Consider the following 222,667-nt stretch of genomic DNA (forward strand, 5'->3'; position numbering starts at 1 on the left):
ATTCTGCGACCGCACCGGAAGGCCGTGTCCGGGTCAATGACATCATGAGCGTGCGGGAAACCGCGGGGCACCTGATCGACGGACTGAAGGATCGGGCCCGGGCCTATGTGGAAGTCCAGAACGGCTGTGACCACAGATGCACCTTCTGCATCATCCCCTTTGGCCGGGGCAATTCCCGGTCGGCTCCAGCTGGCGAAGTGGTGGACCAGATCCGCCGCCTGACCGCCCAGGGCTATCAGGAGGTCGTGCTCACAGGGGTGGATGTCACCAGCTGGGGCGCCGACCTGCCGGGCCAGCCCACCCTGGGTCAACTGGTCGCCCGCATATTGAAGCTTGTCCCCGACCTGCCGCGGCTGCGTCTTTCTTCCATAGATGCGGCCGAGATCGATCCGGACCTGATGGCCTGTCTGGCTGGCGAGCCGAGGCTCATGCCCTATCTTCACCTGTCCCTGCAGGCCGGGGATGACATGATCCTCAAGCGGATGAAGCGCCGCCACAGCCGGAGCGACGCCCTGAAGCTGATTTCGGATGTTCGTTCGGTTCGCCCCGATGTCGCCTTCGGCGCCGACTTCATCGCGGGTTTTCCCACCGAAACCGAGGAGATGTTCCAGAACACCATGTCCCTGGTAGAGGAAGCCGGCCTCGCATTCCTTCACGTCTTTCCCTACAGCCCCCGCCCCGGAACCCCGGCGGCCAGGATGCCACCTGTCGCCCGAGCCGAGGTCAAGGATCGGGCCGCCAGGCTGCGGGCTGCAGGCGACGCCGCCCTGAGGCGACACCTTCAGGACATGGAGGGGCGCACGGTCACCGGGCTGGTGGAACGGGTCGGGATCGCCCGGGGCGAGGACTTTACCGAGATCGCCTTTGAGGGGCCGGGCGAAATCGGCGCCATCATCAATCTGAAGATCACCGGCTATTCCGGATCCCGGGCCCTGGCCGCTTCGATCTGATCTTCCCGGGCCTCGCCCCGCCCGGGATAGCCCGGCAGGGACCAGTCCCAGGCCAGCCCCCCGGCCCGCATGCCAAAGCCCACCAGGAACCCCGCCGCCCCTGCGGCCCAGCCGGGAAATCCGGCCCATTGCAGGCCGACAAAGGTGGTCGCCCCGAGACCGGCGCAGGTCACATAGATTTCCCGGCGCAGCAGGACCGAGGGCTCGTGGGCCAGGACGTCGCGGATCACCCCGCCAAAGCAGGCTGTCAGGACCCCCATGACCATGGCCGAAACCGGGGGCGCCCCCAGGGCGCCGGCCTTGGCTGCCCCGATCACCGCATAGGCGCCGAGGCCAAGGGCGTCGAGCCAGAGCAGGACCCGCAGCCGACCCTGTCCCGGACCGACAATCCACACCACCACTGCAGCCAGACCGCAGGCCACCAGATAGGTCGGCCTCTGCACCCAGAAGACCGGCGCCCCCAGCAGCAGGTCCCGCAGGGTTCCGCCGCCGACTCCGGTGACCGCAGAGAAGAAGGCGAAGGTGACGATGTCGTGCTTGCGCCGGGCGGCGGCCAGGGCGCCGGTGGCGCCGAAGACGGCGACAGCGGCATAGTCCAGGGCGATCACGGTGGAGGCGATGGAAACCATGCCCATCCCCTAACGCGGAAGCCCGTGAGCCGCCAGTATGCCAGAAGGCTCCCAGAGGCTGGTCTGCCCCTTCCGTATACTCTAGAAGCGGCGCCATGACTGAACCCAAGACCGGATGGCTGCAACGACTGGCAGGCGGGCTTTCGCGCTCGTCAAAGGCCCTGACTGAACAGGTCGCCGCCACCTTCACCAAACAGCCCCTGGATCAGGCCAAGCTCGACGAGCTTGAGGAAATGCTGATCGAGGCCGACCTGGGTCCCTATTCCGCAGCCCGCATCACCAAGGCCTTCTCCGACGCCAAGTTCGGCAAGTCGGTGGACGAGCAGGAAATCAAGGAAGCCCTGGCCGAGGCCATTGGCGAAGAACTCAGCTCCCGTCAGGGCCATTTCGATCCCCTTTCCGGCCCCCGGCCTTATGTGGTCCTGTTCATCGGGGTCAATGGCTCTGGCAAGACCACGACCCTGGGCAAGATCGCCGCCGACCTGACCGCCAAGGGCGCCAAGGTGCTGGTGGTGGCCGGCGACACCTTCCGGGCCGCCGCTGTGGAGCAGCTCAAGGTCTGGGCTGAACGGTCCGGCGCGGCTTTCATCAGCCGCCCGCCCAATTCCGACGCCGCAGGTCTGGCCTTTGACGCCATCGAAAAGGCGAAGGCCGAGGGCTTTGATGTGGTCCTGATCGACACCGCAGGCCGCCTGCAGAACAAGCAGGGCCTGATGGATGAACTGCTCAAGGTCATCCGGGTGATCAAGAAGGTCGATCCTGAAGCCCCGCACGAAACCCTGTTGGTCCTGGACGCCACAGTGGGACGCAACGCCCTGGCCCAGGAAAACATCTTCGGCAATCAGATCGGCGTCACAGGCATTGTCATGACCAAGCTGGACGGCACCGCCCGGGGCGGGGTGCTTGTGCCAGTGGCCCAGGCCTCTGACAGCCCCATCATGCTGATCGGGGTTGGCGAGGGCATTGAGGACCTCCAGCCCTTCGACGCCCGCGCCTTTTCCCGCTCCCTTGTCGGCCTGGAGGCCAAATGACCCTGTCTCCCCAAGCCCGCAAATGGATCCGGGCCGTCGTCGATTATGGCGGTCTCGTAGCCTTTTTCGCCGCCTATTTTCTCGGCGGCCGCAATCTTGTGAACGCCACATGGGGTCTGGTTGCAGGCTCGATTCTGGGCCTTGTCTTCGGACTGGTCTTCGAGCGCCGCATAGCGCCCATTCCCCTGATCGCCACCATTACCGGCCTGCTCTTCGGCGGGCTGACCCTCTACTTCCATGACTCGCGCTTCCTCAAGATCAAACCGACCATCATGAACCTGGTCTATGGCGTCCTCATGCTGGGGGGCCTTGTGATGAAAAAGACCCCGCTCAAGATGCTGCTGGGCGAGGCCTTTCCCATGACCGACGCGGGATGGCGCACCCTCACCCTTCGCTATGGTGTGTTCTTCCTGGCCATGGCCGCCCTCAATGAGTTTGTCTGGCGCACCCAGCCCGACGCCACCTGGGTGATTTTCAGGTTCCCTGGACTGATGATCCTGACGGTCATCTTCTCCATGACCCAGGCGCCCATGATGATGAAACATGCCCACCAGGACCGCCCCGACGCCTGAGGGCCTCGACTGTCTTCAAACTGACGTTTTCCGCAGCTAGGGTTTTCCCTGTCCAGACGGGGGATCATCATGGCCAAGGGCAAGGGAAAAACGGCGGGACCACTGGATCGGTCGCCGAGCCATCTGCTGCACAGGACCCTTCAGGTCGCCCTCGACCTCTATGCCGCCGAGTTCGGTGCGGCAGGCGTCACCCAGCGGCAGTTTGCGGTGCTGGCGGCGGTCGCCAGCCGTGAGGGTCTGACCCAGACCGACCTGGTCTCGCTGACCGGCATTGACCGCTCGACCCTGGCTGACATGGCCGCGAGGATGATTGCGAAGGGACTTCTGGAACGCCAGAAGTCGGAAACTGACGCCCGCGCCAACAGTGTCCGGCTGACGGACGAAGGTCGGGCGGTCCTGCTTGACGCACAGCCGAGGATGGCGGCGGTGGACGCGCGTCTGCTGAAGCTTCTGTCCGGCGGCAAGCGGGAGGTCTTCACCGACCTGCTCCGGGATCTTGTCGCCGCCGGCGATCCCGAGGTCGCCCCCAAGCCCAAGAAGACCAAGGCCGAGAAAGCCGCCAAGGCTGAAAAGAAGAAGCTGAAAAAGGCCGCCCTGGCCGACGCCTAGACGCGGATGTCCAGGATTGAGCCTGGCCGCAGGATCCGGGTTGGCGCCTCGGTGGGGGCTTCTGTCATCACCCTCTGAACAGGGGCGGCCCTCGGGGCCGGAGCAGGTTCGGCTGCGGCTCTGGCTGGAGCTGTTCCACCAAGGGCTGCCTGGAAAAAGGCCCTCTGGGCGGCGTTCCGCGGAGAGTCGGCCCGCGGCGAGGGAATCTGGTTCTGGAATCCGGGCTGGATCGGCGCGGCCATGACGCCCTCAAACGTGGTTAATCAAACATGACCTTGGCCGCAGGCGGCTCAATAAAGGGTTAACGGGCCAGCCTGGACATGAGGTCTCGGGCATCCATTGGCGAAAGGGGCGCCGCATACTTGGCCAGTATGACCCCCTTGCCATCCACCAGATAGGTTTCAGGCACCCCGGTAACGCCCAGCTCGATGCCGGCCCGACCATCGCGGTCCACCAGCCTGTGTGCATACGGGTCGCCCAGTCGGGCCAGAAAGGCCTGGGTATTGGCCGGTGCGTCCTTGTAGGCGATGCCGATCAGCACGGCGCCCTTGCGCTTCATCTCCATCAGGACCGGCGCCTCGAGTTCGCAGGGCGCGCACCAGGAGGCGTAGACATTGACCAGCACCGGGCTTCCGCCCGTCGCGAGGCTGCGCAGGGCGATCGGCCGACCATCGTCAAGGCTGGGCAGGGTCACATCTGGCAGGGGTTTACCCACAAGGGCCTGGGGCTGGACCCTGGGATCATGCTTCAGGGCGTAGAAGCTGAACAGCAGGGCCAGGGCCCCCAGGACCGCCAGCGGAACAAAGGCCAGCCAACGGTTCACGGACGGGCGTCCTCCCGGGCCTTCAACTCTTCAGCCCGACGCCGCCAATGGGCCGAATGGCGCAGGCTGGACAGGATCATGAGGACGAAGACGAGACCGGTGATCCCGTAGGCGCCCCAGATGAAGGGCCCATACTTGCCGAAGTCGAGGTCGAGCATGGGTCAGCTCCTCGCCAGGCGGGACAGGGCGGCGTCAGCGCGGCGCCGCCAGACCTCCCCACGGATTCGGACAAGCCAGAGGGAGCCAAAGGCCGCCATATAGGCCAGCACCATGAGCAGCAGGGGCGCCAGGAAGACCGGCGCCATCTTGGGGCCGCCCTCGGCGAAAACAGTCACGCCCTGATGCAGGCTGTTCCACCAGTTCACCGACCAGTGCACCACCGGCAGGTTGACCAGACCCACCAGAGCCAGGATGGCGCAGGCCCGCGCCGCCTTGGTCTCGTCGTCGAGGGCGCTGCGCAGGGCCATATAGGCCAGATAAAACAGGAAGAGGACCAGGACGCTGGTCAGCCTGGCGTCCCATACCCACCAGGTCCCCCACATGGGCCGGCCCCAAAGCGAGCCTGTGACCAGGGCCAGGGCGGTGAAGGCGGCGCCCAGGGGCGCAGCCGACCTGGCCGCGGCGTCCGCGAGGGCATGACGGAAAACCAGGGACAGGAAGCTCGCAACACCAAGACAGGCATAGGCGAACATGCTGAGCCAGGCCGCCGGCACATGGATGAACATGACCCGGACGGTATCGCCCTGCTGGTAGTCTTCCGGCGCCGTAAAGCCCAGCCAGAGGCCGGCTGCGCCCAGACCCAGGGCAAGGACGCCAAACATCGGCGCCGCCCACCTGGAAAAGGCCATGAACCGCTCAGGATTGGACAGGAAGGCCGGCGCCGGGATCATGTGTGCCGATTAGACCCCGACGCGCCCAGGGGCAATGGGATTTCCTTTTTGCCGGCGCTCAGGACAGCGCGTTGCGGCACGCTGCCGCCATGGCTATGGGGCCAAGGGCGATGGCGGCTGCGGCATAGGCGCCCAGAAGGATGAATCCCGCATGCCAAGGCAGGCCGGCGGCGAAGGCGTCCAGGGCCCCGCCGCCAAAGATCACGGGCGGCGTGAACAGGGGCAGGACGATCACGGCGGTCAGCAGGCCGCCCCTGCGTGCGCCCAGACTGAGGGCTGCGCCAATACCTCCGGCGAAGGCGAAGGCCAGGCCGCCAATCAGGGCGCTGACCAGGACCAGGGGCGCCAGGGCCGGACTGCCGCCCAGGGCGACGGCGGTCACCGGCGCTGCCAGGGCCAGGGGCAGGCCAGTCGCCAGCCACTGGCCGAAACACTTGATCGCACAGACAAATTCCAGGGGCAGAGGCGACAGTGTCAGGAGATCCAGGGCGCCGTCCTCATAGTCGCGCTCGAAGAGGCGATCCAGGCCCAGCAGTGTGGCCAGGGCCAGGGTGACCCAGGCCACGCCGGGCGCCACAGCGGCGAGCCGGGCAGGCTCAGGCCCGGAGGCGAGGGGCAGCAGGGTCGCTACGCCCAGATAGAAGCCTGCTGACACCAGGGGGCCGCCGCCACGTCCCCAGGCCAGGGCCGTCTCCCGCTTCAGCAGGTTCCAGGCCCGGCTCATGGGGTGATCTCCAGGGCGAGGGCCGGCACGGGGAGGGGATCATGGATGGCGGCGACAATCATGCCGCCGTCTTTCAGATGTTCGGCCATCATCTCGCCAAACCGGGTTCGCCAGACCGCGTCGAGGGGGCTCAGGGGCTCGTCCAGCAGCCACAGGCGTCTCGGCGCAGCCAGAAGGCGGGCCAGCGCGATGCGGCGTTTCTGGCCTGCTGACAGCCTCCGGACTTCCAGATCCAGCAGGGGCGCCAGTTCCAGTCTCTGCACGGCCATGGCCATGGCTTCCGCGGTTCCGCCTGTCCAGCAGATCCAGAAGGTCAGCTCATCCCGAGCCGTCTGCCCGGTTTTCAGCCCGTCGGCATGACCGACCAGATGGATGGCCGTTCGTCTGGCCTGATCCGAATCAAGGCCGCCGAAAGTGATTTCGCCCTGATCGGGTTCCAGCAGGCCCGAAATTGCCCGCAGCAGACTGGTCTTTCCCGAACCGTTCCGCCCGGTCAGGGCGCAGGCCTGACCCGCTGCAAGGTCAAGGTTCAGGCCCCGGAACAGGCTTCTGCCGCCCCGGCTGACGGCAAGTTCCTTGATTTGAAGACCAGAGATCATGTCAGAAGGGTCCGGCTCGAATAGACGCGCCCCGCGTGAAGGGGTATGACGCCCCCGGCCGGCGTCCCTTCGGGGGGTGTTCGCGGCGCGGGGGCGAACGCTGTGTGTCCGCCTCGTATAGCGCGCGATCTCCGAGGTAGGCGTTCTGCGGCCGTAAACAGAGGAAGGATTCCTAACAATGGCTTCAATCGACAGCCTCAAAACCCGCCGCGAACTCAAGGTGGGTTCCAAGACCTACATCTATTACAGCCTTCCCGCCGCGGAAGAAGCCGGTCTGGCCGGTGTTTCTCGTCTTCCGGCCTCGATGAAGGTGCTTCTCGAGAACCTGCTGCGCAACGAAGACAACGAAACCGTCGGCGGCGATGACCTGAAGGCCCTGGCCGCCTGGACAGAGAACAAGGGTTCGGTCGAGCACGAAATCAGCTTCCGCCCGGCCCGGGTCCTGATGCAGGATTTCACCGGTGTTCCCGCCGTCGTCGACCTGGCCGCCATGCGCGACGCCATGACGCACCTTGGCGCCAACCCGGAAAAGATCAATCCGCTCAGCCCCGTCGACCTGGTGATCGACCACTCGGTCATGGTGGATTTCTTCGGCACGGCCAAGGCCTTCGGCGAAAACGTCGACCGCGAATATGAGCGCAATATCGAGCGTTACCGCTTCCTGCGCTGGGGCTCCTCAGCCTTCAATAATTTCCGCGTCGTCCCCCCCGGCACCGGCATCTGCCACCAGGTGAACCTGGAATACCTGGCCCAGACCGTCTGGACCAATGACGATGAAGGCCCGACCGTCGCCTATCCCGACACCGTGGTCGGCACGGACAGCCACACCACCATGATCAACGGCCTGTCGGTCCTGGGCTGGGGCGTGGGCGGCATCGAGGCTGAGGCCGCCATGCTGGGCCAGCCCATTCCCATGCTGATCCCCGAGGTCATCGGCTTCAAGCTGTTCGGCGCCATGCCGGAAGGCGCCACCGCCACCGACCTGGTCCTGACCGTCACCCAGATGCTGCGCAAGAAGGGCGTGGTCGGCAAGTTCGTGGAATTCTACGGTGAAGGCCTCGCCGGTCTGACCCTGGAAGATCAGGCCACCATCGCCAACATGGCGCCGGAATATGGCGCCACCTGCGGCTTCTTCCCGGTGACCACCGCCACCATCGACTATCTGCGCGCCACCGGCCGTGAAAAGGCCCGCGCTGATCTGGTGGAAGCCTACGCCAAGGCCCAGGGCCTGTGGTTCGAGCCGGGCGATCCCGATCCGATCTTCACCGACACCCTGGAACTGGACCTCGGTTCGGTCCTGCCGTCCCTTGCCGGCCCCAAGCGTCCCCAGGACCGGGTCCTGCTGTCCGACGCCGCCTCTGAATTCAACCTCGCCCTGGGCAAGGAATTCGGCAAGGACGGCGTGGGCGAGCGCGTCGCCGTCGCCGGCGAGAAGTTCGATGTCGGCAATGGCGACGTTGTGATCGCCGCCATCACCTCCTGCACCAACACCTCCAACCCCTCGGTCCTGATCGCCGCCGGTCTGGTGGCCAAGAAGGCCGTGGAAAAGGGTCTGAAGGTCAAGCCGTGGGTCAAGACCTCCCTCGCCCCCGGCAGCCAGGTGGTCACCGACTATCTGAAGGCCGCCGGTCTGACCAAGAGCCTCGACGCCCTGGGCTTCAACCTGGTCGGCTATGGCTGCACCACCTGCATCGGCAATTCCGGCCCCCTGCCGGAAGCCATTTCGGAAGCCGTCAATGGCGGCGACCTGGTGGCCTGCTCGGTCCTGTCGGGCAACCGCAACTTCGAAGGCCGGGTCAATCCGGACGTGCGGGCCAACTATCTGGCCTCGCCGCCCCTGGTGGTGGCCTACGCCCTGGCCGGCTCCTTGCTGATCGACCTGTCCAAGGAACCCATCGGCACAGGCAAGGACGGCAAGCCGGTCTATCTCAAGGACATCTGGCCGACCTCGGAAGAAGTCGCGACCCTGCAGCGTAAGCACGTCACCCAGAAGATGTTCGCCACCCGCTATTCCGACGTCTTCAAGGGCGACAAGAACTGGCAGGGCATCAAGGTCGCCGGCGGCCAGACCTACGCCTGGGACATGGGTTCCACCTATGTCCAGAACCCGCCCTACTTCCGCGACATGAAGATGGAGCCGGACGCCGTTACCGACATCATCGAGGCCCGCGTGCTCTCGGTGTTTGGCGACTCGATCACCACCGACCACATCAGCCCGGCCGGTTCGATCAAGGCTTCGGGACCTGCGGGCGAATACCTGCGGGACCGTCAGGTGCCGACCTCGGAGTTCAACTCCTACGGCGCCCGTCGCGGCAACCACGAAGTGATGATGCGCGGCACCTTCGCCAACATCCGCATCCGCAACAAGATCACCCCGGAGATCGAAGGCGGCGTCACCAAGCACTTCCCGTCGCGCGATGTCATGTCGATCTATGACGCCGCCATGCGCTACCAGAACGAGGGTCGCCCCCTCGTGGTCTTCGCCGGCAAGGAATACGGCACGGGCTCATCCCGTGACTGGGCGGCCAAGGGCACCAAGCTCCTGGGCGTCCGGGCGGTCATCGCCGAGAGCTTCGAGCGTATCCACCGGTCCAACCTGGTCGGCATGGGTGTCCTGCCCCTGCAGTTCCTCCAGGACGGCTGGCAGAAGCTGAACCTGACCGGCGAGGAAATCGTCTCGATCCGCGGCCTCACCGAACTGTCGCCCCGGCGTCAGCTGACGGTGGAAATGTACCGTCCGTCGGACGGTCGCATCGCCCGCTTCCCGGTCCGCTGCCGGATCGATACGCCCACCGAGCTTGAATACTTCAAGAACGGCGGCGTGCTGAACTACGTCCTGCGCAATCTGGCCCGCACCGAAGGCTAGGACGACATGATCGTGCTCCCTGCACCGGTCTGGTGCGGGGAGCTCAATCAATTTTTCTGCTCACGGCTTATTGAACCCCATCGTCCCGTAACTCCGGCAAAGTCTGCCTCATGCGCGCCGCCCTCGTCGCAAGTCTGCTTCTGGTTTTTGCGCCGGGCCTGGCCGTGGCAAAGTCCCCTGTGCTTGTAGAGCTCTACACAGCCCAGGGCTGCGCCTCCTGCGTGGGCGCCAATGCAGTCCTGGAAAAGACCGTCGAGCGTCCTGACGTTCTGGCCCTGACCTTTTCCGTCGACTACTGGGACTATCTCGGCTGGTCGGACACCTTCGCCCAGCCTGAATTCACCGCCCGCCAGAAAGCCTATGTGACCCGCTTCGCCCTGCGGGAGCCCTATACCCCCCAGGTGGTCATTGACGGGCGCTACCAGACCGGCGGCAAGCAGACCGAAAAGATTGACCTGCTGATCGCCAGGGCCGCCCTGGCGCCTCACGGCGCGCCGGATACCGCCTTCATCGGCGCCCGAAGGGTGGATGTCGGACAGGGCCTTGCCCCCAAGGGCGGAGCCGATGTCTGGCTGGCGGCCTATGACCCCAAGCCGCAGGATGTGGTCGTGAAGAAGGGCGATAACCGCGGCGAGACCGTCACCCATGTGAATGTGGTGCGAAGCCTGACCCGCCTTGGCGCCTGGCGTGGTCGTCCCACCGCCTATCGCCTGCCTGAAACCGAAGCCGGGCTGTCCCTTGCGGTGATCGTACAGTCTCCCAGGGGCGGTCGAATCCTGGCCGTTGGCCGCAAGGTCACCGTTCCAAGGACGGCGCCCGCCGCCAGCCAGTGACCTGAAACGACAACGCCCGCGCAACGGGGGGAGTTGCGCGGGCGCGATCGCTGGGATCTCTATCGGTTGACCGGCCCGCAATCCAGGTGGGGCTGGGGGGGCTGTTCAGGGTCCGGGACCAACGGGGCTCCGATCAACCGACACTACCTATATGGTGGCCAGATCAGGCGGCGACAGGTCCGAATTAAGGTCATTTCAGGGCGGATTTATCCTGGGGCGCGCAATTGTCGCCGCAGCGATTCTCGGTCTAACCTGGCGCCAATGGCACTTGATCCCCCGTCGCTCGCCGCAAAGGGCGCGTCCGTCTTTTTTGAGCGGCGGGAGTTGAACCGCATTCTGCTCCTGTATGGCCGCATGGTCGCGGCTGGCGAATGGCGGGACTACGCCATAGACGCCCTGACCGACGCCTGCATCTTCTCGGTCTTTCGCAGGGCCGCCGAGGCGCCTGCCTACAGGATTGAAAAGCGGCCCGCCCTTGCGAAGCGCCAAGGCGCCTGGGCGGTGATCGGCGAGGGCGGCATGGTCCTGAAGCGCGCCCAGGAGCTGGAGCAGGTCCTGACCGTCTTTGACAGCCGCAAGTTCCGGGTCGTCGACTAGCCCCCAAAGAAAAAGCCCCGGCGGTCGCCCGCCAGGGCCTGATCTCAGCTGCGATAGAGCGCCTAGCGGCGATTGCCCAGGAAGCTCAGCAGGAACTGGAACAGGTTGATGAAGTCCAGATAGAGGCTCAGGGCGCCGTAATTGGTGGCCACGCCCATGGCCGCTTCGTTTCCGCCCAGCTGGTAGTAGGTCATCTTCAGCTTCTGGGTGTCGTAGGCGATCAGTCCCGAGAAGATCAGGACGCCGACCACGTTGATGATCAGGGCCATGGGGCCGCTGTTCATGAACATGTTGATCAGGCTGGCGCCGAGCAGGCCCCACATGCCCATGATCAGGAAGCTGCCGAAACCGGTCAGGTCCTTCTTGGTGGTGTAACCCACCAGAGACAGGGCGCCGAAGGCGGTGGCGGTCAGCAGGAAGGTGGTGCCGATCGATTCGCCCGTATAGCGGATGGTCACAATGCCCAGGGAGGCGCCGATCAGGCTGACTACCGTCCAGTAGACAATGCCCGAAGTCCGGGGCGTCGTGTTCTGGATGCCGAAGCCGGCGAACAGGATGACCGCCAGGGGCGCGAAGGCGATGATCATGCCGAGCAGGCTGTAGCCGACGCGGTTGTTCGCCACTGTGAACATCAGATCGCGGACTGGCGGATAGGCGCCTGTCAGATAGGCCAGGGCGGCGGAGAGCATCAGGCCCAAAGCCACCTTGTTGTAAACTCCGAGCATGAAACTGCGCAGACCGATGTCCATCGACATGTCGGCGCTGCCCGAAACCTCGGTGCGCGCAAAGCCGTGGTTGAAGTCGCTCATGTGAGCCTTGCCCTTTTCAAAACGCCCCGATTGGGCGCAGCCCTCAATATCGGCGTGCACTTCTGCTTTCGCAAGGACTCTGCAGTCCTGTGGATATCAAGTTTTTTGCGAACCCGTCCGGCCTGACCTAGTCTGCTCCCATGATCCGCCTTTTCGCCGCCCTGTCCATTCCCCCAGACATTGCTGAAGGCCTTGTTCGGCGTCAGACCGGCCTTGCGGACGCACGCTGGCGACCGCCGGAGGCCTTCCACATCACCCTGCGCTTTTTCGGCGACATGCCAGAGACCGCAGCGGCGGATCTGGACGTGGAACTGGCCAAGGTCGCCGTTCATCCTCTCGATCTGGCGCTTGCAGGGGTCGGGGCTTTTGGCGAGGGCCGCGACATCCACGCCGTCTGGGCCGGTGTTGACGAAAATCGCGAGCTGACCACCCTGCACAAGGCCTGTGAGGCGGCGGGACGGAGGGCCGGGCTTACCCCGGACGCCCGCAGGTACCGACCCCATGTAACCCTGGCCTATCTGCGCCGTCCCGATCCCCGCCATGTGGCAGACTGGATCGCGGCCAACAACCTGCTGCGCTCCCCCTCCTTCGCCCTGACTGCATTTGGCCTCTATTCCTCCTGGCAGACCCAGGAGGGATCGCGCTATCGCCTCGAGCGGTCCTATCCTTTCTAGGTCATTTACCTCACCTTTACCGGCGGGCCCGACTGAGGCCTGATCCTTTGGAGGCCAACGCCATGTCGGACTGGATCAGTGCAATCATTCTCGGCGTCGTCGAGGGACTGACCGAATTCATCCCGGTTTCGTCGACAGGACATCTCCTGCTGACCAAGATGCTGCTGGGCCTGCCCAACGGCTTCTGGGACACTTTCTCGGTCCTGATCCAGCTGGGCGCCATACTGGCCATGGTCGCCCTCTATTTCAGCCGGCTCTGGGCGATGGTGCTTGGATTGCCCACTCAACCACAGGCCCGCCGGTTTGCAGCCTCTGTCCTGATCGCCTTCCTTCCGGGCGCCGTGGCCGGAATGGTCCTGCATGACCTGATCAAGGACGTCCTCTTCGAGAGCCCCCGGCTCATCTGCTGGTCACTGCTGATCGGCGGCTTTGTCCTGCTGGCCGTTGACCGCTGGGCGCCGCCGGCCCGGGAGACCGACGCCATGGCCCTGCCCTGGATGACGGCCTTCCTGGTGGGCGCGGCCCAGACCCTGGCCCTGATCCCGGGCGTTTCGCGATCCGGAGGCACCATTGTCGCCTCCATGCTTCTGCGGGTGGAAAAGCGGGCTGCGGCCGAATTCTCATTCTTCCTGGCCATTCCGACCATGGCGGGCGCCTTCGCCCTGGATCTCTGGAAGAACCGGCACGCCCTGAACACTGATCAGGCCGGCCTGATCGCCATCGGCTTCGCCGTGAGCTTTGTGGTGGGCTATGTGGTCGTCAAGAAGACCCTGGACTTCGTCTCAGCCCGGGGGTTCGCTCCGTTTGCCTGGTGGCGGATCCTGGTGGGGGCCGGCGGCCTGGTCTGGCTGACAACCCACACCTAGAAGGCCAGGTCAGGCCCCCTTGGCGGCCAGGCGTTCCGTCTCATCGGCGTACTGACCGCCCTTGCGGAATCGGTAGAGATAGGTGGGCAGGATGGCTTCAACCGGAGTCGGCGTGAGGCCCAGGTCCGAAAGCCCCGGATAGGCCCCGCTGGCCACATTGTCTGTCTTGAGCAGTTCCACCTGGTCGCTGGTAAGCGGCGGGGTCAGGGCGACCAGGCTGGCCAGTTGTCCGACCTTGCCGATCAGATCGGCGATGGGGAAGGGCAGGGGCACCAGAAACCGGTTGCGCTCGGTCTGGGCGTTGATGAGTTCCAGGATCTCCCTGAAGCTGAACACCCCGGGACCGCCCAGTTCAAAAGTCTTGCCGGCAGCCTCCGGGTCATTGATGACCCGGGCTATGGCCTTGGCCACATCGCCGACAAACACCGGCTGGAACTTGGTATGCCCGCCACCGATCAGGGGCAGGACCGGGCTGAACACAGCCATCTGGGCGAACAGGTTGAAGAAGCCGTCCCCCTGACCAAAAATGATCGACGGCCGGATGATGATGGCGTCCGGAAACCCCTCGCGCACAGCGGCCTCGCCCATGGCCTTGGTCCGGGCATACTTTGCTTCCGAGGCTTCGTCTGCGCCAATGGCCGACATCTGCACAAGGGTTGGGACGCCCATTTCCCGGGCGGCCTTGGCGACATTGCGCGAGCCCATGGCATGGATGCTCTGGAACTTCTGGCGGCCGCTTTCATAGAGCAGGCCCACCAGGTTTACGGCGGCGCTCGCCCCTTCAAGGGCGCGCTGCACAGAGGCCGGATTGCGGATATTGGCCTGGACCACCTCGATCTGGCCGACATCGCCCAGCAGTCGCATGGTGTGGGCCAGATGCGGCTGGCGGACGGCGACCCTCACGCGGGCCCCCTGGCTGGCGAGGGCGCGCACCACCTGGCTGCCGACAAACCCCGAACCGCCAAAGACGGTGACCAGATTCTGCATGGGTGTGATCCGAAAGGAGCGAAGACTGGCCCTGCGATAGACGATGCCGCCGTGCGCCGCAATCAGAGCGATGTGCGATACCGGTGATTGAGGCGTTGACCCGGGCAAGTGGGCGCCCTATGAACCGCCCCTCGCGCGATCCGGCGGATCGGGCCCAGGTGGCGGAATTGGTAGACGCGCTGGCTTCAGGTGCCAGTGGCTTAACGGCCGTGAAGGTTCGAGTCCTTTCCTGGGCACCATCCCTCTCTATAATGGAGGGGCGACTAACAGCGCCGGAGCGCAGCGAACCTTGCCGACCTACCAACATGAAGGCGATCTTCCCGCCGGCGTCTTCGCCGGGGTGACTTCTGTCGCCATTGATTCCGAGACCATGGGCCTCCGTCTTGGACGGGATCCCCTGTGTGTGGTTCAGCTTTCGGCGGGGGACGGAAACGCCCACGTGGTCCGGCTGAATCGGCCTGGCTATGATGCGCCCAATCTCAAGGCCCTGCTGACCGACCCGACGGTGACGAAGATCTTCCACTTCGGGCGGTTCGACATCGCCATGTTCCACCTCCATCTCGGCGTGGTGACGGCTCCGGTCTACTGCACCAAGATCGCCTCCAAGCTGGCCCGCACCTATACCGACCGGCACGGCCTGAAGGACGTTTCAAGGGAACTGCTGGGGGTCGACATGTCCAAGGCCCAGCAGAGCTCGGACTGGGGCGCCGCCGTCCTCAGCCCCGACCAGGTGGCCTATGCTGCCTCGGATGTCCTTCACCTGCACGCCCTGCGCACGCGCCTGGACGCCATGCTTGAGCGGGAAGGCCGGGACGGACTGGCCCGGGCCTGTTTCGAATTCCTGCCCCACCGCGCCCTGCTGGACGTGGCGGGCTGGGAAGACGTCGACATTTTTGCTCACGCCTAGGCCGTCGTGAGCCATACGGCCACACGCCCGGGGATTGAACCTCGCCACGACGTCTTTGAACGGTGGCGGCGGAGGTCACGACTGATTCGGCGGCTTCGGGTTCTGCTGCCCGCCGCCATCGGCCTGATCCTGATCGCCATGGCCGGGTTTGTGGTCCGCACGTCAATGCTGGGCGAGAAGGCCAAGCCTGTGGACACCCAGGCGCCGATCCAGCTGGTGAATCCCAGATTTGTCGGCCGCGACAACAAGGGCCGGGCCTTCGTCCTGACCGCCAGGACCGCAACCCGGGACCCGCAGGATTATCAAAGGGTCATCCTCAACACCCCTGCCCTGGTGCTCGACGAGGAAGGCGAAAATCCCATGCGGATTTCGTCAATGTCGGGCGTCTATCGCGAGGATGCGCGCATGCTCAGCCTTGAGGGCGACGTCAAACTCAATGGCGCTGATCTGAATTTCACCACGGCCAGCTCGATCTTCAATACGGCGACCGGAGAACTTGAGGGCGCCGGAGAGATTCAGGGCGTTGGACCGCTTGGAGAAATCATCGCAAAGTCCTATGGCGTGTACGACAAGGGTGATCGTCTGGTCTTCAAGGGCGGCGTTCATACCCGCGTTGATTCCAGGTAGGCGGGCGAGACGGACAGACAATGCAGATGAACAAGATCTCCCGATCGACCCTGCTGGCCGGGCTGGCCATGACCCTGGTTGCGGCAGGCCCCGCCAGCGCCCAGCTCGCCCAGAATTCCGATGCGCCCGTGGATATCTCGGCTGACCAGCTCGAAGTGGTGAACACCCAGTGCCTTGCGACCTATCGCGGCGCGGCTGAGGCCATGCAGGATACGGCGCGTCTGCGGGCCGAAGTCCTGAAAATCTTTTACAAGACCCGCCAGAAGCCGACCGGCCCCCAGACGTCAGCGGCCCAGGCGGCTGGCGCGACCGGGGCCATGGGGGGCAAGTGCGACAGCCAGCTGGATCGCATGGAAGCCATCGGCTCGGTCTATTATGTCACACCCCAACAGAGGGTCCGGGGGGACTCTGCGGTCTATGAGGCGGGCTCGGACACCCTTACCCTCACGGGCGACGTGATCGCGATTCAGGGCCAGAATGTCCTGCGCGGTTCGAAACTGGTGATCAGGATTTCCACCGGCGATGCGCAGATGCAGAGCGGCGGCAAGGGCAAGGGCGGGCGTGTGAGGACTGTGATCTATCCGAACCAGCAGCCGGCCGGCGCGGCCGCAGCCCCGCGCTGAGGAGCCGCCTTGCAACAAGATCGCTTTGAACCCCTCCCGGCCCTGGCCGGACAAGGGCTGGTGGTCGACAATATCGGCAAGGCCTTCCGTGGCCGGACCGTGGTCAAGGGTGTGACCCTGTCCCTCGGTCGGGGCGAGGTGCTGGGCCTGCTGGGTCCCAACGGCGCCGGCAAGACCACCTGCTTCTACATGATCACCGGCCTGATCCCCGCCGACTATGGCGCCATCTATCTGGACGGCGAGAACATCACCGCCCAGCCCATGTATCAGCGGGCCCGGATGGGCGTCGGCTATCTGCCGCAGGAGACCTCGATCTTCCGCGGCATGACGGTCGAGGAAAACATCATGGCTGTGGTCGAGTTGCGGGATTCCAGCCGGTCCTCCTCGCGGGCCACGGTCACCGGCCTGCTGGAAGAACTGCGGATCGACCACCTGCGCAAGTCGCCGGCGGTCTCCCTGTCAGGGGGTGAGCGTCGCCGGGTGGAAATCGCCAGGGCCCTGGCCAGCGAACCCTCCTTCATGCTGCTGGACGAGCCCTTCGCCGGCATCGACCCCCTGGCCATCGCCGACATCCGCGAGGTCATCGGCTATCTGAAGGCCCGGGGCATCGGCATTCTGATCACCGACCACAATGTCCGCGAGACCCTGGACATCATAGACCGCGCCGCCATCATCCATGCGGGCGAGGTCCTGTTCGAAGGCACTCCGTCCCAGATCGTCGATGATCCCGAAGTGCGCCGTGTCTATCTGGGCGAGCATTTCGGCTAGGGCCGCACTTGCGGCGTCGTCGCACTTGCCTTCCTATCCCACCCGAACGCCAGACCAGAGCGGGGGGACATGACCACAACACCCAAGAACGCCATCGTCATCCTGCTGGACAGCCTCAACCGGCACATGCTGGGCGCCTATGGCGGGACCGAGTTCGAAACCCCCAATCTCGACGCCCTTGCAAGGACCGCCACCCGGTTCGACAACCACCACACGGGCTCCCTGCCCTGCATGCCCGCCCGGCATGACATCCTGTGCGGCGCCCTGGATTTCCTGTGGCGGCCCTGGGGGTCGGTGGAGATCTGGGAAGACGCCATCACCTATGAACTGCGCAAGGTGGGGGTGGTCAGCCAGCTGATCAGCGACCATCCCCACCTCTTCGAGACCGGCGGCGAGAACTATCACTGCGACTTCTATGCCTGGGACTATCTCCGGGGCCATGAAGGCGACGCCTGGAAGACCCGGCCCGATCCCAGCTGGGCCGGCGCCCCGGGTTTTGGCCGCGGCCACATGCCCTATGATGACAGCCGCGGCTGGTTCACCGGCGAGGCCGACTTCCCCGGTCCCCGCACCATGTCGGCGGCGGCGAAGTGGATCGAGGACAATGCCGGTCACCACGAGCGGTTCTTCCTCTTCGTCGACGAATTCGATCCCCACGAGCCCTTCGACACCCCCGAGCCCTGGGCTTCGAAATACGACGCCGAATGGGAAGGACCCCACCTGATCTGGCCGCCCTACATGCAGGGCGCCATCGAGAAGGGGATTCTCACCGAACGCCAGGCCCGCCAGCTTCGCGCGTCATACGGCGGCAAGCTGTCCATGATCGATCACTGGCTGGGCAAGGTGCTCAAGGCCGTCGACGACAAGGGCCTGACCGACGACACCCTCGTGGTGATCTGCACTGACCACGGCCACTATCTCGGCGAGAAGGATATCTGGGGCAAACCCGGCGTGCCCATCTACAACACCCTGGGCCATGTTCCCCTGTTGATCCGGCATCCGGGGATTGCGCCGGGATCCTGCAACGCCCTGACCACCAGCGTCGACATCTACGCCACCCTGGCGGACATGTTCGGGGTCGGCGCCCGCCAGCGGACCCATGGCCGGTCCCTCCTGCCCCTGCTGCGGGGCGAGGCGACGTCGATCCGCGATCACCTGCTGACCGGGGTCTGGGGACGGGAAGTCCATCTGGTGACCTCGAACCACAAATACGCCCGGGGTCCCGTCGGCGCCAACGAGCCCCTGTCCATGATGTCCAACCGCTGGTCGACCATGCCGACCCACGTGGTGGACAAGCACATCGCCCTGCCCCTGCCCGACGACCGGGCCTTCCTGGACCGCATGCCGGGGTCCACGGTTCCCGTCATCCACCAGACCTTCGCCGCCGGCGATCCCATTCCCTTCTGGGCGCGGACCAAGCCGTCTGGCCACCACCTGTTTGACCGGCATGAGGATCCTGACGAAGACAGGAACCTGGCCGGAACCCCGATCGAAGCCGATCTGGCCGATCAGCTTCGCGCCGCCCTCATCGAGATCGAAGCGCCGAAGTCGCAACTTCAGCGCCTTGGCCTGCAATAAGTCCGGAGACATCAGTTCATGCGTAGGCTTGTCATCGCCATCACCGCCGCCCTAGCCCTGGGCGGCTGCGCCAAGGACCTGCCCTATGCAGATCTCAAGGCCAAATACGCCACTCCCGCTTCGCGGTTCATGGCCCTGCAGGACGGCGTGGGCGTCCACTATCGAGACCAGGGCAAGGCCGATGGCCAGCCCATTGTCATGGTCCACGGCTTCTCGGCCAATCTGGACGCCTGGGAGCCCTGGGTCGGCCAGCTGGGCTCTGACTACCGGATCATCACCCTGGACCTGGCGGCCCATGGCCTGACTACGGTTCCCGAGGGCTATCAGGTCTCCACCGAAGGCCAGGTGGCCATCGTCGATCAACTGACCCGGGCGCTGAAGGTGGATCACTTCGTCCTGGCCGGAAATTCCATGGGCGGCGGGGTTTCGTGGAACTACGCCCTGGCCCATCCGGAGCGGGTGAGGGCCCTGGTCCTGGTGGACTCCGTCGGTCTGCCGCCGCCCCCCAAGGCGGGTGAAAAGCCCAAGGGCGATGGTCCGCCCCTGGTTTTCATGATCATGCGCAGCTCCATGGGTCGCGCCATCCTCAAACAGATCAATCCCCGTCCCCTGGCGGAGAAGGGCCTCAAGCAGGCCTATGTGGATGCCTCCCTGGTCACGCCTGCCCTGGTGGACCGTTATGCCGACCTGGCCCTGGCGCCGGGACACCGGGAGCTTCTGATGTCCGGCAGGCCGGCGCCGAGGACGCCGGTGACCCTGGCGACCTTCCAGGCCATCAAGGCGCCGACCCTGGTCCTGCACGGCGAGGTGGACACGGTCATTTCGGCGGATGCCGGCAAGGCCCTGGCCGCCGCCATTCCGGGCGCCAAGCTGATCCTCTATCCCGGGGTTGGCCACGTTCCCATGGAGCAGATCCCGGAAAAATCCGCCGCTGATGTCCGCGCCTTCCTGTCAGGTCTTCCGCCGACGGCCAAACCCTAGCCGTTCCGACACCCGGCCGTCCGTGCATCATGGACGGCAAACCACACAGCGTTCCGAGAGAGATCCCATGCGCGCACTACTTCTGGCCTCCGTCGCCTGCTGCCTTCTGACCCTGCCCGCTGCTGCAGCGCCGGCCGAGGCGCGGGATCCGAACTTCACCGGGCGCGACCTGTTTGGCCTGCAGTCGGCCACCGATCCCCAGTTCCGCCCGGATGGCGGACAGATCGCCTATGTGCGGATCAGCAATGACATCATGACCGACAAGGCCCGCCGGACCATATGGCTGGCCGACCCGAAGACCGGCGCCCAGACGCCGCTGGCGACCGAAGACGGGGGCGCTGTCTCGCCCCGGTGGTCCCCCGACGGCCAGAAGCTGGCCTATCTGGCCCTGACCCCCAAGGGCGCCCAGCTGACCGTCCGCTGGATGGCCAGCGGCCGTTCCGCCCGGGTGGCCAGCCTGGACCAGGCCCCGGGCGCCATTACCTGGTCGCCGGACGGCAAGACCCTGGCCTTCACCCTGCTCACCCCTGATGCCGCCGCCACCCTGGGCGCCGCCCCGGCGAAGCCCGAAGGCGCGGAGTGGGCGGCCCCGCTGAAGGTCGAGACCCGGGTCACCTTCCGGGCCGATGGGGAAGGGGTCCTCACCCCCGGCTATGCCCACATATTCACGGTCTCCGCCGACGGCGGCGCCCCCCGCCAGCGGACCTTCGGCAAGTTCGACGATTTCGGACCCCTGAGCTTCTCGCCGGATGGCAGGTCCCTCTATTTCGCGGCCAACCGGCAGCCGGGCTGGGAGCGGGACCCCAATGAGTCGGAAGTCTTCCGCCTTGATCTCTCCGACGATTCCATCACCCCCCTGACTAAACGGGTCGGTCCCGACCAGTCGCCCCAGGTCTCCCCCGACGGCAGGCAGGTGGCCTATGTGGGCTATGACGACGCCCGGAAGCGCGGTTATGAGAACCAGCGCCTCTATGTGATGGACGCCGATGGACTCAACAGCCGGGTCCTGACCGGCGACTTCGACCGATCGGTCGCTTCGCCCAGCTGGAGCGCCGATGGGCGCAGCATCCATGTGATCTTCGATGACCACGGGACCAACAAGGTCGCCAGGGTTGGCCTGGACGGCAAGCGGACCGTGGTGGCCCAGGGCCTGATGGGGTCAGACTTTGACCGGCCCTACAGCGGCGGCGACTACAGCCTGGCCCGCAATGGCGCCCTTGCGATCACCATGGGCGACTCCACCCGCCCGGCGGATCTCGGCGTTGTTCAGGCCGGCGCCACGCGGCGGTTGACCGACCTCAATGGCGACCTGCTGTCGGGCAAGACCCTGGCCAGGGCCCAGCCCATGGTCGTCCCCTCATCCTTTGACCAGAAGCCCATCGAAGCCTGGCTGCTGACCCCGCCGAAGTTTGATCCGGCGAAGAAATACCCCCTGGTTCTCGAGATCCACGGCGGACCCTTCTCGGCCTATGGCCCCAACTTCTCGGCGGTGGACCAGCTCTACGCCGCCGCGGGCTATCTGGTGGTCTATTCGAACCCCCGGGGGTCCACCTCATACGGCGAGGTTTTCGCCAACGAGATCGACCGCAACTATCCCAGCCATGACTATGACGACCTGATGAGCGTGGTCGACGCGGTGATCGCGAAAGGATCCGTCGACACCAACCGCCTCTATGTCACGGGCGGGTCCGGCGGGGGCGCGCTCACGGCCTGGATTGTCGGCAAGACCAACCGCTTCGCCGCCGCCGCCACCCAGAAGCCGGTGATCAACTGGGCCAGCCAGGTCCTGACCACCGACGGCTATGCCTTCATGGGACCCTACTGGTTCGGCAAGGCGCCCTGGGAGGACCCCCAGGGCTACTGGGCCCGTTCCCCCCTGTCCCTGGTGGGCAATGTGAAGACGCCAACCATGGTGGTTGTGGGCGAAAATGACCTGCGAACGCCAGACAGCGAGGCCGAGCAATACTATGCGGCCCTGCAGCTGAGAGAGGTGCCCACCGCCCTGGTGAAGCTGCCCGGCGCCAGCCATGGGGGCTATGCTTCGCGGCCTTCCCAGTCGGCCGCCACGACGGCGGCCATCATCGCCTGGTTCGAAAGGTACAAGACGCCCCCCAAATAAATGGGCGGTATTCCGCGCTTTCTCAGAAACCGCGCCGGTCATTAACCAACTGGTGGGGTTCGGCCTCTAGCTTGATACGCAAGAAACAGGCCAGGAGGGCGTTTTGGCGCTCGGTGCGCGATTAGAGCTACGTCAAGGGCAGGGGTTGGTCATAACCCCCCAACTGCAACAGGCCATCAAGCTGTTGCAGCTCTCCAACATGGAGCTTGAGGCCTTCGTCGAGGGCGAGCTCGAACGCAATCCCCTGCTCCAGAGGGACGAGCGCGAATCAGAGGGCGACCGCGAGGCCGTCGCCGAGACGCCAGCCTCGGACGGCGAAACCTACGCCCTGGACGAGGTGCCGGTCGGCGGCGCCGAAGGCGCCATGGACGTCACCTATGAGTCCGAGGGCTCCCGCGGCGAGCACGCCACGGGCGATGCGTCTGAAGCCATGCACGCCGGCGGCGCCATTGACTGGTCCAAGGCCGGCTCTGGCGGCAGCTTCGAAGACACTGACGATTTCGAGCAGAGGCTCTCACACGACAAGACCCTGGCTGAACACCTGCAGGACCAGTTGCTGGTCGCAGGCTTTGGCGGGGTTGAACTGGCCGCCGCCACGGTCCTGACCGACAGCGTCGACGAGGGCGGCTATCTGCGCTGCGATCTGGCCGAGACCGCCGAGCGCCTGGGCTGCGACCTCACCTTCCTCGAAGACATTCTGCGCATGCTCCAGCGCTTCGAGCCGGTGGGCGTCTATGCCCGCGACGTGCGCGAATGCCTGATGCTGCAGTTGCAGGACCGCAATCGCTGCGACCCGGCCATGGTGGCCCTCCTGGACAATCTGGAACTGGTAGCCCGCCGTGACATGGCCGGCCTGCGCAAGGCCTGCGGCGTCGACGACGAAGACCTGCGCGAGATGATCGCCGAGCTGAAGGCCCTGACGCCGCGCCCTGGCGCAGCCTTCGGCGGCGAGCCCAGCCAGCCTGTGGCGCCCGACGTCTTCGTCCGCGAGGGCCTGGGCGGCATGTGGCATGTGGAGCTGAACTCCGACACCCTGCCGCGCCTGCTCATCGACCAGCGCTATCACGCCCGGGTCAGCACCGGCGCAAGGACCGAGCAGGAAAAGGTCTTCGTGGCCGACTGCATGGCCAGCGCCAACTGGCTGGTGAAGAGCCTGGACCAGAGGGCCAAGACCATCCTCAAGGTCGCCTCGGAAATCGTCCGCCAGCAGGACGGCTTCCTGGCCTATGGGGTCGAACACCTGCGTCCCCTGAACCTCAAGACCGTGGCCGACGCCATCGGCATGCACGAATCCACGGTCAGCCGGGTGACCTCGAACAAGTACCTGGCCACGCCCAGGGGCATGTTCGAGCTGAAATTCTTCTTCACCTCGGCCATCCAGTCGTCCGAAGGCGGCGAGGCTCATTCCGCCGAAGCCGTCCGTCACCGGATCCGTCAACTTATCGAGAGCGAGAAGATCGCCGCCGACGTCCATTCCGACGACGCCCTGGTGGATATCCTCAAGGATACCGGGGTCGATATCGCCCGGCGCACCGTGGCCAAGTACCGCGAGGCCATGCGGATTCCCTCGTCCGTGGACCGCCGCCGCCTGCTCAAACAAGCCTGAGTTACCGCCTCTACAAGTCCTTGACAGGGCCTGCGGATAGGCGCGCACTCCCCCCATGCAAGTACAAGTCTCCGGCAAGCATGTCGCCGTCGGGGAGGCCCTGCGTGAGCGGGTCACCGACGAAATTTCGAGTTCGATCGCCAAGTATTTCGAGCGTGGCGGTTTCGCAGATGTGGTGGTCAGCAAGGAGGGACACTCCTTCCGCGTGGACTGCTCCGTTCATCTGGATTCAGGGCAACACCTGGAAAGTCATGGCCTGGGCCCGGACGCCCATGGCGCCTTCGACGTGGCCCTGGGCAAGATCGAGACCCGGGTCCGCCGCTACAAGCGACGCCTGAAGAGCCATTCGGTGGCCGCCAGCGCCAAGGCGGCCGAAACCGCCGCCTATTTCGTCATCCGCGCCCCCGAAGATGAGGACGACGATATCTGGGATGAACCCGACGCCCTGCCGGTCGGCCCGGCCGTGCCCAGCGGTCTGATCATCGCCGAGACCGAGCGGGAAATCCGCACCATGACTGTTTCTCAGGCGGTGCTGGACCTGGACCTGACTGAATCTCAAACAATCGTGTTCAGGAACGCCGCGCACGGCGGATTGTCTGTGGTATATCGCCGCCCCGACGGGAACATCGGCTGGATCGACCCCGAGCGCACCAAGCCGTCAAGCGGTAAGGGAGCCTAGGTCACAGGCGGAATTCCGCCTGTCATCAAGGTGTCTCCGACGGTCGCTAACTGGGCCCGGCCGTTTGCGTAAGGCGTAACGAGTTAAGATGATTTTTTCGGAAGTACTGGATCTGGCCGCCATAGCGCCCCGCGCGACGGCGACCGACAAGCGTCAGGTCCTGGCCCTGATCTCAGACATCGCCGCCCGCAATTTCGGCCTCGACGCCGGCATGATTCTCGACGCCCTGGCGGAACGGGAACAGGCGGGATCGACAGGGCTTGGTCGGGGCGTTGCTGTGCCTCACGCCCGTCTGGAGGGCCTTTCCCGCATGCGGGCGGTCTTCCTGCGCCTGGAGCATCCGGTGGACTTTGCGTCCGTGGACGATCAGCCGGTGGACCTGGTCTTCGCCCTGTTTTCGCCGGAAGGTCAGGCCGGTTCGGTCCACCTGCAGGGCCTGGCCCGGATTTCCCGCCTCATGCGTCAGAAGGATCTGCGCGAACAGCTGCGCCAGTCCCGGGCCGCCGAGGCCATCCGCGCCCTTCTGGTCCAGGACCAGCGCCAGACGGCGGCCTGAGACCTTTCGGCCCAGACCGCCGACTTCAGGCTATTTGCGGGGGGGCGGGGTAACGATCACCGTCGTGTCGCCCGCAGCGCCGGTCTTTCCCGTATCGCCGGTTGCGCCGGTATCGCCCATGGCGCCGGTCTGGCCAGTCGCGCCGGCATAGCCGGTGGCGCCAGAATCTCCCGTTGCGCCCGTTGCGCCTTCAACGCCGGTCGCACCTGTGGCGCCAGCCGGGCCGGGAGGCCCGACCACAACAACCGCCGGGGCGGGTTCTGCGGCAGGCGCGGCCACCGGGGCAGGGTTGTTGCAGGCCGTCAGGGCCAAGGCAGCGGCCGCGAGGGCCGCCGAAGCAAGATATTTCATGGTCGCGTTTCCTGTGTCCGCCGCCCGGATGCGGGCGAGCTGATCCAATGTTGGGTCGCCCCCCGGCGGTATGGCCGGAGGAAGATAACGGCCAGGGGCTGACCGCCATCATCTGATCACAACAGGTGGCGCGGGTTTGGGTTCCGCTCCGGAGCCCTAGTGGACTGAAACCGGCGCCAGTTCGTGGGCCAGGGCCGCGGCGACCGCCGCGTCCCGGTCTTCCAGCACGGCCAGCCGCTCGCCATCGGCCCGGTGGACCGCATAGAGGATCTGGTCAGGGCGCAGGTCATAACCCTCGACACGTCCGGTCGGGGTCGAGGCCAGGATTTCGGCGCCCATCACCGGGCGCACATAGACCAGGTTAGGACCGCCAAGGGCGGCCAGATCCTGGGGGGAAAGGGTAATCTGGGTCATCTTGGGCGTCACAGGACCACCTCCAAAAATCTCGAAATCAGGCCGGATCAGCCGGCCGTCTGAATGGGTATCTGCCGCACCAGCCGGGCGGGCTCGGGCCGGATCAGGTCGATGTGCAGCAGGCCGTGCTCCAGCAGGGCGGCCGAAACCTCCATGCCGTCGGCCAGGACAAAGGCGCGGACAAAACCGCGGGCGGCGATTCCACGGTGCAGGTAGGCGTCTTCGGTCTTGCCCCCGTCATCCCGGCGACCGGCTATGGTCAGCTGACGGTCCTCCAGGGTCACCTGCAGGGTCTGGGGGGTGAAGCCCGCCACAGCCAAAGTGATCCGCAGGGCGCCTTCGCCCCGGTCTTCCACATTATAGGGGGGATAACTTTCCGCCGCCGCCTTGGCGGCCCGTTCGGCCAGCAGCCTTGTATGCTCGAAACCGAGCAGGAAGGGGCTGTCGAACACCATGGTCCTGTTCATTGCAAAGAGTCCTCGCACCTCAAGCGACTCGCCGGACCCCCGCCCGAAACCGGCGCGGCGACACGACAGACCCTAGGTGGGGTGCGAGGGGAGGGGATTCAAGCGGGGGGCTTTTTCGCCTCAGCCGGCTGATCAAAGAAAGCCTGCCGCCTTCGACTTTTCAGCTTGGCCTGACGGCGAGACAGCCGATCCAATCCTCGGGCCGCCGCCCCTGCGGCAAGAAAAACGAGCGCAAGAGCCCCAAAGGCAAGAGCTCTCCTGACAGTGATCTGCCCGGTCGCGAGACCGCCGATCGCCGCATAGGCGCAAACACCCGCGCCAAAGGTCGACCAGATCGTCATCAACAAAGCCGCTCCGGGATACATGCCCCAGTACCCTAGGTTTTCGACGGTCTCGTCATCGAGCTTCATTTGAGCCTCATCTTCGAAGCGGGCGATCTAGGGGGCTACGCTGTAGGTGACTATGATTTGGGCAGAAGTCAGGACGGGCTCAGGGTTCATAACTACGGGGACAGGTGGCGGCATAATTGCCATAGCGACCGGAGAGTCCATTAGTGGTGCGGTCACGTTATCGCTGAAGCCGTAGTCTTCGGTTGCTCGGTCCCTCACGTTCAGCAATGGACCAAGGTGCATCCCCGCGCCCTCAGCAATTGCGAGCGCCTTGCTGCGCGCGTTTGAAAGGGCATTTGTGAGCGCCTGCCTTTGTGCATCCGTCGGGTCGCGAAGGCTGAAACGATACAGGTTGGCATTTTCACCCCCGAGACGGACGGCTAGACCAAGTACGGTTCCAGCTTCGGTGGGTGGCGAAATCTCAGCCGTCATCTCCATGGTAGCCAAGTAGCCGCTCACCGCACAGGCCCCGGCGGAAAGACGCGATCGTCCGTCGCCTTCAGGGTCACAATTCGCCGCTCTCACTGCTGTGACGTTCAGCTTGCTGGTCGCTATCGTCAGTTTTGCTTTGGTAATGGCCGAAATGCCACGGATCACAGCGTCAGACTTTTTCACGAGATTTGTCGTCGCGATATCTGGGCTAGCCCCTTCGCCTCGAAGGTCAAAGGTCGCCGTCGCTATATCTGGAGGAGTTCGGACCTCGCCGTAGCCCGTCACGACAATACTCCCTGGGTCGGCGAAGGCTTTCGAAAAGCAAGAGAGTGCCGCCAACATTGTTAGCGAAATGATTGCCCCTTGCCTCATCACAGTCTCCCTCAAGCGCCCCGTATAATTCCCGGGAGGCTAGGCCTATCTTGTTGGCATAGCTAGCTATCGATGCGGACCACAAGCTGAGTTATATCTCGCCTACAACTTGGATTGCCGTTCCGCTAAGTTCAGCTTTTCCGTCGCTGTTTTGGAAGGCGATTACAGTTCGCTACCTATTCGGAGAGCGTCGGAAATCCTGGAGTGCGCGCGTCATTTTGGAGGAGGTATGCAGTCGTTACTTCGGTTTCTTATCGCGGCCTGCCTGTTGATGTCTGCCGCCTCTCATACTGATGCGGCTACGCCTGCAGCGATGGTGGAGTCAGTCACCTTCCAGACCGAACCGCCACCGTTTTGCGGTAGGTGCGATACGATCAAATTCGTCGCCTCACCGGACGGTCGCGTCCAAATTGAGCGGGGCCATTAGGGGGGCAGCTATCAGGATTGGCGGATCAAAAGGCAAACCCTGCAAGTGACCCCAGAGCAATTTACTCGATTTCGGGAAGTCTTGGCGCCCTTTAGGCCCGAGCGCGAGCTCCTGTTGAATGATCGACCGCCATGTACGACGTTTGACCCTGATCAGGGTGGGGTCAGCGTACTCTGGCATGGTGCTGGAGGTGACGCTCGACTGACATTCAATCGAGGTTGCGAATGGGGAGCTAGGACCGCATTGGTCCGGGCGCTTGAAGCTGCCCCTTCTATTCTGGGGTTGGAAACACCGGACTGGTGATTGTCGCTCGTCGGACCGGTCCAACGGTCCCATTCCCTCGGTCGGGCGCAGACTGAGCGGCAGGATCGCCTCAGACTATCAACACCCCAAATGGAAACGGCCGCTTCCTCGTCGGAAGCGGCCGTTATGGTGGAGCTAAGCGGAGTCGAACCGCTGACCTCTTGAATGCCATTCAAGCGCTCTACCAGCTGAGCTATAGCCCCGAAAATTCGGGTTCCTGGCCTTGGAGGGTTTGGCCTCCGCCGCGAAGAGCGCGGAACCTAGTCTGACAGTTGTCCGGGATCAAGCCCGCCGTCACTGAAAAATCACACAGGGACGGCGGGGTTGATTCTGACGTCTATCGGTCTTCTTCGCCCTCGCCGGGCAGGCCGTCGATTTCGGTGTCGACAAAGTCGTCCTCATCGTCGTCTTCCAGGAAGGGCACGTCGGAGTCTTCGTCGTCGTCCAGGTCGTCGTCTTCCTGGAAACCGGCCAGTTCGTCTTCCGGCGCGGCGACGGGCTCGCCATCCTCATCGTCGTCGTCCACGGCCAGGATCGGCTCGTCAATGACGGCGTCCAGTTCCGGAGTGACGACCTCTTCTTCTTCCTCATCCTCCGCGTCGGGATTCTTGCCGCGGACCTGGGCTTCCTGATCGTCATCAAGATCGTGGTCGACGGGGGTGGCGCGGGCGCGGACACGGCGGCTGCGGACGGCTTCGTCCGGGTCAAACTCGTGGGCGCATTTCGGGCAGTGGGCCGGGCGTTTGGTCAGGTCGTAGAACTTAGCCTGGCAGTTGGGGCAAATTTGCTTTGCGCCCAGTTCGGGAATAGCCAAGGAGCGGGCCTCTGAGGCGGGTGTGAATTGGAGCCGGCTCACTTGCCACGGGCAGGCGCCGCTGTCAAAACCCAATCCCTTTTCCAAGCCCTTACGCCCTCAAAAGGAGCCGCCATGACCTCGCCCGGACTGACCGCACGCCGCGGCGGGCCTCTGACGGGTCGGGTCCGCGCCCCCGGCGACAAGTCGGTTTCCCACCGCGCCCTGATCTTCGGCGCCCTGGCGCAGGGCCTGACCGAGATCGAGGGCCTGCTGGAGGGCGAGGATGTCCTGCGCTCGGCCGCCGCCATGCGGGCCTTCGGGGCCGAGGTCGAGCACCTGGGCGTCGGCCGCTGGCGGGTGGTGGGCAAGGGCGGCTTTTCCGAGCCTGCCGACATCATAGACTGTGGAAACGCCGGCACCGGGGTGCGGCTGATCATGGGGGCTGCGGCGGGCTTTGACCTGGCGGTCAGCTTCACCGGTGACGCCTCCCTGCGCGGCCGCCCCATGAACCGGGTGATGAAGCCGCTCTCTGAGATGGGCGCGAAGTTCCTGGGCCGGTCCGGCGGGCGCCTGCCCCTGACGCTGAAAGGCGGCGATCTGCGGCGCATCGAATACCGCCTGCCAGAGCCCTCGGCCCAGGTGAAGTCGGCGGTCCTGCTGGCCGGCCTGCACGCAGCGGGCGGGGCGGCGGTGCTGGAGCCCGAGCCCACCCGCGACCATACCGAGCGCATGCTGCGCGGCTTCGGCGCCCGGGTGGATGTGGTCGACCGCGACGGTGTCCGGCATATCGATCTGGCCGGCGGTCAGAAGCTGACGGGAACGAAGATCCTGGTCCCCGGCGATCCCTCCTCGGCGGCCTTCCCCATTGTGGCGGCCCTGATCACCCCGGGTTCCGAGGTGACGGTGGAAGGGGTCATGCTCAACCCCCTGCGCACCGGCCTCTTTACGACGCTGAAGGAAATGGGCGCCGACCTGACCATAGAGAACATCCGCGATGAGAGCGGCGAGCCGGTGGGCGATATCACCGCCCGGTATTCGGCCCTGGCAGGCGTGGACGTGCCCCCCGAGCGGGCGCCGTCTATGATTGACGAGTATCCGATCCTGGCCGTGGCCGCGGCCTTTGCAACAGGCGTAACCCGCATGACCGGCATTGGCGAAATGCGGGTCAAGGAGAGCGACCGGATCGCCCTGATGGCGGCGGGGCTGAGCGCCTGCGGCCTCGGCGTCGAGGAAGAACCCGAGGGCCTGACCGTCGTCGGCTCCGGCGGCGGCAATCATCCTGCGGCCGGCGGGGCCCAGGTGGTCACCAGGGGCGATCACCGCATCGCCATGTCCCATCTGGTCATGGGTCTGGCGGCTGATGGGCCGATCACTGTGGATGAGCCCGGCATGATCGCCACCAGCTTCCCCGGTTTTGTCGAAATGATGCGCGGCCTGGGCGGAGAACTGGCCGGAGAGCAGGGTTGAGGCCGCCCTTCGTCATCGCCGTCGACGGGCCCGCCGCCTCGGGCAAGGGGACGATCTCCAGCGATCTCAGCCTGCACTATGACCTGCCCATGCTGGACACCGGCCTGCTCTACAGGGCGGTGGGGGTGATCCTGAAGCGCCAGGGCGGTGATCTGGATGATGCGGCGGCGGCGGCCCGGGTCGCCCGGGACCTGCAGGCCGGCGATCTGGACGATGATGACTTCCGCACCCGGGAAGCCGGAGAGTGCGCCAGCCGGGTGGCTGTGCATCCCGCCGTCCGCGCCGCCCTTCTGGACCTGCAGCAGGTCTTCGCCCGGCGAACGGAGGGATCGGTGATTGACGGCCGGGATATCGGTACGGTGATCGCCCCGGAAGCGCCGGCCAAACTCTATGTGACCGCAGATCCCGAAGTCCGCGCCGAGCGCCGTTTCAAACAGCTGAAAGGTCGTGGCGAGGACGTCACCTTCCGCGAAATCCTCGAGGATATCCGCCGCCGGGATGCGCGCGACGGCGGCCGCAGCGACGCCCCGATGATCCAGGCGCCCGACGCGGTCTTGCTCGATACGTCGCAAATGACTATAGAGCGCGCCACCGATGCGGCCCGCCGCATTGTCGAGGCGGCGCGCGCGCGCTGGGAAATTTCCCGGTAAGCAAATCCAACCGCGCCTTTCCCTCGGTCGCCGCGGGCAAATTCAAACCGCGCAGGTCCGCCTGCGCCTTCGGTTGCAACCCTTAACCCGACGCCGGGATTCCGTTCGACCGCCATGTGCGGCTCGGATCCTTTCCCTTTTTCCTGAAGGGGCGTCACAGAAGATGAAAGACCCAAATGGCTGACGATATGAGCCTCAGTCCCTCCCGGGACGATTTCGCCTCCCTCCTCGACGAGTCCATGGGCGGCCGTGACTTCATGGAAGGTCAGGTTGTCAAAGGCATCGTGGTCGGAATCGAAAAAGATTTCGCCATCATCGATGTCGGGCTGAAGACCGAAGGCCGGATCTCCGTGAAGGAATTCGGCGTTGATGAGTCCGGTGAAAGCCCGATCAAGATCGGCGCCACTGTCGAAGTCTTCCTCGAGCGCGTTGAAAACGCCATGGGCGAAGCCGTCATCAGCCGCGACAAGGCCCGCCGCGAAGAGGCCTGGACCCGTCTGGAAGTCGTGCACGAGCGCAACGAGCCGGTTATGGGCACCATTGTTGGCCGCGTGAAGGGCGGCTTCACCGTCGACCTCGGCGGCGCCTCGGCCTTCCTGCCGGGCAGCCAGGTGGACATTCGTCCGGTCCGCGACGTCGGCCCGCTCATGGGCAAGGAACAGCCCTTCGCCATCCTCAAGATGGACCGTCCCCGCGGCAATATCGTCGTGTCCCGCCGCGCCATCCTGGAAGAAGCCCGCGCCGAGCAGCGCACCGAACTTGTCGGCCAGCTGGTCGAGGGTGAAGTCCGTGACGGCGTCGTCAAGAACATCACCGATTACGGCGCATTCGTTGACCTGGGCGGCATTGACGGCCTCCTGCACGTCACCGACATGAGCTGGAAGCGCGTCAATCACCCCAGCCAGGTCCTGGCCGTGGGCGACACCGTCAAGGTCCAGGTCGTCAAGATCAACCCCGACACCCAGCGCATCTCGCTCGGCATGAAGCAACTGCAGTCCGACCCCTGGGACGGCGTGGAAGCCAAGTACCCAGTCGGCGCCAAGTTCACGGGCCGCATCACCAACATCACCGACTACGGCGCATTTGTTGAGCTGGAAGCCGGCGTTGAAGGCCTGGTCCACGTGTCCGAAATGTCCTGGACCAAGAAGAACGTCCACCCCGGCAAGATCGTCTCGACCTCCCAGGAAGTCGACGTGGTCGTGCTGGACGTCGATCCGTCCAAGCGTCGCGTCTCCCTGGGCCTCAAGCAGGCCATGGACAATCCCTGGGATGCCTTCATCGCGGCCAACCCGGTGGGTTCGACCGTCGAAGGCGAAGTCAAGAACGCCACGGAATTCGGCCTGTTCATCGGTCTGGAAAACGACATCGACGGCATGGTCCACCTGTCCGACCTGGACTGGAACGTTCCTGGCGAAGAAGCCATCGCCAAGTATCACAAGGGCGAAATGGTCAAGGCCCGGGTGCTGGACGTCGACGTCGAGAAGGAGCGTATCTCCCTCGGCATCAAGCAACTGGCCGGCGATCCGATGGCTGGCGAGGCCTTCCGCAAGGGCCAGACCGTCACCGTCACTGTCACCGAGATCACCTCGGGCGGCATTGAAGTGAAGTTCGGCGATGACGAAGCCCCGATGACGGCCTTCGTCCGCAAGTCCGACCTGTCCCGCGACCGTGCGGACCAGCGTCCGGAACGCTTCGCCGTGGGTGACCGCGTCGACGCCCAGGTGACCACGGTCGACAAGGCCGCCCGCAAGGTGTCGGTCTCGATCAAGGCCCTGGAAATGATCGAAGAGAAGGAAGCCATCGAGAAGTTCGGGTCCTCGGACTCCGGCGCTTCCCTGGGCGACATTCTTGGCGCCGCCCTGCGCGAAAAGGCGCAGAAGGACTAGGCCTCAGCTGCGTCGCCCCGGCGGCGCATCCGAAGCACGAAATACCGCAGCGGGTCCGGAGACGGGCCCGCTGCTTTCGTTTCAGGGGCGCCCAAACGGCCAGCTGACACCACGAAAATTCGCAAGTGTCGCAAGACATGAGGTTTTTCGGGTTGATCATCAATCAGGACTCGACCATGTTCCGCCAACCCCGCAACCGGATTCTGGCATGATCAAATCGGAACTCATCGCTCAGCTCGCGCAGGAAAATCCGCATCTGACCCAGCGTGATATCGAGCGGGTGGTGGGGGTAATCCTTGAGCGGATGATCAAGGCCCTCGAAGATGGCGGCCGCGTAGAGCTCCGGGGCTTTGGCGCCCTCTCCATCCGGTCCAGGGATGCCCGGTCGGGCCGCAACCCGCGCACGGGCGAGTCCGTTGATGTCCGCGCCAAGCATGTGCCCTTCTTCAAGAGCGGCAAGGAACTGCGCGAGCGGCTCAACGCCGACGAATAGATCTGACCCTCAAATCAGGCCTTCAGCCCCGGGCTTGACCCGACCTCAGGTATCATAGGACATAGCGCCCAGTTTTCTGGGGAGAGAGTGCTATGGGTATCGCAAGTGAATTCAAGGAATTCATCGCCAAGGGCAATGTGATCGATCTGGCCGTCGGCGTGGTCATCGGTGCGGCCTTCGGTGACATCACCAAGAGCCTGGTGGACAAGGTTGTCATGCCGCCCATCGGCCTGCTGCTGAGCGGCGTCGATTTCTCGGAACTGAAGATCGTCCTCAAGGAGGCGGATCCGGTGACCAAGGCCGCAGAAGTGGCCATCCAGTACGGCGCCTTCATCAATACGGTGATCCAGTTCGTGATCATCGCCTTCGTTGTCTTCATGCTGGTCAAGGTTGCGAACACCATTCGCCGCAAGGAAGCCGAGGCCCCCGCCGCGCCAGCGGCCCCGACGGCCGATCAGGTCCTGCTGAGTGAAATCCGCGACCTTCTGAAGAAGGGCTAGGCCTGTACCGCCGTCTGGCCCTTGCGGTCAGACGGCGCAGTCCCCTAATGGCGGCCATGACTGCGACCGCGAAGATCTGTGGGATTTCCACGCCCGAGACCGTGCAGGCCGTCCTGGTGGGGGGCGCCAGCCATATCGGCTTCAACTTCTTCGAAAAAAGCCCCCGCTTCGTTTCGCCGGAACTGGCGGCCCGCCTGGCCCAGCCCCTCCGCCAGACCAATGTGAAGGTCTGCGCCATCACGGTCGATCCGGATGACGCCCTGGTCGACCAGTTGGCGACCATACTGAGACCGGATTTCATCCAGCTGCACGGCAAGGAATCCCCGGCCCGTGTCCGGGAGATCGGCCAGCGCTCAGGCCTGGGCGTCATCAAGGTCATACCGGTCACGGAAGCCCGTGATGTCGACCTGGCCGGCGACTATGAGAGCCTGGTCGACCATCTGATGTTCGAGGGCAAACCGCCCAGGGACGCCACCATGCCTGGGGGTGTCGGCGCCCGGTTTGACTGGACCCTGATGGCCGGACGTCGCTTTGCGCGCCCCTGGTTCCTGGCCGGTGGCCTCGACCCCTGGAATGTGGCCGAGGCGATCTCCCGGTCCCAGGCGCCAATTGTCGATGTTTCTTCTGGCGTGGAGCGCGGACCCGGACTAAAGGACGCCTCCTTGATCACGGCGTTTATTGAGGCCGTGCGCCGCGCCTAGGTGCTGTTCCAGTGACTCTCCCCGTCCCGCCTAACGACTATGCCGCCTATCCTGATGCTTCCGGTCGCTTCGGCGATTATGGCGGGCGTTACGTGCCCGAAACCCTCATGCCCCTGGTGCATGAACTGGACGCCGCCTATCGCGCCGCCAAGGCCGATCCGGCCTTCCAGGCCGAGCTGTCCGGCTTCCTGAAGCACTATGTGGGCCGGCCCTCGCCCCTCTATTACGCCGAGCGCCTAACCGAGCATTTCGGCGGCGCTAAGATCTATCTCAAGCGCGAAGAGCTGAACCACACCGGCTCGCACAAGATCAACAACTGCATGGGCCAGATCCTTCTGGCCCGGCGCATGGGCAAGACCCGGATCATCGCCGAGACCGGCGCCGGTCAGCACGGGGTCGCCAGCGCCACGGTCTGCGCCCGGTTCGGCCTGCCCTGCATCGTCTATATGGGCGCGGTGGACGTTGAGCGTCAGAAGCCCAATGTGTTCCGGATGAACCTGCTGGGCGCCCAGGTCGAGGCTGTGACCTCTGGCTCGGCCACCCTGAAGGACGCCATGAACGAGGCCCTTCGCGACTGGGTCACCAATGTCCACGATACCTATTACATGATCGGCACGGCGGCCGGCATGCACCCCTATCCGGAAATGGTCCGGGACTTCCAGTCGGTGATCGGCAAGGAAACCCGTGAGCAAGTCCTGGAAGTCGAAGGCCGTCTCCCCGACGCGGTGGTCGCCTGCGTCGGCGGCGGGTCCAACGCCATCGGCATCTTCCATCCCTTCCTGAATGACGAGACTGTCAGGCTCTACGGGGTCGAGGCCGCCGGCGAGGGCATGGACACCGATCGTCATGCTGCAGCCATCAATGGCGGCCAGCCCGGCGTCCTCCATGGCAACATGACCTATCTGCTGCAGGACCGCGAAGGCCAGATCACCGAGGCCCACTCCATCTCGGCCGGCCTCGACTATCCCGGCATCGGGCCCGAGCACTCCTGGCTGCACGATGTGGGCCGCGCCAGATACCTGACCGCGACCGACCAGGAGTCCTTGGACGCCTTCAAGCTCTGCGCTGAACTGGAGGGTATTCTGCCCGCCATCGAATCCGCCCACGCCCTGGCGCGACTGCCCGATGTGGCCAAGGAGGTCGGCAAGGGCGGGATTGTCGTGCTCAACCTGTCCGGCCGCGGGGACAAGGACGTCGCCACCGTCGCCGCCCATCTGGGACGCAGCATTTGACCAAGGCCCGTATCGAAGCCCGCTTCGCCGACCTGAAGGCTGCGAACCGCGCCGCCTTCGTCACCTATGTCATGGCCGGCGATCCGGACTATGCGACCTCGCTGCAGATCGTGAAGGGCCTGCCGGGCGCAGGCGCTGACCTCATCGAGATCGGCTTTCCCTTCTCCGATCCCATGGCTGAGGGCCCGCCCATCCAGCGGGCCGCCCTGCGCGCCCTGGACAAGGGCATGACCCTGGCCCGGACCCTCGAACTGGTGGCCGAATTCCGCAAGGGCGACCAGACCACCCCGATCATCATGATGGGCTATGCCAATCCCCTGGTGCGCTGGGGCTTCGCCGCCTTTGCCCGGGACGCCGCAGCGGCCGGGGTTGATGGCCTGATCGCCGTGGACATTCCGCCGGAGGAAGCCGAGCCCCTGGCCGACGCCCTCGACGCCGCCGACTTGTCCCTGATCCGGCTGGCCACGCCGACTTCGGACGATGAGCGGCTCAAGATCGTGATCCGGCGCACATCAGGCTTTGTCTATTATGTCTCCGTCGCCGGTGTGACCGGGGTCAAGGAAGCCGAAGCAGACGTCGTCGCGCCCCATGTCGCCCGGGTCCGCGCCGCCTCCGGTTTGCCTGTTTCCGTGGGCTTTGGCATCAAGACGCCCGAGCGCGCCGCCGCCATTGCGCGGGTGGCCGATGGGGTCGTGGTGGGCTCGGCCCTGGTCGATGAGGTCGCCGCCGCCCTGGCGGTCAACGAAAGCGTGACCGCCCGGGTCCTTTCCAAAGTCGAATCCTTGGCTAAGGCTATATCTTCCGCGCGCGGCAACTAGCACGGTGCAACCACCCTATGGCGATGGCTGAACAGCGAAACGACAAACCCTCAAAGCCGACCTCCGCCCGCGAACGCGGCGGCTGGCTGGCCAAGATCGCCCCTGGCGTCCGCAATCTCGTGGCCAAGCGGGAAGCGCCGGAGAATCTCTGGGTGAAATGCCCTGACACCGGGGAGATGCTCTATCGCCCGGATCTGGAAGCCGCCCTGTGGGTGACGCCGTCGGGCAGCCATATGCGGATCGGCGCGGGCATGCGCCTGCGCTTCACCTTTGACGACGGCAAGTACGAGAAGATCTCCTCGCCGGTGGTGGTGGAAGACCCCCTCAAGTTTCCCGACGACAAGCCCTACCCCGAGCGCCTGAAGGCGGCCCGCAAGGCCACCGGCGAGCAGGACTCCATGGCCATCGGCTTTGGCAAGATCCGGGGCCAGGACGCTGTGGTCGTGGTCCAGGACTTCGCCTTCATGGGCGGTTCCCTGGGCATGGGCGCCGGCGAGACCTTTGTGAAGGCCGCCCAGGAGGCGGTGAAGCGCAAGGTTCCCTTCGTGATCTTCTCGGCCTCCGGCGGCGCCCGCATGCAGGAGGGCACCCTGGCCCTCATGCAGATGGCCCGCACCACCCTGGCCCTGAACGAAGTCAAGAGCGCGGGCCTGCCCTATGTGGTGGTGCTCACCGACCCCACCGCCGGCGGCGTCACCGCCTCCTACGCCATGCTGGGGGATGTGCATCTGGCCGAGCCCAACGCCCTGGTGGCGTTCTCGGGGCGCCGGGTCATCGAGCAGACCATCCGTGAAGTCCTGCCCACCGGCTTCCAGCGGGCGGAATTCCTGCTGGAGCGGGGCATGATAGACAAGGTGGTGACCCGGGCCGACATGCCCGATGTCCTGGCTTCGATCCTCAAGACCCTGATGATGGGACGCTCGCGTTCAAGAGCCGCCTGACTTTCAACGGATTTCCAGATGTATGACCCCATCCGCGCGTCGGACGCGGTCATTGCGCGCCTGCGGGCCCATCACCCGACCCTGATCGACCTGACCACGGGCCGGGTGGAACGCCTGCTGGCGGCCCTTGGTCACCCCGAAAGCCGCCTGCCGCCGGTCATCCATGTGGCGGGGACCAATGGCAAGGGCTCCACCGTGGCCTTCATGCGCGCCATTGCCGAAGCGGCGGGTCTGCGGGTCCATGTGATCACCTCGCCCCACCTGGTGCGGTTCGCCGAGCGGATCCGGCTGGCGGGCAAGCTGATCACGGACGACCAGATTTCCGATCTCATCACCCGGATCGAGGCGGCCAATGAGGGCCAGCCCATCAGCTTCTTCGAGTTCACCACGGTCCTGGCCTTCCAGGCCTTCGCCGAGACTCCCGCCGATCTATGCCTGGTTGAGGTCGGTCTGGGCGGCCGGTTCGACGCCACCAACATCTTCGACGCCCCGGCGGTCAGCGTCATCACCCCGGTGGACTATGATCATCTGGAAATGCTGGGTCCCGAGCTTTCAAAGATCGCCTGGGAAAAGGCCGGAATCATCAAGGCCGGTCGGCCGGTGGTGGTCGCCCGCCAGATGGAAGAGGGCGAAGCCGTCATCCTGGCTGAGGCGGAGTCCCTGAATGCGCCCCTCAGCCTCATGGGCCGGGACTTCGACGCCTGGGAGGCCAATGGCCGCCTTCTGGTCCAACTGGAGGACCGCCTCCTGGACCTGCCCAGGCCCAGCCTGGCCGGCGCGCATCAATTCGCCAATGCCGGTCTGGCCGTCGCGGCGATCGCCGCCCTCAATGATCCTCGGATCGACGATGACGCCTTTGCCACGGGGGTAGCTTCCGCCGTCTGGCCAGCCAGGTTCCAGAGGTTGACGGCAGGGCCCCTGGCGGACATGGCCAGGGCGCGGGGCGCAGATGTCTGGCTGGATGGCGGTCACAATCCCCATGCCGGTGTGGCTTTGGCCGAAGCGGCCGGCCGGCTGGTGGCGCGGGACCCGAGGCCCCTGGTGCTGATCAGCGCCATGTTCGCTCGCAAGGACGCCCGCGGCTTCTTCGCGCCCTTTGCGCCCCTTGGGCCCAGGGTGATCTCGACCACCTTCGACTCAGAGACCGCGGCGAGCGCCGCTGAGATTGACGAGGCGGCGCGGGCGGCTGGACTTCAGTCCGAGGCAGCGCCCAATGTGACTGAGGCGCTGGAGCGCGCCCTTTCGGTCGACGGTCCAGCGCCCCATGTCCTGATTTGCGGCGGGCTGCATTTCGCCGGCGAGGTCCTCGCCATGAGCGAGGAGACCTGGCCCGCCTGATCTGAAAGGTCAGATCAGATTCCGGCTTCGTTCAGCCACTCGACGATCTTCTGCTTGGGCATGGCGCCCACCTTCATGGAGGCCATCTGGCCGTCCTTGAACAGCATCATGGTCGGAATGCCGCGCACGCCATAGCGGGAGGGTGTGGAAGGGCTGTCTTCGATGTTGAGCTTGACCACAGTCACCTGTTCGCCAAGTTCCTCGGAGATCTGCTCCAGGGCCGGGGCGATCTGCTTGCAGGGGCCGCACCATTCGGCCCAGAAGTCGACCAGAACTGGCTTGCTGGATTGAAGGACGTCCTTTTCGAAGGATTCGTCGGTGGTCGCGACCGTGCTCATGAAGCGCTCCTTGTGACGCCGACTCGCATCATGCGGCGGCGATGGCTTAACCTGCATATGGGCGACTTAACGGTCGGTATCAACCTTCAGCCCCCAGCCGGGCCAGGGTCTGAGCGATCAGATTTTCTGGAATGGGCATGAGTTTGGGACCGTCCGTCCAGACCAGGGCGGCCTCCACCCTGTGATCGGGGAAGATTTCCGACAATACCCCGACATAAAGGGCCATCTGCCGGAGATAGGCGGGATCGGCGTCCTCGATGATGTCCGGAGATGGGCGGTTGGTCTTGAAATCCACCACCAGCACCCGATCAGGCAGGACCACCAGCCGGTCCAGGCGTCCGGAAATGTTCAGGCCTTCCGGCAAGCGTGCGCCAGACCCTGCCAGGGTGACTTCCGGCCGGCTGCCCGGACCAAAGACGTCAGTAAAGCGGTCGTCGTTGAGCACGCCCAGGGCTGCGCCGATCATTTCAGCCTTCTGGGCGTCAGTCAGGTCGGGCTCCCGGTCCAGCAGCCTCCCGGCCGCCGCCGCGCGGGACTCCGGTGGCAGATCCGGCAGGACCTGAAGCAGCTTGTGGATCAGGTCGCCCCGGCGGAACCGGCCCAGCCCCGCCATTCCTGAAAGGGGAGAGGCGGCGGGCCTGATCGTCCCGTCACCCAGATCCGAGGGCGAGGCGTAGCGGGCGAAGGCCTCCTGCGCCGGGGCCGTTGACGCCCAGTCCGGCTGGCTGCCCAACGAAGCCTCCACTAAGACGCCCGACGCGCCCTGGAGGGGATCAGGTCCAAACCGGCTGTAGCCGAAGGTCTCGCCCTCGATCCGCCGCACATGGGGCGCGACCTCGGAATGGGCGAAGCCCTCCCGCAGGGCGCCCCACCAGCCCTTGATATTCTCTTTCTTCCCTGTGGCGCCTATGCGGCCACACAGGACGAGCCGGTCCCGGGCGCGGGTCAGGCCCACATAGAGCAGGCGATAGATTTCTTCGGCTTCCTTCCGCTCACGCCGCTCATGGGCGGCGCGGGAGGCCTCGCAGCCCTGCTTCTTCGATCTGGACCACAGGAAGCCGCCATCTTCGGTCTGCAGCAGGGGCGAGCCCTTGCCGGTGGCGCCCAGGGTGGTTTCGGGCAGGAAGACGATGGGCGCCTCAAGGCCCTTGGCGCCATGGGCGGTCATGACCCGCACCTCCTGGCGCTGGTCCTCCATCTCACGCTTGACCGTGATGTCCAGGCTGACCAGGGCGGCGGCGAGGCTCTCCAGGTCGAGCAGGCCGCGACCCTCGGCGGCCAGGACCTGGGCGAGGAACTCCTCTAGGGCGTCTTCGGCTTCCGAACCCAGGCGGCGGACCAGCCTTGCCCTCTGGGTGCGCCCGGTGGCGTCGCGCAGGGACAGGCACCGGGCGAAGAATTCAAAGGGCCGCTGGCTGGCGGCCTGTTGGGCGGCCTGGAGGAAGTCCACCGCTGAACGCCAGTCAGGCGCCTCATCAGCCCGTTGAACCAGCCGGTCCCAGAGGTTCTGCGTCTCTGTCCTGGTGCTGCGACCGTGGGCCAGGTTGAAAAGGCTCTGATCACTGACATCGCAGAACGGGCTGCGCAGAAGGGCGGCCAGGGTCAGCTCATCCCGCGGGAAGAGGACAAACCGCGCCAGGGCCAGAAGGTCATCAAACAGTATGTGTTCCGACAGGGCCAGGCGATCGGCGCCCGCCACCGGCGCCTTCCGGTGCTTCAGGGCCCGCAGTATGTCCTCGAACAGGGCCTTGCGCCGCCGGACCAGGATCAGGACGTCGCCAAAATGGGCCGGACGCATCTTGCCGGACTTCTTGTCGAGGACCTGATCGCCCCGTTTCACCAGATCGACGATCTCGTCTGCTATGCGCTCGGCCAGCCGGCGGTTGGCGGATTGCTCGGACTCCAGGTCGAGGGGCGCCGTCCAGGCCTCCCGCTCTTCACTGGGGGCCTCCTCCACGAGATCCCACAGGTCGACGCAACCTTCGTCGGTCCGCACAGCCTCATGCCGGATGGGCTCGAGGACACCCTGCTCATCCCGGCGGGGCAGGATGGCGGCGGCCAGATCCTCTGCGGCGAAGGCGGCGTCCACAAAGTTCAGGATCCTTGTGGCCGATCGCCAGGAGGCCAGCAGGTCGACCCTTTCGAAGGCCTGACCGGCGCCGGTCGCCCGCTTCCTGTGGTGGTCGAATTCCTGGACCAGGATTTCCGGCGCGGCGCCCTGGAAGGAATAGATGGACTGCTTCTCATCGCCCACCACGAACATGTTGCGGGCCAGGTCATTGGACCGCTCGCGGCCTTCGCCGGAGAAAAACTCCTCGGTCAGGGCGCGGATGATCCTCCACTGGTCGGGCGCCGTGTCCTGGGCCTCGTCCACCAGTATGTGATTGATCCCGCCGTCCAGCTTGAACAGCACCCAGGCGGCCTGCGGGGCGTTGGCGGTGAGCTCGACGGCCTTTTCGATGAGGTCGGCGAAGTCCAGCCGGCCAGCCAGCTCCTTCTCGACCCTGTAGGCCTCAAGATAAGCCCTGGCGAGGGCGAGGGCGTAGAGCGTATCGGTCGCCACTTCGATGGCGCGCACCTGTTCGCGGAGCGCTTCCAGCTGATCCTGTTCGTGCATCAGGGCCATATGAACCGGCGGCGAGGCCTTGAGGGCCTTGACGTCCGCAACCCATTTGACCGGCGTACCCTCGCCCTTTTCGGTGAAGAACAGGGCTTTCAGGTCGTCATAGGACAGGTCCGGCGCCGCAAGTATCGCCCTCAGGGCCTTGGACCTGCCGATATCAGTCGGTGTTCCCACGGCAAGGCAGTCGGCGGCGTCGCTCAGCGTCCTGCGGTTGACCCGCCCCATGGCCGCGCTGATGGTCTCGTCCAAATCCGCACCGCTGTCAGGAAGGTCGCATGTGGCCCAGACATGGGTCTCGACGGCGCCCCAGTCCCCTGTGGTTTCGAAGTATCGCCTGAGGCCGCCCCTCTGGGCTTCAAAGGCCTTGAACATGTCCTCGAAGGCCTGGAAGTCCAGGGCGACGGAGAACCGGGCATAGGCCTCGGCCAGGACGCCTTCGCCCTTCATGGCGTGGCTGGCGACAGCCCGTCTGGCGGCGGCCGCGACCGCCGCGGCGGCGCTGTCGTCCAGGACCTGGAAGCTGGGTGATACACCCGCCTCCAGCGGAAACCGCCGCAGCAGCTTTTCGCAGAAGGCGTGGATGGTCTGGATCTTGAGACCGCCCGGGGTCTCAAGGGCACGGGCGAACAGGGCGCGGGCCTTGGACAGGCGCCCGTCGTCATAGGCGGCCTCGTCGCGCCCCTCCAGGTTTCCCAGGGCCTTGGCGAGGGCCTTGCCTTCCAGCACTGACCATCCGCCCAGCAGGTCGTAGAGCCGCCCCTGCATTTCCGCGGCTGCGGCCTTGGTATAGGTGACGCAGAGAATGGTCTCGGGCTCTGCCCCGGCCAGCAGAAGGCGGGCCACCCGGTCGATCAGGGTCTTGGTCTTGCCAGACCCGGCATTGGCCGTGACGAAGGCCGAAATATTGGGGTCCGCTGCGCGGCTCTGTGCATCAGGCGCCCGGATCATTCCTCGGACTCCTCGCCGCTGGTGGACCATTCGAACACCCGGGCCAGGTGGTCATAGTCTCCGGGATAGCCCTTGGCGAATTGCGGCGCGGTCTTGGACGGATAGCCGCGCAGGGGGTCGTCATACTGGGCGATCAGATCCGCCAGGCCTGCCAGAGCCTTGTCAGCCGCGGCTTCGGGACCTTCCTTCTCGCAGCGGGCATCTTCGACTCCGGCTGGCTTGCGCCCGGTGACCTTCACGTAGAGCAGTTCGCCGGGACGGGGTCGGCCAAGATCCTTGAACCCGCCCCGGGCCAGTATGGCGGCGGTGAGGGTCAGCTGGGGCGAGAAGCCGGTCCTGACCTGCTTTTCGCTGGGGGGTGCGCCAGTCTTGTAGTCCAGTATGTGGCTCAGACCCTCAGGGTCGATCTCGATCCGGTCGGATTTGGCCGTCAGGACGAAGTCGCCCCCGGGCCAGGGCATGGACAGTTCGCCATAGAGCTCCACATGAATGGCGCGGCCATCAGCCCGGCGGCGACGCTCGAAGTCTTCCACCCACCTGGCCATTTCCTGCGCCAGGGCATGTTCGCGCACCATGGCGTCCGGGGGCATGCCCTGATCCACCAGGGCCTGGATGTAGAAGTCCTCGAACCGGGCTGCGGCGTCGACTGGCAGGTCAGAGGGATATTTCCTGACAAAGTCCTCGAAGGCCTTGTGAATGGCTGTCCCCCGGGCCCGGACATCCACGGCCTCATCTGGTCGTTCCAGCGGATAAAGCCGCAGAATGTCCCGGGCCCAGACGGAATAGGGATCCCTGGTGAGGGCCTCGACCCGGGTCACCGCCATACGCCGGGGGCGCGCCTCTACCGGCGGAATGGGGGCGGGGCGGGAAGCCGGTTCATACTTGCCGGGGTCGTCGAGGCCCCTCGCCCAGTCCAGTACATCGGGGCGGCCCGCTATTGTCAGGCCTGCGCCCCTGGCCAGGGTTTCCAGACGCCAGAGCCAGCGCGACTTGATGGAGGGTGAGCCCTCCCGGCGTTCGGTGTGCAGCAGGACCACATCGGGGGCGCAGGCGGCCTGGGCGAAGTCGTGGGCGGCAAGGCCGATCCGCCGCTCGGGCGGCGGCAGGCCCAGGGTCTTGCGCATGGGCCGCGACAGGAAGGGATCCACGGGCGCGCCCTGCGGCCAGACGCCTTCCTCGAGACCGGCGACGATCAGACGATCCGCCCGGATCAGCCGGGCCTCGATGGCGCCCAGTATGCGCAGGCGGGGATGGCTGGCGCCGCCGGCCCGCACAGTCTCGCCGGCCACAAGCTTGCGGAAGAGTTCATTGAAGCTGCGGGGGGTGACGGCGGGAAGGGCGGCGGACTCTTCCATCAGGCCAGCCAGGAGGCGCGACAGGGCCTCGCCGCCAAGGCCGGACCAGAGATGATCCGAGGACCCATCCGGACCTCTGGCAAGGGCCTCAAGGGCTTCAGCGGTGATACGGGCCAGGGCGGCGGCCGTCTGGTCCCCGTCTCCCGCCCGGGGCAGGACGGCGCAGAGGCGGTTCAGAAGATTGGTGGGCGCGGCAGGATCCAGCCTGTCCTTGGCCATGTTCGTCTTCAGTCGGGCGGTCAGCTGATCCCAGCCCGCGGACCGGGCGCCGCGCAGGCCATGGCGTTCCGCCTGCTCCCTCGCTGACTCCAGGGCCTCGGCGTCAAGGCCCAGGCGGACCAGGGGGTGCTTGAGTATGGCCAGCAGGCGCACGGGGTCGAGGGGATCAATCAGGGTCTGGACCACCAGATCGGCCAGGACACCCACCGGGCAGCCCGCAAGGCTGAGGCCGGCCGAGGAGTCCGCCGATACGCCCCAGCGGGCCAGCTTGGCGCTGACCCGGCGGGCCAGGGCCTGGTCGGGTGAAACCAGGGCGGCGGTCTGTCCCGGGACTTCAAGGGCCTCCCGCAACAGGAGTGCCGCCACGGTGGCCGCTTCATCCTCGGTCCGGGCGCAGACCAGTGAAAGGCCGGCAAGGCCCTTTGCGATCGGATCAATGCCCGCGGCCTCCTTCTGATCGCGAATATCGCCAATGGCCTTGAGCCAGTCGGCCGTATCCTCGGCCGGTCGCAGGGCCTCATTGATGACCCGTCGCCGCCAGTGACCCAGGCCAAGTTCGGCTGACGATCCATGCCAGTTGAGGACATCCATCCGGGTAAGGCCGGCATCGGTGAGCAGGCGTTTCATGGCCCCTTGGGGATGCTGCTCCCCAACCCCGGTCCACGCCTTTTCCGACAGATTGTGATCAAGACCCGGCAGGACCACGGCGCCCTGCGGCGCCCGGGCGATGACCCTCAGCAGGGCGGCGGTCGCCTTGGCGGTTCCCGTGGATCCAGCTGCAACAAGCACGCCCTGGGGCGGTTCGCGATCCCACTTTTCGGCCAGGGCGTGGAGCAGGGCGACGCGGCGGGCGCTGATGTCCATGAGGCCCAGCTCGGCCAGCCGCCTCGGCCAGGACTCCAGGGCCATTTCCAGGAATTCCCGGGAGATCCGCCAGTGTTCGGCCATGTCGGCGGTGACCAGGTCGGCCAGACCCGCCGTGGCCGAAGCCTCCTCGATCTGCAGACTGTCCAGGAAGCCGCCCAGGGCGTCAGCGAATTCCAGGGCGGTCGGGGCGTCGAGTTTGCGGCCAAGGGCGCCTTCATGACGCTTCACCAGGCCCACCAGCTCGAACCTGCGTCGCAGGCCGCCAATGGAGGCCGGAAGGTCGACCGCCAGATCCCCAGGCTCGAAGGGCGCCTCGCCTTCGTCCAGGTCGCCCAAGGGCCGGATCTGCGGAGGCAGTATGGCCCGTCCGCCTGAAACGGTGACAAAGGCGTCGGCAAGGGCTCGCGCGCCGCGGCGGGTCGGCGTCAGGACAATGGCCTGGGACAGGGCCTCGGGCCCCTGATGGGCCAGGGCGTCATGAAGTCCCTGGGCCAGGTCCAGGACGAAGGGGCGGTGGGACGGAATGGAATACCAACCGGAGCCGGTGAAGGGACTGCTCACACGAGTCTGGCTTCCGCCGCCTCCCTGGCCTGTGGATCGCCAACATGCATCCAGAATGCGTCCATGGCGACGCCGAATATCCGACCCTCATCCTGAAGCCGCCACCAGACGGGCAGGATGGAAAAGGCGCCGTCTGGCGACCCGTCGAGGATCTGCGGCTTCATGATCTGGAAGCCGACATTGGCGAAGGGCGCCGGGCGGGCCTCGTCGGCGGAGTGGCGGATGCGGCCGTCGGCCTCCAGGAAGAAACCCCGGGGCCCCTCAAAGCCTATGCCCCGGCCCTTTGCCACCAGCAGGACCAGCAGATCCATCTTCGCAGGATCCCAGGCCGCCTTCATGGCCTCCAGGGGTGGGACCCCCTCGTCGATCCACAGGGAGTCGATATTGGCCACGAAGAAGGGCTCGTTCCCCAACAGGGGCAGGGCGTTCCTGATGCCGCCGCCGGAGTCCAGCAAGCCGGCCCGCTCATCGACGATCCGGATTTCCGGATGGGTCCGCTTGCCCAGGTGCTCGGTCATCTGGTCGGCGAAATGATGGATATTGACCACCGCGGTCTCGACGGCAGCTTCGGCCAGTCTGTCCAGCACGTGGTCGATCAGGGCCTTGCCGCCTACGGTCACCAGGGCTTTGGGACGGTCATCCGTCAGGGGCCGCATGCGCGAGCCTATGCCGGCCGCCAGGACCATGGCGGTCTTGATGGCGGTCATTGGCGGGCGTCTTGCGGGATATGGCGGTCGAACCAGGCCTTCAGGGCGGCAAGGTCCGGGTCAGCCAGGCAGCGGTCCAGATAGCCCCAGAGCCTGGGCATGAACTGGGCGTATCGGGGTTTGCCGTCCCGGGACACCAGTCGGGCGAAGATGCCGAGGATGCGGCTAATGTTGAGGGCGCCCAGGGCGTGGAAGTCGGCCAGATAGGCCTCGCGGTCGACCCTCGGGCGCAGCTGGAAATAGCGCTCCAGCACCCAGGTTTCCAGGTCGGGCGAAATATCCCGCCGCGCATCGTGCAGCAGCATGGACATGTCCCAGGCCGGGTGGGCGCGGACGGCGTCCTGGAAATCGATCAGACCCGCCCGGGAGGCGCCCCGCCGGTCCGGCAGCCAGATCAGATTTTCGGCGTGATAATCCCGATGGCAGAAGACGCTGGCCCCGGCGGCCGCCCTGGCGCGGATCGGGGTCCAGATCTCCTCCCAGGCCATGACGGCTTCGAGGCCGAGGCGGATCTGCGGGCGGAGCTTCGGCAGCCATTCCGGCAGGAGGTCGCCGGCGGTTTTCAGGGCCACCTCGTCATAGTCCAGCAGGGGCCAGGCTATGTCGCCGGCCGCCGTCAGCAACCGAGGAGCCGTGGCGTCATGCATCCGGGCCAGGGCGCTGACGGCCGACTCATAGAGCGGGGTTTCGACCTGCCCCCTGGCGATCATGGTGGCGAAGAGGTCGTCCCCCAGGTCTTCCAGAACGGCAAGGCCCGCCGGGGCGTCGTGGGCGATGATGTCAGGCGCCGACAGACCCTGGCTCCGCAGCCAGGCCGCCACGGCGATGAAGGCGTCGACCCGCCCGGCCGCCAGCCGCGCCATGGCGTTGTAGCCCAGGGCCTCACGCTGTTTGGGGTTGGCGTCCGGAGGACAGGGGGCGGTTTCAGCCGAGGGCGGCTGGTCCATGAAGATCAGGCTGGCGCCGCTCTCCAGGTGCAGGCGTTCATAGCGGCGGGTTGAGGCGTCGCCGCTGAGGACTTCCCGGCGCGCCTGATCAAGCCCGCTGGCGGTCAGGAATTGCGCCTTCTGCGTCTCACGATCCAAGGCCGCGTTCCTTCCAGCTTCCACAGGGGGTCAATCGCGCCCTTCGCGCATCGCCTTCCAGGGTGATGTCTATATCGAGTCGGTCGGCGGGGAGGCGACCCTCCAGGCGTTCCGGCCATTCTATGATCGCCACCCCGTCCTCAAGGGCCTCATCCAGGCCGATTTCATAGGCCTCATCGGGATCGGACAACCGGTAGAGGTCGAAGTGGGCGATAGGGAAATCCGGGCCGTCATAGGTCTGGATCAGGGTGAAGGTCGGACTGGGCACTTCCTCATCGGGCCGGGTCAGGGCGCGAACCAGGGCCCGGGCCAGGGTGGACTTCCCCGCACCCAGGGGGCCGTTCAGGCAGATGGCCTCACCGGCCCGGATCTCTGCGGCCAGGGCTGCGCCGAGGGCTGTGGTCGCGACCTCGTTGGCCAGGAAAATGTCCGCCGCCAGCTTCACGGGAAAGCCCGGTCCGGGTCCTGGGCGAGGGTCACGGCCACATGGGTCTTGAGCGCTTCGGTGGCGCTGGCCGCGTCCGGATCCAGGTCCCGCCAGTCGATCACCGGGCCCACATCGATGGAGAAGGCCCCGCCCCGTTTGTTCAGCAGCTCGTGGAACAGGGTGATGTCCCGCAGCTCGCCGGAGAAATGGTGGAAGAAGTGGAAGAGGGTCGACCAGGGTCCGCGCACATGCAGCGGCAGTATGGGCGCCTCAAACTTTCGGGCCAGGGAGGCCGCCGTGGTCATCCAGGGCGATTCGGCCAGCCGTCCATCCTTGCCCTGACGGGCCAGCTTCCCCGCCGGAAAGATCATCAGGGGCCGTTCTGCCTCCATGGCCTCCCGGGTCATGGTGAGGGTCAGGCGGGTGCGATCCCGGGTGCGCTTCTCCGCCACCCATTCCACGGGAATGAGGATATCGCTCAGACCGGGGCAGACCCGATGGGCGTCGGCGTTTGCGTAGAGACAGAGGTCGGGCCTGGGGCCCTTGAGGGCGTCATAGACGGCTATGCCATCGGCGATCCCTGTGGGGTGATTGGCGATGACGATCAGCCGGCCAGAGGCGGGAATCCGGTCGGGGCGTCGCACGGTCAGCCGGATGTCCAGCAGGCTGGAGACGGCTTCGACCGCCTCCCGGCCGGGCATGGGGCCTATGGCGTCGGCCATGGCCCTGGCCTTGCGATAATCTAGCAGGCTGTAGAGCAGGGGCCGGGCCAGGGGCCAGACGACGCTGCCCGCAAGTCTGGGCGCCCGCTCGACAATCAGTCGGTCGATGATGTGATCGTGATAGCCCCTGGCCTGCGCCAGGGTCGCTGTCTGTGCGACCGTCATGGGGCGGAGAATGCCCTCGCCCGCCCTGCAGGTCTAGGCACGGCGGGATGCAGCCCCTAGAAGATTTGTCATGCGCAACATCACTCATTTCATCGACGGTTCCTCCCTTGCAGGAACCTCCGGCCGGACCGGCGACGTCTTCAATCCCAATACCGGCGAGGTCCAGGCCCAGGTGGCCCTGGCGTCGGTCTCCGAGGTCGATCTGGCAGTTCAGGCCGCCCTGCGGGCCCAGCCGAACTGGGCCGCCACCAATCCCCAGCGCCGGGCTCGGGTGATGTTCGAGTTCAAGCGGCTGGTGGAAGCCAACATGCAGTCCCTGGCCGAGCTGTTGTCCAGTGAGCACGGCAAGGTCATCGCCGACTCCAAGGGCGACATCCAGCGGGGGCTTGAGGTCATCGAATTCGCCTGCGGCATCCCCCATGTGCTGAAGGGCGAATACACCGAAGGCGCCGGACCCGGCATTGATGTCTATTCCATGCGTCAGCCCCTGGGCGTTGCTGCGGGCATCACCCCGTTCAACTTCCCGGCCATGATCCCCATGTGGATGTTCGGGGTAGCGATTGCGGTGGGCAATACCTTTGTGCTCAAGCCGTCGGAGAAGGATTCCTCGGTTCCGGTCCGTCTGGCCGAACTGTTCATGGAGGCCGGCGCCGCCGTCGGTCAGGACGTGAAGGGCGTGCTCAACGTCATCCACGGGGACAAGGTCAGCGTCGACGCCATACTCGACCACCCGGCCATAGCCGCCGTCAGCTTTGTCGGCAGCTCGGACATAGCCCACTATGTCTATTCAAGGGGTACGGCCAACGGCAAGCGCGTCCAGGCCATGGGCGGCGCCAAGAACCACGGGATTGTCATGCCCGATGCGGACCTGGACCAGGTGGTCAAGGACCTGTCCGGCGCCGCCTTCGGGTCGGCCGGCGAGCGCTGTATGGCCCTGCCGGTGGTTGTGCCGGTCGGCGCGCGGACGGCGGGCGAGCTTCGCGAACGTCTGATCGCCGAGATCGAAACCCTGAAAGTCGGGGTCTCCAACGACCCGGCCGCCCAGTACGGACCGGTGGTCAGCGCCGCCCACCGCCAGAAGATCGCCGACTACATCCAGATCGGCGTCGATGAAGGCGCAGAACTGGTGGTCGATGGCCGGGGCTTCCAGCTCCAGGGCTATGAAAAGGGCTTCTTTATCGGCCCCAGCCTGTTTGATCAGGTGAAGCCCGGCATGAAGACCTATCAGGAGGAAATCTTCGGGCCGGTCCTCCAGATGGTCCGGGCCGAGACCTTCGAAGAGGCACTGGCCTTGCCCTCGGCCCACCAGTACGGCAATGGCGTCGCCATCTTCACCCGCAGCGGCAAGGTCGCCCGGGAATTTGCCGCCCGGGTCAATGTGGGCATGGTCGGGATCAATGTGCCCATCCCCGTGCCGGTGGCCTATCACTCCTTCGGCGGGTGGAAGCGCTCGGCCTTCGGCGACACCAACCAGCACGGCATGGAGGGGGTGAAGTTCTACACCAAGGTCAAGACCGTCACCGCCCGCTGGCCGGACGGCGATGTAGCCGACTCGGCCTTCGTCATTCCGACGATGAAGTAGCGGGCCGACCACGAAATGCCGGGTCTTGACGGACCCAGGGTCAGGGCCGCCATTCCGGCTGCAACGAGACAAACATCGGGAGAGAAACAACCATGGCCTACAAGCCTTTTGATCTGACGGGAAAAGTCGCACTGGTGACCGGCGGCAATGGCGGCATCGGTTTCGGCATGGCCGAAGCCATGGCCCAGGCCGGCGCCGATGTGGTGATCTGGGGGTCCAACCCGACCAAGAACGCCGACGCTGAGGAAAAGCTCAAGGCGACCGGCGTCCGGGTCCTGACCCAGGTGGTCAATGTGGCCGACGAAGAGGCGGTCCGCGCCGGCATGGTCGAGGCTGTCAACAAGATGGGCCGGGTCGATACGGTCATAGCCAATGCCGGCATTGGCGGCGGCGCGCCCTCCTTCTCCGAGTTTTCCACCGAGCAGTACCGCAGGGTGATGTCCGTCAATCTGGATGGCGTCTTCTTCACCTTCCGGGAGGCCTGCAAGCACATGGTCGCCCGGGCCGGCGAAGGGGATCGGGCCGGGGGCTCCCTGGTGGTGATCTCGTCCCTGTCAGCCCTGGACGGCGCCCCGCGCAATGAGGCCTACGCCGCCACCAAGGGCGCGGTGATCTCCATGATCCGCGCCATTGCCGTGGAGCACGCCCGTTACGGCGTCCGCGCCAACGCCATCCTGCCCGGCTGGATCGCCACCGACATGACCGCCGGCGCCCAGGGCAATGACAAGTTCAACGACAATGTCATCAAGCGCGTCCCCGTTCGCCGCTGGGGCCAACCGGCCGACTTCGGCGGCATGGCCGTCTATCTGGCTTCGGACGCCTCGAGCTTCCACACCGGCGACAGCTTCCTGATCGACGGCGGCTACGGCATCTTCTAGGGGTTGCACCGACCCTCCCCCTCAAGGGGAGGGAGAGCTCTTCTAGCCGACCTTGAACACGCAGAGCTTGTTGCCGTCCAAATCGCGGAAATAGGCGCCGTAGAAAGGGCCGTTTCGATATCCAGGCGCGCCTTCATCGGCCCCGCCGTCGGCTAGGGCTCTAGCGTGAACTTCGTTGACCACCTCGTGTGATGCGGCGGGCAAGGCGATCATTGTGCCGTTGCCAGCGGTCGCTGGCTTGTTGTCATGTGGGACCGTGATTACCAGCATAGGACCGCGCCCACCGACGGAGTACCAGGTGCCAAAATCGCTGGAGTAATCAGTGTTCACGCTGGCCCCCAGCAAAGCCATGATTGGGTCATAGAAGGCCTTGGCTCGTGCATGGTTAGTTGCGCCAAGCATGGTGTACCCGATCATCGTAACTCTCCTGTTTGAGGCCTAAGCCGCGTCCAGGGCCCGGCTGACATCCCGCACCAGATCCCCGGCGCCTTCAAGGCCGACGCTCATCCGGACCCAGCCCTCGGTCAGGCCGATCTCCAGGCGCTCGGCCTCGGGCATGGACCTGTGGGTGGTGGTGCAGGGATGGGTCGCCATGGACTTGGCGTCGCCGAGATTGTTGGAAATATCGACAATGGCCAGGGCGTTCAGGAAGCGCCAGGCGGCGGCGCGATCGCCAAGGTCGAAGGCCACCACATTGCCGGGGCCGCTCATCTGGTTGGCGATCAGGGCGGCCTGGGGGTGGTCAGGGCGGCCCGGGAAGAGCACGCGCTTGACCTTCGAGTGGGCGCCAATGGCGTCGCTGACCTTGGTGGCGTTCTCCGCCTGACGGGTGACCCGCAATTCCAGGGTTTCGAGCCCCTTCAGCAGGACCCAGGAATTGAAGGGCGACAGGGCGGGTCCCGTATGGCGCAGGATATCCTTGTAGGATTCGCTCATCAGGGGCTCATTGCCGAGAATGGCGCCGCCAAGAACGCGACCCTGACCGTCAATATGCTTGGTGGCGGAATAGACGACCACATCAGCGCCCAGGGCCAGGGGCTTCTGGAAGATGGGTGTGGCGAAGACATTGTCCACCACCAGCTTGGCGCCGGCCGCATGGGCGATCTCGGCCACGGCCCCGATGGCGGTGACTTCCAGCAGGGGATTGGCCGGGCTTTCCACCAGGAAGGCCTTGGTGTTGGGCCGCACGGCGTTTTTCCAGGCGTTCAGGTCGGTGGCGTCCACATAGGTCACCTCGACGCCGAAACGGGGCATCCACTCCGACAGGATCCAGCGGCAGGAGCCGAACAGGGCGCGGCCGGCGACAATGTGATCGCCAGCGCGGACCAGACCCTGCAGGGCCACATGGACCGCTGCCATGCCCGAGGCCGTGGCGCGGCAGACTTCTGCGCCCTCCAGCAGGGCCAGGCGGTCCTCGAACATCTGGGTCGTGGGATTGCCGAACCGCTGATAGATGAAGCCCGCATCTTCCCCGGAAAACCTGCGGTCTGCGGCCTCAGCGCTGTCATAGGCGAAGCTCTGGGTGAGATAGAGGGCCTCGGAAATCTCGCCATAGGGTGAGCGGGCCATACCGCCGCGCACCAGACGGGTTTCCAGTTGCCAATCCTGCGGGTTCTCGGCCATGGGGCGCTCCTGTGCTTGCGGTCTCGCTCTTGACCTTACCCACTGGTCACGGTCAAGGGCGCGTAAGGCAAGACAGGTTTTCTGGTGCGGCCTGCAGGTGACGCCGATCTTGCCAAGCGCCTCCCGGGGGGCGACTAAGGGGGCGATGACAAACGACGCCCCCGCCGGGATCCTTCCCTGCCAGTCCATTGACGAGTTGATCGCCCAGGGGGCCATCACCTCGCAGAGCCCCTTCGATGGCAATCAGGTACAGCCGGCCAGTCTGGACCTGCGGCTGGGCGTGCGTTGCTGGCGGGTCCGCGCCTCCTTCCTGCCGAGGCTTGGCCGCACGGTGGCCAGCCGGATCGCCGACGTGGCCATGCATGAGCTGGACCTTTCAAAGGGCGCCGTGCTCGAGCGGGGCTGTGTCTATATCGCCGAGATCCAGGAGAGGCTCAGCCTGCCCGCCGGGATTTCCGCCCGGGCCAATCCCAAGAGCTCTACCGGCCGGGTCGATGTCTTTGTCCGCCTGCTCAGCGACCGCCAGCCTGCCTTTGACGATGTGGCCGCCGGCTATGACGGCCCGATCTATATCGAGATCGCTCCCCAGACCTTTTCCATACTGGTCCGCACCGGCACCCGGCTGAACCAGCTGCGTCTCAAGCGGGGATCCCCGGCCCACCTGGGCACCCGCAGCGTCGGCGTCGACCTCAGCGATGGCGTGGCCGGTTTCCGCGCCCGCCGTCATTCCGGCGTGGTGGACATGGACCGGGTGGACGGCCACGACCCCCGGGACTTCTGGGAGCCTCTGCATCCGGTTCGCGGCGAACTCCTGCTGGACCCGGGCGAGTTCTACATCCTGGCCTCCAAGGAGGCGATCGAGATCCCGGTTCTGGAAGCGGCCGAAATGACCCCTATCGACCCGTCGGTGGGCGAGTTCCGGGTGCACTATGCCGGCTTCTTCGATCCCGGCTTTGGCACGGCCGAGGCGGGCGCCGTCGGCTCACGCGGCGTGCTGGAGGTGCGCAGCCACGAGACCCCCTTCCTGCTGGAGGACGGCCAGACCGTGGCCCGCCTGGTCTATGAACCCCTGATCAGCCGGCCCGAGCATCTCTATGGCGAAGGCGGCAGCCACTATCAGCGCCAGGGCCTGAAGCTGTCGAAACACTTCCGTCCCTGGGAATAGACACGCCCGCCCCCTTGGCCGGTGGCCCCGGTCCGGCTATAGGTCGCCCACCGGCCCGTCAGGGCTCCGGCGCGCGGGCGTAGCTCAGGGGTAGAGCGTCAGCTTCCCAAGCTGAATGTCGTGGGTTCGAATCCCATCGCCCGCTCCAATGATTTCAGAGACTCAATCCGCTGGCGCCAGGTGTCCCGCCTGGTCGCGCAGGCCGTTCAGGTCCAGGATCTTCACCTTGCTGCGCCCGACCCGCTTCAGCAGGTCGGCGGCTTCGAGGTCCCGGAAGGCCCGGGACAGGACCGTGTTGGCCGTGCAGAGATAGGCGGCCAGCTCCATCTTGTCGCAGGGGATGACGACCGTGTCCGCAGCCAGTCGCGGCAGGACCGGGTTCTGCAGGAGTTCCAGCAGGAAGGCGCAGAGACGTCCGCGGACGCTGAGGTCCAGCTGGCTGACCAGACGCAGGCGGGACCGCTCGATCTCGGCATAGAGGTTGAGGGTGAACTTCTCCCTCAGGCTGGAGGCCTCGCGGACGGCCCTGCCCATGGCATTGTTGGTGATGACGTAGCTCGATGTATCCTTGGCGATGGCTACGGCGGCCACATAGCGGTCGCCAGCAGCGCCGTCGAAAATGAACTCGCCGGGATAGTAGAAGTCGATGGTGGCGCCCGAGAAGAAGGCCGGGCGCTTGTCTGAGACCAGCTTGGCCAGGCCTGATCGCACCAGATGGGTGACCCCGCCATCCCGGGAAGTGAAGATGGTCTCGCCCGGCTGAAAGGTCCTGACTTCCGCCCCTTCAAGGACGAGTCGACGCTCTTCGGCGCTGAAATAGGTCGATTGCGGCAGGGAACTGAGCGCTTCGTCGTCATCAAGGCAGAGAATACGGCGCCGCAACTCGCGCTCCAGTCGTGATTAAAAAATAATCAAATGCTCTAAAAACAGTCAAATATCGCATCCATTTGGGGCGGTCCAGCCCCAAAAGCCATGCGGTGGAATGTCGCGGACACCGCCTGCAGGGCCCGCGAATATCGGTCGTCTGGGATGTATTGTCGCACTTGTCATTTATGAATCATCAACCATAGAGCGCATTACCGTATATTCTCATATTGGGGATTTGTCGATGCTTCGGCGTCGGACGGGAGCGATCAGATGAAGATTCTGCAGGCGCTGAACAGCCGGATGTCGATTTCAGCCCGGCTGAATCTTGTCACCGTCATCCTGTCGGTCTGTGGCGTCCTCTTTGCGACCCTTCTGACCATCCAGCAGTACAAGGTGGTCCGGGCGACCGAGAAGGAGCAGGCAGGTCTGGCCTTCATCAAGGACGTATGGATTTCGCTGGCTGATCCAAAGGCGCCCACCCTCCCGAACGGGAAACTGGCGGATCGGCAGTTTGGCACTTTCCGGGAACGGGAGGCCTATGAAGCTACGGCCCTGGGACAGTCCCGGCTGGATCGTGGCCTGCAGCTGATGTCGCGGGTCGCGGATTCGTCGGGTCTGGCGCTCGATCCCGAGCAGGCCAGCTACTATCTGCAGGACGCGCTCTCGGTCTGGATTCCCTATGCCTACCGAAGTGAGAGCGACCTCGACAAGGCGATCAGCAGCGAGGGTGATGACCTGACGCGCGCCATCGCCGTTTCTGACGGCCTGGGGCGTCTGGGTTTCGCCTCCGACCGTGTCAGGTCTGACCTGCGCAAGGCGGCCGACGGCGTATCCACACCTGCCGCCCGGGCCGCCCTGATCGAAGTTTCAGCCCGATTTGACCGCTCGGTCCGCAATATGATCGATGAGGAGAAGGGCGGCCTCAGTGGCGCCCGGGCATCCACAGGGGCTGCGACAGAGGCTGAATTCGAGAAGGCCGTAAATGAGCTGTGGGGCGCGTCGGCCAGGATCCTGGAGCGTGAACTCCAAAGCCGGAAGGGCAAGCTCCAGGCGGCCATGGCCTTCACCGCTGTCTTCGGCGGCGGCATGCTTTCCCTGGCGATTGCCCTTTGCATCCTGATCGGTCGGGGTCTCGTGGCGCGCATCTCCCGGCTGGTGGAGGTCATGTCGCAGGTCAAGGATGGCGATACGGACATCAAGGTCCCTTTCCTGGAGGACACCAACGAAACCGGGGAAATCGCGGCGACCGTCGAGTTGTTCCGCCTGAGCCTGCAACAGCGTTCGGGAGAGGAGGCCAGGCGCACCCGTGACCAGGAGGCCGCGCACAAGGCTCAGACTGAAGCCGAGCAGGCGGCGACGCATGCGGGCCAGGTGGTGGTCCTGGGCTCCTTCGGTGAGGCCCTCCACGAGCTTGCCGCCCGAAACCTGCTCTACCGGATGAACCACGCCGTCCCGGAGGTCTATGCGCCTCTGCTGGAGAACTTCAACTCGGCGGTCGCCGAGCTGGAGGCTGCAGTGGTCGCCATTGCCGGGAACTGCCACGGAATTCACGCCAGCGTCCGCGAACTGACCCTGGCCGCAGACGACCTCGCCACCCGGACTGAACGGCAATCGGCCGGCCTTGAGCAGACCTCGGCTGCCATGGAGCAGGTTTCCGCAAGCTCGACAAACACCGCCAGACGGTCTGCTGACGCCAACCAGGAAGTGGAGGAGGCGCGGATCGCCGCCGCACGGGGGGGCGAGATCGTGCAGGAAGCCGTCGACGCCATGGCCCGCATTGAATCGTCCTCCGAACAGATCGGCAGGATCGTCACGGTCATTGATGAGATCGCCTTCCAGACAAACCTCCTGGCGCTCAATGCCGGCGTCGAGGCGGCCCGGGCAGGAGAAGCCGGTCGGGGCTTCGCCGTGGTGGCGTCAGAGGTCCGGGCGCTGGCGCAGAGGTCCGCAGACTCCGCCAAGGACATCAAGTCCCTGATCAGCGAGAGCTCGGACCATGTGGGCGTCGGGGTCGCCCGGGTTGGCGCCGCCGGGGACGCCCTGGTGGACATCCAGACCCGGGTGGCGCGGGTGACGGCCCTGGTTTCGGAAATCAATGGATCGGCCAAGGACCAGTCCACCGCCCTGCAGGAGGTCAATGCCGCTGTCGCCGAAATGGACCAGATGACCCAGAAGAACGCCGCCATGGTCGAGGAAAGCAACGCCGCCTGTCACAGTCTGTCCAATGAGGCCAATCAGCTGATGCACCTCATAGCCAGGTTCAGGGTTGGCGACCTCGGGTCAGTCGATGGCGCGAAGAAGCCTGAAAAGCAGGTTGCATAGCGGGCGGGTTTCAGGCTCCCCATGGGGCCATGCCTCGTATCGCCCTGACCGCCCTTGTGGTGAAAGACTATGACCCGGCCATCGACTTCTATGTGAAGCGGCTTGGCTTCGATCTGGTGGAAGACACCGACCTTGGCGCGGGCAAGCGATGGGTGGTTGTGCGCCCGCCCGGGGCTGTTGAATCCGGCCTGCTCCTGGCCCGGGCCGACGGCGGGGATCAGGCCGCACGGATCGGCGACCAGACAGGCGGCCGGGTCTTCCTCTTCCTGCACACTGATGACTTCCAGAGGGATTTCGACGCCATGACCCGCGCCGGTGTCCGCTTCCTGGAGGCGCCCAGGCGCGAGGCCTATGGAACCGTCGCCGTCTTCGAGGATCTCTACGGCAATCGCTGGGACCTGATCGAGCCGCGGGGCTAGGCCCGCACCGCCTCTTCCGGGGTCATTCTGCCGCGTTTGGCCATGTGGGCGTAGAGCCTTGATACGCACTGGCTCCCGGTCTTTTCGAACAGGAAGGGCAGGACGGCGTGGACCAGGCAGGCGAGGCCGGCGCCGATCAGCACAAGGCCATAGCGACCGGCGTGGACGAAATGCTCGTCATAGCTTTCGCCGACATCCTGCAGGTGCTTTCCCATTTGCGCCGCCATCTGGTTCCCCTGTGCTGTGCCTGTACATAGTCCCAGAAGCAGGGAGAAAATCTGTGTCTGATCTTGCCGAAATCAGGCATAACATAGAATGACATTCTCCATTATGGATCCAATGCAGCATGGATGTTCTTGATCCGGTCGATCGGCGAATTCTGCGGGAATTGCAGGTCGACGCCACCCTGGCCATCAGCGACCTGGCGGAACGGGTGGGTCTTTCCCAGACGCCCTGCTGGAAACGGGTCAAGCGGCTGGAGGCGCAGGGGATCATCGAGCGGCGGGTAGCCCTGCTGGATCGCGAGCAACTGGATCTGGGGCTGGTGGTGTTTGTGGCGGTCCGGGCGGCGCGCCATGACGAGGCCTGGCTCAATCAGTTCGCCAAGGGCGCCTCCGCCCTGCCTGAAGTGGTCGAGTTCTACCGGATGAGCGGCGAGACCGACTATCTGCTCAAGGTGGTGGTTCGGGACATCGCCGCCTATGACCGGTTCTACAAGCGGCTCATCGCCGCTGCGCCCCTGGGAGATGTCAGTTCGTCCTTCGCCATGGAACAAATCAAGTTTACGACGGCTCTACCCCTGTGAGCCTGGATTAGGAACATGACTTGACGATCCCCCTTGAGTCCTATGGCTGGACGCCCGAACGACAGGCGGATTTTGCGCCCTTCGCCGAACGGGGCCTGCTGCCGGGCCGGATCGTCGTCCAGCAACGCAGTCACGCGAGGGTCATGACCGGAGACGGCGAGGTCGCCGCCAGCCTGGCCGGCAAGCTGACCCACGAGGCCGGAGAGCTCGATTTTCCGGTCACCGGCGACTGGGTCGCCTGTTCCCGGCGTCCGGGGGAAGGTGCGGCCATACAGGCTGTCCTGCCCAGAGCCAGCCTTTTTGTCCGCCGGGCGGCAGGGCAGGCCCAGACAGTGCAGGCCGTCGCCGCCAATGTGGACCTGGCCCTGCTGGTGTCGTCCCTCAATGCCGATCTCAATCCGCGGCGACTTGAGCGCTATCTGGCCATGGCCCTGGAAAGCGGCGTCCGTCCGGTGGTGGTGCTGACCAAGGCCGATGTGGCGCAGGATGCCGCAGGGGCCTCGGCCGAGATCTCCGCCGCCCTCGGCGGGGTCGAGGTCATGGTGATTTCCGCCCGGAGCGGCCTTGGCATGGAGGCCCTTGCCGACCTTCTGGCGCCCGGTCTTACGGCGGTCCTGCTGGGCAGTTCAGGGGCAGGCAAGTCGACCATCGTCAACGCCCTGGCTGGCGAGCAGAAAATGGCCACGGCGGCGATCCGCGAGTCTGACGCCCACGGCCGACACACCACCACCCACCGTGAACTGGTCCTCCTGCCCTCCGGCGCCCTGCTGCTGGACACGCCCGGCATGCGTGAGCTGGGACTCTGGGATGCCCAGGCTGGGCTTGCCGCCACCTTTGCCGACCTAGAGGCGGAGATCGAGACCCTGGCGGCTGATTGCAGGTTCCGCGATTGCCGGCACGACGCCGAGCCAGGCTGCGCCGTACGCTTGGCCCTGGAAGATGGTCGACTGGATCGGGAGCGGTGGGAGAGCCTTGCCAAGCTCAGGGAAGAGCTGGCCCAGGCCGGCAGTCGACAACGCAGGCCCTCGCCGGGTAAGTCGAGGCGCAGCGGGACGCAGCGGCCTGGCCCCGCATCAAGGGGATGAACAGCCCGGTCCGCCGCAGACGCGAATCGAACGGAAAGGTCTGAGCCATGTCAGACGGAGCAGGCGCCCCCGACCAGGAGTCCCAGGCCAGGATCCGGCACCGGGTCGCCAACACCTTTCATTTCCTCGCCGCCCTGGCTCGCATGCGGGCCCAGAGGGCCGGTGATCCGAGCCCGGGCCACGCCTTGAGCTGGATGGCGGACACGATCGTAGACCTCGGGACCCTCGAGCGGTTCTTTCGGGACGACCAGGCCGACATCAGCGCCTACCTGACCAGCATGGGGCAGGTCTGGCGGGACAGGTACCGCCGCCGTAACCTGGAGGTCGTACTGGATCTCTGCCCGCTCACGCTCTCCGAAACGGCTGCGCAGACCGTAGTGCTCTGCGCCCTCGAACTGGTGGCCAATGCCGCAAGCCACACCTTTGTCGGGGACGTCCAGCCTGAAGTCCGCCTTGTCCTGCAGCCATCCGCCGACGGCTATGATCTGTCGGTTTCCGACACGGGGTTCGGGATGGCGTCCCAGACAGATTCATTCGGGCTCTGGCTGGTCAGAAGGCTGGCCCAGCAGATCAAGGGCGAACTGAGCCTGACACCCGATGGCGGCGCCAGTCTGGCTTTCCGCCCCTAGGCCCCTGACGGGTGGAGCCTATTCAACGGCCCGGCGGGCGCTGGCTTCGACCTGGGCGCGGGGAATCAGGCGGATGGTCGAGGTGCCCTTGGCCAGGACATCCCCGGCGGCGTTAAGCAGCCGGCCTTCGGCAAAGCAGGTGGACTTGCCCCGCCGCTCGATCCAGCCTTCAGCGATCACCAGACCCGGACGGGCCGGAGCGAAGAAGCTGACTTTCAGCTCAAGGGACATGGGCGTCATTTCCCCATCGCCCGCCATGGCGGCGTGAGCCATGGCCGCATCGATCCAGCCGCAGATGAAGCCACCCTGCACGACCCCGCCGGAATGACACATGTGCATGCCCGCCAGATACTCAATCACGGCGCGCCCCGGTTCGTGGGTGACCACGCGCTGTTGTCCAAGCGAGACCTGAAGGTCCTGGATGGCAGGGGGTTCGGGGCTCATGGGCAGTCTCCGGTTGGGGCCTGTTCAATGCCATTGACCCAGATGTCACTCAAGGGGCCGACACTGGTTTGGAAATGGCAATATCTGTGTGACAAACTGACTTGAAGTGATTGGCGGCCACCGCCCCAACTTGGGTAGACAAGGCTTGAGGCGTCTCATCCGGGACGGCGGCAGGTCAGGATCGTAAGGAGCCAAAGTCCTCCGGGCGACGCATGAAGTACCTACCCGACATTCGCTCCATGATGGGCGTCGCTGCGGATAGCCAGGGGATGGCCCAATCCACCCATGCCGCCTCCAGTGCGCCTCTGCACACCCTGATCACCCTGATCATCTTTGTCGCTTCCACGCCGGTCTTTGGTCTGGCGCTTCCAGGCGGCTGGTTCGTGGTCATGGCTTGTCTGCTTGGGACAGAGGTGGCGGCCGCGCGTCGGGGCGCCGTTCGTCTCGAGGCGGCGGCCCAGTGGTTGACGACAGCTGGATATGGCGCGGCCGCGTTCGCGCTCTATGGACACGGAGGGCCGGCGCAAACCCTCGCGGTCGTCGCCTGTGGATTGGTGATCTTTCAGACCGTGGTGGTCAGTTTCGACAATCCGGCAAGGCTCTGGTTCCGGATTTCGCCCCTTATCCTTGCCCTTTGCGCAACCCTGGGGGTTGAATCGACCCGTCTGTTGGCCACAGGGGCGAGCCTTGGCATTGTCACCCTCCTGGCCAGCCCCCTCCTGGTCTATCTTGTTTTCCGGACCGTCCAGATCACCCTGGCCATGAGTCAGAAGCGTGAAGCCATGGCGTTGGCCGCAGCCCGTCAGAGTGCTGAGGCCAATGCAGAGGCCCACCAATTGGCCCTGATGGCTGAAGAGGTCTCTGGCATGGGGCACTGGCGACTCGACGGCGCCACCTATGAATTCACCATGTCCGAAGGCGGGTATCGCATCCATGGCCTTGAGCGGAGGGATCCGCCCATAGCATTGGCTGATATCATGGCCCTGTGTGATCAGGCCGATCAGCAGCGGGTCTGGAATACGGTCGGCAATGCGATCATGAGTGGTCAGGGGGCCGGCTTCGAGACCCGGATCCGCCGCCCCGATGGCGTATATCGGCGGGTCTCAGTGAGGTTCATCGCCGAGCGTCCCGCAGGGAGCGACACCGTGACCCTGCTGGGGACAGTGGTCGACGTGACTGAAGCGCACGACCGGCAGGCCGCCCTTCTGGAAAGCGAAGCCCGCTTCAGGATGCTTGCCGACCACACCACGGATATTGTGGTCTGGACGGCGCCCAACGCCAATATTCTCTATGCCTCGCCTTCCGTCAGGCGGCTCGGCTATTCCCCAGATGACCTTATTGGTCATCCCTCCCTCGATTTTGTTCATCCGGATGATCAGGCGGGGACGATTGAGCTTTTGCGCAATGTCTTCGCCGACGCCCAGTCTGACGGCGCCCTGCGCGGCGAATTCAGGTTCCGGACCAAGGATGGCTCATGGGTCTGGCTTGAGGGTTATCCGACGGCGATCCGGAATGATGTGGGTCGGCCGACATCAGCGGTCACCAATTTCCGGGATGTGACCCTGCGTCGGCGGCTCGAGGAAGACCTGCTGCAGGCCAAGCAAAGGGCCGAGGCCGCTGCTGAGGCCAAGAGCGAGTTCCTGGCCAATATGAGCCATGAAATCCGGACCCCGCTGACAGGGATCATCGGCTTTTCCAACCTGCTTATCGGATTGCCTGACCTGTCGGCCACCGCCGCATCCTATGCCCGACGTGTGGCCACAAGCAGTCGGGCCCTGCTCGAGGTGGTCAATGACATTCTCGACTTTTCCAAGCTGGAGGTTGGGCAGATCGAGGCTGATCCCCAGGACATCCAGATCCGCCTTCTTCTCGACGACGCCATCGGCAATTTCACGAGCCAGGCTTCCGAGAAGGGTCTGTCACTGAGCCTGTCGATAGACGATGCCTGTCCGCCCTACCTCTATCTGGATGGCGGTAGACTGAGGCAGATCCTCAGCAACCTGGTGAGCAACGCCCTCAAATTCACCGAGTCAGGATCGGTCTCGGTTCACAGCGCCTATGACCCGGTCGGCTCGCGTCTTTCCCTGTCGGTGACTGACACCGGGGTCGGCGTCCCCGAGGACAAGATCGGCCGCCTCTTCCAGCGCTTCTCCCAGGTCGATGGCTCCATCACGCGGCGCTATGGCGGCACTGGCCTTGGCCTGTCGATCTGCCGCCAGCTGACCACCCTGCTTGGTGGCGAGATATCAGTGACCTCTGAAGTTGGCAGGGGGTCGACTTTTGAATTCTGGATTCCTACCCCTGAGAGCCTGGCGGCGGGGCAAGGCGCCCCTGCGGATAATTCCGATGAGATCGACTCCGGGACGGGCGCCGAGCCCCTGCGGATCCTTGTGGTTGACGATCTCAACACCAACCGTGAGCTGGTGCGCGCCCTGCTGGAGGCCATCGGTCAGGAAGTTGAGGAGGCTGACAGCGGCGCCGCGGCTGTATCTGCGGCCATGAGGAGGCCTTACGATCTGATCCTCATGGATCTTCAGATGCCGGGCATGGATGGCTTTGCCGCCGCCAGGGCCATTCGCGCCCTTGAGTCCGAGAACAGTCTGACGCCGATCGTCGCCCTCAGCGCCAATGTCCTGCCCGAGCATCTCAAGGCCAGTTCAGAGGCCGGCATGAATGACCATATCGGCAAGCCCATATCGCCCGCCATGCTGATCGGCGCCTTGCAGAGGTGGGGCGGCGTCCGCGTCGCTGAGCAGACGCCGGCCCGATAGGTCGTTGGCGGTTCGAGAAGGCGCCGCAGACTGCATGACCCTGCAGCGCCCCTGACGGTTACTTGCAGGCGGTCTTGTTCAGGTTGCCTGCCTTGGAGCAGTCATAGTGGACGACCTTGCCGGTTTTTGTGGTCCACTCAACCACCCGGGTATTCCCGTTGGTTGGGCGGGCGGCGGCCATGGGCGCAGGCTTTGCAGCGGGCTTTGCGGCCGGCTTGGCGGCGACCATCGGGGTCGGCTTTGCGGCGACCTGGGCAGCAGCAACACCCTTGCAGGCGGCCTTGTTGGCGTTACCCGCCTTGGAGCAGTCATAGTTGCGCGCCGCAGGGGCGGCGGCGGGCTTTGCAGCTGGCTTTGCAGCTGGCTTTGCAGCGGGCTTGGCCGCCGGCTTGGCCGCGACAGGTGCGGGCGTCACGCCCTTGCAGGCCGCCTTGTTGGCGTTGCCGGCCTTGGAGCAATCATAGTTCCGCGTGGCGGGGGTGTCGGCCGCGCTTGCGCCGGTGGCCGCAAGGAAGAGGGGCGCGCAGAGCGCAATGGCCGCAAGGCCGATCATGGGTCGCATGGGAAAGCTCCTGAATGGGCGGTGGTTAATCAATGTCCCTGCGGCAATTGACCATTTTCCGCCCACCTGTCCAGCCACCCCAGGGTGTGACCGTACTATCTTCCCTTGAACACCGGCTTGCGCTTCTCAAAGAAGGCCTTGCGGGCTTCCTGCGCATCTTCACTGGCGAAGGCCATCCGGATGTTCGAAACCTCATAGCGCAACTGTGTTTCCAGGTCCGTCGTCTCGTAGGACTTCACCATGCCCCGCTTGAGCAGCCTCAGCGTGATGGGCGACCATTCGCAGAGGCTCTGGCAGTATTCCTGCAGTCGGTCGGCGAATTTGTCGTCATCCACAGCCTCTCCTGCCAGGCCCCAGGCGACGGCGTCATCACCCGTTACGGTGCGGTTCTCCATCATGAAGCGCATGGCCTTTTCATAGCCCATGGCCTGGGGAAGCGTGATGGTCAGGCCGGCGTCGGGTGACCCGCCAATACGCGTATACCCTGCCATAAGACGGGCGCTTCGGGCCACCAGCCTCACGTCAGTCGACATGGCCAGGCCGAGACCGGCGCCCACGGCCACGCCGTTGATCCCGCCCACCACAGGCTTGTCGCATCGCTTGCGGATGGCGAGCAGGAAGTTACCGACCCAGGACACGTCATCCAGCTGGGTGGTCTGCCTGGAGTGTGGTGAGTATGGCTCGCTGCCAGACAGATCCAGGCCGGCGCAGAAGGCGTCTCCGCTGCCGGTGATGGCGACGACCCAGACATTGTCGTCCTTGGCTGCGGCGTCAACGGCCTCGATGACGCCCCAGGCCAGTTCCGTGCTCAGCGCGTTCTTCTTTTCCGCGCGATTCAGAATGATTGTCCGGACGTGTCCCGAATCCGTCGTCTTGACCAGTTGGCTCACGGCGCTTTTCCCCACCCAGGTGTTTCTTGGGTCAACCCTATCAGGCCACCGCGATGAGCCAAGTGTCCCTTAGGAGAAAACAACACCTAGTCCTGGACTGACCGTGCAGCAGCCTTGACGGCCGACTGGCACTCCGCGGTCGCCTTGTCGAGGTTCTTGATCAGGCAGGCGCGGACCGAAGAGCGGTCGCCGGATATGGCCTCAGCGGAACACAGGCTCCTGATGGACGACATGCAGGCTGCGCGCACCGAGGCCTGGGCGGCCGAAGTCGGCGTCTGTGCGGCAGCCTGGCCTGGCGTTCCTGACAGTCCGAAGACTGCAACTGCGACAAGTACTGGGCGGATCATGAATCACCTGACTGGGGAAAGTGGCATGGAGCGTGCCACTTAAAACGTCCGATCCGGGCAAATGCAAGGCGATCGTGTGAGTCGCTGAAAGGTTGTGTAGAGGCGGCACCCAGGAAGCCTTCTCCGGGCGCAGAAACGGCCGTTTTCCGTTAACAGTTCGGCGATTTCAGCGTTAATGAATATTAACGCATGAAATTAAATACTGAAGAACAGGCAGCATGAATTCTGATTGAATGGTGTCACTGAATTGTGCGTCAGGCCGAACAATCATCACGCTGCAAAGTTCGCCAGTTCCGCTGCGGCCCGGGAAATCAACACGTTATATAGTTAACAAGGGTCCGTGGCGCCTCAAAAGGCGGAAAACTTCTGTACATGTCTGCTCATTAACTAGCGTGGTTAACTGAAAAGGTTACCCGAGATAGTTTCCATAGGTTGAAAAAACACGGTTACCAAGAATTGACTCTATGGTGTCGCCACAACTAGGATCATGAATGGAACTCGCCCCCCGAGCGAAATCGGTTGTTTTGGGGCGGCGGCTTTCAGGGAGCATGAGTATGGGCAAGTCGACTATGAAGACGATCGCCGCATGCGCCGCTTTTGCAGCCGTCACCGCCCTGGCGGGCGCTGCAACCGCGGGTCAAGCGTCGACGAACTGGGGCAGCGTTTCTCCGCTGGCCACCAACTGGGGCAATGTGTCTCCGCTGGCCACCAACTGGGGCAATGTGTCTCCGCTGGCCACCAACTGGGGCAATGTGTCTCCGCTGGCGACCAACTGGGGCAATGTGTCTCCGCTGGCCACCAACTAAGCATTACGCTTCGTCTGAGCCTCCGGCGTGCCGGACTCGGGTTTGAAGTTGATGATTTAGCAATGCAGAGGGCAGGAACCATGGTTCCTGCCCTTCTTTTTGTTCTGGATCCGAGCGGTCGCGTTCCTGGCGCAGTCCTCCTAGAAGGTCTTGCGGATACCAAGACTTACAAGTTGTCCAAGGCTCTCCTGCCTCGTGTCGCGAAATGCAAGAGCGGATGTTGAGCGGGCCCCTCGGTAGACATCGTGGGCGTACAGAACCGACTGGCTGGTAATGTTCTGAACCTCAATCCGCACCACTGTCCTTGGGTCCGGCGTCCAGACAGCTGCAAGCTTTACGAACGGACTGACTTTCAGCAGTTCGACCTGATCAAAACGATAGTTTGACGATTTCATTTCCTCCGCGACTGAAAGCGTCAGGTTCAGTTTCCGGTCTGGCAAATCCCAGGTGAGGAGTACATCCCAGCTCTTGTCCGGAAGGTTTGAAATACTTCGCTTCAGATGCGTGGTGGGATCGGTGACACGCGAACGTCGCCAGGTCGCATTTGTTTGCAACTGCACACCCTTGGCGCCAAACCCGTCCAATGGAAGGGTTGCCTTGACCGACAACTCATCCTTGGTCCCGGACCCGATGTTTGCCGGTGAATCTATGACCCCTGTCTTCGCAAAAATCGGCGCGCGATCAATAACGTCGGAGAGACTGATGTGCCTGCCTGTAACGACAATGGCGCCGCGCCCCAGAACCTGATGCTCGGAGGCTAACTCAGTCACCCAGCCCTGCTCAGGCGCCAGGTCAGGGTTTCCCGCAGTAATGACACCGTTCTTGAGGGCGGAGGTGGCCGTGAAGTCCGCAAACTTGAGCTGTCCCACTTCGCGTTCGAGCCTGAAGCGGATCTGATCGCCGCTGCCATAGCTCCACTTCACCGCAAGCCGCGGCTTTGTGTAGGAGAGGGACTTGGACAGCACCGTGTCGCCTTTGGATGCGATCTCCGAATGCTCCTGCCTGAGATCGGCTTCCACCGACCAGGCGCTGTCGGGCGACCAAACAGCCTTGGCGATAGCCTCATAGCGGTTTTCCGTCACGGTGACGTTTGCGCTGGGCAATGAGATCTTCTGGCCATTCGCCACATAGGCGATACGGTTGTGCAGTGTGTTGAACGCAGCCTCAGCGCCCAATTCCCAGGAAACCGAAGGGCTCACCTTCTGCTTCCAGATTCCTCTGAGGATTTTCTCCTCCGTTTTGGAGTCCTGTGAAAAATCAACGATATCGGAAGGGCTCCGAACCGCGTCGGCAAACCTTATTTCCTTCGCTTGCCGCAATGCGACAAGTTCAAGCTGGGACCGAGTGGTCAGGGTGCGACTGTAGCGCAGGCCAACCTCGGAGCTGTCGGTGTCATTGCTGACATGTTCCCGTTCAAGGATCGATACGGGAGACACTATCCGGTTGGAGATGTCGTCATCATAAGGCGCTTTGACAATCAGGCCGTTCAGTCGCAACCGCCCTTGCGCTACCGGAAGTTCGTAGGCGCCTGTGACCTGATAGCTCTGTCCACCTGCGTGGGATTGTGAGCGCCCTGTCTGGATGGTTGCGCCCTGACCATTGGTCCTCAGGGTCGGTCCATCACCATAGGACCCGTCGACATAACTGCCGCCAAACAGACTGAATTCCCATTTGCGATCGTCGCCGCCTCCGGAACCGACAATCCTCATCTGAGGCGTGATACGCCCCTTTGCCGGCTGATAGGTCGCAACCGTGCTGACCTGGAACTTGCTGATGCTTTCCTTCTTCAGCACCACATTGGCCAGGACGCTACGGCCCTGCATGTCCACGCCCGTCGCGCCGCCGCGGATGATTTCGATGTGGGAGACGCTGGAGGTCGGAATGCGTCTCAGTATGGCGTCAAGGGTATCCGTCTTTGCAGCCGGCCTCTGACCATCGACGAGGACATTGCCGGCGGCGCCCTCATAGCCACGGACGCTCTCGCCACCTTCGAAGGTAAAGCCTGGAATCCGGTCCAGCATATCCCGGGCTGTGGTCGGATGGGCCGCCTCGAAGAATGCGGGCGGATAGTCCACTACACCTGTCGCCGCCGGAGCGGGGCTGGCGGCGAGGACCGCTTGAGCGACAGCGAAGAGAAGACTCATGGAAACCCATCAATTGCAGACAGGTTGGAGCCTGTCAGAAGGTGGGTTCTAGCATGCCAAGGATAACGCTCCCCGAACATACACGTATCAGGCGAGAAAAATTTGTGGATGGCCTGGGGATCAATTGGTCAAAGAAAAGCCCCGCAACCGTAGGGTTGCGGGGCTGATCATCTACGCCGGCGCGGGGGGCTTGCCCCCGGCGCCTTGTGGCTTAGTAGCCCTGGATGCGCGCGTAGCGATCCCGGTGATAGCTCTGGCTGCCATAGGCGGCCTCGCAAGCCCGGGCGCGCTTCAGATAGAAGCCTGCATCATGGGCGTCGGTCATGCCGATGCCGCCGTGCATCTGGACCATTTCGTTGGACACGACGTGGAAGACGTCGCCCATCTTGGCCTTGGCAAGGCTGACCAGTTCCGGAACGTCGGGGCTGTCATTGTCGATAGCGGCAAGGGCCGCCTCGACGGCGCTGCGGGCAAGTTCCAGATCCGTGAACATCTTGGCCGCGCGGTGCTGCAGGGCCTGGAAGGAGCCGATGACCTGGCCGAACTGAACGCGGACCTTGAGGTAGTCCAGGGTGGTCTCGAAGGCCTGGACGGCGGCGCCCAGCATTTCAGCGCTGATGCCGGCCCGGGCGCGGTCGAGGACCTTTTCCAGGACCGGATAGCCCTTGTCGACTTCACCCAGGACCGCGTCAGCGCCCACTTCCACCTTGTCGAAGGTAATGTTGGCGGCGCCACGGTTGTCGGCCAGGGCCAGACGCTTGCGGCTGATCCCCTTGGCGTCCGCGGGGACCACGAACAGGGTGATGCCGTCCTTGTCGCCCGGCTTGCCCGAGGTGCGGGCCGAGACGATCAGGACATTGGCGGCCAGGCCTTCGAGCACGAAGCTCTTGGCGCCAGAGAGGCTGTAGCCAGCGCCCGACTTGGTTGCCGCCAGGGCGACCTTTTCCGGGGCGTGGTGGGCGCCTTCATCGACGGCGAGGGCGCCAATGGCGGCGCCTTCGGCGATCTTCGGCAGCCATTCGGACTTCTGGGCGGCGGAGCCACCGAGAACCAGGGCGCTGGCGGCGCCGAGGCCGGAGGCCAGCAGGGGGGAAGCCGTCAGGGTCCGGCCCAGTTCTTCCAGGATCAGGCCCATGGACAGATAGCCGAAATCGGATCCGCCGAACTCTTCGGGGATGATGACCCCGGCCCAGCCCATCTCGGCCATTTCGTTCCAGGCGGCGGCGTCGAAGCCGACTTCCACGCCGCTGTCGCGCATCTTGCGGAACGCCGTCACCGGGCTCTTTTCCTGAGTCCAGCTCTTGGCGGCGTCGCGGAGCATGCTCTGTTCTTCGTTCAGAACGGCCATTTGAATGTTTCCTCTAGTCAGTTCGTTTGTTGGTCTGGAACCGCCTCTGGCGATCCCTGAATGTGAAGTCTGGTGTGGATCAGGTGTGTTGGGTCAGGTCCGGCAGACCCAGGATCCGCTTGGAAATGATGTTCGACTGAACTTCCTGCGAGCCGCCATAGATGGTGAAGGCCTTGCCGCCAAGCCAGCCGCGGACGGCGCCGAGCTCCTCTGCGGTAAAGTCGTCACCTTCCCAGCCCAGACCCTGATGCCCCATGATTTCCAGGGTCATTTCATGTCGGGCCTGCATCCACTGGGTGCCGGCGTTCTTCATGATCGAGGTCGCTGCGCTGGGGGCTGAATTGCCCTTGCTTTCCATCATAGCGCGGGCTGCGGTCTGCTGGAAGGAACGGCCCTCGATCTCCAGGGCGATGATCCGCGTCCGAAGGTCAGGGTCTGCAATGCGACCGTGTTCGTCCACGCCCACATATTGCTTGGCCATGTCGATCAGGCTGCGACCGCCAAATCCGCCGCCGCCGCCGCTGAGGCCGCCACGCTCATGCTGAAGCAGGCGCTTGGCGATGGTCCAACCACCGTTCAGCGGTCCGACCAGATTGTGCTTCTCAGCACGGGCGTCGGTGAAGAAGGTCTCGCAGAACGGTGAATTGCCGGCGATCAAGGGGATCGGCCGAACTTCCACGCCTGGCTGGTGCATGGTGAAGAGGACGAAGGAAATGCCTTCATGCTTCTTGCTGGTGTCCGTCCGGACCAGGCAGAAGCACCAGTCAGCGAACTGGGCGCCGCTGGTCCAGATCTTCTGACCATTGATCAGGAAGTGATCGCCCTTGTCCTCGCACTTGGTGGACAGGGCCGCCAGGTCGGAACCTGCGCCAGGCTCGGAGAAGCCCTGGCACCACTGGACTTCACCCTTGACGATCTTCGGGATGTGCTCCTGCTTCTGGGCTTCCGTGCCGTATTCCAGGAGGGTGGGGCCGAACATCATGACGCCCATGCCGCCGATCGGATTGTAGGCGCCTGCACGTCCCAACTCCTGCTGGATGACCCGGCCTTCAGCAGCCGAAAGGCCACCGCCGCCATACTGGGCCGGCCAGGTGGGAACACCCCAACCCTTTTCGCCCATGGCCTTGCGCCAGGCTTCCTGGGCAGGGCTCGGGGTCGAGCGCTCTTCGCGCATCATCGGGTTCGGGCGGCCCTTGAGTTCCGCCGGGAAGTTCGCCTCGATCCAAGCTCGCGCTTCGGACCGCAGGGTCTCCAGATCACTGCCGCCAAAGTCGGCCATAATAAACTCCTTCAAAAATGTCAGTCGGGATAATGGGAACGCCCTTAGCCCATTTAGTGGCTCTGCGTCAGGTCCGGGAGGCCCAGAATCCGCTTCGAGATGATGTTGGACTGAACTTCGTTGGATCCGCCGTAGATGGACCCGGCCTTTCCGCCCAGCCAGCCGCGCACTGCCGCCAGTTCCTCTGCCGTGAAGTCATCGCCTTCCCAGCCCAGACCCTGATGCCCCATGAATTCCAGGGTCAGTTCAGCGCGGTCCTGCATAGTCTTCATATTGGCGTTCTTCAGGATCGAGGTTGCTGCGCTGGGGCCGGAATTGCCCTTGGCCTCGAGTGCAGCACGGCGGACAGTCTGGGCCAGGGCCCGCTTGTCCATTTCGTTCATGATGATCCGGGTGCGCAGGTCAGTGTCAGCCAGGCGGCCGCTGGCGTCCTCGCCCATATACTTCTTCGCCACCACGCCCAGCGCCGGTTCAGCAACCGGGGCGCCGCGGGCGCCATTCATGCCCGACCGTTCGTGCTGCAGCAGGCGCTTGGCCACGCTCCAGCCGCCGTTCAGCGGGCCGATCAGGTTTTCCTTGGGCACCTTCACGTCGGTGATGAAGGTTTCGCAGAAGGGCGAATTGCCGGCGATCAGCTTGATCGGACGGATTTCGACGCCCGGATCGCGCATGGAGAAGACCACGAAGGAAATGCCCTCGTGCTTCTTGGTGTTGTCGGTCCGGACCAGGCAGAAGATCATGTCGGCATACTGGGCGCCTGAGGTCCAGATCTTCGAGCCGTTCACCAGGAAATGGTCGCCCTTGTCTTCCGCCCGGGTCTGCAGCGAGGCCAGGTCGGATCCCGCGCCAGGCTCGGAGAAGCCCTGACACCAGCGCACCTTGGCGGTGACGATGTCGGGGATATAGCGCATCTTCTGCTCTTCGGTGCCGTACTCCAGCAGAGTCGGGCCGAACATGCCGACACCCATGCCGCCGATCGGATTGACCGCGCCGACCCGGGCCATTTCCTGCTGCAGGACCCGCGCCTCGGCAGGAGACAGGCCGCCGCCGCCATATTGAGCAGGCCAGGTGGGAACACCCCAGCCCTTGGCGCCCATACGTTCCTTCCAGAGCTTGTAGTCGCCGGTCGCTTCAGCCGGGGACATCACCAGGGCGAGCAGGGCCTCCGGGTCCTTGCCCAGGGCCTTGGGGAAGTTCTCGTCAAGCCACTGGGCCGCTTCCGCACGGAAGGCTTCCAGTTCACCGCCACCAAAATCCGCCATCTAAATTCTCCCTATAATTCAATATTTTAATAGAGACCCTAGCACAAAATGGCGCCAGGGTGGAGTCGCCTATTTCGGGTCCGGAAGGGCCAGAACCCGCTTGGACACAACATTCAGATTGATCTCGGACGTCCCGCCTTCGATCGAGTTGCCCTTTGACCGCAGCCATGTCCTTACGGCTGCGAGCTCGGGGCCTGCAAAGCCGTCGCCTTCCCAGCCAAGACCGTTCTGGCCGAGAGCCTCGACAATGAGCTCATTGCGATCCTGGGCAATCTTGGCCCCGGCATACTTCATGATCGAGGTGGCTGCTGACGGGCCATTGCCGGCGCGGGCTTCATCCGCGGCCCGCCGAACGGTCATCTGGAAGGCGTGAACCTCCATCTGGTGCTCGGTGATCCGGCGGCGCAGGTCAGCGTCTGAAAGGCGTCCGGTTTCGTCAACGCCTACATAGTCCACGGCCGCCTGTTTGACGGTGAGGGCTGCAATGGGCGCTCCGATCGAGCCGCCGCCCAGTCCTGCCGAGATATTGTCGCGCTCGAACTGCAGGAGGCGCTTGGCGACCGTCCAGCCGCCGTTGAGCGGGCCGAAGAGCTGGTCCTTGGGCACCTTCACGTCGGTGAAGAAGGTCTCGCAGAAGGGCGAGGTGCCATTGATCAGCAGGATGGGGCGAACCTCAACTCCCGGCGAAGTCATGTCTATCAGCAGGAAGCTGATGCCTTCGTGCTTCTTGGTGGAGTCGGTCCGGACCAGGCAGAAACACCGGTCCGCCAGGTTTGCGCCGCTGGTCCAGATCTTGGAGCCATTGACCAGCCAGTGGTCACCCTTGTCCTCGGCGCGGGTCTGAAGGGAGGCCAGATCGGATCCCGATCCCGGCTCGGAATAGCCCTGACACCAGCGGACCGAGCCGGTGACGATGCCCGGCATGTGCTGCCGCTTCAGCTCTTCGGTTCCGTATTCGATCAGGGTCGGGCCGAACATCATGACGCCCATGCCGCCGATCGGGTTGCGTGCGCCGATCTTCGCCATTTCCTCGGCCAGCACCCGGGCCTGATTGCGGTTCAGGCCGCCGCCGCCATACTGGGCCGGCCAGGTGGGAACGCCCCAGCCCTTGGCTCCCATGGCCTCGCGCCAGGCCCGGGCGTCGGGGCTTTCCTTGCCCCCGCCCATGGCGGCGAGCTGTGCCGCCGGATCCGACTTCAGGCTCTCCGGAAAGTTCGCCTCGAGCCAGGCCTTTGCTTCAGCCCGGAAGGTTTCCGTCTCGACTTCGCCGCTGTCCGCCATCTGTTCTGGTCCTACTTGGGATCGGGCAGGCCAAGCACGCGCTTGGCCACCACGTTTACATTCACTTCCGAAGTTCCGCCTTCGATCGAATTGCCCTTGGATCTAAGCCAGCCGTGGGTTGCTGCAAGCTCCTGGGCGGAAAAATCATCGCCGTCCCAGCCAAGGCCCTGAGCACCCATGGACTCGATCATCAGCTCCGAGCGTTCCTGGGCGAAGGTCGCTGCTGCATACTTGATGATGGAGGTGGCCGCCGAAGGCCCGTTCGAGGCTTTTGACTCTGCAGCCACCCGGGAGATGGTCCTGTAGAAGCAGTCGAAGTCCATCTTGTTCTTCGTAATCCTGGTGCGCAGGTCGCGGTCGGCCAGGGCGCCGGTTTCATCGCAACCCAGATAGGATTTTGCGATCTGGCCCAGATCGCCGGCCGTGCCGCCGGCGCTGCCGCCGCCGCCGAAGCCGCCCGAAATGTTCTGGCGCTCATACTGCAGCAGGCGCTTGGCGATTTCCCACCCGCCATTGACCTTGCCGATCAGGTTTTCCTTGGGAAGCTTCACGTCGGTGAAGAAGGTTTCGCAGAACGGACTTTCGCCGGAAATCAGCTGGATCGGCCGGGTCTCGACCCCGGGGGTCGTCATGTCGATCAGGACGAAGGAAATGCCCTCATGCTTCTTCGAGGTGTCCGTGCGCACCAGGCAGAAGCACCAGTCAGCCTTGTTGGCGTAGGAGGTCCAGATCTTCTGGCCATTGATCAGCCAGTGATCGCCCTTGTCCTCGCATTTCGTCTGCAGTGAAGCCAGGTCCGAGCCGGCGCCGGGCTCGGAATAGCCCTGACACCAGCGGTACTTGCCCTGGATGATGCCCGGCAGGTGCTCGGCCTTCTGCTGCTCGTTGGCGTATTCCAGCAGGACCGGGCCCAGCATCCAGACGCCGAAGGACGCCAGGGGGTCGCGATACCGACCGGCTGAGAGCTCCTGGGCCAGGGCGCGGGCTTCATCAGGAGACAGGCCGCCGCCGCCATAGGCCTTGGGCCATTGCGGCGCCGTCCACCCCCGGGACGCCATGGCGTTCATCCACTTGATCTGCGGATCGCTTGAGCCGGCGAATGCGCGGCCGCCCCAGATGGCTTCCGGATCCGTCGCAACGCCCGGTGCGCGCAAGTCCTCGGGATAGTTGGCCTTCAGCCACCCGCGGACATCTGCACGGAACGCATCCAGATCGCCAGCGCCGAAATCGGCCATAAAATCCTCCGCAACCCTTGTTGGTTCCGGCGCCACCTTAGCGTCCGCCATGGCCGGAGCAAGAGATACGAACGCTTGTTTGAAGGATAGTGGGGCCCATGACGCATCGTAATGTGGCCTCAAATCGGTTATCCGATGGTCTCGGTGAAACGGCCCCGGGGTTCGGCATGCGATTTTGGCGTGAGATGCGTCCGGCCCTGTTTGCCGCGGCACCGGTTCTGGCCGCTCTTCTGAGCCTCTCCGCCGGGGTCATGCTCCTGGCGTCAGGGGCGACGCCATCGGTGCCAGAGCGCTTCATCGCCCTCTATGAAGTCACGCCGGCGGCGCTGATCGAAGTCAGCCACTTCATTTCCAGTATCCTCGGCATGGTGCTGGTCATGCTGGCCTTTGGTCTGCGGGCCCGGCTGGACGGAGCCTGGGCGGCGACCATCGCCACAGTGCTCATTGCTGCGCCCCTGGCTCTGCTGAAAGGGTTCGTCTGGGAGGAAACCGCCGCCCTGATTGGCATAGCTGGCGCGCTTCTGCCTTTCCGCGCCGCCTTTCCCAGAAAGGCGCAGCTGACACGAATGGAGGTGACACCGGGGTGGCTGCTGTCTGCAGCGGCGCTGGTTGTCGGAGCGGGCCTGCTTGGCCTCTGGTCATTCCAGCATGTGGACTATGCGGGACAGCCGTTCTGGAAGGCGATGATCGACAGCGACGTGGCCCGGTCGATCCGGGCCTGGGCCGGCGCCGCGATCGCCTTGCTGGCCTATGGGGTCTGGCGGCTGACCGCCACAGCGGCGACCCCAAGGGTGATCGGCGAAACCGATCCTGATTTCCAACGGGTCCGCAGCATTCTTTCCACTGCCGAAGACGCCGAGCCCAGCTCGAACCTCGCCCTGCTGGGGGACAAGCGTTTTCTCTTTTCGGCGTCCGGCGAGAGTTTCCTCATGTTTGGCGTGCGTGGGCGGTCCTGGGTCGCCCTCGGCGGGCCGGTCGGGCGACGGGACGAGCGTCTGGAACTGCTCTGGCGGTTCCGCGAACTTGCCGACGCTCACGCCGTGCGGCCAGGTGTCTACGCCATCGGCGCCGACAACCTTCCGGATGTGGTGGAGTTGGGATTTTCCATTCAGAAGGTCGGGGAGGCCGCCGCCGTCCCCCTTGAAAGCTTCAGGATGGAGGGGCGGCGCCGGGGCAATCTCCGACGCGCCTGGCGCAAGGCCGGTGAGGACGGCGCCAGCTTCCAGATCCTGGAGCCGAAGCAGGTCTCCGACCACCTTGCGGAACTGGCCGCGATTTCCGAGTCCTGGCTCGCCACCCATGCCGGCGGTGAAAAGGGCTTCACCATGGGGGGGTTCAATCCGGGATATCTCTGTGAATTCCCCGTCGCCATCGTCCGGTTCGAGGGGCGGATCGTCGCCTTCGCCAATCTCTGGATCACGGCGGCGAAGACTTCATATTCCATGGACCTGATGCGCTATGCCGAAGATGGCCCGAAGAACATCATGGACTATCTGTTTGTTGAGTTGATCGAGTGGGGGCGTGAGCAGGGCTATCAGGCCTTCGAATTCGGCATGGCTCCCCTGGCGGGCCTGGAAGACAGGCCTTTGGCGCCCATGATGTCCCGGGTCGGCAGGCTGTTCTTTGATCGGGGCGAAGACATCTACAACTTCCAGGGCGTGCGGAAGTACAAGGACAAGTACGACCCCCTTTGGCAGCCGCGTTATATAGCCGCCCCGCACAAGTGGACCATTCCACTCCTGCTGGCGGATATCGGATTGATGTCCTCCGGCGGAGTCGTCGGATTGGCCAAACGGCCGCGGCGCGTCAGCGAAGGCTAGCGGCCTGTGGTTACTCCCATCAGGTTCACCAGATGTACGATCAGAATGATCGCCCCAGTGGCTGAAGCGGCCATCATCGGGCGCCAGGGGATCAACCGGGGTCCCTTCTGAATATTCAGGGGTTGAGCGCCGCGCCAACCGAAAAGGGCGGCGGCGAGGATGCAGACCACCGCCAGAACCAGTGTCGTTTTCGTGTCCATCTTGCTCGACTAGCCTACCGGTCTCCGGAGGGAAAGTTGGTGTTCGTCCACAGAAGATCAACCCCGCCCCCTATATCTTGCGTTAGGACTTCGTTTACACCCCAAGCATCGGTGGTTAGCTTGCCCCGAGAGTGCCGGGAGAGCGATTCGGATGACGTCGGGCGCGCCTTGGAGCGTGAAGGGGATTGATCCCAAAGCCCGGGAGGTCGCAAAGGACCTTGCCCGGCGCTCGGGCATGACCCTAGGCGAGTGGCTGAATCAGATGATCTTCGAGGAAGATGGTCCTGAGGACATTTCTTCCGAGGCTTTTTTCACCCCTTCCGAGACAGGCCTCAGGGGTCCCGTCCGCACCTATTACGAGTCTGCCCGCCAGGAACCGCCAGCGCGGTCCGGGCCTTCGGATGCGTCGCCATCCCGCTTCGAGGCGCCAGAGCATCCTGCAGATGAAATCAGCCGCGTCACCCACGCCCTTGATCGCCTGGTTGACCGGATCGAGAGTTCGGAGGGTCGGACCGGACTGGCCATTTCCGGTGTCGAGCATTCCGTCCGCGAGGCTGCGGCCAGGATTGAATCGGCCGAACGCGAGCAGGTGGCCATCGCCGCCCGGTTCGAGAGCGCCGTCAACGAAACCCGCGAAGTCCAGGAACAGATCGCCAATCGCCTGAAGCGGGTGGAGGCGGAGGCTGCCGGGCCCAAGTCGGCCGAAGCGCTCCGCGCCCTGGAGACCGCCCTCGGCAAGGTCGCAAATCATCTCTACGAAGGCGAGGCGCGGACCCGCCGGACCATAGACAGCCTGCGCGATCGGCTGGATCAGGTTGAGGCGGGTGAAGGCGCCGCCGGAGCCGAGGCCATCGAGCAGGTGGTTTCCAAGATCGGAGAGCGTCTGGTCGAGGCCGAAGCCAGAACGACAACTGCCCTTGAGGGTCTGAAGTCGTCCTTCTCGGGGCTGGACGACCGTCTTGGCTCCATCGAGGGCGGCGCGTCTCCGGCGATTGACCAGAGGCTCGAGCGCCTGGCGGCCAGCCTGACCGAGCGCGTCGAGGCGGTTCGTAACGAGCTGGCCCGCAATCTTCAGGCGTCCACTGAGGGTCGGTTTGACCGGATGGAGCGCAAGCTCTCCGAGATGACCGACCAGGTTCGGACGGCGGAGCACAAGTCCGCCCAGGCCATCGAGCGCCTGGGCCGTGAAGTCACAAGCGTCGCCGACACCCTCAGCCGTCGGGTGATCGCCGCCGAGCAGAAGAGCGCAGACACCCTGGGGCAGGTGACCACAGAGGTCGGCCGCATCACCCAGGCCATGGAAAGCCGGTTCTCGCGCAACGACACCGTCCAGGCTGACGCCATGGAAAAGCTGGGCGCAGAGATCAACCGCATCAGCGAACGTCTGGCCGAGCGCATTGGCTCAGCCGAGCGTCGATCCGCCCAGGCGATTGATGAAGTCAGTGGCCAGCTCTCGCGTGTCACCGAAAAAATCGGTCATCGGGCAGTCGGCGATGACATCGCCGAAACCCTCCGGCACACCGAAGACCGGACTGCGCGCCTCCTGGCCGAGACCAAGGAGAAGATCGATCAGAGCCTGGCCGAAAGCCAGCGCCAGATCGCCGAAACCCTGGCCGGTCCGAACAGCGGCGCCTTTGACGACCGAGGTGACCCCTTCGGCGATCCGGAACCCTTCCCGACATTGACGCCCCAGGCCGGTGCGCCAAAGCCGGCCAATTATTCCACCAAGTCCGGCTTCGCAACGCCCTCGCCCCTGGCCCGTTCACCCAAGGCGCCTACCCTTCAGGCCCCTGAGGCGGTCGAACCGGCTCTTCCCGTGGGTGGTCAAGGCGATCATTTCGATCCCGCCGACTTCGAGGCCATCGACGCCTTCACGCCTTCCTCTGGTGCGCGGTTCCCCGGAGATGTGGCCGGCCTTCCCGACTTTGCATCTGAGACGCAGGGCGAGCCCGAAGCAGCTGCATCCCGGTTCGAATCCGTGGCTTTCCACGATCCGGAAGGCGCCCTGCCGCCGCCGGTCATGCCCGACCTCACCCGCGTGGCGGAAAGAAAGCAGGCGCTCGCCACAGAGGCTCCGGTCGAGGCGGGTCGCCCCCTGACCACCCGGGAAGTCATTGAGCAGGCCCGCGCGGCGGCCCGTGCTGCTGGCGAGGCCGAGGCCCAGGCCAAGGCCAAGAAGGGCGCCCGGGGCGCCTCCATCCTTTCGAGGCTCAGCCGCCCGAAGCGTCAGGCCGGATCCTCGCTGCAGACAGCTCTGGTGATTGCCGGCGCCAGCGCGGCCCTGGCGCTCAGCGCTGCAGGATTCATGTTGATGGAAGGGCGGCCCGGAGGCGGGACGCCCGACCGGGTGGCCCGCGCCATCGCCGCCCTGAAGTCTGACCCGGCTACGGAAATCGCCGGCTCCGAGGTTGACACTGCGCCCATCCCCAAGGACCCCCGGGTGGCGATCGCCCTGACCTCGCCCGAACTCGGCGCGACAGCGACTCCCGGCCTTGATACAGCCGACCTGGCGGACCGCTTCTCCAAGGCGGCCGATGCCGTTGACGCCAAAAAGCCTGGCGCCATTGACGACCTCAAGACCCTGGCGACCCAGGGCTATGGTCCGGCCCAGTTCTATCTCGCCAAGATGTACGAGACCGGCGGCGGCGGCCTGAAAAAGGACCTTGCCTCGGCGCGCCAATGGACAAGCCGCGCTGCTGAAAGCGGCGACCGGCGCGCCATGCACAATCTGGGCATCGCCTTCATCGAAGGCGTGGGCGGTCCCAAGAACGCCGTGACCGCCGCCCAGTGGTTCCGCCGCGCCGCAGAACTCGGCCTTGTGGACAGCCAGTACAATCTGGCCGCCCTCTATGAGCGGGGCCTTGGGGTCAGCCAGAATGCGGCGGAGGCCTATCGCTGGTACCTCATCGCCGCCAAGACCGGCGATGAAGCGGCCCACAAGCGGGCCGAACAGATCCGCAGCCAGCTCAATCCCGACGCCCGGATTGTTGCAGAGCGCGCCGCCACCGCCTTCCGGCCGTCTACCCCCAGCCCGACCGCCGCTGTCGCAACGGCGACAGCCGGACTTGGCACGGACGCCGCCGGCGCGGCGACGGTCCAGAAGGCCCTCTCACGACTGGGCTATTATCAAGGACCCACGGACGGCAGCGCCTCACCGGCCCTGAACCTGGCCCTTGCCGCCTACCAGCGGGATCAGAACCTGACTCCGACAGGCGTGCTGGATCAGGCGACCGTGGCCCGGCTTTCGGTCTTCACCCACTGAGGGGCCGGAACTCCGCCAGATAGGAGCCTTCATTGGCCCTGGATATCTACCTTCCCATAGCAGAGGTCTCGGTCAACGTTCCCCTCCTGGTGGCGCTGGGGGCCGGTGTTGGCTTCATCTCGGGGCTGTTCGGGATCGGCGGTGGATTCCTGATGACGCCCATCCTTGTCTTTCTGGGCATTCCCCCCGCGGTGGCCGTGGCCAGTCTCGCCAGCCATGTGGCGGCGTCATCGACCTCCAGCGTGATTTCCTACACCCGCGCCCGGGCCGTGGATTTCCGTATGGGCGGAGTCCTGGCTTCTGGCGGGGTGGTGGGCTCGATCATCGGCGTCGAAGTCTTTCGATGGATCAGACTGATCGGCCAGGCCGACCTCGTCGTCTCACTGTCCTATCTGATCTTCCTCGGGGTGATCGGTGGTCTCATGTTGTCGGAATCGCTTGCGACCATCATCCGCACGCGCAGGGGCGAGGCGCCCCCCCAGATCCGCGACCGTCGCCCGACCCTGCTCTATGGACTGCCCTTCAAGGTCAAGTTTCCCAAGTCGCGGATGTATATTAGCGTCATTCCGCCCGTCGCCCTGGGGATTTTTGTCGGCATGCTGTCGGCCATCATGGGTGTCGGCGGCGGATTCATCCTTGTTCCGGCCATGGTCTATCTCCTGCGCATGCCTGCAGGTGTGGTGGTGGGCACGAGCCTCTTCCAGATCATCATCACCACGACCCTCACCAGTGTGCTCCAGGCCGGACGCAACCAGACCGTCGATATCGTGCTGGCGACCCTTCTGCTGGTCGGGGGCGTCATTGGCGCACAACTGGGCGCCAAGGCTTCGTCCCGCTTCCGGGCCGAGGAACTCCGCGCCCTCCTGGCCCTGATTGTTCTGGCCGTCGGCCTGCGCATGGGGCTGGGTCTGTTCCTGACCCCCGAAGAGCCCTTTGTCCTGATGACCGGGGTCGGCGGATGATCGAGTCAGCGCCTCCGCCTGCTGTATCCGCCGCCCTGACCACCACCGAGGTGCGGGTGACCTCCGGATTCCAGGGCGCCAGAATTGTCCTCTACGGGACCGTCCTCGATCCCGGCCATGTGCCCAGCGATGTCGTGGTGCTGGTGCGCGGCCCGGAGCAGGCTGTGCGGATTGCCCGTAAGACCCGCATTGCCGGCCTCTGGATCAATTCCCGGCCTGTTGTCTTCCGGGGCGCGCCCGGTTTCTACAAGGCGGCCTCCACGCGCCCCCTGGATCAGATCGCCGATTTCGGGGTCCTGCGACGTCTCGGCGCCGGCATTGATCACCTGGCGATCAATGCTCCGGAGGAGCAAAGTCTTGAGACCCGCTATGGCGTCAAGGACGTGGTGGTGAACCGCCTGGGGGCCGACTATCTGGACTGGCGTCAGGCGGTGGTGCGCCTGAAGGCCCGGATGAGCCTCTATGAGGAAGACGAGCATGGGGTCGTCTTCGTGGACAAGAACCTCTTCAAGGCCGAGATCAACCTGCCTACCGACGCCCCCATAGGTCGCTACAAGGCGCAGATCCTGCTATTCCAGAATGGTCAGCCGGTGTCTGAGCGGGTCCGCGAACTTGACGTAAGGAAGGTGGGACTGGAGCGAACCCTCTATCTGTTCGCCCATCTACACCCCTGGACCTACGGACTGGTCTCGGTCAGCATCGCCCTGGCAGCAGGCTGGGCCGCGTCAGCGGCCTTTAGGAGGTCATAGGTGACACATCCGGCTCCCAAGGGACTCTGGGCCATGGCCCTGCTTGGTCTCGCGCCCTTTCCGCTTTCGGCGATCATCTATGCCTATGGTCCCAGCGGTATGGCCATCCATGGCCTGAATGTCCTGCTCACCTGGTCAGCGGTGACCATGGGCTTTGTGGGCGGCGTGCGGTGGGGGGTGGAATCCTCCCGCCTCCACCCGGAGGCCATCAGGCTGGTGGGCTCGACCATTTCGCCCTTCATCGGTTGGGGACTTCTGGCGCTGCGGCGCTATGTGGAGGTGGACTGGATTGTCGGCGGCTTTCTGGCGGCCTTCATCGTCCAGTGGATGTTCGACCAGGCCGCCCCGGGCGTTCCCAACAAGTATCCGCGTATGGTCACATTCCTGACCCTTGGGGCCGGGGTGTCCCTGGCCATGGCCCTCGAAAAATCCATGCGGATGTAGGTCAGTCGGGCCGCATTGACCTGCGGCCGACAGCGTGGACCCGATCAGACCCCAGGGCCCCGGCGATGACCGGTCCGCTGAACAGGCCTCCGAAGGCCGGATCCAGAATGTTGAGCCCGCCGGCATAGGCGCCGAAGGCCGGCACGATCATGCGGCCGCCATCGGTGACAAAGCACCGCCGCCGTACCGACCCCCGAAGGGACGCGACCCGGGCGCAGGGGTGCAGGTGACCCGAGATTTCTCCAGCCTGTTCGCCCGGCAGGGGCTCGTGGCGCAGGATGAGGCTTCCCAGGATCAGATCATCGACCACATCCCCCGGCAGCAGGGCTGGCCCCTCATAGTCGTGATTGCCCAGCACCCAGACCAGGGATCGGCCCCGGCCCAGTGATGCAAGCGCCTCTGTGTCGACTGCCCCCAATCGGAACTCGCCCGCACCGTCATGAAAGGTGTCGCCCAGGAGGACCAGGGTCTCTGGATTCAGCGCCCCTGTCTCTCCCGCCAGGCGCCTGAGGGTTTCCCGGGAATCGTAGGGCGGGAGGAGTTGTCCTTTCGAGGCATAGGACGATCCCTTTTCGAGGTGCAGGTCCGCAACAATCAGGGTGCGCGACGCCTCCAGCCAGAGGGCGCCTGACGGGCGCATGACGGCGTCCTCGCCATTGAGGCAAAGCCTCAGCCCGCCCATGGCTGCCGGCCCCAGGGCTAGGCCCTGACTGTCGATGGCCTGGTTCAAGACATGGCCTCGGCGATCAGGTCGGCCTCGGCTTCAGCCAGGATCATGTCCCCTGCCTGACCCGGGGTCCGCTCCTTGCCGAGCTCCAGAAGAATCGGCACGGAAAACGGGGAGAGATGTTCAAGATCGGCGTGGCGGATATGGCCCTTGATCCGCGCCAGCATCTGCCCCAGCCGGGCTACGTCGATCAGGCCGGTCGCCGCATCGGACCTGGCGCAGGCCAGCAGCAGGTGGTCAGGCTGATGGCGGCGCAGGACGTCGTAGATCAGGTCTGTGGAAAAGGTCACCTGCCGCCCGGACTTCTGGTGCTCACCGGGAAAACGCCGCTCGATCAGTCCGCTGATCGCGGCGCACCCCTTGAAAGCCCGCTTCATCATGAAGCTTTCAGCCAGCCATGATTCCAGATCATCCCCCAGCATGTCCTGGTCAAACAGGTCGCCGAAATCGAGATTGCTCATCGGATCGAGCGACCAGATCGCCACCGCATAGTCATTGCAGACAAAGCCCAGGGGACCGACCCCCAACCGCTCCAGCCGCCGGGTCAGCAGCATGGCCAGGGTGGTGTGGGCCAGGCGTCCCTCGAAGGGATAGCAGACCAGGAAGTTCCGCCGCCCCCGCGGAAATGTTTCCAGCAGTAGCTCGCCTTCGCCAACGATCAGCGATCGATCCCTCTGGGCTTCCAGCCATTCGCGGACATCGGCGGGCAGGACCTGCCAGTGGTCCTGGTCGAACATAAGTTCCCGAACCCGCTTGGCCAGGAAGGTGGAGAGGGCGAATTTCGAGCCCCCCCAAGAGGGCATTTTCGGGTCCTTGTCCGTCGCCGCCTTCACGAAGACGTCCAGGCCCGTCACGGCCACCAGGCTCCAGACCTGACCGGCGAAGACAAAGGTGTCGCCGGGGTCGAGCATTTCCAGATAGCCCTCTTCGATCTCGCCGATCTTGCGGCCGCCGACCAGGCGCTTGCCCATGGCCACCCGCACCGACAGGACGGCTGGGGACAGGATGGCGCCGACATTCAGTCTGTGCCTCTGGGCCGTGGCGGCGTCACGTACCCGCCAGAGACCGTCCTGGCCCTTCACGATCCGCCGGAAGCGGTCATAGACCTTCAGCGCATATCCACCGGTGGAGACGAAATCGACCACCTGCTCGAAGTCCTCCCAGGTCAGGTCGCGATAGGGACCGCAGGCGACCAGCTCGTCATACAGTTTCAGCAGGTCGAAGGGCTCGGAGCAGGCCAGGCCCATGACGTGCTGGGCCAGGACATCCAGGGCGCCGGTCCGGGCCGGCTCGCCGTCGAACCGGTTCTCGGCAATGGCCTCGCGGGCCGCCTGACACTCCAGCATTTCAAACCGGTTGGCCGGGACGAAGAGGGCCTTCGAGGGCTCGTCCAGCCGGTGATTGGCCCGGCCGATCCGCTGGACCATGCGGCTGGCGCCCTTGGGCGAAGCCAGCTGGATGACCAGGTCCACATCTCCCCAGTCAATGCCGAGGTCCAGAGTTGAGGTGCAGACCACAGCCCGCAGTTCCCCCCGGGCCATGGCCGCCTCGACCTTGCGTCTTTGTTCGGCTGACAGGGATCCATGGTGCAGGGCGATAGGCAGGTCATCATCATTGATCTTCCAGAGTTCCTGGAAGGCGAACTCGGCCTGGAAGCGGGTGTTGACGAAGACCAGAGCCGTCCGGGCGCCCTTGATGGCCTGGTAGACCTCCGCCATGGCGTGCTTGGCGGTGTGCCCGGCCCATGGCACCCGACCTTCGGACAGCAGCATGTCCACCACCGGCTGGGCGCCCGGCGGGCCAAACACCAGATCGACCGTGTCTTCCGGTCGAGGGGTTTCGGGGGTGGTCCTTCCGCCCCAGGCCATCCACCGGCGGATGACATCCGGATCATCCACCGTGGCGGACAGTCCGACCCGGCGCATGTTCGGGGCGAAGACCTGTAGCCGCGCCAGGGCAAGCGCCAGCAGGTCGCCCCGCTTGGAGGCGTGGATGGCGTGGATCTCGTCGATGATCACGCAGGACAGGTTCTCGAAATAGAGCCGGGCGCCCTCCCAGGCGCAGAACAGGGCCAGCTGTTCCGGCGTGGTCAGCAGAATGTCCGGGGGCTTGACCCTCTGCCTCTGCTTGCGGGAGACCCCGGTGTCGCCCGTCCGGCTTTCGGCCACGATGGGCAGGCCCATCTGCAGAATGGGCGCCATGAGATTGCGCTCCACATCCACAGCCAGGGCCTTCAGGGGTGAGATATAGAGGGTGTGGATGCCCTGAGGCGTGTTGGCCGGAGGCCGCTCAGCCAGTTCGATCAGGCTGGGCAGGAAGCCCGCTAGGGTCTTGCCGCCGCCGGTGGGGGCGATCAGCAGGGCGTCCCGGCCAGCCCTCGCCCGCGCCACCATCTCAAGCTGATGGGACCTGGCCTCCCAGCCGCGGCCGGCGAACCAGTTCGTAAATCTGTCGGGCAGGAGGGGCGGGGCGGCGGCCATGACCTGCCTATAGCATGTTCTCTTTTCGTTTCACCCTCAGGCTTGGGCCCGGACCCGCAGAACGGCGTCGCGGATCAGGGGAAGGCGGTCATTGCCGAAATACATGTCGTTCCCGCCGACAAAGATGGTGGGCGAGCCGAAGCCGCCCCGGGCTATGACTTCCTCGGTATTGAGCCTCAGCTGGTCCTTGACCTGCGCCTGCGCGATTCCCTCGAAGAAGGCGTCCGGGTCGATCCCGCTCTTTTCGCAGACGGTCTTCAGGACCTCGTCCTTTGAAATGTCCTGGTCATGGCTCCAATAGGCTTCAAAGACGGCGGTGGCGAAGTCCAGCATCCGGCCCTGGGGCTCCAGCCAGATGCAGCCGCGCATGGCCTTGACGCTGTTCACCGGAAAGACGCTGGGCGGAAACTTGATGGTCAGGCCCGTGAACCGGGCCCAGTCCCGCAGGTCCTTGCCCATATAGCGCGCCTTGGCCGGGACCGGGGTCTCCCTCTGGGCGTAGACGCTGGGATTAACCGTGTTGAATATGCCCCCGACCAGAATGGGCTTCCAGGCAGTCTCGACCTGCAATTCCTTCTGCAGGGCCTTGAGGTTTTCAAAGGCCAGATAGGTCCAGGGACTGGAACAGTCAAAAAACACTTCAAGCATTCTGGAGCTCCTCGCTCAGGCCAGGGCCGGGCTGTTTTCCAGCCGGGTCAGCCAGTAGTCGGCGTCATAGGTCGGGTCGCCGGTCAGATACCGCCACAGCTTGATCCGGTTGACGAATTCCAGCCGGCCCGTGTCCTGCTCGAACCAGGGCTCGGGGGTCATCAGGATCTGCTCGACACTGGGGGGCTGAGGTCCCTTGAGGTAGAAGATCGGCCTCTGCTGGACCTGGGGTTTGAGGGTTTCCAGATCAAACTGCCGAACCTGTGTCTTCGTGGGATTGATCCTGATCTTGAACATGGTCCGGGTATCGTCCGACAGGTTGACCCCGCCCCCGTGCCATATGCCCGAATGCAGGAAGAGCAGGGTTCCGGCCTCGCAGACCATATGCTGCTGGCCGCGTATGTTCTGATAGCGGCCCAGCGCCACCTCGCTCACCCTGCGGAGGTGGGTGCCGGGCACGAACCGGGTGCCGCCCATGGGTCGGGTGACCCGGTGCGGATAGTACATGATCTGCAGGTCGAAGGCCTGGCGGGGATCGATGGTCGAGTCCTGGTGGGTGTGCTGGCTGACGCTTTCGCCGCCCTCATGATAGGCGGGCGGAAAGGTGACATGCAGGAAGTGGTGGTCAAAGATCGGCGCCTCACCCACCAGGCTGCGGACAGCGCCGGCCACAAGGGGCAGGCCCAGCAGGCGCTCCATGGCCGAACCCTGGGGATAGGCGCTGGCCAGGGGCGTCCCGGCGGCGACCTGCGGTATGTCCGCCCGGGCCAGGATCTCGCCATAGGTCCGCCGCAGCTTCTGTCCGGGGACGGCCGGGGCAATCTCGCCGACAGAGTCCATGAACTGGCGGTTGATCTCGTCCGGCACAACGCCGTCGAACCGCAGGAAGCCCCGGGCGACAAAGCTCGCCATCTGTTCAGCGGTGAGAAGCGGCAGGCTGCTCATGCGTCCATCTCCACCAGTTGCTCGAAGAAGAACTCGTATTTCAGATAGCTGAGGTCGAACTCCTCCCCCCGGTTATGGGGCAGGATCTGGGCGGCCTGGATCAGGCGCCAGCCGGCCTTCAGGGCGTCCAGCCCCGTGGCGAAGGGCGGTTCGTCATTGTCGCCGGCCATGGTGCGGGACTGACCGGTTCCGTCATAGACCGCCCAGGCGACCACGGGGGAATCCAGGGCCGAGTTGGCGAGGTACAGGACCAGGACCTTTTGTCTTTGCATGGGCTCCCCAGACATTTTCCGCGATCATGGCCCACAGCGCGGCCTGAGGGAACAGGGTTCGGTGGCGAAGCCTGGCGACTCCGGATATGGAACGGAGCATGAACCTTGATCCTGTCCTTCTCCTTGCTGTCCTGTTCTTCGCCGCCGCTGTGGTCGCCATCTTCTGGGCCCTGATGGAACGGAGCCGCGCCGACAAGGCCGAGGCCCGGGTCTATGGCCTTCAGGACGCCGCCGCCCGGGTAAAGGTGCTCGAGGAAATGGGCGCCAAGACCGCCGCCCTGCTGCAGGGCGAGGCGGTGACCGCCATCGCCGAGCAGGTGCTCAAGCGGGCCGACGAGACCCTCCACAATCGCGAACAGCTGGCCCAGGCCCGGCTGGAGGCCCAGCTCAAGCCGGTGGCCGAGACCCTGGCCAGGTTCCAGGAACAGGTGACGGCTGTGGAGAAGGTCCGGGCCGAGGAGTCCGGCGGCCTGAAACAGCAGATCGCCGACCTGATGCAGGCCTCAGCCGCCACCCAGGCCGAGACCCGCAAGCTGTCCTCCGCCCTGCGCCGGGGCGCCGGGGTCCAGGGCCGCTGGGGGGAGCAGACCCTGCGCAATGTCCTGGAGGCCGCCGGCCTGACCAAGCACTATGACTTCACTGAACAGACCTCGACCGACACCGATGAGGGCCGCCGCCGTCCCGACGTGACCGTCCGCCTGCCGGGCGGGGCGGTCTTTGTCATCGACGCCAAGTGTTCGATCAACGCCTTCCTCGACGCCCAGGACGCCGGGGACGAGGCCCTGCAGGAGGCGGCCTATGTCCGCCATACCCAGAGCGTCCGCGCCCACTTCCTGGGCCTGTCGGCCAAGGCCTACTGGGACCAGTTCGACGCCTCGCCCGACTTCGTGGCCATGTTCATTCCCGGCGACAGCTTCCTGGCCGCGGCCGTCGAGCGGGCGCCGGACCTGATGACCGAGGCCATGGACAAGCGGGTGCTGATCGTCACCCCCACCACCCTTTTCGCCCTCTGCAAGGCCGTGGCCTATGGCTGGCGGGTGGAGGAGCAGGCGGCCAACGCCCAGGAGATCTCGAAGCTCGGCCGCGAGCTCTACAAGCGCCTCTCCGTCATGGGCGGCCATGCTGCGGCGGTGGGCAAGGCCCTCGACCAGGCCGTCGGGCGATATAACCAGTTCGTCGGGTCCCTCGAGACCCAGGTCATGACCCAGGCCAAGCGGTTCGAGGATCTCAAGGTGGACCATGAGGGCCGGGAACTGCCGGACCTGAGCCCCGTTGAAACCGCCGTGCGGCCCTTCTCCAAGCTCTCGACGGTCGGGAATGATGATGAAACAGGCGCCGTCCCCGCCTTGACGCTCAAGGGTCGCTCACCTACCTCCTGACCATCATGGCTATTCGCGAAATCCTGGTCGTCCCAGATCCCGTCCTCAAGCAGGTCTCCACCCCGGTCGAGGTGGTCGACGACGCCCTGCGCGCCCTCATGGATGACATGCTCGAGACCATGTATGACGCGCCGGGCATTGGCCTCGCCGCCATCCAGATCGGCGTGCCTAAACAGGTCATCGTCATGGACCTGGCCGGCAAGGACGAGCCCCCCCAGCCCCGCTATTTCGTCAATCCGAAGATCATTTGGGCCTCGGAAGAAACCGCCCCCTATGAAGAGGGCTGCCTCTCGGTCCCCGAAATCTTCGACGAGGTCGAGCGCGCCGCCCAGGTGAAGATCCAGTACCTGGACTATCACGGCAAGGAAGTGACCGAACTGGCCGATGGCCTGTTTTCCGTCTGCATCCAGCACGAGATGGACCACCTCAAGGGCGTGCTGTTCATCGACTACCTCTCGCGCCTGAAGCGCGAACGGGCGGTGTCCAAGGTCAAGAAGCTGGTACGCGCCGCCTAAAGCTTCGTTTCGCGAGGCGCTGTTTCGGGCTAAAGCCCGGCAATGCGCATAGCCTTTCTCGGAACCCCTGACATCGCCGCCGCCTGCCTTGCGGCCCTGGCGCAGGCCGGGCACGAGGTCGCCATGGTCTATTCCCAACCCCCGGCGCCTCGGGGTCGGGGCCATGACCTCAAGCCCTCCGCCACTCACGCCATGGCCCTGTCCCTGGGTCTTGAGGTCCGCACGCCGACCTCAATGCGCGATCCCGACGTCATTGCAGCCTTCCAGGCCCTGAAGCTAGACGCCGCTGTGGTGGTGGCGTTCGGCCAGATACTTCCCGCCGCTGTGCTCGACGCACCCCGGTTGGGATCCTTCAACCTTCACGCCTCCCTCCTGCCTCGGTGGCGTGGCGCCGCGCCGATCCAGCGGGCCATCATGGCCGGAGACGCGCAGTCTGGAGTCCAGGTCATGCGCATGACCGAGGGCCTGGATGAAGGCCCGGTCCTGGCCGGCGCGGTTCTCGACATCAGCCCCCTGGAAACCGCCGGAACCCTGCATGACCGGATGATGGCGGCGGGCGCAGATCTGCTGGTCAGGACCCTGGCCGACATCGCCGCAGGCCGCGCCGTTGAAACGCCCCAGTCCGAAGAAGGCGCCACCTACGCTAAGAAGATCCGGACGAAGGAAGCCCGCCTGGACTGGACCAGGCCCGCTGTCGACCTGGATCGCAAGATCCGCGGTCTCTCGCCCTTTCCGGGGGCCTGGTTCGACCTGCCGAGCGACAAGGGCCCGGTCAGGGTCAAGGCCCTGCTGTCCCGGGCCGAAGACGGTGCAGGCGAGCCCGGCGAAGTGCTGGATGAGGCCCTGCTGGTGGCGACTGGCGCCGGCGCCGTTCGGCTTCTCAGGGTCCAGCGGGAAGGCAAGGGCGCCCAGGATGCCGAGGTCTTCCTGCGGGGAACGCCTGTGCTGCCGGGAACCCGGTTTCCCTGATGCCCCGCTACCGGCTGACCATTGAATATGACGGCGGCCCCTATTGCGGCTTCCAGGCCCAGCCGGACCTGCCCTCGGTCCAGGGCGCTCTCGAAGCGGCGGTGAAGGCCTTCTGTGGCCAGACCCTGCGAGTGGCGGCTGCGGGCCGGACGGACACCGGCGTCCACGCCACCGGCCAGGTGGTCCATATCGATCTCGAAAAGCCCTGGCCGGCTGAAACCGTCCGCAATGCCCTCAACGCCCACTTGGCAAAGGAGTCAGTGGTGGTGCTGGATGCGGAGGTGACGCAAGGGGACTGGCACGCCCGGTTCTCAGCGACCGAGCGCCGCTATCTCTACCGCATCCTCAACAGGGCGGCGCCCGCGGCCCTGGAGCGAGGCAAGGTCTGGCGCCTGAAGGGTGAGCTGGACGCCGAGGCAATGCACCACGCCGCCCAGACGCTGGTTGGGCATCATGACTTCACCACTTTCCGGGACCTGAAGTGTCAGGCCAAGTCGCCCCTCAAGACCCTGGATGTGGCTCGGGTCAGCCGCATTGGCGATGAGGTGCATCTGGTCTTCGAAGCGAGGTCCTTCCTGCACCGGCAGGTCCGGTCCATGACCGGCACCCTGGCCCAGGTTGGTCTGGGACGCTGGACGATGGCGGATGTCGAGGCCGCGCTCGAAGCGAAGGACCGACAGGCCTGCGGCCCGGTTGCGCCCGCCGACGGCCTCTACCTGACAGGGGTCGGTTATCCGGCTGTGGAAAACGTCGCGAAATAGCGGCGGATGATCTCGCGATAGACCGCCTGCAATTGCAGGATTTCCGACACCGGCGCCCGTTCATCCACCGAATGCATGGTCTTGCCCACCAGACCCACCTCAACCACCGGGCAGAGGGCGCGGATGAACCGCGCGTCCGAGGTGCCGCCGGTGGTCGAAAGGTCCGGCGGTGAGCCCGCCACATCCGTCACAGCCGAGCTGATCAGCTGGGTGAAGGCGCCGGGCTCGGTCAGGAAGGCTTCGCCGCTGATGGTCGGCTTGACGATGACATTTCCCTGGAAGCCTTCCTGGGCCGCAAGGGCTTCCCCGGCGATCCAGTCGGCCAGGCTCTGGCCGGTATGGTTGGGATTGAAGCGGATATTCAGCCGGGCCCGGGCTTCGGCGGGGATCAGATTGGTGGTGGGATTGCCCACATCAAAATTGGTGAGCTCGAGATTCGAAGGCTGGAACCCCAGATAGCCCTGATCCAGTTCGGTCTCCTGCAGGCGGGCCAGCAGGGCGACCAGGACCGGGATCGGATTGGCCGCCCGGTGGGGATAGGCCACGTGGCCCTGAATGCCCTCGACGGTGATGTTCACATTGATCGAGCCCCGGCGGCCGATCTTGACCATGTCGCCGAACCGCTCGGAGCTGGTGGGCTCGCCGACAATGCAGTGATCGATGACTTCGCCTTCGGCCTGCAGGGCCTGGACAACCTTGACCGTCCCGTCCGTGGCGACGCCTTCTTCATCCCCGGTGATGAGGAAGGAGATCGAGCCCTTCACCTCGCCCGCCTCGATGGCGTCGGCGCAGGCGGCGGCAAAGGCGGCGATGGCGCTCTTCATGTCCACGGCGCCCCGCCCGATCAGCACGTCATCCACGATATCGGCGGCGAAGGCCTCGCGGCTCCAGGCCGCGGCATCGCCCACCGGCACCACGTCGGTGTGGCCGGCAAAGCAGAGGTTGGGGCGCTCCGAGCCGTAACGGGCGTAGAGGTTTTCGATCTGACCAAAGGTCATCCGGCGACAGGCGAAGCCCAGACCGCTGAGGGTCTGCTCGACAATATCCATGGCGCCCGCGTCCGCAGGGGTGACCGAGGGGCGGCGGATGAGGGCCTGTGTCAGGCTGACCGGATCAATCACTCTCGTACTCGCACGCTGATGTTCAAATTCAGGGGAGTCATAGACCGGAACCCCAACATGCCCAAGGTCGACAAGCGGTGGCGGAAAGGCCAGGCCTAGGAGTAGGACTCGCCGACCATCTCTTCGCTTTTGGTCCAGAGCGCCCTGGCGCTTTCAGGATCAAGGGCATAGGAGCGGACTCCGCCACGGACGCCCTCAATGTCCTTGATCTCCGCGACGTGGCAGTCCTCGCAATACTTCCCGCCGACTTCATCCGCATCCGCGACGAAACCGCTCCAGACAGTGGTCGCTGCGCCTTGGGGGATGGTCTTCCAGACAAAGGGTTCCGCGCCTGCCGCCTGATTGCTGGCATTGATGCTGGCAATCATGGCCTGGGTGGCCTGCGGCGTCACATGACGGCCAAGCTCGGTCTGGATTCCGCCCGGATGCACGGCGGCAGCGCGGACGCCCCTCGCCCTGTGGCGGCGGTCGAACTCCACGGCGAACAGGACATTGGCCGTCTTTGACCGGCCATAAGCCCCGAACTCGGAATAGGGCGTGTGGTCGAAGTTGGGATCTTCCAGGTCGACGTCGGAGAACCTGTGTCCGGCGGACGCCAGATTCACCAGCCTTCCGTCCTCTTTCAGGAGTCTGGCGATCCGGTTGACCAGGACGAAGTGGCCCAGGTGATTGGTTCCGAACTGGGTCTCAAAGCCGTCGACGGTCTTTCCCATAGGGGTCGCCATGACTCCGGCATTGCAGATTATGACGTCGAATGGACGTCCATCCGCCAGCAGGGCGTCGGCGCAGGCGCGAACGCTGGCCAGTGATGCAAGGTCCAGCTCCACCAGTTCCAGGCCGCCGCCCTGAGCAGCCTGTTCACGGACCGGGACGGTTGCTGTTTCAGCCTTCGCCAGGTTCCGGGCGGCGCCGACCACCGTGGCTCCATGAGCCGCCAGGGTACGGGCTGTCTCGACGCCAAGGCCTGCCGAGACACCGGTCACAAGGACTCGCCGGCCTGACAGGTCAACGCCCTGAAGGACATCGTCAGTAGTTGAGGTCGCGCCAAAAGATTGAGCCATGAGGTCTCCGGACTGTTTGGTTCCCGGGAATTCTATTCCCGCAGCAGCTCGTTGATCGAGGTCTTGGACCGGGTGCGGGCGTCGACGGTCTTCATGATCACCGCGCAATAGGTCGAAGGCATGCCTTCGTGCGGGCTCGGCCGGCTGCCGGACATGATCACCGAATAGGGCGGCACTTCGCCGGTGATCACTTCGCCAGTCCTGCGGTCGACGATCGGTGTGGTGGAGGTCAGATAGACCCCCATGGACAGGACGCTGCCCTCGCGGACGATGACGCCCTCGGCCACTTCCGACCGGGCGCCGATGAAGCAGTTGTCCTCGATGATGGTGGGATTGGCCTGCAGGGGCTCCAGCACCCCGCCAATGCCGGCGCCGCCGGACAGGTGCACGTTCTTGCCGATCTGGGCGCAGGAGCCGACCGTGGCCCAGCCATCGACCATGGTGCCCTCATCCACATAGGCGCCGATGTTCACGAAGGAGGGCATCAGCACCACATTGCGGGCGATGAAGCTGCCCCGGCGGGCGACGCAGCCGGGCACGGCGCGAAGGCCCGCGGCCTCGAAGCGGGCGGCGTCCCAACCGGTGAACTTGGAAGGCACCTTGTCCCAGTAGGGACCTGGCGCATCCGCCTCGATCAGGCTGTTGGCGGTCAGGCGGAAGGACAACAGGATGGCCTGCTTGGCCCACTGATGTGTGGTCCAGACGCCATCATCGCCCCGGCTGGCGACCCGCAGGGTTCCAGCGTCCAGCTGGTTGATGGTTTCCTCGACTGCCTCGCGGACCTCGCCCCTGGTGGCGGTGGTCAGGGTGTCGCGGACCTCCCAGGCGGCTTCGATGACGGACTTCAGATCACTGGACATGTTCAGGCTTCTCTCAGGCGGGCGCTCTTCAGGAAGGGCGCGAGTTTGGCGGTCTTGTAGTCGATAAAGGACGCTGTGGTCTCTGCGGCGCGGGGTCCGACCATGACCGTGGTCATGCCCAGATCCTTGGCGGGTTTGAGATTACGTTCGCTGTCTTCAAAGAACGCCGTCGCCGCCGGATCAAGCCCGTGGGCGGCGATCATCCGCTCAAAACCCAGGGGATCGGGCTTTGGTGCAAAGCCGAAGGAATGGATGTGGAAGACCTCGTCGAACAGGTCGGTCAGGCCCAGATGTTCCAGCACCCGCTCTGCATGGCGGTCGTCGGCATTGGTGAAGACGAAACGACGGCCGGGCAGGACCTGAAGGATGTCCAGCAGGTCATGGTCCCTCGCCAGAACGTCCAGGGACAGGTCATGGAACAGGGCGTGGAAGTCTGCCGGATCCGTGCCGTGGTTCAGCATTAGGCCCTTCAGGGTCAGGCCATGCTCGGCGAAATACTTCTTCTGGAGGACATAGGCCTGGTCATGGGGCAGACCCACGGCCTGGGCGACGAAGTCGGTCATCGCGCCCTCGACCTGCTTCATGAACCCGGATTCCTCTGGGTAGAGGGTGTTGTCCAGGTCGAAGAGCCAGGTGTCTATGTGGGCGAGATCCGGGCTCATGCGGTGATGAGCGTGCCCGACCCGTGTTCGGTGAACAGCTCGACCAGCATGGCGTGGGCCCGGCGGCCGTCCAGAATGACCACGGCCTCGACCCCGGCCTCGACGGCCGCAATGGCGGTCTCAAGCTTGGGAATCATGCCGCCGGAAGCCACACCCGAGGCGATGGCTTCCCGGGCTTCGGCCACGGTGAGCTGGCGGATCAGTTCGCCGTCAGCGCCCAGCACGCCGGCCACATCGGTCAGCAGCAGCATGCGCTTGGCGTTCAGGGCGCCGGCCAGGGCGCCCGCCACGGTGTCGGCATTGATGTTGTAGGTCTCGCCGGTGCTGGAAACGCCGATCGGCGCAATCACCGGGATATAGTCGTGATCCGCCGAGATCAGGCCCTCGATCAGCTGGGGATCAATCCGGGTGGGCTCGCCCACAAAGCCCAGGTCCACAACCTGTTCGATCAGGCTGTCAGGGTCCTTCTTGGTGCGGGTGACCTTTTCCACGGTGATGAGCCGGGCGTCCTTGCCCGACAGGCCCACCCCGCGCACATCGGCCTCGGCGCCGGCCAGGGTGATCCAGTTGGCGATTTCCTTGTTGATGGCGCCCGAAAGGACCATTTCGGCCACTTCCATGGTGGCTTCATCGGTGACGCGCAGGCCGTCGACGAAGGTCGACTTCACCCCGGCCTTGTCCAGCATGCGTGAAATCTGCGGGCCGCCGCCATGGACGACCACGGGATGCAGGCCGAGCAGCTTGAGCAGGACGGCGTCAGCGGCGAAGAGCTTGGCGGTCTCTTCCTGGCCCATGGCGTGACCGCCATATTTGATGACCACGGTTTCGCGGTCGTACTGCTGGATGAAGGGCAGGGCCTCGGCCAGGGTTTTGGCGGTGGCCCAGCCTTGCTCTTCGGAGCGGGACTCCCGGTCTGACGTCTGGCTCAACTTTTGGCCCCTCCCACCTGTCGGAGCGCTCCGATAGCGGACATGGGCGGGTCTGTCACGCAGCAGGCGCAGTCATTGCCCTCTCGACGCAAGGCCAGACCGTGCTAGCAAGTCGCAAACCCAATTCTGACTGTGAGTTCCCATGCGTCTGCTCGCCCTTCTGGCCACCACTTCCCTCCTGGTTCTTGGCGCAGGCCAGAGCCAGGCCCGCACCGTCGCCGTTACGGCCGACAAGCTGCTGGACGTCGCCACCGGCAAGGAGACTGACAGGCCCCAGGTGATCGTGGTCGATGGCCGCATCACCTCGGTCGGCCGCCAGGGCGATGCGGTTCCGGCCGGCGCCGAGAAGGTCGATCTGCCCGGCGTCACCCTGCTGCCGGGGCTGATCGACATGCATACCCACATCACCTCCTCGCCGCTCTACAGCGGCTATAACGCACTGCTGTTCACCGACAGCTTCTGGGCGGTGATATCGACGGCCCACGCCAAGGCCACCCTCGACGCCGGCTTCACCACCATCCGCAATGTGGGCGCCAGCGAATTCGCCGATGTGGGTCTGCGTCAGGCCATCGAAGCCGGCTTCGTGGTCGGGCCCCGGATCGTCACGGCTACGGACGCCATCGGCGCCACCGGCGGCCACTGTGACTCGACCTTCTTCCCGCCGTCCATGAACCAGAAGGGCTATGCGGTCATCGATAGCCCTGACCAGGGCCGCCAGATGGTCCGCCAGCTGCGCAAGTACGGCGCCCAGGTCATCAAGATCTGCGCCACGGGCGGGGTCTTCTCCCGGGGCGACGCCCCCGGCGCCCAGCAGCTGACCTTCGAAGAGATCAAGGCCATTGTCGATGAGGCCCATGCCGCCGACATGAAGGTCGCCGCCCACGCCCATGGCGCGTCGGGCATCCGGGCCTCCATCCTGGCCGGGGTCGACACCATCGAGCATGTCAGCCTGGTGGACGACGAAGGCATCAAGCTGGCCCTGCAGAAGGGCGCCTATTTCGGCATGGACATCTACAACACTGACTACACCCAGGCCGAGGGCAAGAAGAACGGGGTGCTGGAAGAGAACCTGCAGAAGGACCGGGATATCGGCCTGATCCAGCGCCAGAACTATCAGAAGGCCCTCAAGGCCGGCGTGAAGATGATCTACGCTACGGATGCCGGGGTCTATCCCCACGGCGACAACGCCCGGCAGTTCGCCACCATGGTCCAGTGGGGCGCCAGCCCCCTGCAGGCCATCCAGTCAGCCACCATCACGGCCGCCGAGGCCCTTGGTCAGGCCAGGGATGTGGGTCAGATCAAGGTCGGCGCCTTTGGCGACATGGTGGGCGTGGCGGGCGATCCCCTGAAGGACGTCACCCTGCTGCAGCATCCGGTCTTTGTGATGAAGGGCGGCGATACGGTCCGCCGCCCCTGATCTGGGTCCCGGATCAGATGGTCCGGGCCACCACTTCCTTCATGATCTCGGACGTGCCGCCATAGATCCGCTGGACCCGGGCGTCACGCCAGAGACGGGCTATGGGATACTCGTTCATGTATCCGGCGCCGCCGTGCAGCTGCAGGGCGGCGTCGCAGACCTCCCATTGCAGTTCTGTGTGGAACAGCTTGGCGGCTGAAGCCTCGGCCGCGGTCAGCTCACCCTTCAGGTGTTTGGCCATGCACCAGTCCAGGTGGGCCCAGCCGGCCTGGAGCTTGGCCTTCAGGCCCGCCAGGGTGAAGCGCGTGTTCTGGAAGTCGAACACGGTCTGGCGGAAGGCCTTCCGCTCCTTGGTGAACTTGACGGCCTCGTCAAAGGCCCTCTGGGCGCCAGCCTGACCGGCGATGGCGATCTGCAGGCGCTCCTGGGGCAGCTGGGTCATCAGATAGACGAAGCCCTTGTTCTCCTCGCCCAGGCAGTTGGTCATGGGCACCCGCACATCCTCGAAGAACAGTTCCGAGGTGTCGGCGGAGTTCTGGCCGATCTTGTCGAGGTTACGACCGCGCTTGAAGCCGCTGCGGTCAGACTCCACCAGGATCAGTGAGGTGCCCTTCGAGCCCTTGTCGGGGTCGGTCTTGGCCACCAGGACGATCAGGTCGGCGCTCTGGCCATTGGTGATGTAGGTCTTCGAGCCGTTGATCACATAATGATTGCCGTCCCTGACGGCTGTGGTCCGGACGCCCTGCAGGTCGGACCCGGCGCCTGGCTCGGTCATGGCGATGGCGGTGACCACCTCGCCAGAAACCATGCCCGGCAGCCAGCGCTGCTTCTGCTCTTCCGAGCCGTAATTGATGATGTAGTCGACGACGATGTCCGACTGCAGGGTGATGCCGGCGCTGGATCCGGCATAGGACAGCTCTTCGCCGATCACGGCGTTGTAGCGATAATCCAGGCCAAGGCCGCCGTATTCCGTTGGGACCTGGGGACAGAGAATGCCCGCCTCGCCGCAGGCCAGCCAGAAGGACCGGTCCACGACGCCCTGTTCTTCCCATTTGTCGAGGTGGGGGATCAGGTGCTGGGCGAAGAACTTGCGGACCTGGTCGCGGAACATGTCCAGGTCGGCGTCGTAGCAGGCGCGGTGCGGGGTCTCGAGCATGGTTTGGGGCCTCGGCGGGATGATGTTGATCCCGATTAAACCCCCTCACCCAGGGTCACGCCAGAGGGTGAAATCGATCTAGGCCGTCACGCCGCAGGCCGCAGCGACCTCGGCGCGGAGCTCGGGCAGGCCGGTTCCCTTTTCCGAAGAGGTCGCCAGCACCTTGGGAAAGGCGGCCGGGCGTTTGGCTATGGCCGCCTGGGTTTTCGCGATCACGGCCTCGACTTCCGCAGGCTTGATCTTGTCAGCCTTGGTCAGGATGATCTGATAGGAAACAGCGGCGCGGTCGAAGGCGTCCATGGGCTCGATATCGACCTCTTTCAGGCCGTGGCGTGCATCGATCAGCAGATAGGCCCGCTTGAGGTTCGGTCTGCCCCGCAGATAGTCGCGGCCAAGGTTCTGGAACTGTTTGACCGTCCCCTTGGAAGCCTTGGCCCAGCCATAGCCGGGCAGGTCCACCAGGCGCAGTTTCTCATCCAGGACGAAGAAGTTCACTTCCCGCGTACGGCCCGGCTCATTGGAGGCCCGGGCCAGGTGCTTCATACCCACCAGGGCGTTGATCAGCGAGGACTTGCCCACATTGGACCGGCCGGCGAAGGCCACTTCCGGAAGGTCGGCGGGGGGCAGGCCGTCCATGGCGACGGCGCCCATCATGAACTCGGCCTGGCGCGCAAACAGGATGCGCGCGTCCTCCAGCTGGTCCTCGGTGAAGTCGGACGTCACGCCTTTGCGCCAGGGGATTTCCCGGTCAAACGACCCAGAATGTCGTCCACGGGATTATCGACCTTGAACCGCCGCATGATCACATACTGCTGCAGGATCGTCAGCACGTTGGACCATGTGTAGTAGATCAGCAGGCCCACAGCCAACTGGCTCAGCACGAAGGTGAAGATCACCGGCATGAACTGCATGATGCGCTGCTGCACCGGGTCAGGCGCCGGCGGGCTCATCTGCATGGAGAGCCACTGGGTGAATCCGTACAGCAGTGGCCAGACGCCAATGTGCAGGCTTCCGGCCAGAATGGCGCCGATCAGGGGCGCTGTGGACGGATCCCAGGGGATCAGCCCGAACAGGTTGAAGATGGTCGAAGGATCGCGGGCCGACAGGTCCTGGATCCAGCCATAGAAGGGCGCGTGGCGCATTTCGATCGAGACCGACAGCACCTTGAACAGGGCCAGGAAGACCGGAATGGTGGCCAGCATGGGCAGACAGCCCATGAGCGGATTGATCTTCTCCTTCTGATAGAGAAGCATCAGTTCCTGCTGCTGCTTGGCGGGATCGTCCTTGAATTTCCCGCGCAGGGCTTCGACCTCTGGCTGGATCTTCTTCATCTTGGTCATGGATTCGTAGCTGAGATTGGCCGGATAGAAGAAGGCCAGACGAACCAGGACGGTGAGGGCGAGGATGGCCAGGCCGAAGTTTCCGACCAGGTTGTAGAACTGCTCGAGGATCCAGAAGATCGGCTTGGTGAAGAAGTAGAGCTTGCCCCAGTCCACGGCGTCCACAAAACGCGGAATGCCGAGGGAGGCTTCATAACCCTTGAGGACAGGAACCGTCTTCGCGCCGGCGAAGAAGTGGCTGACATGGGTGATCTGGCCGCCGGCTGCGACAGCGCGGGGCTGGCCCAGGAAATTGGTCTCATAGATATCGACCGACGGGGTCGGGGTCACCCGGAAGGCAGCGTGGATCTGTTCCTTCTGATCCGGGATCAGGGCCGCCAGCCAGTACTTGTCCGTAATGCCCAGCCAGCCGCCCTTGGCGGTGAAGTCCTTCTCGCCGTTCTTCTTGAGGTCCTTGTACTTCACCAGCTGCAGGACCTTGTCCATCACCCCGACAGCGCCTTCATGGGCGCCTGACGCATCCTGGGGCGGGGCGCCCTGGCGCTGGATGGAGGCGTAGGGCGCTACAGTGATCGAGGCGGCGGTGGTGTTGGCCAGGGTGTCGCTGACCGTGAACATGAACTTGTCGTCGACTTCGATCCTGCGGGTGAAGTTCAGGCCCTGACCGTTGTTATAGGACAGGACAAGAGGATGCCCGGGCGCAAGGGTGTCGCCCTGGACCAGGGCCCACTGGGTCGAGCTGTTCGGCAGACCAGGCAGGTTCGCGCCGGCCCAACCGAATTCGGCGAACCAGGCGCGCTGGGCGCCTTCGGGACGCAGGAGTTCCACGGCGGCGGACTTGCGGTCCACCGTGGCGCGATAGCCCGTCATGAACAGGTCATCGATCCGGGCGCCCTTGAGCGCAATGGAGCCGGTGAGGGCGGGGGTCTCGATCCGGGCCCGCGGGCTGGCCGACAGGGCGGTGGCGCGGGATACATAGGTCGGCTTCGCGACGACGCCGGGAACGCCCACGCCCTTGGCGTTGGGCTGAGCCGTTGCGGCGGCGGTTTCGCGCGCCTTCATCTCGGCCTGCATCCGCTTGGTCTGCGGACCCATGACCAGCACCTGATAGGCGAGCAGCAGGGCGATCGCGCAGATGGCGAAGATGAATGTATTGCGATTGGAATTGTCGTCGGGCATTCGCGGCGCACTCAAATCGGAGGGGGAGGTGCGCGACGGAACGCGCCTTCGGGGCTTTCGCTTTCGGCGCGCAGGCTTAACAGCGCGCTTTTCACATCGTCAAGCAACCGGCCCCAGGGGCGGGTCGGCGCGCCGTTGCGCGCGATCAGTACATAGTCGTGACCGGGGCGGCCGAAAAGGGGGACCATTTGCCGGGCGGCGGCCCGCATGCGCCGCTTGGCGCGGTTGCGGACAACGGCGCCGCCAACCTTCTTTGTGGCGGTGAAGCCGACGCGCACGGCTTCGGCGTCGTCACGACGGGCGCGGGCCTGAAGGACCACAGCGCCCTTCGCACAGGACTTCGCCTTGGCGGCCGCGAGAAAGTCGGGGCGCACCTTGAGCCGGGTAATGGGAAAATCGGGCTCCGACATCCGGACGCCCCAGGATTCCGAAGATTAAGCGGTGAGCCGCTTGCGGCCCTTGGCGCGCCGACGGGCGATCACCTTCTGGCCATTCTTGGTGGCCATACGAGCGCGCCAGCCGTGACGGCGCGCGCGCACGAGACGGGAGGGTTGAAATGTGCGCTTCACGGGAATGGCTCCGGGTCGAAATCGAGCGGCGGGGAATAGGGGATGGGCAGGGGTATGTCAACCGACTCTGCAAACTAGGCCAAGGTTAGTATCACCGGGCCCTGGGCTGTGGCGACCAGGGTGTGCTCATACTGAACCGTGGCCTGGCCCTTTGGCGGCCTGAGAGTCCAGCCGTCCTCATCCTCTTCCACCCAGTCCGCCCCGAGGGACAGGAAGGGTTCAATGGTGAAAACCAGGCCTTCGGGAATCCGCCTCTGATCCCGGGGTTCATACCAGGTGGGTATCTCACCCGGGTCATCGTGCAGGGACCGGCCCACTCCGTGGCTGGCGAGGTTCCTGATCAGGCTGTAGCCGTTCTTGTCGGCAAAGCCCTCAATGGCGTGGCCGATGGCGTTGAGCCGACCACCAGCCTGGACAGCCCGGATCCCTGACCACATGGCGCGGCGGCCATCGCGGCAGAGACGCTCAATGCGTCGCGAGACCGGCGGCACGGCGAAGCTTGCGCCCGTATCCCCGAAAAAGCCGTCCAGCTCGGCCGAGACGTCGATATTGACCAGGTCCCCGGCCTTGATCCTGCGATCGCCCGGAATGCCGTGTGCGCAGTCGGGTCCGATGGAAATGCAGGTGGCGCCGGGAAAGTTGTAGGTCAGCTCCGGCGCAGACCGGGCGCCTTCCCGCTCGAGCAGGTCCCGGCCGATATCGTCGAGTTCCCGGGTGGTCATGCCAGGCTCGAGGGCCTGGCCCATGGCTGTCAGGGTCCGTGCGACCAGGGCGCCGATCACCTTCAGCTTCTCGAGTTCGTCGGCGTTGGTGATGGTCATGGTCAGAGATCGGGCCGGACAATGGTCTTTCCCACCACCTTGCGGTCGGCGAGGGTGTCGAAGGCGGCGCGCCAGCCGTCGAGGCCGTATTCCTCGTGGACCCGGGGATTGACCTTGCCTTCAGCGGCCAGGTCCCAGATCGCCTTGTTGTTGGCCCGGCCCTTTTCCGGGAACTGCCGGCCATACTCCCCGGCCCGCACGCCCATGACCGAGAAACCCTTGATCAGGGCATAGTTGACCGGCAGGACTGGCAGGCGGCCCGAGGTGAAGCCTATGGACAGGATTGCGCCGTCAAAGGCGATGCAGCGGACGCTCTCATCAAAGATGTCGCCCCCTACCGGGTCATAGATGACATCGGCCCCACGGCCGCCGGTGATCTCCTTGACCCTGTCCTTGAAGCCGCCCGAAACGTTCACGATGGCGTCGGGCTGATATTCCCTCTCAACGATCGCCAGCTTTTCGTCAGACGCCGAGGCTGCAATCACCCTGCATCCCAGTACTTTCGCGAGGTCGACGCAGGCCAGGCCAACCCCGCCGGCGGCGCCATGCACCAGGACCCAGGCCCCGGGCTCGACCCTGGCGCGGCTGACCAGGGCGACCCAGGCGGTCAGATAGGCCACCTGATAGCCGGCCGCCTGGCCAAAGCTGAGGAAGTCGGGCTTGCGGTGCAGGGCCGCCGCCGGGCTGCAGGCGAATTCGGCAAAGCCCCCGGTCCGCGAACCGCCGGCCACCAGGTCGCCCACCTTCCACTGGGTGACGCCTTCGCCCAGGGCGACGACCTCCCCGGCCAGTTCCATGCCCGGGGTAAATGGCACCTGGGGCTTGTGCTGGTGCTCGCCGCGGGTCTGCATCAGGTCCGGGAAGTTCACGGCCGAAGCCTTGACCTGGATCAGGACCTCGCCGGGCCGGGGGTCGGGGGTGGGTATGTCCCTGACGATGCAGCCAGCGTATTCGGCGGCCAGTTCCTCGACGACCAGGGCGCGCATCAGGTTTGCTTTCCTTGCAGGACGTCCCGGGCCAGGGCGGCGATTTCCCGGCACGCCTCGGCGGCGGGGGGCACGGCGCCGGTGAAGGCGGTGAATCCATGACACAGGCTGTCATAGGCCCGGTACTCGACGTGGCCCCCAGCGGCCTTGAGTTGCCGGGCATAGGCTTCGCCCTGGTCGATCAGGGGGTCGAACCCCGCCGTGGCGATGACGGCGGGCGCCAGACCCGTCAGGTCGGTCTCGCGTCCAGGCGACAGGCGCAGCTGGGCCGGATCATCGGTGGGGTTCAGATAATGGCCCATGAACCACTCCATGGTCGCCCGCCCCAGGGGGAAGGCGTCGGCATAGGTGGTCATGGACGGGGTTTCACTGGCCACGTCGACGCAGGGATAGATCAGCAATTGCAGGTCCGGCTGGGCCTCGCCCGCCCGCCGCAGGTCCTGACAGACAATGGAGGCGAAATGTCCCCCCATGGAGTCTCCGCCGATGGCGGCCCTGCCCGTCGGCGCGCCGAAACGCTCTGCATGGTCCCGGCACCAACGATAGGCGGCCAGGACGTCATCCAGTCCGGCAGGGAAACGGTGTTCCGGCGCCAGGCGATAGTCGATGGAAATAACCGGCGCCTGGATCGCCCTGGCCAGGATTCCGCAGAAGGATTCACAGGTGTCCAGATCACCGATCACGCCTCCGCCCATGTGGGCGAAGACCAGAAGGGCGTTTTGGGGGTCCTGGTTGTCCGGCCGGTAGACCCGGGCGGGCCTCTCACCCTCGGCGCCCGGGATCATCTCGGGGCCGACCCGGACGCCGGGTTCCAGGGGCGCGCTGAGGGCGGCGAAACCTGCGGCGCTTGAGGCGCGGGCCTCGACGGGCTGGAGGCTTTCCATGGCCGGGCCTTTTTTCGCGCCGGCCGCCAGGAACTGCAGGCGGGGATCCAGGGTGCGACCGCCCTTATAGACCGCGCCGCCGCCCGACATCATGCGCAGGACAGGTCCTGGAAGGGACAGGAGGGTGCGAACCACGGCGCGCTGAAGTCCCAGATTGGCCATGGCTAGCGGTCCTTCAGGCCATTGACCCCGCTCAGGATCATGGTGACGGCGAAATCAGTTGCGGCCTTGGTGTCGAACGGCCGCCGCATGAGCATGCGGTCAGCGACTTCGCGCGCAATGCCGATACAGGCTGCCGCCAGATAGTCCGGATCAGCGCCCCGGGCGCCGCCCCGGGCGATCTCATCGACAATGCATTCCCTGACTTCGGCAAACACCGCCTGCATTTCCGGCGTCTCGCCCTGAATATGCAGGTGCGGCTCATCAGGAGGTCGCCTTGCGAGCCAGGACTGATGTTCGACGGCGACAAAGTCGAGATAGGCTGCGATCGCCGCCCGGACAAAACTCTCCCAGTCGGTCGCCTGTGCTCTCTGCGCTTTCAGGATGGGGGCGAACCGCCGGGCGCCGTCCGCCGACAGGGCGGCGGCGACCTCCTCCTTGGAATGGTAGTAATTATAGAAGGTGCCAGCGGCCAGACCGGTGCGCCGGACAATGTCCCTGACGGTGACATTGTCATAGCCCATCTCGCCAAACACCTCCCGGGCCGCGTTCAGGATGGCCTGGCGGTTCTGCACCTTGGTCTGCTCGCGCTTGCCAAGAGGGAGATAGGCGACTTGGGGCATAGGAACTCAAACTCGAAAATGACGGGCGTCAATATAGAGCCCGGTGGATGATTGGAAACCCAATTTGCCTGCTGACTAATAGGAGGACGGCAGGGGATCGGAATTGCAGCCTGCGCGGCACTGGCTCCAGCTTGTGGGGCAGTCGTCGGCCTGTGCCCCCGACAGACAGATGTAATAGGTCTGGGCGCAGGCCAGTCGGCATTGCTGGGCGACACCGCCGGCTCCGGGCGCCGCGACGGTCAGGGGCGGGATGGCGCCCTGGGCGCCATAGGCTACGGGCTCCCGCGCCTGTGTCCTTTGTCCGGGGGTGGCGGGCCTCTCGCCGGGGTTTTCCTGCGCCACTGCGCCCCTCAATCCCAAGGTGGCGGCGGCGCTGGCGGGCGGGCGGTTCGTCTGCTGGGCCTCTGCCACGCCGGCAATGGCCAACAGGACGATGATGAGACGAAGCGAACGGGTCATGCCTGCAGTTTCCTCCGGGCCTGTTAACGGCCGGTTAACCATGATTTCCACCGATTGACTGTCAATTCCGGGTATTTCGTGAAAAACGGGGCGCATATCGGTGAAATTCCGTAAGCTGCCTCCGCCGTGCGGCGCGCCGGTCAGTCATTGAATGGGGATTGTTGCTTGGCCGCTTCCGCGGGACCTGAAATCGAGCGGCTGATCGCGCTTCTGTCCAAATTGCCCGGACTGGGGCCAAGATCCGCCCGCCGTGCAGCCCTGGCCTTGCTGAAGCGCCGTGACCAATTGCTCCTGCCGCTTTCCGACGCCCTCTCCCAGGCGGCCGCAAAAGTCCGGACCTGCCAGATCTGCGGCGCCCTGGACACCCAGGATCCCTGCGCCATCTGCACCGATCCTGGCCGCGATCCGGCCCTGATCTGTGTGGTGGAGGAAGTCGGCGGCCTGTGGGCCATGGAGCGGGCCAGCGCCTTTCGCGGTCGCTATCATGTCCTGGGGGGACTGCTCTCAGCCCTGGACGGGGTCGGCCCCGACGCCCTGCGGGTGGGGCCTCTGGTGGCGCGGGCGGGAGCTGGCGAGATCCGTGAGGTGGTCCTGGCCCTGCCGGCCACGGTGGATGGCCAGACCACGGCGCACTATCTGGCCGAGAATCTGGCCCGGGCTGACGTCGCCGTCACCATGCTGGCCCGTGGCGTGCCGGTGGGCGGCGAGCTGGACTGGCTGGACGATGGCACCATCGCCCAGGCCATGCGGGCGCGTCGACCGGCATGAGCGAGGCGGTTGCAGGCCTGAACGCCGCCATAGCCCATGGTGTACGCATGCTGGGCGCCCGACCGGACCTTGCTGAACAGCAGGCCCGGGAAATCCTGCAGGCGGCGCCCGGACATCCGGCGGCCCTCCTGCTCTTGGCGCAGGCCTGCAGGCTGCAGGGGGCGGCAGGAGCAGCCCTTGAAGTCCTTGAACCTCTAGCCGCGTCGCAGCCCAAATGGGCCCCCGCGCATCTGGAACTGGGCCTCGCCAGGGCAGACCTTGGCGACAGCCCCGGCGCCTTGAAGGCCCTGGATCAAACCGTGTCCCTCAAGCCCGACCTGCCAGAGGCCTGGAGCGCCATCTCCCAGCTCCGCAGGATGCTGGGGGACAGCCGCGGCGCAGACCAGGCCCAGGCCCGCTATCTGGGCGTCGCCATCCAGGATCCTGTCCTGCTCGAAGCTGGCGCAGCCCTGGCTGAGGGCAAGCTGGCGGTCGCCGAGCACGGCCTGCGCGATCTCCTTCGGGTCCGGCCCGACGAGACCGCCGCCCTGCGCATGCTGGCCGAAATCGCCACCCGGCTGGGAAGATATGAAGACGCCGAAGCCCTGTTGGTCCGCTGCCTGGACCTGGCCCCCAGATTCACGGCCGCCCGGCACAATCTGGCTGTCGCCCTGTACCGGCAGACCAGGGCGTCCGAAGCCCTGACGGAGGTCGAGACCCTGCTGAAGGACGACCCGAAGAATCCGGGCTACCGAAATCTGCAGGCCGCCGCCCTGGGTCAGATGGGCGAGTATGAAAAGACCATCAGCGTCTATGAGACCCTGCTGCGGGAGTATCCGGCCCAGCCCAAGGGCTGGATGAGCTATGGCCACGCCCTGAAGACGGTCGGACGTCAGGCTGACGCCATCCTGGCCTATCGCAAGGCGCTGGAGCTCCTGCCCAGCCTGGGCGAGGCCTGGTGGAGCCTGGCCAATCTGAAGACCGTGAAGTTCTCGGACGACGATCGCGGCGCCATGCAGGTCCAGCTGGCCCGGACAGACATTTCCGAGGAGGACCGCTTCCATCTGGACTTCGCCCTGGGCAAGGCCTTTGAGGACATGGAGTCCTATGCGGAGTCCTTCGCCCACTACGACGCCGGCAACAGCCTGCGGAGAAAGGGCATGGGATATGACGCCGAAGAAACCAACAGCCATCTCCAGAGATCCCGAGCCCTCTTCACGCCTGCCTTTTTCGAAGCCCGCGGGGATTTCGGAACCTCAGACCCTGACCCCATCTTCATTCTTGGCCTGCCCAGATCCGGGTCGACCCTGATCGAGCAGATCCTGGCCAGCCATTCGGCCATTGAAGGCACCATGGAGCTGCCGGACATTCCGGCCATCGCCAAGCGACTGGGCGCACGCCGGCGCAGTGACGAAGATTCCGCCTATCCCGAGGTTCTCGCTGACCTGTCCGCCGAAGAGTGCAGGGCCATGGGCGAAGACTATCTGGCCCGCACCCGGCATCAGAGAAAGCTGGGTCGCCCGTTCTTCATCGACAAGATGCCGAACAATTTCGCCCATGTGGGGCTGATCCATCTGATCCTGCCTGGGGCGAAGATCATCGACGCCCGCCGCCATCCCCTGGGATGCTGCTTTTCAGGCTTCAAGCAGCACTTCGCCCGGGGGCAGGGCTTTACCTATGACCTGGTCGATCTGGGCCGGTACTACAGCGACTATGTCGCCCTGATCGCCCACTTCGACACCGTACTGCCAGGCCGGGTCCACCGGGTGATCTATGAGCGAATGGTCGCTGACCCGGAAGCCGAAGTCCGCGCACTGCTCGACTATTGCGGCCTGCCCTTCGAGGCCGCCTGTCTGAAATTCCATGAGAATGAGCGGGCTGTGCGGACAGCGAGCTCTGAACAGGTCCGCCGCCCGATCAATACCGATGGCCTGGATCAATGGCGGAATTTCGAACCCTGGCTTGGCCCGCTGAAGGCCGCCCTCGGGCCTGTGCTCGACGCCTATCCCGATCCTCCGGTCCCTGCCTGAAAGGCTGGCGCCCAAGCCACAGTTTGCGACAGATGTGTGTCGCAACCTTGACAGGGCTGGGCTCGCGGTTTGCTAGTACCCTCAAACGGGAGTCCGCCGCCTTGTGGGCCGTCTCTCGCGCAGCTCAATCAGGGATCAAAGAATGATGCGCGCAGTCAAGGGTCGCATGACCTTCGGAGCCAGCCTCCTCGCAACCTCCATGCTGGCGGGGATTCCCGCCGCCTATGCCGCCGAAACATCGGCCCCCGCCACCGTCGAGGAGCTGGTGGTGACCGCTTCCAAGCGGGAAGAGAACATCCAGGATGTGCCGGCGGCCGTGACCGCCATCTCGACCAAGAAGCTTGAAGACCTGCAGATCGACAACTTCGACGCCTATGTGAAGTACCTGCCCAGCGTCGCCGTGCAGAGCTCGGCCCCGGGCTTCTCCAATGTCTACATGCGCGGCGTGGCCTCTGGCGGCGACGGCAATCACTCCGGGTCCCTGCCCAGCGTCGGCACCTATCTGGACGAAGCGCCGATCACCACCATTGGCGGCGCCCTCGACCTCCATATCTATGACATCTCCCGGGTCGAGGCCCTGGCGGGTCCCCAGGGCACGCTCTATGGCGCCAGCTCCCAGGCCGGCACCCTGAAGATCATCACCAATTCTCCGGAACTGGGCGTGTTCAAGGCCCGCTACGACCTGAGCGTCAATTCGGTGAACCACGGCGATACCGGTTACTCCGCCGAAGGCATGGTCAATATTCCGGTGAACGACAAGGTCGCGGTGCGCCTGGTCGCCTGGGACCAGCATGACGCCGGCTATATCGACAACATCAAGGGCACGCGGACCTATCCGTCCTCCGGCGTAACCATCAACAACAACGCCTACGCCAAGAACAACTACAATGAGGTCGACACGGTGGGCGGCCGCGCTGCTGTCCTGTTCGACGTCAACGAAAACTGGACGGTCCGGCCCACCATCATGGCCCAGGAGACCAAGTCCGGCGGGATCTTCGGGTACGACAACTCGCTCAAGCACTATCAGGTGAAGCACTTCCTGCCGGAAGGCGCCAAGGACAAGTGGTACCAGGCCGCCCTAACCGTCCAGGGCAAGATCAGTGATTTCGATCTGGTTTATTCCGGCTCCTACATGGACCGGAAGATCAACTCCCAGTCGGACTACACCGACTATTCCTATTTCTACGACACCCTGTTCGGCTCGGGCGCCTACATCACCGACGCCTCGGGCAAGGTGATCGACCCGACCCAGCGGATTACCGGCAATGACCACTTCACCCGCCAGTCCCACGAAATCCGCCTGAGCTCGCCTCAGGAATGGCGTGTCCGTTTCCTGGTCGGCGCCTTCCAGCAGCGTCAGACCCACCTGATCGAGCAGAACTACCAGATCACCGGCATTGATCCGGCGATCTCGGTCACCGGTCGCAAGGACACCCTGTGGCTGACGGACCAGTTCCGGGTTGACCGCGATGAGGCTGTGTTCGGCGAGCTCTATGCTGATCTCACCAAGACCCTCACCCTGACCCTGGGCGCCCGCGCCTTCCAGGCCGACAATTCCCTCTACGGCTTCTTCGGCTTTGGCAGCGGCTACAGCTCCCGGACCGGCGAGGCCGCCTGCTTCGCCAAGTCCTCGGTGGCCGGCAGCCCCTGCACCAACCTGAACAAGCGGGCCAAGGAAACCGGGACCATCTACAAGGCCAACCTCAACTGGCAGGTGGCTGACGGCAAGTTGCTCTATGCGACCTATTCGCAGGGCTTCCGCCCGGGCGGCATCAACCGTCGTTCAACCCTGGCGCCCTATGTGGCCGACTATCTCTACAATTACGAAATTGGCTGGAAGACCGAGTCGGCCGACCGGACCATCCGGTTCAACGGCGCGGCCTATTACGAAGACTGGACGGATTTCCAGTTCTCCTTCCTGGGCCCGAACTCCTTCACGGAAATCCGCAATGCCGGCCAGGCCCGGATCAAGGGCATCGAAACCGAACTTTCCTGGGCTACCCCCATCGACGGCCTGAGGCTCTCGGGCGGCGCCACCATTACCGACGCCAAGCTGGCCTCGGACTATTGCGGCACCGTCGACGCCAAGGGCGTGCCCGTGAAGGTCTGCGGCAAGCCCCAGGCGCCATCCGGCACCGCCCTGCCGGTGACCCCCAAGTTCAAGGGCAATGCGATCGCCCGTTATGAATTCCCCTGGGGCGACATGAACGCCCACCTCCAGGGCGCGGTGGTGTTCCAGACCTCCAGCTGGGCGGACCTGCGCCTGACCGAGCGGAGCCTGCTGGGTCGCCTGCACGGCTATCAGGCCATCGACCTGTCGGCCGGGATTGAACGCAACAACTGGAACCTCGAACTGGCCATGACCAATGCCGGGGGCATTATCGGCGACACCTATCGTTCGTCACAGTGCACCCCCACCGTCTGCGGTCAGACCTATATCCGGCCACTGCGTCCCCGGACCTTCTCGATCAAGTTCGGTCAGAAGTTCTAGGATTCGCATCCCGGCGACGGGAATGTCTTGAGTTTGAAGTCTGGCGCCGCTCTTCTGATGGAGGGCGGCGCCATTCTTTTGGGGGGCTGCCCAGACAGGACGCCCTCTGCATGCTGCGACCCGCCCTTCTGGCCCTTTGCCTTGGCCTTTGTCTGGCCACAGCAAGCCAGGCCAATCCGGTCAGCAATGACCCCTCGGCGGCGCCCAGGGGCGACTATGTGCTGGACAAGCGCCACGCCAGCCTGCTGGTCCGCATCGCCCATCTTGGCGGGTTCTCCAGGTTCACCATGCGGTTTGACCGGATGGACGGCGCCTTTGCCTTTGATCCCGCCACCTGGCCGGCCACCCTTGCAACTATCAGGGTGGATCCGACCTCCATCAATACCGGCCTGCCGGACTTCGACAGGACCATTGCCGGACCGGCCTATTTCGATGCGGCCAGGTATCCTGAGATCCTGTTTGTGGCGAACCGCGTGGACGCACAGGACGGCAGGGGAACCATATCCGGCGACCTCACCTTTCATGGAGTCACCCGGCCGGTGCGCCTGGACGCAACATTCAATGGCTTTGGCCCCGGCATGCTGGGAATTGGAACCCGCATGGGGTTTTCCGGAACCGGTCGCATCAAGCGGTCCGACTATGGCGTCAAAACCATGCTGCCCTTTGCCGGTGATGACCTTGAACTGGTGTTCGAGGTCGAGTTCGTGAAGAAATAGGTCATGTCAGAAACGCCTTCGCCCGTTCCCCAGCCCCGCACCCGGTATGCAGCCATCGCCATCGCCCTTCACTGGGTGATCGCCGCCGGGATCATTTTCCAGATCCTGCTGGGATGGCGCATGGAGGATCTGAAGACCCCCCTCGGCTTCGCCCTTGTCCAGCTGCACAAGTCGGTGGGGATCACCATCCTCCTGCTCAGCCTGGTCCGCCTGGGCTGGCGTCTGGCAAATCCGCCGCCGCCGGAACCCGAAGGTCTGAAAACCTGGGAAGTCAGGCTCTCCAAGGCCGTCCACCTTGGCTTCTATGTCATCATGATCGGCATGCCCCTGACCGGCTGGCTTCTGGTTTCCGCCAGTCGGATCGAGATCCCCACCCTGCTGTTCGGCGTCGTCCCCTGGCCCCATGTGCCGGGGATCGCAGACCTTGCCGAGCCCGCTAAGGGCGTGTGGCGGATGATCGGCGGTCGGGGACATGGCCTGCTGGCCTTCACCTCATACCTGCTGGTCGCCCTGCATGTGGCCGGCGCCCTCAAGCACCAGCTGTTTGACCGGGAGACCCCCATCCTCGACCGCATGGCCCCCGGCGCCCGTGCGGGAAACTGGTTCGACCTGCGGCTGATCCTGATCGCCCTGGGCGGCCTGGGTGTGATCGCCGCCGCCGGACTGGTTCAGCCCAGGCTGCCCGCCAGCGCACCCCTGCCGCCCGCCGTTGAGGACGACGCCGTCGAGCCGCCGGCTTCACCCGTCGCAGCCCCTGCTCCGGAATCCGCGGCGGTGGCGCCCACAGTGGTCGAGGCCCCGCCGGCGATTGCCCGGACCTGGGTCGTCGGCAAGGGCTCAAGCCTTGGCTTCACCACCAGCTGGGGCGGCGAGGCCATAGCCGGCCGATTTGAAAAATTCGATGCAGACATCGTCTTTGGCCCTGACGCCCTGAAGGATTCAAAGGTCAAGGTCGCCATCGATTTGTCGTCCGCCGTCACGGGCGACGCCCAGCGCGATCAATCCCTGCCTGCCGCCGACTGGTTCGATGCGGCGACCCATCCCACCGCAATCTTCACCGCATCGCGGTTCGAGAAGACCGGCGAGGGCCGCTTCATCGCCCATGGCAAGCTCAGCCTGCGTGGCGTGACCCAACCCCTCGACCTGCCCTTCCGCTTGAGGATCGAAGGCGACAGGGCCCATATGAGCGGTGTAACCACAATCGACCGGACCGTGTTCGGGGTGGGGCAGGGCGAGTGGAAAGCGACCGATCAGATACCGGCCAGGGTGAAGGTCTCGGTCCAGTTGACCGCGACCGCGAAATAGCCGCCGCCGCCGAGGCTCTTCGGGCCGGCCAACTGGTCCTCATGCCCACGGAAACGGTCTATGGGCTTGCCGGATCGGCCGGCGACCCCATGGCGGTCGCCGCAATCTTCGGCGCCAAGGGCCGTCCGCGGTTCAATCCCCTGATCAGCCATGTGGCCGACCTGGCGGCAGCCGGAAAGATCGCTGTCTTTTCCGAGGCGGCCCGGCGCCTGGCTACAGCTTTCTGGCCTGGCCCCCTGACCCTGGTCCTGCCCTCGGCGCCGGGATCAGTGGTCTGCGACCTCGCCCGGGCGGGTCTCGACACCGTCGCCGTGCGGGTCCCTGAACATCCGGTCGCCCTGGCCTTGATTCAGGCCTTTGGCGGCCCTGTCGTCGCCCCCTCGGCCAACCGGTCAGGCCGCCCCAGTCCGACAAGCCTGGGTCACGCCGTAGAGGAAACCGGAGACAAGGTCGCCATGGCCCTGGACGGCGGGCCCTGCCGCATCGGCCTGGAATCCACGGTGGTCAGTCTGCTGGACCAGCCGCGTCTCCTGCGCCCCGGCGCGATCACCCGGCAACAGATCGAAGCCGTGATCGGGCCCCTGGCGGAGGCCGAGGCAGATGCGAAACGGTCCCCCGGCAGGATGGCGCGGCACTATGCGCCGAACGCGCCGGTCCGCCTGGAGGCTGACGCGCCACGACTCGGCGAGGCCTATCTGGCCTTTGGCCCACACCCGGCCGGCCCTGCCGTCTGGAATCTCAGCCCGACGGGGGATCTGGCCGAGGCCGCCGCAAACCTGTTCGGCTTCCTTCGGGCCGCAGATCAGTCCGCCCCGACCGCCATAGCCGTGGCGCCCATTCCCGGGGAGGGCCTTGGCGAAGCCATTGCTGACCGCCTCAAGCGATCAGCGGGCTATGTCGGATGACGCATTGGCGCTAAATTGATCCCATGACTGTTCCCGTCCCGTCTGACGTCATCTCGCGCCTCAAGGCCGTCCTCGGCGAGGGCGGCTGGAGCACCGATCCCGCCCGCCTCGCCCCCAAGCTGCTGGAATGGCGGGATCGATGGACGGGGACCACGCCCCTGCTGGTCCTGCCCAGGACCACGGCCGAGGTGTCGGCGGTGGTGGGCATCTGCGCGGAGTCGGGGGTGGCTATCACGCCTCAGGGCGGAAATACCGGCCTGGTGGGCGGACAGATACCCCAGGGCGAAATCCTGCTTTCCACAGAGCGCATGCGGGCCGTCCGGGATCTGGATGCGTTTGATGACGTCATCGTCGCCGAAGCCGGGCTTCCCCTGGCTGCCGTGCATGAAGCCGCCCTCGCCGTGGGCAGACGATTCCCCCTGGGTCTGGCGTCGGAAGGATCAGCGACTGTCGGGGGCGTCGTCTCGACGAACGCCGGCGGCACCGCTGTCCTGCGTTATGGCCCGACACGCGATCTGGTGCTCGGGCTGGAAGCCGTCCTGCCCAATGGTGAGATCTGGAACGGCCTGAAGCGCCTGCGCAAGGACAATACCGGCTATGACCTCAAGCAGCTGCTGATCGGGGCGGAGGGCACGCTCGGCGTCGTCACGGCGGCGTCCCTGAAACTCTTTCCCCTGCCGGCCAGCAAGGCGACCGCCATGGTTGGCCTCGCTGATCCGCAGGCTGCGATCAACCTGCTGGTCCAGGCAAAGGAGGCGGCGGGCGCAGCGCTGGAAGCCTTTGAGCTCATGGGCCGGCGCGGCCTGGATTTTGTGCTGAAGAACATCCCCGATCAGCGGGACCCGCTGACCGCCGTCCATCCCTGGTATGTCCTGATCGAAATCGCCGCAGGAACCCCGGGCGCGGCAGAATCAGCCATGGAAGGTCTCTTGTCCCGCGCCCTTGAGACCGGTCTCGTCGCCGACGCCGTGGTGGCCCAGACGGAAGCCCAGTCCCGGGCCCTCTGGTCCCTGCGGGAGAACCAGTCCCCGGGCCAGAAGCCCGAAGGCGCCACCTGGAAGCATGACGTTTCGGTGCCTGTCAGTCAGGTGGCGACCTTCATCGACAGGGCTTCGGCAGCCATGACGGCCTTTGTACCCGGCTGCCGGATCACGGCCTTCGGACATGTGGGCGATGGCAATATCCACTATGACGTCATCCGCCCTGACGGGGGGGATGACGCGATCCATTCCGCCCGGCGCGGGGAGGGATCCCGGATGGTCCACGACATCGTCGCTGATCTGGGGGGCTCGATCTCGGCTGAGCACGGCCTGGGCGCCATGAAGACGGAAGAAGCGCGTCGCTACAAAAGCGCCATCGAGATTGCGGCCCTCTCGGCAATCCGGCAAAGCCTTGACCCCAAGCGGATCATGAACCCCCGCGTCCTCTTCTAGCAGCGCCCCATGATCATCGTCCTCTCCCCCGCCAAGGCCATGAACTTCGCACAGCCCAAGCAGGCCGTGCTGATGACCACTCCCGCCATGACCGATGAGATCGCCGAACTGGCCGAGGTCACGCGCAAGCTCTCGGTCCGTCAGCTGAAGTCCCTGATGGATCTGTCGGACGCCCTTGCCACATTGAACCGCGAGCGGTTCCAGGCCTTTGACCCGGCCATGGAAGAGGGGCTCCAGGCGGCCTTCGCCTTCAATGGCGATGTCTATAGCGGCCTAAAGGCGCGGGACCTGGACAAGAAGGCCCTGACCTGGGCCCAGGATCATGTACGCATACTGTCGGGTCTCTATGGCCTACTCCGGCCCCTGGACGGGATCCAGGCCTATCGCCTCGAGATGGGAACCTCGCTGAAGACCAAAAGGGGCAAGACCCTCTACGCCTTCTGGGGGGACCGGCTGGCCCAGGCCCTCAACGAGGCGATCAGGGGACACAAGGACCCCACCCTGGTGAACGCCGCCTCCCAGGAATATTTCGGCGCCGTGGCCCAGAAGGCCCTGGCCTGTCCGTTGATCAACACCCGCTTCCTTGAGGAAAAGGACGGCGAGGCCAAGGTGATCAGCTTCTACGCCAAGCGGGCCCGGGGGCTCCTGGCCCGTTACGCCATCGATCACCGACTGGAGAAGGCGACCGACCTCAAGGCCTTTGACAGCGACGGCTACAGGTTCGTCCCCCATCTTTCGACCGAGGCGGAGTGGGTCTTTTCCCGGCCGCAACCTCCGCCGATCAGCGCAAAAAAGGCCGTGTCTTAATGTCAGTGGATTATGGACTTCAGGGCCATGTGGCGGTGATCACCGGCTCCACCAGCGGAATTGGCCAGGCCCTGGCCCGCGCCCTGGCCGAGCAGGGTGTCAATGTCATCCTCAACGGCTTTGGCGACCCCGCGCAGATCGAGGCTGACCGCCTGGCCCTGCAGAACGCCACCAACGCCGCCGTGCGCTATCACGGCGCCGACATGACCAAGCCGTCCGAGATCACCGACCTGATCAACTATGCGGTCTCCGAGTTCGGGCGCCTGGACATTCTGGTCAATAATGCAGGTCTTCAGCACGTCGCCCCGGTGGACGAGTTTCCGGTGGAGAAGTGGGACACCTTGATCGCCGTCATCCTGTCCTCCACCTTCCATGCCTCCCGGGCGGCCATACCGATCATGAAGGCCCAGGGGCGCGGACGGATCGTCAATATCGCCTCGGCCCACGGCCTGGTCGCCTCGCCCTTCAAGTCGGCCTATGTGGCCGCCAAGCACGGGGTGGTCGGCTTCACCAAGGCCATCGGGGTGGAGCTGGCTCGCACGGGCATCACCGCCAACGCTATCTGCCCGGGCTATCTGAAGACGCCGTTGGTGGAGAAGCAGATCCACGATCAGGCGGCGGCGCGGGGCATTCCGGAGGACCGGGTCATCGAGGATGTCATCCTTGCGGCCCAGCCCAACAAGAGCTTTGTCACCTATGAGCAGCTGGCCGGCCTCTTGCTCTATCTGGTGTCCGACATGGGCGCTTCAGCGACTGGTGCGGCCATGGTGGTCGACGGCGGCTGGACTGCCGCCTGACCATGATCAGTTGGCCTCTTGTCGATGCAATCGCTCGGGGGGTGGCCGTAGGCGCCTTTTTCATACTTGGCCTCGCCTACGCCAAGTCCAGTCAGACCGCTGCAACCCGCTGGATCGGGGCCCTGTTCTTCGCCACAACGATTGGGCATTGCCTGAGCAATTGTGTCTATCTCCGCATGGAGACCGCAGACCCTGACCTTGTCACCTGGGCCTTGTCAGCCGCCGGAACCGGCATGTTCTGGACCTTTGCCGTCACCCTCTTTGAGGATGATCTGAAGGTCAGGCCTGCTCACATCTGGATACCTCTGGCGGCCCTGGGCCTGGCCAGCCTGGCGCGTATCGTGGGTTATCCAGAAAATCGGCCGATCTGGCTGACCTATAATGTGCTCTCGGTCGCCTTGGTGGGTCACGCCCTCTCCGTCATCTGGCGGGGGTGGCGCGGGGATCTGGTGGAGCGTCGGCGACGCCTGAGGGCGCCCGTCATGGCTGCCGCGTCCATCTATGTTCTATTGACCGCCGCCCAGGACGCACTCGCGATCATGGAGCGCCCCATACTTGCCCTGCCGATCTTCCAGGGGATCTTCCTGGCCGGACTTGGCGTTGCGGGAGCCTATGCCTTGCTGCGCCTGGACCCCGCCATGGTGCGGGAGCCAGACCGGCCAAGGCCAGCCTCGCCCAACGAGCTTTCAGGATCAGAGCTTCTCCCTGCGGCTGACAGCCAGATCCTGAAGCGGTTGGCAAAGGTCATGGATGAAGACCAGGTCTGGCGGCGGGGGGATCTCTCGATCCGCAGCCTCGCCGACATGCTCTCCCTGCCCGAGCACAAGCTGCGGCGTCTGATCAATGGGTCGCTGGGCTATCGGAACTTCGCCGCCTTTGTGAACGCGCGGCGGATTGAGGCGGCAAAGGCAGCTCTGGCTGACCCGGATCAAGGACGTAAGTCCGTCTCCAACATCGCCTTTGACCTGGGGTTCGGATCCCTTGGACCCTTCAATCGCGCCTTCCGTGACGCCACAGGCATGTCGCCGACCGCATGGCGGGCCAGCCAGGGTCTCGCCGATTCCTGAAAAGACTGGCCGGATCTGAAAACCAAGCGCCGTTTTCGCAATCGGAGAGACGCCGGGCGGCGCCTTGAAGATGATGACTGAAACCCCTCCTCTCCCCCGGAGCTTCATCATGCCCGATCTACCGCCCATCGCCCTTGAATGGCTCAGCAGCATGCAGGTCGACGTCACGCGCTATGTCGTGTTCGCCGTCGGCGTCTGGCTGTTGCTCTGGATCGTTCTCGCTCCGGTACTGAAGGGGAGAAAGATCCGCGAGGACGTCCCGGCGGCGCGGCAGCTCCTCCTCGAATTCTTCTTTTCCATCCGGTCCATCGCGGTTTTCTCGACCGTGGGGCTCCTGACCTTTCTGGCGGACCGGGCCGGTCTAATGTCAGGCCCCGCCATCGCCAGATCCTGGGGACCGGCCTGGTTCTGGGCGAGCCTTGTCCTGATCATCATCGGCCACGACGCCTGGTTCTACTGGACCCACCGCCTGATCCATGACCCGCGCCTGTTCCGCACCTTCCACCGGCGGCACCACAAGTCGCACAATCCCTCGCCCTTCACGGCCTACAGCTTTGACTGGGGGGAGGCGGCCATCAACGCCCTGTTCGTGCCGCTCTGGCTCATGATCGTTCCGACGCAATGGGGCGTGGTTGGCCTCTTCATGCTGCACCAGATTGTCCGCAACACCCTCGGGCACTCCGGCTATGAGCTCTTCCCGGCCCGGGCGGACGGGCGGCCCGTCCTGCCCTTCCTCACCACCGTCACGCACCATGACCTGCACCACGCCCAGGCCGGCTGGAACTATGGCCTCTACTTCACCTTCTGGGACAGGGTCATGGGCACCGAGCATCCCGAGTACCTCCAGAAGTTCGCCCAGGCGGTCCGCAAGCCTGCCGCCGCTTCGACACTGGTCGCGGCCGAATAGCGCCTCGAACATGAACTATCTTTCATGACAAGCTACCTTGCGACAACCACTACCTTGCGATAGGTAGTTCCTCACGAAAGAGGAGCGACACATCGTGCCAGAAGCGGTCCAGGTCCAGTTGAAGCGGGGGGTGCTCGAGCTATGCGTACTGGCCCTGCTCTCAAAGGCGGACGCCTACGCCTATGATATCGCCAGCCGTCTGGCTGCAGGCATCGATATGGGGGAGGGCACCATCTACCCCCTGATGCGGCGCATGCAGGCCGACGGCCTGGTGGACACCTATTTGGTGGAAAGCTCGGCGGGTCCGCCGCGCAAATATTACAAGCTGACCCAGACGGGTCAGACCAGCTTCACCGCCCAGAAGGCCGAATGGCATGCCTTCTCCACGGCCGTGGACGACATTCTTGGAGGGGTGAAATGAGCCGTCAGGCATTCCTGAAACGGCTGCGGGAGGGCTTGCGCGACATGCCCGCCGGCGCAGCTGACGACATTATCGCAGACTACGAGGCCCACTTCGCCGAAGGCGAAGCCGCAGGCCGCACCGAGGCCGAAGTGGCCGCCGCCCTTGGCGATCCCGGCCGTCTGGCCCGGGAGTTGAAGGCCGAGGCCGGGCTCAAGCAGTGGGAGACGCAGCGCAATCCTTCGGCGGCGGCCAATGCGGTCTTCGCGGTCCTGGGGCTGGGCGCCATAGATGTCCTGATCCTGCTGCCGATCCTGCTGTCCATCGCCGGAACCCTGTTCGCCTTCGGCATTGTCGGCGTGGTCCTGTTCGGTGTCGGCGGCTTCCTGTTCGCCATCGGACCGATTGTCGGCGCCGGCGCTGATATCGGCGCCGTCATGCTGGCGGGCCTGGGCGTCATGGCCGGAGGGACCTCCCTCGGCGCCCTGACCGCCCTGGCGACCATCGGTTTTGTCAACGCCTTGGTCTGGTACGGCCGGCTGCACATGCGCCTGCTGAAACCCGCCCTGGAACCCACGGAGGCGCGGTCATGATCCGCACTTTGATCACCATTTCCGTTGTCGGCTTTCTGCTGAGCATTGCCTGCATCGCCGGCGCCATCGGCCTGGCCGGCGGACCCTTCTCCATCCGGGACCGGGCCAAGGGCTGGGCTGTCGAGCATACCGAGTGGGGCGACCACAAAAGGGGTCGTCACGGGATCACCATCACAAGCGATGACGGTGAAACCACGACCCGCGACTTCACCTGGCAGGGGGCGGACCATCTTGATGTCAGCCCGTCGGCAGACATCGTCTACACCCAGGGACCGGTCGCCAAGCTGACCATCTTCGGCCCGACCGAGGCCCTGGACAATCTCCGGGTTCGTGACGGTCGCATCGACTATGCCGGCGGCTATGACAATGACGACGCCCGGCTGAAGATCATCCTGACGGCCCCCGACGTCCAGGCCTTCGACCTTGCTGGCTCCCAGAAGCTTGTGGTCGAGAGCTACAAGCAGGAAAAGCTCAGCCTGGATATTTCCGGCGACGCCCAGGTCTCGGTCAAGGGGGTGGCCACCAGCCTCCGTCTCGACATAACGGGCGATGGCTCGGCGGATCTTGCTGATCTGACGCTCGACTCTGCGGTGGTCGACATCTCCGGCAATGGCCAGGCCAGCCTTGGTCCCAGGGAGTCCGCCAAGATCGACGTTTCCGGCGACGGGGTGGTCAAGCTGACGGCAAAGCCCAGGATCCTGACCCAGGACATTTCCGGATCTGGTCAGGTCAGCCAGCCGGGGCTTCCCGACTGACCCAAAAAGCACCGACCTGCCAGACAGGAGGATGTTTTGATCCGATAACCGGTTCCCACCTGTCGGAACATGCTCTAGGCGGAGGCCAATGGCCTCCGCCCTTCTATCCGCCTTTGACGCCCGGCTCGAACAGGGCCTGATCCGTCCGGATCCCGCCCAGGCCCTTGGCCTGGCGTCACTGGTGCGCCTGGAGGCCGACCTTTCAGAGACCGGCGGCCTGCTGGCCAGGTTCCGCAAGCCGGAAAGCCGCCGGGGGGTCTATCTCTGGGGGCCGGTGGGTCGGGGCAAGTCCATGCTCATGGACCTGTTCTTCGAAACCATCCCGGTGAAGTCCAAGCGCCGGACCCACTTCCATGTCTTCATGGGCGAGATCCATCGCCGCATCGGCGCCTGGCGCAAGGGCGACGCCGCCGCGCGCAAGGCGGAATTCGGCCAGCACAGAGGAGATGATCCCATTCCGCCTGTGGCAGATCTTGTGGCCTCCGAAGCCCAGCTGATCTGCTTCGACGAATTCCAGGTCACCGACATTGCCGACGCCATGATCCTGGGCCGGCTGTTCGACGCCCTGTTCGAGCGGGGGGTGACCCTGGTGGCCACCTCCAACCGCGAGCCTGACGCCCTCTACCGGGACGGCATCAACCGCCAGCTCTTCCTGCCCTTCATCGAGACCCTGAAGACCCGGGTCGAGGTGGTGAAGGTGGCGGGCGCCCACGACTACCGCCTGGACCGACTGCGGGCGGCGGGCACGTGGTTCTCCCCCAATGATCCCGACAATCAGCGGACCTTCGCCGCCCTCTGGAAGGACATGCTGGGGGGCGAGGATGAGGTCGGCGAAACCCTCGAGGTGCTGGGCCGCAGGATCCACCTGCCCCACGCATCGGGCGGCTTGCTGAGGGCCAGTTTCGCAAGCCTTTGCTCGGTGGCCCTTGGCCCGAACGACTATGTGGCCCTGGCCGCTCAGTTCCATACGGTCTTCCTGCAGGACCTGCCGAAACTGACCGCCAACCGGCGGGAGGAGGCGCGGCGCCTGGTCACCCTGATCGATGAACTCTATGAGGCCCGGACCCGGCTGATCGTCCTGGCTGAGGCTGACCCGACCAAGCTCTACCCCGAGGGCGACGGCGCCTTCGAGTTTGAACGCACCGCCTCGCGGCTTCAGGAAATGAGGTCAGCCGACTGGCTGGCTGACAAGGCGGATTGATCCTCGTCGGCATAGTAGCGGCGCAGGAAGTACAGGGTTCCTGCTGCGCCGATGATCGAGGTGAGCAGGGTTACCTTCAAAGGGACCCCGACGAAAATCAGACCCGCCGCTACAAGACATCCCAGGCCTCCGCCTATGTCATAGGCGCCCTCGGTCACCATGTGAAACCGCAGGGGACAGGGTGACGCCTTGGCCAGATTATAGACGGCTGTCGCCATGGGCGGGACATAGAGGCTGCCGGCCAGGGCGCCCAGGGCGTTGAGGATCAGGGCCATGGGAATGGTGACGGTCGCACTTCTGGCCAGGGTGTAGGCGGTGAAAACGGCGAAGGCCACGGTTGCCGCCTTCGCGCCGTGCCCCAGGTCCACCAGTTTTCCAAGGACCAGGCCGGCCATGGCCCCGACAATCCCGGCCAGGGCCAGGGCGCCGCCATAGGCGGTGAAACTTTCCTTCAGGATCAGGAACAGGACTAGCTGCCAACCGATGTAATAGCCCGCCGAAACCCAGCCGTCGGTGACGCAGATGGCGAAGCCCATGCGCGAAGCCCGGATGGCGCCCGGCGCGGTCCGGGCTATGGGGACCTCGGGACTGGCCAGCAGGGGCAGGGCGGCCAGGGTCTGGACAAGGGCGACGCCGCCAAAGGCCGCCGCTGGCCCGAGGTGGGTGATCCCCCAGCCTCCGAGGATCGGCCCGACGATTGACACGGCCGAGACCAGGGCTTCTCGGGCGCTGACCTGATGGCCGCGATGCTCCGGGTCGCCCAGGGCTGCAAAATAGGCGTGATAGGTTGTCCAGTAGAGGGTGTCCCCCGCCGCCGAGACAATGCACAGGGCCAGCAGCCATCCATCCATGCCGTGGACCTGGGCCAGCAATGGGTACTGCATGGCCTGGACCACAGTTCCAAGAATGACGACAGGCCGCAGCCCCCAGGCCTTGCCGAAAATCAGGATTATGGGACGCAGGCAGAAGCGTCCGACCATGATGGCCGAGAAGGCGCAGAACACCAGGGGCAGGCTGACCCCGGCCTTCAGCAGATAGACGGCGAAGAAGGCGCCGCCGCCACTGACCGCCAGGGAGTGCATGCCATAGTGCAGGTTCAGCAGGTTGACGGACCTGTTGCCGAGAAAGGCCATGCCGCCTCAGGAATAGCGGGCTTCGGGCGCCGGCTGGCCGCCGGAGCCCTCAGCCTGGACTTCCTCCAGGGCCCATTTCAGATCCGCCAGATAGGACTCGACGACCTCGAGATGGAAGGGCGAGAGCATGAGGTGCAGCCCCTTCGGGCTGGAAGTGGTGCTCGTGAACCAGCCCCGCTGGTTCAGCCTGGCCCAGAGCTTCATCGGATCAACGTCGTGGCGGCCGAAGGCCACAAGGCCCAGGACCGGCTTGCCGAAGACTTCAAAGCCCAGGTCGCGGACCCCGGCCTCGACGGCCTCCCGCGCCGCCGTCACCTGCCCCTGCTTCTCGCGATAGCCGGACACCCCCAGGAAGTTCATCACCGCCCAGGCCGCTGAAATGGCGCCGCCGGGTCGGGTGCCGGCCAGGGTGGGGGTGACCATCCGGCCGCCGGGCCAGTCGCGGAAGTCGAAGGTCATGTACTTCTGCAGGTCGGCATTCCTGAAGAAGAGGGTCGAGGCGCCCTTGGCGCAATAGCCGTACTTGTGCAGGTCCGCCGACATGGACCGGACCCCCGGCAACTCGAAATCGAAGGGCGCCACATCCCCGCCATTCATCCTGACAAAGGGGGCGATATAGCCGCCGACACAGGCGTCCACGTGCAGCCAGAGGTCCTTCTCCTGGGCCAGTTCCGACAGGGCTGCGATCGGGTCTATCAGGCCGTAGGGAAAGCATGGCGCCGACCCGACAATCATCATGGTGGCGCTGTCGCAGGCGGCGGCCATGGCCTGCGCGTCGGCCAGCAGGTCCTTCACCGGAATACGCCGGACCTCGATCTCCATGACCGCGCAGGCCTTGTCGAAGGCTGGATGGGCCGACCAGGGCAGGACCAGGTTGAGGGGGCCGGTCACCCCCCTGGCCTTGCGGGCGAAATCCCGGGCCGCCTTGACCGCCATGGTGATGGAATCCGTGCCGCCGGACGTCGTCACGCCGCTGGCGCCCTCGGGTCCATGAAGCAGGTAAAGGCCAAACCCGACCACCTCGGACTCCATCCGCTTGAGGCTGGGAAAGGCCATGGGCCCCAGGCCGTTCTCGGACATGAAGGCGGTATAGGCGGCCTTCTGGACCTGCTCGACCTCGGGTCCGGCGTTGAAGACATAGACCGCGGTCTTTCCGTCCCGCCACTTCACATCGCCGCCGGCATAGTCGGCCATCCGGGCCTGGAGATCGCTCCAGCTGGCGCCGGCTTCGGGGAGGGGGCGGGTCATGAGGTAATCCTTGGGATTCAACCCCATGGATAGCGGCCCGTCATGCCCTGCGCCAGCTTAGAACATCTGGGACATGACCAGATAGAGCGGAATGCCGACGAGGATGTTGAACGGGAATGTCACCCCCAGCGACAGGGGGAGATAGACCCCGGCGTCGGCCTCGGGCAGGGCCATCTTCATGGCGGCCGGAACAGCGATGTATGAGGCGCTGGCCGCCAGGGTCGCCATGAGGGCGCGGTTTTCCGGCGGGACCCCGACAAGCTGGCAAAGGACGAGGGCGATCACTGCGGAGGCGAGGGGCATGCCAATGCCGAACAGGGCAAGTCCCGGCGTGAGGCTGTTTTTCTCGGCGATCCGCCGGGAGGCGACGAGGCCCATTTCCAGGAGGAAAAGGCAGAGGACGCCCTGGAACAGGGGGTTCACGAACAGGTCGATCTTCTTCAGGCCTGCCTCCCCGGTGACCGCGCCGATGAGGAAGGAGCCCAGCAGCAGGACGACCGTGCCGTTCAGGAAAACCTCCCGCAGAACCTCGGCCAGGGCGCCTTTCTCGCCGGCCTTTTCCCGACGACCGGCCAGCAGCAGGCCGCTGATGATGGCGGGGGTTTCCATGAGGGCGACCACGGCAGCCATGTATCCGGCAAAGGCCACTCCCTGCAGATGGAGGAATTCACCGGCAGCGGCGAAGGTGACGGCGGAGACTGACCCGTAGTGGGCCGCGGTGGCCGCCCGGGTCTTCCGATCCACCTTGCGGAAGGCGCCAAGTATGGCGAAGGCCAGGACTGGCAGGGTGAAGCTCAGCAGGACCGCCGCAACTGCGCTGGCAAGGAAGCCCTGGCTGAAACCGGCATGGGAGGCCTCCACCCCGCCCCGGAAGCCGATGCAGAGCATCAGGTAGAGGGCCATGGTCTTGACCACGCCTTCGGGGATGGCGAGGTCTGACCGGGCGAACCCCGCCATCAGGCCCAGTGCGAAAAACAGGACAGCCGGCTGAAGGAGGTTGCCGGCCGCCAGGTTGAGAATGTCCATGGTGAGCCCCCGCTTGGTGAAACGGCGGTGGGCTTAGTTTGCTCTTGATCATATTGGAAATTAATAGATCCTATCTGTATGATGAATAAAACTGATCCAAGGGCTTTTCATGGCCGATGACCTTCCAGATCCCCAGTCCGGCGCCCTGCCGCGGAATCTCGATCTGGACCTCCTTCGCACCTTCGTTCTGGTGGTCGAGACCGGAGGGTTCACCCGGGCCGGGGCCCGGATCGGACGCTCCCAGGCCGCGGTCAGCCTTCAGATTCGGCGGCTGGAAGACCAGGTCCGCGCCCGGCTCCTGGATCGTGATTCCCGGGGGCTTAGCCTGACGCCCCTCGGCGAGGTCCTGCTGGGGCAGGCCCGTCGGCTGCTGCGGATGAATGACGATATTCTCACAACCCTTTTCGGGGCCGAGGTGGCCGGCGAGGTCCGGTTCGGCGCGCCGGAGGATTTTGCGACGGCCTATCTTCCCGAGATCCTGGGCCGGTTCGCCCAGGCCAATCCGCAGGTGCAGCTCAATGTCACCTGTGATCTGACCCTGAACCTGCTGGACGGGCTGCAGAATGGGCGGTTGGACCTGGCCCTGATCAAGCGTGATCCCACCGAAGCCGATCTGGGGGTGAGGGTCTGGCGCGAACCCCTGGTCTGGGTCGGCGCCTCAATCGACATACTGGAGCGTCCTGGCCCCCTGCCGGTCATCGTCGCTCCAGCGCCCTGCGTCTATCGCCGCCGCGCCCTTTCCGCGCTTGGGGACGCAGGTCGTGAATGGCGCGTCGCCTATGTCAGCCCCTCCCTTGCAGGGCAGCACGCGGCCCTGCGGGCGGGGTTGGGGGTGACAGCCCTGCCGCGGGACATGACGCCCGATGACCTGGCCATACTGGACGATGCCCTGCCCAAACTCAGCGACACCGAAATCGCTTTGCTGACAGCCGCCCCGGAACCTCGTCCGGCTGTCGCCCGGCTGGCGGAGACCATCAAGCAGGCCATGGAGCGCCATCGACGGCTCCCTGCTTCCGGCAGGCCCGAAATCCGCTAGACTGGCCGGCCTTCGACGTCGGAGGAGACCGGGCCATGATCCGCCCTTCCCAGTTTCTGCTTGTCTGCCTGATCAGCGGCGCGGCCCATGCACAGGCCTCCAGCGTCATCAAGCCGCCGCCCGGCGATCTTTGCCACGCCCGCGCTGCCAAGCCCTTGATCGGGCGCGCCATTTCGGAAGCGCCCAAACCCCGCCACGGCTATTCCCACAGGTTTGTCTGCACCACATGTCAGGTGCCCACCGACTATAATCCCCGGCGGCTGAACTTCATCTTCGATGAAAAGACCCGGAAGATCACCGCCCTGCAGTGTGGCTAGGCGGGTCGAAGCCGCTCCACCAGGGCCTGGGCGTAGGGCCGCAGGGCCGCAAGGTCCCGCACCACAATCTTGAGTTCGCGTACCGCCCACTCATCGGTGAGTTCGATGATGTCGAGGTCCATGGTCTGGGCGGCGCGGCGGGCGGTGGTCTGGGGCACGACCCCGACGCCGACCCCCTGTTCCACCAGCCGGCAGACGGCGTCGAAGCTGCGCAACTGAACCCGCAGGCGCAGGGGGCGACCACCCCGGGCCGCCTTGTCGGCGAGGAACCTCTGCAGGGAGCTGGCCCGGTCCAGCCCGACGAGGTCGCAGGCCAGCACTTCTGAAAAGGCCGTTGAGCCCCCCTCGGACAGCGGATGACCCTTTTGCGCCACGACGACGAACCGATCCGACCGGAAGGGAAAGGCGGTGAGGCCGCCGACATCCACCGTGCCCGCCACAATGCCGATATCGCCCACCCCTTCGGCGATCAGACCGACAATCTCGTCCGACAGCTTTTCCTCGAGGTCGACGCTGACCTGGGGATAGGCGGCCAGAAAGGCGCTGAGCACTTCCGGCAGGAATTCGGTGAGGGCGTTGGTATTGGCCAGCAGGCGCACCTCCCCCGACAGGCCCTGGGCGAAGGCGCCCAGGTCTTCCCGCAGGCGGGCGCTCTGGGTCAGGATTGACCGGGCATGGTGCAGAAGGGTCCGGCCGGCGGCTGTTGGAACCACCCCCTGGCGGGTTCGGGTCAGCAGGGCGGCGCCCAGGGTCTCTTCCATGCCGCGAATCCGCGTGGAGGCGGCCGACAGGGCCAGGGCGCTGCGCTCGGCCCCCGCCGTGATGGAGCCGGCGTCCAGAACGTCGCAGAACAGTTTCAGGTCGGTGAGATCAAATCGCATGCTTCGTCTTTCGCGAAGGAAGGCTATGACAATTACCTATTGCGTCGCATGCAAATTTTGAGTGACTTCTCCGATTGCGAAGTCAACCGGGATTGTCGCCAGGATTGCGCGCTTTCGTTGACACAGAGACCTCTGGGCTTAAAACCGGACGCGCAAGTCCGATTGGGAACCGCCATGATTGACGCCGAACGCCCGCTATCGCCCCACGTCCAGGTCTGGCGATGGCACCTGACCATGTTCACCTCCATCGCCCATCGCGCCAGCGGCGCCGGGCTCTATGCAGGCGCCCTGATCCTCGGCGGCTGGGCAGTGGCCCTGGGCGCCGGACCGGCGGCCTATGAGGGCTATATGCAGCTGCTGGGCAGCCCCCTCGGCAAGCTGGTGCTTTTCCTGATGACCCTGGGGGTCTTCTATCATCTGGCCAACGGCATCCGCCATCTGGTCTGGGACGCCGGCAAGGGCCTGGACGTGAAGTCCGCCAATTTCAGCGCGGTCGTCGCCATCGCCTTCGCCATTGTGGCCAGCCTGGTCATCTGGGGCATCGCCATCACCACGGGAGCCGCCTGATGGCCAGCTATCGCACCCCCCTTGGCCGCGCCCGCGGCCTGGGCGCCGCCCACCATGGCGCCTCGCACTGGCTGGCCGAACGGGTCAGCGCCATCGCCCTGGTCCCCCTTGTGCTCTGGGCGGTCTTCGGCGTCCTGCGTCTGGCGACCCTGGACTATCAGGGCGCGGTGCTCTGGGTCAGTTCGCCGCTCAATGCGGTCCTGCTGGTCCTGCTGACCGCCACGGCCTACTGGCACATGCACGCCGGCATGCGGGTCATTGTCGAGGACTACATCCACAAGACCTTCACTAAGGCGGTTCTTTTGCTGCTCAACCTGTTTGTCAGCGTCCTCGTGGGCGGGCTGGCGATTTTCTCCATTCTCAAGGTCGCGCTGGGAGGCGCTCTCTAGGCTCATGTCGACCTATCAGTTCATCGATCACAAGTTTGACGTCGTCGTTGTCGGAGCCGGCGGTTCCGGACTGCGCGCCGCCCTTGGCTGCGCCGCCGCCGGTCTGAAGACCGCCTGCGTCTCCAAGGTCTTCCCGACCCGTTCGCACACCGTGGCCGCCCAGGGCGGCATCTCGGCCAGCCTGGGCAATATGGGCGAGGATGACTGGCGCTGGCACATGTACGACACCGTCAAGGGGTCGGACTGGCTGGGCGACCAGGACGCCATTGAATACCTTTGCCGTAATGCGCCGGCGGCGGTCTATGAGCTGGAGCACTGGGGCGTACCCTTCTCGCGCACCCCGGACGGCAAGATCTATCAGCGCGCCTTCGGCGGCATGACCCGCAATTTCGGTGAAGCGCCGATCCAGCGCACCTGCGCCGCGGCTGACCGCACCGGACACGCCATGCTGCACACCATGTATGGTCAGGCCCTGGCCCAGAACACCGAGTTCTTCATCGAGTATTTCGGCCTCGACCTGATCATGGACGAGGGCGTCTGCCGGGGCGTCACCGCCTGGAAGCTGGACGACGGCACCCTGCACCGGTTCCAGGCCCAGCTGGTCATCCTGGCCACGGGCGGCTATGGCCGCGCCTATTTCTCGGCCACCAGCGCCCACACCTGCACCGGCGATGGCGGCGGCATGGCCCTGCGGGCCGGCCTGCCCCTGCAGGACATGGAATTTGTCCAGTTCCACCCCACCGGCATCTATGGCGCCGGCTGCCTGATCACTGAAGGCGCCCGGGGCGAGGGCGGTTATCTGACCAATTCCGAAGGCGAGCGCTTCATGGAGCGCTATGCCCCCAGCGTGAAGGACCTTGCCCCCCGGGACATGGTCAGCCGCGCCATGACCATTGAAATCCGTGAAGGCCGCGGCGTGGGTCCCAAGAAGGACCACATCCACCTGCATCTGGACCACCTGGATCCCAAGATCCTGCACCAGCGCCTGCCGGGCATTTCCGAAAGCGCCCGGATCTTCGCCGGCGTCGACGTGACCAAGCAGCCCATCCCGGTCCTGCCCACCGTGCACTACAATATGGGCGGCATTCCCACGAACTTCTATTCCGAGGTCGTGACCAAGGCCGGCAAGGATCCGGACAAGGTCGTACCGGGCCTGATGGCCGTGGGCGAGGCCGCCTGCGTCTCGGTGCATGGCGCCAACCGTCTGGGCTCGAACTCGCTGATCGACCTGGTGGTGTTCGGTCGTTCAGCCGCCCTGCGCGCCGCCGACACCATCAAGGCCGGGGCGACCCAGCCCGAGCTGAAGCCCGCCATGACCGACGGCCACCTGGCCCGTTTCGACAAGCTGCGCAACGCTAATGGCGGTACCTCCACCGCTGATCTGCGGCTGGAAATGCAGCAGGTCATGCAGGAAGACGCCGCCGTGTTCCGCACGTCGGAAAGCCTCGCCAATGGCGTCAAGCGCATGCAGGCCGTTCAGGCCAAGCGGACCGACCTAAAGGTTTCGGACCGCGGCATGATCTGGAACACCGACCTGGTGGAAACCCTGGAATTCGAAAACCTGGTGGTCCAGGCCATGGTCACCGTGACCAGCGCCCATAACCGGACGGAAAGCCGTGGGGCCCACGCCCATGAGGACTTCCCCGATCGTGACGACAAGACCTGGATGAAACACACCTTGTCCTGGCTCGACGACAAGACCGGCAAGGTGAAGTTCGATTACCGCCCGGTGCACGACTACACCATGACCAACGACATCGCTTACATCCCGCCCAAGGCGCGGGTGTACTAGGCTAGCGGATCTCCAAGGAAATCGTCTGATGGTTCAACTCGCCCTGCCGAAGAACTCCCGTGTCCAGAAGGGCCGCCACCACCCGGCGCCCGCTGGCGCGTCCAAGGTCAAGACCTTCAAGGTCTATCGCTATGATCCCGAGACCTCGGAAAATCCCCGCTGGGACACCTATGACGTCGATGTCGACGCCTGCGGCCCCATGGTCCTGGACGTTCTGATCCACATCAAGAACACCATGGATCCCACCCTGGCCTTCCGCCGGTCCTGCCGGGAGGGGGTCTGCGGCTCCTGCGCCATGAATGTGGGCGGCCGCAATACCCTGGCCTGCACCCATGGCCACGCCGAAACCCCAGGCGCCGACTGTCAGATCTCGCCCCTGCCTTCCATGCCGGTGCTGAAGGATCTGATCCCGGACCTTTCCCACTTCTACGCCCAGTACGCCTCCATCGAGCCCTGGCTGCACACCACCTCGCCCGAGCCCCAGAGGGAATGGCTGCAGAGCCCGGAAGACCGGGAAAAGATCGACGGCCTTTATGAGTGCATCCTGTGCGCCTGCTGCACCACCTCGTGCCCCAGCTACTGGTGGAACGGCGAGAAGTACCTCGGCCCGGCTACCCTGCTGCACGCCTATCGCTGGCTGATCGACAGCCGTGACGAGGCCACCGGCGACCGGCTGGACGCCCTCGAGGACCCCTTCAAGCTCTATCGCTGCCACACCATCATGAACTGCGCCCAGGTCTGCCCCAAGGGTCTGAACCCGGCCAAGGCCATCGCCGAGGTCAAGAAGATGCTGGCCGATCGCGTCGTCTGATATCCGAACACCGTTCGGTAAGTTGACGCGCCCGTCATTTTTGCGCATGGGAAGCAGATGAGCGACAAGCCAGCCCATATCGTGATCATCGGCGCCGGCCACGCTGGCGGCACGGCGGCTGCGCTCCTGCGCCAGTATGACTTCCAGGGTCCGATCACCATGATCGGCGAGGAACCCATTCCGCCCTACCAGAGGCCGCCGCTTTCAAAGGCGTGGCTGAAGGGTGAGGCGGACGCTGACTCCCTGGCGCTCAAGCCCCTGGAGTTCTACGGCGAGAACAATATCGACTTCCGGCCCAATGTCCGGGTCGAGGCCATCAACCGGGCCGACAAGACGGTGGCGCTGTCTGACGGTTCGACCCTGGCCTATGACGTCGCCATTCTGGCCACCGGCGCCCGGCCGATCCGCCTGCCCATACCCGGCGCGGACCTGGACGGCGTACTTGAGCTGCGGACGGCGGCGGACGCCGAGGCCCTGAAGTCGGCCCTCGGTCCCGGCAGGACCGTGGCCATTGTCGGCGGTGGCTATATCGGCCTCGAGGCGGCGGCTTCGTCCCGTGCCCTGGGCGCCAACGCCATCATTCTGGAGCGGGAAAGCCGCATCCTGGCCCGGGTGGCCTGTGAAACCCTGTCGACCTTCTTCCAGACCTATCACGAAGCCAAGGGCGTGACGTTCGAGCTGGGCGCCAGCGCCACAGGCTTTGCCGGCCAGGACGGCAAGGTGACCGGCGTCACCCTGGCTGACGGCCGCACCATCGCCTGTGATCTGGTTCTCGTCGGCGTCGGCGTGGCGCCCAATGAGGAGCTGGCCAAGGCGGCCGGTCTCGACTGCGCCCGGGGCGTCGTGGTCAACCTGGAAGCCAGGACCTCTGACCCCAGCATTTTCGCCATAGGCGATGTCGCCCAGCGGCCCATGCCGATCTATGACGGCCGCATGTTCCGGATGGAAAGCGTGCCCAACGCCCTGGAGCAGGCCAAGCAGGCGGCCTGCGCCATTACCGGCCGCCCGGCCCCTGCGGGCGAGACGCCCTGGCAGTGGTCAGACCAGTATGATCTGAAGCTGCAGATCGCCGGATACCCCTTCGACGCCGACCAGATCCTGGTGCGCGGCGACCCGACCAGCAACAAGTTCGCCATCTTCCATCTTAAGGGCGATCTGGTTCAGTCGGTGGAAGCCATCAACTCGCCGCCCGAATTCATGATGGGTCGGCAACTGATTGGAAACCGTAAGCCGGTAGACACCGCCAAGCTTGCAGACACATCCATTTCCATGAAAGAGGTCGCTGCTTAAAGGCGGCATGAGGGAGCCCATGGCCAAGATCACCTATATCGAGCACAACGGCGCCGAGCACGTCCTGGACGTCAAGAACGGCCTTTCCGTCATGGAAGGCGCTGTGAAGAACAACGTCCCCGGCATTGACGCTGACTGCGGCGGGGCCTGCGCCTGCGCCACCTGCCACGTTTATGTGGACCAGGACTGGCTGGCCAAGACCGGCGACAAGTCCGCCATGGAAGAGTCCATGCTGGACTTCGCCGAAAGCGTCGAGCCCAACAGCCGTCTGGCCTGCCAGATCAAGGTGACCGACGCCCTGGACGGCCTGGTCGTCCGCCTGCCGGAAAGCCAGCACTAGTCAGACTGCTTGGCCGCAGGTACTTCCAAAGACCTGCGGCCCTCCGGCCTCGTTGGGGTCCGGCTCCCGCGACACCTTGGAATCAAGGGTGTTCGAGCATGTACGAAATACCGCCACGCCTGCCATTTGACTCCGTCCCCGGCGACGTAAGAGATCATCTGACTTCGCAAGGCGTGGTGTTCGCCGAGCTCGGCGATGGCGAATTCGGATGCCGTGGGGTTGGCTATGGTCATGGCGCCCACCGCTACTTCGTAAAATTCGCAGTCGGTGAGCGTGGCGTCGCGACACAGCACCGTGCCATCGCAGTTCATGCCCGAGTGCGGCATCCGACCCTCGTCCCCCTGATCCAGACAATTCACGGCGATCAGGGTCCAGTTCTGGTCTTTCCCTGGGTGGATGCGGCGCCCCTGAGGCAGTCCCAGCGGATGAGGAGCACACCCCTCGAGGACGTTCTTCACGCCAGCAAGGATGTCATTGACGTCCACAGGGCGATTGAAGCGGCTGGGTTCGTTTCCATCGACCTCTATGACGGCAACCTGCTCTACAACGATCGGATCCATCTGATCGATGTGGACGAGTATCGCCCTTCACCCTTCATCCTGGATGCGCCAAGAACGCTTGGGTCGACCCGATTCATGGCGCCGGAGGAATTTCTTCGGGGCGCCCGTCTGGACTCCCGAACCATGGTTTTCCAACTGGGCCGCACCCTGGCGGTGCTACTGGATCCTCCGGCAGGCAACAGCCTTGATCGGTGCCCAGCGCTGGGGCCCATCATAGGCAGGGCGACTGCGCATGATCCTGAAGCCAGATACCAAACGGTCGCCGAACTGGCTGATCGCCTCAAGGAATGTCTCAGGAGTCTCGCTATGACGGGGGGCGCCCAGGGCGGCTAGAAGCTCAGTTCCGGATGCCCGGCGGCGCCTTGAGCGCTTTCCGGAAGATGGCATGTGAAGGTGGCGCCGGCGCCTGGCGCGCTTTCCAGGGCCACCCAGCCTCCATGCAGTTCGACCATGGCCTTGACCAGGGCCAGACCCAGTCCCGGACCGCCCCGCTCGCGACCGATGAACCGGTCGAAGATGTGCGCCTGGACATTGTAGGGAATGCCGCGCCCGGTGTCGGTCACCTTTACCTGGACTTCGCCATCCGTCCGGTCGGCGCTCAGGGTCACCAGACCGCCAGCCGGGGTCTGGCGCAGGGCGTTCTCGGTGAGATGATCCAGGACCTGGCTCAGTCGCCTGACGTCGCCGCGGATCAGGCCGACCTCATCGGCTGGCGCGATGGACAGGACCACTCCGGCCTTTTCAGCCTCAAGCGCCCAACGGCTCATATTGTCCCGCAGCAGCCGACCGACATCGACGTCCTCGAGATCAAGCGCCATTTCGTCAGCGTCGATCTGGGCCATGTCGAGCACGTCGTCGATGGAGCGGGCCAGCTGGGTAGCCGCCTGACGGACCGCCGTGGCGTGACCACGGGCCCGTTCTGAAAGCTCGGCGCCCGACCGTTCCAGCAGCTCGGAATAGCCGATGATGGTGGTGAGGGGGGTGCGCAGTTCGTAGGAGACATTGCCGACAAAGTCGCGCTTCAGGCGCTCAGCCTCGGCCAGGGCAGAAGACCGGTCCGCCAGGGCACTCTCCAGCTTGCGGGCGTCGGTGACGTCGCCGAAGGCGATGAGGGTCGCACCGTCGGGCAGGGGCCGGGACTGGTAGACAATGATCCGGCTGTCCGAGGTCTTGGCCTCGCCCGACATGGGCGCCCGGGCCTGGGGATCGGTATCGGCCACCCGGCCCTTGAGTTCGCGCCAGAAGACCTGGTCGTGCAGGCGGGGCACGCACAGCTCGACGACACCTTCGAAGTCGTGGGCCAGGCTGATCTGGTGGGCGGTGATGTTCCAGAAGCGCTCGAAGGCCTCATTGTGCAGGCGCAGACGGCCGTCAGAACCGAAGACGGCCACGGCGTCATTCAGCTTGTCGAGGGTGGCCTGCTGGACCTGGATCAGGGCGTTGTACTGCGCCTTCATCTTCAGTTCGCCGGTGATGTCGGAGAACAGCAGAACCACGCCGCCCAGGGGATGGGGCTGACGGACCACCTTGAGGGTCCGGCCATCGGGCAGGCTCCAGAGGTCGTCGGGGGAAGAGCCCAGGCTCTCATAGCGGTCCAGCTCCGAGGCCTTCCACTTACCGTAGTCGGCGGTCTCGGGAAGCCGGCGGCGCTGGCGCAGACGGTCCAGGACCTCGGCATGGGTCGGGCGCTCGGCAAGCCAGGCCGGCTCCAGCCCCCAAAGCTCGGCAAAGGCGGTGTTGTGGAAGCTCAGGCGCTTGGTCTGGGAGAAGATGGCGACGGCGTCGGCAATGTGGTTGAGGGTCTCGTCGTGGGCCTCGACGTTCTTCTTGAGGGCTTCGCGCAGCTCTTCGGTTTCCGAGACATCGTCTGTCCAGACCCCGACGCCGCCGCCTTCGAGGGGCAGGGCGGTGATCCGCAGGGCCCGGCGGCGGCCTTCGAAGCTGATCCAGCGGACAGCTTCGCGCTTCTGACCCAGATTGGCGGATTCGCTGGCCAGGGTGTCCGCGCCCTTGTCGAAGCTCGCGGTGCGGGCGGCCGCTTCGTCCAGGCTCTCGGCCTCAACGGCCCGAAGCCAGGCGGCGTTGACCCAGACCGGGCTGCCGTCTGCGGCGGCGATCCAGGCGGGTGTCGACCGGGCGTCCAGGAAGGCGGCGAATCTTGGGGCCGTCGGCAGGCCGGCGTCCTGGCCGGTCACCGCCGAGAGTCTCAGCCAGGCCAGGGCGCCCGCAGCCCGGCCTTCTACGGCCACCATGCCTGATGGTCCGCGCACTTCGAAGGCGCAGGCCTCGCCCCGCTCGAACAGGCCGCGCAGGCGCCGCGTGTGATCCGGGTCGGCCCGCATCAGGGCGGCGACGACCGACTGCGGGTCGGGCGATGAGACCCCAAGGGCGAAGCCGCACAGGGCCAGACTTTCTTCCCCCGAAGCCAGGAGGGCATGGCCATCCTCCACGGCCAGAAGGGCCGAATCGAAGGCTTCCACCGATGCCTGGGCGGTTTCAGCGCTGGCGCGGAGAGCGGCGATCTCGGACCGGAGCTTCTCGATACGGGCGTGGCTCTGCACCCGCTGGGACATGGCCCAGAGTGTCGCGCAGAGGGCCAGCATGACCGCTCCAGCCGCTGCGGCGAGTATGAGTTGTAGCTCGCTCATGGGGCCCAATCCGGAAGCTGGCTTCGTGCATCACGAATCATCTCATGGAACATAGGCGCGTCTGCGATTTTGAGCGATGATCCCTGTCATGTCTTCGATCCTCTACCCGGTCGCCGCAGACGCCGCCGCCGCACTGGCGGGCCCGGCCGGTCGGGCCGTGCGCCAGAAGGAGGCCGAGCAGATCGCCGGTGAAGCCGTGAGCTTTGTCACCGACACGGTCGGCCCCCCCTATGCGACCCGGGACGCCGCCCTCGAGGCCTGCCGCGGGCGGGTGGAAGACGATCGGCCAGGCTTCACGGTGCAGATTCCGCCAGAGGATCGATATGCGCGCCTGGTCGAGGTGGTCACAGGCGGTCGTCCGCCGCCGCCCGCCACCCCGGTCCTCAAGGATGGCCGACGCTGGCCAGCGCCGCCCTCGGCGCCGAAGACCGTCTGGCGGCTGCAGGTCACCTACTGGCGACCCGTTTCGGCGGCCCCCGTGATTGACGACGTCCAGGCCCGCAAGGCCCGGATTCAGGCCAGGGAGACCCTTGACCCCCAGACCCTCCGCGCCCTGACCCGCCAACCCCTTCGCGCCGTGCGCCCTCAGCAGCCCCTGGACATCGGCCTCTTCGAGCGCCGCCTGCCGGAGTCCCCGCATATCGTGGTGCCCGATGAGTGACAGCCGTCCTGACTTCCAGCTGCCGCCCACCCTGGACGATCTGGCTGACCTGGCTGATGCGGCCTTTGCGGCCCTGCCCGTTGAGATCCGGGCCTTGGTGGGTGAAGTTGTCTTCAGGGTTGATGACTTTCCCTCGGAAGAGGTCCTGGAAGAGACCGGAATCGAAGACCCCTTTGAACTGACCGGCCTCTATCAGGGGGCGCCGTTTGGCCAGAGGTCGGTTCTTGATCCCTCGCCGGAACCCTCACGGATCTTCCTCTATCGCCGCCCCTTGCTGGATGAATGGGCTGAAAGGGGAGATGTGACCCTGCCGGACCTGGTCAGCCATGTGCTGGTTCACGAAATCGGGCATCACTTCGGGCTGACCGACGAAGACATCACCGCCCTGGAAGCGGCGACCGACAGCTAGGGCGGGGCGGCGCCTGCCAAAGAGTCGGGCGAAGGCGGGAAATTGTCTGCGACGGCCGCAAATTTCACCTCCGTGACATTTTTCGAACGCGGATCATGCGCTATGTGACGACATGCGCGGACGCAAACTCATTCAACTCGCCCTTGGCCTGGCCCTGCTTGCGGCCCCCATTCCGGCAGCCGCAGGTTCGCTGAGCCCGCCCACCGCCCGGCTGGACGCCGGCAAGATGATGGGCCGCTGGTACGAGATCGCCCGCCTGCCCAACAAGATCCAGAAGGACTGCCAGGGCGGGACCTCGGACTGGATCCGCGCCGAGAATGGCTTTCAGGTTGTGCAGACCTGCCACAAGGGCGCACTTTCCGCCCCGGCGACCGAGTGGCGGGCCCGGGCGCGCATGATCGACCCCAAGACCAACGCCCGGTTCAAGATCACCTATTTCGGCGGCGTGCTGACCCTGGAATACTGGGTGCTCGAAAGCCATGCCGATGAAGGCTGGGTCATACTGGCGACCCCCAATGGCCGCAGTCTCTGGCTGATGTCCCAGAAACCCTACCTGCCGCCGGCGGCCAGGTCCCAGGCTGTGGCGCGGATCAAGCAACTGGGCTTTGATGTCGCCGCCCTCGAATTTCCGCAGCCCGCCAGGAACTAGACCTGGCCCTTGATTTCGGAACGAAGCCGGAACAAGCTTGCGGCATGACCTTTGAGCCCCTTCGCCGTCCGGAAATCACCACCAATGTCACCCGCGGCGCGGCGCGGCTGTTGGCCCATCTCGGCTATGCCGCCCTGACCGAGGTCAAGCTGCCCAATGGTCGCCGGGCGGACCTGATGGCCCTGTCGGGAAAGGGCGAACTGCTGATTGTCGAGGTGAAGTCCTCGGTTGAAGACTATCGGGTTGATCGGAAGTGGCCCGAGTACGCCCCCTATTGCGACCGCTTCGCCTTTGCCGTCGCCCCGGAGTTTCCGCAGGATCTCCTGCCGGAGGGGCCGGGCCTGATGGTCTGCGACGGATTTGGCGGCGCCGTCCTGCGCGAGGCGCCGATCGAAGCCCTGGCCGGAGCCCGTCGCAAGGCCCTGCTGATCGGTTTCGCCCGACTGGCCGCCCTTCGTTCAGCCGGCATTGTCGCTGTGGAGCTGGAGGCCTGACGACCTGGTCTAGCGCGGCGCCCGTTTTGACAGGATCCGCTGCAGGGTTCGCCGATGCATGTCCAGACGCCGGGCGGTTTCAGAGACATTGTGCCCGCACTGCTCATAGACGCGCTGGATGTGTTCCCAGCGGACGCGGTCAGCGCTCATGGGCTTTGCCGGCGGTGTCGGCAGGTCGCCCTCGCCGACCAGAAGGGCCCGGGCGACATCATCTGCGTCAGCCGGCTTGGAAAGGTAATCGATGGCCCCGGACTTCACGGCCGCCACCGCCGTCGCGATATTGCCATAGCCGGTGAGCATGACGACCTTGGCGTCCGGCCTCGCGGCGCGAATGGCTTCCACGACCTTCAGGCCGCTACCGTCCTCCAGGCGCATGTCCAGCACCGCATAGGCCGGCGCTGCATCCCTGACCGCAGAAATCGCCTCGCTGACGCTCCCGACCATTGTGACGGCAAACCCCCTCTGCTCGAGGGCGCGGCCAAGCCGGGTGCGCAGGGGCGCATCATCGTCCAGGACAAGAAGCGACCTGTCAGGCAGACCGCCTATTTCGGCCGAAAGATCGCTCATTCAAAAAAACCTGACGGGAAATGCATCTCTGGGTCGTCACTCACGTCCAATTTCGCTCGCCTGTCATTGAGCGAGCTCAAGCTGAAAATCAAAGGCGCTCGCCTCAATCATCTCCCGCGCCCAGCGGGCTGAAACGACAGCGCCCCGAGGCTTGGAATTGCTGAACGTCACACGGGCTTGGGTTCGTTCCAAGAGGGTTTTTGCAATAAAGAACCCAAGGCCCATTCCAACATGACCGGTTCGGCCACCCGCTATGCCTGCACGGCTGGTGACATAGGGTTCGCCCAGCTTGGCCAGGATGTCAGGGGCAAAGCCTGGCCCATCGTCGCGCACCTCGACCGTGATGCTGTCGGCATCGAAGCGTGCGGACACAAGCACTTCCGACTCGGCGAAATCGACGGCGTTTTCCACAAATGAGGTCAGGGCGTGCAGGACCTCGGGCCGCCTGCTGATGTCGGGGGCAGCGACATTTGGCGCCCCAGTGACGATCGCTTCGATCCGCACGCCCTTGACCGTTGTGTGCGGCTCGAGGACCTCGTTGAGCAGTTGCAGGAGCGTCATGCGTTCATGCACTTCGTCAGAGGCCGCGTCGGGGGCGTCGGTCAGCCGACGCAGGATTTCCCGGCAACGGGCGGCCTGGGCCACCAGGAGTTCGGCGTCTTCCCTGACCGTCGGCGTTGTCGCCTCCCGTGCCATTTCCTTGGCGACAATGGCGATTGTGGCCAGGGGGGTTCCAAGCTCATGGGCGGCGGCGGCGGCCAGGGCGCCCAGAGCAGAAAGCCTTTGCTCCCGGGCCAGAACCGCCTGGGTGACATCGAGGGCAAGGCCCATGCGAGCGGAATCGGTCGCGGCGTGCCGCACATAGCCGCTGATGATGATCAGGCCAGACAGGTTCGCCAGGGTCGCGCCCAGGACATAGCTGGGAGGTATGGTCATGGAGAAGCCCGGCGCCGAGGGCAGGGGCAGGTGAACCATGGCCAGCAGGAAGGTGGTGGTGACGGCGAGGGTCGCAAGCAGACCCAGCTGCAGGACCGGCAGGCTTGCCGCCGCCATGGTCACCGGCGCGATCAGCAGGATGAAGAACGGATTTTCAACTCCGCCCGTGAGGTAGAGCAGGCTGGCTATCTGCAGGAGATCGAAGGTCAGATGTCCGACACTTTCCCATGACCCTGCAATCCGGCTTCGCGGCGATGACAGTACGGTCAGGGCGTTTGCAATAATGCCGACAAGGATCAGGCCGAAGCACGGTGCTGTCGGGGCGTCGAACCTGAAACCGAAAACCGCCAGGGTCAGGACCAGAAACTGCCCGGCCAGTATGACCCATCGCATGGTGACAATGGTGCTGACACGGATCTGGCCCCGAAGGGATCCGCCCGACATCCCGGCAAGCTCGTCTTGCGTCGCCGCGGGGCTTTGCCTATCGAGGCTGTCGGACCTTGGCGGCGGTGAGGTGTGTTCTGACGCCATGGGCCGGAATCATCGCCTAAGTTGCTGCGCATGACGAGGCACTTTTCATGACCCGCCGAAATCTGATCATTCTGGCAGCCTGTGTGGTCGGCATTGCCGGGCTTATAGGGCTGGGTCTCCGTTCTGGCGCCTTTGATCCCCCAAAGCCCCCGGGCCCCGGCGGCGATTTCGTTCTGGTGGACCAGACAGGCAAGACCGTTTCCCAGGATATTCTCAAGGGCAAGTGGTCGGCCGTGTTCTTCGGCTTCACCTATTGTCCAGATGTCTGTCCGACCACCCTGGGGATCCTGGGGCAGACCCAGACCCAGCTTGGTCCTAAGGCCAAGGACTTCCAGGTCATCTTCATTTCGGTGGATCCGGAGCGCGATACGCCAGAAGCGCTCAAGGCCTATCTGGACAATGAGTCCTTCCCCAAGGGGACCATCGGTCTGACCGGCTCCAAGGAGCAGATAGCTGCCGCGGCCAAGGCCTATCGGGTTTTCTACCAGAAAAGCGGTGAGGGCTCGGATTACCTGGTCAATCACTCGACGGCGACCTACCTCATGAATCCGGAGGGCAGGTTCGCCAAGGTCTTGCCCTTCGGGATCGCCCCGGATGAAATCGCCCTGCAGATTTCCGGCGCCATGCGGTAGGCCGCCCGATGGGGGCTGGACTTTCTTAAGGTAGCTTGTGCTATGTTGCAGTGCACAAGAGGACGGTCGGGCCATGCTCTACACCCTGTATGAAGCCGGTTATTACGCATCGACGCCGCTGAGGTTTGCGGCGCGCGCCACCCGTGAGTTCTGGAACTCGCCCCTCAACCCGGCCAAGGACACCGCCCTGGGGCGCAGGATGTTCGCCACCTCCGACCTGTTCTCCAACCTGACCCGCCGGTATGGCCGCCCGGAATGGCGGATAGACAGTGTTGTGGTGAATGGTCAGCCCGTCCGGGTTCGCCGCACCGAGGTCTGGACCAGCCCCTGGGTCAAACTCATCCATTTCCAGCGCGACATGGCTGACATGCGCAAGGCCGGCCGCAAGGAGCTTGAGCCGGCGGTCCTGATCGTTGCGCCCCTGTCCGGGCACTACGCCACCCTGTTGCGGGGCACGGTCGAAGCCTTCCTGCAGGATCACGAGGTCTATATCAGCGACTGGTCAAACGCCCGGGACGTGCCTCTGGTGGAAGGACGTTTCGACTTCCACGACTATCTCGACCATGTGCGCCAGATGCTGCGCTATCTCGGCCCGCGCCCCCATGTGGTGGCTGTCTGCCAGCCGGGCCCCGCCGTACTGGCCGCCGCCGCCCTGATGGCGGAGGACAAGGATGAGAGCCGTCCCGGCACCATGACCTTCATGGGATCACCCATAGACGCGCGCCTCTCCCCGACTGTCACCAACAAGCTGGCCGAGGAAAAGCCCTTCGCCTGGTTCAAGTCCAACATGATCGACACGGTCCCGGCGCCCTATCCGGGCATGGGGCGAAGGGTCTATCCGGGCTTTGTCCAGCTCTACTCGTTCATGTCCATGAACATGGACAGGCACAAGGAAGCCCATCTTCAGTACCTGCAGGATCTGATGGCCGGTGACGGCGATTCCGCCGAAGAACACCTGAGGTTCTATGACGAGTACCTCTCGGTGCTGGACCTGTCCGAGGAATTCTACCTCCAGACCATCGACTATGTGTTCCAGCAGTACCTGCTGCCCAAGGGCGAACTGGTTCACCATGGCCGTTCCGTCCGGCCGGAATCGATCACCGACATCGGCCTGCTGACGGTGGAAGGCGAGAACGACGACATTTCCGGTATTGGTCAGACCCAGGCCGCCCACAAGCTGTGCTCGTCCCTGCCGCCGGAATACAAGGAAGACTATGTGCAGCCCCATGTAGGCCACTATGGGGTCTTCAACGGCCGCCGGTTCCGCGAGGAAATCTATCCGCGGGTCCGGCAGTTCATCCTCGATTTCGAAGCCGGCTTCGAGAAGACCCGCAAGGTCGCCTGACGAACCCTGGCGGGAATCCGGGAAATTCGGTTTCCATTCCCGTCCAACCAGATCAAATTCGCTGAATGTCCCTGTTTGGCCGCCCGCTCTCCGATGGAGACTGTCTTGATGTCGCCGGCGCTGTTGTGCGCCTCAAGGTGCACAGCCGGGCCCGTCGCGTGTCCCTGCGTCTTGACCGCGCGCGGCGGGAGGTGATCGCTACGGCGCCGACGCCCCGCAGGCTGGCCGAAGCTGCAGCCTTCGCCAGGGACCGGGCTGACTGGATCAGCCAGAGGATCGCCGAACTGCCCAGGGCCGAGCCCTTGGCGCCTGGGGCGACCCTTCATCTGTTCGGCGTTCCCTGCCTCCTTGGCGCTGGCGACCATGCCATGCGCCTGACCCGTGATCCGGAGACCGGCGCCCTGACCCTGGCCGGGCGCGGAGAGGGTGAGGCCTATGCCCGCGCGGTAATCCGCCTGATCAAGCGTGAGGCCCTGAAGGTCTTCACGGAGATGACGGAGGCCCATTGTCGGGCCCTGGGCGTCCGGCTTCCCAGTATCACAATGATGGACGCCAAGGGCCGCTGGGGCTCATGCCGCTCATCGGCTCCGGGCAAGCCGGCGGCGATCCGTTATTCCTGGCGTCTGGCCCTGGCGCCCCGACGGGTCGCCGACTATGTGGCGGCCCACGAGTGCGCCCACCTGCTGGAACTGAACCATGGTCCCCGGTTCTGGGAACATGTCCGGGGTCTTGTGGGAGAGATCGGCCCCTATCGGGACTGGTTGAAGGCCGAAGGCGCGCGACTTCACGCCTTCGGTGGCGCCTATCAGTAGGGTATCTCCTCGACCTTGGGCTTCTCGGGCGGCCGGGCTTTTTCACCCGCCTCGGGTTTGGGCGCGGTAGCAGCGGGCGCCAGCAGGTCGCCAATGGGATCTGCCGGAAGGGCCTCGGCCGGCGGCGCCTCCACAAACCCTCCCGGAATGGGCTGGACATTGAGGCGCGGCAGGGCGGCTCCCATGAATTCGCGCCATATCGCTGTCGGCGCTCCGCCCCCGGCCACCCGCTTCATTGGCGTATTGTCATCCCGCCCGAGCCAGACGGCCGAGACGAAGCCCCCCGTATAGCCGACAAACCAGGCGTCCCTGTAATCACTGGTCGTTCCGGTCTTGCCGGCGATGTCATAGCCCTTCACCTGGGCGCGGGTTCCGGTGCCTGACGTCACGACCTGACGCATCATCTGGTTCATGTACTGGAGGGCCGGCGTGCCGATGACTGCGGCGCGATCCGGCTTTTCCAGGCTGTGGTCGTAGAGGATCCTGCCGCTCGCCGTGCGGATGCGCTCGATGCCATAGGCCCGGGTTGAAAAGCCGCCATTGGCGAAGGGCGCATAGGCCTGGGCCACTTCCAGGGGGCTGACCTCCACGGCGCCCAGGGCCATGGAAGGGTCAAGCTGGATGCGGGAGGAAATGCCCAGGCGCCTTGCCGTGGCGGCGACATTGGCGGTGCCGATTTCGTTGGCCAGCCTGGCGGCGACCGTGTTGATGGACTGCGCCAGGGCCGTCTGCAGGTCCATGGGACCGAGATATTTTCCGGTATAGTTCTTGGGCTCCCAGGATCCGATCTTCAGGGGCTCATCGACCACAGGCGTTGTTGGTGTCCGCCCCTGTTCCATCGCCGTCAGATAGACAAACGGCTTGAAGGCTGACCCGGCCTGTCGCTGGGCCTGGGTGACACGGTCGAACTGGCTGTCTGAATAGCGCTCGCCACCGATATAGGCCCTGACCCGGCCCTCGCCATCCATGGCGATCACGGCGCCCTGCTGGACGCCCTGGGACCTCGCCGCCTCCACCCCGCGCAGCAGGGCCTGCTCGGCTGCGATCTGGATCGGCAGGTCAAGGGTGGTTTCGACCACCAGGTCTTCCGTCGGCTCGCCGACCAGGCTGCGGACTTTCTCATCCACCCAGTCAGTGAAGTACTGGGCCCTCTGGCTGTCCCAGACCGGGTTGACCTTGACCGGCGTGCTGAAGGCCTCATCCCGTTCGCGGGGGGTGATGGCGCCGATGCGGACCATTTCATTGAGGACGATGGTGGCCCGCTTCGCCGCCCGATCAGGCGAGGCCACCGGATTATAGCGCGACGGACCCTTCATCATGCCGGCCAGCAGGGCGCTCTCGCCAATGGTCAGCTGGCTGGCGGGTTTGCCGAAATAGCGCTGGGACGCCGCTTCGATCCCATAGGCGCCCGACCCGAAATTCACCCGGTTCAGATAGAGGGCCAGGATCTCCTTCTTGCTGAACTTGGTTTCCAGCCAGATGGCCAGGATCAGTTCTTGGGCCTTGCGGCGATAGTTCTGGTTTGGCGTCAGGAAGAGGTTACGCGCCAATTGCTGGGTGATGGTCGAGCCTCCCCGCAGGGGGCCGCCCTTGTGGGAGAGATTGTAGATCTGGCTGCGGACAATGCCCCAGGGATTGAAGCCGAAGTGCCAGTAGTACCAGCGGTCCTCGATGGCCACGAAGGCCGACGGTACGTATTTCGGCAGGGAGTCCAGGTCCACAGGCGGCGCGAACTGGCTGCCGCGCACGCCGACCAGGGCGCCGGACCTGTCGAGATAGGAAACCGAGGGTTGCCGCTTGACCTTGTTGAGCCCCGACGTATCGGGCAGGTCGATGGCGAAGACCGCAAAAAAGGCCGCCAGAAAGATCAGCCCCCAGACGCCCAGCAGGACCAGCCAGTATAAGAGAGTCTGAATCAGGGTTCTGGGCGCCGCGGGCCGGCGGCCGCCGCTCTGCGGGGCGTTTGCCATTTGATCGTCCTGGGCCTGCGGTCTCTGCGTCGTCTGGCGGAGTCCATTCTCGGGTTACCAAAGGCGCGATAGCCTTAACGGGATGTGAACAATCCGGCGACCTCAGCCGGCGTTCAACATTTTTGAATGGCCCTATTCAAAAATTGCCATTGAAGTGGAGCTTTGCGCTGTTATCTTAGCGATGCTTAGTTGTCGTTGCGCCACGGGTGGGGATACCCGCGGCGATCCTTCGGCGGCGACCGGGCCGGTCCTAAGGCGGGCCGATTCTCCCCGAAACGCTGGAGGGCTCATTGAAGCTCCAAACCCTTTTTGCCGCCACCGCGGCTCTGATCTCCCTGTCGGTCGCCGCTCCGGCCCTGGCTGATGAAATTGTTGTCGCCAAGCTCAAGAGCCCGGTTCCTGCGGCCAAGAAGTTCATTGCTGGCGGCGCCATGTTCGTCTGCGAAGCCGACACCTGCTCTACCGAAACTCCGTCCAGCGAGACCTTTACGACGGGCGCCTGCAAGACCATCGCCAAGAAGGCCGGTGAACTTGTCAGCTACGGCAATATCCGCAGCACGTTCGACGCGACCAAGCTCGCTGTCTGCAATTCGCCTCTGAGTTCGCAGGTCGCCGCAAAGTAGGGTCTTGCCTCCCAGCATTCCTATGGTCCTGCCACTTGAGGGCGCCGCGCGAGCGGCGCCCTTTTCTTTTTGATGACGACAGAGCAAGACCACACCCGACATGTCAGATTCCAGCCTGCCCCTCAGCCGCCCGGCCATTGCCCCGGACCATCCCGCCGCCGTGACCATGGTGGCCCAGCCCGTGCTTGCCGAAGTCGCCGGCCCGGACGCCGCGCCTGTGTCATTATCCATTGAGTACGGGGTCGGGATTGCTGCGGGAGAATCGCTGGAGGTCGAAGCCAGGATCGTCCGTGGCACCCGCACCCTTGTTTTCGCCCAGGCCAGGGTCATGAATGGATCAGGGCTGTTGGCTGCGGACATTTCGGCCGTTTACCGCCGCGAAATACGCAATGAAAACGGCCCCTGACCCTTCCGGCGACATCTTAAGCGGTCGCCCTTGGTTGCGGCGCCGAAAATCGCGTGCTATCAGGCGCGCGGCTTACGACGAGGGGGTTTAACGCTCACTTTGGTCGTTGTGCATTTCCAAGCACTTTCAAGCCTTTAGGTTGTCGGGAAGGTTCCTTTCCGGTGGCTGCAGACACGCACCGGGCGGACAAATAAGTGGCGGACGATTCCCAGACTTCGAATGTGGGCGGCAGATACGCACAGGCCCTCTTCGACCTTGCTACCGACGAAAAGACCGTGGCCAAGGTTGAGGCCGATCTCAAGTCGTTGAAGAAAATGCGCAGTGAGTCCAAGGACTTCCAGACTCTTCTGGCGTCCCCGGCCTTCAGTGCGGCTGAAAAGGGCAAGGCCCTGCTCGCCCTGGCTGACAAGGCCAAGCTGACCCCGACGACCCGGAAATTCCTGGGACTGCTGGCCGCCAATGGCCGTTCGGCCGCCCTGGGTGATGTCATCACCGCCTATGCATCACTCTCCGCCAAGGCGCGGGGCGTGGTCTCAGCCCAGGTCACCACGGCGGTGGCCCTGACGGCCGCCCAGAGCAAGGGCGTTGCCTCGGCCCTGCGCACGGCGCTTGGCCGTGATCCCGAAATCGAGACCCGCATTGATCCGTCCATTCTTGGCGGCATCAAGGTGCGGGTCGGTTCCCGACTCTTCGATGCTTCACTTCGTTCGAAGCTCGATTCCCTCAAGTTCGCCCTCAAGAGAGCGTAAGCCATGGACATTCGCGCCGCCGAGATTTCGGCAATCCTCAAATCGCAGATCGCCAATTTCGGCGCCGAAGCCGATGTTTCCGACGTGGGACAGGTTCTGTCCGTCGGTGACGGCATCGCCCGGGTCTTCGGCCTGGACAATGTCCAGTCCGGCGAAATGGTTGAATTCCCCAAGGCCGGGGTGAAGGGCATGGCCCTGAACCTGGAGCGGGACAATGTCGGCGTCGTTATCTTCGGCGAAGACCGCGCCATTTCGGAAGGCGACGAAGTCCGTCGTCTGTCGGAAATCGTGGACGTTCCCGTCGGTCGGGGCCTGCTGGGCCGGGTCGTGAACCCCCTGGGCGAGCCCATCGACGGCAAGGGCCCGATCACCAATGTGGCCGAGCGCCGCCGGGTGGACGTGAAGGCTCCGGGCATCATTCCGCGGAAGTCCGTGCACGAGCCGGTGCAGACCGGCCTCAAGGCCATCGACACCCTGATCCCCGTCGGCCGCGGCCAGCGCGAACTGATCATTGGCGACCGCCAGACCGGCAAGACCGCCGTGGCCATCGACGCCATCCTGAACCAGAAGTCGATCAATGCCGGCGATGACGAGAGCGCCAAGCTCTACTGCATCTACGTCGCCATCGGCCAGAAGCGCTCCACCGTCGCCCAGATCGTCAAGACCCTCGAAGAGCGCGGCGCCCTGGAATACACCATCGTCGTCGCCGCCACGGCCTCCGAGCCGGCCCCCCTGCAGTTCCTGGCGCCCTTCGCCGGCTGCGCCATGGGCGAATGGTTCCGCGACAACGGCATGCACGCCGTCATCATCTATGACGACCTTTCCAAGCAGGCCGTCGCCTATCGTCAGATGTCCCTGCTGCTGCGCCGCCCGCCGGGCCGCGAAGCCTATCCGGGCGACGTTTTCTATCTGCACTCCCGTCTGCTGGAGCGCGCCGCCAAGCTCAATGAAGATAATGGTTCTGGCTCGCTGACGGCCCTGCCGATCATCGAAACCCAGGCCAATGACGTGTCGGCCTATATTCCGACCAACGTGATCTCCATCACCGACGGCCAGATCTTCCTGGAAACCGACCTGTTCTTCCAGGGCATCCGCCCTGCCGTGAACGTCGGCATCAGCGTGAGCCGCGTGGGTTCCTCGGCCCAGATCAAGGCCATGAAGACCGCCGCGGGCCCCATCAAGGGCGAACTGGCCCAGTATCGCGAACTGGCCGCCTTCGCCAAGTTCGGCTCTGACCTCGACGCCACCACCCAGCGCCAGCTGGCCCGTGGTGAACGCCTCACCGAGCTTCTGAAGCAGCCCCAGTATTCGCCGCAGACCGTCGAAGAGCAGGTTGCCGTCATCTATGCCGGCACCCGCGGTTATCTCGATGGCATCCCGACCTCCCAGGTTGGCCGTTACGAGTCTGAACTGCTCTCCTTCCTGCACGGCAAGCACCAGAAACTTCTGGACGCGATCCGTACGGAAAAGGCGCTCGGCGGGCCTCTCGAAGACCAGCTGAAGACCGCTCTGGCAGCCTTCACCTCGACCTTCGCCTAAAGAAACGGCGGAGTTTTCAGGAGATGGCCAGCCTCAAGGAGATGCGCAATCGGATCAAAAGCGTGGAATCCACGCAGAAGATCACGAAAGCGCTGCAAATGGTCGCCGCGGCCAAGCTGCGACGCGCGCAACAGGCTGCGCAAAACGCTCGCCCCTATGCCGAGCGCATGGCCTCGGTCATCGCCAACCTGGCGGCGGGGGTGTCCGGCGACGGCGCACCCAAGCTGCTGGTCGGCACGGGTCAGGACGCCAAGCACCTGGTCATCGTCGCTACGGCGGACCGGGGTCTGGCGGGCGGCTTCAATTCTTCCATCGTCCGGATGGCGCGGGAGCGGATCGCCTCCCTCATCGCCGAGGGCAAGGACGTAAAGATCATCACCCTGGGCAAGAAGGCCCGGGATCAGCTGAAGCGTCTTTATGGCGACCGGATCGTCGAAAGCATCGAAGCGGGCGCGACCCCTTCGCTGGCGGTCGCTGAAACCGTTGGCCAGAAGGTCGCCGCCATGTTCGAGGCCGGCGAGGTCGATGTGGTCTCCCTGGCCTTTTCAAAGTTCAAGTCCGTGGTCACCCAGACCCCGACCTTCCAGCAGATGATCCCGGCCCAGGTCAGCGGATCCGGCGCCGTCGACCTGCAGGGCGCCAGCTACGAATACGAGCCGGACGCAGAGGCCATTCTCGAAACCCTCCTGCCCCGCAATCTCAATGTCCAGGTCCTGTCGGCCATGCTGGAAAATCAGGCCGGCTTCTTCGCCGCCCAGATGTCGGCCATGGACAATGCGACCCGTGCTGCTGGCGACATGATCGCCGCACTCAACCTGCTGAAAAACCGTACCCGCCAGGCGCAGATCACCAAGGAGCTGATCGAGATCATCTCCGGCGCCGAAGCGCTCTAACCGAAAGAGTCCGAACCCATGGCTACGACCCCGAAGGCCCCCGCCAAGAAGCCGGCCGCCGCAAAAGCTCCAGCCCCCAAGGCCGCAGCAGCCAAGGCGCCCGCCGCCAAGAAGGCAGCCGCTCCGAAGCCCGCCGCCTCGGCCCCGAAGGCCGTTGCAACCGGCAAGATCGTTCAGGTCATCGGCGCCGTCGTCGACGTCGAATTTGTCGGCCACCTGCCGTCGATCATGAACGCCCTTGAGACCTCCAACACCGACCAGCGTACCGGCAAGCCGTTCCGCCTGGTCCTGGAAGTCGCCCAGCACCTGGGTGAGAACACGGTCCGCACCATCGCCATGGACACCACCGAGGGTCTGACCCGCGGTCAGGACGTGGTCGACACCGGCGCCGGCATCACCGTCCCGGTCGGGCCGGCGACCCTGGGCCGCATCATGAACGTCATCGGTGAGCCGATTGACGAAGCTGGCCCGATCGCCACCACCTTCACCAGCCCGATCCACCGGGAAGCGCCGTCCTTCTCCGAGCAATCCACCTCGGCCGAAGTGCTGGTCACCGGCATCAAGGTTGTCGACCTGCTCTGCCCCTACACCAAGGGCGGCAAGATCGGCCTGTTCGGCGGCGCGGGCGTGGGTAAGACCGTGACCATGCAGGAGCTGATCAACAACATCGCCAAGGCCTATGGCGGTTATTCGGTTCTGGCCGGCGTGGGTGAGCGCACCCGCGAAGGCAACGACCTCTATCACGAGATGATCGAGTCCAATGTGAACGTCGATCCCCGCGAGCATGGCGGTTCGACCGAGGGCTCCAAGTGCACCCTGGTCTATGGCCAGATGAACGAACCTCCCGGCGCCCGCGCCCGGGTGGCCCTCACCGGCCTGGCCCAGGCGGAATATTTCCGCGACCAGGAAGGCAAGGACGTTCTGCTGTTCATCGACAACATCTTCCGCTTCACCCAGGCTGGTTCGGAAGTGTCCGCGCTTCTCGGCCGTATTCCCTCGGCCGTGGGCTATCAGCCCACCCTGGCCACGGAAATGGGCAATCTGCAGGAGCGGATCACCTCGACCTCCAAGGGTTCCATCACCTCGGTCCAGGCCATCTACGTTCCCGCCGACGACCTCACCGACCCGGCGCCCGCCACCTCCTTCGCCCACCTGGATGCGACCACCGTGCTCAGCCGCGACATCGCCGCCCAGGCCATCTTCCCCGCCGTGGACCCGCTGGACTCCACTTCGCGGATCATGGACCCCCTGGTGATCGGTGAAGAGCACTATCAGGTCGCCCGTCGCGTCCAGGAGACCCTGCAGGCCTACAAGGCCCTGAAGGACATCATCGCCATCCTGGGCATGGATGAGCTTTCCGAAGAGGACAAGCTGACCGTCTCCCGCGCCCGGAAGATCTCGAAGTTCCTGTCCCAGCCATTCCACGTGGCCGAGCAGTTCACCAACATGCCTGGCATCTTCGTGAGCCTGGAAGACACCATCCGCTCGTTCAAGGCGGTGGTGGACGGTGAATACGATCACCTCCCGGAAGCAGCCTTCTACAATGTCGGCACCATTGAAGACGCCGTGGCCAAGGCCGAGCAACTGGCTTCGGAAGCCTGAGCCTGATGGCCGCCAAGCTTCACTTCTCCCTGGTCTCTCCGGAACGCGAGCTGTTTTCCGGAGAGGTCGACCAGGTTGATGCGCCAGGCGCAGAGGGCGACTTCGGCGTCCTGCCGGGCCATGCGCCCTTCATGACGGCCCTCAGGGAAGGTCCGGTCCGGGTTTTCTCCGGCGGATCCACCACGACCTATGAAGTCCAGGGCGGGTTCGCCGACGTGACCCCCGCAGGTCTGACTATTTTAGCGGAACGGGCGACTGAAGTTTAAGCCCGTGTCACGTCTTCGCCGCAAAGTCGCGTTAGGGGCCTTGCGAGGGACGGAACAATTGAGTGTGATAGAAAGATAGTCAGGGACCCGACATGCGCTCAGCATTTGCCACCTTCATTGCCGCCACCAGCGTCGCTGTCGCTGCTTCGGCCCAAACACCTGCACCGCCAGCGGCGGCCCCCGTCGCCGCCCCTGCGGCTCCGGCAGCTGCGGCCGACATCCTGATCCCGGAAGCCGCGCCGGTTGTTCCCGAAAAGACCTACACCGTGCCTACCGATGGTGAAGTTGGGCAGATCATCTCGGTGATCAACAACATCTGCGTCCCGCTGGTGCGTGGCGGCGACCTCGACAAGCTTGCGACGCCGGCCATGGGCTACAAGAAGAACAAGCGGGACATGACCTATACCACCACCCTGGTGGCCAAGCCCTACACCCTGACGATCTACGCGCCGGGCTCAAACAAGGAAGTCTGCCGGATCGCCATCAACTACACGACCGGTGAGGAAAAGCCGATCATTGTGGGCCTGAATATCTTCTCGCTTCTGCACAAGCCCGAGCTGCTGCAGCAGCGCAACGACTATGTCCCGGCCACCGACTACAAGCGCATCACCAATTCCTGGGAATATTTCACGGACCACGATTCCATCGGCCTGGTTTTCCTGCAGCTGAAGAAGCCTGACGGGTCCGAAGTCTCCCCAAAATGGAGCATGGGCGAAGTGCTCTACTCCGAGCGCAAGTTCTAGAACCAGCCAAAATGTCCAGTTGAAGGGCGTCGGTGGAAACACCGGCGCCCTTTTTCGTTGGGGATATGGTCCCGCCTCTTGACTCACGTACATATGTCAGTATTCTCTTACGTATGACACATTTAATTGAACTTCCACATCGCCCCCTCGCCAATCCGTCCTGGCTGCCATCCCCTGAGTCCTCTCCCCAGGCCTATGCCCGGGTAGCGGGCGGAATCTACCTGCTTGTCATTCTGTTCGGGGGGTTCAGCGAGGGGGTGGTGATGAACACCCTTGTGGTCTCCGGCGACATGGCGGCCACGGCGCGAAACCTCGCGGGCTCCCAGGCGGTCTGGGATTTCAGTGTCGCCGGAAACCTGATCGTGCCCTTGATCGCTGTTGTGCAGCTGTGGATCGAGTATCTGCTGCTCCGCCCCGTCAACCGCAACCTTGCCGGCCTGTTTGTCCTGCTGAATCTCGCCTCCCTCGCCGTTGAGGCGGTCAGCAAGGTCTCCCTGATCCTGGTGAAACCCACCCTTGCACTCGCTTCGAGATCACAGGCGCCGGAACTGGCCTATGCCCTGGCGACCTATTCCCTGAAGGTCCATGATGTCGCCTTTCACATCACACTGATGTTCTTCGGCGCCGCCTGTCTGGTCAGCGGCTTCCTGATTCATCAGTCGCGATATCTGCCGCGGCTGGTGGGTCTGCTGATGGTGGCGGCCGGGCTGAGCTATCTCGTCTCGTCCCTTGCGGTGCTGGTCGCGCCTCGGGTGGCGGCCATCCTGTCGCCAGCCATTCTCCTGCCAGCCCTCATCGGCGAGTCCTGCCTCTGCCTCTGGCTGCTCTTCAAGGGCGTGAAAACTGACCTGTGGAACCAGGCCATCAGCCAGGCACCTCTGGCTCAGGCGGCCTCTACCGTCTGACCCAGCCAGGCCAGGGCATGGCCTGCCACGTCTTCCCAGCCTTCCTCCCCCGGCAACCAGTGGCTCATGCCGGGAAGCTCAAGGTATTGGGCGCCAATACGCTCTGCGGTCATCCGGGCGGTCATGGGCGGGTGCACTACATCCCTGGCCCCCACCATGACCAGGCTGGGCGCTGAAATCGGTCCGACTCCCAGGCTGGTGGTCATGAAAGGATCCAGCCACCAGTTCAGGGTTTCCCAGAGGGCGCGCCCGCTTTCCCGGCATAGTCGGTCCAGGACCAGGCTGCGCTCCGCCTGTTCCATGCGGTCGAGGCTGAAATTCCTCATGAGGCTGCGATCCGGCGTCACAGCCTGCATCCAGAACGGCCCCAGCAGGTGCAGACCAAAGGCGGTTGAGGCCTCTTCAATGGACGAGCTCGCGACACCCCAGGGCGGCGAGGGGGCGAGCAGAACCAGGGCCTTCACCCTTGCCCGACGGGCTGCAAGCTGGGCTACGAGACCTCCCATGGAATGCCCGACCAGGATCGGCGGCTCCGGCGATCGGCGGCAAAGCTCGGCGATCTCGCGGGCATAGTCCGACATGGAGACGCCAACCGTGGCGTCCCGGCCCCCGCCCTCGGCATGCCCCTTGAGATCAGGGCATTCCACCCGGTGCCCCGCCTGTTCAAAGGGCTTGCGGAAGTTATCGAAGGTCCAGCCGGCGCAGAAGGCGCCATGCACCATGATGACTGGCGGCTTTGAGGAGTTCATGCCTTGACCTTAGAGCCTTGGATCGCCGCCGCGAAGTCCCGCGCAGCATTCCCCTGACTATCGCGCAAAATGAGCGAAGGTTTGCTGAACAGTTTCATATATCGGCCGCTTGAAGGGCACGACCAATCCAGGTGCTTCATCCAGGGCGCCCCATCGCCAGGCGTCAAATTCGGGAACCCCGTGCTGCCCAAGGTCGATCTCATGGTCGGCGCCCTCAAATCGCAGGGCGAACCATATCTGCTTCTGGCCCTTCCACCCCTTGTAGACCTTTGAAGACGCGTGATGGGCCGGGAAGTCATAGGTCAGCCAGTCTGCGGTGCGCCCCAGCAGGCTTGCTGACCGGATGCCGGTCTCCTCCTGGAGCTCCCGGAAGGCGGCAGCCTCCAGCTCTTCGCCCTCATCCACGCCCCCTTGCGGAAACTGCCAGTTATAGGGCTCGGGCGTGCCGGCGCGACGACCCATCCAGACCCGGCCGTCTCCATGAAACAGGACGACCCCGACATTGGGGCGGTAGGCGCTGGTGTCGGTCACCGGCGCGAGGTCAGGGCAGAGGCCGGCGCCAGTTGATAGCCGCGACTTTCCACAGACTTCGCCCAGGCGCTCACCTGGCTGAGGGTGATCGGATAGGCAAAGGCCGAGCCCAGGGCCTGGCCCTTCTGCAGGGCGCCCGCTTCCAGGGCCAGCAATTGCTGGTCAATGGCGGCGCCGGACAGCTGGTCATCAATGATCCGCTCAGCTGACGCCCGGGGCACACCGCCGCCGCGCTTGGCCGCAGATCCGTCATCCACAAAGGCGAGGCCCCGTCCGCGAAGGGCGCCTGTGAAGGCCGCCATGCCGGCGTCAGACCCGACAAACCGCGAACCCAGATAGTTGGTGACGCCAAAATAGCCCGTCGCGCGGCTCATCAGCCACTCAAGCTTGCGGACCGTGTCGGCGTTCTGGGCATTGGCCATCAGGGTATATGGGCCCGGATCATTCGCGGGATAGTCCATGGGTTCCATGGGGGTTTCGAGCAGGACTTCGTGGCCATTGGCCCGGGCCAGATCAATCCAGCCCTGCAGACCCTCGGCATAGGGCACGAAGGACAGGGTTATCTCTGGAGGCAATTGCTCGATCGCCTGGCGTGTAGAGGTGGCGTTCAGACCAAGGCCGCCAATCATCAGCGCGATCTTCGGGCGGCCATTGGAGGTAAAGGGACGGGCATAGGCTTGGGCCGGGGTGCGACCATCGCCCCCGATGATCGGCAGCAGGCCGCCTGGACCCTCGGATGTCAGACCAGCAATGGGCGCCTGGGGCAGGGGATCGCGGGGCCCGACCGGGATCGACTCGGTCATGGTGATCGTCGCCTGATTGTCGGCGGCCGCCACAACAACAGGGCTGTCGGTCAGCTGATAGACATCTTCCGTCACTGTGGGGAGCCCTGGCTGCTGGGCCCGAAGGGCTTCCCGCCAACCGGGAGGGGCTGCCATGGCGGCAACCTTGGCCAGGGAAATGCGCACCTGTGGCGTCCCAGCATGAGGATCGCCGAGCAGGGAGATGAGGACCATACCCGTCGTGATAAACAGGGCCGCAGCGCCGCCCGCCCCGAGGTACGGGTTTGCAAACGCACGGCTCATCAGCTCGGAGGCGTTGAAGCCGGGAACCGAAATCGACGGCGCCGGATTGAGATTCTTCCTGGAAAACATGGGCGAGCCTCCAGACCGGACACTCCCGCAACATGGTTAATGAAGGCCTAAATTCGGCCCTCCGCGCCGTCCTGGCCGGGGTCTATTTGCTGGACGGAGCCGGTTTGGGATCCGGTTTTGCTGGCGCCTTTGCCCCGACGATTTCCGCCAGCCGGGCCTGCAGCTTGGGCAGTTTCGGCGTGGTCGCGACACCCCCGTATTTCAGCACGTCCTTGGCCCGTGCAAGCTGGAAGTCGCCGGTCTTGGTGTCGAACTCCGCCGGAGGCGCTTCAGCCGGCTCGTGAGCGCCGACCCGGGTTTTTCCCTCGTCAGCCGTCAGGGCATTGCTGAACGAGGCTTCGGAAAACTGGAAGGCGCGATTGGCTATGGCCTGGGCCTGTTCCCGGGTCTCGGCCACTTCCAGATCGGGTATAATCCCTGTCTTCTGGATCGACCGGCCCGACGGGGTGAAGTAGCGCGCAGTCGTCAGCTTCAGGGCGCCGTCAGCCCCCCCGCGCAGGGGAATGACCGTCTGGACCGAGCCCTTGCCGAAGCTGGTCAGCCCGACCACGTCCGCCCGCTTGCGATCCTGCAGGGCGCCTGCGACGATTTCAGCCGCAGAGGCCGATCCTGAATTGATCAGAACGACCATGGGCAGGCCCCCGGTCGCATCGCCGGTCCTGGCGTTGTAGCGCTCGATGTCCCGGGCGTCGCGCCCACGCTGGGACACGATCTCTCCGCCCTCGAGGAAGAGGTCTGAAATTCCCACCGCCTGGTCAAGCAGTCCGCCGGGATTGTTCCGGAGGTCGAGGATCAGGCCCTTCATCTTCGGATTCTTCGCCTTCAGATCGGCGATGGCCGCCTCGGCTTCATCCGTCGTCTTTTCATTGAAGGCAGAAACCCTGAGATAGCCATAGTCGCCCTCCTGCCGGGCGTTCACGGACTTGGTCTTGATCACCTCGCGGACGAGTTTGACATCAAAGGGGTCGGTCTTCTGCCTTGCTATGGTCAAGGTGACCGCCTCGCCAGGCTTTCCGCGCATCTGCTTGACGGCCTCGCTGACAGACAGGCCGAGCACGCTCTGGCCATTGACCGCCGTGATGTAATCGCCCGCCTTGATCCCCGCCTTGAAGGCCGGGGTCCCATCCATGGGCGAAATGACCTTCACCACCCCGTCTTCGCTGGTGATCTCAATGCCCAGGCCGCCATACTCGCCACGGGTCTGGTCGCGCATGTCGTTGAAGGACTCCGCCGTCAGATAGTTTGAGTGCGGATCCAGCGAGGTCACCATGCCGTCGATGGCCGCCTCGATGAGCTTCTTGTCGTCAACTTCAGTGACGTACTGCTGCTTCACCGCTTGAACCACATCTCCGAACAGTTCGAGCATGTGATAGGTCCTGGCGCGGGGCTCGGCCGAGGCGATCGCCTGCTGGCTTACATAGGCCATGGTTGCAGCGCCCAGGACAAAGGCGGAAACGCCGATCAGCAGGTGCTTCTTCATGGCTTTGTCCTAGACCCAGGGTGCGGCGAAAATTGGCCGGATTGCGATCCCACACATCTGCGAACTCGAGGTGCAGACGCAAGATTTATTTCGGTCAACCGCTTGGCGATTTCAGCAGGGGGCTGGGGTTCACCGGGGTCTCGCCTGCCCGAACCTCGAGATAGAGCTGGGGCGGTCCCTCACCCCCATCTGGCATCCAACCGATCTTGGCTCCGGGAAACACATCCTCGCCCGGATTGGCGCTGGACCCTTCCAGGCCAGCCAGCACCAGGTGATATCCGCCCGTAAGCCGCAATATGACCACGACCCCCCAACCCTTTACCGGTCCTGCAAACTGAACCAGCCCCTTTGCTGGCGCATAGACTGATGTCCTGGCCTGGGTGGCGAGGGTCAGGCCGTTGGACTTGCCACCGGCTGAAAGGTCGTCGCCAAAGCCGTGAAGCACCTTGCCGTCCAGGGGTGGCAGGAGGCGCTTGGGGGCCACCAGCTCAAACTGGCTGGTTTCGCCGGTAATCGTCGCAACGGTTGCGACGGGTCCGTTGTCCTCGTCATCCGCCGCCTGGCTGTCTTCCGTAAACCCGGCCTCGTTTGCGACAGCGGCCAGCCGGCGCTGTCGCGCGATTTCCTGTGCTTCCCCGGAATAGATCCGGGCGCGTCTTTGGAGCTCAGGGGTGATCGCCTTGACCAGGATCGCGGCCCGCGCGGCGTCGACGGCGTCATTGGGTCTGACCAGGAGCGGAGGGGGAGGGTCCCGGCGAAACCTCACAAGCACGGTCAGCAGGCGGGCCAATTGGCTGCGATTGCGTCCCTGCAGGGCGTTGACGGCCTTCTCCCGCTCATTGATTGCCGAAAGGGGAGGTTCCTGCGCCAGGGCAAGGGCGCCAAAGCCCGCTATCGCCACCAACACCAGGCCAAGGCTCAGGGCCTGTATCGTCCTAGTCCCGATGATAGGGGCCTCCCGCCAGAATCGTCACCGCCCGATAGACCTGCTCGGCAAGCATGACCCGCGCAAGAGCGTGGGGCCATGTCTGGGGACCAAAGGCCAGCTTGCTATTTGCCGCGGCCAGAAGCTCCGGATCAAGGCCGTCGGCGCCCCCGATCATCATGACCATCCGGCGGGCGCCCTTATCGCGGATCCGGCCCAGTTCGGCGGCGAAGGCCCGGGAGGTGTAGGCGGCTCCATGCTCATCGCAGGCCATGACATGGGCGCCGGCCAGGTGAGGTCGCAGGACTTCGGCTTCGGCGGCCTTGCCGGGCTTGCGGGATTCGACCTCAAGGACTTCAACGGGACCTAGACCAAGGGCGCGGCCCGCCGCCGTGGCGCGGTCCACATAGGTCTTGACCAGATCGACTTCGGGCGACCGTGACAGTCGCCCGACCGCAAGGATCGTCAGCTTCAATTGAAGGCGATGTGCGCCGAAGCGTCGACCGACCAGATCTTCTCGATATTGTAGAAGGTCCGGACTTCAGGACGGAACAGGTGGATGATAAGATCGCCCGTGTCGATCAGGACCCAGTCACAGTGGGGAAGACCCTCAACCCGGGCCTTGCCATATCCCTGGTCCTTGAGGGCGCGCAGCAGGTGGTCTGCAATGGCGCCCACATGGCGATGCGAACGCCCCGAGGCGACGATCAGCCCGTCAGCCACAGCGCTCTTGCCTTTCAGGTCGATGAAAACCACGTCCTGGGCTTGGTCGTCGTCGAGACGCGCCAGGATCATTTCCCCAAGGGCCGCAATGCGGGCGCTAGGGTCGCCCTCGGGGGTAACCGGGGCCGTTTGCGCGCTAGGCGCAGGGTCAGGGCTCAGCGGGGTCGCTCCTTTGTAGCCTCGCTCAAACCTTTCCCTAGCACACCTTGTGTAAAAGGTCAGCCACCGTCTCACCGGCGCCGGGTTTTCCGCGATCTCATGCGTTCCCGCAGGGCTGTCGAAGACTGGAAGTTCAGGGGACCATTCAGGAAGACCCAGGCGGGCGCCTGTCGGTCGGCCAGGCCGCGGGCCTGATCAATGGGCAGCCGGGCATGGGCGAAACGCTTGGCTGCCGGCGCAAACCGGCTCTTCAGGGATATCCACGGCCGGGACACCACCGCCACAGGCGCGACCTGCATGATCTGGGTCCAACCCCGCCAACGGTGGAAACTGGCCAGGCTGTCAGCCCCCATCAGCCAGACGAACTTCACGGCCGGGAAGCGCCCCTTCAGGGCTCTCAGGGTGTCGATGGTGTACTGGGTGCCGATGCGGGATTCCGCGTCTGAAACGATCATGTTGGGGCCGCGGGCAAACCTTCTGGCGCCGGTCATGCGTTCGGCCTGGCTGGCGGTCTCGTGGGTCGATTTCAGCGGGTTCTGGGGAGACACCAGCCAGATGACCCGGTCCAGCCCCAGCTTGCGTCGCGCCGTCTCCGCCACGTGGGCGTGGCCTTCGTGGGCGGGGTTGAAGGATCCCCCATAGATTCCCACGCGCATGCCCGGCGTAAGGTTGAACCCCAGCCGCAGGGTCGCCGGCCGCCCGGCGGGCGGAATGCGTCTAGCGACTCCGGCTGACCACATGGCGCGCCAGAGAGGTCAAAAGGATTTCGCCGTGTCAGGATTGCGATCGAGATTGCGGTCGCTCTGCCGCACCCGGGCCCGGATGGTGAAGACCCCGTCCCCGGCCAGGACGCCGCCTCTGGCGAAAAGTCTGCCATTCTCCCAGTTGGACAGGCCCAGTTCCGGCCTGTCCAGGGCGTATTGTCCGTCCACCCAGCGGGTAAAGCCATCGCCGACAAATGGCGCATCGAGGCTGGCGAAGAAACGGGACTGGGCCTCAGCGTCCTCCGCGATCAGGCTGGCGCCAAACCTCGGGCTGTAGCGATTGAACAGGGCGATGGCGTGGTCGAGGTCGTCGACAATGGCCAGGGTAACCTCGGGCCTGTCTTCCCACTCCCATTCAGTCGCGAGGGCGGCTTCGGCAATCAGGTCATGCGGCGCATCCATGGCGACGCCTGGGCTCAAGACATGCAGCCGGTAACCCGACCGCCTCTGACCTGCCTCTTCCAGCGCTGCGAGGAAACGCGGAACCAGGTCCTGCGCACGGGAGCGGACAATGGCGCAGACATTGAGGGTGTTGCAGACCTTGCGGTCGAGGGAGTGATAGACCGCGGCGAAGAAGCGATCGGCGTCAGCACTGTCATCCGCCACCATCCAGGCGCCGCCCGTGCCGTGCAGGCTGACCGGAACGCCGACTTGCCGGGCAATGGCGCCGAGCTGGGCGACGGCAGGCCCTGAGCCCCGCGCAACCGCGAGGGCCAGACGTCTGTCGCTGAACAGGGCCCAGCCTGCAGCGTGTTCCGCAGAGGCCACCAACCGCGCAGACCCGGCTGGCAGACCGGCTGACTGAAGGGCGGGATCCAGGGCGTGACGGACTATGGCCTGGGCTGTTCCAAGGGCGTCGGACCCGATCCGGAAGACCACGGTATTGCCGCCGCGGATCACGCCGGTAGCGTCGGCGAAGACATTGGGTCGGCCTTCAAAGACGAAGCCGACCACACCCAGCGGCGCCTTGACCTGCTCGATCTCCCAGCCCGAATGTGAGATGCGCTCAAGGACAGCGTCACGGCCGCCAGGCTGGTCCCGCCAGACCCGAAGCCCGGCGATCATGTCCCGCCGCATGTTGGCGTCGGCCTTCAGGCGGGTCGTGGAGCGACCTCTTTCCAACGCCCGGGCGACATCGCGACTGTTCGCCTCGGAGATCTGCGCCCAGACGGCGTCGTCCTCCAGGGCTGTGGCGAAGAGATCAAAGAAGGCGGTGATCTGGGCATCGCTCACCGACGCCATCTGATGAAACGCCTGATGCGCCTCAGTGACGGCCTGGCGGGCCAGTGCCTGAACGCCTGCCGGAATGTGCAGAAGGTCTCCGGTATCCTGAACGACCACAAGTTGGTCGCCGGGGGCGAAAGCCCTGGCAAGGTCGGCGCTGACCCGGGTGAAGCGGTCGCCGGAAAATGGTATCAACATACCGCTTTGCAGGGTCAGCAGGGCTTCGCCGCGCGCGCCCGTCTCTTCCTGCAAGTTTCCGCCCGTGTGGTCCAAGGTCGCCGCCATATGCTCACGTTGAGCCTTACTAGGCGGGTTTCTCCAAAGGTTCAAATAGCAGGGCCAGGTCATCGGCGTGAATCATCGGCCCCTCAGAGAAGCCAAGAACCTGTTCAATGGCTGCAGACTTCAAGCCGCAGATCCGCGCTGCGTCGGAATCGTCATAGCGGACCAGGCCCCGGGCGATCTCATGGCCGGCCTCATCGCGCACCAGGACCGCGTCGCCCTTTTCAAACCGGCCCGTGACGTTCTTCACCCCGGCGGGCAGCAGGCTCTTACCGGTAGCCAGGGCCCGGGCGGCGCCTGCGTCTATGGTCAGGCCCCCCACGGGGCTCAGGGATCCGGCGATCCAGGCCTTGTAGGCAGCCTTGGCGGAGAGGGCAGGTTCGATAAGGGTCGCGGGCTCGCCGGCCTCGACCGCCGCCAGGGGCGCGGGACGGGATCCCAGGGTGATGATTGTGGCGCAGCCGGCCTGCTGGGCGATACGGGCGGCCAGGATCTTGGTCGCCATGCCGCCGGTGCCGACTCCCGCCCCCTGATTGGCGCCTCCGGCCATGGCTTCGATCTCGGCGGTCAGGTGGGTCAGGCGCGGAATATGGACAGCGTCGGGATTGCTGCGGGGATCCGCCGAATAGAGGCCATCAATGTCCGAAAGCAGGACCAGGACATCGGCGCCGATCATCTGTGCCACCCGGGCGGCCAGACGGTCATTGTCGCCATAGCGGATTTCTTCGGTGACCACGGTGTCGTTCTCGTTGACCACCGGGATGACGCCCAGGGTCAGCAGGGTCTCGGTCGTGGCCCGGGCATTAAGCCAACGGCGACGGACCTCGGTGTCGTCCCGGGTCAGCAGGATCTGGGCGGCCGACAGGCCAAAGGGCTCCAGGGCCAGCTCCCAGGCCCGCATCAGGGCCGACTGGCCCGCAGCGGCGGCGGCCTGTTTCTCGGGAAGGGTCAGGGCGCGCTTGCCCAGGGACAGGCGCTTTCGACCAAGGGCCACGGCGCCTGAGGAAACCACCAGCACCTGCTGTCCGCGATCCCGAAGCCGGCCAATGTCCGCCGCAAGGGCGCTGAGCCAGGCTCCATCAGGCGCACCATCGGCGCCGACCAGCAGGGAAGATCCGACCTTGACGACAATCCGCCTTGCGGCGGTCAGTTCGCTCACGGCGTCCAGTCCGCTGGCGCCTGGCCGGTCTTCGCCAGGGCTTCTTCCGCCGCCCTGGCCTTGCGCTCCCGAACCAGGGAATAGGCTTCCCGAAGGAGTTCCTTCACGCCCATGCCGGAAACCCCCGAGACCAGCCGCACAGGGCCGTTCACAGCTTCGGCCAGGGCTTCGCGCTGCATTTCCAGGGTGTCTGCGTCCAGAGCGTCGATCTTGCTCAGGGCGACGATTTCGACCTTGTCGCCCAGCTCCTCGCCATAGGCCTCAAGTTCGGTCCGCACGGTCTGCCAGGCCTGGACCACATCGGTCTGGGTGCAGTCCACCAGATGGATCAGCACAGCGGTGCGCTCGACGTGACCCAGGAACCGGACCCCCAGGCCCGCGCCTTCGGAAGCGCCCTCGATCAGGCCGGGAATGTCGGCCATGACGAACCGCTCTTCCGGCGACAGGTCCACAATGCCGAGATTGGGCGCCAGGGTAGTGAAGGGATAGTCGGCGATCTTGGGCTTGGCGGCGCTGGCCGCAGCCAGGAACGTGGACTTGCCGGCGTTGGGCAGTCCGGCAAGGCCCACATCGGCGATCAGCTTCAGCCGCAGCCAGATGACCTTTTCCTCGCCGTCCTGGCCCGGATTGGCGTGATAGGGCGCCTGGTTGATGGGGCCCTTGAAGCGGTCATTGCCCCACCCGCCATTGCCGCCCTTGGCCAGCAGGATCTTCTGACCCGCCTTTTCCAGGTCAGCGATCAGGGTTTCCTTGTCCTCCTCCAGGACCAGGGTTCCCACCGGCACCTTCAGGACAATGTCTTCGCCATTGGCGCCGTGGCGGTTGCGGCCCATGCCGTGAATGCCGGTGTCAGCCTTGAAATGCTGCTGGTAGCGGTAGTCGATCAGGGTGTTCAGGCCTTCGACCGCCTCCATCCAGATGCTGCCGCCGTTGCCGCCGTCGCCGCCGTCAGGTCCGCCATACTCGATGTACTTTTCCCGACGAAAGGACACGGCGCCGCCGCCCCCGTTTCCGGACTTTATGTACACCTTGCACTGGTCAAGAAATTTCATGGGCAGGCTCTAGAGCATGTTCCGATAAGTGGGAACCGGTTATCGGATCGAAACATGCTCTAACATCTTGAATTAGAGCCTTTTTGATCCCCTGAGACGTTTAAGTCTCAAGGGAGAAGTCTCTAACACAGAGGAAGACGAAGGTCATGCCAGCCAGACCATCCAGCGTGATGGCACAATGTCTCCTCGGGCCTTGCTGACCGAAGGCGTCACCTGACCGGTATAGAGGAAGCCTGCCTTGCACAGGACCTCGCCCGATGCAGGATTGTCGACAAAGTGCCGCGCCGCCACATGGCGCCGGTTCCAGACCGACCTGGCCCAGCTCAGGGCGCCTCTCGCCGCTTCCGTGGCGAAGCCGCAGCCCCAATAGGGCTTGCCGATCCAGTAGCCAAGCTCCGCCCGCCGTCCCTCACCCTCGGAAAAGCCCACAGTCCCGATGGGGCCATGGTCCGGGTGGTCAATCACAAAGGTCTCATGGCTTGCATCGCGAAGGAACTGCTCAGCGTCCTCGATTCCATAGGGGTGGGGGATCGAGGTGGTCATCCTGGCCACTTCGAAGTCGTTCAGCAGTTTGGCCAGACGGCCAGCGTCGTTCAGCCGTGGCGGTCTCAGTCGCAGGCTGGGCGTCTCGATGACGCTCTGGATCTCGAAGGGTCTCATCCTGACCTCCCGGCCCTCTCTGGGGGCCTTCAGAAACGAAAAACGGGGAGCCCGGCGGTCCGGACTCCCCGTTTCGGGAGATCTGTTCGGTCCGCCTGGGGCGGACCTGTAATTCAGGTTCGCCTAGCTAGCTGCAGCTTCTGCGGTGACCACATTCACGTAGGTGCGGTCGTCGCGCTTGGTCACGAACTTCACGGCGCCATGGGCGGTCGCAAAGAGGGTGTGGTCCACGCCCATGCCGACATTGTCGCCCGGGAAGAACTTCGTGCCGCGCTGGCGCACGATAATGTTGCCGGCGATCACGGCTTCGCCGCCGAACTTCTTCACGCCGAGACGACGGCCCGCTGAGTCGCGGCCGTTACGGGATGAACCGCCAGATTTCTTGTGTGCCATCTTGGCCTCCTAAATTCGACGAGACCGACGCTTATTCAGCGTCGGACTTCTTGGCGGCAGCCTTCTTCGGCGCCGCCTTCTTGGCGGGAGCAGCTGCGCCTTCCGCGGCTTCAGCCTTCGGAGCGGCCTTGGCCTTGGCCGGAGCCTTGGCTTCAGCGACCGGCGCTGCAGCAGCTTCCAGAGTTGCAATCACGTGGGTCAGGTTCCGGGCGCGGGCGTTCATCATGGCCTTGGTGGTCATGTCGACCACGCCGTCCCACTTGGCGCTCTTGCCAGCGCCTTCGATGGCCGTGACGCGCAGGACCGTTTCGGTCTGGCGATGGCCCTTGGTGCGACGATAGCCCTGACGGCGGATCTTCTTGAAGATCTTCACCTTCTCACCCTTGCGGGTTTCGACCAGGGTCGCGTTGACGGTGGCGCCGGCGACGGTGGGCTCACCCAGGGTGACGGCGTCGCCATCGCCCAGCATCAGCACTTCGCCGAACGCCACATTGGCGCCGGGCTCGCCGTCGAGCTTCTCGACGACCATCACATCACCAGGTTGGACCCGGTATTGCTTTCCGCCGGTTTTAATCACCGCGTACATAATTCGCGCCTTGGATACAGTGCAAAAAGGATTACGCCCGCGAGTTGGCCCGCGAGCGAGAAGCGCGGTCTTATACAGACCACCTGCGGCAAGTCAACGCGAACCGGCGGGATTCAGTCGGCGGCCCTGGACTCTTTTGACCCCGCTGCGGGGGATTTATCTGACTCCTGCTCCCAATGGGCGACAAGAGCCTGGCTGACGGCCTGCATGAAGGCGAGACGTTCAGAAACGGGGTTGTGGGTTCTCTGCAGGAAAACCGCCACGGCGTAGGTCCGACCGTCCGGGGCGGTGATCAGGCCAACATCATTGATTCCTATGGAGCTGCCCTGGAAATCCTGTCCGGTCCCGGTCTTGTGGGCTATGCGCCAGCCGTCTGGCAGTCCGCCCTTCAGGCGGTTCGGGCCAGTGGTCGCCCTGGCCATGGTGTCGAGCATCCAGCGGGTGGACTCCTTCGACAGCAGCTTTCCGGCCTGGAGACGGCCCAGGGCCACAGCCACTGAACCGGGGCGCGCGCCGTCATAGGGCCGGGACAGATAGGCCTCCAGGGCCGCCTTTCGCGCTTCAGTCGGCAGATGCGCCCGGGCGGCGTTGAAGGCGCCATAGGGGGCCAGTTCAGGACTCCAGGTCAGCCCGGCGATATGGGCCTGGAGGTGACGCTCGTCTTCCGCCAGTGCAATGCCTTCGAGCCCCTTTTCGTGGAGCAAGCGACGGACAGCTCCCGGCCCTCCGGCCAGGGCCATCAGCTTGTCGTTTGCGGCATTGTCGCTTTCGATCAGGGCGCGCCTGAGCAGGTCTTCGACCGTGGTGGGAAAGCCTTCCGGCGTGATCAGATAGGATACGGGCTGATTGAAGACGCTCCTGTCGGACTCGGTCAGGACGACCGCGTCATCAAGACCGGCTGCGCCCCTGTCGATCGCCGACAGGGTTGTCAGGGCCACCCACAGCTTTGAAACGCTCTGCTGGGGAAAGGCCTCGTCGCCGCGGACATCGACCATCCAGTTGGCCGAGATGTCGACAATCGCCAGGCCGACGGTCTCGCCGAACGCCTCGGCGAGAGAGTCGAGATCCCGCTGCAAGGCTTCCGGGCCAGGCTTCGGGGCCTGAGCCGAGCTGTCCTTGACCGCCAGGAGCGTCGGCATGAGCCGGACAGGCTTTGGCGCCTTCAACTCCGCCGCTGTCTCCGGCGTGGGTAATTGTCCGGCGATGGCCGTGGCGCCGGCGAGGCTCGCCATGGTGACCAGGGGCCAGCGCAGTTCGAAGGTCTTGAGGGCGCCGCCTATGGCCATGTCTATCGCCGTATCCGGCAGGCCCCTCAGGCTTCGAAGCAGGCGTGCGGGAGCGGTAGCCACCCCGAGCCTGAGCCGGCCAAGGCCCTTGCTCCCGGCGACCACCAGGAGCCACCCGCCATCCGCCAGTTTCCAGAACAGACCTGCAGCAGCCCGCCTTGCCTTGCGGGCGAGGCTCCTCCGCACCTTGGGCGGGGCGGGCATGGGACTCAGGGTCTGACGACTCATGCCCTCCCTTGAGTCTTGATCCGGGGGCGCCCGTCAAGCGTCGCCGTTGGCCCGTACTTCAATTGTAATGTGGCTGAGCTCGGGAATGCCTTCCAGGCGACGCCGATAGGCCAGGGCCGGTTCAGGCGTCTCGGCCTGCAGGACGATAATCGCAGCGTGATGCCCGGGTCCCAAACGCCAGACGTGAAGGTCAATGACCTGGGCGCCATCCACGGTCAGCCTCTGCCTGATATCGTCCATCAGGGCTCGGGAGGGTGTGGCGTCCAGAAGGGCCGCGCCGGTCCGGCGCAAGAGCTTCCAGGCGAAGTGGCAGACCAGGACCGCGCCAGCCATGGCGGCGACAGGATCCGCCCAGGTCAGGTCCCACGCCCGGCCTGCCGCCAGACTCAGAATGGCCAGTCCCGAGACCACCGTGTCAGCCGTCAGATGCAGATGGGCTGCAGACAGGTTGAGGTCACCATCCGTATCCGGCCCTGCGGCCGCCTTCGGCTGCAGGATGCGCACGCAGAGCAGGTTGACCAGCAGGGCGAGGGCCGCCAGCTCCAGAGCGCCCACATAGGCGATCTCCTCGGGCTGGAAGACCCGCTGGAGGCTTTCAATACCGATCATCAGGCCTGTGGTCGCCAGGACCAGGCCATTGGCGAAGCCTACCAGATACCCCACCTTGCCTGTGCCGAAGGCAAGGCGGGAGTCCCGGGCGAAGGCGCGGGAAATGCCATAGGCCACGGCGGCAGCGGCCAGGACCACGATATGGGCCGCCAGATGCAGCCCGTTGGCGATCAGCGCCATGGAATGAAAGACCATTCCCCCGATGATCTGGACGGCCATGGTGACCACGCAGATGGCGACCACCAGCCAGGTCCGCCGCTCATTGCGGGCATGGTCAGCGCCCAGATAGGCGCGATCATTGCGGAAGGTGTCCAGGGGAGGAGTTGTCGCCAGCGGGCTTGTCACGGAGATCTCAGGGGCCATCAGGGGAGGGCGTCGCGGAAGTGTTATTGTGTAACACTGTTGATCGGTCAAGTCTCTGACGCCGGAGACTGTTCCCTCCCGGCCCTGGACGCATTACATGGGACCCATGACCCAGAAGACACCCGTCACCGTTCTCACCGGCTATCTCGGCGCCGGAAAGACCACCTTGCTGAACCGCATCCTCTCGGAAGACCATGGCAAGCGCTACGCTGTCATCGTCAATGAATTCGGGGAAATCGGCATCGACAATGACCTTATCGTCGGCGCCGACGAAGAGGTCTTTGAAATGAACAATGGCTGCGTCTGCTGCACGGTGCGCGGCGACCTGATCCGCGTTCTGTCGGGCCTGATGAAGCGCAAGGGCGGCTTTGACGCCATTATCGTCGAGACCACGGGACTGGCCGACCCAGGCCCGGTGGCCCAGACCTTCTTCGTTGACGATGATGTCCGCGCCAAGACCCAGCTGGACAGCGTCACCACTGTGGTCGACGCCATGTACCTGCCTCTTCGCCTAGCGGACTCCAAAGAGGCGGTGGAGCAGATCGCCTTCGCCGACCAGATCGTCCTGAACAAGACCGACCTGGTGAGCGAGGCCCAGCTTCGCGATGTGGAAGCCCGCATCCGGCGGCTCAACCCCCTGGCGCCGATCCACCGGGCCCAGAGGTCCAACGTGCCCCTGGAAATGATTCTGGGACGTGGCGGGTTTGACCTGGAGCGCATTACCGAACTCCAGCCGGAATTCCTGAACCCCGCCCACGGCGAAGCGGGCCATGTCCACGACGAAAACTGCGACCACGACCATGATCACCACGATCATGACCACCATGGCCACGATCATCATGACCATGACCATCATCACCACGACCACGCCGCCGAAGCCGGCATTCGCGGCATCTCCCTGGCCTTCGATAAGCCGCTGAACGCCAACCGGGTGACCGCCTGGCTGAACGGCGTGCTGCAGACCCAGGGCCCTGACATCCTGCGGGCCAAGGGCATTCTGGACGTCGCAGGCGAAGACCGGCGGCTGGTCTTCCAGGCGGTCCACATGATTCTGGAAGGCGATTTCCAGCGGGACTGGAAGCCGGGGGAAACCCGCTCCTCCCGCATGGTGTTCATCGGCCGCAATCTCGATGAGGCCGCCCTCAAGGCCGGGTTCGAGGCCTGCGCGGCCTGATCCCGGTCCGGGACTGTTCCCGGGTGACATCCAGGCACAAAAAAGCCCGCCCCGGTTTCCCGAGGCGGGCTTGATCTTGTCTGGCTGGGCCTAGAGGTCTTCGTTGATCAACGCGACCTGGAAGTAGCCATTGCCCTGAAGGGTGTTCATGACTTCCATGAACTGGCCGTAGCGAACGGTCCGGTCAGCGCGGATATAGACCCGCTCCTTGGTGGGATCAGGCTTGTTCAGCTTGCGCGCCAGATCGCCGGAGAGGTTATCGATCGAGGTCTGGGCCTCACCGATATAGATCCCGCCATTGGCCTGGATGTTGATGACCGTCGGCTCCGGCGGCTTCGGCGCGTTCGGCGGCGGCGGAATGGCCGGCGGCAGATCGAGCTTGATGGAAACCGTCGCGGCCGGAATGGCCACCATGAAGATAATGAGCAGAACCAGCATAACGTCGACGAAAGGCGTGACGTTGATGTCGCTGTTCTGGCCGAGGTTGAAACGGCCGCCGCCGCCACCGCCCAGCTTCGCTCCCATAAGAAAATCCTTCCCTTGAGGGCGCCCGGATGTGCGCCCGTCCGTCTGTCCCGACACCCATCGCCAATCGTAAGCAGCTTGTAAAGCCCCTACTGTCAGCCTTTCTCAACAAGTGACGAGACTCGCCCAATTCGTAGTCAGGGCGTTTTCCAACGCCTCGTCACGCTCTATGGAAGCACATGACCTATTCTTTCGACGCTTATGTGACCGCCGCCCTGTTTGACCGGTCCGGAATGGCCGCCTTCGCCCTTGGCGATGGCAGGATCGCCTTTGAAACCGGCGAGACCCAGGAGGCGCACAATGGCGTGGTCCTGTCCGCCGCCCTGCATCCCGGCGGCCTTGGCCTGCTGACAGGAGGCGATGACGGCCGGGTGGTGTGGACCAGAAAAGAGGCAGTCGAGGAGATCGCCAGGATCCCGGGGCGCTGGATCGACACTGTTGCGGCCAGCCCTGAGTCGAAACTCATCGCCTTCGGGGCCGGAAAGGAACTGCATGTCCGTGACAGCGCAGACCCGGCCTTCTCGCGGACCTTCCAGCATGAAAAATCCGTGGCCGACGTGGCCTTTGATCCCAAGGGCCGTCGCCTGGCCGTGGCCACCTATGGCGGCGCCTGGCTCTGGTATGCCAGGATCGCCGAGCAGAAGCCGCAATTGTTGAAGTGGGCGGGAAGCCATGTGGGTCTGGCCTGGAGCCCGGACGGCAAGTTCCTGATGAGCGCCATGCAGGAGAACCAGCTTCACGGCTGGCGCGTGGCCGACGACAAGAACCTCAAGATGGGCGGCTATCCAGGCAAGGTGAAGAGCATGGCCTTCCTGGCCAAGGGTCTGATGCTTGCCACCTCAGGCGCCAATGGGGTGGTGATCTGGCCCTTCGCCGGGGCCACCGGTCCCCTGGGCAAGCAGGCCGCCGAGATCGGCTATGACGAAAGCGCCATGGTCATCCGCGTGGCCGCCACCCCCAACAGCAATCGGGTCGCGGCCGGTCTGGATGACGGACGGGTCTGGGTCTGCGACCTGACCGACCAGAAGACCCGGCCGGTGAAATCCGAGAAGGGCGACCCCATCAGCGCCCTGGCCATCAGCCCGGACGGCAAGCGGGTGGCCTGGGGCGACGAAGGCGGCGGGGCCGGCGTCTCCGAGGTAATCTAGGCCCAGCCCTTCAGTTCGCCCCAGACGCTGAACGGGTCACGGGCTGAACGCCATCCGTTGATCGGCGCGGTGTCGTCGGCATAGCCCAGGGCCATGCCGGAAAACACCATGTGGTCCTCCGGCAGGCCAAGGACATCGGCCAGGGTCTTGGGATAGCGCGCCCAGTATTCCTGTGCGCAGGTCGAAAGCCCCTTCTCAACCGCCAGCAGCATGACGGTCTGCATGTACATGCCCAGGTCCGACCACTGGGGCGGTCCCAGCTTGCGGTCCAGGCAGAAGAACAGTCCCACCGGGGCGCCGAACAGTTCGCCGTTCTTCGCCAGCTGGCGCAGGCGCGCAGGTTTGTCTTCCCGGGGAATGGAGATGGAGGCGTAGAGCTCTTCGCCATTCTGGAACCGACGGGTGCGGAAGGGGTCCCAGAGGTTGGCGGGATAGACATCATATTCAGGCTCTTCGCCGAAGGGGTTTGCGGCCACCTTCGCCTTCAGATCGTCCAGCGCCGCGCCCGCCAGGCCATAAACCCGCCAGGGCTGAAGATTGCCGCCGGACGGCGCCCGGGCGGCGGCCTCCAGGATCTCCTGCACCAGGGCCTGGGGCGGTGTCTCGGCCTTGAAGGCCCGCACCGAGGTGCGACGGGCTACGGCTTGGCTGACATCCATCTGATTCTCCCGGGTCTGTGGCGTCGCGGCTTGACGCCGCTGACGAGCCCGTTAGCACTTGTCCCCAGGGGCAGGGCAAGGCCCCACTTCAACAGGGGCCCGATGCCAAAGACAAGACCCCGGGGCCGGATGGCCAAACTCCTGAGAGGCCTGCTCGGCCTGCTGGTCATTGTCGGCCTGGTTGGACCGGTTCTGGCCGTGTCGGTCTATCGGTTCGTGCCGCCTCCGGTCACCTTCCTGATGGTCCAGAGAACGGTAGAAGGTCAGGGCTTCGCCCGTCGCTGGCGGCCCATTGACGACATGTCCAACAGCTTGCCCCGGGCGGTGATCGCCGCCGAGGACGCCAAGTTCTGCCAGCACCACGGCTTTGACTTCACAGCCATGGAAAAGGCCTTCGCACACAATGAGAAATCCAAGCGGATCCGCGGCGGCTCGACCATCAGCCAGCAGACTGCCAAGAATGTCTTTCTCTGGCCCGAGCGCTCCTATGTCCGGAAAGGCCTGGAGGCATATTTCACCGTCCTGATCGAACTGCTCTGGGGCAAGAAGCGGATCATGGAGGTCTATCTGAACAGTGTTGAATGGGGGCCAGGCATTTATGGCGCCGACGCCGCAGCCAGGAAGAATTTCGGCGTAGGGGCGGACAAGCTTACCCCCACCCAGGCTGCACGACTGGCGGCCATACTGCCCAGTCCCCTGAAGTGGCGCGCGGCGGCGCCTGGACCCTATGTCAGAAAGCGTTCAGGCAGGATCGGCGCAGCGGCCGGGACGGTCCGGCGCGAAGGCATGGACGACTGCGTCAACTGACGAGACTAGGCCGCAGCCCAGGCGCGGGAGTCCAGGGCTTCTGGATCATCCATGGCCATGTCGTCCCAGTCGAGATCCGGAATTGGACGGGAGGCGGCGCCAATCACGGCGTTCATTTCGCCGACGGATCCTACGCCCACCAGGACCGTGCTGGCTTCAGGACGGGACAGGGCAAAGCCCAGGGCGGCCTGAAGCGGGTCGGACCGCCCCTCGGCGATCAGGCGGCGGGCGCGGTGGATTCGATTGGTCGCGGCCTTCAGATGGCTCGGCGCCCGTTCCGGCGGCAGCAGCAGAAGGCCGTTCAGGAAGATCGACCGGAGCTGGACTTCCAGGCCCATGCCGGCGATGGCGGCCAGGGTTCCGTCGATCAGCAGGCGCTGATCCAGCAAGCTGGCGGGCGCCTGGACCACATCAGGGCGAAAACGGCGGGCAAGACCCAGGGGATCGTCCGAAGCGAAGACCGAAATGCCGATCTTGCGGGTCAGACCCTGGTCCTTGAGCATTTTGAGCCGGTCCCAGAGGGCCAGACCATGGGGGCCGAACAGTTCCGAGGCGGACGGCACCAGCAGACAGTCAGCCTGCTCGACTCCCAGTCGCCTCAGGACGGCGCGGGCTTCGGCTTCAACCAGATCGGGACCGCGATCGGCGCGGACCGTGGAAATGGTGACGTTGAAGGGATTTGGTCGCGGCATGACCGAGCCAATGTCCAGCTCGGCCTGGGGCGAGCGCCCGGCAAGGTCAAAGGCCTTGAGACCCGAGCGTCCGGCGATGTCCAGAATATCGCGCACTTCGGCCTGTGGCGGGCGACCGCGCACAGCCACCTGGTCCAGGGCGAACTGGCCCGAAGACAGGCCCAACTTGGTAAGCAAACCGGTCATGAACTGCGGAAAACGCCCTGACGAAGGAAGATCGAAGGCTCATATTGGGACAAAGGCCTAAAGAACCGGTGTCTGAAACCCTTCCGGGGAGTTAAGGTTCGGGGTCATGAGAGAGCCCCTTCCCGAATGGCCGATGTTCGGCCTGACCGACGATGTCCGCCCCGCCCTGCGCCAGGCAAGGGCCGCCAACATGCCCATGATCCTCGCCACCCTCATCCGGGTGGACGGCGGCGGGCCCCGCCCGGTCGGCACCCAGATGGTTTTCGCCGAGGGTCTGGTTTCCGGATATTTCTCGGGGGGCTGTGTCGAGGCCGATATCGCAGACCACGCCCACGCCTGCCTTGCTGACGGTCAGCCCAGACGCCTGGTCTATGGTCAAGGCAGCCCCTGGCCCGATATCCAGCTGCTTTGCGGCGCCGGGATCGAGATCTTCCTGGAGCGGGTCGCCCCCGATTCTCCGGCCCTGTCAGACCTGCTGAGCGCCGAAGACGAACGACGGCCGGTCAGCTGGGTGAGCGATGGGGCAAGACAGGTCTGCTTCGAGCGGGACAAGGCCGCGCCCTGGCCGGACGCTGTGCAGCGGGACTATGATCCGCCCCAGAAACTGGTGGTCTTCGGCTCTGACCCCACCGCCCTGGCCATCGCCCAGCTGGGCGCCCAGAGCGGCCTTCAGACCACATTTGTCCGGCCCAAGGGGCCAGAGACGCCGCCGCCGATTCCGGGCCTCGCCTATCGTCGCGATGATCCGCAGTCGGCCCTCGCAGCCATCGGGACAGACGCCTGGACGGCCATCGCCGTGGCCACGCACAATCTCGAGACCGATCGGGACGCCCTGGCGGCCGCTCTGCCTTCTTCTGCGGGATATGTGGGGCTGCTGGGCGCCCGCAAGCGGTTGGCCGAAAGGCTGGCGCCGCTCCGGGCTGCGGGCGTGCCCGAGGAACAACTGACCCGGGTCAAGGCGCCCATCGGCCTGGACATCGGCGGCAAGGCGCCCTGGGAGGTCGCGGTCTCGGTCATCGGCGAGATCATGGCCCAGAGGTACGGCCGCTAGACCGCTTCGGACCTCAGAGTTTGCGCAGCCAGAAACTGGAGCCGTAAAGGTCCATGCCTTCCAGCCTTCCCTTGCGCAGCAGGGCGTTGGCCTGACCGATCAGGTCGCGGTCGCGCATGACAAACCAGCTGGGGAACAGGATCTCGAAATTCGAGGCGCCGAACAGAAGCGCCACGGCCAGCAGGTACTGCTCGTTCCACAGCCGATGGACGTGTCCCGAGATATAGTCCTCTGGCAGGTAGATGTCGTGAATGTGCACGATCACCCCGGGCTTCAGTCTGGGCAGGATCTCCAGGAAGAAGACCGTGACGTCCGAGCCCTGAAAGGTCCGGTGCGAGCTGTCGATGAAACAGATGTCGCCGGCTTCCAGGGACTGGAAGATGGCTGGATCACATCGTTCCAGCGGCAGTCTGATGACCTGATCGCAGAGCTGATCGATCTCGTTGCGGGGCTGCGGATCGATGGAGGTCAGGTGGGTCTGAAGGCCGTAGGTCCTGATGGCCCGGCGGGCGTATTTGGTGGAAACGCCGGAGCCGACCTCGATCATCCTGCGGGGATTGTGACGCTTCAGCAGGCCTGTCAGGGCCATGGCGTCCAGCGGCGAGAACCAGGCGTTCAGCCAGAACGGCGTCGGCCCGTCATAGGTTCCGCCGAGGGGAATGGTGGCGAAGTCGGCCTGCAGATCGCCCAGGCTGGCGATGAGGTCCCTGTAGGTTTCCCGACCCGTGCCGATCAGGGTTGTCAGTTCGGGGTGGGCTGGTCGACCAGCGCCATAACGGATTTCCGATGAGTAGGGATAGTCTACGATGGTGAAGTCGTGACGGGCCAGTTCGGTGCAGAAGACCTGGGTTTCCAGGGGGGGCGGCGGGCCCGCAGTCGGGCTTTGCGCGGAAGCCGCCCGGCCATAGGCGGCCTGTGCATCCTCCGGCCGACCGGCGTCACGGAGAGCCACAGCAAGATCGGCCCAGGCCCGGGGATTGGCGGGTTCGGAATCGGCGGCGGCCTGGAGGCCCGTCAGGCCCTCTTCAATCCGTCCCAGCCGAAAGGCGGCGATCGACCGAAGCCGCCGGGCCAGGGCATGGTCGGGCCTTGTCCGCAGGACCTCGCCCAGGGCGATGTCGGCGTGATTCAGCAGATTGTCCCTCAGCCATCCCGCGGCCTGGGCAATCTTCGCCTCCACAGGGTCTGGTGAGGTCATGATGGGTCCTAGTCCAGGCGCTGCAGATCCGTTGTATTGCTCGTTGTGACGCCGAGGTCTGTCACCAGGCCATCGGCGATGGCGTAGATCCAGCCGTGGACACTGATGTCCTGTCCCCGGGCCCAGGCGTCCTGAACAAAGACGTCGGAGGCGACATTCTTGACCTGGGCGATGACATTGAGCTCGCAGAGCCGGTCGAGCCGGTCTGCATCGCCCTCAATGGCGTCCAGTTCATGGCGGCAACGGTTCGCGATTTCACGGATGGGGTGGAGCCAGTGGTCCACCAGACCCCTGCGCTTGCCATCCACAGCGGCGGCGACGCCACCACAGCCATAGTGGCCGACCACCATGATGTGTTTGACCTTCAGGACATCCACGGCGAACTGCAGGACCGAGAGATAGTTGGCGTCCTGCGGCGGCGCGAGATTGGCGACATTGCGGTGAACGAACAGCTCGCCGGGATCCAGGCCGACAATCTCGTTGGCGGGCACCCGGCTGTCGGCGCAGCCGATCCAGAGGAATTCCGGCGACTGCTGGCCAGCCAGGCGTTCGAAAAACCCCGGATCCACCGAGAGCTTGGCGGCGGCCCAGCGCCGGTTATTGGCCTTCAGGTCTTCAAGCATGGACGGCGTCCGGCTGAAGGTCCGGGTGGGCCGCCATGAAGGCCGGGTGGCTGGCGGCGCGTTCGCCAACGGCTGCAATGGCCGGGAAGGCCTCCAGGGACACGCCGAACCGGTTGGCGGAATAGATCTGGGGAATGAGGCAGCAGTCGGCGAGGGTGGGGGTGTCGCCAAAGGCATAGCCCTTGCCGAACTCGGCGATCATCGGCTCGAGGGTCTGGAAGCCATCGATGATCCACCGCTCCGTCCATTTGGCCCGGCGGACCGGCGAGACATCCATGGCCTCAAGGGCCCGGGCGACCCGGGTATTGTTCAGGGGATGGACGTCGCAGGCAATGACCATGGCCATGGCGCGGATGCGGGCCCGGGCCCGGGCGTCGCCGGGGAGGAGGGCGGGCTCCGGATAGGTCTCGTCGAGGTATTCCAGAATGGCCAGGCTCTGGGTCATGACATCGCCATCGCCCAGGTCCAGGGCCGGGGTAAGGCGCTGCCGATTGACCGCACGATAGGCCGGCTTGTGCTGCTCGCCTGCCAGCAGGTTCACACCCACATAGTCATAGTCCAGGCCCTTGAGCTTCAGACCGATGCGCACGCGATAGGGGGCGGTCGCCCGCCAGGCGCTGTAGAGGGTGAAGGTCATCTCAGGCCACCGTAAAGGTCAGGGCGCCAACGCCTTCAATCTCGCCCTCGACCCTGTCGCCCTTGACCAGGGGGCCGACCCCCTCCGGAGTGCCGGTATAGATCAGGTCGCCGGCCGCCAGGGTCCAGAGCTTCGAGGCCTCGGCCACCACTTCGGCCACGCTCCAGATCATGTTGTCGATGGTCGAAGCCTGCTTGACCTGGCCATTCACTGAAATGGCGATCCGGCCCTGCGGTGGAGCGCCGCTCCACGGGCGGATGGCCGAAATCGGCGCCGATCCGTCAAAGGCCTTGCCGGAGTCCCAGGGATGCCCCTTGTCCTTGGCCGCATTCTGCAGGTCGCGACGGGTGAGGTCGACGCCGACGGCGTAACCCAGCACGTGGTCCAGGGCCTCAGAAGCCGCAATGTCGGCGCCGCCGGACTTCAGGGCCACTACCAGCTCAATCTCGTGATGGAGGTTCCTGGTCACAGTTGGATAGGCCGGGTCCTGACCCGGAGTCCGGATGGCGTCTGCCGGCTTGGAGAAGAAGAAGGGCGGCTCGCGGTCATCCCCGCCCATTTCGGCGCGGTGGGCGGCGTAGTTGCGTCCCACGCACAGAATGCGGCGTACGGGAAAGACGGCGTCCTGGCCCTCGACGGGCACTGTGGTCTGGGCGGGCGGCGGAAAAATGTAGCTGGTCATGCCTGCGCAAATACGCCCGCACCCGGCACTTGGAAAGCGGCGGATTGACAGGCGCCCCGCGCACGGCTCCAAAGCGCAGCCAAACCGGGAGACTATCGATGACCTCACCCCCCGCCGGCCCGCTCAGCGACCTGAAGGTCGTGGAAATGGGCACCCTGATCGCCGGACCCTTCTGTGGGCAGATCCTGGGGGACTTCGGGGCTGATGTGGTCAAGATCGAAGATCCGGGGAAGGGCGATCCCATGCGCCAGTGGGGCCGGTCCCTGCCCAAGGGCCTGTCGCCCTGGTGGCCGGTGATCGGTCGCAACAAGCGGTCCCTGGCCCTGGACCTGCGTACCCCCGAGGGCCGTGAAGTCGCGGCGACCCTGATCGATCAGGCCGACATCCTCATCGAGAACTTCCGCCCGGGCACCATGGAAAAGTGGGGCATGGGCTATGAGGCCCTGGCGGCGCGGAACCCCGGGCTGATCATGGCCAGGGTTTCGGGTTTCGGTCAGACGGGCCCCTATGCCGAGCGCGCCGGCTATGGCCTGATCGGCGAGGCCATGGGTGGACTCCGATATGTAACGGGGGAGCCAGACCGCCCACCGGCCCGGGCCGGCATTTCCATAGGCGACAGCCTGACCGCCATGCATGCCGTCATGGGGATCACCATGGCCCTGCATCACCGCAGCCGCACCGGCCGGGGCCAGATGATCGATGCGGCGCTCTATGAAAGCGTGCTTTCGGTCATGGAGAACCTGGTCACCGAATATGATCTGACCGGCTATGTCCGGGAACGGGCTGGCGCCATCCTGCCGGGCATAGCCCCGTCCAACGTCTATCCTTGCCGCAATGACGAGATGATCCTGATCGGCGGCAATGGCGATACGGTCTTTTCACGCCTGGCCGAGACCATGGGGCGGACGGACCTGTCGGCTGACCCGAAGTTTGCGACCCACGCCGCCCGGGGCGTGAACCAGACCGAGCTGGACCAGATCATCGCCGCATGGACCCGGGAATGGGACCTTGCAGAGCTTCTCGCCCTGCTCGAAGAAAAGGGCATTCCCTCGGGCCGGGTCTTCCGCGCACCCGACATGCTGACCGACCCGCAGTTCGTCGCCCGCAACGCCATTGTTGAAACCGCCCATCCGGTTTTCGGCAAGGTGAAGATGCAGAACACCTTCCCGAAGATGTCCGAGACCCCCGGCGCCGTCCGCTGGCCAGGACCAGCGCTTGGCGAGCACAGCCGCGAGGTCCTGTCCGAAGCAGGAATTTCCCAGGAGTCGATCAACTCTCTGATCGCCAAAGGCGTAACTGCCGAGCCCTAGGCGATGATGTCCGGAGTGAGCTGATCCTTCAGCCGCTCGATCTCGTCCTTGAGCAGCAGCTTCTTACGCTTCAGGCGACTGATCACCATCATGTCAGGGACCGGGGCTGCGGCGATGGCCTGAACGGCGACATCGAGATCGGCGTGATCCTGCTGGGCTATGGCCAGTCTGGCCCGGATGAGGGCTTCAGCTTCTTCGTCGCCTTCATCATCGTTCATTTGTGGAACCCAACTCCCTTGCCGACCATGATGAATCCACCCTGCCCCAAGCGCAAGGGCGCTCCTGTCACCGCAGGGCGGCGGCGAGGTTCGACAGGGCTGCTTCCGGGGGATTGATCCCCCAGGCGCGGCTTGCCGCGATCAGGGCGTCCAGGGCTGGGGTTCCGCCACTGGCGTTCTTCGCCAGGTCTTCCAGGGTTTCCATCAACACCCGCTCGGCCCGAAGTTCGGCAGCCTTCACATCTTCGCGCAGGCCCTCCCGCGCAGCGTCACCAATACCGGGAAAGTCTGGCTTCAGCCGTCGCCGCACGGCGCGGATCGGCTTGAGGACGGCTTCATCCCAAGTCTTTGTCAGGCCGACGGCTTCGTCCAGCACACTGTCCGGCGCGCCTTCAGCCCACACGGCCCAGAGCAGGAAGGCCGTGTTCAGGCCATGCTCGTCCTGCAGGTCCAGGCAGGCCTCGGGAACGCCAGGCAGGCTGTAGGCCTCAAGGCTCCAGTCCCAGAGTGACATTCAGCTATCTCCGGAAATCGGGCCGACATCCTCGCCCCAGCGGCGGACCGTGGCCCAGGACAGCCCGAACAGGTCGAGGGCCCGTCCCACGGACTGGTCAACCATTTCATCCAGGCTTGCCGGCTTTGCATAGAAGGCCGGAAGGGGTGGGGCGATGACGGCGCCCATTTCCGCCAGCTGCACCATGGTCCGCAAATGGCCCAGATGCAGGGGCGTTTCCCGGACCATCAGGACCAGATTGCGCCTTTCCTTCAGGGTCACATCGGCGGCGCGGGTCAGGAGGGACGAGGTCACGCCCGAAGCGATTTCGCTCATGGTCCGCACGGAACAGGGCGCGATGATCATGCCCAGGGTCCTGAAGGAGCCCGAGGCGACAGCAGCGCCGACATCGCCGACCTTGTAGTTCACATCAGCGCGCGCCTGGACATCTGCAATGGTCTGGCTGGTTTCCTGCGCGATGGTCAGGCCCGCAGCCTTGGAGAGGATCAGGTGGGTCTCAACCCCCAGCTCCCGGCAGGCGTCCAGGGTGCGCAGTCCATAGGCCACGCCGCTGGCGCCGGAAATGCCAACCACGAGTCGGGGGCGGGGGGAGTCTGTCACCGGTTTGGCCTCTGAGCCTGCAAATTGGGCGCCGGGAAAAAGATCGGCCGCGCAATCATATGTGATCTGACAGATGGCGTCAGCGGGTGTTCACTCTCGAGGTTCGCTCACTGGAAGGATACGCCGACATGGCTGTAGATGCCCGCATTCGTGAACTTGGAACCCGCCACCAAAGCCTCGACAAGGCGATACACGACGAATTGTCGCGTCCCGCCGCCAATGACTTGAAGCTGAAGGACCTGAAGCGGAAGAAACTCAAGCTTAAAGAGCAGATCGAGGCCTTGCGGGCCACCGCCCACTAGACCTCGGATTTCGCTGCTCCGGCCGCGTCAGGCGATGAAGACCTAGTCTTCGTCGCCGTCCTCGTCATCGTGATGATCGACCTGCGAGTCGACGTGATCGTCGTCATGGCTGACGACGCCGGTTTCTGATGCGGGCTCGAGGGTCGGGCCGTCAGGCTCGACAATGCCGCGCTTGGCGTCGTCCTTGGCGCGCTTGTCAGCGGCCTTGCGGACCACCGAGTCCAGCTCCATCTGGGTCGCCAGACCCAGGGTCACCGGATCCACAGGCTTGATGTTGGCCGAGTTCCAGTGCGCCCGGTTGCGGACCTGGTCGATGGTGGCCTTGGTGGTGCCCAGCAGGCGCGAAATCTGCGCGTCCGTAACTTCGGGGTGATTGCGCAGGAACCAGGCGATGGCGTCCGGGCGATCCTGACGACGGGACACCGGCGTGTAGCGCGGCGCCTTCTTCACGGGCTTCAGCAGCTCGGCATGGCGGCTCTTCTGGGCGACCATCCGGTAGGCGTCGCTGGCCTGCGCGGCGTCAAGTTCTTCGCGGGAAAGCTGGCCATTGGCGATGGGGTCGGCGCCGCGGATGTCGCGCGCCACTTCGCCGTCGGCGATGCCCCGGACTTCCAGGGGATGCAGGCCGCAGAAATCAGCGATCTGATCGAAGGTCAGAGAGGTGTTGTCCACCAGCCAGACGGCGGTCGCCTTCGGCATCAGAATGTCGGTCATGACAGGTTCCTAAAATGACGGCGCCCGACCTTTCGGCCGGGCGGTGCAATGCTGCGCGGGCCTGTATAGGCTGAATTTTCCCGTAAGAAAACGGCAATCCGACTTTTCAGTCTGAAGGCATGGCGCCAGCCCTGACCGTGAACCTGAGAATGGGTCCGTTCCAGTTGGGCGTATTCAGGTCCAGGACTTCAACATCTTCGTGGCTATGGGCAAGCCCTCGCCAGAAGGCCAGGGCGCCGATATTGCGCCGGGCGACGGCGGCTTCCCATCGCCCGGGAAACCGGGCGAAGACAGCCTGGGCGGCTGCGGTTCCGACTCCGGCCCGGCGGTGCTTCCGCACGATGAAGAACTCGCCCATGTTCCAGTCCGCCGGCTTGCCACTGTGGGCGTGGCCATTGAGCAGGGCAAAGCCGATCAGACGCCCGTCCCGCTTCAGCAACAGGGCGGCGCGGTCAGGGTCATGCCAATAGGTGTCGAGATTGCCGGGAAGGTCATAGAGACCGTCAGCTCCGAGTTCGCCCTGCGCAGAATCGAACCAGAACTCACTGAAGTCGTGAATGTAGAGCTGGAACAGGTTGGCCACCGCCGGAAGGTCGGCGGTGGTGGCGCGGACAGCTTCAACCCACAGGCTCACGCCAGGTCCTGGCGCCCGACGATCTTCAGGCCATAGCCGCCATAGCCGGGCAGGACCGTCGAGCTGTTGCTCAGCAGGACCATGTCGCGCACGCCCAGATCCAGCAGGATCTGCGCCCCGACCCCGTAGTCGCGCAGCACATTGGCTCCGTGGTCGACATTGGCCTCTGCGCCATACCGTTCCGACAGCCAGGACGGATTGGAGTCACGGATGAAAACCGCGACGCCGGCCCCGTCAAACCCGGTGATGGCGGCAAGGGACTTCTGCACATAATCCCGACGCTCGGCGGCGCCGCCGAGCATGTCGGCGGCGAAGTCCACCCGGTGCATGCGCACCAGGGTCGGCTTGTCAGGGTCGATCCTGCCCTTGGTCAGGACCACATGCTCGGTCCGGTCCAGAATGTTGCGGTAGATCACCATCCGGAACTTGCCGCCGAAGCCGCTCTCAAAGGGGGTTTCGAGAACCCGCTCCACCTGGCGCTCCGTGCGACGGCGATAGGCGATCAGGTCGGCGATGGTGCCGATTTTCAACCCGTGAAGCTGGGCGAAGGCCACCAGGTCGGGTAGCCGGGCCATGGACCCGTCATCCTTCATGATCTCGCAGATCACGCCGGCGGGGTTGAGACCTGCGAGGCGTGAAATGTCGACGGCGGCTTCGGTATGGCCGGCCCGGACCAGAACGCCGCCATCCCTGGCGACGAGGGGGAAGACGTGGCCCGGCGAGACGATGTCGTCGGGACCCTTGGTCGGATCGACGGCGACAGCCACCGTGTGGGACCGGTCATGGGCCGAAATCCCGGTGGTGACGCCTTCCTTCGCCTCGATGGAGACGGTGAAGGCCGTTCCCATGCCTTCGCGGTTCTCAGCGGCCATGGGTGGCAGACGCAGCTGGCGGGCCCGCTCGGCGGTGATCGACAGGCAGATAAGGCCGCGGGCGAACCTGGCCATGAAGTTGATCTGGTCCGGCGTCGCGAACTGGGCGGGAATGATGACATCGCCCTCATTCTCGCGGTCCTCGGCGTCCACCAGGATGTAGGGACGGCCATTGCGGGCGTCTTCGATGATGTCTTCGATGGGCGAGATTGCGCTGGTGGTCGCATCATCGACGGCCGCCTTTGCGGCGGCGTCGGGGGTCACCAGGTAGGGACGCTTCATGGGCGCACACTCCGTTGGGCGAACTCCAGCACCTGTTCGGCGACGGTGTTCAATTGCCAGGCCTCTTTGGGGTCTTTCAGGGCGCCATCGGCGTCGAAGGATCCGGAATTGATGTTGAGTGCTGCGCCAAACGGCGTCGGCCAGCCTCGCAGGGCATGTATGATCGATCTGACGGCGGTCAATGTCGTACCGCCCGCCTGCGCCCCTTCAGCCGTCACTATCACCCCGACAGCGCGTCCGGTCAGATAGGGCCGATCGTCGGTCCTCAGGATCTCCAGGGTGTCCAGGGCGTTCTTCATCACCCCGGAGAGGGAGCCGTGATAGCCGGGCGTTGCGATAATCACCCCGTCGGCTTCACGGACGGCGTCGGCCAGGGCCACCTGATCGGCCGTCGGGCCGCCGGGCTGGGGATTATAGATTGGCAGGTTCGCCAGGAATGCGCCGCCAAGAAACTGCGTCCGGGCGCCTCCGGCCTCTGCCGTCCTCAGGGAAGCCAGCAAGGCCCTTTCCGTCGAAGATCCTTCGCGAACCGTCCCGCCGATTCCGACGATCAGGGGCTTTGCTGATTCAGAACTCATCCACGCGCCTCAAAAACCTTTTTCAATTCCGTCTTGAGGATCTTGCCGTTGGCGTTTCGCGGCAGGGTCTCGGGCCAGAAGCGGACCTCAACCGGAACCTTGAACGCCGCAAGGCGGGTGCGAACCCAGTCCCTAAGCTCGGCCTCGGTGGCCTGGCTATCGGGCTTCAGATGCACGACCGCCGCCGGTTCTTCACCAAGCGTCTTGTGCGGAATGCCGACCAGGGCCGCGTCCATCACCGCAGGGTGCTCGTAAAGCACGTTCTCGACCTCGACGCAGTAGATGTTTTCGCCACCGCGGATCAGCATGTCCTTGGCCCGGTCGATGATGAAGAGGAAGCCTTCCTCATCAATGCGGGCCAGGTCGCCCGTACGCAGCCAGCCGTCCTGGAAGGTCTCGGCCGTGGCCTCGGGTTTGTTCCAGTAGAGCTTCACCACCTGGGGTCCCTTGACCCAGAGCTCACCCACGGCGTCCATCGGCAGGACCGTTTTCCCGTCGGCAGGATCACGGATCTGCATCTCGCCCACGGGCGCAGCGGGGCCCGCGCTTTCCGGACGGGCTTCATAGTCCTTGCCGGAATGACCGGTGAAGGTGGCGGTGGTCTCGGTCATGCCCCAGCCATTTCCGGGCTGCGACGCCGGGAAGACCTCGACGATCTTGCGCACCAGTTCCGGGGCCGACGGCGCGCCGCCATAGGCCACGGCCACCAGGGAGGACAGGTCGTACTTCTCCCGGGCAGGGTGTTCGATCAGCTGCCAGGCAATGGTGGGAACCCCGCCGGTGGAGCTTACCTTTTCGCGCTCGATCAGCTGCATGGCCTGTTCCGGCTCCCAGCGACGCATGATGACGATCTTGCCGCCGGCGTTCATGGTCGGACCCATATTTGCTGACAGGCCGGTGGCGTGGAACATGGGCACCACCAGCAGGCCGACCCTTGGTGGCAGCTTGTGGGGATCGCTTTCCGGCAGGGGCTGGCCGGCCCGCAGGAAGTTCCTGGCTGCGCTGATGCCGCCGGCCATGACGTTGGAGGTCATATTGCGATGGGTGCCCAGGGCGCCCTTGGGCCTTCCGGTGGTGCCGGAGGTGTAGAGGATTGTGGCGTCGTCCTCAGGGTCCAGCTCGACCTGCGGCAGGGGAAGGGCGGGCAACTTGTCCCAGTCATTGACCTTGCCGATCACGCCCTCCAGCAGGTGGGCCCGCTCGTGCAGGGGCGCGCCGGCGAACCTGGCCACATAGACCTTTTCCAGGGCAGGCAGGGCGTCGAGGGACTCGGTGATCCGCTCCAGGCGCTCGTCATCGACGATGGCGATCTTGGTCCCGGAATCGGCCAGGCCGTATTCCAGTTCCGGCCCGGTCCACCAGGCGTTCAGGGGGGTGACAATGGCGCCCACCAGAATGCCCGCCCAGAAGGCCACGGGCCACTCAGGCAGATTGCGCATGATGACGGCGATACGGTCGCCCTTCTTCACCCCGTCGGCCAGCAGTTGATGGGCCAGCTTCAGGGTCGCCTTGCCATAGGCGGCGTAGGTGGCGCGGTCGTCCTCGTAGACCAGGAATTCCCGGTCGGGGAAGGTCTGGCCGTTGAGGAAGATGTCCCTCAGGGTCGGCGGCGCGTGTTTCCAGGTCCGGGTGAGGACCCCGCGGATCAGCCTTTCCTCCATCTCGAACCGGGAGCCAGGGGCCGTAAGGGCGGCGTGGGCCTGGGCGATGGTCATGACGGGCCAGGTCGGAGCGGGTTCAGTCATAATGGTGAGCTCGGAAAAATCAGTTGGACCACAAAAGGAAAGGACGGCCTCGCGAGAAGCCGCCCCATTAATCCTTGCCATCCTTCCTTCGGAAGGTGCGGTTGTCGAGTCGGCTTATGGGCCGACCTTGTCACCCCTGGATTTCGCGTACTCGGCCTTCATCTCGGCCAGTTCGTCCGCGAACTTTTCGTGGGCGGCCTCACGCAGCTTCGGGATGTGGTAGGCCGGGAAGAGGTCATTGTCGGGCCGATAATCCTTGAGGACCTGCTTGGCCAGGGTGACCTTGTGCACTTCGGTCGGACCGTCGGCTATGCCCATGACCAGTGAGCTGGTCACCATGTGCATGAAGGGCATTTCGTTGGAGACGCCCAGGGCGCCGTGCAGGTGGGCGGCCTTGGTGGCGATGTCCCCATAGACCTTGGGCATCATCACCTTGATGGCGGCGATGTCCTTGCGGACCATGTTGTAGTCCTTGTGCTTGTCGATCAGCCAGGCTGTGCGCAGCACCAGAAGGCGGAAGCTTTCCAGGGCGATCCAGCTGTCGGCGATGTCGGCCTGGACCATCTGCAGATCAGACAGCTTGCCGTCCCGGGTATTGCGGGAGACAGCGCGCTGGCACATCAGGTCCAGGGCGTGCTTGCAGGCGCCGACCGTCCGCATGGCGTGGTGGACCCGACCGCCGCCAAGGCGGACCTGGGCGATGACGAAGGCTGCGCCACGCTCGCCCAGCAGGGCGTCATAGGGAACGCGGACGTCCTTGTATTCCACATAGCCTTCATTGCCGCCGCCGATCTCGCCGCCGCCGCCAACCGCCACATTGCGGATGATCCGCACGCCGGGGGTGTCGGTGGGCACCAGGAAGATCGAGGTGCGGCGATAGGGGTCCTTCGCATCGGGATCGGTGATGGCATAGACCACCAGCACCTTGGCCCACTTGGCGTTGGTCGAGTACCACTTCTCGCCATTGATGACCCACTCATTGCCATCCAGCACGGCGCGGGTCTTGAAGGTCAGGGGATCGGATCCGCCGGTCGGTTCGGACATGGAGAAGGCCGAACGGATATCGCCGTTCAGCAGGGGCCAGAGGTACTGCTCCTTCTGCTTGTCGGTGCCGTAATGGGCGATGATCTCGGCGTTTCCGGTGTCCGGCGCCTGACAGCCGAAGATGGTGGGGGCCAGGCCGTTGCGCCCAAGCTTTTCGTTCATCAGGCCCAGTTTCAGCTGGCCATAGCCCTGGCCGCCCAGTTCGGGGCCCAGATGGCAGGCCCACAGGCCCTGATCCTTGACCTTCTGCTGCAGGGGTTTGATGAACTTTTCACGGCCCAGGGGTCCGTGCGCCGCCATGCCCAGATGGCTGAGAGGTTCGACCTCGTCGCGCATGAAATCCTCAATCCAGTCCAGCTTCTTCTGGAATTCCGGATCGGTCTCAAAATCCCACGCCATGGTCTGGCCTCCCTGGAGCGCCGCTGTTTCGCGGCTTAAGTTGAAAATTAGTCTGGCCGACAATTCACCCGGCCCGTAACGTCCGTTTGACGGCAATATCAAACGCTTGTTCGAATTACGCAACGGAAAGAAGGGGGCGACCCTTCAAATCCGGAAAAGTGAGGAAACCCGCCATGTCCAAAGCTGAAACCCTCGGCTTCTCCACGGAACGCCTGAACAAGCTCGACGCCTTCCTCGCGGCCAAATACGTGGATGCCGGCAGGATTCCCTGCGCCCAGATCCAGATCCTGCGGAAAGGCGAGCTGGTTCACGAGGCCGTGCTGGGCAAGGCCGACATCGAACGGAACAAGCCCGCCACCCGCGACACCCTTTTCCGCATCTATTCCATGACCAAGCCGATCACGAGCCTGGCCTTCATGATGCTGGTGGAAGAGGGCCTGGTGGCCCTTGAGGATCCGGTGGCGCGGTTCATTCCCGAGTGGAAGACTCTGGCGGTCTACAGCGCCGGCACCGGTCCTTACATGACCACGCCCGTCGCCCGGCCCATGCAGATGATCGACCTTCTGCGCCACACGTCCGGCCTGACCTATGGCTTCCAGTCCCGGACAAATGTGGACGCCGCCTATCGCAAGCTGAAGGTGGCCGAGATGACCGGCCCTTCGGACATGGACGGCTTCGTCAATGATCTGGCCCGCCTGCCCCTGGAGTTCTCGCCGGGGGAGGCCTGGAACTATTCGGTAGCAACCGACGTGCTGGGCGTTCTGGTCCAGCGGATTTCCGGCATGCCCTTCGAAAAATTCCTGCAGGACCGGATCTTCGGGCCCCTGGGCATGTCCGATACCGGCTTCTCCGTGCGTCCGGATCAGAAGGACCGGTTTGCGTCCTGTTACATGCCGACCCCCAGCGGCGGCCTGGATCTGCAGGATGACGCCGAGACCAGCGCCTATCACAGGACCCCGGTCTTCCACTCCGGCGGCGGTGGTCTGGTCTCGACGGCCGACGACTACATGAAATTCTGCCGGATGCTGGCCAACCGCGGCGAACTCAACGGCCATCGCCTCGTGGCGCCCAGGACCCTGGCCCTGATGGCCTCCAACCACCTGCCGGACGGTCAGGATCTGACCAGGCTCTCCCGGTCCCTGTTCTCGGAAGCCACCAATGCCGGGGTCGGCTTTGGCCTTGGCTTTGCGGTCACCGTTGATCCGGTGAAGGCCATGCTGCCCTCCAGCCCGGGGGAGTATTACTGGGGAGGGGCCGCCTCCACGGCCTTCTGGATTGATCCGGTCGAAGACATTGCGGTGGTCTTCATGACCCAGCTGCTGGGGTCGAGCACCTATCCCATCCGTCGCGAGCTCCGGACCCTGGTCTATTCGGCGCTGGTCGAGCCGAACCACTAGTCGAGGCGGAACCAGGACGGGGCAGGAGTAGAGTATGGCATCTCAAGGCGGACGAACCGGGACGGCTCTGCCGACTCCAGGGGGACGCTTAAGCCTCCCTGCAATCCTTGCCTTTTCAGCGACTGGCCTTCCCCTGGGCGGGATAGGGATCGGGTTTGCGATTTTCCTGCAGCCCTATCTCGCCAGCCACCTCAAGATTCCCCTGATGGTCATCGCCGGAGCCTGGTTCACGGTCCGGATGCTGGACTTCGGGATCGACGTGATCCTGGGGCTGGTGATGGACAGGTTCGTCACTCCCTGGGGACGATACCGTCTCTGGTTTGTGGCCGGCCTGCCGCTTCTGATGCTTGGCATATATAAGCTGTTCATGGCCCCGCCAGGCATTGGCGCCGAATATCTCGTGACTTGGCTCTTTGTTTTCTATCTGGGCAATTCCATGGTCGTGCTGGCCCACCTTGCGTGGAGCGCGACCCTCGTCACCCAGTATGATGAGAGGTCGCGGCTTTTCGGCCTGGCGACCCCCATCAGTATTGTCGGCTCGCTGATCGTCCTTGCGATTCCGTCACTTGCCGAACAGGTGGGGCAGTCCAACGCGCAGGCCGTGCAGATGATCGGCTGGTTCGCCATGCTGGCCCTACCGGTCGCCGTCGCCATTGTGGTGGTCTTCGCCCCCGAACCCATAGCCCCGGAAATCAGACGCAAGCGGGCCATTCCCTGGGCGGATTACTGGAGCATGGCGAGGAACCCTTCCTTCCTGCGCCTGCTGGTCGGTGAGGCGGCCCTTGTGCTTGGGCCGGGCTGGATGAGCGCCCTCTATGTCTTCTTCTTTACCCACGCCCTGGGCTTCACGGTGGGTCAGGGATCACTTCTTCTGGGGATCTATGTGATATCGGGCGCACTCGGCGCCCCGGCCGCGGCGGCCCTGGCCATGCGCATCAGCAAGCACCGGACCCTTTTCCTGGCGTCGGTGGCCTATTCCCTGGGCCTTTGCACGGTTCTGCTGGTGCCCAAGGCCAATTTCCTGCTCGCCATTCCGACCATGGTCTGGTGCGGCTTCATGGCCGCGGCATTCACCATGATGACCCGGGCCATGACCGCTGATTTCGGGGATGAGATCCGCCTTGAGCAGGGCCGCGAGAGGATCACCCTGATCTATGCCTTCACCGGCCTCATGGCCAAGGTCGCTTCAGCCATGGCGGGCGTGATCACCTATGCCGTTCTCTCGGTCATCGGCTTCAACCCTGCAGAGGGTGCGATCAATACCCCCGAAGCGCTCCGGGGTCTGGAGCTGGCCTTCACCCTCGGTCCGATCGTCTTCGTCATGCTTGGCGGCGCAAGCTTCCTGGGGTGGAAACTGGACGCGGAGACCCACGCACGCATCCGGTCTGACCTTGAGGCGCGGGATTCCCTGCACGCAGAAGCGCCCGTGGTCGAAAGTCTGACGGGCGATAGCTGACGACAACAGTCGGTCTGCTGCAGCGGAAGTGCTCAGCGGGCCGCTTCGGCCATTTCGGTTTCCTCGACGCCACCTGGGGCGCCATGTCCCGTGTCGGGGGCATCGCCCCGGGGAATGGTCTCCAGAAGTCGGCCCTTGCGCCAGGGTCCCCACTTGAACCAGGCCGCCGCCATGATCAGCGATGATATGGACCCCAGGGGGAAGCTCCACCAGATGGCGTCGGCGCCCAGCACGGGCTGCAGGGACATGGCGAAGGGAATGCGGATGATCCAGAGCGAGATCACCATGGAGATAAGGGGAGGGAACACCGACCCGGTCGCCCGGACTATGCCTGAAAGAATGAAGCTCATGCCGAAGGGGATGAAGCCCCACAGGACGAAGGAATTGATGTGGATGGCGATCGGAATTGACGGGCTTCCCGCGGGCAGGAACATGCGCAGGACGACCGGCTCGATCGCATAGATGATCAGGATGGGCACGCCGCTCAGCAGGGCGGCATAGGTCACGCCGATCCCGGCCACCTTGTCCACACGATCCATCTTGCCTGCCCCGACGTTCTGGGCCGCCATGGACGAGACCGCCATACCAAGGGCCATGGCCGGCATCTGCACATAGGTCCACAGTTGTATGGCCGCGCCATAGGCTGCGGCGGTCTGGGATCCGTAGCCATTGACGAACCGGGTCATGATCACGGCGGCGCCGGAAATGACGAACATCTGCAGGCCCATGGGCAGGCCCTTGGTCACCAGGCTTTTCATGATCGCCAGGTCGGGCTTCAGCAGACCCCATTCGGACCGCTTCAGAACCAGGATGGAGTCGGTCCGGTAGAGCCAGGCGATGATCAGACCAAGGGTCAGGGTCTGGCTGACGAGGGTCGCGGTGGCTGACCCGGCGATACCCATCTTCGGGAAGGGCCCGATGCCCATGATCAGCATGGGGTTGAGGCAGACCTCCAGGGCCACAGCAAACAGCGAGAAATAGAAGGGTGTCTTGGAATCCCCGGCGCCCCTCTGCCCCATCTGTACGAAGGAGAAGAAGTACATGAACGGAATGGCCATGAAGATGACGCGCAGATAGATGATCGCGTCGGCCTTGGCGTCCGGCGGGGTCTGCATGGCGGTGAGTATGGCGGGCGTGAAGGTATAGCCGACAAAGCCGACCATCATCGAAATCACGGCGAAGAAGATGATGGCGGTGCCGACCACCCGCTTGGCCAGATGCCGGTCACCGGCCCCGATGGCCTGACCGATCAGAAGATTTGCCGCCATGGTGATGCCGAATACGGATCCCAGCATCAGGAAGAAGATGGTGTTGGCGTTTGTGGTCGCGGTCAGGGCTGCCGCGCCAAGGGCGTGACTGACCCACACCGCGTTTGCCGTGCCGTTCAGGGATTGAAGGACGTTGGTGCCCAGAACCGGCAGGGCGAAGGCCAGCAAGGTCGGGCCAATGGGCCCCGAGGTCAGGTCCGGCATGCCGGGACGACGACCAGGACCGCCTGGTCCACCAGCATGAGCGCCAGCAGGCGGACCCGATGGCCTGCCCGAGTCCGGACTTGTCTTTGACTTCACGCCATTCCCCAGCGGCGCCGATGCGCGCCCCTGCCGATCGCCTTCGATGAAATCCTGAAGCCGATGCTGCCGACGCGAAAATGCACGTCAGGGCAGGTCAGATCCGACTTTAGGCAAGCCACTCCCCTGCCTCAAGGCCGTGATTTACGAAAAAGGCGTCGCCGGTCGCGCCCTCGGATATTTCAGCCATGACGATCTGCTGCTAGGAGGCAGTTAAGAAACGAGGGCGGCTCACTGCCCATCGCAAGGTTTTTGGAACCGAAATGAAACTCATTGTTACGGGCGGCGCCGGCTTCATCGGGTCCGCCGTGGTCCGCAAGGCTGTTGCTGATGGCCATCACGTGGTCAATCTGGACGTCCTGTCCTATTCGGCCAATCTCGAGAATGTCGCCGATGCCGCCGCCTCGGATCGCTATGTCTTCGAGCAGGCCGATATCTGTGACCAGGCCGCTGTCACGGCGATCTTCGAGCGCCATCAGCCCGACGCCATCATGCATCTGGCCGCCGAGAGCCATAATGACCGGGCCATTGACGGGCCTCTGGACTTTGTTCGGTCCAATGTCATGGGCACGGCCGTCCTGCTGGAAGTCGCCCGGGCCTACTGGAGCGCCCTGCCGGCAGATCGCAAGGCGACCTTCCGCTTCCATCATGTTTCGACGGATGAGGTCTTTGGCGCCCTGGGCGAAAGCGGAGCCTTTACCGAAGAGACGCCCTACGACCCCAACTCTCCCTATTCGGCATCAAAGGCCGGCGCCGACCATCTGGTCCGGGCCTGGAATCGGACCTTTGGCCTGCCGGTAGTGGTGACCAACTGCGCCAACAATTACGGCCCCTACCAGTTCCCCGAAAAGCTGATCCCCACCGTGGTGCTGCGCGCCATGGAGGGCAAGACCATCCCGGTCTACGGGGATGGTCGTCAGGTCCGCGACTGGCTGCATGTGGACGATCACGCCGACGCCCTGCTGACCGTCCTGCAGAAGGGTCGTCTGGGCGAGACCTACTGCATTGGCGGCGACTCGAACCTGCGCAATCTGGAGGTCATTCAGATCCTGTGCGCCCACCTGGACCGGCTGGCGCCGGCCAATGTGCCCCACGCCGAACGGATCACCTTTGTGGCTGACCGGCCGGGCCATGACTTCCGCTATTCCATCGACGCCTCGAAGCTGAGGGACGAACTGGGCTGGGAGCCCAGCACGCCTCTGGCCGAGGGTCTGGAAGACACCGTGCGCTGGTACGTCGAGAACCGCGCCTGGTGGCAGGGCATCCGTGAGCGCGGATTCCAGTCAGAACGTCTGGGCCTGGCGGGCGGCGAATCCACCCCCGCCTAGCTGTCGGCCAGCCGGCTGCGGGAGCGCCCGTAGAGCAGGTAGACCACAACGCCGATCACGTTCCAGACCATGAAGAAGATGATGGTCTGGGCGGCCAGGCTGGAGAACAGATAAAGGCAGCCGGCGATCCCGGCCGGGCCGATCACCCAGACCCAGGGCGTAGAAAAGGTGCGTTCCACCGCCGGACTGGCCCGGCGCAGGACGAGAACCGCCGCAATGGTGGCGATGAAGGCGGCCAGGGTTCCGGCATTGGCCAGGGCAGCGATCTCGGACAGGGGCATGATCCCGCCGATGACGGCCGAAATGACCCCGGTCAGCAGGGTCACCCGGGCCGGTACGCCGCGGGGGTTCACCGCCGCCAGCCAGCGCGGCAGGAGGCCGTCCCGGGCCATGGCGAAGAAGACCCGGCTCTGGCCGAACATGAAGACCATGATGACGGTCGGCATGGCCACCACGGCGGCGCCGGCGATGATGGCGGCGGGGCCCGGCTGGCCAAGTTCCCGAAGGACGAAGGCCAGGGGCTCCGGGCTCTTGGAGAAGACATTATAGGGCGAGGCGCCAAGGGCGCAGGCGGCCACCACCATGTAGATCAGGGTGCAGAGGACCATGGAGCCGACAATGCCGATGGTCAGGTCTCGGCTGGGATTCTTGGCTTCCTCCGCAGCGGTCGAGATGGCGTCGAAGCCGTAGAAGGCGAAGAAGATGATGGCTGCAGCGCCCATCATGCCGAACTTCTGGCCCTCCACTTCATGGGCGCCGAAGCCAAAGGGGGCGAAGGGGTGGAAATGACTGGCGTCGAAGTGGGGCAGGGTAAGGGCGACAAATCCAGCCAGGGCCACCAGCTTGACGCAGACCAGGACGAAATTGACGGTCGCGCTTTCCTTTGTGCCCACCAGGAGCATGCCGGTGACCACCAGGGAGATGAAGACGGCTGGCAGGTTGACGATCCCCCCTGCGTCCGGTCCCGCCAGCAGGGCCTTGGGTATGGCCCAGTGGGCCTGTTCGATCAGGCCGCCGGCATAGCCCGCCCAGCCCACCGACACGGCGCTGCAGACCAGGGTGTATTCGAGGATCAGGCTCCAGCCGACAATCCAGGCCACTGCCTCTCCAAGGGTCGCATAGGAATAGGCGTAGGCGCTGCCCGACTGCGGCATGACGCTGGCCATTTCCGCATAACAGAGGGCAGCACAGGCGCAGACCGCTCCGGCTACGGCGAAGGACAGGATCACCGCCGGCCCGGCCAGACCCGCGGCGACTCCGGTCAGGGTGTAGATCCCCGTGCCAATGATCGCGCCGACGCCCAGGGCCACCAGGTGAGGCCAGCTCAGGGTGGCCTTCAGGCGGTGCTGTCCGTCTTCATGGACATGCGGCGCGATCGCCTTGCGGCGGGTCAGGAAACTCATGGCGGGGGCCCCAAAAAAATCAGTGCCGTGAGAATGGCCCGGGTTCGACGCCGCGGGCAAGGTCCGTTAGCCTGCCCCCGAACTGAAGAGGATTTGCCATGCGTCCGGCCCTGCTCGCCCTGATCTGCCTGTTTGTCGCCGCTCCCGCCCTTGCAGACGACAGGGCCATCAGCCGGATCGTCGCGGAGTATGAGGCCTACAGTCTGAGGGATGATCCCTATTCCGCAGGCCAGCAGGGGGACCAGACCGCCCTCGGCCGGCTTCCCGATGTGACCCCTGCCGCAGATCGGGCCCGGGCTGTCGCCCTGGGCGCCTTCAGGGCGAAACTCGCCGCCGTTCCTGTTGCAGGCCTGTCAGATGAAGCGCGGCTGAACCGGGACTTCCTGACCTGGACACTGGATCGGCAGCTTTCCAGCCTGTCCTTTGACGAGGCCCGGATGCCGTTCAACTCCGACGGCGGCTTCCATCAGACCCTGAACTATGTGGCCACCACCACGCCGATCCGGACCACGGCGCAGGCCAGGGCGTGGATTTCACGGCTCCGGGCCCTGCCGAAATTCTATGAAGACAATATCGCCAATGCCCGGCGGGGCGTCGCCACGGGTTTCACCCAGCCGGAGTCCACCAATCAGCAGGTTCTGGAGCGCGCCCGGGCCCAGGCTGCGGCGACTGTCGGGACCGATCCCCTGATGACGCCCCTCGCCCAACTTCCTGCCGGCGTTGCTGATCCCGAGGGCCTTCGTCGTGAGGCCGCAACAGTGATCACCGATCAGGTCCGCCCCGCCCAGAGGGCCTTTGTCGCCTTCCTCGAAAAGGAATACCTGCCCGCCAGTCGCAGATCCCTGGGGATCCGTAGCGTTCCGGGCGGCGAGGCCTATTACAAGTGGCTGGTCGGGGACCACACCACGACCGACTTCACCCCCGACCAGATCCACCAGATCGGCCTGTCCGAGGTCGCCCGCATCCGCGCCGAGATGGACGGGGTCATTGCCGAAACCGGCTTCAAGGGGGATTTCCGCAGCTTCCAGGCCTATCTGCGCAGTGATCCGCGCTTCTATGCGACCTCCCGGGAAGAGCTGCTGGAGAAGGCCTCGCGGATCGCCAAGCGCATCGACAACGAGCTGCCAGCCTGGTTCGCGACCCTGCCGCGCCTGACCTATGGCGTGCGCCCGGTGCAGGCCGACATCGAGGAGACCTACACCACAGGCCGGTATTTCGGCGGCAGTCCCGAGCAGGGGGTGTCTGGCGGCTATATGGTCAATACGTCAAAGCTCGATCAGCGCCCGCTCTACGAACTTCCCGCCCTGACCCTTCACGAGGCGGTTCCGGGTCACCACCTGCAGATCGCCCTGGGTCAGGAGCTGCAGGGCGTTCCGAACTTCCGGCGCAATGCCGGTGTCACCGCCTTTACCGAAGGGTGGGGCCTCTACAGCGAGAAGCTGGGGGGCGAGATCGGCATCTACCGTGACGCCTATGAGCGCTTCGGGCGGCTCAGCTATGAAATGTGGCGGGCCTGCCGTCTGGTGGCGGACACAGGCATACACTGGAAGGGCTGGACCCTTGATCAGGCCAGGGCCTGCTTTGCCGACAACACGGCCCTCTCCCCCCTGAACATCGAGGTTGAACTGGCCCGCTATGTGTCCTGGCCCGGTCAGGCCCTGGCCTACAAGATCGGCGAGATGAAGATTGTCGCCCTTCGGGAAAAGGCCAGGTCCGCCCTGGGCGACCGCTTCGACATCCGCCGTTTCCACGATGCCGTACTGCTGGCCGGCCCCCTGCCGCTCTCCCTGCTGGAACAGAGGGTGGACCGCTGGATCGCGGCCGAAAAGCGGCGCTAGAGCCCTTCCGGCCAGAGATCCTGGACGCCGCCCTTGCGGTTCAGGGCGCGGACAGCCCGCTTGACGATCTGCAGCAGGCGGTCCCGCCGGGCGGTCTCGTCATAGGTCATGGCGCCCTTGGCCAGGCCCTCCAGCAGGAACCGACCGAGATCCCGGCTGGCCTGGAATCTGGGGTCGGCGCCGGCCTGGGCCAGGGCGTTGAACCTTTCGCCGACCTGGGCGTGATCAAAGGCCGCCTGGGCCTCTGCGAGTTGCGTCTTGAGCATGGGGTCGGTGCGGGCTGCGGCTTCCAGCTCGGAAAAGGCCACAAAAGGTGTTTCGTGCAGCAGGTTCCAATAGGCGTCGATAGCGTGCTCGGCGGCGTCCACATGGGGCGGATGGGCGGCGGCGGCTTCGAACAGCCGGGCCCGGGCGGCGTCGATATGGCCGATGACCGCCTCCACCAGGGATTCACGGGTCGGGAAGTGATAGAGCATGGCGCCCCGGGTCAGGCCCGCTGCCTCGGCGATCATGGTGTTGTCTGTGCGGTGATAGCCGACGGTGGCAAAAAGACTCATGGCCGCGTCCAGAATCCGGGCGCGGGTCCTCACCGCTTTCGGCGTCTCCCTGGCGTGCGGTCTGGCGTCGTCCATGGGTTCCTGCATAGGCCCTTTGCCCACGGCGGGACAGATGATTGGCCGGTTTCACATCACTGACATGCAATCAGCCTAGCAGACGTGCGTTTCGGGTCAGCGGAGAGACCGGGAAGATGGATCCTGAAGTGCGTCACTACCGTTCGATTTTCATTTCCGACATTCACCTTGGCACCAGGGGGTGTCAGGCCGAACTGTTGCTGGACTTCATCCGGCATGTGGAATGCGACACCCTCTATCTGGTGGGCGACATCATCGACGGCTGGAAGCTGAAGTCCGGCTGGTACTGGCCGCAGGCCCACAATGATGTGGTCCAGAAGATCCTGCGCATGGCCCGCAAGGGGGTGAAGGTCATCTATGTCCCCGGCAATCATGACGAAGTCGTGCGGGACTTCATCGGCGTCCATTTCGGCGGCGTGGTCGTCGCGCGAGACGCCATTCACGAAATGGCCGATGGCCGCCGGTTCCTGGTGACCCATGGCGACGAGTTCGACGGCGTCGTCCAGCACGCCCGCTGGCTGGCCCTGGTGGGCGACTACGCCTATCGCGCCCTGCTGCTGACCAACACCCTGTTCAACCGGGTCAGGCGCCGTCTTGGCTTTGGCTACTGGTCCCTTTCGGCCTTCCTCAAGGCCAGGGTGAAGAACGCCCTGCAGTTCGTCGAGAACTACGAGTCCGCCGTAGCAGAGGAAGCCCGGCGGCGGGGCGTCGACGGCGTAATCTGCGGCCACATCCACAAGGCCGAAATGCGCGAGATCGACGGCATCACCTATATCAATGACGGCGATTGGGTGGAGAGTTGCACGGCGCTGGCGGAACACCCCGACGGGACCCTTGAACTTCTGGAATGGGCGAAGATGAGGTCCTGGTCCGTGATTGACCGCACCATTACCGACCTGGCCATTTCCGATGGCGTGACGCCTGAGGGCCTGGCCGCCTGAGTCTTGACAGGGCAGATGAATTGGCGGCAGGCTTACTGTCATGAAAGAGCCGACACCAAGATATGTCTCGGGACTGCGCGATCGACAGAAGGCCGAGACCCGCGATCAGATTCTCCGGGCCGTTGGCCGCAAGCTTGAAGACGGCGCGGTCGAGGACGTCACCTATTCGGAAATTGCCAGTGAGGCCGGTGTCGGCGAGCGGACGGTCTATCGGCACTTCCCGACGCGGGAAGCCCTCATGGGGGCTTTCTGGGCCTGGCTGCAGACCGAGGCCCTGGCCCCTCACAGGCCCACCAAGACCCGGGTTCGGGAAGCCGTCCGCACCCACATCGACGGCTTGCGCCCCATGCGGATCCTGCTGGCCACTGACGCCTGGGAGCCCCAGGTCAATGGCGTGGTCCGCACCCTGACCAAGGTGATCGCAGAAATGCGGGCCATGGGCCACACGGTAGAGGTGATCAGCCCCGATCAGTTCAAGACCTTCCCCCTGCCTACCTATGCCGAGATCAAGGTGGCCGTCGGCGCCTATGAGCCGGTGCAGGAGCGGTTCAAGTCCTTCGAGCCTGAAGCCATTCACATCGCTACGGAAGGCCCGATCGGCCTGGCGGCCCGGCGGATCTGTGTGGAGTGGAAGCTGCCCTTCACCACCAGCTATCACACGCGGTTTCCCGAATACGTCTCGGCCCGCCTGCCCCTGCCCCTGGCGGCGGGCTATGCCTATATGCGCTGGTTCCACAAGCCGTCCGGCCGTCTGATGGTCGCCACGCCGACCATGCGCGATGAGCTGGAGCAACACGGCTTCCACAACATCACAGCCTGGTCCCGGGGGGTGGATACGGTCCAGTTCCACCCAAGGCGCGAGGATGAGCCCGATGTCTATGCGGGCCTGCAGCGGCCGATCTTCCTGTCTGTGGGCCGGGTGGCGGTGGAAAAGAACATCGAGGCCTTCCTCAGTCTCGACCTGCCCGGCACCAAGGTCGTCGTCGGCGACGGCCCGCAGAAGGAAGAGCTGGAAGAGAAGTATCCCGGCGCCGTCTTCACCGGCGCCAGGTTCGGCGATGAGCTGGCGGCGCATTTCGCCTGCGCAGATGTCTTTGTCTTTCCGTCCCTGACCGACACCTTCGGCCTGGTGATCCTGGAAGCCATGGCTACGGGAGCGCCGGTGGCGGCCTATCCCGCGCCAGGGCCCATCGACATCATTCCCGGATCCAATGCCGGCGTGCTGGCGGCGACCGCCACCGAGGGCCTGCGCGAAGCCTGTCTGGAAGCCCTGAAGCTGGATCGCACCGTGGTGCGCCGGTTTGCTGAAGGCTTTTCCTGGCGCGCCTGCGCCGAGGATTTCGTCCGTAATCTCCAGCCCTATCCCGAGCCGCAGAAGACCCGGTTCTGGCGCAAGCTGCGACGGCTGGCCCGGGTGCGGCGCCGTCGGCCCGAGGCGGCCTAGTACGACCTTCCGGCAAAAGAAAAGCCGCCGGGGCGTGGGACCCTGGCGGCTTTGTATTCAAGATTCCGGGAGAGGTACGGGGATGTCGTCCCCGGAATCCTGAGGGAATGAGAGGTTCGCCGGCGCCCGTGGGGCGCCGGCGAGGATCCTAGTACTTCACCCGCAGTTCAACACCGTAGGTGCGCGGCGCGTTGAAGTTGCCGTAGTCGCCGATCGTGCCGCGGTTGGCGGCCGAGATCCGGAAGATGTGCTCTTCGTTCAGCAGGTTGCGGGCCCAGACAGACAGCGAAGCCGAGGTGTCGCCATTGCCCATATTGATGTCGGCCAGGGTCAGGTTGCCGTTGACGATGAAGCTTGAGTCCGTCTTCACAGCCACCTGCTTGACCAGCTTGCCGGTTGGCGAAACGTCGGCGAATTCAGCCTGGAAGGCGTACTGGGCGTCGGCATAGTTGGCGTCCAGGTGAGCCTTGAAGGTCAGCTTACCAACCGGACGGGTGTAGTCCACATAGGCCGAAGCGGCCGTCGGCGGGGTGAACACCACATAGACCGGGAAGGGGGCTCCCAGCGGCACGTCCGTATTGCCGGTGAAGGGGAAGGGCGCAGCCGGGATCTTCACGCTGGTATAGGCGTAGGAGAGGCCAGCCTTCCAGTTTTCCGAGATCACTGCGGTGATGTCGGCTTCGATGCCCTTGATCTTCGACGTGCCGGGCGAGTTGCGGGTTTCCTCGGTGTGAGCGCCCAGGGTCGGGCTGCCGGGGGTGGTGTCGACATTGTCGAAGTCGGTCTGGGTGTTGTCGCGATCCATGGCGTAGGCCGCCAGGTTCACGCGCAGGCGATGGTCCAGCAGGTCCATCTTGGCGCCGATTTCGTAGGCCTTCACTTCTTCAGCATCGAAAGCCTGGAAGGTGGACGAACGGGCGTTGGCGCCGCCGGCGCGATAGCCGGTCGAGAACTTGGCGTAGAGGTTGATGTCGTCGCTGAAGTCATAGGCCAGGTTCACCAGGGGGTCGAACCGGCTCTTGCTGTAGTCGAACTTGAAGTTCGTAGCCTTGCCGGCCACGGCATAGAGGGTGCCGTTACGTTCGTCCTTGGTGACACGGCCGCCCACGGTCAGATGGAGCCTCTCCATCGAAGCCGGGGTGTAGGTGCCGTTGAAGAAAGCGGCGTAGCTGATGGCTTCGGCCCGGCTGGCGCGCTGGATGAAGCGGGTGCCGTACTGCCAGCCCTGGGTGGCGCTGGTGATGGCGCCCGTACCGAAGGAGCCATAGGCAGAGCGGATGGTGTAGGCGGTGCCGTCAGCGTTCCAGACGTTGGTGAAGGGCGTTCCAGCCGATTCCTTGACGTGTTCCTTGAAGTAATACAGGCCGGTCGCAAACTTGAAGCTGTCGCCAAGATTGCCGATGGCCTGGAACTCCTGGCTCATCTGGCGCTGATACAGGTCCGAAAGGCTGTACCGGCCGAAGTTGGAGTTGGGGGCGAAGACGTTGCGGGCTTCAATGCCCGAATTGTCAAACTGGTTGGTTCCGACGGCATGAAGGCCGGTGATCGACCGCAGTTCCAGGTCGGGAGAAACCTCGTACTTCAGGATGGCCGTCAGGCCGCCGGTCTCGTCGAGGCTGGGCTGCTGGATCGTTCCGATGTGCGAAACCGTCTGGCGGCTGGTGTTCACCTTTACCAGAGGCGAGAGCGGGTTGATCGTGCCGGCCGGCGCTGCGGCGGCGGCCGTAACCTGAGCCAGGGTGCGGACCGTCTTGCCGTAGGGGTTGTAGTTCAGCAGCTGGCTGAAGAACGGCGTGTTCTGGTCATGGGCATAGTCCACCGACACCGCTGCGCTGAATTTGTCGGTCGGCTGATAGACGGCGCTCAGGCGGATGCCCTTGCGGTTGAACTGGTTCCAGCCAGCCTGGCCGAGCATGGGGTTCTTGGTGGTGGCGTCCTGATGCTGGACCAGGGCGTCAACCTTGAAGGACAGGTCGCCGATTTCCGCGAAGTCCTGGTGAACTTCCGCGTTGTAGGAGCCATAGTTCCCGACGCCAAGGGTCATCCGGCCACCGAAGACGCCGCTGGGGCCCTTGGTGACGATGCTGACCGCGCCGCCTTCGGTGTTACGACCGAACAGGGTGCCTTGCGGGCCCCGCAGAACTTCGACGCGCTCCAGATCAAACAGGGCTGCATTCAGACCCTGGGGGCGGGCCATGTAGACGCCGTCAATATAGACGCCGACGCCCTGGTCGCGGGCGGTCTGGTTGGCGTCGAACGGCACAATGCCGCGAATGCCGATGACCAGAGCCGACTGGCGGGATTCAAAGGGCGCAACGCGGAGCGAGGGGATGGCGCCGTCCTGCAGGCTGATCAGGCTGCCGGCATGGCGGTCAACCATGGCCTCAGCGCTCATGACCGAGATGGCGATCGGAGTCTTCTGCAGATTGGTCTCGGACTTGGTCGCCGTAACCACGACTTCTTCAAGGGTGGTTCCGGTATCGGCTTCTGCAGCCATGGCCGGAGTCGAAATCACAGCAGCGAGACATGTCCACGCTACGGTCGTCATGAGATGTTTCATCATCAGCCTCTTTTTCCCACCACCCCGGTTCATGCTTGAAGGGGTGGCCCGCCAGCGGCGCTGATGGCTCCCGCGACATCGAGATACCCAGCACCATTGCCCCGGGTCTTAAGGAGCGGGCGTGACGGTTGGGTCTCAGAGATGTGACAGATTTGTTGCGCGCCCGGTTGTGGCTCAATGGCCACAGTGGGGGCGGCGCGCGGAAACACAGTCCGGAACTGCGATTGCCTGGCCACTTCCTGAAAACGCCGCGGAGCCTTGCGGGTCCGCGGCGTGAAATTCAGCCGGAGTAAGGTCGCTTCGCAGAAATCAACTGGCGGGCTTGGCCATTGCCGCGAGCTTGTCTGCGGCCGCCTTCTGGGCTTCATGCTGCGCCGGCGGAAGGGGAATCAGGCCCCGGCTCTGCAGATAGCCGCCTCGACCGGACGCCGGGTCCGAAACGAACTCCTTCACGAATTCCCGCAGGCCCGGGGTCACCCCGATATTGGCCTTCTTCACATAGATGTAGAGACTGCGCGACAGAGGGTAAGACCCATCCGAAATCGTCGAGATCGTCGGCTTCACGCCATTGACCGTGGCGCCTTTAACCTTGTCCATGTTCTCTTCGAGGAACGAATAGCCAAAAACGCCGAGGGCGCCCGGGGTCTTGGTCAGGGTCTGAACAATGGCGTTGTCGTTTTCACCGGCGTCAACCCAGCCATCCCTGCGAAGGGGATCCACCAGTTGTTTGAACTTTGCCTCGTCGGCCTTGTGAATGGCCTCTGCCGCGGGGAACTTGCGGGCTCCCGCCTCAATCGCCAGTTCCACGAACGCGTCGCGGGTGCCGGAAGATGGCGGCGGGCCATAAACCAGAATCTTGCTGTCAGGCAGTCCGGCGCCAACCTCATTCCAGCGGGTATAGGGATTGGGTACGAACTTGCCATAGCGGAGCACCTTGCCGGCCAGGCCGAGATAAAGGGACTCGGGCTTCATCGGATAGTCCGGCCCGGACTTGCTGACAGCAACGACTATGCCGTCGTAGCCGATCTTGATCTCGACAATTTCCTTGATGCCCTTGGCGGCGCAGGCTTCGAATTCCGACTTCTTCATGGGCCGGGACGCGTTTGCGATATCGGGAAAGCCCTCTCCGGATCCGGCGCAGAACAGCTTCAATCCGCCCCCGGTGCCCAGGCTCTCGACCTTCGGGGTCTTTGATCCCGTCTTCTTGGCGAAGTTTTCGGCGACCCGGGTAGAAAAGGGAAACACGGTCGACGATCCGGAGGCCCAGACATAGTCACGGGCTGCGAAGGCTGGTGTGCCAAGAGCGCAAAGTGAGGCCGCCAAAGCAAAGCCGGTGATGAGGTATGAGCGACGATGTGACACGAATTTTCTCCAATAGTCCTGGGTACTAGCCCTGTTCAGCCCTGCATGGCCTGGGCGGCTCCGATTTCCGCCCGGTCTGCGGGTGCAGAATTACCGGGGGCGTATGACAGTTCCCTTGCAGTTTTGTGACAGGGTTCCCGGTGGGCGCGGTCAAAGCAGCCGAGAGCGGATGGTCTGGCTCAGCAGGTCAATACCGGTCACAGCGACCACGATGACGATCGAGATAGCTGCGGTGAGCTGGTAGTTGAAGCTGTTCATGCTGTCGAACAGGATCTGGCCGATCCCGCCGGCCCCGATCAGGCCCAGCACCGTGGCGCTGCGGCTGTTGGATTCGAAGCGGTAGAGGGCATAGGACGTCCATAGCGGCGCCACCTGCGGAATGACCCCCCAGACCACCTCCTGCAGCTTGGAGGCACCCGTCGCGCGAACACCTTCGACCGGGCCGCGGTCAATGGATTCAACGGCTTCTGCGAACAGCTTGGCCAGAACACCGCCCGTATTGATCGACAGGGCCAGCACGCCGGCGAAGGGACCAAGGCCGACAGCCACCAGGAAGGCGGTGCCAATGACCAGGTCCGGCACCGACCGCACCAGGTCCATCAGTCGGCGAACCGGCAGCTGGATGAAGGACGGGGCGACATTGCGGGCGCCCAGAAGTCCCATGGGAACAGCAATGATGATGGCCAGGGTGGTGCCCCAGAGCGCCATCTGGATGGTCAGCCACATCTTGGCGACCAGATCCTTCCAGTCGGAAAAATCAGGGTGCAGGAAGCCTGATCCAAACTGCCGCATGTTCTCGGACTTGGAGAGAAGCAGCGGGAACTTGCTGATTTCCGCCGGACCGAAGGCGATGATGAGCAGGATGATGATGCCGCCCCACAGGGCGATGTCGAAGACCTGCTGGCCGAGCGGCCGGCGAGGGGGAGTCAGAAGTGAGGCTTCGGGCGACGGGCTCATGGCGTCCTACTGGGCGTCCAGGGCCTGGCCGGTCTTGGCCTGCAGTGCGGCCTGCTCGGCCTTGACGCTGTCCAGGGCCTTCTGGGCCGTAGCGATCTTGGCGGCGTCCTTGGATCGCATAGCTTCCTGGAGATTTTCTCCGGCTTCCATTTCCCGGACGGGCAGCAGGTGATTGTTGTCAGCAGGCTTGAACCCGCCGATGGAGATCTTGGCCAGCAGGGCCCGCTGACGCTCGGCCTCGGGGCCCTCGCCCTGGGCGTAGGTCAGGAAGAACTGGCGGAGCTTTTCCTTTACCGCCGGGTCGAGATCGCTGCGCCAGATGATCGGATCTTCCGGAAGTCGGGGCGAGGTCCAGATCACCCGGACCTTGTCCACCACAGTGGGCTGTCCCTTGGCGGCCAGTTCCTTGTCCCGCTCGCGGTTCAGACGCATGGAGGTGGAGTTGCCCGTGGCGACATCCAGCACCCCGTTGGCCACGCCCAGCAGGTTCGAGTTGTGATTGGCCGACTTTACCGTCTTGAAGCAGTCATTGATGTCGATGTTGTGCGGCGAGAACAGATAGGTCTTGGGCGCCAGGGTGCCGGATGTCGACTTGGCGTCGCCTACCCCGAAATTCAGGGTCCTGTCGCACTTCAGTATGTCTTCAAGGGTGGTCTTGCTCTTGGCGGGCACAATGATGACCGAGGTGTAGCCATCGTCTCCGGACGGGTCGAAGGTCCGGGCGAAGACCTCGCCGCCGGCCCGGCGGACAGCTTCCAGGCCCGAGAAATTGGTGAACCAGCCGAAGTGGGTCTGCTTGAAACGCAGGGCCTCAACCAGGGCCGTATAGTTGGCGCCGAAGAAGGGCACGATCTTGAGGCCGGTGGACTTCTCCATGTCGGCGATGATCGGCTTCCAGAAGGCTTCCAGACTGGACGCGCTCTCTGGCGCCACAATGGAGAATTTCAGTACGCCTGATGCGCCATTGTCGGCGGTTTCAGCGGGCTTGCCGCACCCGGAAAGGGTAAAGGCGCCAAAGCCGATGGCTGACGCCAGAAAACTGCGGCGGGCGATTTGGACGGTGGTCATTTGGGCGCTCCTTCCCAGAAGACGTCTTCGAATTCGGGGCCGTAGATTTCAATGAGCTGTTTCTGCTCAAGACCCGACGCAGGACCATCATAGACGATCTTGCCGGCCTTCAGGGCAATGACGCGGTCACAATACCTCAGGGCGTAATCCACCTGGTGAAGTGTGACGACCACGGTGAGGCCATCTGTCCTGTTCAGGTCCCGCAGGATTTCCATCACCTTGCGGGCCGAGACGGGATCAAGGGAGGCGACGGGCTCGTCTGCCAGAATGATCTTGGCTTTCTGGACCAGGGCGCGGGCGATGGCGCCGCGCTGCTGCTGGCCGCCGGACAGGGTGTTCGCCCGCTGGGCGGCGTATTCAGCAACGCCCACACGTCCAAGGGCGGCCATGGCCGCCGTCTTGGTCTCTTGCGGCCACTGACCGAGAAGGCCCTGCAGGAAGGGAATGCGGCCAAGCGAGCCCAGGGCCACATTGGAGAACAGGCTGAGGCGCCCGACCAGATTGAACTGCTGGAAGATGAAGCCGATGCGGATCCGCGCCTCGCGAACCCTGTTCGAGACCTTGCCCTCAGACTGGACTGTCAGGCCGAAGGCCTCGATCACGCCCTGTCCGCCGTCGATGGTCTGCAATCCGGAGATTGACCGCAAAAGGGTCGACTTTCCTGAACCGGACGGTCCGATCAGGGCGATCATTTCGCCCTTGGATACATCAAGAGAGACGCCGTCCAGCGCCTTGCGCGCACCGAACGTCTTGGACGCGTTACGAACGGACAGAACCGCAGGATCGGACATGAAAGGCGCTGGTTCCCCAGAGTTTTCGCGCGCTAAGGGCTGTGCCGGAAACGAACGGACATCCTTGCAGGGGCTACATGACACAGGCGGCGGGCGGCGGTCCAGCCTGCACGGGGCCCGTAGTTAGGACTTCAGTAATTATGCCTGCAATTAAAACACTTTACATGGGGGGGCTTTACCCTTAATTCGCACCGCTCCGGCGGACCCGATGTCCTCAAAAGCGCTGCTAACGCCGGATTGGGTTCAACAATCCGTTGGGGGTTGCGTGAGGTGCACAAGTACCATACGCCCCTGGACCTGGTCCGTGAGCGTTCACCGGAACGTCCTGTCGCACTCGTGCGACCGGACGCGGTGGCGGTAGCGGCGCGCTGGTTCCAGGACAAGTTTCAAGGCGACGTTTTCTACGCAGTTAAGGCGAACCCTTCGCCATGGGTCATCGAGACCCTGGTCGCCAACGGCGTAACGTCCTTCGATGTGGCCTCGATCCCCGAGATCGAGCTTGTGCGTCGGCATGCGCCGGGAACGCGCATGGCCTTCATGCACCCGGTCAAAAGCCGGGCGGCGATCACCCAGGCCTACTTCGACTTTGGGGTCAGGACCTTTGCTCTGGATACCCACGAAGAGCTGGCCAAGATTGTCGAAGCCACCGGCGGCGCCAAGGACCTGAACCTGATGGTTCGGCTGGCCGTTGCAGCTGAAGGCGCAGCCTATTCCCTGTCGGGCAAGTTCGGCATCGAGGTTCACCAGGCGCCCGCCCTGCTTCTGGCCGCCCGTCGGGCGACCCAGGAACTGATGGGCGTGTCCTTCCATGTGGGCAGCCAGTGCATGCGTCCCACAGCCTATCAGGCCGCCATGACCCAGGCCTCCCGGGCCCTGGTCCGCGCCGGCGTGTTTGCGGACGTTGTCGATGTGGGCGGCGGCTTCCCGTCGGTTTATCCCGGCATGGTGCCGCCCGCCCTCGAAGACTATGTCGACTCTATCCAGCGCGGCTTTTCGGAAATGATGGTCCACGAGACCACCGAACTCTGGTGTGAGCCGGGGCGCGCCCTCGTGGCCGAGTCATCGTCCCTGCTGTGCAAGGTCGACCTGCGCAAGGGCGACGCCCTCTATCTCAATGATGGCTCTTATGGCTCGCTGTTCGACGCGGCCCATTCCAAGTGGCCCTTCCCGGTAAAGCTGCTGCGTCGCGAAGGCGGCGAGGCCGTCGAGGTCGAGGGCGGGCTGAAGCCCTTCCGCTTCTATGGCCCGACCTGCGACTCCATCGACCACATGCCAGGGCCCTTCTGGCTGCCGGAAGATGTCCGTGAGGGCGACTATGTCGAGATCGGCATGATCGGCGCCTATGGCGTCGCCATGAACACCCGGTTCAACGGCTATGGCGACAATGAAACCGTTCAGGTGGACGACGCGCCCATGGGCTCGATGTTCGGACTTGCCCGCCGGTCGATCCCCGTGCCTCGCCAGGACAGCCAGAATGTCGTCAAGCTGTCACGGGCTCGCGGCAAGAAGCGCCGCCGGAGATAGCTCCAGGCTCAAGAGTTCAGGCGCGGCCGGTCGCTCCGTCCCGGTCGCGCTTTTTCTATGGGACGGGCGCTCAAGCTCTTGGAACAGGAATTAAAGAGAATGAACGCTGACGTTTCGGCGACCAACCGCAAGGCGGAACTGCTGGCCAATACGGTCGAGCATGTCGCCATCGACCAGTACGACGCCCGGCCGATCATCGACGCCATGCGCAAGATGAGCTTCACCAGCCGCGACACGGCCCGCGCGGCCGATATCTGGTCCATGTCCCTGGAAGACCCGACCTGCTCCACCTGGCTGACCCTTGCGGGCTCCACCAGCGCCGGCGGCTGCATGCACATTTACCGCGACATGGTGAAGTACGGCATGATCGACACCATCGTCGCCACCGGCGCCTCGATCGTCGACATGGATTTCTTCGAGGCCCTCGGCTTCAAGCACTATCAGGCCCAGTCCAATGTCGACGACCGCGACCTGCGCGATCTCTACATCGACCGGATCTACGACACCTATATCGACGAGGAAGAACTCCAGAACTGCGACGGCACCATCTACGCCCTCTGCGAAATGCTGGAGCCGCGTCCGTATTCCAGCCGTGAATTCATCTGGGAAATGGGCAAGTGGCTGGCCGCCGGCAATGCCAAGAAGCCAGGCTCCCTGGTCCAGACCGCCTATGAAGAAGGCGTGCCGATCTTCTGCCCGGCCTTTGTGGACTCCTCGGCCGGCTTTGGCCTGGTCAAGCACCAGGTCGAGCGGATGAAGGCGGGCAAGCCCTACCTGACCATCGACGCCGTGGCTGACTTCCGCGAACTGACCGACATCAAGCTGGCGGCCGGCACAACGGGTCTGTTCATGGTCGGCGGCGGGGTTCCCAAGAACTTCGCCCAGGACACGGTGGTCTGCGCCGAAATCCTCGGCCACGAAGCAGAAATGCACAAATACGCCGTGCAGATCACGGTGGCCGATGTCCGCGACGGCGCCTGCTCGTCCTCGACCCTCAAGGAGGCCTGCTCCTGGGGCAAGGTCGACGTAACCTGGGAGCAGATGGTCTTCGCCGAAGCCACTACGGTGGTGCCGTTGATCGCGTCTGACGCCTGGCACCGGGGCGCCTGGAAGTCCCGCACCAAGCCCCGCTGGGCCAAGCTGTTCGCCAAGGCCTAGGAATCAGGACGCCCCTTCTCTTTGGAGAAGGGGCGTTTTTTGTGTTCGTGTCCCGCCGTCCAGGCTCCTAGAAGAGCTTGATGTGAACCCTGGACCTGGGGCTTTCCACATCCACCTGGGCGTCAGAAATGGCCGTCAGCACCCGGCCGATGGTCAGGACCAGATAGGCTGGATTGACCCGGAAGGGCCGGGGCAGGAAGACCACGATCCCCATGGCCAGCAGCAGCAGGGGCGAGAGAAGGATCAGCACAAGGGTCATCGGGAACCACAGGCGGACCTCCCGGGGCTCGAAGGGCCTGGCTGGAATGATCCGCCAGCGCAGGCGCTCAGCCCGCTGCCGCATGGCTTCATACTGCCCGGCGGGCGGTCGCGTGACCTTGCCGCGCTCCGGATCTTCAGGCACCTGCAGGGTCATGGCCGGGGGGAGACCTTCCACGGGCTCCGTCCAGTGGCCGACCCTCGCCGGCAGCCGGTTGTTTCCTTCATCGACATGGGGACATTCTAGCCGGGAACCGGCTTCGATCACCCGGCTTTCGTGGGCGGGATGTACGCGCACAGCAAAAAATCCCCCCTGACCGTTTCCAAGGCGTCCGCCGCTGGGCATGATGGCGGCCTCAGGGGGAGCAAGAAACATGAACAAGGTTCGAGCAGGCGTGTTTGCTGGCGTCATTGCGGTGCTGGCTGGCGGCGCCATAGCAGAAGTGGCGACAAAGCCCGCGACCCCGGCCATGACCCTGGGCGCTTCAAGCGGTTATCTCGGCAAGGCGGCGCCGGACACCTACAGGATCCTGCCGCCCGCCCCGACCCCTGGAACCATTCGTTGGGAGTCCGATCGCGCCACCTTCCTGGCGACCCGTCGCCTTAAGGATTCCCCGCGCTGGGCCATGGCGGTGAAGGATGTGGATCTTGGTGGCGTGGTCAGGGGCATGAGCTGTGCGGTCGGGGTTGAGCTGACCCCAACCAACGCGCCGCGGCTCAGCGCCATGGTGGCCAGGTTGGGCCCGGATGTGGCCTGGGCGACCAACAATCCAAAGGACATCTACAAACGGCCCCGTCCCTATCTCACAGACCCTGGCCCGACCTGTGTCGAACAGTCCCAGGCCCTCTCGGCCAGCCCGGACTATCCTTCCGGGCACGTGACCTATGGCTGGACAATCGGCCTGATCCTGGCCGAGCTGGCGCCGGATCGGGCCACGGACATTCTGGTCCGCGCCCGGGCCTTCGGCGAGAGCCGACTGGTCTGCGGGGTCCACACCATGAGCGCCGTCGAGTCGGGCAGGTCCAATGCCTCGATCCTGGTGGCGGGGCTGCACGGCTCCGAGGCCTTCCGAAAGGACCTGGAGGCCGCCCGGGCCGAAGTGGCCAAGGCCCGCCAGGCCGGGCCGGCGCCGGATCCCGCCGCCTGCGCAGCCGAGGCCGAACTGGCCAAGGCCTCGCCGTACAACTAGACCCCGCTGCAGGATTAAAGATCATGACCCCGGCCTGGATGGATACGGCCCTGTCGCCGGATGCGCGTGCAAGCCTGCTGACCGCCCAGCTGACCCTCGATGAGATGATCAGCCTGGTGCACGGGCCCATGCCGGCCCTGTGCAACCCGCCGCCGGAAGACGCCGCCATGGGGGCCGGCTATATCCCGGGTGTTCCGCGCCTGGGCATTCCGCCGCTCAACGAGACCGACGCCAGTCTGGGGATTGCCAATCCCCGGCGGGTGCGGACCGGAGATGGCGCCACTGGACTCCCGTCCGGTCTGGCCCTGGCCTCGGGATGGGACACGGACCTGGCTTACGAAGCCGGCGCCATGGTCGGGTCCGAAGCCCGGGACAAGGGGTTCAACGTCCTGCTTGGCGGCGGCGCCAACCTGACCCGGGAACCCCGTTGCGGCCGCAATTTCGAGTACCTGGGGGAAGATCCCCTGCTGGCCGGCAAGCTTGCAGGGGCGGCCATCAAGGGCGCCCAGTCCAACCAGATTGTCTGCACCCTCAAGCACTTTGCGCTCAATGACCAGGAAACCTGTCGCCACGTGGTCGACGCGCGGATCGATGAAGGCGCCCTGCGGGAGAGCGACCTGCTGGCCTTCCAGATCGCCATCGAGGACGGTGATCCCGGCTCGGTCATGTGCGCCTACAACAAGGTCAATGGCGAGTGGGCGGGCGAAAACGAATTCCTGCTGACCCAGGTCCTGAAGAAGGACTGGGGCTATCGCGGCTGGGTCATGAGCGACTGGGGCGCCGTGCACTCCACGGCCAAGGCGGTCCTGGCCGGCATGGACCAGGAGAGCGGCGAGCAACTGGACAAGCAGGTCTATTTTGGCGCGCCCTTGAAAGAAGCTGTCGAACAGGGCGAGGTTCCCTTCGAGCGCCTGACCGACATGGTCCACCGCATCCTGCGCAGCCTGTTCCAGCACGGGGTCTTTGATGCACCCAGTGAGCGCCGGGAAACCGATTATGTCGCCAATGGCGAGGTGGCCTTGCGGGCGGCCGAGTCCGGCATTGTCCTGCTGAAGAACCAGGGCGGCGTCCTGCCCCTGTCGCGGAAGGCCCGGCGGATCGCCGTGATCGGCGGCCATGCCGACCGGGGCGTGCTGTCAGGGGGCGGCTCATCCCAGGTCATAGCTGTTGGCGAGCCTGGCCTGGAGCTGGAAGTCGGCGGACTGGCGGCCAGCTTCGTGAAGGTGACCTATCATCCTTCATCGCCCCTGCAGGCCATGAGGGCCGAGGCCCCCCAGACCGAGGTCGTCTATGATGACGGCGCCGACCCCGCCAAAGCGGCGGATCTTGCGCGGGACTGCGACGTCGCGGTCATCTTCGCGACCCAGTGGGCGACCGAAGCGGAAGATCTGCCAGGTCTGAGCCTGCCTGACGATCAGGATGGGCTGATCGCTGCGGTCGCCGCCACCAATTCCAGGACGGTGGTGGTGCTCGAGACGGGAACCCCGGTGGTCATGCCCTGGCTCGCCCAGGTCGCAGGGGTGCTTGAGGCCTGGTATTCTGGAACCCGGGGCGGCGAGGCGATCGCCCGCGTCCTGTTCGGCGAGGTGAATCCTTCGGGCCGCCTGCCCATGAGTTTTCCGGGGAGCGTCGAGGAACTGGTCCGTCCGGAGATTCCCGGTCAGATTTTCGGCCCGCCTGTGGAAGGCAAGACCCTGCCGACCTCCCGCCCGGACGTGCAGCAGCACAAGGGCCGTATCGCCGTCGAACACCCCGAGGGCGCCGATGTCGGTTATCGCTGGTACGACCGGCAGGGCTCCAAACCCCTGTTTCCCTTCGGCTTTGGTCTGTCCTATTCGGAATTCGCCTACGGCGCCCTCAGCCTTGTGGGTGGCGAGACCATCGCCGCCAGCTTCGAGGTGACCAATTCCGGCCAGCGCGCCGGCATTGAAACCGCTCAGGTCTATGCCCGCATAGCCGGTGGCCAGAGGCTGATTGGCTGGGCCAGGGCGCCCCTAAAGGCGGGAGAGAGCCGCCGTGTCACGGTGACTGCCGATCCTAGATTGCTGGCCAGTTATGACACCAGCCTGCCGGGATGGAGGATTGCTGACGGGCCGGTTGAGGTGACGGTCGGTCCGGACGCCGGGACCGTCGCCCTTGCAGGGACGGTGGCTTTGACCGCCCGTGTGCTCGCCCCCTAACCTGGCCGCTTTCTATCCAGCCAGGGAGGAAGGGGCCAGGGTGGCTTCGAAATCCTGGAGGATATCGACCACCTCTTCCATGGGAGCCACGAACTCGAAGGCGCCTTCGAAGCGGTACTTCCAGAAGCTGGATATGTGGGAGATCGACCCGATCCTTTCGCCCAGGACCATGAACATGGCGGGCGCCTTCAGCAGGAAATCCCTGAAGGCCATGGGCTTTCCGTTCTGGGTCAGGTCGCGATAGGCAGCCTGATAGACTTCCAGTGTTTCATTCACCTGGTGTCGACACCTGCGGATTTCCCTGGCGATGCGGAGTTTCGCGTCGCGGACATAGGCCGCCTCCGCCCCTTCGCGCCGGCCGGTCGCCTGAAGCTTTGGCAGCTCCTTGATCATGGTGGCCAACCGGGGATCGATGTCTGAAAGCGCCCACTGGTAGTAGAGGAAGCCCTTCCAGCTGAACATGCCGTCGCGATAGGCCTCCTCGCTCAGTCGCAGGACCATGCGCAAGGGCTCCAGACGTTCATCGATCTGGGTCGACAACAGAAGGGCCGCCAGTTTTTCCGAACGCATTTCGCTGCCCTTCGGAAAGGCCATCTCGATCACCGGCATGATCTGCGCCCCGACGAACATCTGCATCCGCCCGAGGTCTGCGTCTGAGATGGAGAAGTAGAGGGGCGCGACATCAAAGCCGCGCCGGCTAAGATGCTCCCTCAGCAGGAAGGGATCCAGGGATGGCAGTTCGTCCAGGGCCTGGAAAACATTCAGATCGTTCTGAATTCTCCCGTCCTCCCCGGCCAGTTCCTGAACCATGGTGGTCCAGCCCCTTTGTCCGATGAAGAAGGACTGTCCACCGATATCCAGGTCAGAGCGCTCGAAGGGAATGATGACCTTGGTCGCCACATAACGGGGGTCATCAAAGACAAACTGTTCGTTCGGCCGGACCCGGTGTTTGAGGATGAGGGCCTCGTTCAGCACCTGGTTGCGAAAGAAGGGGGCGGCCAGATAGGCGTCTTCATGCCTGTGCAGGCGCGCGACGGCCAGGAGGTTCAGCACGCGGCTGGTTGATGCGGTCTTGTGCAAGGCCGCTAGGTTTCTGACCGAACGGTCTGTCTGGCCTTCGGTCAAGGTCGGGCGCCTCCAGGTTCACCAACATGGACGATCCGGTGGCCAATGCCTGCCATCCATACTGGCTGAATCTAGATCTGAAAGGTGAACGAAGGCCATTCACCGCAGGGCGACCGTCAGTCTATTGGCCAATATTGTCGAAGCTTGCGAGGTTGGCTTCGAAATCGGCAAGGATGTCGACCACTTCCTCAATAGGCGCAGCCAGATCGCGCGGGTCACGGAAGCGATAGCGCCAGAAGCTGGCAATGTGGGAAATCGACCCGATCCTTTCGCCCAGGATCATGAACATGGTCGGCGCCTTCAGCAGGAAGTCGCGGAAGGCCATGGGCTTGCCGTTCTGGGTCAGGTCCTTGTAGGCGTCGTCATAGACCTGCAGGGCCTCGGCGACTTCCTTGCGCCTCTGCTGGATGGCCTTGAGCAGCCTTGCCCTCGATTCCTCGATGAAGATCATCAGCTCGCGGTCCTTGTGACCAGCGGGCCGCAGCATGGGGAGTTCCTTGAGCACGGTCGCCAGCTTCGGCGCCATGTCGGCCAGGGCCCACTTGTAATAGAGGAAGCCCTTCCAGCTGAAGATGCCTTCCCGATAGGTGTCGGCGTCCAGGCGCATGACGATGCGCAGGGGCTCAAGGCGCTCGTCGATCTTGTTGGACAGGAGGACGGTGGCCATTTTCTCCGAGCGGGCCTCCGAGCCCTTGGGGAAGGCCATATCGATCAGCTGATAGATCTGGGCCCCGACAAAGGCCTGCATCCGCTCCATGTCCGCCTCGGATATGGCGAAATAGACGGCGGAGATCGGGAAGCCCCGGCGGTTCAGGTGCTCGCGAAGGAGGAAGGGATCCAGAGACGGAATCTCGTCCAGGGCCTCCAGCACGGACACATCGTGATGGATCTTTTCATCTTCCCCGGCCAGTTCCTGAACCATGCTGGTCCAGCCACGCTGGCCGACAAAGAATGAGCGCCCGCCCATGCGCAGGTCGGACCGCTCAAAGGGGATGATGACCTTGGTGGCCACGTGCCTCTGGTCATTGAAGACGAACCGCTCATCGGCCCGGAGCCTGTGCTTGAGGATCAGGCTTTCGTTGAGGATGGGGTTCTTGAAGAAGGGCTGGGTCAGATATTCAGGGTCAGAGCGATGCTCCGCGCCGACGGCCAGAAGGTTGAGCACACGGCTCGTTGACGCCGTCTTCTGCAGGGCCCCCAGATTCCGGACAGAACGATCTGAGCTCGCAGCCATATCGACCTATACCTCTTCTGTGCCTGACCCTTCGGTCAGGTTTCGCAAAATGCGAACGAACGCTCTGGGAACAGCCGGACAATGGCTCGCCGGAAATTGTGTGACAAGGCGCCGCAGTTGCCCAACCGCGATGCCCGCCGATACGCGCGTTCGGGAGTCTGATTCAAGGGTCTGAAAACAGGGTTAAGCGCGGACTTTGGAATTTGCCGATCACGTTTGCCGGCGCCCGCTCTGATTGCGAGTCCTTTCCCACGGGTTGCTAGCCGTTTCCGAGAATCCACTTCGTTACCTAGAGGACGGGGCGGCACAGGGCCCCGGCCACATCCGGCCAGACCAGGGTCGAGACCGATACGGCGATCAGGGCCAGACCTGCAGCCCACTGGAGGGCTGGCCGTCGGTCGGTCTTTCCCAGCCAGGCGACGCCCAGGGACGAGGCGGTGAGCAAGGGTGAAACCCCCAGACCGAATCCCAGCATGACCAGACCACCCCTGAGGGCGTCCCCGGCCAGCATGGCGTACATCAGGGCGGCATAGACCATGCCGCAGGGCAGGAGGCCCCAGACCAGTCCTGCCATGAGCGCCGCAAGGCCATGACCCCGGCGCTTCTGCGTCCACGCCCAGCTGCTGAGTGGTGTGAACGCCCGAGCCAGGATCGCCGGCGACGGCAGGATCCCGGTCAGGGACACGGCGGTCCAGATCAGCACCAGGGCGCCGAACCTTTGCAGGACAGCATAGGCGGCGTACTGATCGAAGAGTCCATAGAGGGCTGATCCGAAACCGCCGACCACGGCGCCCGCTGTTACATAGGCGACAAGCTTGCCGGTCTGGGCCGCCATCAGGGCCCGGGCGCGGTCGGGCAGGCTGGACGTCCTGCCAAGGGACAGGGACAAGGCCCCCCCCACGCCGCCACACATGACGACACAGTGAAGGGAACTCACAAGTCCGAGGATAAGACCGCCCAGCAGGGTCAGGGACGACAAGGCAAGCTCCCGGGGGAAGGAAACGCCCTGGCAGCATGGCGATGACAGGCCCGTCAGGCTTTGCGTCAGGTCAAAATGTCACCCGGGTCTCTGGGGACTTGCCAAGTTTCAAGCGGAAGTTCATCACCCTGCCGCCATGTCCGATGATCTTACAGAAGGCCAGACGGCCGTCATTCCCGACGGATACGTCATCAACCTGTGGCAGCGCGGGTTTGGCCGGACCGTGGGACCGTTTTATTCCAAGCGGGATTCGAACAATGACGAGGTCATGGCCTTCCGGGTCGAAGAGCACCATGCCAACGGCATGAACAACTGCCATGGCGGCATGCTGATGAGCTTTGCCGACATGGCCTGGGGCCGGGTCATTTCGAACAAGAAGGAGATCGGCTGGGTTACAGTCCGGTTGCTGACCGATTTCCTGTCAGGCGCCCACATGGGCGACTGGGTGGAAGGCGACAGCGAGATCATTTCCGAACACGACGACATTTTCACTGTCCGGGGCCGAATTTGGTGTGGCGATCGCACCCTCATGACCGGCACGGGCGTTTACAAGGGCATTCGTTCGATCCAGCGCAAGCCGGGCGAACGCGAGCCGAAAGGATAGCTTATGGCACTCGATCCCGCGATCAAGGAAGGCGCGCCTGTCGGATATGACGACCGCCCCATCCACTCCGAACCCGGCGCCCTGCCGCCAGAGGTCCAGGCCCCCTTGGCGCCGTTTCAGGGCAATGAGCCCGACGCGCCCAAGTGGTTCACGGACGCCATAGCCCAGGAGCCCGAGCGGTCCTTCGTGACCTCGCTTGGCACCCAGATCGAGGTTCTGACCTGGGGCGAGATCGGCAAGCCTGGCCTGCTGCTGGCCCATGGAAATTCCGCCCACGCCGACTGGTGGAGCTTCATCGCCCCCTATCTGGCCCAGGACTACCGGGTCGCCTCCATGTCCCTGGCCGGCATGGGCGCCTCGGACTGGCGCGAAAACTATGCCTTCCAGGATTTCGCCGAGGACGCCGAGGCTGTCGCCCAGGCCGCGGGCCTTTATGAGGGCGGGGGAAAGCCGATCTATATCGGCCACTCCTTCGGCGGTTCCCAGGTGTTCTTCGCCGCCGCCCGGCATCCTGATCGCATGAGCGCCGCCATCCTGGTCGACACCGGCTTTGGCGGACCGCCGCCGGACTCCGAAGAGGGCAAGCGGATGGCCGAACGGGTCCGCAACATTCCCACCGCCGACCGCGCCCAGAAGGTCTATCCGACCCTGCAGGCGGCCCTGGCCCGGTTCCGGTTCATGCCGCCCCAGGCCGCGGGAAACCTGTTCGTCGCCGATTTCATCGCCCGCCGTTCGCTCAAGAAGGCGCCTATGGAAGACGGCTCCGGCGAGGGCTGGACCTGGCGGTTTGACCCCAACATGTGGAACAAGCTGGACCGCTCCCTGATGAGCGGTCTGATGGACGGCGCGCCGCCCCAGGTGACCATTCCCCTGGCCCACATCTTCGGGGACCGTTCCGTGGTCATGTCCCGGCGGGCTTCCAGCCAGGCTTCGCCCCTGCCGGATCACACCCTGGAAATCGCCATCCCCGATTCGGCCCACCATGTGATGGTCGATCAGCCCCTGGCCCTGGTGGCCGCTTTGCGCGGGCTTTTGTCCTCCTGGCCGCCCAGGTCTTAAGCCCTACTTGAGACCTTGCGGCGGAACGTGTAACCCCCAACCAACGACTTGCCTTCGAGAGACAGCGACATGGCTTCCGAATATCACCGCGGCGAAATGGACATCCAGGAACAGGAAGCCACCTTCGTCATGTTCAACAGCCTCACCAAGTGGGGTTCGCTGGCGATCACGTCCCTGCTGGTCTGGCTGGTTCTCTGGTTCTGCACCCCCACCGGCTTCCTGGGCGCAACCGTCACGGCCTTCATCGTCGCCGTGATCGGTGTCGTGGTCCTGAAGGAAAAGCCGGACGCTGACCACTAGGTCGCCCACCGGTCTATGGACAGGATTCCCGGCCCTCACTAAGGTCTGAAGACCAACTGGGCTGGGGAATCTGGGAATGACCGTTATCGCCGTCACCAAGGAACGCCGGGCGGGCGAGACCCGCGTGGCGGCCACGCCTGAGACGGTCAAGAAGCTAATCGCCGCCGGATTTTCCGTTACGGTCGAGGCGGGCGCCGGGATCGCCGCCGCCTATCCGGACGCCGACTATGTCGCCGCCGGCGCAACCCTGGCCAAGACCGCCAAGGCCGCGGTCGAGAAGGCCGACATCCTCTACAAGGTGCGGGCGCCGGAAGACGCCGAGATCGCCGCCCTCAAGTCGGGCGCCATTGTCGCGGCCCTGCTCAATCCCCATCAGGACAAGGCGGTTGTCGCCGCCCTTGCGGCCAGGGGCGCCAGCGCCTTCGCTATGGAATTCATCCCCCGCATCACCCGCGCCCAGGTCATGGACGCCCTGTCCTCCCAGGCCAATCTTGCCGGCTATCGGGCGGTGATCGAGGGGGCGGAGGCCTATGGTCGCGCCCTGCCGATGATGATGACCGCCGCCGGCACCATTGCTGCGGCCAAGGTCTTTGTCATGGGGGTCGGCGTCGCCGGTCTGCAGGCCATCGCCACGGCCCGCCGCCTGGGCGCTGTCGTCACCGCCACCGACGTGCGACCCGCCACCAAGGAGCAGGTGGAAAGCCTCGGCGCGAAGTTCCTGGCCGTCGAGGACGAGGAATTCAAGAACGCCCAGACCGCCGGCGGCTACGCCAAGGAGATGAGCGCCGAGTATCAGGCCAAGCAGGCTGAACTGGTCTCCAGCCACATCGCCAAGCAGGACATCGTCATCACCACCGCCCTGATCCCGGGCCGCGCCGCGCCCCGTCTGGTCAACGCCGCCCAGGTGGCCTCCATGCGCGCCGGTTCGGTGCTGGTGGACCTGGCGGTCGAGCAGGGCGGCAATGTGGAAGGGGTCAAGCCCGGCGAGGTCCTGGTCACCGCCAATGGCGTCAAGATCCTGGGCATTCCCAACCTGCCGGGCCGGATCGCCACCGATGCTTCGGCCCTCTATGCCCGCAATCTTCTGGCCTTCTCGACCCTCCTGCTCGACAAGGAGGGCAAGCTGGCGCCCGACTATGAGGACGAAATCCTCAAGGCGGCCCTGGTCACCCAGGGCGGCAAGGTCGTCCACCCAGCGCTCAGCGCCTGATCCCAGCGGAGGAAATCATGGAAGCCGTCGACCCCACTGTCTTCCGCCTGGCGATCTTCGTCCTGGCGATCTTTGTCGGATATTACGTGGTGTGGAGCGTGACGCCGGCCCTGCACACCCCGCTCATGGCCGTGACCAACGCGATTTCGTCGGTGATCATAGTCGGCGCCCTGCTGGCCGCCGCCGCCCACAGCCCTGACGGCGCCCTGACCGGCTCCATCCTGATTTCCAAGGGGGCCGGCGCTGTCGCTGCGGCCTTCGCCGCCGTCAACATCTTCGGCGGCTTTCTGGTCACCCAGCGCATGCTGGCCATGTACAAGAAGAAGGACAAAGCGAAGTGAACGCCAACCTCGCGGCCATCCTCTATCTCGTCTCCGGCGTCCTGTTCATCCTGGCGCTTCGGGGCCTGTCCTCGCCGACCACCAGCCAGGCGGGCAACCGCAATGGCATGATCGGCATGGCGATCGCGGTCAGCGTGACCCTGATCACCCTGTTCAGCCAGGGCAAGCTTGATCCCCTGACCCTGGGCCTGATCGGCGGCGGGGTGGCCATTGGCGGCGGCGTCGGCGCCCTGATCGCCCGGCGGGTGGCCATGACCTCCATGCCCCAGCTGGTGGCGGCCTTTCACAGCCTGGTGGGCATGGCGGCCTGTCTGGTGGCCGTGGCGGCCATCCATACCCCGGCGGCTTATGGCATTCTGGACACTGCAACCGGCCAGGTGCACCTGAACTCCCTGGTGGAGCTGAGCCTGGGTCTGGCCATCGGCGCCGTGACCTTCACCGGCTCGGTCATCGCGTTTGCCAAGCTCAACGGAAACATGAGCGGCGCGCCCATCCTGCTGCCCGCCCGCCACCTGCTGAACATCCTGATCGGTCTGGCCATTGTCGCCATGATCGTCGTCCTTGTGATGAGCGGCGGCTCGGCCCTGTGGGCCTTCTGGGCGATCTTCGCCCTCAGCCTGCTGGTGGGTATCACCCTGATCATTCCCATCGGCGGCGCGGACATGCCGGTGGTGGTGTCCATGCTCAACAGCTATTCCGGCTGGGCGGCGGCGGCCCTGGGTTTCACCCTGGAAAACGTCACCCTGATCATCACCGGCGCCCTGGTTGGCTCGTCGGGCGCCATCCTCAGCTACATCATGTGCAAGGCCATGAACCGCAGCTTTGTCTCGGTCATTCTGGGCGGCTTCGGCGCAGACGACGCAGCGGCCGCCTCGGGCGGCAAGGTCGAGACCCGGCCGGTCAAGCAGGGCTCGGCTGACGACGCGGCCTTCATCATGAAGAACGCCAGCAAGGTCATCATTGTCCCGGGCTATGGCATGGCGGTCAGCCAGGCCCAGCATGCCCTGCGGGAAATGGGCGACAAGCTGAAGGAAGAGGGCGTCGAGGTGAAGTACGCCATTCACCCGGTGGCTGGCCGCATGCCTGGCCACATGAACGTCCTGCTGGCCGAGGCCAATGTGCCCTATGACGAGGTCTTCGAGCTGGAGGACATCAACGCCGAATTCCCGACAGCCGACGTGGCCTTCGTCATCGGCGCCAATGACGTCACCAATCCGGCCGCCAAGACCGACCCGACCAGCGCCATTTACGGCATGCCGATCCTCGACGTGGAAAAGGCCCGCACCGTCCTCTTCGTCAAGCGCGGCATGAGCTCTGGCTATGCCGGGGTCGAGAACGAGCTCTTCTTCCGCGACAACACCATGATGCTGTTCGGCGACGCCAAGAAGATGGTCGAGGGCATTCTCAAGGGCCTTTGACCCCCACTTGCAGGGCTGAAGGTCCGGGCGCATGCTCCCCCCAATAAACGGGAGGGACGACCATGCGTTATCGCCTTGGCGGGCTCGCGCTCGCCGTGAGTTTCCTGCTTTCCAGTTGTTCTCAGTCTGAAGCTCCAGCCCCTGCCGGCCCGGCCGCCCTGGCCCTGCCGGTCACTGAAGATGGCCATGGGGTGCTGACCGCCCAGTCGGTCACCATAAAGGGCAAGGGCGATGCGCCGGTGGCGGCCGTCGCCATGACCCCCAACTGGTGGGTCGGCAGCGGCACCTTCAAGATCTCGTGGTTCGCCGGCCAGAGCCAGACCAAGCGGTTCTTCGTCATCAGCAATGCGACGGCGGACGCGCCCGCCTTCCTGAAACACCCTGAAGAGGGTGTGCGGGAGGTCAAGGTCAGCTTTGACGGCGCGGCCCTGACCTCCATCCACCCTACGGCCACAAAGGCGGAGTTTCCGATTCCTGCCGGCGCCAAGGCGGTGACCCAGGTTCAGGTGACCTATGGCCCGGAAGGCGCCCCGGAAACCGTCACCTGGAAATGATCGGGGCCTGACCCTTGCGGTCGCCTTGCCCTTTCAGTCCCGGGCTCTGTAAATCGGGGCCTTGGGAGCCGGAGGGGCGCATGGCGAGTCGGGCGGGGTTTCACGCCTTTCGGGGCGAGCATGTGGATATCGGCGGCAGACGGCTGCGGGTGGTCCGCGCTGGCGCGCCCACCGATGCGCCGATGATCGTTCTCGAATGCGGCGCCTTTGGCTGCGCTGCCGACTGGGCTGTGGTCCAGGACCGCCTTGCCGCCCAGGGCCTGGCCAGTCTGGCCTATGACCGGGCGGGCCTGGGCTATTCCGATCCCGGACCCACACCCAGGGACGGCCGCGCCATAGCCGAGGATCTTGAGGCCCTGCTTCAGAGACTGGACATCAGGGGACCCCTGCTGATGGTCGGTCACTCCATGGCCGGGATCCTGCTGCGGGTATTTGTCGGACGTAATGCAGAGCAGGTCTGCGGCCTGGTGCTGGTGGACGCCGTGACTTCGGAGGCTGTGGAGCATCCCGCCGCGGCCCGCGCCATTGCCGGGTTTCAGGGCGCCCTGGGTCTGGTGGGTCGATGGTCGGGCCTGGGCTTCATGCGGCCGGTCTCCTGGGTGATCGGCGACAAGATCGGGCTGGATGGCGAGGCGTCCCGGGAAAAGCGGCGCATATACGGTCTGGCCTCCCACGCGAAATGGTCGGCGGAGGAAGTGGCCAACTGGTCGGCGACCTCGATCCAGGGACGGGACATCGGCGAGTATGACCCTGATCTGCCCGTTGCTGTGGTGACAGCCGGGGCCGTGCCCCTTTCACCTGGTCTGAAGGACATGCAGTCAGCACCCGCCCGGGCCTCCAGCAAGGGATATGAAGCGCACGTGGTCGGGGCGGGGCACGCCAACCTTCTGGGCCGGAAGTTCGCCGATCCGATCATTGACGGCGTCAGGCACGTCCTGGGCGTCTAGGACCGAACAGGCTCCCGGTCGACCAGCCCGGCGGCCGCCTGAAAGCGCCTGAGCACCAGCGACGCCACCAGGGTCCCGGGCGGCGGCAGATCGCCCCCGAACCATGGCAGGCCACCCCGCGCCGCGGGATGGACCGTGGCGAGACCGGCGCGCACCGCTGGCGACAGGCTGGACATATGTCCGGCCAGGGCGCTGACGGTCATGTCGGCAGGGGCCGCAATCTCGAACCGCCCGTCCCAGACGCCACTTTGACCGGCCTGCAGATGCAGGTCAGGCGAGCCTGACCTGGAAACCTCCCCGGCGGGGCGGATCCAGCGGATCACATCCTCATCGGCCAGGACCTGGCAACCTGACAGGGTCATGGTGACGTCATCCGGGCCTCGCAGGGCCTGGGCGAGGCGCGCAAGCCGGTCCCGGCGCGGCAGGCGCTCGCCGCCGCCGGCGCAGACGCAGGCCAGACCTGTCAGGGCGACCGCAGCGTCGAAGGGGGCAGCCCGAAGGGCCCCGCGCGACATGACCAGGCCGCAGTCCTCCTGCAGGCTCAGGGCAAGATCGCGGGGCATATCTGACCGGACCCGGGAAGCTGGCGCTTCCCCTGACGGTGAACCCTGTCGCGCCCGGCTGCGGGCGAAACGGGTGTCCTCATTGGCGGGATCGTCGATCCAGGGGGCGTTCTGATCTTTCAGCCAGGCCCGCAGGTCGCTGCGGCTGACCCCCAGCAGGGGGCGCAGGAGGAAGACGCCCCGACCGTCCGGCCAGACCGGCGAAGGCGACCATGATCTGGCGTCCGGCGTGGTCGAGCCATCCTGTCGCATGGCGGCGGACTCAGCCAGATCGCTGGCCGTGTGACCCATAAGGATGACAGAGGCCCCGGCCTGTCGGGCGGCCTCCGCCAGCAGCCTGTGCCGGGCAAGGCGGGCGGCGGCGGGGAGGCCAGTGGATGGCTTGGGACCGGTCCAGGCGAGGGCCTGGAAGTCAGCTCCCAGCCGCCCGGCAAGATCCCGACAGGTTTCAGTCCAACCGCGGCTCGCCGGATTGAGGCCATGATCGACAGTCAGGCACAGCAGGGGCCGCCCGTGCGCCCTTGCCCAGGTGCTGGCTGTCAGGGCCAGGGCCACGGAATCTCCGCCGCCTGAGAGGGCGAGCGCCAGGGGTTGTTTGCAGCGGGGCGCCAGACGTCGATCGAGGACCCGGTGGACCTCCTCGGTCAGGCCGGACATTTCGCCAGGACACGGGTCGCCGTGGCGCGGGACTGCACCGCAGGCGCTGCCTTGGGATAGCGCCGGGCGAACTCGTCCAGGGTCTGGCAGGCGTCTGACGGCTTGCGCATCCGGACCAGGGCCCGGGACAGCTCGACCACGGCGTCAGGCGCCCAGCTGGTCTGCGGCCATTCCCGGATGGCGCCGATGAAGGCCGTGGCGGCTTCCGGATTGGCGGCCCGGGCGGCATAGGCCTTGCCCAGCCAGTAGCGGGCTTCGGGCCCCTTGGGGCCGTCGCCATAACGGGTGATGAAGTCCTGCAGGGCTGGCTCTGCAGAGGCGTAATCGCCTCCCAGGGCCAATTGCCGGGCTTGATTGAAGGCCTCGGTCGGCGAGACTGAAGCCGGGGCCGGAACCGGCGTCGCTGCGGCTGCTGCTGCGGCCTGTTCGAGGGTCTGGACCCGTTCCGCCAGGAGACGGTTCGTCGCCTTCTGGGCGTCGAGGTCCTTGCGGGCCTGGGTCAGGTTGAAGGTCGCTGTCTCCATCTGGCCATTTAGCCGGGTCAGGGTCTGTTCCATGTCGCTGAGGCGGCGGGAAAGTTCCTGCAGCAGGTAGTCGGTCTCGGCCGGCTGCACGACCACCGGCTTCCCCGAATCCCGCCCCTGGAAGACGATGGCCCGCAACTCACGGACCACCTGCTCCATCCTGTCCAGGCGCTTGGCGTCCCGGGCGTCCAGGGGATCAATAGGCGTCTGAGCCCCGGCCTGGCCGGAGGCGACCAGGGTCAGGCTGAGGGCCAGGGCCGATGCGGTGCGAAGCCAGGCCATGGCTGGCGCCTATCGCTGGCCGCCGGTCAGGGCGGTGTGGGCGTTGCGGTTCCGCTGATAGGCCGCTTCATCCGTACCCGGGTCGATGGGCCTTTCCTTGCCATAGGACACTGTCGAGATCCGGCTGGGGGCGACGCCCTGGGAAACCAGGAAGTCCCGGACGGAATTGGCGCGCCGGGAGCCCAGGGCCAGATTGTATTCCCGGGTGCCGCGCTCATCGGCATTGCCTTCGACACGGATCTGGACGGCGGGATAGCGGACCAGCCAGGCTGCCTGGGCCTTGAGGGTCGCCACGGCGTCCGGGCGGACGTCGTATTGGTCCACGTCAAAATAGACCAGATCGCCGGCCTTGATCACGAAGTCCTGGGTCGAGCCGGCCATGGGTCCCTGATCGACAGGCTGGCGCGGCGGCGGCGGCTGATAGGCCGGCTGGGTCGGGCGCTGATAGGGGGCGTCGGCAGGGGCCGGGGTCGGCAATTGCGGCTTGGGCCGGGAGGCGCAGGCAGCCATGGACAGGGCCGCTACTGCGACCAGTGACAGCCGAAGGGCGGTTCTGGCTTCGAAGATCATTCCGGGTGTCTCCATGAGCTTTGGGTCGATGGCGCCGACATGCGACGCATTGGGCGGCAGTCTATCTGTAATCGCGGGGCTGGCGAGGTCGATTTCATGGCCCGGCCCCTAGTTCAGCAGAGGGGACCAGGCAGGGTCTGACCCCGACCCCGGATAGGGGGCGGGGCGCAGGATCCGCCCCGTCACATCGACGGTCCAGAGCCTGGGCGGGCCGCCAGGGGTTTCCCGGCTGAACATCAGGACCCGGCCATTGGGCGCCCAGGTGGGGCTGTCGTCCAGATAGCTGGTGGTCAGCAGACGTTCGTCAGAACCGTCGGGGCGCATGACGCCGATATGGAAGGTGTTGCCCGTCTGCTTGGTGAAGGCGATGAAGTCTCCGGCAGGGCTCCAGACCGGCGAG

At 64.7% G+C, this 222,667-nt stretch carries 227 protein-coding genes, 3 tRNA genes and 1 pseudogene (2 of these 231 running past the window's edge); 115 read left to right on the top strand and 116 right to left on the bottom strand.

Annotated elements, in window-relative coordinates; genetic code table 11:
- Positions 1 to 950: the 3' portion of a tRNA (N(6)-L-threonylcarbamoyladenosine(37)-C(2))-methylthiotransferase MtaB gene (locus CFE28_01935; protein ID OYU68861.1), read on the top strand. Its footprint begins 370 nt before the window's first position; only the last 950 of its 1,320 coding nucleotides appear in the window; its start codon lies beyond the left edge, outside the window; it ends in the stop codon at positions 948 to 950.
- Here CFE28_01935 and CFE28_01940 read toward each other — a convergent pair.
- Positions 914 to 1,579 carry a hypothetical protein gene (locus CFE28_01940; protein OYU71510.1) on the bottom strand — a complete coding sequence of 222 codons (666 nt, stop codon included), beginning with the start codon at positions 1,577 to 1,579 and terminating at the stop codon, positions 914 to 916. The two genes, CFE28_01935 and CFE28_01940, sit on opposite strands and share 37 nt — an antisense overlap.
- 95 nt (positions 1,580 to 1,674) lie before the next feature.
- Here CFE28_01940 and CFE28_01945 point away from each other — a divergent pair, with 95 nt between their 5' ends.
- The 3 genes from CFE28_01945 to CFE28_01955 all read left to right on the top strand — a co-directional run bounded on the left by CFE28_01945 (position 1,675) and on the right by CFE28_01955 (position 3,791).
- Entirely contained in the window at positions 1,675 to 2,610 is a 936-nt protein-coding gene (locus tag CFE28_01945; GenBank protein ID OYU68862.1) for a signal recognition particle-docking protein FtsY, read from the top strand.
- Entirely contained in the window at positions 2,607 to 3,182 is a 576-nt protein-coding gene (locus CFE28_01950) for an intracellular septation protein A (GenBank protein OYU68863.1), read from the top strand. The genes CFE28_01945 and CFE28_01950 overlap by 4 nt, the downstream gene beginning before the upstream one ends.
- Before the next feature lie 69 nt (positions 3,183 to 3,251).
- Positions 3,252 to 3,791 (top strand): MarR family transcriptional regulator, encoded by a 540-nt coding sequence (locus CFE28_01955; GenBank protein ID OYU68864.1) that lies wholly within the window; start codon positions 3,252 to 3,254, stop codon positions 3,789 to 3,791.
- On the opposite strand, the gene CFE28_01960 is transcribed toward CFE28_01955, so the two are convergent.
- Genes CFE28_01960 through ccmA form a run of 6 tightly spaced genes read right to left on the bottom strand, consistent with a single transcriptional unit; the run spans position 3,788 to position 6,827 of the window.
- Positions 3,788 to 4,033 carry a hypothetical protein gene (locus CFE28_01960; GenBank protein ID OYU68865.1) on the bottom strand — a complete coding sequence of 82 codons (246 nt, stop codon included), beginning with the start codon at positions 4,031 to 4,033 and terminating at the stop codon, positions 3,788 to 3,790. The genes CFE28_01955 and CFE28_01960 overlap by 4 nt on opposite strands.
- A 59-nt stretch (positions 4,034 to 4,092) precedes the next feature.
- The gene (locus tag CFE28_01965; GenBank protein ID OYU68866.1) at positions 4,093 to 4,614 is read right to left on the bottom strand and encodes a thiol:disulfide interchange protein; all 522 of its coding nucleotides are present in this window, start codon (positions 4,612 to 4,614) and stop codon (positions 4,093 to 4,095) included.
- Complete coding sequence (gene ccmD, locus CFE28_01970; GenBank protein OYU68867.1) at positions 4,611 to 4,772, bottom strand: heme exporter protein CcmD; 162 nt, start codon at positions 4,770 to 4,772, stop codon at positions 4,611 to 4,613. Before ccmD ends, CFE28_01965 begins: the two co-directional genes overlap by 4 nt.
- Positions 4,773 to 4,775: 3 nt before the next feature.
- Positions 4,776 to 5,504, bottom strand: a complete 729-nt coding sequence (locus CFE28_01975; protein ID OYU68868.1) for a heme transporter HemC — start codon at positions 5,502 to 5,504, stop codon at positions 4,776 to 4,778.
- A 58-nt stretch (positions 5,505 to 5,562) separates the two neighbouring features.
- Complete coding sequence (gene ccmB, locus CFE28_01980; protein ID OYU68869.1) at positions 5,563 to 6,228, bottom strand: heme exporter protein CcmB; 666 nt, start codon at positions 6,226 to 6,228, stop codon at positions 5,563 to 5,565.
- Positions 6,225 to 6,827, bottom strand: coding sequence for a heme ABC exporter ATP-binding protein CcmA (ccmA, locus tag CFE28_01985; GenBank protein OYU68870.1), 603 nt, complete (start codon positions 6,825 to 6,827; stop codon positions 6,225 to 6,227). The genes ccmB and ccmA overlap by 4 nt, the downstream gene beginning before the upstream one ends.
- A gap of 178 nt (positions 6,828 to 7,005) precedes the next feature.
- Here ccmA and acnA point away from each other — a divergent pair, with 178 nt between their 5' ends.
- From acnA to CFE28_02000, 3 genes are all read left to right on the top strand, one after another.
- Positions 7,006 to 9,693, top strand: coding sequence for an aconitate hydratase 1 (acnA, locus tag CFE28_01990; protein ID OYU68871.1), 2,688 nt, complete (start codon positions 7,006 to 7,008; stop codon positions 9,691 to 9,693).
- Positions 9,694 to 9,803: 110 nt separating this feature from the next.
- A complete protein-coding gene (locus tag CFE28_01995) occupies positions 9,804 to 10,526 on the top strand; it encodes a hypothetical protein (GenBank protein OYU68872.1) in 723 nt (240 codons plus the stop codon).
- 261 nt (positions 10,527 to 10,787) lie between these two features.
- Positions 10,788 to 11,123, top strand: coding sequence for a hypothetical protein (locus tag CFE28_02000; protein ID OYU68873.1), 336 nt, complete (start codon positions 10,788 to 10,790; stop codon positions 11,121 to 11,123).
- Between the two features lie 62 nt (positions 11,124 to 11,185).
- Here CFE28_02000 and CFE28_02005 read toward each other — a convergent pair whose 3' ends face one another.
- Positions 11,186 to 11,932: a hypothetical protein gene (locus tag CFE28_02005; GenBank protein ID OYU68874.1), complete on the bottom strand. Its 747-nt coding sequence runs from the start codon at positions 11,930 to 11,932 to the stop codon at positions 11,186 to 11,188.
- Positions 11,933 to 12,072: 140 nt separating this feature from the next.
- Here CFE28_02005 and CFE28_02010 point away from each other — a divergent pair, with 140 nt between their 5' ends.
- Together CFE28_02010 and CFE28_02015 are read left to right on the top strand one after the other, a co-directional pair.
- Positions 12,073 to 12,606 (top strand): RNA 2',3'-cyclic phosphodiesterase, encoded by a 534-nt coding sequence (locus CFE28_02010; GenBank protein OYU68875.1) that lies wholly within the window; start codon positions 12,073 to 12,075, stop codon positions 12,604 to 12,606.
- 62 nt (positions 12,607 to 12,668) lie between these two features.
- On the top strand, positions 12,669 to 13,472 hold the full coding sequence (locus CFE28_02015) for an undecaprenyl-diphosphatase (protein ID OYU71511.1): 804 nt from the start codon (positions 12,669 to 12,671) through the stop codon (positions 13,470 to 13,472).
- A 9-nt stretch (positions 13,473 to 13,481) separates the two neighbouring features.
- Here CFE28_02015 and CFE28_02020 read toward each other — a convergent pair whose 3' ends face one another.
- On the bottom strand, positions 13,482 to 14,459 hold the full coding sequence (locus CFE28_02020) for a complex I NDUFA9 subunit family protein (protein ID OYU68876.1): 978 nt from the start codon (positions 14,457 to 14,459) through the stop codon (positions 13,482 to 13,484).
- Positions 14,460 to 14,611: 152 nt separating this feature from the next.
- Between CFE28_02020 and CFE28_02025 the strand changes: the two genes are divergently transcribed.
- The 11 genes from CFE28_02025 to CFE28_02075 all read left to right on the top strand — a co-directional run bounded on the left by CFE28_02025 (position 14,612) and on the right by CFE28_02075 (position 24,903).
- A tRNA-Leu gene (locus tag CFE28_02025) sits at positions 14,612 to 14,698 on the top strand.
- A gap of 50 nt (positions 14,699 to 14,748) precedes the next feature.
- Complete coding sequence (locus CFE28_02030; protein ID OYU68877.1) at positions 14,749 to 15,366, top strand: ribonuclease D; 618 nt, start codon at positions 14,749 to 14,751, stop codon at positions 15,364 to 15,366.
- Between the two features lie 6 nt (positions 15,367 to 15,372).
- Positions 15,373 to 15,993, top strand: coding sequence for a hypothetical protein (locus CFE28_02035; protein OYU68878.1), 621 nt, complete (start codon positions 15,373 to 15,375; stop codon positions 15,991 to 15,993).
- A gap of 20 nt (positions 15,994 to 16,013) precedes the next feature.
- Complete coding sequence (locus CFE28_02040) at positions 16,014 to 16,616, top strand: organic solvent tolerance protein OstA (GenBank protein OYU68879.1); 603 nt, start codon at positions 16,014 to 16,016, stop codon at positions 16,614 to 16,616.
- A 42-nt stretch (positions 16,617 to 16,658) separates the two neighbouring features.
- Positions 16,659 to 17,384 carry an LPS export ABC transporter ATP-binding protein gene (gene lptB / locus CFE28_02045; protein OYU71512.1) on the top strand — a complete coding sequence of 242 codons (726 nt, stop codon included), beginning with the start codon at positions 16,659 to 16,661 and terminating at the stop codon, positions 17,382 to 17,384.
- Between the two features lie 69 nt (positions 17,385 to 17,453).
- Positions 17,454 to 18,962 carry a sulfatase gene (locus tag CFE28_02050; GenBank protein ID OYU68880.1) on the top strand — a complete coding sequence of 503 codons (1,509 nt, stop codon included), beginning with the start codon at positions 17,454 to 17,456 and terminating at the stop codon, positions 18,960 to 18,962.
- A 129-nt stretch (positions 18,963 to 19,091) separates the two neighbouring features.
- The gene (locus CFE28_02055; GenBank protein OYU71513.1) at positions 19,092 to 19,943 is read left to right on the top strand and encodes an alpha/beta hydrolase; all 852 of its coding nucleotides are present in this window, start codon (positions 19,092 to 19,094) and stop codon (positions 19,941 to 19,943) included.
- A 67-nt stretch (positions 19,944 to 20,010) separates the two neighbouring features.
- The gene (locus CFE28_02060) at positions 20,011 to 22,062 is read left to right on the top strand and encodes a peptidase S9 family protein (GenBank protein OYU68881.1); all 2,052 of its coding nucleotides are present in this window, start codon (positions 20,011 to 20,013) and stop codon (positions 22,060 to 22,062) included.
- Between the two features lie 103 nt (positions 22,063 to 22,165).
- Positions 22,166 to 23,668: an RNA polymerase sigma-54 factor gene (rpoN, locus tag CFE28_02065; GenBank protein ID OYU68882.1), complete on the top strand. Its 1,503-nt coding sequence runs from the start codon at positions 22,166 to 22,168 to the stop codon at positions 23,666 to 23,668.
- Positions 23,669 to 23,723: 55 nt separating this feature from the next.
- Positions 23,724 to 24,347, top strand: a complete 624-nt coding sequence (raiA, locus tag CFE28_02070) for a ribosomal subunit interface protein (protein OYU68883.1) — start codon at positions 23,724 to 23,726, stop codon at positions 24,345 to 24,347.
- Positions 24,348 to 24,435: 88 nt separating this feature from the next.
- Positions 24,436 to 24,903 carry a transcriptional regulator gene (locus CFE28_02075; protein ID OYU68884.1) on the top strand — a complete coding sequence of 156 codons (468 nt, stop codon included), beginning with the start codon at positions 24,436 to 24,438 and terminating at the stop codon, positions 24,901 to 24,903.
- A 30-nt stretch (positions 24,904 to 24,933) separates the two neighbouring features.
- Here the strand turns inward: CFE28_02075 and CFE28_02080 are convergent, their stop codons facing one another.
- The 8 genes from CFE28_02080 to CFE28_02115 form a co-directional block, all read right to left on the bottom strand.
- Positions 24,934 to 25,254 (bottom strand): hypothetical protein, encoded by a 321-nt coding sequence (locus CFE28_02080; GenBank protein OYU71514.1) that lies wholly within the window; start codon positions 25,252 to 25,254, stop codon positions 24,934 to 24,936.
- Positions 25,255 to 25,410: 156 nt separating this feature from the next.
- On the bottom strand, positions 25,411 to 25,668 hold the full coding sequence (locus CFE28_02085; GenBank protein ID OYU68885.1) for a hypothetical protein: 258 nt from the start codon (positions 25,666 to 25,668) through the stop codon (positions 25,411 to 25,413).
- Between the two features lie 47 nt (positions 25,669 to 25,715).
- Positions 25,716 to 26,135, bottom strand: a complete 420-nt coding sequence (locus CFE28_02090) for a heat-shock protein Hsp20 (protein OYU68886.1) — start codon at positions 26,133 to 26,135, stop codon at positions 25,716 to 25,718.
- Between the two features lie 98 nt (positions 26,136 to 26,233).
- Positions 26,234 to 26,545: a hypothetical protein gene (locus CFE28_02095; GenBank protein OYU68887.1), complete on the bottom strand. Its 312-nt coding sequence runs from the start codon at positions 26,543 to 26,545 to the stop codon at positions 26,234 to 26,236.
- 27 nt (positions 26,546 to 26,572) lie between these two features.
- On the bottom strand, positions 26,573 to 27,328 hold the full coding sequence (locus tag CFE28_02100; protein OYU68888.1) for a hypothetical protein: 756 nt from the start codon (positions 27,326 to 27,328) through the stop codon (positions 26,573 to 26,575).
- A 388-nt stretch (positions 27,329 to 27,716) separates the two neighbouring features.
- Complete coding sequence (locus CFE28_02105) at positions 27,717 to 27,935, bottom strand: hypothetical protein (protein OYU68889.1); 219 nt, start codon at positions 27,933 to 27,935, stop codon at positions 27,717 to 27,719.
- A 250-nt stretch (positions 27,936 to 28,185) separates the two neighbouring features.
- Positions 28,186 to 28,261, bottom strand: a tRNA-Ala gene (locus CFE28_02110).
- A 134-nt stretch (positions 28,262 to 28,395) separates the two neighbouring features.
- Entirely contained in the window at positions 28,396 to 28,872 is a 477-nt protein-coding gene (locus CFE28_02115; protein OYU68890.1) for a TIGR02300 family protein, read from the bottom strand.
- A 114-nt stretch (positions 28,873 to 28,986) separates the two neighbouring features.
- Between CFE28_02115 and aroA the strand changes: the two genes are divergently transcribed.
- From aroA to CFE28_02165, 10 genes are all read left to right on the top strand, one after another.
- Positions 28,987 to 30,321, top strand: coding sequence for a 3-phosphoshikimate 1-carboxyvinyltransferase (gene aroA, locus CFE28_02120; GenBank protein ID OYU68891.1), 1,335 nt, complete (start codon positions 28,987 to 28,989; stop codon positions 30,319 to 30,321).
- Positions 30,318 to 30,971, top strand: coding sequence for a cytidylate kinase (locus CFE28_02125; GenBank protein OYU68892.1), 654 nt, complete (start codon positions 30,318 to 30,320; stop codon positions 30,969 to 30,971). Before aroA ends, CFE28_02125 begins: the two co-directional genes overlap by 4 nt.
- A 176-nt stretch (positions 30,972 to 31,147) precedes the next feature.
- The gene (locus CFE28_02130; protein OYU68893.1) at positions 31,148 to 32,857 is read left to right on the top strand and encodes a 30S ribosomal protein S1; all 1,710 of its coding nucleotides are present in this window, start codon (positions 31,148 to 31,150) and stop codon (positions 32,855 to 32,857) included.
- A 208-nt stretch (positions 32,858 to 33,065) separates the two neighbouring features.
- Positions 33,066 to 33,350, top strand: coding sequence for an integration host factor subunit beta (locus CFE28_02135; GenBank protein OYU68894.1), 285 nt, complete (start codon positions 33,066 to 33,068; stop codon positions 33,348 to 33,350).
- Between the two features lie 92 nt (positions 33,351 to 33,442).
- The gene (locus CFE28_02140) at positions 33,443 to 33,850 is read left to right on the top strand and encodes a large-conductance mechanosensitive channel (GenBank protein OYU68895.1); all 408 of its coding nucleotides are present in this window, start codon (positions 33,443 to 33,445) and stop codon (positions 33,848 to 33,850) included.
- Positions 33,851 to 33,906: 56 nt separating this feature from the next.
- Positions 33,907 to 34,551, top strand: a complete 645-nt coding sequence (locus tag CFE28_02145) for a phosphoribosylanthranilate isomerase (protein ID OYU71515.1) — start codon at positions 33,907 to 33,909, stop codon at positions 34,549 to 34,551.
- An 11-nt stretch (positions 34,552 to 34,562) separates the two neighbouring features.
- Positions 34,563 to 35,783: a tryptophan synthase subunit beta gene (trpB, locus tag CFE28_02150; protein ID OYU68896.1), complete on the top strand. Its 1,221-nt coding sequence runs from the start codon at positions 34,563 to 34,565 to the stop codon at positions 35,781 to 35,783.
- The gene (locus CFE28_02155; protein ID OYU68897.1) at positions 35,780 to 36,601 is read left to right on the top strand and encodes a tryptophan synthase subunit alpha; all 822 of its coding nucleotides are present in this window, start codon (positions 35,780 to 35,782) and stop codon (positions 36,599 to 36,601) included. The genes trpB and CFE28_02155 overlap by 4 nt, the downstream gene beginning before the upstream one ends.
- A 17-nt stretch (positions 36,602 to 36,618) precedes the next feature.
- Positions 36,619 to 37,542: an acetyl-CoA carboxylase, carboxyltransferase subunit beta gene (locus tag CFE28_02160; GenBank protein ID OYU68898.1), complete on the top strand. Its 924-nt coding sequence runs from the start codon at positions 36,619 to 36,621 to the stop codon at positions 37,540 to 37,542.
- A gap of 18 nt (positions 37,543 to 37,560) precedes the next feature.
- A complete protein-coding gene (locus CFE28_02165; GenBank protein OYU68899.1) occupies positions 37,561 to 38,880 on the top strand; it encodes a bifunctional folylpolyglutamate synthase/dihydrofolate synthase in 1,320 nt (439 codons plus the stop codon).
- Between the two features lie 14 nt (positions 38,881 to 38,894).
- Here CFE28_02165 and trxA read toward each other — a convergent pair whose 3' ends face one another.
- The 7 genes from trxA to CFE28_02200 form a co-directional block, all read right to left on the bottom strand.
- Positions 38,895 to 39,218, bottom strand: a complete 324-nt coding sequence (gene trxA / locus CFE28_02170; GenBank protein OYU71516.1) for a thioredoxin — start codon at positions 39,216 to 39,218, stop codon at positions 38,895 to 38,897.
- 79 nt (positions 39,219 to 39,297) lie between these two features.
- On the bottom strand, positions 39,298 to 42,789 hold the full coding sequence (addA, locus tag CFE28_02175; protein OYU68900.1) for a double-strand break repair helicase AddA: 3,492 nt from the start codon (positions 42,787 to 42,789) through the stop codon (positions 39,298 to 39,300).
- A complete protein-coding gene (gene addB, locus CFE28_02180; GenBank protein ID OYU68901.1) occupies positions 42,786 to 45,791 on the bottom strand; it encodes a double-strand break repair protein AddB in 3,006 nt (1,001 codons plus the stop codon). The genes addA and addB overlap by 4 nt, the downstream gene beginning before the upstream one ends.
- Complete coding sequence (locus CFE28_02185) at positions 45,788 to 46,498, bottom strand: mannose-1-phosphate guanylyltransferase (GenBank protein ID OYU68902.1); 711 nt, start codon at positions 46,496 to 46,498, stop codon at positions 45,788 to 45,790. The genes addB and CFE28_02185 overlap by 4 nt, the downstream gene beginning before the upstream one ends.
- On the bottom strand, positions 46,495 to 47,607 hold the full coding sequence (locus CFE28_02190) for an aminoglycoside phosphotransferase (GenBank protein ID OYU68903.1): 1,113 nt from the start codon (positions 47,605 to 47,607) through the stop codon (positions 46,495 to 46,497). The genes CFE28_02185 and CFE28_02190 overlap by 4 nt, the downstream gene beginning before the upstream one ends.
- On the bottom strand, positions 47,573 to 48,028 hold the full coding sequence (locus tag CFE28_02195) for a tRNA (adenosine(37)-N6)-threonylcarbamoyltransferase complex ATPase subunit type 1 TsaE (GenBank protein ID OYU68904.1): 456 nt from the start codon (positions 48,026 to 48,028) through the stop codon (positions 47,573 to 47,575). The genes CFE28_02190 and CFE28_02195 overlap by 35 nt, the downstream gene beginning before the upstream one ends.
- Positions 48,025 to 48,897, bottom strand: a complete 873-nt coding sequence (locus CFE28_02200) for an acyltransferase (GenBank protein ID OYU68905.1) — start codon at positions 48,895 to 48,897, stop codon at positions 48,025 to 48,027. Before CFE28_02200 ends, CFE28_02195 begins: the two co-directional genes overlap by 4 nt.
- A gap of 70 nt (positions 48,898 to 48,967) precedes the next feature.
- Between CFE28_02200 and mmsA the strand changes: the two genes are divergently transcribed.
- Together mmsA and CFE28_02210 are read left to right on the top strand one after the other, a co-directional pair.
- Positions 48,968 to 50,479, top strand: a complete 1,512-nt coding sequence (gene mmsA, locus CFE28_02205; GenBank protein ID OYU68906.1) for a methylmalonate-semialdehyde dehydrogenase (CoA acylating) — start codon at positions 48,968 to 48,970, stop codon at positions 50,477 to 50,479.
- Positions 50,480 to 50,571: 92 nt separating this feature from the next.
- Positions 50,572 to 51,357 (top strand): 2-deoxy-D-gluconate 3-dehydrogenase, encoded by a 786-nt coding sequence (locus tag CFE28_02210; GenBank protein OYU68907.1) that lies wholly within the window; start codon positions 50,572 to 50,574, stop codon positions 51,355 to 51,357.
- Between the two features lie 42 nt (positions 51,358 to 51,399).
- Here the strand turns inward: CFE28_02210 and CFE28_02215 are convergent, their stop codons facing one another.
- Positions 51,400 to 51,774, bottom strand: a complete 375-nt coding sequence (locus tag CFE28_02215; GenBank protein ID OYU68908.1) for a glyoxalase — start codon at positions 51,772 to 51,774, stop codon at positions 51,400 to 51,402.
- A 21-nt stretch (positions 51,775 to 51,795) separates the two neighbouring features.
- The gene (gene metZ / locus CFE28_02220; protein OYU68909.1) at positions 51,796 to 52,980 is read right to left on the bottom strand and encodes an O-succinylhomoserine sulfhydrylase; all 1,185 of its coding nucleotides are present in this window, start codon (positions 52,978 to 52,980) and stop codon (positions 51,796 to 51,798) included.
- A 145-nt stretch (positions 52,981 to 53,125) separates the two neighbouring features.
- Here metZ and CFE28_02225 point away from each other — a divergent pair, with 145 nt between their 5' ends.
- Both CFE28_02225 and CFE28_02230 read left to right on the top strand, forming a co-directional pair.
- Positions 53,126 to 54,145 (top strand): 2-deoxycytidine 5-triphosphate deaminase, encoded by a 1,020-nt coding sequence (locus tag CFE28_02225; protein ID OYU68910.1) that lies wholly within the window; start codon positions 53,126 to 53,128, stop codon positions 54,143 to 54,145.
- Positions 54,146 to 54,218: 73 nt separating this feature from the next.
- Positions 54,219 to 54,293 (top strand) — tRNA-Gly (locus tag CFE28_02230).
- A gap of 14 nt (positions 54,294 to 54,307) precedes the next feature.
- Here CFE28_02230 and CFE28_02235 read toward each other — a convergent pair.
- Positions 54,308 to 55,027 carry a hypothetical protein gene (locus tag CFE28_02235; GenBank protein ID OYU68911.1) on the bottom strand — a complete coding sequence of 240 codons (720 nt, stop codon included), beginning with the start codon at positions 55,025 to 55,027 and terminating at the stop codon, positions 54,308 to 54,310.
- A gap of 255 nt (positions 55,028 to 55,282) precedes the next feature.
- On the opposite strand from CFE28_02235, the gene CFE28_02240 reads away from it, so the two are divergent.
- Complete coding sequence (locus CFE28_02240; GenBank protein ID OYU68912.1) at positions 55,283 to 57,334, top strand: hypothetical protein; 2,052 nt, start codon at positions 55,283 to 55,285, stop codon at positions 57,332 to 57,334.
- A gap of 29 nt (positions 57,335 to 57,363) precedes the next feature.
- Positions 57,364 to 57,753: an extradiol dioxygenase gene (locus CFE28_02245; protein ID OYU68913.1), complete on the top strand. Its 390-nt coding sequence runs from the start codon at positions 57,364 to 57,366 to the stop codon at positions 57,751 to 57,753.
- On the opposite strand, the gene CFE28_02250 is transcribed toward CFE28_02245, so the two are convergent.
- The gene (locus CFE28_02250) at positions 57,750 to 57,968 is read right to left on the bottom strand and encodes a hypothetical protein (GenBank protein ID OYU68914.1); all 219 of its coding nucleotides are present in this window, start codon (positions 57,966 to 57,968) and stop codon (positions 57,750 to 57,752) included. The genes CFE28_02245 and CFE28_02250 overlap by 4 nt on opposite strands.
- A gap of 131 nt (positions 57,969 to 58,099) precedes the next feature.
- On the opposite strand from CFE28_02250, the gene CFE28_02255 reads away from it, so the two are divergent.
- From CFE28_02255 to CFE28_02265, 3 genes are read left to right on the top strand one after another with little or no spacing between them, the layout of a single operon-like run.
- Positions 58,100 to 58,558, top strand: coding sequence for a transcriptional regulator (locus CFE28_02255; protein OYU68915.1), 459 nt, complete (start codon positions 58,100 to 58,102; stop codon positions 58,556 to 58,558).
- Positions 58,559 to 58,584: 26 nt separating this feature from the next.
- Complete coding sequence (gene rsgA / locus CFE28_02260) at positions 58,585 to 59,643, top strand: ribosome small subunit-dependent GTPase A (protein OYU71517.1); 1,059 nt, start codon at positions 58,585 to 58,587, stop codon at positions 59,641 to 59,643.
- A gap of 47 nt (positions 59,644 to 59,690) precedes the next feature.
- Positions 59,691 to 60,272, top strand: a complete 582-nt coding sequence (locus CFE28_02265) for a hypothetical protein (protein OYU68916.1) — start codon at positions 59,691 to 59,693, stop codon at positions 60,270 to 60,272.
- A gap of 18 nt (positions 60,273 to 60,290) precedes the next feature.
- Here CFE28_02265 and CFE28_02270 read toward each other — a convergent pair whose 3' ends face one another.
- Positions 60,291 to 60,716 carry a thioesterase gene (locus CFE28_02270; GenBank protein ID OYU68917.1) on the bottom strand — a complete coding sequence of 142 codons (426 nt, stop codon included), beginning with the start codon at positions 60,714 to 60,716 and terminating at the stop codon, positions 60,291 to 60,293.
- A 212-nt stretch (positions 60,717 to 60,928) separates the two neighbouring features.
- On the opposite strand from CFE28_02270, the gene CFE28_02275 reads away from it, so the two are divergent.
- Positions 60,929 to 63,487: a hypothetical protein gene (locus tag CFE28_02275; protein OYU68918.1), complete on the top strand. Its 2,559-nt coding sequence runs from the start codon at positions 60,929 to 60,931 to the stop codon at positions 63,485 to 63,487.
- Positions 63,488 to 63,671: 184 nt separating this feature from the next.
- Here CFE28_02275 and CFE28_02280 read toward each other — a convergent pair.
- From CFE28_02280 to CFE28_02290, 3 genes and pseudogenes are all read right to left on the bottom strand, one after another.
- Positions 63,672 to 63,884: pseudogene (locus CFE28_02280) on the bottom strand (hypothetical protein).
- A 260-nt stretch (positions 63,885 to 64,144) separates the two neighbouring features.
- Positions 64,145 to 64,954 carry an enoyl-CoA hydratase gene (locus CFE28_02285; GenBank protein ID OYU68919.1) on the bottom strand — a complete coding sequence of 270 codons (810 nt, stop codon included), beginning with the start codon at positions 64,952 to 64,954 and terminating at the stop codon, positions 64,145 to 64,147.
- 71 nt (positions 64,955 to 65,025) lie between these two features.
- Positions 65,026 to 65,286, bottom strand: a complete 261-nt coding sequence (locus CFE28_02290) for a hypothetical protein (GenBank protein OYU68920.1) — start codon at positions 65,284 to 65,286, stop codon at positions 65,026 to 65,028.
- Positions 65,287 to 65,840: 554 nt separating this feature from the next.
- On the opposite strand from CFE28_02290, the gene CFE28_02295 reads away from it, so the two are divergent.
- The gene (locus CFE28_02295) at positions 65,841 to 66,092 is read left to right on the top strand and encodes a hypothetical protein (GenBank protein OYU68921.1); all 252 of its coding nucleotides are present in this window, start codon (positions 65,841 to 65,843) and stop codon (positions 66,090 to 66,092) included.
- Between the two features lie 140 nt (positions 66,093 to 66,232).
- Here the strand turns inward: CFE28_02295 and CFE28_02300 are convergent, their stop codons facing one another.
- From CFE28_02300 to CFE28_02325, 6 genes are all read right to left on the bottom strand, one after another.
- Positions 66,233 to 68,236, bottom strand: coding sequence for a TonB-dependent receptor (locus CFE28_02300; GenBank protein OYU68922.1), 2,004 nt, complete (start codon positions 68,234 to 68,236; stop codon positions 66,233 to 66,235).
- Positions 68,237 to 68,447: 211 nt separating this feature from the next.
- Positions 68,448 to 69,584 carry an acyl-CoA dehydrogenase gene (locus CFE28_02305; protein ID OYU68923.1) on the bottom strand — a complete coding sequence of 379 codons (1,137 nt, stop codon included), beginning with the start codon at positions 69,582 to 69,584 and terminating at the stop codon, positions 68,448 to 68,450.
- 79 nt (positions 69,585 to 69,663) lie between these two features.
- A complete protein-coding gene (locus CFE28_02310) occupies positions 69,664 to 70,863 on the bottom strand; it encodes an acyl-CoA dehydrogenase (protein ID OYU68924.1) in 1,200 nt (399 codons plus the stop codon).
- Positions 70,864 to 70,916: 53 nt separating this feature from the next.
- Positions 70,917 to 72,125, bottom strand: coding sequence for an acyl-CoA dehydrogenase (locus tag CFE28_02315; GenBank protein OYU68925.1), 1,209 nt, complete (start codon positions 72,123 to 72,125; stop codon positions 70,917 to 70,919).
- A 69-nt stretch (positions 72,126 to 72,194) separates the two neighbouring features.
- The gene (locus CFE28_02320; protein ID OYU68926.1) at positions 72,195 to 73,406 is read right to left on the bottom strand and encodes an acyl-CoA dehydrogenase; all 1,212 of its coding nucleotides are present in this window, start codon (positions 73,404 to 73,406) and stop codon (positions 72,195 to 72,197) included.
- Positions 73,407 to 73,417: 11 nt separating this feature from the next.
- Positions 73,418 to 74,641 (bottom strand): acyl-CoA dehydrogenase, encoded by a 1,224-nt coding sequence (locus tag CFE28_02325; GenBank protein OYU68927.1) that lies wholly within the window; start codon positions 74,639 to 74,641, stop codon positions 73,418 to 73,420.
- Positions 74,642 to 74,808: 167 nt separating this feature from the next.
- On the opposite strand from CFE28_02325, the gene CFE28_02330 reads away from it, so the two are divergent.
- Positions 74,809 to 76,461 (top strand): oxacillin resistance protein FmtC, encoded by a 1,653-nt coding sequence (locus tag CFE28_02330; protein OYU68928.1) that lies wholly within the window; start codon positions 74,809 to 74,811, stop codon positions 76,459 to 76,461.
- Here CFE28_02330 and CFE28_02335 read toward each other — a convergent pair.
- Complete coding sequence (locus CFE28_02335; protein ID OYU68929.1) at positions 76,458 to 76,661, bottom strand: hypothetical protein; 204 nt, start codon at positions 76,659 to 76,661, stop codon at positions 76,458 to 76,460. The genes CFE28_02330 and CFE28_02335 overlap by 4 nt on opposite strands.
- Before the next feature lie 151 nt (positions 76,662 to 76,812).
- Between CFE28_02335 and CFE28_02340 the strand changes: the two genes are divergently transcribed.
- From CFE28_02340 to CFE28_02355, 4 genes are read left to right on the top strand one after another with little or no spacing between them, the layout of a single operon-like run.
- Positions 76,813 to 79,923 (top strand): Localization factor PodJS, encoded by a 3,111-nt coding sequence (locus CFE28_02340; GenBank protein ID OYU68930.1) that lies wholly within the window; start codon positions 76,813 to 76,815, stop codon positions 79,921 to 79,923.
- Between the two features lie 38 nt (positions 79,924 to 79,961).
- Positions 79,962 to 80,885 (top strand): permease, encoded by a 924-nt coding sequence (locus tag CFE28_02345; GenBank protein ID OYU71518.1) that lies wholly within the window; start codon positions 79,962 to 79,964, stop codon positions 80,883 to 80,885.
- Positions 80,882 to 81,634: a hypothetical protein gene (locus CFE28_02350; protein OYU68931.1), complete on the top strand. Its 753-nt coding sequence runs from the start codon at positions 80,882 to 80,884 to the stop codon at positions 81,632 to 81,634. Before CFE28_02345 ends, CFE28_02350 begins: the two co-directional genes overlap by 4 nt.
- Positions 81,635 to 82,078, top strand: coding sequence for a DUF3429 domain-containing protein (locus tag CFE28_02355; protein ID OYU68932.1), 444 nt, complete (start codon positions 81,635 to 81,637; stop codon positions 82,076 to 82,078).
- Between the two features lies 1 nt (position 82,079).
- Here the strand turns inward: CFE28_02355 and CFE28_02360 are convergent, their stop codons facing one another.
- Genes CFE28_02360 through CFE28_02380 form a run of 5 tightly spaced genes read right to left on the bottom strand, consistent with a single transcriptional unit; the run spans position 82,080 to position 87,150 of the window.
- A complete protein-coding gene (locus tag CFE28_02360; protein ID OYU71519.1) occupies positions 82,080 to 82,760 on the bottom strand; it encodes a phosphoesterase in 681 nt (226 codons plus the stop codon).
- 44 nt (positions 82,761 to 82,804) lie between these two features.
- Positions 82,805 to 85,285 carry a DNA ligase-associated DEXH box helicase gene (locus tag CFE28_02365; GenBank protein ID OYU68933.1) on the bottom strand — a complete coding sequence of 827 codons (2,481 nt, stop codon included), beginning with the start codon at positions 85,283 to 85,285 and terminating at the stop codon, positions 82,805 to 82,807.
- Positions 85,286 to 85,321: 36 nt separating this feature from the next.
- Positions 85,322 to 85,933: a 2-hydroxychromene-2-carboxylate isomerase gene (locus CFE28_02370; GenBank protein OYU68934.1), complete on the bottom strand. Its 612-nt coding sequence runs from the start codon at positions 85,931 to 85,933 to the stop codon at positions 85,322 to 85,324.
- A gap of 15 nt (positions 85,934 to 85,948) precedes the next feature.
- The gene (locus CFE28_02375; protein ID OYU68935.1) at positions 85,949 to 86,878 is read right to left on the bottom strand and encodes a phytanoyl-CoA dioxygenase; all 930 of its coding nucleotides are present in this window, start codon (positions 86,876 to 86,878) and stop codon (positions 85,949 to 85,951) included.
- On the bottom strand, positions 86,875 to 87,150 hold the full coding sequence (locus CFE28_02380; GenBank protein ID OYU68936.1) for a hypothetical protein: 276 nt from the start codon (positions 87,148 to 87,150) through the stop codon (positions 86,875 to 86,877). The genes CFE28_02375 and CFE28_02380 overlap by 4 nt, the downstream gene beginning before the upstream one ends.
- A 98-nt stretch (positions 87,151 to 87,248) precedes the next feature.
- Here CFE28_02380 and CFE28_02385 point away from each other — a divergent pair, with 98 nt between their 5' ends.
- The 4 genes from CFE28_02385 to CFE28_02400 are packed head-to-tail and all read left to right on the top strand — an operon-like array spanning position 87,249 to position 90,774.
- Positions 87,249 to 88,529, top strand: a complete 1,281-nt coding sequence (locus tag CFE28_02385; protein OYU71520.1) for a DNA recombination protein RmuC — start codon at positions 87,249 to 87,251, stop codon at positions 88,527 to 88,529.
- A gap of 5 nt (positions 88,530 to 88,534) precedes the next feature.
- On the top strand, positions 88,535 to 89,044 hold the full coding sequence (locus CFE28_02390; GenBank protein ID OYU68937.1) for a peptide deformylase: 510 nt from the start codon (positions 88,535 to 88,537) through the stop codon (positions 89,042 to 89,044).
- Positions 89,045 to 89,086: 42 nt separating this feature from the next.
- Positions 89,087 to 90,013: a methionyl-tRNA formyltransferase gene (locus tag CFE28_02395; GenBank protein ID OYU68938.1), complete on the top strand. Its 927-nt coding sequence runs from the start codon at positions 89,087 to 89,089 to the stop codon at positions 90,011 to 90,013.
- The gene (locus CFE28_02400; protein OYU68939.1) at positions 90,013 to 90,774 is read left to right on the top strand and encodes a tRNA pseudouridine(38-40) synthase TruA; all 762 of its coding nucleotides are present in this window, start codon (positions 90,013 to 90,015) and stop codon (positions 90,772 to 90,774) included. Before CFE28_02395 ends, CFE28_02400 begins: the two co-directional genes overlap by 1 nt.
- Here CFE28_02400 and CFE28_02405 read toward each other — a convergent pair.
- From CFE28_02405 to argB, 5 genes are all read right to left on the bottom strand, one after another.
- Positions 90,744 to 91,895 carry a succinyl-diaminopimelate desuccinylase gene (locus CFE28_02405; GenBank protein OYU68940.1) on the bottom strand — a complete coding sequence of 384 codons (1,152 nt, stop codon included), beginning with the start codon at positions 91,893 to 91,895 and terminating at the stop codon, positions 90,744 to 90,746. The genes CFE28_02400 and CFE28_02405 overlap by 31 nt on opposite strands.
- Positions 91,896 to 91,990: 95 nt before the next feature.
- Positions 91,991 to 92,956, bottom strand: a complete 966-nt coding sequence (locus CFE28_02410) for a shikimate dehydrogenase (protein OYU68941.1) — start codon at positions 92,954 to 92,956, stop codon at positions 91,991 to 91,993.
- A 32-nt stretch (positions 92,957 to 92,988) separates the two neighbouring features.
- Positions 92,989 to 93,822, bottom strand: a complete 834-nt coding sequence (gene dapD, locus CFE28_02415) for a 2,3,4,5-tetrahydropyridine-2,6-dicarboxylate N-succinyltransferase (GenBank protein OYU68942.1) — start codon at positions 93,820 to 93,822, stop codon at positions 92,989 to 92,991.
- On the bottom strand, positions 93,819 to 94,478 hold the full coding sequence (locus CFE28_02420) for a pyrimidine 5'-nucleotidase (protein OYU68943.1): 660 nt from the start codon (positions 94,476 to 94,478) through the stop codon (positions 93,819 to 93,821). The genes dapD and CFE28_02420 overlap by 4 nt, the downstream gene beginning before the upstream one ends.
- Positions 94,475 to 95,407, bottom strand: a complete 933-nt coding sequence (argB, locus tag CFE28_02425) for an acetylglutamate kinase (GenBank protein ID OYU68944.1) — start codon at positions 95,405 to 95,407, stop codon at positions 94,475 to 94,477. The genes CFE28_02420 and argB overlap by 4 nt, the downstream gene beginning before the upstream one ends.
- Positions 95,408 to 95,549: 142 nt before the next feature.
- Here argB and CFE28_02430 point away from each other — a divergent pair, with 142 nt between their 5' ends.
- Positions 95,550 to 96,824: a Xaa-Pro dipeptidase gene (locus CFE28_02430; GenBank protein OYU68945.1), complete on the top strand. Its 1,275-nt coding sequence runs from the start codon at positions 95,550 to 95,552 to the stop codon at positions 96,822 to 96,824.
- 13 nt (positions 96,825 to 96,837) lie between these two features.
- Here CFE28_02430 and CFE28_02435 read toward each other — a convergent pair whose 3' ends face one another.
- The 10 genes from CFE28_02435 to CFE28_02480 all read right to left on the bottom strand — a co-directional run bounded on the left by CFE28_02435 (position 96,838) and on the right by CFE28_02480 (position 105,000).
- Complete coding sequence (locus CFE28_02435) at positions 96,838 to 97,980, bottom strand: acyl-CoA dehydrogenase (GenBank protein ID OYU68946.1); 1,143 nt, start codon at positions 97,978 to 97,980, stop codon at positions 96,838 to 96,840.
- 78 nt (positions 97,981 to 98,058) lie between these two features.
- The gene (locus CFE28_02440) at positions 98,059 to 98,703 is read right to left on the bottom strand and encodes a YihA family ribosome biogenesis GTP-binding protein (protein ID OYU68947.1); all 645 of its coding nucleotides are present in this window, start codon (positions 98,701 to 98,703) and stop codon (positions 98,059 to 98,061) included.
- On the bottom strand, positions 98,700 to 100,499 hold the full coding sequence (locus tag CFE28_02445) for a membrane protein insertase YidC (protein ID OYU68948.1): 1,800 nt from the start codon (positions 100,497 to 100,499) through the stop codon (positions 98,700 to 98,702). Before CFE28_02445 ends, CFE28_02440 begins: the two co-directional genes overlap by 4 nt.
- 11 nt (positions 100,500 to 100,510) lie before the next feature.
- Positions 100,511 to 100,909, bottom strand: a complete 399-nt coding sequence (rnpA, locus tag CFE28_02450; protein OYU68949.1) for a ribonuclease P protein component — start codon at positions 100,907 to 100,909, stop codon at positions 100,511 to 100,513.
- Positions 100,910 to 100,933: 24 nt separating this feature from the next.
- Entirely contained in the window at positions 100,934 to 101,068 is a 135-nt protein-coding gene (locus CFE28_02455) for a 50S ribosomal protein L34 (GenBank protein OYU68950.1), read from the bottom strand.
- Positions 101,069 to 101,142: 74 nt separating this feature from the next.
- On the bottom strand, positions 101,143 to 101,889 hold the full coding sequence (map, locus tag CFE28_02460; protein ID OYU68951.1) for a type I methionyl aminopeptidase: 747 nt from the start codon (positions 101,887 to 101,889) through the stop codon (positions 101,143 to 101,145).
- A 2-nt stretch (positions 101,890 to 101,891) separates the two neighbouring features.
- Positions 101,892 to 102,875: an NADPH:quinone oxidoreductase gene (locus CFE28_02465; protein OYU68952.1), complete on the bottom strand. Its 984-nt coding sequence runs from the start codon at positions 102,873 to 102,875 to the stop codon at positions 101,892 to 101,894.
- Positions 102,875 to 103,921, bottom strand: a complete 1,047-nt coding sequence (locus CFE28_02470) for an esterase (protein OYU68953.1) — start codon at positions 103,919 to 103,921, stop codon at positions 102,875 to 102,877. The genes CFE28_02465 and CFE28_02470 overlap by 1 nt, the downstream gene beginning before the upstream one ends.
- 2 nt (positions 103,922 to 103,923) lie before the next feature.
- A complete protein-coding gene (locus tag CFE28_02475; protein OYU68954.1) occupies positions 103,924 to 104,541 on the bottom strand; it encodes a TetR family transcriptional regulator in 618 nt (205 codons plus the stop codon).
- 75 nt (positions 104,542 to 104,616) lie between these two features.
- The gene (locus CFE28_02480) at positions 104,617 to 105,000 is read right to left on the bottom strand and encodes a hypothetical protein (protein OYU68955.1); all 384 of its coding nucleotides are present in this window, start codon (positions 104,998 to 105,000) and stop codon (positions 104,617 to 104,619) included.
- 165 nt (positions 105,001 to 105,165) lie between these two features.
- Between CFE28_02480 and CFE28_02485 the strand changes: the two genes are divergently transcribed.
- From CFE28_02485 to CFE28_02555, 15 genes are all read left to right on the top strand, one after another.
- Entirely contained in the window at positions 105,166 to 105,768 is a 603-nt protein-coding gene (locus tag CFE28_02485) for a recombination protein RecR (protein ID OYU68956.1), read from the top strand.
- Positions 105,765 to 107,777 (top strand): hypothetical protein, encoded by a 2,013-nt coding sequence (locus tag CFE28_02490; GenBank protein ID OYU68957.1) that lies wholly within the window; start codon positions 105,765 to 105,767, stop codon positions 107,775 to 107,777. The genes CFE28_02485 and CFE28_02490 overlap by 4 nt, the downstream gene beginning before the upstream one ends.
- 142 nt (positions 107,778 to 107,919) lie before the next feature.
- Complete coding sequence (locus CFE28_02495; protein ID OYU68958.1) at positions 107,920 to 110,268, top strand: TonB-dependent receptor; 2,349 nt, start codon at positions 107,920 to 107,922, stop codon at positions 110,266 to 110,268.
- Between the two features lie 110 nt (positions 110,269 to 110,378).
- A complete protein-coding gene (locus tag CFE28_02500) occupies positions 110,379 to 110,984 on the top strand; it encodes a polyisoprenoid-binding protein (protein ID OYU68959.1) in 606 nt (201 codons plus the stop codon).
- Between the two features lie 3 nt (positions 110,985 to 110,987).
- Complete coding sequence (locus tag CFE28_02505) at positions 110,988 to 112,289, top strand: cytochrome B (protein ID OYU68960.1); 1,302 nt, start codon at positions 110,988 to 110,990, stop codon at positions 112,287 to 112,289.
- Positions 112,220 to 113,194, top strand: coding sequence for a threonylcarbamoyl-AMP synthase (locus tag CFE28_02510; protein OYU68961.1), 975 nt, complete (start codon positions 112,220 to 112,222; stop codon positions 113,192 to 113,194). The genes CFE28_02505 and CFE28_02510 overlap by 70 nt, the downstream gene beginning before the upstream one ends.
- Positions 113,195 to 113,217: 23 nt before the next feature.
- A complete protein-coding gene (locus tag CFE28_02515) occupies positions 113,218 to 114,627 on the top strand; it encodes a hydroxyacid dehydrogenase (protein OYU68962.1) in 1,410 nt (469 codons plus the stop codon).
- Positions 114,628 to 114,636: 9 nt separating this feature from the next.
- Complete coding sequence (locus tag CFE28_02520; protein OYU68963.1) at positions 114,637 to 115,434, top strand: hypothetical protein; 798 nt, start codon at positions 114,637 to 114,639, stop codon at positions 115,432 to 115,434.
- On the top strand, positions 115,434 to 116,231 hold the full coding sequence (locus CFE28_02525; protein OYU68964.1) for a 3-hydroxybutyrate dehydrogenase: 798 nt from the start codon (positions 115,434 to 115,436) through the stop codon (positions 116,229 to 116,231). The genes CFE28_02520 and CFE28_02525 overlap by 1 nt, the downstream gene beginning before the upstream one ends.
- 2 nt (positions 116,232 to 116,233) lie before the next feature.
- Complete coding sequence (locus CFE28_02530; GenBank protein OYU68965.1) at positions 116,234 to 117,298, top strand: AraC family transcriptional regulator; 1,065 nt, start codon at positions 116,234 to 116,236, stop codon at positions 117,296 to 117,298.
- Positions 117,299 to 117,407: 109 nt separating this feature from the next.
- Complete coding sequence (locus tag CFE28_02535) at positions 117,408 to 118,205, top strand: sterol desaturase (GenBank protein ID OYU71521.1); 798 nt, start codon at positions 117,408 to 117,410, stop codon at positions 118,203 to 118,205.
- A gap of 94 nt (positions 118,206 to 118,299) precedes the next feature.
- Entirely contained in the window at positions 118,300 to 118,626 is a 327-nt protein-coding gene (locus tag CFE28_02540; protein ID OYU68966.1) for a PadR family transcriptional regulator, read from the top strand.
- Positions 118,623 to 119,198, top strand: a complete 576-nt coding sequence (locus CFE28_02545; protein ID OYU68967.1) for a hypothetical protein — start codon at positions 118,623 to 118,625, stop codon at positions 119,196 to 119,198. The genes CFE28_02540 and CFE28_02545 overlap by 4 nt, the downstream gene beginning before the upstream one ends.
- Positions 119,195 to 119,953, top strand: coding sequence for a hypothetical protein (locus CFE28_02550; GenBank protein ID OYU68968.1), 759 nt, complete (start codon positions 119,195 to 119,197; stop codon positions 119,951 to 119,953). The genes CFE28_02545 and CFE28_02550 overlap by 4 nt, the downstream gene beginning before the upstream one ends.
- Before the next feature lie 88 nt (positions 119,954 to 120,041).
- The gene (locus CFE28_02555) at positions 120,042 to 121,154 is read left to right on the top strand and encodes a cell division protein ZapE (GenBank protein ID OYU68969.1); all 1,113 of its coding nucleotides are present in this window, start codon (positions 120,042 to 120,044) and stop codon (positions 121,152 to 121,154) included.
- Here the strand turns inward: CFE28_02555 and CFE28_02560 are convergent.
- The 3 genes from CFE28_02560 to CFE28_02570 are packed head-to-tail and all read right to left on the bottom strand — an operon-like array spanning position 121,109 to position 124,561.
- Complete coding sequence (locus CFE28_02560; GenBank protein ID OYU68970.1) at positions 121,109 to 122,287, bottom strand: hypothetical protein; 1,179 nt, start codon at positions 122,285 to 122,287, stop codon at positions 121,109 to 121,111. The two genes, CFE28_02555 and CFE28_02560, sit on opposite strands and share 46 nt — an antisense overlap.
- A 6-nt stretch (positions 122,288 to 122,293) precedes the next feature.
- Positions 122,294 to 123,535 carry an aspartate aminotransferase family protein gene (locus CFE28_02565; protein OYU71522.1) on the bottom strand — a complete coding sequence of 414 codons (1,242 nt, stop codon included), beginning with the start codon at positions 123,533 to 123,535 and terminating at the stop codon, positions 122,294 to 122,296.
- Positions 123,536 to 123,592: 57 nt separating this feature from the next.
- Positions 123,593 to 124,561, bottom strand: a complete 969-nt coding sequence (locus CFE28_02570) for a sodium-dependent bicarbonate transport family permease (GenBank protein ID OYU68971.1) — start codon at positions 124,559 to 124,561, stop codon at positions 123,593 to 123,595.
- A 145-nt stretch (positions 124,562 to 124,706) separates the two neighbouring features.
- Here CFE28_02570 and CFE28_02575 point away from each other — a divergent pair, with 145 nt between their 5' ends.
- The gene (locus CFE28_02575) at positions 124,707 to 125,597 is read left to right on the top strand and encodes a LysR family transcriptional regulator (GenBank protein OYU71523.1); all 891 of its coding nucleotides are present in this window, start codon (positions 124,707 to 124,709) and stop codon (positions 125,595 to 125,597) included.
- A 35-nt stretch (positions 125,598 to 125,632) separates the two neighbouring features.
- The gene (locus tag CFE28_02580; GenBank protein ID OYU68972.1) at positions 125,633 to 125,914 is read left to right on the top strand and encodes a hypothetical protein; all 282 of its coding nucleotides are present in this window, start codon (positions 125,633 to 125,635) and stop codon (positions 125,912 to 125,914) included.
- Here CFE28_02580 and CFE28_02585 read toward each other — a convergent pair.
- A complete protein-coding gene (locus tag CFE28_02585; GenBank protein OYU68973.1) occupies positions 125,911 to 126,795 on the bottom strand; it encodes a LysR family transcriptional regulator in 885 nt (294 codons plus the stop codon). The two genes, CFE28_02580 and CFE28_02585, sit on opposite strands and share 4 nt — an antisense overlap.
- A 174-nt stretch (positions 126,796 to 126,969) precedes the next feature.
- Between CFE28_02585 and sdhC the strand changes: the two genes are divergently transcribed.
- The 6 genes from sdhC to CFE28_02615 are packed head-to-tail and all read left to right on the top strand — an operon-like array spanning position 126,970 to position 131,984.
- Positions 126,970 to 127,362 carry a succinate dehydrogenase, cytochrome b556 subunit gene (gene sdhC / locus CFE28_02590; protein ID OYU68974.1) on the top strand — a complete coding sequence of 131 codons (393 nt, stop codon included), beginning with the start codon at positions 126,970 to 126,972 and terminating at the stop codon, positions 127,360 to 127,362.
- Positions 127,362 to 127,751, top strand: coding sequence for a succinate dehydrogenase, hydrophobic membrane anchor protein (sdhD, locus tag CFE28_02595; GenBank protein OYU68975.1), 390 nt, complete (start codon positions 127,362 to 127,364; stop codon positions 127,749 to 127,751). The genes sdhC and sdhD overlap by 1 nt, the downstream gene beginning before the upstream one ends.
- Positions 127,752 to 127,755: 4 nt before the next feature.
- The gene (locus CFE28_02600) at positions 127,756 to 129,543 is read left to right on the top strand and encodes a succinate dehydrogenase flavoprotein subunit (protein ID OYU68976.1); all 1,788 of its coding nucleotides are present in this window, start codon (positions 127,756 to 127,758) and stop codon (positions 129,541 to 129,543) included.
- Positions 129,544 to 129,571: 28 nt separating this feature from the next.
- Positions 129,572 to 130,354: a succinate dehydrogenase iron-sulfur subunit gene (locus tag CFE28_02605; protein ID OYU68977.1), complete on the top strand. Its 783-nt coding sequence runs from the start codon at positions 129,572 to 129,574 to the stop codon at positions 130,352 to 130,354.
- Positions 130,355 to 130,411: 57 nt separating this feature from the next.
- Positions 130,412 to 131,644: a ferredoxin reductase gene (locus CFE28_02610; GenBank protein ID OYU68978.1), complete on the top strand. Its 1,233-nt coding sequence runs from the start codon at positions 130,412 to 130,414 to the stop codon at positions 131,642 to 131,644.
- Positions 131,645 to 131,663: 19 nt separating this feature from the next.
- Positions 131,664 to 131,984: a 2Fe-2S ferredoxin gene (locus tag CFE28_02615; protein OYU71524.1), complete on the top strand. Its 321-nt coding sequence runs from the start codon at positions 131,664 to 131,666 to the stop codon at positions 131,982 to 131,984.
- On the opposite strand, the gene CFE28_02620 is transcribed toward CFE28_02615, so the two are convergent.
- Positions 131,981 to 132,310, bottom strand: coding sequence for a hypothetical protein (locus CFE28_02620; GenBank protein OYU68979.1), 330 nt, complete (start codon positions 132,308 to 132,310; stop codon positions 131,981 to 131,983). The two genes, CFE28_02615 and CFE28_02620, sit on opposite strands and share 4 nt — an antisense overlap.
- Here CFE28_02620 and CFE28_02625 point away from each other — a divergent pair.
- Positions 132,302 to 132,877 (top strand): hypothetical protein, encoded by a 576-nt coding sequence (locus CFE28_02625; protein OYU68980.1) that lies wholly within the window; start codon positions 132,302 to 132,304, stop codon positions 132,875 to 132,877. The two genes, CFE28_02620 and CFE28_02625, sit on opposite strands and share 9 nt — an antisense overlap.
- Here CFE28_02625 and CFE28_02630 read toward each other — a convergent pair.
- The gene (locus CFE28_02630) at positions 132,874 to 135,192 is read right to left on the bottom strand and encodes a two-component sensor histidine kinase (GenBank protein OYU68981.1); all 2,319 of its coding nucleotides are present in this window, start codon (positions 135,190 to 135,192) and stop codon (positions 132,874 to 132,876) included. The two genes, CFE28_02625 and CFE28_02630, sit on opposite strands and share 4 nt — an antisense overlap.
- 76 nt (positions 135,193 to 135,268) lie before the next feature.
- On the opposite strand from CFE28_02630, the gene CFE28_02635 reads away from it, so the two are divergent.
- The 4 genes from CFE28_02635 to CFE28_02650 all read left to right on the top strand — a co-directional run bounded on the left by CFE28_02635 (position 135,269) and on the right by CFE28_02650 (position 137,405).
- Positions 135,269 to 135,853, top strand: a complete 585-nt coding sequence (locus tag CFE28_02635) for a hypothetical protein (GenBank protein ID OYU68982.1) — start codon at positions 135,269 to 135,271, stop codon at positions 135,851 to 135,853.
- The gene (locus tag CFE28_02640) at positions 135,846 to 136,262 is read left to right on the top strand and encodes a hypothetical protein (protein ID OYU68983.1); all 417 of its coding nucleotides are present in this window, start codon (positions 135,846 to 135,848) and stop codon (positions 136,260 to 136,262) included. The genes CFE28_02635 and CFE28_02640 overlap by 8 nt, the downstream gene beginning before the upstream one ends.
- Positions 136,263 to 136,374: 112 nt before the next feature.
- Positions 136,375 to 136,911, top strand: coding sequence for a lipocalin (locus tag CFE28_02645; GenBank protein OYU68984.1), 537 nt, complete (start codon positions 136,375 to 136,377; stop codon positions 136,909 to 136,911).
- 44 nt (positions 136,912 to 136,955) lie between these two features.
- A complete protein-coding gene (locus CFE28_02650; GenBank protein OYU68985.1) occupies positions 136,956 to 137,405 on the top strand; it encodes a hypothetical protein in 450 nt (149 codons plus the stop codon).
- A 9-nt stretch (positions 137,406 to 137,414) separates the two neighbouring features.
- On the opposite strand, the gene CFE28_02655 is transcribed toward CFE28_02650, so the two are convergent.
- Both CFE28_02655 and CFE28_02660 read right to left on the bottom strand, forming a co-directional pair.
- Positions 137,415 to 137,972: a two-component system response regulator gene (locus CFE28_02655; protein OYU68986.1), complete on the bottom strand. Its 558-nt coding sequence runs from the start codon at positions 137,970 to 137,972 to the stop codon at positions 137,415 to 137,417.
- A 63-nt stretch (positions 137,973 to 138,035) separates the two neighbouring features.
- Positions 138,036 to 139,439 (bottom strand): two-component sensor histidine kinase, encoded by a 1,404-nt coding sequence (locus tag CFE28_02660; protein OYU68987.1) that lies wholly within the window; start codon positions 139,437 to 139,439, stop codon positions 138,036 to 138,038.
- A 47-nt stretch (positions 139,440 to 139,486) separates the two neighbouring features.
- On the opposite strand from CFE28_02660, the gene CFE28_02665 reads away from it, so the two are divergent.
- From CFE28_02665 to CFE28_02675, 3 genes are all read left to right on the top strand, one after another.
- Positions 139,487 to 140,071 carry a photosynthetic protein synthase I gene (locus CFE28_02665; protein ID OYU68988.1) on the top strand — a complete coding sequence of 195 codons (585 nt, stop codon included), beginning with the start codon at positions 139,487 to 139,489 and terminating at the stop codon, positions 140,069 to 140,071.
- A 73-nt stretch (positions 140,072 to 140,144) separates the two neighbouring features.
- Positions 140,145 to 141,416, top strand: a complete 1,272-nt coding sequence (locus CFE28_02670; GenBank protein ID OYU68989.1) for a polyhydroxyalkanoate depolymerase — start codon at positions 140,145 to 140,147, stop codon at positions 141,414 to 141,416.
- Positions 141,417 to 141,481: 65 nt separating this feature from the next.
- Positions 141,482 to 142,228 carry a metal-dependent hydrolase gene (locus CFE28_02675; GenBank protein OYU68990.1) on the top strand — a complete coding sequence of 249 codons (747 nt, stop codon included), beginning with the start codon at positions 141,482 to 141,484 and terminating at the stop codon, positions 142,226 to 142,228.
- On the opposite strand, the gene CFE28_02680 is transcribed toward CFE28_02675, so the two are convergent.
- Positions 142,222 to 144,198, bottom strand: coding sequence for a penicillin-binding protein (locus tag CFE28_02680; GenBank protein OYU68991.1), 1,977 nt, complete (start codon positions 144,196 to 144,198; stop codon positions 142,222 to 142,224). The two genes, CFE28_02675 and CFE28_02680, sit on opposite strands and share 7 nt — an antisense overlap.
- Positions 144,199 to 144,488: 290 nt before the next feature.
- Here CFE28_02680 and CFE28_02685 point away from each other — a divergent pair, with 290 nt between their 5' ends.
- The 9 genes from CFE28_02685 (at position 144,489) to CFE28_02725 (ending at position 151,924) form a co-directional block, all read left to right on the top strand.
- A complete protein-coding gene (locus CFE28_02685) occupies positions 144,489 to 144,821 on the top strand; it encodes a hypothetical protein (GenBank protein OYU68992.1) in 333 nt (110 codons plus the stop codon).
- A gap of 100 nt (positions 144,822 to 144,921) precedes the next feature.
- Positions 144,922 to 145,227: a hypothetical protein gene (locus tag CFE28_02690; protein ID OYU68993.1), complete on the top strand. Its 306-nt coding sequence runs from the start codon at positions 144,922 to 144,924 to the stop codon at positions 145,225 to 145,227.
- Positions 145,228 to 145,421: 194 nt separating this feature from the next.
- Positions 145,422 to 145,976 carry a F0F1 ATP synthase subunit delta gene (locus tag CFE28_02695; GenBank protein ID OYU68994.1) on the top strand — a complete coding sequence of 185 codons (555 nt, stop codon included), beginning with the start codon at positions 145,422 to 145,424 and terminating at the stop codon, positions 145,974 to 145,976.
- 3 nt (positions 145,977 to 145,979) lie between these two features.
- The gene (locus CFE28_02700) at positions 145,980 to 147,515 is read left to right on the top strand and encodes a F0F1 ATP synthase subunit alpha (protein OYU68995.1); all 1,536 of its coding nucleotides are present in this window, start codon (positions 145,980 to 145,982) and stop codon (positions 147,513 to 147,515) included.
- A 23-nt stretch (positions 147,516 to 147,538) separates the two neighbouring features.
- Complete coding sequence (locus CFE28_02705) at positions 147,539 to 148,408, top strand: F0F1 ATP synthase subunit gamma (protein OYU68996.1); 870 nt, start codon at positions 147,539 to 147,541, stop codon at positions 148,406 to 148,408.
- A gap of 18 nt (positions 148,409 to 148,426) precedes the next feature.
- Entirely contained in the window at positions 148,427 to 150,010 is a 1,584-nt protein-coding gene (atpD, locus tag CFE28_02710) for a F0F1 ATP synthase subunit beta (GenBank protein ID OYU68997.1), read from the top strand.
- 5 nt (positions 150,011 to 150,015) lie between these two features.
- Positions 150,016 to 150,276, top strand: coding sequence for an ATP synthase F1 subunit epsilon (gene atpC, locus CFE28_02715; protein OYU68998.1), 261 nt, complete (start codon positions 150,016 to 150,018; stop codon positions 150,274 to 150,276).
- A 92-nt stretch (positions 150,277 to 150,368) separates the two neighbouring features.
- Positions 150,369 to 151,019 carry a hypothetical protein gene (locus CFE28_02720; GenBank protein OYU68999.1) on the top strand — a complete coding sequence of 217 codons (651 nt, stop codon included), beginning with the start codon at positions 150,369 to 150,371 and terminating at the stop codon, positions 151,017 to 151,019.
- A gap of 113 nt (positions 151,020 to 151,132) precedes the next feature.
- Complete coding sequence (locus tag CFE28_02725) at positions 151,133 to 151,924, top strand: hypothetical protein (protein ID OYU69000.1); 792 nt, start codon at positions 151,133 to 151,135, stop codon at positions 151,922 to 151,924.
- On the opposite strand, the gene CFE28_02730 is transcribed toward CFE28_02725, so the two are convergent.
- From CFE28_02730 to CFE28_02805, 16 genes are all read right to left on the bottom strand, one after another.
- Positions 151,903 to 152,673: an alpha/beta hydrolase gene (locus CFE28_02730; protein ID OYU69001.1), complete on the bottom strand. Its 771-nt coding sequence runs from the start codon at positions 152,671 to 152,673 to the stop codon at positions 151,903 to 151,905. The genes CFE28_02725 and CFE28_02730 overlap by 22 nt on opposite strands.
- Before the next feature lie 57 nt (positions 152,674 to 152,730).
- Positions 152,731 to 153,204, bottom strand: a complete 474-nt coding sequence (locus CFE28_02735) for an RNA pyrophosphohydrolase (GenBank protein OYU69002.1) — start codon at positions 153,202 to 153,204, stop codon at positions 152,731 to 152,733.
- The gene (locus CFE28_02740) at positions 153,201 to 154,358 is read right to left on the bottom strand and encodes a hypothetical protein (protein ID OYU69003.1); all 1,158 of its coding nucleotides are present in this window, start codon (positions 154,356 to 154,358) and stop codon (positions 153,201 to 153,203) included. Before CFE28_02740 ends, CFE28_02735 begins: the two co-directional genes overlap by 4 nt.
- 82 nt (positions 154,359 to 154,440) lie before the next feature.
- Entirely contained in the window at positions 154,441 to 155,838 is a 1,398-nt protein-coding gene (locus CFE28_02745) for a peptidase S41 (protein OYU69004.1), read from the bottom strand.
- Between the two features lie 94 nt (positions 155,839 to 155,932).
- A complete protein-coding gene (locus CFE28_02750; GenBank protein OYU69005.1) occupies positions 155,933 to 156,787 on the bottom strand; it encodes a peptidase M24 in 855 nt (284 codons plus the stop codon).
- Positions 156,774 to 157,238 carry a 23S rRNA (pseudouridine(1915)-N(3))-methyltransferase RlmH gene (locus CFE28_02755; protein ID OYU69006.1) on the bottom strand — a complete coding sequence of 155 codons (465 nt, stop codon included), beginning with the start codon at positions 157,236 to 157,238 and terminating at the stop codon, positions 156,774 to 156,776. The genes CFE28_02750 and CFE28_02755 overlap by 14 nt, the downstream gene beginning before the upstream one ends.
- The gene (rsfS, locus tag CFE28_02760) at positions 157,235 to 157,576 is read right to left on the bottom strand and encodes a ribosome silencing factor (GenBank protein ID OYU71525.1); all 342 of its coding nucleotides are present in this window, start codon (positions 157,574 to 157,576) and stop codon (positions 157,235 to 157,237) included. The genes CFE28_02755 and rsfS overlap by 4 nt, the downstream gene beginning before the upstream one ends.
- Before the next feature lie 140 nt (positions 157,577 to 157,716).
- Positions 157,717 to 158,385: a nicotinic acid mononucleotide adenylyltransferase gene (locus CFE28_02765; protein ID OYU69007.1), complete on the bottom strand. Its 669-nt coding sequence runs from the start codon at positions 158,383 to 158,385 to the stop codon at positions 157,717 to 157,719.
- 15 nt (positions 158,386 to 158,400) lie between these two features.
- Positions 158,401 to 159,918: a glutamate-5-semialdehyde dehydrogenase gene (locus CFE28_02770; GenBank protein ID OYU69008.1), complete on the bottom strand. Its 1,518-nt coding sequence runs from the start codon at positions 159,916 to 159,918 to the stop codon at positions 158,401 to 158,403.
- 19 nt (positions 159,919 to 159,937) lie between these two features.
- Positions 159,938 to 161,074: a glutamate 5-kinase gene (locus tag CFE28_02775; GenBank protein ID OYU69009.1), complete on the bottom strand. Its 1,137-nt coding sequence runs from the start codon at positions 161,072 to 161,074 to the stop codon at positions 159,938 to 159,940.
- Complete coding sequence (obgE, locus tag CFE28_02780; GenBank protein OYU69010.1) at positions 161,071 to 162,126, bottom strand: GTPase ObgE; 1,056 nt, start codon at positions 162,124 to 162,126, stop codon at positions 161,071 to 161,073. The genes CFE28_02775 and obgE overlap by 4 nt, the downstream gene beginning before the upstream one ends.
- 144 nt (positions 162,127 to 162,270) lie before the next feature.
- Positions 162,271 to 162,786, bottom strand: coding sequence for a GNAT family N-acetyltransferase (locus tag CFE28_02785; GenBank protein OYU69011.1), 516 nt, complete (start codon positions 162,784 to 162,786; stop codon positions 162,271 to 162,273).
- Positions 162,787 to 162,909: 123 nt separating this feature from the next.
- Positions 162,910 to 163,179: a 50S ribosomal protein L27 gene (locus CFE28_02790; GenBank protein OYU69012.1), complete on the bottom strand. Its 270-nt coding sequence runs from the start codon at positions 163,177 to 163,179 to the stop codon at positions 162,910 to 162,912.
- Positions 163,180 to 163,210: 31 nt separating this feature from the next.
- The gene (rplU, locus tag CFE28_02795; protein OYU69013.1) at positions 163,211 to 163,765 is read right to left on the bottom strand and encodes a 50S ribosomal protein L21; all 555 of its coding nucleotides are present in this window, start codon (positions 163,763 to 163,765) and stop codon (positions 163,211 to 163,213) included.
- Positions 163,766 to 163,878: 113 nt separating this feature from the next.
- Positions 163,879 to 165,279: a serine hydrolase gene (locus CFE28_02800; protein ID OYU69014.1), complete on the bottom strand. Its 1,401-nt coding sequence runs from the start codon at positions 165,277 to 165,279 to the stop codon at positions 163,879 to 163,881.
- Between the two features lie 33 nt (positions 165,280 to 165,312).
- Positions 165,313 to 166,251: a cation transporter gene (locus tag CFE28_02805; protein ID OYU69015.1), complete on the bottom strand. Its 939-nt coding sequence runs from the start codon at positions 166,249 to 166,251 to the stop codon at positions 165,313 to 165,315.
- Positions 166,252 to 166,348: 97 nt separating this feature from the next.
- Here CFE28_02805 and CFE28_02810 point away from each other — a divergent pair, with 97 nt between their 5' ends.
- Positions 166,349 to 167,425, top strand: coding sequence for a cobalamin biosynthesis protein CobW (locus tag CFE28_02810; protein ID OYU69016.1), 1,077 nt, complete (start codon positions 166,349 to 166,351; stop codon positions 167,423 to 167,425).
- 90 nt (positions 167,426 to 167,515) lie between these two features.
- On the opposite strand, the gene CFE28_02815 is transcribed toward CFE28_02810, so the two are convergent.
- Positions 167,516 to 167,950 (bottom strand): biopolymer transporter ExbD, encoded by a 435-nt coding sequence (locus CFE28_02815; GenBank protein OYU69017.1) that lies wholly within the window; start codon positions 167,948 to 167,950, stop codon positions 167,516 to 167,518.
- 179 nt (positions 167,951 to 168,129) lie between these two features.
- On the opposite strand from CFE28_02815, the gene CFE28_02820 reads away from it, so the two are divergent.
- Positions 168,130 to 169,098 (top strand): hypothetical protein, encoded by a 969-nt coding sequence (locus CFE28_02820; GenBank protein OYU69018.1) that lies wholly within the window; start codon positions 168,130 to 168,132, stop codon positions 169,096 to 169,098.
- On the opposite strand, the gene CFE28_02825 is transcribed toward CFE28_02820, so the two are convergent.
- Positions 169,095 to 169,757, bottom strand: a complete 663-nt coding sequence (locus CFE28_02825; GenBank protein OYU69019.1) for a nitroreductase family protein — start codon at positions 169,755 to 169,757, stop codon at positions 169,095 to 169,097. The genes CFE28_02820 and CFE28_02825 overlap by 4 nt on opposite strands.
- A 129-nt stretch (positions 169,758 to 169,886) precedes the next feature.
- Between CFE28_02825 and CFE28_02830 the strand changes: the two genes are divergently transcribed.
- Positions 169,887 to 170,564, top strand: a complete 678-nt coding sequence (locus CFE28_02830; GenBank protein OYU69020.1) for a monofunctional biosynthetic peptidoglycan transglycosylase — start codon at positions 169,887 to 169,889, stop codon at positions 170,562 to 170,564.
- A gap of 5 nt (positions 170,565 to 170,569) precedes the next feature.
- Here CFE28_02830 and CFE28_02835 read toward each other — a convergent pair whose 3' ends face one another.
- A complete protein-coding gene (locus CFE28_02835) occupies positions 170,570 to 171,442 on the bottom strand; it encodes a bifunctional regulator KidO (GenBank protein ID OYU69021.1) in 873 nt (290 codons plus the stop codon).
- Between the two features lie 133 nt (positions 171,443 to 171,575).
- Between CFE28_02835 and CFE28_02840 the strand changes: the two genes are divergently transcribed.
- Entirely contained in the window at positions 171,576 to 172,493 is a 918-nt protein-coding gene (locus CFE28_02840) for a xanthine dehydrogenase (protein ID OYU69022.1), read from the top strand.
- 13 nt (positions 172,494 to 172,506) lie between these two features.
- Here the strand turns inward: CFE28_02840 and CFE28_02845 are convergent, their stop codons facing one another.
- The 4 genes from CFE28_02845 to CFE28_02860 are packed head-to-tail and all read right to left on the bottom strand — an operon-like array spanning position 172,507 to position 175,633.
- Positions 172,507 to 173,691, bottom strand: coding sequence for a hypothetical protein (locus CFE28_02845; protein OYU69023.1), 1,185 nt, complete (start codon positions 173,689 to 173,691; stop codon positions 172,507 to 172,509).
- Positions 173,692 to 173,699: 8 nt separating this feature from the next.
- On the bottom strand, positions 173,700 to 174,314 hold the full coding sequence (locus tag CFE28_02850) for a carbonic anhydrase (protein OYU69024.1): 615 nt from the start codon (positions 174,312 to 174,314) through the stop codon (positions 173,700 to 173,702).
- Entirely contained in the window at positions 174,307 to 174,951 is a 645-nt protein-coding gene (gene maiA / locus CFE28_02855) for a maleylacetoacetate isomerase (GenBank protein ID OYU69025.1), read from the bottom strand. The genes CFE28_02850 and maiA overlap by 8 nt, the downstream gene beginning before the upstream one ends.
- Position 174,952: 1 nt before the next feature.
- Positions 174,953 to 175,633: a fumarylacetoacetate hydrolase gene (locus tag CFE28_02860; protein OYU69026.1), complete on the bottom strand. Its 681-nt coding sequence runs from the start codon at positions 175,631 to 175,633 to the stop codon at positions 174,953 to 174,955.
- 98 nt (positions 175,634 to 175,731) lie between these two features.
- Here CFE28_02860 and CFE28_02865 point away from each other — a divergent pair, with 98 nt between their 5' ends.
- Positions 175,732 to 176,943, top strand: a complete 1,212-nt coding sequence (locus CFE28_02865) for a formyl-CoA transferase (protein ID OYU69027.1) — start codon at positions 175,732 to 175,734, stop codon at positions 176,941 to 176,943.
- Here CFE28_02865 and CFE28_02870 read toward each other — a convergent pair.
- From CFE28_02870 to CFE28_02880, 3 genes are all read right to left on the bottom strand, one after another.
- Positions 176,940 to 177,161 carry a hypothetical protein gene (locus CFE28_02870; protein OYU69028.1) on the bottom strand — a complete coding sequence of 74 codons (222 nt, stop codon included), beginning with the start codon at positions 177,159 to 177,161 and terminating at the stop codon, positions 176,940 to 176,942. The two genes, CFE28_02865 and CFE28_02870, sit on opposite strands and share 4 nt — an antisense overlap.
- Before the next feature lie 67 nt (positions 177,162 to 177,228).
- Entirely contained in the window at positions 177,229 to 177,675 is a 447-nt protein-coding gene (locus CFE28_02875) for a TIGR02444 family protein (GenBank protein OYU69029.1), read from the bottom strand.
- Positions 177,676 to 178,275, bottom strand: a complete 600-nt coding sequence (locus tag CFE28_02880) for a 3-octaprenyl-4-hydroxybenzoate carboxy-lyase (protein OYU69030.1) — start codon at positions 178,273 to 178,275, stop codon at positions 177,676 to 177,678.
- Between the two features lie 128 nt (positions 178,276 to 178,403).
- On the opposite strand from CFE28_02880, the gene CFE28_02885 reads away from it, so the two are divergent.
- Entirely contained in the window at positions 178,404 to 178,577 is a 174-nt protein-coding gene (locus CFE28_02885) for a DUF465 domain-containing protein (GenBank protein ID OYU69031.1), read from the top strand.
- A 42-nt stretch (positions 178,578 to 178,619) separates the two neighbouring features.
- Here CFE28_02885 and CFE28_02890 read toward each other — a convergent pair whose 3' ends face one another.
- The 6 genes from CFE28_02890 to CFE28_02915 form a co-directional block, all read right to left on the bottom strand.
- Positions 178,620 to 179,291 carry a hypothetical protein gene (locus CFE28_02890; GenBank protein ID OYU69032.1) on the bottom strand — a complete coding sequence of 224 codons (672 nt, stop codon included), beginning with the start codon at positions 179,289 to 179,291 and terminating at the stop codon, positions 178,620 to 178,622.
- 106 nt (positions 179,292 to 179,397) lie between these two features.
- The gene (locus CFE28_02895) at positions 179,398 to 179,925 is read right to left on the bottom strand and encodes an acetyltransferase (protein ID OYU69033.1); all 528 of its coding nucleotides are present in this window, start codon (positions 179,923 to 179,925) and stop codon (positions 179,398 to 179,400) included.
- Complete coding sequence (gene ribB / locus CFE28_02900; protein OYU69034.1) at positions 179,922 to 181,079, bottom strand: 3,4-dihydroxy-2-butanone-4-phosphate synthase; 1,158 nt, start codon at positions 181,077 to 181,079, stop codon at positions 179,922 to 179,924. Before ribB ends, CFE28_02895 begins: the two co-directional genes overlap by 4 nt.
- Positions 181,076 to 181,657: an FMN reductase gene (locus CFE28_02905; GenBank protein ID OYU69035.1), complete on the bottom strand. Its 582-nt coding sequence runs from the start codon at positions 181,655 to 181,657 to the stop codon at positions 181,076 to 181,078. Before CFE28_02905 ends, ribB begins: the two co-directional genes overlap by 4 nt.
- Positions 181,654 to 183,402 (bottom strand): fatty acid--CoA ligase, encoded by a 1,749-nt coding sequence (locus CFE28_02910; protein ID OYU69036.1) that lies wholly within the window; start codon positions 183,400 to 183,402, stop codon positions 181,654 to 181,656. The genes CFE28_02905 and CFE28_02910 overlap by 4 nt, the downstream gene beginning before the upstream one ends.
- Before the next feature lie 114 nt (positions 183,403 to 183,516).
- Positions 183,517 to 184,845 carry an acyl-CoA dehydrogenase gene (locus CFE28_02915; GenBank protein ID OYU69037.1) on the bottom strand — a complete coding sequence of 443 codons (1,329 nt, stop codon included), beginning with the start codon at positions 184,843 to 184,845 and terminating at the stop codon, positions 183,517 to 183,519.
- Between the two features lie 173 nt (positions 184,846 to 185,018).
- Between CFE28_02915 and CFE28_02920 the strand changes: the two genes are divergently transcribed.
- Both CFE28_02920 and CFE28_02925 read left to right on the top strand, forming a co-directional pair.
- A complete protein-coding gene (locus tag CFE28_02920; protein OYU69038.1) occupies positions 185,019 to 186,242 on the top strand; it encodes a serine hydrolase in 1,224 nt (407 codons plus the stop codon).
- Positions 186,243 to 186,276: 34 nt separating this feature from the next.
- The gene (locus tag CFE28_02925; protein OYU69039.1) at positions 186,277 to 187,698 is read left to right on the top strand and encodes a hypothetical protein; all 1,422 of its coding nucleotides are present in this window, start codon (positions 186,277 to 186,279) and stop codon (positions 187,696 to 187,698) included.
- A 32-nt stretch (positions 187,699 to 187,730) separates the two neighbouring features.
- Here CFE28_02925 and CFE28_02930 read toward each other — a convergent pair whose 3' ends face one another.
- Positions 187,731 to 189,170 carry an MATE family efflux transporter gene (locus CFE28_02930; protein ID OYU69040.1) on the bottom strand — a complete coding sequence of 480 codons (1,440 nt, stop codon included), beginning with the start codon at positions 189,168 to 189,170 and terminating at the stop codon, positions 187,731 to 187,733.
- Positions 189,171 to 189,529: 359 nt separating this feature from the next.
- Between CFE28_02930 and rfbB the strand changes: the two genes are divergently transcribed.
- Positions 189,530 to 190,594 (top strand): dTDP-glucose 4,6-dehydratase, encoded by a 1,065-nt coding sequence (gene rfbB / locus CFE28_02935; GenBank protein ID OYU69041.1) that lies wholly within the window; start codon positions 189,530 to 189,532, stop codon positions 190,592 to 190,594.
- Here rfbB and CFE28_02940 read toward each other — a convergent pair.
- A complete protein-coding gene (locus CFE28_02940; GenBank protein ID OYU69042.1) occupies positions 190,591 to 191,997 on the bottom strand; it encodes an amino acid permease in 1,407 nt (468 codons plus the stop codon). The genes rfbB and CFE28_02940 overlap by 4 nt on opposite strands.
- Before the next feature lie 98 nt (positions 191,998 to 192,095).
- Here CFE28_02940 and CFE28_02945 point away from each other — a divergent pair, with 98 nt between their 5' ends.
- Positions 192,096 to 193,835: a DUF885 domain-containing protein gene (locus CFE28_02945; GenBank protein OYU69043.1), complete on the top strand. Its 1,740-nt coding sequence runs from the start codon at positions 192,096 to 192,098 to the stop codon at positions 193,833 to 193,835.
- Here the strand turns inward: CFE28_02945 and CFE28_02950 are convergent.
- The gene (locus CFE28_02950; protein ID OYU71526.1) at positions 193,832 to 194,467 is read right to left on the bottom strand and encodes a TetR family transcriptional regulator; all 636 of its coding nucleotides are present in this window, start codon (positions 194,465 to 194,467) and stop codon (positions 193,832 to 193,834) included. The genes CFE28_02945 and CFE28_02950 overlap by 4 nt on opposite strands.
- 116 nt (positions 194,468 to 194,583) lie before the next feature.
- On the opposite strand from CFE28_02950, the gene CFE28_02955 reads away from it, so the two are divergent.
- Positions 194,584 to 195,408 (top strand): UDP-2,3-diacylglucosamine hydrolase, encoded by an 825-nt coding sequence (locus CFE28_02955; protein ID OYU69044.1) that lies wholly within the window; start codon positions 194,584 to 194,586, stop codon positions 195,406 to 195,408.
- Positions 195,409 to 195,448: 40 nt separating this feature from the next.
- Positions 195,449 to 196,852: an alpha-mannosyltransferase gene (locus CFE28_02960; protein ID OYU69045.1), complete on the top strand. Its 1,404-nt coding sequence runs from the start codon at positions 195,449 to 195,451 to the stop codon at positions 196,850 to 196,852.
- A 148-nt stretch (positions 196,853 to 197,000) separates the two neighbouring features.
- On the opposite strand, the gene CFE28_02965 is transcribed toward CFE28_02960, so the two are convergent.
- The 5 genes from CFE28_02965 to phnC form a co-directional block, all read right to left on the bottom strand.
- Positions 197,001 to 199,415 carry a TonB-dependent receptor gene (locus CFE28_02965; protein OYU69046.1) on the bottom strand — a complete coding sequence of 805 codons (2,415 nt, stop codon included), beginning with the start codon at positions 199,413 to 199,415 and terminating at the stop codon, positions 197,001 to 197,003.
- A gap of 306 nt (positions 199,416 to 199,721) precedes the next feature.
- Positions 199,722 to 200,750 carry a phosphate ABC transporter substrate-binding protein gene (locus CFE28_02970; GenBank protein OYU71527.1) on the bottom strand — a complete coding sequence of 343 codons (1,029 nt, stop codon included), beginning with the start codon at positions 200,748 to 200,750 and terminating at the stop codon, positions 199,722 to 199,724.
- A 174-nt stretch (positions 200,751 to 200,924) separates the two neighbouring features.
- Positions 200,925 to 201,731, bottom strand: coding sequence for a phosphonate ABC transporter, permease protein PhnE (gene phnE / locus CFE28_02975; GenBank protein OYU69047.1), 807 nt, complete (start codon positions 201,729 to 201,731; stop codon positions 200,925 to 200,927).
- A 6-nt stretch (positions 201,732 to 201,737) separates the two neighbouring features.
- Entirely contained in the window at positions 201,738 to 202,799 is a 1,062-nt protein-coding gene (locus CFE28_02980; GenBank protein OYU69048.1) for a phosphonate ABC transporter substrate-binding protein, read from the bottom strand.
- On the bottom strand, positions 202,796 to 203,590 hold the full coding sequence (gene phnC / locus CFE28_02985) for a phosphonate ABC transporter ATP-binding protein (GenBank protein ID OYU69049.1): 795 nt from the start codon (positions 203,588 to 203,590) through the stop codon (positions 202,796 to 202,798). The genes CFE28_02980 and phnC overlap by 4 nt, the downstream gene beginning before the upstream one ends.
- 270 nt (positions 203,591 to 203,860) lie before the next feature.
- On the opposite strand from phnC, the gene CFE28_02990 reads away from it, so the two are divergent.
- Both CFE28_02990 and CFE28_02995 read left to right on the top strand, forming a co-directional pair.
- Positions 203,861 to 205,114, top strand: coding sequence for a decarboxylase (locus tag CFE28_02990; GenBank protein OYU69050.1), 1,254 nt, complete (start codon positions 203,861 to 203,863; stop codon positions 205,112 to 205,114).
- A gap of 57 nt (positions 205,115 to 205,171) precedes the next feature.
- Positions 205,172 to 206,272 carry a deoxyhypusine synthase gene (locus tag CFE28_02995; GenBank protein ID OYU69051.1) on the top strand — a complete coding sequence of 367 codons (1,101 nt, stop codon included), beginning with the start codon at positions 205,172 to 205,174 and terminating at the stop codon, positions 206,270 to 206,272.
- Positions 206,273 to 206,339: 67 nt separating this feature from the next.
- On the opposite strand, the gene CFE28_03000 is transcribed toward CFE28_02995, so the two are convergent.
- The gene (locus tag CFE28_03000) at positions 206,340 to 206,906 is read right to left on the bottom strand and encodes a hypothetical protein (GenBank protein OYU69052.1); all 567 of its coding nucleotides are present in this window, start codon (positions 206,904 to 206,906) and stop codon (positions 206,340 to 206,342) included.
- Here CFE28_03000 and CFE28_03005 point away from each other — a divergent pair.
- Complete coding sequence (locus tag CFE28_03005; GenBank protein OYU69053.1) at positions 206,905 to 207,720, top strand: acid phosphatase; 816 nt, start codon at positions 206,905 to 206,907, stop codon at positions 207,718 to 207,720. The genes CFE28_03000 and CFE28_03005 overlap by 2 nt on opposite strands.
- Positions 207,721 to 207,743: 23 nt before the next feature.
- A complete protein-coding gene (locus CFE28_03010) occupies positions 207,744 to 209,900 on the top strand; it encodes a glycosyl hydrolase (GenBank protein OYU69054.1) in 2,157 nt (718 codons plus the stop codon).
- A gap of 12 nt (positions 209,901 to 209,912) precedes the next feature.
- On the opposite strand, the gene CFE28_03015 is transcribed toward CFE28_03010, so the two are convergent.
- The 3 genes from CFE28_03015 to CFE28_03025 form a co-directional block, all read right to left on the bottom strand.
- A complete protein-coding gene (locus CFE28_03015) occupies positions 209,913 to 210,980 on the bottom strand; it encodes a hypothetical protein (protein ID OYU69055.1) in 1,068 nt (355 codons plus the stop codon).
- 166 nt (positions 210,981 to 211,146) lie between these two features.
- Positions 211,147 to 212,259: a hypothetical protein gene (locus CFE28_03020; protein ID OYU69056.1), complete on the bottom strand. Its 1,113-nt coding sequence runs from the start codon at positions 212,257 to 212,259 to the stop codon at positions 211,147 to 211,149.
- A gap of 289 nt (positions 212,260 to 212,548) precedes the next feature.
- A complete protein-coding gene (locus tag CFE28_03025) occupies positions 212,549 to 213,238 on the bottom strand; it encodes a hypothetical protein (protein ID OYU69057.1) in 690 nt (229 codons plus the stop codon).
- A 136-nt stretch (positions 213,239 to 213,374) separates the two neighbouring features.
- On the opposite strand from CFE28_03025, the gene CFE28_03030 reads away from it, so the two are divergent.
- The 8 genes from CFE28_03030 (at position 213,375) to CFE28_03065 (ending at position 219,671) form a co-directional block, all read left to right on the top strand.
- A complete protein-coding gene (locus CFE28_03030; protein ID OYU69058.1) occupies positions 213,375 to 213,842 on the top strand; it encodes a thioesterase in 468 nt (155 codons plus the stop codon).
- Between the two features lie 3 nt (positions 213,843 to 213,845).
- A complete protein-coding gene (locus tag CFE28_03035) occupies positions 213,846 to 214,901 on the top strand; it encodes an alpha/beta hydrolase (GenBank protein ID OYU69059.1) in 1,056 nt (351 codons plus the stop codon).
- A gap of 69 nt (positions 214,902 to 214,970) precedes the next feature.
- The gene (locus CFE28_03040; GenBank protein ID OYU69060.1) at positions 214,971 to 215,201 is read left to right on the top strand and encodes an aa3-type cytochrome c oxidase subunit IV; all 231 of its coding nucleotides are present in this window, start codon (positions 214,971 to 214,973) and stop codon (positions 215,199 to 215,201) included.
- A gap of 76 nt (positions 215,202 to 215,277) precedes the next feature.
- A complete protein-coding gene (locus CFE28_03045; GenBank protein ID OYU69061.1) occupies positions 215,278 to 216,411 on the top strand; it encodes an NAD(P)(+) transhydrogenase (Re/Si-specific) subunit alpha in 1,134 nt (377 codons plus the stop codon).
- A 17-nt stretch (positions 216,412 to 216,428) separates the two neighbouring features.
- Complete coding sequence (locus CFE28_03050) at positions 216,429 to 216,752, top strand: NAD(P) transhydrogenase subunit alpha (protein ID OYU69062.1); 324 nt, start codon at positions 216,429 to 216,431, stop codon at positions 216,750 to 216,752.
- The gene (locus tag CFE28_03055) at positions 216,749 to 218,170 is read left to right on the top strand and encodes an NAD synthetase (GenBank protein OYU69063.1); all 1,422 of its coding nucleotides are present in this window, start codon (positions 216,749 to 216,751) and stop codon (positions 218,168 to 218,170) included. The genes CFE28_03050 and CFE28_03055 overlap by 4 nt, the downstream gene beginning before the upstream one ends.
- 62 nt (positions 218,171 to 218,232) lie before the next feature.
- The gene (locus tag CFE28_03060; GenBank protein OYU69064.1) at positions 218,233 to 218,724 is read left to right on the top strand and encodes a hypothetical protein; all 492 of its coding nucleotides are present in this window, start codon (positions 218,233 to 218,235) and stop codon (positions 218,722 to 218,724) included.
- Between the two features lie 80 nt (positions 218,725 to 218,804).
- Positions 218,805 to 219,671, top strand: a complete 867-nt coding sequence (locus CFE28_03065) for an alpha/beta hydrolase (GenBank protein OYU69065.1) — start codon at positions 218,805 to 218,807, stop codon at positions 219,669 to 219,671.
- Here CFE28_03065 and tilS read toward each other — a convergent pair.
- The 4 genes from tilS to tolB form a co-directional block, all read right to left on the bottom strand.
- Complete coding sequence (gene tilS / locus CFE28_03070; GenBank protein ID OYU69066.1) at positions 219,668 to 220,891, bottom strand: tRNA lysidine(34) synthetase TilS; 1,224 nt, start codon at positions 220,889 to 220,891, stop codon at positions 219,668 to 219,670. The genes CFE28_03065 and tilS overlap by 4 nt on opposite strands.
- Positions 220,879 to 221,697 (bottom strand): tol-pal system protein YbgF, encoded by an 819-nt coding sequence (gene ygbF / locus CFE28_03075; GenBank protein ID OYU69067.1) that lies wholly within the window; start codon positions 221,695 to 221,697, stop codon positions 220,879 to 220,881. Before ygbF ends, tilS begins: the two co-directional genes overlap by 13 nt.
- A gap of 9 nt (positions 221,698 to 221,706) precedes the next feature.
- Positions 221,707 to 222,267: a peptidoglycan-associated lipoprotein gene (gene pal, locus CFE28_03080; GenBank protein ID OYU69068.1), complete on the bottom strand. Its 561-nt coding sequence runs from the start codon at positions 222,265 to 222,267 to the stop codon at positions 221,707 to 221,709.
- Positions 222,268 to 222,375: 108 nt separating this feature from the next.
- Positions 222,376 to 222,667: the end of a Tol-Pal system beta propeller repeat protein TolB gene (gene tolB, locus CFE28_03085; GenBank protein OYU69069.1), read on the bottom strand. It continues 1,013 nt past the right edge of the window; 292 of the gene's 1,305 nt are visible here — the last part of the coding sequence; its start codon lies off the right edge, out of view; its stop codon occupies positions 222,376 to 222,378.

This window comes from Alphaproteobacteria bacterium PA2 (assembly GCA_002256425.1).
Lineage (GTDB): Bacteria > Pseudomonadota > Alphaproteobacteria > Caulobacterales > Caulobacteraceae > Phenylobacterium.

What these genes read in the sequence shown, in the direction of transcription:
- CFE28_02390 (OYU68937.1), top strand. Translation starts at nt 88,535, where the DNA reads ATGGCTATTCGCGAAATCCTGGTCGTCCCAGATCCCGTCCTCAAGCAG.
- CFE28_02945 (OYU69043.1), top strand. Translation starts at nt 192,096, where the DNA reads ATGCGTCCGGCCCTGCTCGCCCTGATCTGCCTGTTTGTCGCCGCTCCC.
- CFE28_02050 (OYU68880.1), top strand. Translation starts at nt 17,454, where the DNA reads ATGACCACAACACCCAAGAACGCCATCGTCATCCTGCTGGACAGCCTC.
- CFE28_02210 (OYU68907.1), top strand. Translation starts at nt 50,572, where the DNA reads ATGGCCTACAAGCCTTTTGATCTGACGGGAAAAGTCGCACTGGTGACC.
- CFE28_03030 (OYU69058.1), top strand. Translation starts at nt 213,375, where the DNA reads ATGTCCGATGATCTTACAGAAGGCCAGACGGCCGTCATTCCCGACGGA.
- CFE28_02075 (OYU68884.1), top strand. Translation starts at nt 24,436, where the DNA reads ATGATTTTTTCGGAAGTACTGGATCTGGCCGCCATAGCGCCCCGCGCG.
- mmsA (OYU68906.1), top strand. Translation starts at nt 48,968, where the DNA reads ATGCGCAACATCACTCATTTCATCGACGGTTCCTCCCTTGCAGGAACC.
- CFE28_02420 (OYU68943.1), bottom strand. Translation starts at nt 94,478, where the DNA reads ATGAGCCCGGATCTCGCCCACATAGACACCTGGCTCTTCGACCTGGAC.
- CFE28_02865 (OYU69027.1), top strand. Translation starts at nt 175,732, where the DNA reads ATGACCTCACCCCCCGCCGGCCCGCTCAGCGACCTGAAGGTCGTGGAA.
- CFE28_02640 (OYU68983.1), top strand. Translation starts at nt 135,846, where the DNA reads ATGAGTGACAGCCGTCCTGACTTCCAGCTGCCGCCCACCCTGGACGAT.
- CFE28_03035 (OYU69059.1), top strand. Translation starts at nt 213,846, where the DNA reads ATGGCACTCGATCCCGCGATCAAGGAAGGCGCGCCTGTCGGATATGAC.
- CFE28_02525 (OYU68964.1), top strand. Translation starts at nt 115,434, where the DNA reads ATGTCAGTGGATTATGGACTTCAGGGCCATGTGGCGGTGATCACCGGC.
- CFE28_02870 (OYU69028.1), bottom strand. Translation starts at nt 177,161, where the DNA reads ATGAACGATGATGAAGGCGACGAAGAAGCTGAAGCCCTCATCCGGGCC.
- CFE28_02395 (OYU68938.1), top strand. Translation starts at nt 89,087, where the DNA reads ATGCGCATAGCCTTTCTCGGAACCCCTGACATCGCCGCCGCCTGCCTT.
- CFE28_02250 (OYU68914.1), bottom strand. Translation starts at nt 57,968, where the DNA reads ATGGGAAAGCACCTGCAGGATGTCGGCGAAAGCTATGACGAGCATTTC.
- CFE28_02615 (OYU71524.1), top strand. Translation starts at nt 131,664, where the DNA reads ATGGCCAAGATCACCTATATCGAGCACAACGGCGCCGAGCACGTCCTG.
- addA (OYU68900.1), bottom strand. Translation starts at nt 42,789, where the DNA reads ATGATCCGGGCGCCTGATGCACAGAGCCGCGCAGCGGACCCCAATATT.
- CFE28_02185 (OYU68902.1), bottom strand. Translation starts at nt 46,498, where the DNA reads ATGACCGCCATCAAGACCGCCATGGTCCTGGCGGCCGGCATAGGCTCG.
- CFE28_01995 (OYU68872.1), top strand. Translation starts at nt 9,804, where the DNA reads ATGCGCGCCGCCCTCGTCGCAAGTCTGCTTCTGGTTTTTGCGCCGGGC.
- CFE28_02090 (OYU68886.1), bottom strand. Translation starts at nt 26,135, where the DNA reads ATGAACAGGACCATGGTGTTCGACAGCCCCTTCCTGCTCGGTTTCGAG.
- obgE (OYU69010.1), bottom strand. Translation starts at nt 162,126, where the DNA reads ATGAAATTTCTTGACCAGTGCAAGGTGTACATAAAGTCCGGAAACGGG.
- CFE28_02720 (OYU68999.1), top strand. Translation starts at nt 150,369, where the DNA reads ATGCGCTCAGCATTTGCCACCTTCATTGCCGCCACCAGCGTCGCTGTC.
- rnpA (OYU68949.1), bottom strand. Translation starts at nt 100,909, where the DNA reads ATGTCGGAGCCCGATTTTCCCATTACCCGGCTCAAGGTGCGCCCCGAC.
- CFE28_02745 (OYU69004.1), bottom strand. Translation starts at nt 155,838, where the DNA reads ATGAAGAAGCACCTGCTGATCGGCGTTTCCGCCTTTGTCCTGGGCGCT.
- CFE28_02820 (OYU69018.1), top strand. Translation starts at nt 168,130, where the DNA reads ATGACCTATTCTTTCGACGCTTATGTGACCGCCGCCCTGTTTGACCGG.
- CFE28_02680 (OYU68991.1), bottom strand. Translation starts at nt 144,198, where the DNA reads ATGGCAAACGCCCCGCAGAGCGGCGGCCGCCGGCCCGCGGCGCCCAGA.
- CFE28_02700 (OYU68995.1), top strand. Translation starts at nt 145,980, where the DNA reads ATGGACATTCGCGCCGCCGAGATTTCGGCAATCCTCAAATCGCAGATC.
- CFE28_02660 (OYU68987.1), bottom strand. Translation starts at nt 139,439, where the DNA reads ATGGCGTCAGAACACACCTCACCGCCGCCAAGGTCCGACAGCCTCGAT.
- CFE28_02650 (OYU68985.1), top strand. Translation starts at nt 136,956, where the DNA reads ATGACCTTTGAGCCCCTTCGCCGTCCGGAAATCACCACCAATGTCACC.
- pal (OYU69068.1), bottom strand. Translation starts at nt 222,267, where the DNA reads ATGATCTTCGAAGCCAGAACCGCCCTTCGGCTGTCACTGGTCGCAGTA.
- CFE28_03020 (OYU69056.1), bottom strand. Translation starts at nt 212,259, where the DNA reads ATGGCTGCGAGCTCAGATCGTTCTGTCCGGAATCTGGGGGCCCTGCAG.
- CFE28_02055 (OYU71513.1), top strand. Translation starts at nt 19,092, where the DNA reads ATGGCCCTGCAGGACGGCGTGGGCGTCCACTATCGAGACCAGGGCAAG.
- CFE28_02955 (OYU69044.1), top strand. Translation starts at nt 194,584, where the DNA reads ATGGATCCTGAAGTGCGTCACTACCGTTCGATTTTCATTTCCGACATT.
- CFE28_02725 (OYU69000.1), top strand. Translation starts at nt 151,133, where the DNA reads ATGACACATTTAATTGAACTTCCACATCGCCCCCTCGCCAATCCGTCC.
- CFE28_02505 (OYU68960.1), top strand. Translation starts at nt 110,988, where the DNA reads ATGTCAGAAACGCCTTCGCCCGTTCCCCAGCCCCGCACCCGGTATGCA.
- CFE28_02925 (OYU69039.1), top strand. Translation starts at nt 186,277, where the DNA reads ATGGCATCTCAAGGCGGACGAACCGGGACGGCTCTGCCGACTCCAGGG.
- CFE28_03050 (OYU69062.1), top strand. Translation starts at nt 216,429, where the DNA reads ATGGAAGCCGTCGACCCCACTGTCTTCCGCCTGGCGATCTTCGTCCTG.
- CFE28_02275 (OYU68918.1), top strand. Translation starts at nt 60,929, where the DNA reads ATGAAGTACCTACCCGACATTCGCTCCATGATGGGCGTCGCTGCGGAT.
- CFE28_02690 (OYU68993.1), top strand. Translation starts at nt 144,922, where the DNA reads ATGTCAGATTCCAGCCTGCCCCTCAGCCGCCCGGCCATTGCCCCGGAC.
- CFE28_02165 (OYU68899.1), top strand. Translation starts at nt 37,561, where the DNA reads ATGTATGACCCCATCCGCGCGTCGGACGCGGTCATTGCGCGCCTGCGG.
- CFE28_03040 (OYU69060.1), top strand. Translation starts at nt 214,971, where the DNA reads ATGGCTTCCGAATATCACCGCGGCGAAATGGACATCCAGGAACAGGAA.
- CFE28_02765 (OYU69007.1), bottom strand. Translation starts at nt 158,385, where the DNA reads ATGTGGTCAGCCGGAGTCGCTAGACGCATTCCGCCCGCCGGGCGGCCG.
- CFE28_02435 (OYU68946.1), bottom strand. Translation starts at nt 97,980, where the DNA reads ATGCTCGAGACCCCGCACCGCGCCTGCTACGACGCCGACCTGGACATG.
- CFE28_02910 (OYU69036.1), bottom strand. Translation starts at nt 183,402, where the DNA reads ATGACTGAACCCGCTCCGACCTGGCCCGTCATGACCATCGCCCAGGCC.
- CFE28_02040 (OYU68879.1), top strand. Translation starts at nt 16,014, where the DNA reads ATGCAGATGAACAAGATCTCCCGATCGACCCTGCTGGCCGGGCTGGCC.
- CFE28_02800 (OYU69014.1), bottom strand. Translation starts at nt 165,279, where the DNA reads ATGAGTCGTCAGACCCTGAGTCCCATGCCCGCCCCGCCCAAGGTGCGG.
- CFE28_01950 (OYU68863.1), top strand. Translation starts at nt 2,607, where the DNA reads ATGACCCTGTCTCCCCAAGCCCGCAAATGGATCCGGGCCGTCGTCGAT.
- CFE28_02770 (OYU69008.1), bottom strand. Translation starts at nt 159,918, where the DNA reads ATGGCGGCGACCTTGGACCACACGGGCGGAAACTTGCAGGAAGAGACG.
- CFE28_01955 (OYU68864.1), top strand. Translation starts at nt 3,252, where the DNA reads ATGGCCAAGGGCAAGGGAAAAACGGCGGGACCACTGGATCGGTCGCCG.
- CFE28_02570 (OYU68971.1), bottom strand. Translation starts at nt 124,561, where the DNA reads ATGGACATTCTCAACCTGGCGGCCGGCAACCTCCTTCAGCCGGCTGTC.
- CFE28_02830 (OYU69020.1), top strand. Translation starts at nt 169,887, where the DNA reads ATGGCCAAACTCCTGAGAGGCCTGCTCGGCCTGCTGGTCATTGTCGGC.
- CFE28_02445 (OYU68948.1), bottom strand. Translation starts at nt 100,499, where the DNA reads ATGCCCGACGACAATTCCAATCGCAATACATTCATCTTCGCCATCTGC.
- raiA (OYU68883.1), top strand. Translation starts at nt 23,724, where the DNA reads ATGCAAGTACAAGTCTCCGGCAAGCATGTCGCCGTCGGGGAGGCCCTG.
- CFE28_02490 (OYU68957.1), top strand. Translation starts at nt 105,765, where the DNA reads ATGAGCGAGGCGGTTGCAGGCCTGAACGCCGCCATAGCCCATGGTGTA.
- CFE28_02335 (OYU68929.1), bottom strand. Translation starts at nt 76,661, where the DNA reads ATGGACACGAAAACGACACTGGTTCTGGCGGTGGTCTGCATCCTCGCC.
- CFE28_02000 (OYU68873.1), top strand. Translation starts at nt 10,788, where the DNA reads ATGGCACTTGATCCCCCGTCGCTCGCCGCAAAGGGCGCGTCCGTCTTT.
- CFE28_02430 (OYU68945.1), top strand. Translation starts at nt 95,550, where the DNA reads ATGCGTCTGCTCGCCCTTCTGGCCACCACTTCCCTCCTGGTTCTTGGC.
- CFE28_02555 (OYU68969.1), top strand. Translation starts at nt 120,042, where the DNA reads ATGGCCTCCGCCCTTCTATCCGCCTTTGACGCCCGGCTCGAACAGGGC.
- CFE28_02705 (OYU68996.1), top strand. Translation starts at nt 147,539, where the DNA reads ATGGCCAGCCTCAAGGAGATGCGCAATCGGATCAAAAGCGTGGAATCC.
- CFE28_02875 (OYU69029.1), bottom strand. Translation starts at nt 177,675, where the DNA reads ATGTCACTCTGGGACTGGAGCCTTGAGGCCTACAGCCTGCCTGGCGTT.
- ccmD (OYU68867.1), bottom strand. Translation starts at nt 4,772, where the DNA reads ATGCTCGACCTCGACTTCGGCAAGTATGGGCCCTTCATCTGGGGCGCC.
- rfbB (OYU69041.1), top strand. Translation starts at nt 189,530, where the DNA reads ATGAAACTCATTGTTACGGGCGGCGCCGGCTTCATCGGGTCCGCCGTG.
- aroA (OYU68891.1), top strand. Translation starts at nt 28,987, where the DNA reads ATGACCTCGCCCGGACTGACCGCACGCCGCGGCGGGCCTCTGACGGGT.
- sdhC (OYU68974.1), top strand. Translation starts at nt 126,970, where the DNA reads ATGATTGACGCCGAACGCCCGCTATCGCCCCACGTCCAGGTCTGGCGA.
- CFE28_02410 (OYU68941.1), bottom strand. Translation starts at nt 92,956, where the DNA reads ATGGCTCAATCTTTTGGCGCGACCTCAACTACTGACGATGTCCTTCAG.
- CFE28_02545 (OYU68967.1), top strand. Translation starts at nt 118,623, where the DNA reads ATGAGCCGTCAGGCATTCCTGAAACGGCTGCGGGAGGGCTTGCGCGAC.
- CFE28_02080 (OYU71514.1), bottom strand. Translation starts at nt 25,254, where the DNA reads ATGAAATATCTTGCTTCGGCGGCCCTCGCGGCCGCTGCCTTGGCCCTG.
- CFE28_02815 (OYU69017.1), bottom strand. Translation starts at nt 167,950, where the DNA reads ATGGGAGCGAAGCTGGGCGGTGGCGGCGGCGGCCGTTTCAACCTCGGC.
- CFE28_02085 (OYU68885.1), bottom strand. Translation starts at nt 25,668, where the DNA reads ATGACCCAGATTACCCTTTCCCCCCAGGATCTGGCCGCCCTTGGCGGT.
- CFE28_02620 (OYU68979.1), bottom strand. Translation starts at nt 132,310, where the DNA reads ATGCCGCACTCGGGCATGAACTGCGATGGCACGGTGCTGTGTCGCGAC.
- CFE28_02320 (OYU68926.1), bottom strand. Translation starts at nt 73,406, where the DNA reads ATGGCGGACAGCGGCGAAGTCGAGACGGAAACCTTCCGGGCTGAAGCA.
- CFE28_02655 (OYU68986.1), bottom strand. Translation starts at nt 137,972, where the DNA reads ATGAGCGATCTTTCGGCCGAAATAGGCGGTCTGCCTGACAGGTCGCTT.
- CFE28_02840 (OYU69022.1), top strand. Translation starts at nt 171,576, where the DNA reads ATGTTCGGCCTGACCGACGATGTCCGCCCCGCCCTGCGCCAGGCAAGG.
- CFE28_02145 (OYU71515.1), top strand. Translation starts at nt 33,907, where the DNA reads ATGACTGCGACCGCGAAGATCTGTGGGATTTCCACGCCCGAGACCGTG.
- CFE28_02360 (OYU71519.1), bottom strand. Translation starts at nt 82,760, where the DNA reads ATGGGCGGGCTGAGGCTTTGCCTCAATGGCGAGGACGCCGTCATGCGC.
- CFE28_02980 (OYU69048.1), bottom strand. Translation starts at nt 202,799, where the DNA reads ATGACCACCGTCCAAATCGCCCGCCGCAGTTTTCTGGCGTCAGCCATC.
- rplU (OYU69013.1), bottom strand. Translation starts at nt 163,765, where the DNA reads ATGTACGCGGTGATTAAAACCGGCGGAAAGCAATACCGGGTCCAACCT.
- CFE28_02535 (OYU71521.1), top strand. Translation starts at nt 117,408, where the DNA reads ATGCCCGATCTACCGCCCATCGCCCTTGAATGGCTCAGCAGCATGCAG.
- CFE28_02315 (OYU68925.1), bottom strand. Translation starts at nt 72,125, where the DNA reads ATGGCGGATTTTGGTGGCGGTGAACTGGAAGCCTTCCGTGCGGAAGCG.
- CFE28_02480 (OYU68955.1), bottom strand. Translation starts at nt 105,000, where the DNA reads ATGACCCGTTCGCTTCGTCTCATCATCGTCCTGTTGGCCATTGCCGGC.
- CFE28_02730 (OYU69001.1), bottom strand. Translation starts at nt 152,673, where the DNA reads ATGAACTCCTCAAAGCCGCCAGTCATCATGGTGCATGGCGCCTTCTGC.
- CFE28_02860 (OYU69026.1), bottom strand. Translation starts at nt 175,633, where the DNA reads ATGACCAGCTACATTTTTCCGCCGCCCGCCCAGACCACAGTGCCCGTC.
- CFE28_02930 (OYU69040.1), bottom strand. Translation starts at nt 189,170, where the DNA reads ATGCCGGACCTGACCTCGGGGCCCATTGGCCCGACCTTGCTGGCCTTC.
- trxA (OYU71516.1), bottom strand. Translation starts at nt 39,218, where the DNA reads ATGAGCACGGTCGCGACCACCGACGAATCCTTCGAAAAGGACGTCCTT.
- CFE28_02665 (OYU68988.1), top strand. Translation starts at nt 139,487, where the DNA reads ATGACCCGCCGAAATCTGATCATTCTGGCAGCCTGTGTGGTCGGCATT.
- CFE28_02530 (OYU68965.1), top strand. Translation starts at nt 116,234, where the DNA reads ATGATCAGTTGGCCTCTTGTCGATGCAATCGCTCGGGGGGTGGCCGTA.
- CFE28_02015 (OYU71511.1), top strand. Translation starts at nt 12,669, where the DNA reads ATGTCGGACTGGATCAGTGCAATCATTCTCGGCGTCGTCGAGGGACTG.
- CFE28_02810 (OYU69016.1), top strand. Translation starts at nt 166,349, where the DNA reads ATGGGACCCATGACCCAGAAGACACCCGTCACCGTTCTCACCGGCTAT.
- atpD (OYU68997.1), top strand. Translation starts at nt 148,427, where the DNA reads ATGGCTACGACCCCGAAGGCCCCCGCCAAGAAGCCGGCCGCCGCAAAA.
- CFE28_02470 (OYU68953.1), bottom strand. Translation starts at nt 103,921, where the DNA reads ATGGCCAATCTGGGACTTCAGCGCGCCGTGGTTCGCACCCTCCTGTCC.
- CFE28_02670 (OYU68989.1), top strand. Translation starts at nt 140,145, where the DNA reads ATGCTCTACACCCTGTATGAAGCCGGTTATTACGCATCGACGCCGCTG.
- CFE28_02915 (OYU69037.1), bottom strand. Translation starts at nt 184,845, where the DNA reads ATGGCGTGGGATTTTGAGACCGATCCGGAATTCCAGAAGAAGCTGGAC.
- CFE28_02265 (OYU68916.1), top strand. Translation starts at nt 59,691, where the DNA reads ATGTCAGACGGAGCAGGCGCCCCCGACCAGGAGTCCCAGGCCAGGATC.
- CFE28_02365 (OYU68933.1), bottom strand. Translation starts at nt 85,285, where the DNA reads ATGGCCGCCGCCCCGCCCCTCCTGCCCGACAGATTTACGAACTGGTTC.
- CFE28_02305 (OYU68923.1), bottom strand. Translation starts at nt 69,584, where the DNA reads ATGGCCGTTCTGAACGAAGAACAGAGCATGCTCCGCGACGCCGCCAAG.
- CFE28_02370 (OYU68934.1), bottom strand. Translation starts at nt 85,933, where the DNA reads ATGCTTGAAGTGTTTTTTGACTGTTCCAGTCCCTGGACCTATCTGGCC.
- CFE28_02905 (OYU69035.1), bottom strand. Translation starts at nt 181,657, where the DNA reads ATGAGTTCTGAATCAGCAAAGCCCCTGATCGTCGGAATCGGCGGGACG.
- CFE28_02940 (OYU69042.1), bottom strand. Translation starts at nt 191,997, where the DNA reads ATGAGTTTCCTGACCCGCCGCAAGGCGATCGCGCCGCATGTCCATGAA.
- CFE28_02805 (OYU69015.1), bottom strand. Translation starts at nt 166,251, where the DNA reads ATGGCCCCTGAGATCTCCGTGACAAGCCCGCTGGCGACAACTCCTCCC.
- CFE28_01945 (OYU68862.1), top strand. Translation starts at nt 1,675, where the DNA reads ATGACTGAACCCAAGACCGGATGGCTGCAACGACTGGCAGGCGGGCTT.
- CFE28_02495 (OYU68958.1), top strand. Translation starts at nt 107,920, where the DNA reads ATGATGCGCGCAGTCAAGGGTCGCATGACCTTCGGAGCCAGCCTCCTC.
- CFE28_03000 (OYU69052.1), bottom strand. Translation starts at nt 206,906, where the DNA reads ATGTTTCTTGCTCCCCCTGAGGCCGCCATCATGCCCAGCGGCGGACGC.
- CFE28_02885 (OYU69031.1), top strand. Translation starts at nt 178,404, where the DNA reads ATGGCTGTAGATGCCCGCATTCGTGAACTTGGAACCCGCCACCAAAGC.
- sdhD (OYU68975.1), top strand. Translation starts at nt 127,362, where the DNA reads ATGGCCAGCTATCGCACCCCCCTTGGCCGCGCCCGCGGCCTGGGCGCC.
- acnA (OYU68871.1), top strand. Translation starts at nt 7,006, where the DNA reads ATGGCTTCAATCGACAGCCTCAAAACCCGCCGCGAACTCAAGGTGGGT.
- CFE28_02380 (OYU68936.1), bottom strand. Translation starts at nt 87,150, where the DNA reads ATGCAAAGACAAAAGGTCCTGGTCCTGTACCTCGCCAACTCGGCCCTG.
- CFE28_02550 (OYU68968.1), top strand. Translation starts at nt 119,195, where the DNA reads ATGATCCGCACTTTGATCACCATTTCCGTTGTCGGCTTTCTGCTGAGC.
- CFE28_02475 (OYU68954.1), bottom strand. Translation starts at nt 104,541, where the DNA reads ATGCCCCAAGTCGCCTATCTCCCTCTTGGCAAGCGCGAGCAGACCAAG.
- CFE28_02790 (OYU69012.1), bottom strand. Translation starts at nt 163,179, where the DNA reads ATGGCACACAAGAAATCTGGCGGTTCATCCCGTAACGGCCGCGACTCA.
- CFE28_03065 (OYU69065.1), top strand. Translation starts at nt 218,805, where the DNA reads ATGGCGAGTCGGGCGGGGTTTCACGCCTTTCGGGGCGAGCATGTGGAT.
- CFE28_02200 (OYU68905.1), bottom strand. Translation starts at nt 48,897, where the DNA reads ATGACGGTCGCACAGACAGCGACCCTGGCGCAGGCCAGGGGCTATCAC.
- CFE28_02135 (OYU68894.1), top strand. Translation starts at nt 33,066, where the DNA reads ATGATCAAATCGGAACTCATCGCTCAGCTCGCGCAGGAAAATCCGCAT.
- CFE28_02605 (OYU68977.1), top strand. Translation starts at nt 129,572, where the DNA reads ATGGTTCAACTCGCCCTGCCGAAGAACTCCCGTGTCCAGAAGGGCCGC.
- CFE28_02835 (OYU69021.1), bottom strand. Translation starts at nt 171,442, where the DNA reads ATGACCGGTTTGCTTACCAAGTTGGGCCTGTCTTCGGGCCAGTTCGCC.
- CFE28_02325 (OYU68927.1), bottom strand. Translation starts at nt 74,641, where the DNA reads ATGGCCGATTTCGGCGCTGGCGATCTGGATGCGTTCCGTGCAGATGTC.
- CFE28_01940 (OYU71510.1), bottom strand. Translation starts at nt 1,579, where the DNA reads ATGGTTTCCATCGCCTCCACCGTGATCGCCCTGGACTATGCCGCTGTC.
- CFE28_01975 (OYU68868.1), bottom strand. Translation starts at nt 5,504, where the DNA reads ATGATCCCGGCGCCGGCCTTCCTGTCCAATCCTGAGCGGTTCATGGCC.
- CFE28_02400 (OYU68939.1), top strand. Translation starts at nt 90,013, where the DNA reads ATGCCCCGCTACCGGCTGACCATTGAATATGACGGCGGCCCCTATTGC.
- CFE28_02920 (OYU69038.1), top strand. Translation starts at nt 185,019, where the DNA reads ATGTCCAAAGCTGAAACCCTCGGCTTCTCCACGGAACGCCTGAACAAG.
- CFE28_02560 (OYU68970.1), bottom strand. Translation starts at nt 122,287, where the DNA reads ATGGCCTTTCTCGGCAACAGGTCCGTCAACCTGCTGAACCTGCACTAT.
- CFE28_02740 (OYU69003.1), bottom strand. Translation starts at nt 154,358, where the DNA reads ATGTTTTCCAGGAAGAATCTCAATCCGGCGCCGTCGATTTCGGTTCCC.
- ccmA (OYU68870.1), bottom strand. Translation starts at nt 6,827, where the DNA reads ATGATCTCTGGTCTTCAAATCAAGGAACTTGCCGTCAGCCGGGGCGGC.
- CFE28_02850 (OYU69024.1), bottom strand. Translation starts at nt 174,314, where the DNA reads ATGCTTGAAGACCTGAAGGCCAATAACCGGCGCTGGGCCGCCGCCAAG.
- CFE28_02890 (OYU69032.1), bottom strand. Translation starts at nt 179,291, where the DNA reads ATGACCGACATTCTGATGCCGAAGGCGACCGCCGTCTGGCTGGTGGAC.
- phnE (OYU69047.1), bottom strand. Translation starts at nt 201,731, where the DNA reads ATGAGCCCGTCGCCCGAAGCCTCACTTCTGACTCCCCCTCGCCGGCCG.
- ribB (OYU69034.1), bottom strand. Translation starts at nt 181,079, where the DNA reads ATGAAGCGTCCCTACCTGGTGACCCCCGACGCCGCCGCAAAGGCGGCC.
- CFE28_02295 (OYU68921.1), top strand. Translation starts at nt 65,841, where the DNA reads ATGGGCAAGTCGACTATGAAGACGATCGCCGCATGCGCCGCTTTTGCA.
- CFE28_02675 (OYU68990.1), top strand. Translation starts at nt 141,482, where the DNA reads ATGTCCCTGTTTGGCCGCCCGCTCTCCGATGGAGACTGTCTTGATGTC.
- phnC (OYU69049.1), bottom strand. Translation starts at nt 203,590, where the DNA reads ATGTCCGATCCTGCGGTTCTGTCCGTTCGTAACGCGTCCAAGACGTTC.
- CFE28_02385 (OYU71520.1), top strand. Translation starts at nt 87,249, where the DNA reads ATGAACCTTGATCCTGTCCTTCTCCTTGCTGTCCTGTTCTTCGCCGCC.
- CFE28_03060 (OYU69064.1), top strand. Translation starts at nt 218,233, where the DNA reads ATGCGTTATCGCCTTGGCGGGCTCGCGCTCGCCGTGAGTTTCCTGCTT.
- maiA (OYU69025.1), bottom strand. Translation starts at nt 174,951, where the DNA reads ATGACCTTCACCCTCTACAGCGCCTGGCGGGCGACCGCCCCCTATCGC.
- ccmB (OYU68869.1), bottom strand. Translation starts at nt 6,228, where the DNA reads ATGAGCCGGGCCTGGAACCTGCTGAAGCGGGAGACGGCCCTGGCCTGG.
- ygbF (OYU69067.1), bottom strand. Translation starts at nt 221,697, where the DNA reads ATGGCCTGGCTTCGCACCGCATCGGCCCTGGCCCTCAGCCTGACCCTG.
- CFE28_02515 (OYU68962.1), top strand. Translation starts at nt 113,218, where the DNA reads ATGACTGTTCCCGTCCCGTCTGACGTCATCTCGCGCCTCAAGGCCGTC.
- map (OYU68951.1), bottom strand. Translation starts at nt 101,889, where the DNA reads ATGACCATCACCAACGCCGACGAACTCGAGAAGCTGAAGGTGATCGGC.
- CFE28_02500 (OYU68959.1), top strand. Translation starts at nt 110,379, where the DNA reads ATGCTGCGACCCGCCCTTCTGGCCCTTTGCCTTGGCCTTTGTCTGGCC.
- CFE28_01960 (OYU68865.1), bottom strand. Translation starts at nt 4,033, where the DNA reads ATGGCCGCGCCGATCCAGCCCGGATTCCAGAACCAGATTCCCTCGCCG.
- CFE28_02630 (OYU68981.1), bottom strand. Translation starts at nt 135,192, where the DNA reads ATGAGCGAGCTACAACTCATACTCGCCGCAGCGGCTGGAGCGGTCATG.
- CFE28_02060 (OYU68881.1), top strand. Translation starts at nt 20,011, where the DNA reads ATGCGCGCACTACTTCTGGCCTCCGTCGCCTGCTGCCTTCTGACCCTG.
- CFE28_02645 (OYU68984.1), top strand. Translation starts at nt 136,375, where the DNA reads ATGCGCGGACGCAAACTCATTCAACTCGCCCTTGGCCTGGCCCTGCTT.
- CFE28_03010 (OYU69054.1), top strand. Translation starts at nt 207,744, where the DNA reads ATGACCCCGGCCTGGATGGATACGGCCCTGTCGCCGGATGCGCGTGCA.
- CFE28_02100 (OYU68888.1), bottom strand. Translation starts at nt 27,328, where the DNA reads ATGAGGCAAGGGGCAATCATTTCGCTAACAATGTTGGCGGCACTCTCT.
- CFE28_02215 (OYU68908.1), bottom strand. Translation starts at nt 51,774, where the DNA reads ATGATCGGGTACACCATGCTTGGCGCAACTAACCATGCACGAGCCAAG.
- CFE28_02300 (OYU68922.1), bottom strand. Translation starts at nt 68,236, where the DNA reads ATGAGTCTTCTCTTCGCTGTCGCTCAAGCGGTCCTCGCCGCCAGCCCC.
- CFE28_02095 (OYU68887.1), bottom strand. Translation starts at nt 26,545, where the DNA reads ATGAAGCTCGATGACGAGACCGTCGAAAACCTAGGGTACTGGGGCATG.
- CFE28_02245 (OYU68913.1), top strand. Translation starts at nt 57,364, where the DNA reads ATGCCTCGTATCGCCCTGACCGCCCTTGTGGTGAAAGACTATGACCCG.
- CFE28_02520 (OYU68963.1), top strand. Translation starts at nt 114,637, where the DNA reads ATGATCATCGTCCTCTCCCCCGCCAAGGCCATGAACTTCGCACAGCCC.
- CFE28_02130 (OYU68893.1), top strand. Translation starts at nt 31,148, where the DNA reads ATGGCTGACGATATGAGCCTCAGTCCCTCCCGGGACGATTTCGCCTCC.
- CFE28_02580 (OYU68972.1), top strand. Translation starts at nt 125,633, where the DNA reads ATGATCCGCCCTTCCCAGTTTCTGCTTGTCTGCCTGATCAGCGGCGCG.
- CFE28_02565 (OYU71522.1), bottom strand. Translation starts at nt 123,535, where the DNA reads ATGACCCGCCCCCTCCCCGAAGCCGGCGCCAGCTGGAGCGATCTCCAG.
- tilS (OYU69066.1), bottom strand. Translation starts at nt 220,891, where the DNA reads ATGTCCGGCCTGACCGAGGAGGTCCACCGGGTCCTCGATCGACGTCTG.
- CFE28_02600 (OYU68976.1), top strand. Translation starts at nt 127,756, where the DNA reads ATGTCGACCTATCAGTTCATCGATCACAAGTTTGACGTCGTCGTTGTC.
- CFE28_02105 (OYU68889.1), bottom strand. Translation starts at nt 27,935, where the DNA reads ATGCCAGAGTACGCTGACCCCACCCTGATCAGGGTCAAACGTCGTACA.
- metZ (OYU68909.1), bottom strand. Translation starts at nt 52,980, where the DNA reads ATGGCCGAGAACCCGCAGGATTGGCAACTGGAAACCCGTCTGGTGCGC.
- CFE28_02010 (OYU68875.1), top strand. Translation starts at nt 12,073, where the DNA reads ATGATCCGCCTTTTCGCCGCCCTGTCCATTCCCCCAGACATTGCTGAA.
- CFE28_03045 (OYU69061.1), top strand. Translation starts at nt 215,278, where the DNA reads ATGACCGTTATCGCCGTCACCAAGGAACGCCGGGCGGGCGAGACCCGC.
- CFE28_02005 (OYU68874.1), bottom strand. Translation starts at nt 11,932, where the DNA reads ATGAGCGACTTCAACCACGGCTTTGCGCGCACCGAGGTTTCGGGCAGC.
- CFE28_02375 (OYU68935.1), bottom strand. Translation starts at nt 86,878, where the DNA reads ATGAGCAGCCTGCCGCTTCTCACCGCTGAACAGATGGCGAGCTTTGTC.
- CFE28_02290 (OYU68920.1), bottom strand. Translation starts at nt 65,286, where the DNA reads ATGATCCGCCCAGTACTTGTCGCAGTTGCAGTCTTCGGACTGTCAGGA.
- CFE28_02965 (OYU69046.1), bottom strand. Translation starts at nt 199,415, where the DNA reads ATGATGAAACATCTCATGACGACCGTAGCGTGGACATGTCTCGCTGCT.
- CFE28_02350 (OYU68931.1), top strand. Translation starts at nt 80,882, where the DNA reads ATGATCGAGTCAGCGCCTCCGCCTGCTGTATCCGCCGCCCTGACCACC.
- CFE28_02140 (OYU68895.1), top strand. Translation starts at nt 33,443, where the DNA reads ATGGGTATCGCAAGTGAATTCAAGGAATTCATCGCCAAGGGCAATGTG.
- CFE28_02340 (OYU68930.1), top strand. Translation starts at nt 76,813, where the DNA reads ATGACGTCGGGCGCGCCTTGGAGCGTGAAGGGGATTGATCCCAAAGCC.
- CFE28_02020 (OYU68876.1), bottom strand. Translation starts at nt 14,459, where the DNA reads ATGCAGAATCTGGTCACCGTCTTTGGCGGTTCGGGGTTTGTCGGCAGC.
- atpC (OYU68998.1), top strand. Translation starts at nt 150,016, where the DNA reads ATGGCCGCCAAGCTTCACTTCTCCCTGGTCTCTCCGGAACGCGAGCTG.
- CFE28_02225 (OYU68910.1), top strand. Translation starts at nt 53,126, where the DNA reads ATGACAAACGACGCCCCCGCCGGGATCCTTCCCTGCCAGTCCATTGAC.
- CFE28_02950 (OYU71526.1), bottom strand. Translation starts at nt 194,467, where the DNA reads ATGGACGACGCCAGACCGCACGCCAGGGAGACGCCGAAAGCGGTGAGG.
- CFE28_02845 (OYU69023.1), bottom strand. Translation starts at nt 173,691, where the DNA reads ATGACCTCACCAGACCCTGTGGAGGCGAAGATTGCCCAGGCCGCGGGA.
- CFE28_02960 (OYU69045.1), top strand. Translation starts at nt 195,449, where the DNA reads ATGAAAGAGCCGACACCAAGATATGTCTCGGGACTGCGCGATCGACAG.
- CFE28_02160 (OYU68898.1), top strand. Translation starts at nt 36,619, where the DNA reads ATGGCGATGGCTGAACAGCGAAACGACAAACCCTCAAAGCCGACCTCC.
- CFE28_02610 (OYU68978.1), top strand. Translation starts at nt 130,412, where the DNA reads ATGAGCGACAAGCCAGCCCATATCGTGATCATCGGCGCCGGCCACGCT.
- CFE28_02240 (OYU68912.1), top strand. Translation starts at nt 55,283, where the DNA reads ATGAAGATTCTGCAGGCGCTGAACAGCCGGATGTCGATTTCAGCCCGG.
- CFE28_02585 (OYU68973.1), bottom strand. Translation starts at nt 126,795, where the DNA reads ATGCGATTTGATCTCACCGACCTGAAACTGTTCTGCGACGTTCTGGAC.
- CFE28_02995 (OYU69051.1), top strand. Translation starts at nt 205,172, where the DNA reads ATGGGACGGGCGCTCAAGCTCTTGGAACAGGAATTAAAGAGAATGAAC.
- CFE28_03005 (OYU69053.1), top strand. Translation starts at nt 206,905, where the DNA reads ATGAACAAGGTTCGAGCAGGCGTGTTTGCTGGCGTCATTGCGGTGCTG.
- CFE28_02310 (OYU68924.1), bottom strand. Translation starts at nt 70,863, where the DNA reads ATGGCCGACTTTGGCGGCAGTGATCTGGAGACCCTGCGGTCCGAAGCG.
- CFE28_02255 (OYU68915.1), top strand. Translation starts at nt 58,100, where the DNA reads ATGGATGTTCTTGATCCGGTCGATCGGCGAATTCTGCGGGAATTGCAG.
- CFE28_02330 (OYU68928.1), top strand. Translation starts at nt 74,809, where the DNA reads ATGCGATTTTGGCGTGAGATGCGTCCGGCCCTGTTTGCCGCGGCACCG.
- CFE28_02635 (OYU68982.1), top strand. Translation starts at nt 135,269, where the DNA reads ATGATCCCTGTCATGTCTTCGATCCTCTACCCGGTCGCCGCAGACGCC.
- CFE28_02465 (OYU68952.1), bottom strand. Translation starts at nt 102,875, where the DNA reads ATGCGCGCCCTGGTCGTCGAGGAACTGGCCGCCGAATACGCTGGCTGC.
- CFE28_02270 (OYU68917.1), bottom strand. Translation starts at nt 60,716, where the DNA reads ATGAGCCCCGAACCCCCTGCCATCCAGGACCTTCAGGTCTCGCTTGGA.
- CFE28_02825 (OYU69019.1), bottom strand. Translation starts at nt 169,757, where the DNA reads ATGGATGTCAGCCAAGCCGTAGCCCGTCGCACCTCGGTGCGGGCCTTC.
- CFE28_02785 (OYU69011.1), bottom strand. Translation starts at nt 162,786, where the DNA reads ATGAGACCCTTCGAGATCCAGAGCGTCATCGAGACGCCCAGCCTGCGA.